161 protein-coding genes and 1 riboswitch are annotated in these 178,307 nt (G+C 38.8%); of the genes, 149 read left to right on the top strand and 12 right to left on the bottom strand.

Annotated elements, in window-relative coordinates; all coding sequences use genetic code 11:
• Positions 1-346: 346 nt before the first annotated feature.
• The 3 genes from EO125_RS01255 (at position 347) to EO125_RS01265 (ending at position 2,684) form a co-directional block, all read left to right on the top strand.
• Positions 347-463, top strand: coding sequence for a tetracycline resistance determinant leader peptide (locus EO125_RS01255; RefSeq protein ID WP_001814923.1), 117 nt, complete (start codon positions 347-349; stop codon positions 461-463).
• 15 nt (positions 464-478) lie between these two features.
• Positions 479-2,398, top strand: a complete 1,920-nt coding sequence (tet(M), locus tag EO125_RS01260) for a tetracycline resistance ribosomal protection protein Tet(M) (RefSeq protein WP_127147298.1) — start codon at positions 479-481, stop codon at positions 2,396-2,398.
• A gap of 118 nt (positions 2,399-2,516) precedes the next feature.
• Positions 2,517-2,684, top strand: a complete 168-nt coding sequence (locus EO125_RS01265; RefSeq protein WP_000336323.1) for a cysteine-rich KTR domain-containing protein — start codon at positions 2,517-2,519, stop codon at positions 2,682-2,684.
• A gap of 59 nt (positions 2,685-2,743) precedes the next feature.
• Here the strand turns inward: EO125_RS01265 and EO125_RS01270 are convergent, their stop codons facing one another.
• The gene (locus EO125_RS01270) at positions 2,744-3,097 is read right to left on the bottom strand and encodes a helix-turn-helix transcriptional regulator (RefSeq protein ID WP_001227347.1); all 354 of its coding nucleotides are present in this window, start codon (positions 3,095-3,097) and stop codon (positions 2,744-2,746) included.
• 504 nt (positions 3,098-3,601) lie between these two features.
• Between EO125_RS01270 and EO125_RS01280 the strand changes: the two genes are divergently transcribed.
• The gene (locus tag EO125_RS01280; protein WP_000804885.1) at positions 3,602-4,024 is read left to right on the top strand and encodes a sigma-70 family RNA polymerase sigma factor; all 423 of its coding nucleotides are present in this window, start codon (positions 3,602-3,604) and stop codon (positions 4,022-4,024) included.
• Positions 4,021-4,251 carry a helix-turn-helix domain-containing protein gene (locus EO125_RS01285; RefSeq protein ID WP_000857133.1) on the top strand — a complete coding sequence of 77 codons (231 nt, stop codon included), beginning with the start codon at positions 4,021-4,023 and terminating at the stop codon, positions 4,249-4,251. Before EO125_RS01280 ends, EO125_RS01285 begins: the two co-directional genes overlap by 4 nt.
• Positions 4,252-4,476: 225 nt before the next feature.
• Here the strand turns inward: EO125_RS01285 and EO125_RS10015 are convergent, their stop codons facing one another.
• On the bottom strand, positions 4,477-4,728 hold the full coding sequence (locus EO125_RS10015) for a hypothetical protein (protein ID WP_001845478.1): 252 nt from the start codon (positions 4,726-4,728) through the stop codon (positions 4,477-4,479).
• Between EO125_RS10015 and EO125_RS01295 the strand changes: the two genes are divergently transcribed.
• Together EO125_RS01295 and EO125_RS01300 are read left to right on the top strand one after the other, a co-directional pair.
• Complete coding sequence (locus tag EO125_RS01295; RefSeq protein WP_000814511.1) at positions 4,712-4,915, top strand: excisionase; 204 nt, start codon at positions 4,712-4,714, stop codon at positions 4,913-4,915. The two genes, EO125_RS10015 and EO125_RS01295, sit on opposite strands and share 17 nt — an antisense overlap.
• 81 nt (positions 4,916-4,996) lie before the next feature.
• Positions 4,997-6,214 carry a tyrosine-type recombinase/integrase gene (locus EO125_RS01300; RefSeq protein WP_001291561.1) on the top strand — a complete coding sequence of 406 codons (1,218 nt, stop codon included), beginning with the start codon at positions 4,997-4,999 and terminating at the stop codon, positions 6,212-6,214.
• 241 nt (positions 6,215-6,455) lie between these two features.
• On the opposite strand, the gene EO125_RS01305 is transcribed toward EO125_RS01300, so the two are convergent.
• Positions 6,456-8,282, bottom strand: a complete 1,827-nt coding sequence (locus EO125_RS01305) for a phosphoethanolamine transferase (protein ID WP_127147299.1) — start codon at positions 8,280-8,282, stop codon at positions 6,456-6,458.
• Between the two features lie 176 nt (positions 8,283-8,458).
• Here EO125_RS01305 and EO125_RS01310 point away from each other — a divergent pair, with 176 nt between their 5' ends.
• From EO125_RS01310 to EO125_RS01645, 68 genes are all read left to right on the top strand, one after another.
• On the top strand, positions 8,459-9,190 hold the full coding sequence (locus tag EO125_RS01310) for a ScpA family protein (protein WP_127147300.1): 732 nt from the start codon (positions 8,459-8,461) through the stop codon (positions 9,188-9,190).
• On the top strand, positions 9,187-9,723 hold the full coding sequence (scpB, locus tag EO125_RS01315; RefSeq protein ID WP_127147301.1) for an SMC-Scp complex subunit ScpB: 537 nt from the start codon (positions 9,187-9,189) through the stop codon (positions 9,721-9,723). Before EO125_RS01310 ends, scpB begins: the two co-directional genes overlap by 4 nt.
• A 1-nt stretch (position 9,724) precedes the next feature.
• Positions 9,725-10,447, top strand: coding sequence for a pseudouridine synthase (locus EO125_RS01320; protein ID WP_127147302.1), 723 nt, complete (start codon positions 9,725-9,727; stop codon positions 10,445-10,447).
• Between the two features lie 8 nt (positions 10,448-10,455).
• Complete coding sequence (locus EO125_RS01325) at positions 10,456-11,700, top strand: NAD(P)/FAD-dependent oxidoreductase (RefSeq protein WP_127147303.1); 1,245 nt, start codon at positions 10,456-10,458, stop codon at positions 11,698-11,700.
• A 1-nt stretch (position 11,701) separates the two neighbouring features.
• The gene (gene cmk / locus EO125_RS01330) at positions 11,702-12,388 is read left to right on the top strand and encodes a (d)CMP kinase (RefSeq protein ID WP_127147304.1); all 687 of its coding nucleotides are present in this window, start codon (positions 11,702-11,704) and stop codon (positions 12,386-12,388) included.
• Positions 12,381-12,986 (top strand): 1-acyl-sn-glycerol-3-phosphate acyltransferase, encoded by a 606-nt coding sequence (locus tag EO125_RS01335; RefSeq protein ID WP_127147305.1) that lies wholly within the window; start codon positions 12,381-12,383, stop codon positions 12,984-12,986. Before cmk ends, EO125_RS01335 begins: the two co-directional genes overlap by 8 nt.
• Positions 12,987-12,995: 9 nt before the next feature.
• The gene (locus EO125_RS01340) at positions 12,996-14,903 is read left to right on the top strand and encodes a bifunctional 4-hydroxy-3-methylbut-2-enyl diphosphate reductase/30S ribosomal protein S1 (RefSeq protein ID WP_127147306.1); all 1,908 of its coding nucleotides are present in this window, start codon (positions 12,996-12,998) and stop codon (positions 14,901-14,903) included.
• Between the two features lie 137 nt (positions 14,904-15,040).
• Entirely contained in the window at positions 15,041-16,375 is a 1,335-nt protein-coding gene (gene der / locus EO125_RS01345) for a ribosome biogenesis GTPase Der (RefSeq protein WP_127147307.1), read from the top strand.
• A 5-nt stretch (positions 16,376-16,380) separates the two neighbouring features.
• Positions 16,381-16,971, top strand: a complete 591-nt coding sequence (gene plsY / locus EO125_RS01350; RefSeq protein ID WP_127147426.1) for a glycerol-3-phosphate 1-O-acyltransferase PlsY — start codon at positions 16,381-16,383, stop codon at positions 16,969-16,971.
• Between the two features lie 2 nt (positions 16,972-16,973).
• Positions 16,974-17,978 carry an NAD(P)H-dependent glycerol-3-phosphate dehydrogenase gene (locus tag EO125_RS01355; protein WP_127147308.1) on the top strand — a complete coding sequence of 335 codons (1,005 nt, stop codon included), beginning with the start codon at positions 16,974-16,976 and terminating at the stop codon, positions 17,976-17,978.
• A 58-nt stretch (positions 17,979-18,036) separates the two neighbouring features.
• Complete coding sequence (gene rsmD / locus EO125_RS01360) at positions 18,037-18,606, top strand: 16S rRNA (guanine(966)-N(2))-methyltransferase RsmD (RefSeq protein WP_255416561.1); 570 nt, start codon at positions 18,037-18,039, stop codon at positions 18,604-18,606.
• A gap of 15 nt (positions 18,607-18,621) precedes the next feature.
• Positions 18,622-19,113 carry a pantetheine-phosphate adenylyltransferase gene (coaD, locus tag EO125_RS01365; RefSeq protein WP_127147310.1) on the top strand — a complete coding sequence of 164 codons (492 nt, stop codon included), beginning with the start codon at positions 18,622-18,624 and terminating at the stop codon, positions 19,111-19,113.
• A 9-nt stretch (positions 19,114-19,122) separates the two neighbouring features.
• Positions 19,123-19,563: an ATPase gene (locus EO125_RS01370; protein WP_126938712.1), complete on the top strand. Its 441-nt coding sequence runs from the start codon at positions 19,123-19,125 to the stop codon at positions 19,561-19,563.
• Positions 19,564-19,809: 246 nt separating this feature from the next.
• Positions 19,810-20,256, top strand: a complete 447-nt coding sequence (locus EO125_RS01375) for a GNAT family N-acetyltransferase (RefSeq protein ID WP_127147311.1) — start codon at positions 19,810-19,812, stop codon at positions 20,254-20,256.
• Between the two features lie 249 nt (positions 20,257-20,505).
• A complete protein-coding gene (coaBC, locus tag EO125_RS01380; RefSeq protein ID WP_127147427.1) occupies positions 20,506-21,687 on the top strand; it encodes a bifunctional phosphopantothenoylcysteine decarboxylase/phosphopantothenate--cysteine ligase CoaBC in 1,182 nt (393 codons plus the stop codon).
• Between the two features lie 57 nt (positions 21,688-21,744).
• Positions 21,745-21,847: riboswitch (SAM riboswitch) on the top strand.
• 49 nt (positions 21,848-21,896) lie between these two features.
• A complete protein-coding gene (gene metK / locus EO125_RS01385; protein ID WP_127147312.1) occupies positions 21,897-23,087 on the top strand; it encodes a methionine adenosyltransferase in 1,191 nt (396 codons plus the stop codon).
• Positions 23,088-23,395: 308 nt separating this feature from the next.
• The gene (gene priA, locus EO125_RS01390) at positions 23,396-25,576 is read left to right on the top strand and encodes a primosomal protein N' (RefSeq protein ID WP_127147428.1); all 2,181 of its coding nucleotides are present in this window, start codon (positions 23,396-23,398) and stop codon (positions 25,574-25,576) included.
• A gap of 8 nt (positions 25,577-25,584) precedes the next feature.
• A complete protein-coding gene (gene def / locus EO125_RS01395) occupies positions 25,585-26,058 on the top strand; it encodes a peptide deformylase (protein ID WP_127147313.1) in 474 nt (157 codons plus the stop codon).
• 2 nt (positions 26,059-26,060) lie between these two features.
• Complete coding sequence (gene fmt, locus EO125_RS01400; RefSeq protein WP_127147314.1) at positions 26,061-27,038, top strand: methionyl-tRNA formyltransferase; 978 nt, start codon at positions 26,061-26,063, stop codon at positions 27,036-27,038.
• Complete coding sequence (locus EO125_RS01405) at positions 27,031-27,801, top strand: DUF116 domain-containing protein (protein ID WP_127147429.1); 771 nt, start codon at positions 27,031-27,033, stop codon at positions 27,799-27,801. Before fmt ends, EO125_RS01405 begins: the two co-directional genes overlap by 8 nt.
• Complete coding sequence (rsmB, locus tag EO125_RS01410; RefSeq protein WP_127147315.1) at positions 27,773-29,131, top strand: 16S rRNA (cytosine(967)-C(5))-methyltransferase RsmB; 1,359 nt, start codon at positions 27,773-27,775, stop codon at positions 29,129-29,131. Before EO125_RS01405 ends, rsmB begins: the two co-directional genes overlap by 29 nt.
• A complete protein-coding gene (gene rlmN, locus EO125_RS01415; protein WP_127147316.1) occupies positions 29,128-30,177 on the top strand; it encodes a 23S rRNA (adenine(2503)-C(2))-methyltransferase RlmN in 1,050 nt (349 codons plus the stop codon). The genes rsmB and rlmN overlap by 4 nt, the downstream gene beginning before the upstream one ends.
• A complete protein-coding gene (locus EO125_RS01420; protein WP_127147317.1) occupies positions 30,174-30,872 on the top strand; it encodes a Stp1/IreP family PP2C-type Ser/Thr phosphatase in 699 nt (232 codons plus the stop codon). Before rlmN ends, EO125_RS01420 begins: the two co-directional genes overlap by 4 nt.
• An 11-nt stretch (positions 30,873-30,883) precedes the next feature.
• A complete protein-coding gene (gene pknB / locus EO125_RS01425; RefSeq protein WP_127147318.1) occupies positions 30,884-32,785 on the top strand; it encodes a Stk1 family PASTA domain-containing Ser/Thr kinase in 1,902 nt (633 codons plus the stop codon).
• Between the two features lie 8 nt (positions 32,786-32,793).
• A complete protein-coding gene (rsgA, locus tag EO125_RS01430) occupies positions 32,794-33,654 on the top strand; it encodes a ribosome small subunit-dependent GTPase A (protein ID WP_127147319.1) in 861 nt (286 codons plus the stop codon).
• A 1-nt stretch (position 33,655) separates the two neighbouring features.
• Positions 33,656-34,303, top strand: coding sequence for a ribulose-phosphate 3-epimerase (gene rpe, locus EO125_RS01435; RefSeq protein WP_127147320.1), 648 nt, complete (start codon positions 33,656-33,658; stop codon positions 34,301-34,303).
• 4 nt (positions 34,304-34,307) lie between these two features.
• Positions 34,308-34,670, top strand: coding sequence for a holo-ACP synthase (gene acpS / locus EO125_RS01440; RefSeq protein WP_164726409.1), 363 nt, complete (start codon positions 34,308-34,310; stop codon positions 34,668-34,670).
• Positions 34,671-34,681: 11 nt separating this feature from the next.
• The gene (locus tag EO125_RS01445; RefSeq protein WP_127147322.1) at positions 34,682-36,274 is read left to right on the top strand and encodes an NAD(P)H-hydrate dehydratase; all 1,593 of its coding nucleotides are present in this window, start codon (positions 34,682-34,684) and stop codon (positions 36,272-36,274) included.
• Between the two features lie 39 nt (positions 36,275-36,313).
• Entirely contained in the window at positions 36,314-37,243 is a 930-nt protein-coding gene (locus EO125_RS01450) for a ComEC/Rec2 family competence protein (protein ID WP_127147323.1), read from the top strand.
• Between the two features lie 43 nt (positions 37,244-37,286).
• Entirely contained in the window at positions 37,287-37,835 is a 549-nt protein-coding gene (locus EO125_RS01455) for an NAD(P)H-dependent oxidoreductase (protein ID WP_127147324.1), read from the top strand.
• 90 nt (positions 37,836-37,925) lie between these two features.
• Positions 37,926-38,843 (top strand): NAD-dependent epimerase/dehydratase family protein, encoded by a 918-nt coding sequence (locus tag EO125_RS01460; RefSeq protein ID WP_127147325.1) that lies wholly within the window; start codon positions 37,926-37,928, stop codon positions 38,841-38,843.
• Between the two features lie 51 nt (positions 38,844-38,894).
• Positions 38,895-39,893, top strand: a complete 999-nt coding sequence (locus EO125_RS01465; RefSeq protein WP_127147326.1) for a nucleoid-associated protein — start codon at positions 38,895-38,897, stop codon at positions 39,891-39,893.
• Between the two features lie 8 nt (positions 39,894-39,901).
• Positions 39,902-40,390, top strand: coding sequence for a Cys-tRNA(Pro) deacylase (ybaK, locus tag EO125_RS01470; RefSeq protein ID WP_127147327.1), 489 nt, complete (start codon positions 39,902-39,904; stop codon positions 40,388-40,390).
• A 2-nt stretch (positions 40,391-40,392) separates the two neighbouring features.
• A complete protein-coding gene (locus tag EO125_RS01475) occupies positions 40,393-41,103 on the top strand; it encodes a viroplasmin family protein (RefSeq protein ID WP_127147328.1) in 711 nt (236 codons plus the stop codon).
• 98 nt (positions 41,104-41,201) lie between these two features.
• Positions 41,202-42,653 carry a glucose-6-phosphate isomerase gene (locus EO125_RS01480; RefSeq protein WP_127147329.1) on the top strand — a complete coding sequence of 484 codons (1,452 nt, stop codon included), beginning with the start codon at positions 41,202-41,204 and terminating at the stop codon, positions 42,651-42,653.
• Positions 42,654-42,664: 11 nt separating this feature from the next.
• On the top strand, positions 42,665-43,645 hold the full coding sequence (gene galE, locus EO125_RS01485; protein WP_127147330.1) for a UDP-glucose 4-epimerase GalE: 981 nt from the start codon (positions 42,665-42,667) through the stop codon (positions 43,643-43,645).
• 16 nt (positions 43,646-43,661) lie between these two features.
• Positions 43,662-44,405, top strand: a complete 744-nt coding sequence (locus EO125_RS01490; RefSeq protein WP_127147331.1) for a hypothetical protein — start codon at positions 43,662-43,664, stop codon at positions 44,403-44,405.
• Between the two features lie 59 nt (positions 44,406-44,464).
• Positions 44,465-45,691, top strand: coding sequence for a type II secretion system protein GspD (locus tag EO125_RS01495; RefSeq protein ID WP_127147332.1), 1,227 nt, complete (start codon positions 44,465-44,467; stop codon positions 45,689-45,691).
• Between the two features lie 130 nt (positions 45,692-45,821).
• On the top strand, positions 45,822-53,003 hold the full coding sequence (locus tag EO125_RS01500) for a filamentous hemagglutinin N-terminal domain-containing protein (protein ID WP_164726407.1): 7,182 nt from the start codon (positions 45,822-45,824) through the stop codon (positions 53,001-53,003).
• Positions 53,000-53,377: a hypothetical protein gene (locus EO125_RS01505; protein WP_127147334.1), complete on the top strand. Its 378-nt coding sequence runs from the start codon at positions 53,000-53,002 to the stop codon at positions 53,375-53,377. The genes EO125_RS01500 and EO125_RS01505 overlap by 4 nt, the downstream gene beginning before the upstream one ends.
• A gap of 650 nt (positions 53,378-54,027) precedes the next feature.
• Entirely contained in the window at positions 54,028-54,372 is a 345-nt protein-coding gene (locus EO125_RS01510; RefSeq protein ID WP_127147335.1) for a hypothetical protein, read from the top strand.
• 17 nt (positions 54,373-54,389) lie between these two features.
• Positions 54,390-56,048: a ShlB/FhaC/HecB family hemolysin secretion/activation protein gene (locus EO125_RS01515; protein WP_127147336.1), complete on the top strand. Its 1,659-nt coding sequence runs from the start codon at positions 54,390-54,392 to the stop codon at positions 56,046-56,048.
• Between the two features lie 96 nt (positions 56,049-56,144).
• Positions 56,145-57,380: a serine hydroxymethyltransferase gene (gene glyA / locus EO125_RS01520; protein WP_127147337.1), complete on the top strand. Its 1,236-nt coding sequence runs from the start codon at positions 56,145-56,147 to the stop codon at positions 57,378-57,380.
• Positions 57,381-57,403: 23 nt separating this feature from the next.
• A complete protein-coding gene (gene upp, locus EO125_RS01525) occupies positions 57,404-58,030 on the top strand; it encodes a uracil phosphoribosyltransferase (RefSeq protein ID WP_127147338.1) in 627 nt (208 codons plus the stop codon).
• A gap of 71 nt (positions 58,031-58,101) precedes the next feature.
• Positions 58,102-59,478: a DNA repair protein RadA gene (radA, locus tag EO125_RS01530; protein ID WP_127147339.1), complete on the top strand. Its 1,377-nt coding sequence runs from the start codon at positions 58,102-58,104 to the stop codon at positions 59,476-59,478.
• An 84-nt stretch (positions 59,479-59,562) separates the two neighbouring features.
• Positions 59,563-60,702, top strand: coding sequence for a PIN/TRAM domain-containing protein (locus EO125_RS01535; RefSeq protein ID WP_127147340.1), 1,140 nt, complete (start codon positions 59,563-59,565; stop codon positions 60,700-60,702).
• Positions 60,703-60,714: 12 nt separating this feature from the next.
• The gene (ispD, locus tag EO125_RS01540) at positions 60,715-61,881 is read left to right on the top strand and encodes a 2-C-methyl-D-erythritol 4-phosphate cytidylyltransferase (RefSeq protein ID WP_127147341.1); all 1,167 of its coding nucleotides are present in this window, start codon (positions 60,715-60,717) and stop codon (positions 61,879-61,881) included.
• Positions 61,882-61,884: 3 nt separating this feature from the next.
• Positions 61,885-63,324: a glutamate--tRNA ligase gene (gltX, locus tag EO125_RS01545; RefSeq protein ID WP_127147342.1), complete on the top strand. Its 1,440-nt coding sequence runs from the start codon at positions 61,885-61,887 to the stop codon at positions 63,322-63,324.
• Between the two features lie 24 nt (positions 63,325-63,348).
• Complete coding sequence (gene cysS, locus EO125_RS01550; RefSeq protein ID WP_127147343.1) at positions 63,349-64,797, top strand: cysteine--tRNA ligase; 1,449 nt, start codon at positions 63,349-63,351, stop codon at positions 64,795-64,797.
• Positions 64,787-65,245: a Mini-ribonuclease 3 gene (locus EO125_RS01555; protein ID WP_240630410.1), complete on the top strand. Its 459-nt coding sequence runs from the start codon at positions 64,787-64,789 to the stop codon at positions 65,243-65,245. The genes cysS and EO125_RS01555 overlap by 11 nt, the downstream gene beginning before the upstream one ends.
• A 544-nt stretch (positions 65,246-65,789) precedes the next feature.
• Positions 65,790-66,809 (top strand): lipopolysaccharide heptosyltransferase II, encoded by a 1,020-nt coding sequence (gene waaF / locus EO125_RS01560; RefSeq protein ID WP_127147344.1) that lies wholly within the window; start codon positions 65,790-65,792, stop codon positions 66,807-66,809.
• Complete coding sequence (locus tag EO125_RS01565) at positions 66,809-67,852, top strand: glycosyltransferase family 9 protein (protein WP_127147431.1); 1,044 nt, start codon at positions 66,809-66,811, stop codon at positions 67,850-67,852. Before waaF ends, EO125_RS01565 begins: the two co-directional genes overlap by 1 nt.
• A gap of 2 nt (positions 67,853-67,854) precedes the next feature.
• The gene (locus tag EO125_RS01570; RefSeq protein ID WP_127147345.1) at positions 67,855-68,766 is read left to right on the top strand and encodes a 3'-5' exonuclease; all 912 of its coding nucleotides are present in this window, start codon (positions 67,855-67,857) and stop codon (positions 68,764-68,766) included.
• A 32-nt stretch (positions 68,767-68,798) separates the two neighbouring features.
• Positions 68,799-70,184: an aminopeptidase gene (locus EO125_RS01575; protein WP_127147346.1), complete on the top strand. Its 1,386-nt coding sequence runs from the start codon at positions 68,799-68,801 to the stop codon at positions 70,182-70,184.
• Positions 70,185-70,188: 4 nt separating this feature from the next.
• Positions 70,189-70,563: a hypothetical protein gene (locus EO125_RS01580; RefSeq protein WP_127147347.1), complete on the top strand. Its 375-nt coding sequence runs from the start codon at positions 70,189-70,191 to the stop codon at positions 70,561-70,563.
• Between the two features lie 20 nt (positions 70,564-70,583).
• Positions 70,584-70,952, top strand: a complete 369-nt coding sequence (locus tag EO125_RS01585) for an arsenate reductase family protein (RefSeq protein ID WP_127147348.1) — start codon at positions 70,584-70,586, stop codon at positions 70,950-70,952.
• Positions 70,953-71,059: 107 nt separating this feature from the next.
• Entirely contained in the window at positions 71,060-71,518 is a 459-nt protein-coding gene (gene rimP / locus EO125_RS01590; protein WP_127147349.1) for a ribosome maturation factor RimP, read from the top strand.
• 12 nt (positions 71,519-71,530) lie between these two features.
• Complete coding sequence (gene nusA / locus EO125_RS01595) at positions 71,531-72,628, top strand: transcription termination factor NusA (protein WP_127147350.1); 1,098 nt, start codon at positions 71,531-71,533, stop codon at positions 72,626-72,628.
• A gap of 1 nt (position 72,629) precedes the next feature.
• Positions 72,630-72,896 (top strand): RNase P modulator RnpM, encoded by a 267-nt coding sequence (rnpM, locus tag EO125_RS01600; protein WP_038145077.1) that lies wholly within the window; start codon positions 72,630-72,632, stop codon positions 72,894-72,896.
• Positions 72,889-73,200: a ribosomal L7Ae/L30e/S12e/Gadd45 family protein gene (locus tag EO125_RS01605; RefSeq protein WP_127147351.1), complete on the top strand. Its 312-nt coding sequence runs from the start codon at positions 72,889-72,891 to the stop codon at positions 73,198-73,200. The genes rnpM and EO125_RS01605 overlap by 8 nt, the downstream gene beginning before the upstream one ends.
• A 13-nt stretch (positions 73,201-73,213) precedes the next feature.
• Complete coding sequence (gene infB, locus EO125_RS01610) at positions 73,214-75,847, top strand: translation initiation factor IF-2 (protein ID WP_127147352.1); 2,634 nt, start codon at positions 73,214-73,216, stop codon at positions 75,845-75,847.
• Positions 75,848-75,856: 9 nt separating this feature from the next.
• On the top strand, positions 75,857-76,219 hold the full coding sequence (gene rbfA, locus EO125_RS01615; RefSeq protein ID WP_127147353.1) for a 30S ribosome-binding factor RbfA: 363 nt from the start codon (positions 75,857-75,859) through the stop codon (positions 76,217-76,219).
• Positions 76,206-77,147: a bifunctional oligoribonuclease/PAP phosphatase NrnA gene (locus EO125_RS01620; protein WP_127147354.1), complete on the top strand. Its 942-nt coding sequence runs from the start codon at positions 76,206-76,208 to the stop codon at positions 77,145-77,147. The genes rbfA and EO125_RS01620 overlap by 14 nt, the downstream gene beginning before the upstream one ends.
• The gene (gene truB, locus EO125_RS01625; protein ID WP_127147355.1) at positions 77,147-78,046 is read left to right on the top strand and encodes a tRNA pseudouridine(55) synthase TruB; all 900 of its coding nucleotides are present in this window, start codon (positions 77,147-77,149) and stop codon (positions 78,044-78,046) included. The genes EO125_RS01620 and truB overlap by 1 nt, the downstream gene beginning before the upstream one ends.
• Positions 78,047-78,189: 143 nt before the next feature.
• The gene (locus EO125_RS01630) at positions 78,190-79,131 is read left to right on the top strand and encodes a bifunctional riboflavin kinase/FAD synthetase (protein WP_127147356.1); all 942 of its coding nucleotides are present in this window, start codon (positions 78,190-78,192) and stop codon (positions 79,129-79,131) included.
• An 11-nt stretch (positions 79,132-79,142) separates the two neighbouring features.
• Positions 79,143-79,910, top strand: a complete 768-nt coding sequence (locus EO125_RS01635; protein ID WP_127147357.1) for a shikimate kinase — start codon at positions 79,143-79,145, stop codon at positions 79,908-79,910.
• A complete protein-coding gene (locus EO125_RS01640; protein ID WP_127147358.1) occupies positions 79,907-82,054 on the top strand; it encodes an ATP-dependent RecD-like DNA helicase in 2,148 nt (715 codons plus the stop codon). Before EO125_RS01635 ends, EO125_RS01640 begins: the two co-directional genes overlap by 4 nt.
• Entirely contained in the window at positions 82,054-82,707 is a 654-nt protein-coding gene (locus tag EO125_RS01645; RefSeq protein WP_127147359.1) for a ComF family protein, read from the top strand. The genes EO125_RS01640 and EO125_RS01645 overlap by 1 nt, the downstream gene beginning before the upstream one ends.
• Before the next feature lie 3 nt (positions 82,708-82,710).
• Here the strand turns inward: EO125_RS01645 and EO125_RS01650 are convergent, their stop codons facing one another.
• Positions 82,711-83,313, bottom strand: coding sequence for an HD-GYP domain-containing protein (locus EO125_RS01650; protein ID WP_127147360.1), 603 nt, complete (start codon positions 83,311-83,313; stop codon positions 82,711-82,713).
• Between the two features lie 739 nt (positions 83,314-84,052).
• On the opposite strand from EO125_RS01650, the gene EO125_RS01655 reads away from it, so the two are divergent.
• The 5 genes from EO125_RS01655 (at position 84,053) to hpf (ending at position 88,082) form a co-directional block, all read left to right on the top strand.
• The gene (locus EO125_RS01655) at positions 84,053-84,868 is read left to right on the top strand and encodes a basic amino acid ABC transporter substrate-binding protein (protein ID WP_370447281.1); all 816 of its coding nucleotides are present in this window, start codon (positions 84,053-84,055) and stop codon (positions 84,866-84,868) included.
• A gap of 64 nt (positions 84,869-84,932) precedes the next feature.
• Positions 84,933-85,616 carry an amino acid ABC transporter permease gene (locus EO125_RS01660; RefSeq protein WP_009372151.1) on the top strand — a complete coding sequence of 228 codons (684 nt, stop codon included), beginning with the start codon at positions 84,933-84,935 and terminating at the stop codon, positions 85,614-85,616.
• Entirely contained in the window at positions 85,613-86,335 is a 723-nt protein-coding gene (locus EO125_RS01665; protein ID WP_127147362.1) for an amino acid ABC transporter ATP-binding protein, read from the top strand. The genes EO125_RS01660 and EO125_RS01665 overlap by 4 nt, the downstream gene beginning before the upstream one ends.
• Positions 86,336-87,041: 706 nt before the next feature.
• Positions 87,042-87,239, top strand: a complete 198-nt coding sequence (locus EO125_RS01670) for a cold shock domain-containing protein (RefSeq protein WP_009354004.1) — start codon at positions 87,042-87,044, stop codon at positions 87,237-87,239.
• A 309-nt stretch (positions 87,240-87,548) separates the two neighbouring features.
• The gene (gene hpf / locus EO125_RS01675) at positions 87,549-88,082 is read left to right on the top strand and encodes a ribosome hibernation-promoting factor, HPF/YfiA family (RefSeq protein ID WP_127147363.1); all 534 of its coding nucleotides are present in this window, start codon (positions 87,549-87,551) and stop codon (positions 88,080-88,082) included.
• A gap of 255 nt (positions 88,083-88,337) precedes the next feature.
• Here the strand turns inward: hpf and EO125_RS09790 are convergent, their stop codons facing one another.
• Positions 88,338-92,405 carry a phosphoribosylformylglycinamidine synthase gene (locus tag EO125_RS09790; RefSeq protein ID WP_164726408.1) on the bottom strand — a complete coding sequence of 1,356 codons (4,068 nt, stop codon included), beginning with the start codon at positions 92,403-92,405 and terminating at the stop codon, positions 88,338-88,340.
• 232 nt (positions 92,406-92,637) lie between these two features.
• On the opposite strand from EO125_RS09790, the gene EO125_RS01685 reads away from it, so the two are divergent.
• The 17 genes from EO125_RS01685 (at position 92,638) to EO125_RS01765 (ending at position 113,871) form a co-directional block, all read left to right on the top strand.
• Positions 92,638-94,197 carry an amidophosphoribosyltransferase gene (locus EO125_RS01685; protein WP_127147364.1) on the top strand — a complete coding sequence of 520 codons (1,560 nt, stop codon included), beginning with the start codon at positions 92,638-92,640 and terminating at the stop codon, positions 94,195-94,197.
• Positions 94,184-95,245, top strand: coding sequence for a phosphoribosylformylglycinamidine cyclo-ligase (purM, locus tag EO125_RS01690; RefSeq protein WP_127147365.1), 1,062 nt, complete (start codon positions 94,184-94,186; stop codon positions 95,243-95,245). The genes EO125_RS01685 and purM overlap by 14 nt, the downstream gene beginning before the upstream one ends.
• Positions 95,238-95,861 carry a phosphoribosylglycinamide formyltransferase gene (purN, locus tag EO125_RS01695; RefSeq protein ID WP_127147366.1) on the top strand — a complete coding sequence of 208 codons (624 nt, stop codon included), beginning with the start codon at positions 95,238-95,240 and terminating at the stop codon, positions 95,859-95,861. Before purM ends, purN begins: the two co-directional genes overlap by 8 nt.
• Positions 95,862-95,881: 20 nt before the next feature.
• On the top strand, positions 95,882-97,165 hold the full coding sequence (gene purD, locus EO125_RS01700; protein WP_127147367.1) for a phosphoribosylamine--glycine ligase: 1,284 nt from the start codon (positions 95,882-95,884) through the stop codon (positions 97,163-97,165).
• 84 nt (positions 97,166-97,249) lie between these two features.
• Positions 97,250-98,434, top strand: coding sequence for a Na+/H+ antiporter NhaA (nhaA, locus tag EO125_RS01705; protein WP_127147368.1), 1,185 nt, complete (start codon positions 97,250-97,252; stop codon positions 98,432-98,434).
• Positions 98,435-98,756: 322 nt separating this feature from the next.
• Positions 98,757-99,581 carry a peptidoglycan-binding protein gene (locus EO125_RS01710; protein WP_240630411.1) on the top strand — a complete coding sequence of 275 codons (825 nt, stop codon included), beginning with the start codon at positions 98,757-98,759 and terminating at the stop codon, positions 99,579-99,581.
• 203 nt (positions 99,582-99,784) lie between these two features.
• The gene (locus EO125_RS01715; protein ID WP_127147369.1) at positions 99,785-100,447 is read left to right on the top strand and encodes a TerC family protein; all 663 of its coding nucleotides are present in this window, start codon (positions 99,785-99,787) and stop codon (positions 100,445-100,447) included.
• 499 nt (positions 100,448-100,946) lie between these two features.
• On the top strand, positions 100,947-102,338 hold the full coding sequence (gene rlmD / locus EO125_RS01720) for a 23S rRNA (uracil(1939)-C(5))-methyltransferase RlmD (RefSeq protein WP_127147370.1): 1,392 nt from the start codon (positions 100,947-100,949) through the stop codon (positions 102,336-102,338).
• Between the two features lie 56 nt (positions 102,339-102,394).
• On the top strand, positions 102,395-104,665 hold the full coding sequence (locus EO125_RS01725) for a DEAD/DEAH box helicase family protein (protein ID WP_127147371.1): 2,271 nt from the start codon (positions 102,395-102,397) through the stop codon (positions 104,663-104,665).
• On the top strand, positions 104,665-105,198 hold the full coding sequence (locus tag EO125_RS01730) for a hypothetical protein (protein ID WP_127147372.1): 534 nt from the start codon (positions 104,665-104,667) through the stop codon (positions 105,196-105,198). The genes EO125_RS01725 and EO125_RS01730 overlap by 1 nt, the downstream gene beginning before the upstream one ends.
• A 234-nt stretch (positions 105,199-105,432) precedes the next feature.
• Positions 105,433-106,356, top strand: coding sequence for a hypothetical protein (locus EO125_RS01735; protein ID WP_127147373.1), 924 nt, complete (start codon positions 105,433-105,435; stop codon positions 106,354-106,356).
• Positions 106,349-108,322, top strand: coding sequence for a RecQ family ATP-dependent DNA helicase (locus tag EO125_RS01740; protein WP_127147374.1), 1,974 nt, complete (start codon positions 106,349-106,351; stop codon positions 108,320-108,322). Before EO125_RS01735 ends, EO125_RS01740 begins: the two co-directional genes overlap by 8 nt.
• 666 nt (positions 108,323-108,988) lie before the next feature.
• The gene (locus EO125_RS01745; RefSeq protein WP_164723928.1) at positions 108,989-110,581 is read left to right on the top strand and encodes an ABC transporter substrate-binding protein; all 1,593 of its coding nucleotides are present in this window, start codon (positions 108,989-108,991) and stop codon (positions 110,579-110,581) included.
• Between the two features lie 17 nt (positions 110,582-110,598).
• Positions 110,599-111,585: an ABC transporter permease gene (locus tag EO125_RS01750; RefSeq protein ID WP_127147375.1), complete on the top strand. Its 987-nt coding sequence runs from the start codon at positions 110,599-110,601 to the stop codon at positions 111,583-111,585.
• Positions 111,582-112,436, top strand: a complete 855-nt coding sequence (locus tag EO125_RS01755) for an ABC transporter permease (protein WP_127011108.1) — start codon at positions 111,582-111,584, stop codon at positions 112,434-112,436. The genes EO125_RS01750 and EO125_RS01755 overlap by 4 nt, the downstream gene beginning before the upstream one ends.
• A gap of 9 nt (positions 112,437-112,445) precedes the next feature.
• Positions 112,446-113,276, top strand: a complete 831-nt coding sequence (locus EO125_RS01760) for an ATP-binding cassette domain-containing protein (RefSeq protein WP_127147376.1) — start codon at positions 112,446-112,448, stop codon at positions 113,274-113,276.
• Positions 113,263-113,871, top strand: coding sequence for an ABC transporter ATP-binding protein (locus tag EO125_RS01765; protein WP_127147377.1), 609 nt, complete (start codon positions 113,263-113,265; stop codon positions 113,869-113,871). The genes EO125_RS01760 and EO125_RS01765 overlap by 14 nt, the downstream gene beginning before the upstream one ends.
• An 81-nt stretch (positions 113,872-113,952) precedes the next feature.
• Here the strand turns inward: EO125_RS01765 and EO125_RS01770 are convergent, their stop codons facing one another.
• A complete protein-coding gene (locus tag EO125_RS01770) occupies positions 113,953-115,281 on the bottom strand; it encodes a threonine/serine exporter ThrE family protein (RefSeq protein ID WP_127147378.1) in 1,329 nt (442 codons plus the stop codon).
• A gap of 1 nt (position 115,282) precedes the next feature.
• Positions 115,283-115,549, bottom strand: a complete 267-nt coding sequence (locus EO125_RS01775) for a DUF896 domain-containing protein (RefSeq protein ID WP_240630412.1) — start codon at positions 115,547-115,549, stop codon at positions 115,283-115,285.
• 153 nt (positions 115,550-115,702) lie between these two features.
• On the opposite strand from EO125_RS01775, the gene nth reads away from it, so the two are divergent.
• From nth to EO125_RS01875, 20 genes are all read left to right on the top strand, one after another.
• Positions 115,703-116,338 (top strand): endonuclease III, encoded by a 636-nt coding sequence (gene nth, locus EO125_RS01780; protein ID WP_126938757.1) that lies wholly within the window; start codon positions 115,703-115,705, stop codon positions 116,336-116,338.
• Between the two features lies 1 nt (position 116,339).
• The gene (locus EO125_RS01785; RefSeq protein ID WP_127147379.1) at positions 116,340-117,851 is read left to right on the top strand and encodes a hypothetical protein; all 1,512 of its coding nucleotides are present in this window, start codon (positions 116,340-116,342) and stop codon (positions 117,849-117,851) included.
• A gap of 2 nt (positions 117,852-117,853) precedes the next feature.
• On the top strand, positions 117,854-118,144 hold the full coding sequence (locus EO125_RS01790; protein WP_127147380.1) for a YdbC family protein: 291 nt from the start codon (positions 117,854-117,856) through the stop codon (positions 118,142-118,144).
• A gap of 86 nt (positions 118,145-118,230) precedes the next feature.
• Positions 118,231-118,428: a 50S ribosomal protein L31 gene (gene rpmE / locus EO125_RS01795; RefSeq protein WP_009354094.1), complete on the top strand. Its 198-nt coding sequence runs from the start codon at positions 118,231-118,233 to the stop codon at positions 118,426-118,428.
• Between the two features lie 72 nt (positions 118,429-118,500).
• Positions 118,501-119,391, top strand: a complete 891-nt coding sequence (locus EO125_RS01800; RefSeq protein ID WP_127147381.1) for a DUF1385 domain-containing protein — start codon at positions 118,501-118,503, stop codon at positions 119,389-119,391.
• A gap of 12 nt (positions 119,392-119,403) precedes the next feature.
• Positions 119,404-120,486 carry a peptide chain release factor 1 gene (gene prfA, locus EO125_RS01805; protein WP_127147382.1) on the top strand — a complete coding sequence of 361 codons (1,083 nt, stop codon included), beginning with the start codon at positions 119,404-119,406 and terminating at the stop codon, positions 120,484-120,486.
• Complete coding sequence (gene prmC / locus EO125_RS01810; protein WP_127147383.1) at positions 120,479-121,435, top strand: peptide chain release factor N(5)-glutamine methyltransferase; 957 nt, start codon at positions 120,479-120,481, stop codon at positions 121,433-121,435. The genes prfA and prmC overlap by 8 nt, the downstream gene beginning before the upstream one ends.
• A gap of 264 nt (positions 121,436-121,699) precedes the next feature.
• A complete protein-coding gene (locus EO125_RS01815) occupies positions 121,700-122,794 on the top strand; it encodes an L-threonylcarbamoyladenylate synthase (RefSeq protein WP_127147384.1) in 1,095 nt (364 codons plus the stop codon).
• A 165-nt stretch (positions 122,795-122,959) separates the two neighbouring features.
• Positions 122,960-123,403, top strand: coding sequence for a low molecular weight protein arginine phosphatase (locus EO125_RS01820; protein ID WP_127147385.1), 444 nt, complete (start codon positions 122,960-122,962; stop codon positions 123,401-123,403).
• 193 nt (positions 123,404-123,596) lie between these two features.
• Positions 123,597-124,034, top strand: coding sequence for a ribose 5-phosphate isomerase B (rpiB, locus tag EO125_RS01825; RefSeq protein WP_127147386.1), 438 nt, complete (start codon positions 123,597-123,599; stop codon positions 124,032-124,034).
• A gap of 243 nt (positions 124,035-124,277) precedes the next feature.
• Positions 124,278-125,822 (top strand): helix-turn-helix domain-containing protein, encoded by a 1,545-nt coding sequence (locus tag EO125_RS01830; RefSeq protein ID WP_127147387.1) that lies wholly within the window; start codon positions 124,278-124,280, stop codon positions 125,820-125,822.
• 348 nt (positions 125,823-126,170) lie between these two features.
• On the top strand, positions 126,171-127,100 hold the full coding sequence (locus EO125_RS01835; protein ID WP_127147388.1) for a hypothetical protein: 930 nt from the start codon (positions 126,171-126,173) through the stop codon (positions 127,098-127,100).
• Positions 127,101-127,305: 205 nt separating this feature from the next.
• Complete coding sequence (locus EO125_RS01840; RefSeq protein ID WP_127147389.1) at positions 127,306-127,860, top strand: hypothetical protein; 555 nt, start codon at positions 127,306-127,308, stop codon at positions 127,858-127,860.
• A gap of 123 nt (positions 127,861-127,983) precedes the next feature.
• Entirely contained in the window at positions 127,984-128,556 is a 573-nt protein-coding gene (locus EO125_RS01845; protein WP_127147390.1) for a hypothetical protein, read from the top strand.
• On the top strand, positions 128,557-129,660 hold the full coding sequence (locus tag EO125_RS01850) for a hypothetical protein (protein WP_127147391.1): 1,104 nt from the start codon (positions 128,557-128,559) through the stop codon (positions 129,658-129,660). It begins immediately after the preceding gene.
• A gap of 111 nt (positions 129,661-129,771) precedes the next feature.
• A complete protein-coding gene (gene surE / locus EO125_RS01855; RefSeq protein WP_127147392.1) occupies positions 129,772-130,533 on the top strand; it encodes a 5'/3'-nucleotidase SurE in 762 nt (253 codons plus the stop codon).
• Between the two features lie 265 nt (positions 130,534-130,798).
• Positions 130,799-131,362, top strand: a complete 564-nt coding sequence (locus EO125_RS01860) for a biotin transporter BioY (RefSeq protein ID WP_127147393.1) — start codon at positions 130,799-130,801, stop codon at positions 131,360-131,362.
• Positions 131,363-131,471: 109 nt separating this feature from the next.
• Positions 131,472-132,179, top strand: coding sequence for a dethiobiotin synthase (gene bioD / locus EO125_RS01865; RefSeq protein WP_240630413.1), 708 nt, complete (start codon positions 131,472-131,474; stop codon positions 132,177-132,179).
• A 195-nt stretch (positions 132,180-132,374) separates the two neighbouring features.
• Positions 132,375-133,742, top strand: coding sequence for an adenosylmethionine--8-amino-7-oxononanoate transaminase (gene bioA, locus EO125_RS01870; protein WP_127147394.1), 1,368 nt, complete (start codon positions 132,375-132,377; stop codon positions 133,740-133,742).
• 57 nt (positions 133,743-133,799) lie between these two features.
• Positions 133,800-134,615 (top strand): Rpn family recombination-promoting nuclease/putative transposase, encoded by an 816-nt coding sequence (locus tag EO125_RS01875; RefSeq protein WP_127147395.1) that lies wholly within the window; start codon positions 133,800-133,802, stop codon positions 134,613-134,615.
• A gap of 154 nt (positions 134,616-134,769) precedes the next feature.
• On the opposite strand, the gene EO125_RS01880 is transcribed toward EO125_RS01875, so the two are convergent.
• Entirely contained in the window at positions 134,770-136,497 is a 1,728-nt protein-coding gene (locus EO125_RS01880; protein WP_127147396.1) for an NFACT family protein, read from the bottom strand.
• A gap of 536 nt (positions 136,498-137,033) precedes the next feature.
• Here EO125_RS01880 and EO125_RS01885 point away from each other — a divergent pair.
• The 16 genes from EO125_RS01885 to EO125_RS01960 all read left to right on the top strand — a co-directional run bounded on the left by EO125_RS01885 (position 137,034) and on the right by EO125_RS01960 (position 148,725).
• Positions 137,034-137,915, top strand: a complete 882-nt coding sequence (locus tag EO125_RS01885) for a YicC/YloC family endoribonuclease (protein WP_127147397.1) — start codon at positions 137,034-137,036, stop codon at positions 137,913-137,915.
• Positions 137,916-137,939: 24 nt separating this feature from the next.
• Entirely contained in the window at positions 137,940-138,575 is a 636-nt protein-coding gene (gene gmk, locus EO125_RS01890; protein WP_127147398.1) for a guanylate kinase, read from the top strand.
• 53 nt (positions 138,576-138,628) lie between these two features.
• Entirely contained in the window at positions 138,629-138,841 is a 213-nt protein-coding gene (gene rpoZ / locus EO125_RS01895; RefSeq protein WP_127147399.1) for a DNA-directed RNA polymerase subunit omega, read from the top strand.
• A gap of 179 nt (positions 138,842-139,020) precedes the next feature.
• Positions 139,021-139,515, top strand: a complete 495-nt coding sequence (locus tag EO125_RS01900; RefSeq protein ID WP_062402554.1) for a YajQ family cyclic di-GMP-binding protein — start codon at positions 139,021-139,023, stop codon at positions 139,513-139,515.
• 54 nt (positions 139,516-139,569) lie between these two features.
• Positions 139,570-140,688 (top strand): cobalt-precorrin-5B (C(1))-methyltransferase CbiD, encoded by a 1,119-nt coding sequence (gene cbiD / locus EO125_RS01905; protein WP_127147400.1) that lies wholly within the window; start codon positions 139,570-139,572, stop codon positions 140,686-140,688.
• Positions 140,664-141,290 (top strand): precorrin-6y C5,15-methyltransferase (decarboxylating) subunit CbiE, encoded by a 627-nt coding sequence (cbiE, locus tag EO125_RS01910; RefSeq protein WP_127147401.1) that lies wholly within the window; start codon positions 140,664-140,666, stop codon positions 141,288-141,290. The genes cbiD and cbiE overlap by 25 nt, the downstream gene beginning before the upstream one ends.
• A complete protein-coding gene (cbiT, locus tag EO125_RS01915; RefSeq protein ID WP_127147402.1) occupies positions 141,287-141,868 on the top strand; it encodes a precorrin-6Y C5,15-methyltransferase (decarboxylating) subunit CbiT in 582 nt (193 codons plus the stop codon). The genes cbiE and cbiT overlap by 4 nt, the downstream gene beginning before the upstream one ends.
• 1 nt (position 141,869) lies before the next feature.
• Positions 141,870-142,628, top strand: coding sequence for a precorrin-4 C(11)-methyltransferase (gene cobM, locus EO125_RS01920; protein ID WP_127147403.1), 759 nt, complete (start codon positions 141,870-141,872; stop codon positions 142,626-142,628).
• Entirely contained in the window at positions 142,628-143,728 is a 1,101-nt protein-coding gene (locus EO125_RS01925; RefSeq protein ID WP_240630414.1) for a cobalt-precorrin 5A hydrolase, read from the top strand. Before cobM ends, EO125_RS01925 begins: the two co-directional genes overlap by 1 nt.
• Positions 143,725-144,414, top strand: a complete 690-nt coding sequence (gene cobJ, locus EO125_RS01930) for a precorrin-3B C(17)-methyltransferase (protein WP_240630417.1) — start codon at positions 143,725-143,727, stop codon at positions 144,412-144,414. The genes EO125_RS01925 and cobJ overlap by 4 nt, the downstream gene beginning before the upstream one ends.
• Entirely contained in the window at positions 144,411-145,187 is a 777-nt protein-coding gene (cobK, locus tag EO125_RS01935; RefSeq protein WP_127147405.1) for a precorrin-6A reductase, read from the top strand. Before cobJ ends, cobK begins: the two co-directional genes overlap by 4 nt.
• Positions 145,174-145,839, top strand: a complete 666-nt coding sequence (locus EO125_RS01940; RefSeq protein ID WP_127061037.1) for a precorrin-8X methylmutase — start codon at positions 145,174-145,176, stop codon at positions 145,837-145,839. The genes cobK and EO125_RS01940 overlap by 14 nt, the downstream gene beginning before the upstream one ends.
• A 35-nt stretch (positions 145,840-145,874) precedes the next feature.
• On the top strand, positions 145,875-146,837 hold the full coding sequence (locus tag EO125_RS01945) for a FecCD family ABC transporter permease (RefSeq protein ID WP_370447282.1): 963 nt from the start codon (positions 145,875-145,877) through the stop codon (positions 146,835-146,837).
• Positions 146,837-147,610 (top strand): ABC transporter ATP-binding protein, encoded by a 774-nt coding sequence (locus tag EO125_RS01950; RefSeq protein ID WP_127147407.1) that lies wholly within the window; start codon positions 146,837-146,839, stop codon positions 147,608-147,610. Before EO125_RS01945 ends, EO125_RS01950 begins: the two co-directional genes overlap by 1 nt.
• Positions 147,611-147,769: 159 nt before the next feature.
• Positions 147,770-147,985 (top strand): KilA-N domain-containing protein, encoded by a 216-nt coding sequence (locus EO125_RS01955; protein ID WP_127147408.1) that lies wholly within the window; start codon positions 147,770-147,772, stop codon positions 147,983-147,985.
• Between the two features lie 26 nt (positions 147,986-148,011).
• On the top strand, positions 148,012-148,725 hold the full coding sequence (locus EO125_RS01960; protein WP_127147409.1) for a DUF4241 domain-containing protein: 714 nt from the start codon (positions 148,012-148,014) through the stop codon (positions 148,723-148,725).
• A gap of 150 nt (positions 148,726-148,875) precedes the next feature.
• Here the strand turns inward: EO125_RS01960 and EO125_RS01965 are convergent, their stop codons facing one another.
• Together EO125_RS01965 and EO125_RS01970 are read right to left on the bottom strand one after the other, a co-directional pair.
• Positions 148,876-149,826, bottom strand: coding sequence for an ABC transporter substrate-binding protein (locus tag EO125_RS01965; protein WP_240630415.1), 951 nt, complete (start codon positions 149,824-149,826; stop codon positions 148,876-148,878).
• Between the two features lie 80 nt (positions 149,827-149,906).
• The gene (locus tag EO125_RS01970; protein WP_370447283.1) at positions 149,907-150,878 is read right to left on the bottom strand and encodes a sirohydrochlorin cobaltochelatase; all 972 of its coding nucleotides are present in this window, start codon (positions 150,876-150,878) and stop codon (positions 149,907-149,909) included.
• Between the two features lie 335 nt (positions 150,879-151,213).
• Here EO125_RS01970 and EO125_RS01975 point away from each other — a divergent pair, with 335 nt between their 5' ends.
• The 16 genes from EO125_RS01975 to EO125_RS02050 all read left to right on the top strand — a co-directional run bounded on the left by EO125_RS01975 (position 151,214) and on the right by EO125_RS02050 (position 176,035).
• Positions 151,214-153,526 (top strand): YadA-like family protein, encoded by a 2,313-nt coding sequence (locus tag EO125_RS01975; RefSeq protein ID WP_127147411.1) that lies wholly within the window; start codon positions 151,214-151,216, stop codon positions 153,524-153,526.
• 307 nt (positions 153,527-153,833) lie between these two features.
• A complete protein-coding gene (locus tag EO125_RS01980) occupies positions 153,834-158,960 on the top strand; it encodes a TonB-dependent receptor domain-containing protein (RefSeq protein WP_240630416.1) in 5,127 nt (1,708 codons plus the stop codon).
• A gap of 379 nt (positions 158,961-159,339) precedes the next feature.
• On the top strand, positions 159,340-164,529 hold the full coding sequence (locus EO125_RS01985; RefSeq protein ID WP_127147412.1) for a TonB-dependent siderophore receptor: 5,190 nt from the start codon (positions 159,340-159,342) through the stop codon (positions 164,527-164,529).
• Between the two features lie 395 nt (positions 164,530-164,924).
• The gene (locus EO125_RS01990; protein ID WP_127147413.1) at positions 164,925-166,133 is read left to right on the top strand and encodes an ATP-binding protein; all 1,209 of its coding nucleotides are present in this window, start codon (positions 164,925-164,927) and stop codon (positions 166,131-166,133) included.
• Positions 166,134-166,188: 55 nt separating this feature from the next.
• Positions 166,189-166,617, top strand: coding sequence for a YbaN family protein (locus EO125_RS01995; protein ID WP_127147414.1), 429 nt, complete (start codon positions 166,189-166,191; stop codon positions 166,615-166,617).
• A gap of 360 nt (positions 166,618-166,977) precedes the next feature.
• Complete coding sequence (gene aroD, locus EO125_RS02000) at positions 166,978-167,730, top strand: type I 3-dehydroquinate dehydratase (RefSeq protein ID WP_127147415.1); 753 nt, start codon at positions 166,978-166,980, stop codon at positions 167,728-167,730.
• Positions 167,731-167,848: 118 nt separating this feature from the next.
• Positions 167,849-168,268 (top strand): HutP family protein, encoded by a 420-nt coding sequence (locus EO125_RS02005; protein WP_127147416.1) that lies wholly within the window; start codon positions 167,849-167,851, stop codon positions 168,266-168,268.
• 81 nt (positions 168,269-168,349) lie between these two features.
• Positions 168,350-169,192: a 1,4-dihydroxy-2-naphthoyl-CoA synthase gene (gene menB / locus EO125_RS02010; RefSeq protein ID WP_126937465.1), complete on the top strand. Its 843-nt coding sequence runs from the start codon at positions 168,350-168,352 to the stop codon at positions 169,190-169,192.
• Positions 169,193-169,203: 11 nt separating this feature from the next.
• Positions 169,204-170,871 (top strand): o-succinylbenzoate--CoA ligase, encoded by a 1,668-nt coding sequence (gene menE, locus EO125_RS02015; RefSeq protein ID WP_127147417.1) that lies wholly within the window; start codon positions 169,204-169,206, stop codon positions 170,869-170,871.
• A 1-nt stretch (position 170,872) separates the two neighbouring features.
• Positions 170,873-171,298, top strand: coding sequence for a PaaI family thioesterase (locus EO125_RS02020; RefSeq protein ID WP_127147418.1), 426 nt, complete (start codon positions 170,873-170,875; stop codon positions 171,296-171,298).
• Positions 171,299-171,566: 268 nt separating this feature from the next.
• On the top strand, positions 171,567-172,397 hold the full coding sequence (gene trmD / locus EO125_RS02025; RefSeq protein ID WP_127147419.1) for a tRNA (guanosine(37)-N1)-methyltransferase TrmD: 831 nt from the start codon (positions 171,567-171,569) through the stop codon (positions 172,395-172,397).
• Positions 172,398-172,970: an RNA methyltransferase gene (locus tag EO125_RS02030; protein ID WP_127147420.1), complete on the top strand. Its 573-nt coding sequence runs from the start codon at positions 172,398-172,400 to the stop codon at positions 172,968-172,970.
• A gap of 9 nt (positions 172,971-172,979) precedes the next feature.
• Complete coding sequence (locus EO125_RS02035; protein WP_127147421.1) at positions 172,980-173,708, top strand: YebC/PmpR family DNA-binding transcriptional regulator; 729 nt, start codon at positions 172,980-172,982, stop codon at positions 173,706-173,708.
• 414 nt (positions 173,709-174,122) lie between these two features.
• Positions 174,123-175,019, top strand: a complete 897-nt coding sequence (locus tag EO125_RS02040; RefSeq protein WP_127147422.1) for a hypothetical protein — start codon at positions 174,123-174,125, stop codon at positions 175,017-175,019.
• Between the two features lie 146 nt (positions 175,020-175,165).
• Positions 175,166-175,516 (top strand): helix-turn-helix transcriptional regulator, encoded by a 351-nt coding sequence (locus tag EO125_RS02045; protein ID WP_127147423.1) that lies wholly within the window; start codon positions 175,166-175,168, stop codon positions 175,514-175,516.
• Positions 175,517-175,528: 12 nt separating this feature from the next.
• Positions 175,529-176,035: an ImmA/IrrE family metallo-endopeptidase gene (locus EO125_RS02050; RefSeq protein ID WP_127147424.1), complete on the top strand. Its 507-nt coding sequence runs from the start codon at positions 175,529-175,531 to the stop codon at positions 176,033-176,035.
• 385 nt (positions 176,036-176,420) lie between these two features.
• On the opposite strand, the gene EO125_RS02055 is transcribed toward EO125_RS02050, so the two are convergent.
• On the bottom strand, positions 176,421-177,494 hold the full coding sequence (locus EO125_RS02055) for a tyrosine-type recombinase/integrase (protein WP_127147425.1): 1,074 nt from the start codon (positions 177,492-177,494) through the stop codon (positions 176,421-176,423).
• A 210-nt stretch (positions 177,495-177,704) separates the two neighbouring features.
• Positions 177,705-178,307: UPF0236 family transposase-like protein (locus EO125_RS02060; RefSeq protein WP_206168342.1), on the bottom strand; the 603-nt coding region annotated here is incomplete at its 5' end.

Here is a 178,307-nt window from a genome sequence, read left to right on the forward strand (position 1 = left end):
ATTTACTGGTAGTGCATTTAATAAATTTGTGTTAGTATTAGTCATAAGAACTGAACCTTCTTTCTGTGATTTTTATTTGACACTTAAATCTTAAAGAAGTTCAGTTCTTTTTTCAATACTAACTAAACACGTTTACACAAAATATTTTACACTGTCAAAATTGGAGATTCCTTTACAAATATGCTCTTACGTGCTATAATTTAAGTATCTATTTAAAAGGAGTTAATAAATATGCGGCAAGGTATTCTTAAATAAACTGTCAATTTGATAGTGGGAACAAATAATTGGATGTCCTTTTTTAGGAGGGCTTAGTTTTTTGTACCCAGTTTAAGAATACCTTTATCATGTGATTCTAAAGTATCCGGAGAATATCTGTATGCTTTGTATGCCTATGGTTATGCATAAAAATCCCAGTGATAAGAGTATTTATCACTGGGATTTTTATGCCCTTTTGGGCTTTTGAATGGAGGAAAATCACATGAAAATTATTAATATTGGAGTTTTAGCTCATGTTGATGCGGGAAAAACTACCTTAACAGAAAGCTTATTATATAACAGTGGAGCGATTACAGAATTAGGAAGCGTGGACAAAGGTACAACGAGGACGGATAATACGCTTTTAGAACGTCAGAGAGGAATTACAATTCAGACAGGAATAACCTCTTTTCAGTGGGAAAATACGAAGGTGAACATCATAGACACGCCAGGACATATGGATTTCTTAGCAGAAGTATATCGTTCATTATCAGTTTTAGATGGGGCAATTCTACTGATTTCTGCAAAAGATGGCGTACAAGCACAAACTCGTATATTATTTCATGCACTTAGGAAAATGGGGATTCCCACAATCTTTTTTATCAATAAGATTGACCAAAATGGAATTGATTTATCAACGGTTTATCAGGATATTAAAGAGAAACTTTCTGCCGAAATTGTAATCAAACAGAAGGTAGAACTGTATCCTAATATGTGTGTGACGAACTTTACCGAATCTGAACAATGGGATACGGTAATAGAGGGAAACGATGACCTTTTAGAGAAATATATGTCCGGTAAATCATTAGAAGCATTGGAACTCGAACAAGAGGAAAGCATAAGATTTCAGAATTGTTCTCTGTTCCCTCTTTATCATGGAAGTGCAAAAAGTAATATAGGGATTGATAACCTTATAGAAGTTATTACTAATAAATTTTATTCATCAACACATCGAGGTCAGTCTGAACTTTGCGGAAAAGTTTTCAAAATTGAGTATTCGGAAAAAAGACAGCGTCTTGCATATATACGTCTTTATAGTGGCGTACTGCATTTGCGAGATTCGGTTAGAATATCGGAAAAGGAAAAAATAAAAATTACAGAAATGTATACTTCAATAAATGGTGAATTATGTAAAATCGATAAGGCTTATTCCGGGGAAATTGTTATTTTGCAGAATGAGTTTTTGAAGTTAAATAGTGTTCTTGGAGATACAAAACTATTGCCACAGAGAAAAAAGATTGAAAATCCGCACCCTCTACTACAAACAACTGTTGAACCGAGTAAACCTGAACAGAGAGAAATGTTGCTTGATGCCCTTTTGGAAATCTCCGACAGTGACCCGCTTCTGCGATATTATGTGGATTCTGCGACACATGAAATCATACTTTCTTTCTTAGGGAAAGTACAAATGGAAGTGACTTGTGCTCTGCTGCAAGAAAAGTATCATGTGGAGATAGAAATAAAAGAGCCTACAGTCATTTATATGGAAAGACCGTTAAAAAAAGCTGAGTATACCATTCACATCGAAGTTCCACCGAATCCTTTCTGGGCTTCCATTGGTCTATCTGTAGCACAGCTTCCATTAGGGAGCGGAGTACAGTATGAGAGCTCGGTTTCTCTTGGATACTTAAATCAATCGTTTCAAAATGCAGTTATGGAGGGGATACGCTATGGCTGTGAACAAGGATTGTATGGTTGGAATGTGACGGACTGTAAAATCTGTTTTAAGTATGGCTTATACTATAGCCCTGTTAGTACCCCAGCAGATTTTCGGATGCTTGCTCCTATTGTATTGGAACAAGTCTTAAAAAAAGCTGGAACAGAATTGTTAGAGCCATATCTTAGTTTTAAAATTTATGCGCCACAGGAATATCTTTTACGAGCATACAACGATGCTCCTAAATATTGTGCGAACATCGTAGACACTCAATTGAAAAATAATGAGGTCATTCTTAGTGGAGAAATCCCTGCTCGGTGTATTCAAGAATATCGTAGTGATTTAACTTTCTTTACAAATGGACGTAGTGTTTGTTTAACAGAGTTAAAAGGGTACCATGTTACTACCGGTGAACCTGTTTGCCAGCCCCGTCGTCCAAATAGTCGGATAGATAAAGTACGATATATGTTCAATAAAATAACTTAGTGTATTTTATGTTGTTATATAAATATGGTTTCTTGTTAAATAAGATGAAATATTTTTTAATAAAGATTTGAATTAAAGTGTAAAGGAGGAGATAGTTATTATAAACTACAAGTGGATATTGTGTCCTGTATGTGGAAATAAAACACGATTAAAGATAAGGGAAGATACTGAATTAAAAAAATTCCCCCTCTATTGTCCGAAATGCAGACAAGAAAATTTAATTGAAATAAAGCAGTTCAAAGTAACTGTGATTACAGAGCCAGACGCAAAGACGCAGAGCCGATAAAATGAGATTAATACAATCTCATTTTATCGGCTCTTTCCGTTATGTATGGATTCTTTTAATTAGTCTTCGATGTTTCTTGCTTCGTTGATACCGCTGGCTAAAGATTCCATTAAGGATAGTTCTTTGTCTGTAAAGCTATCCATGTATTTCTCTATCTGTAATCGTCGGGTGCTTTTTACCAAGTTATTAGCAGGTAAGAAAAATTCATCAACGGAAACATGAAGTAACGATACAAGGTCATAAAGAACTTGTATGCTGGGGTGTTGCCCTTTATTTTCAATATTAGTTAAGTACCGTGGGTCAATTTCAATCAATGCTCCCACTTGTTCACGAGTTAAACCTCGTTTCAATCGAGCTTCTTTAATGGCTAAACCAAAGGCTCTAAAATCATATTTATCTTCTTTTTTACGCATAGTAGACCACCTCTATACATTTTATTGTTCCTACTGAATTAAAAACAGGTATAGAAAAACGTGTTATATGGTTTATAGGTTTATATTTAATAAAAAGCACTACTAAACGCCAATAAAAAAAACCGTTATATGGTAGTGCTATTTACGCTGTTAAAATATTGTATATTACTTCCAAATGGCGGTTTGTTGGAGGTCAACGTCGCCATGAAGTACATCATATACAATAAATTTCCTTACATTGGGTTCTTGTCAAAAAAAGTCGTCTATCTGCAATAGATAAGTACGTCCACCAATGTGGTTTTATAAATCATATAGATAGAATAACAGAAGCATGTAAACAGAGAAATAAATCTGTTTATATGCTTTTTTGGCTATTCAGAACTTTTTTACAAAGTTTATTTATCAGTAATGCAACAAATCCCCCTTTCACATTGGGACTAAGAGTGAAAGGAGATAAACGAGCAAGGCTCACTTCCTTTCCTAGACAGAAAGGGGGTGAGAAACATGAAACCATCTTCTTTTCAGACCACAATAGAAAATCAGTTTGACTATATCTGTAAACGTGCTATGGAAGACGAGCGAAAGAATTATATGCTTTATCTTTCAAGGATTGCAAAGCGTGAGGTGTCCTTTTCGGATGTTGGCGATTATCTTGTTAGCCAGTTTGCGACAACAGATAACTATTCAACTGACTTTCAGATTTTTACACTCAATGGGTTATCAGTAGGCGTTGAAAATGATTTGTTGAGTGAAGCATTACGTGAGTTGCCAGACAAGAAACGTGAAATTCTACTGCTGTTTTACTTTATGGACATGAGCGATTCAGAAATTGCAGATCTGTTGAAATTGAACCGTTCTACTGTCTATCGGCATAGAACCAGTGGACTAGCCTTAATTAAAAAGTTTATGGAGGAATTTGAAGAATGAAAACACAATATCCTATGATTCCCTTTCCTCTCATTGTAAAGGCAACAGATGGCGATACCGAAGCGATTAACCAGATTCTACATCATTACAGAGGGTACATAACGAAGCGTTCCCTACGACTTATGAAAGATGAATATGGCAATCAAAGTATGGTCGTTGATGAAGTCTTACGTGGAAGAATGGAAACCAGACTGATTACAAAGATTTTGTCATTTGAAATTAAGTAATATCCTCTCTCCTTTCGTGGAAGCGTGCTAAACCATTCCACGCTTCCCGAACAGGGAGGTTTGTTATTCCACCAAAGCATATTGAGCTTTCAATGTGTTTTGATAGGCTAACGAGCCATTGTTCTTTGAAAACTGAATAAAAGTAATCGAATACGTTTCGATAAGAAAAGAGCCAACGGAACTAACCGCCATGACCTATCTTATAAAGATAGCGAGCGATTCATGTTAGTGATCCGAGAAGCAATCTTTAGCAGGATTGCCTGCAACGACATTCTTATCGTGATAATGATACTCCCATACAGTCAATAGTCCGAGCGTGATAAAACCGTCGCAGGCAATGAGTATGGCTACATGAGAACCATGCAGGGGTGGAACTCCCGTGAGCTTTGCTAAAGCTGTTCGATTGCTGGTAAAACAACTTTTATGAAATCCAAATAAGTGATTTGGAAAGGAGGATTTTATGAAGCAGACTGACATTCCTATTTGGGAACGTTATACCCTAACCATTGAAGAAGCGTCAAAATATTTTCGTATTGGCGAAAACAAGCTACGACGCTTGGCAGAGGAAAATAAAAATGCAAATTGGCTGATTATGAATGGCAATCGTATTCAGATTAAACGAAAACAATTTGAAAAAATTATAGATACATTGGACGCAATCTAGCGTCGCCAAAGGGTCTTGTATATGATAAAATAGTATTAAGTCGTATCAAGGCTCTTTCCATAAAGGAAAGGAGCAAATGCCATGTCAGAAAAAAGACGTGACAATAAAGGTCGAATCTTAAAGACTGGAGAGAGCCAACGAAAAGACGGAAGATACTTATACAAATATATAGATTCATTTGGAGAACCGCAATTTGTTTACTCGTGGAAACTTGTGGCTACAGACCGAGTACCAGCAGGAAAGCGTGATTGTATCTCACTTAGAGAGAAAATCGCAGAGTTACAGAAAGACATTCATGATGGTATTGATGTTGTAGGAAAGAAAATGACACTCTGCCAGCTTTACGCAAAACAGAACGCTCAAAGACCAAAGGTTAGAAAAAACACTGAAACTGGACGCAAATATCTTATGGATATTTTGAAGAAAGACAAGTTAGGTGTAAGAAGTATTGACAGTATTAAGCCATCAGACGCTAAAGAATGGGCTATTAGAATGAGTGAAAATGGTTATGCTTATCAAACCATCAATAACTACAAACGTTCTTTAAAGGCTTCATTCTATATTGCTATACAAGATGATTGTGTTCGGAAGAATCCATTTGACTTTCAACTGAAAGCAGTTCTTGATGATGATACTGTCCCTAAGACCGTACTAACAGAAGAACAGGAAGAAAAACTGTTAGCCTTTGCAAAAGCTGATAAAACCTACAGCAAAAATTATGATGAAATTCTGATACTCTTAAAAACAGGTCTTCGTATTTCAGAGTTTGGTGGTTTGACACTTCCAGATTTAGATTTTGAGAATCGTCTTGTCAATATAGACCATCAGCTATTGAGAGATACTGAAATTGGGTACTACATTGAAACACCAAAGACCAAAAGTGGCGAACGTCAAGTTCCTATGGTTGAAGAAGCCTATCAAGCATTTAAGCGAGTGTTAGCGAATCGAAAGAATGATAAGCGTGTTGAGATTGATGGATATAGTGATTTTCTCTTTCTTAATAGAAAGAACTATCCAAAAGTGGCAAGTGATTACAACGGCATGATGAAAGGTCTTGTTAAGAAATACAATAAGTATAACGAGGATAAATTGCCACACATCACTCCACATAGTTTGCGACATACATTCTGTACCAACTATGCAAATGCAGGAATGAATCCAAAGGCATTACAGTACATTATGGGACATGCTAATATAGCCATGACGCTGAACTATTACGCACATGCAACATTCGATTCTGCAATGGCAGAAATGAAACGCTTGAATAAAGAGAAGCAACAGGAGCGTCTTGTTGCTTAGTAGTACAAATGAATTTACTACTTATTTACCACTTCTGACAGCTAAGACATGAGGAAATATGCAAAGAAACGTGAAGTATCTTCCTACAGTAAAAATACTCGAAAGCACATAGAATAAGGCTTTACGAGCATTTAAGAAAATATAAAAAGATAATTAGAAATTTATACTTTGTTTAAATAAAAAATAGATATGAAACAGGCACCAACGCAATAGCTGGTGCCTGTTTTGTGCTTGTAGTAGTTTATTTCGCCTCAGGATCTAAGGACAACGGTTGTGTACCTAACATTGTAGTTAAGTTATTGACATTAAAGCGATAGGCTTTATTGGAGAAATCTCGTGTTACATCATAGTTACCAGATGGAGCATGTATGATGCCTACTAGCATATCATACAATAAGTCATTGGTGAAATATTGTTGTTCATGATTGCTTAGGGTAATTGCTGTTTCTGGATACGCATTACGATATGTAGGAGATAAGTACACCCACATTGGTATCCGTGTCATTCCAAAGTTGAAAATGTCTGGATTGTGAGATGTTTTAATATTTTCTCCGTGGTCAGAGAAATAGACCATGGCTTGTAAGTTTAAGTTATCCTTAGCATAGGTGTAAATTTCTTGTAACAGCCAATCAGTATATAGTTGGCTATTGGCATAGGCTTCAATTCCTTCAGGGTTTGGACCTTGTTTCCATTTGCTGAACTCGTGAGGATATCTATCGTTGTAGTAGATATGACTACCCATAATATGGATGACGATGAAATTATTTTGGTTCTTTGGTACGTCTTTTAAAAGTGGTAACAAAGCGCCATCATATTGATCAGAGAAGGCATAGGATTCATGAGCCCAACGGGGCGTATCACTTGCTTTTGCAATGAGAGAGATAGCTGTATCGTATTCACCATATACACCTTGGTTAGATAACCAAGAGGTGTGATATCCAGCTTTTTTTGCTACATCGATAATGGTTGTGGCATCAAAGAATGGTTTGTCGTCATATTGATTGCGCTCTGTTAAGGCTCTTTCCAAGGTTGGTACAGTCTGCACATAGGAAGAGTAAGCGTGTTTAAAGACATTGAAGTTTGGATTTTGATACAGGGAACCTTGCCATGGAGTATCATCGTAAGGGAAGTCAGGAGTATACATTTTCATGTAATCTCTAGAAGAAGATTCTCCAATGACTAAGATGACAGTACCTGGAGTTTTTTGCGCCGCTGTTTCGGTAGTGCTTAATTGTAAATTGTTAAATACACTAACATGCTTATCATTATAAGATTGCAACTCTTTCATATAGGCTCGAACTTCTAGCCAATTGCTGACGATATCTGTACGAGGGAAAAGGTAATATCCACCATACACGATGAGGGCGATGGATAGAATCCACTTTATATCATTTTGATACCGCTGAAAGAAAGAGGAATAGAACACAGTAGGCTCATCGTTCCTTTGAGTTTTCATATTGGCAAAGTATAAAATACCAAGTATGATAGCGATGCCAACAACAGCACCACCAATGCCACCTACGCCGATGATGTTTTTCACAAAGCCTAAGGCTTCTTCTGGGTTGGTTTGATACAATGCCATCATAGTGGCAGGAGTAATACAATGCCAAGTGGATAAATAGTAACCAATTTGACCTGCTGGAATCAGTAATAATAGAACATCTAGGATGCTGTATAGTGCCGACCAAATACGTTTTCCTTTACCCCATTGTAATAGCCAGTAATGGGTGACACTGAGACCACAGAATAAGACTAGACCAAATAAAAAATCGTTGGCAAATTCGTAGAAGTAAAATGGTTTTTCATAGGACCAATGGAATAAGAGGGGGAATGTTAATGCCCAACTGATACCCACTATGCTATGACCAATGAGATATCCTTTTGTAAAGGAGCTACGAATGATCGATTGTAAGATTGTTAGGCCTACAATGGTAGGAACGAATAAGGTCAATATATCTTCTATGTCAAACCCTAAAGTGATGGGTTCGTAGATATAAAATAGTGCCACTGCAATGATAGTGGACACGATGGTATACAGTCCCAACTGTTTCCATCTTTGACGATGCATAATGTCGCCTCTCTTTCTGGGTGTAGCAATTTTTGCCCATTTCCTTTATAATACTTATTAGATACATACGTTGGTATGTCTATGTATTATTCTAACTGTTTCTAATAGGAAATGCAATTTTTTCATACAAGGTGTGGTGAAAGCCATACCTTTATTTTTGGTAGAAAGGAGTTTTCATGAATACCTACGATTTTAAACTGGATATTTTTGAAGGCCCTTTGGATCTTTTGTTGCATTTGATTGAAAAGAATCAGATTGATATATACGATATTCCCATTGTGCATATCACCTCACAATATATGGATATACTCAAAACTTGGAATCAATTTGATATTGCCTATAGTAGTGAGTTTTTAGTGATGGCTGCTACTTTGTTGCAGATTAAGTCACGCCTTTTATTGCCTAAGATAAATCATAAGGATGAAAGTGATACGGAAGATCCACGAGACGAATTGGTGAATCGATTGGTGGAGTTCAAACGCATCAAAGAATTGACGGGTCTCTTGGAAGAACGTGTATCCGATGGTTCCTATGTATTTAATAGACCAGAAGAGCTTAGCCAAGTGGGATTAGATCTTGTTTGTACTGTGAAGTGGGATGCTCTTGTGGCGTGCTTTCAGAAGGTACAGGAACGATATGACCGACCTGAGGTAGAAGCTCCCAAAGTTATGATGGAACGTGAAGAATATACATTGGAACAAGGGATTGAAGATGTATTACTAGCGACGAGACATCAACAAGTGCCGTGTATACATTTATTTGCTCAGGCACAGACGAAGGAAGAAAGTGTGGTTACATTTTTAGCGTTATTAGAATTGATGAAACGTCAGCTATTGCGGATTATAGTGGGTAATCACGATATATATAGCGTGATTGTAGAAGGTATAGAAGAAGGAGATGCGCTGTGAGTAGTATTGAATTTCAGCAGTTAGAGGCTGTATTATTTGCAGCGGCTACCCCTTTAACGGTAGATACATTAGCGGATATTTTTGAGGTCTATGTGCCAGAAATAGAACAGGCTGTCAGTGCTTACGAAGAAACATTGGTTCAGGAACGACGAGGCATTCGCATTCGTAAAAGTGCATCGGGTATAGAATTAGTGAGTGCCCAAGAATGCAGTGAATTTGTTACGAAAATTCGCCATAGAGATGAAAAATTATCAGGAGCGGCTATGGAAACGTTGGCGGTAATTGCTTTCAAACAACCTATTACAAAAGGTGAGGTGGAAGAGTTTCGTGGTGTGAACTGTGAAAAAGTATTAAAACAATTATTGGTCCGTGACATGATTGTGGAGTTAGGGCGGAAAGAAACTATCGGACGTCCTGTGATTTATGGAACATCGGATAACTTTTTAAGGACTGTAGGTGCCAATTCTATTGAAGAGTTGCAACAGTCTATGCCTCTTTCAGAGGGGTTATCCATAGATATAAAAGGAGAATAATATGGAACTAGAACGTTTGCAAAAATATATTGCCCGTTGTGGTGTAGCATCACGACGAAAAGCAGAAGAATTGATTACCTCTGGCAAAGTACTTGTAAATGGTAAATATGTAAAAGAATTGGGTGCAAAGGTAAATCCTACACGTGACCGTGTTAAAGTGGACGGACAACTATTGGAGCCAGAGGCATTGGAATATTATATTTTTAACAAGCCAAAAGGGGTGATTACATCCATTACAGATCCTGAAGGACGCAAAACAGTTATGGATTATATTAACTCTGTAAAAGTTCGTATTTATCCTGTAGGTCGATTAGATTACCATACAGAAGGATTATTGCTATTGACGAATGATGGAACTATGGCGCAAAATTTAGCTCATCCATCAAAGGGTGTGACGAAAACCTACGAAGTAAAAGTAAAAGATCGTGTGCTTGATGAACATTTGGAACAGTTAGCGGTAGGGGTGAAATTAGAAGACGGAATGACTTCACCTTGCGAAATTACAGACTATGGATTTAATGGCAAAACAGGTCTTACAACGGTAGAGATTACCATCCATGAAGGACGAAATCGTCAAGTGCGCCGTATGTTTGAACACTTTGGGTACTCTATTCATAATTTGAAACGCATCAATTATGCGGGATTGAATTTGAAAGGGTTGAAGCGTGGAGCTTTCCGTAAATTAACCCGTGAAGAAGTGAAACAATTACAAGCGATAAAATAAGGATACATATGAAAAAAATTATTGTCATCGGTGGTGGTGCTGCAGGTCTTATGGCTGGCGTCCGAGCTGCACAATTAGGTGCCTCTGTGCGTATCATTGAAAAAATGAAGATGGTGGGCCTTAAAATGGGGATTACAGGAAAAGGGCGTTGTAATGTGACCAATGCAGCTCCTATAGAAGATTTTATTAAGCAAACCCCTGGAAATGGTAAATTTCTATATAGTGCCTACCAACAATGGACGAATGAAGATATGATTCATTTGCTCAATAGTTGGGGTGTCCCTACTAAGGTAGAACGAGGTGGCCGTGTGTTTCCAGAGTCTGATAAAGCAACGGATGTGCGCAATGCTTTTATAGACACGTATCGTAAATTAGGTGGACAACTTCACTTAGAAGAAACTGTTAAGGATTTGATTGTAAAAGACGGCGCTATTACAGGTGTGATTACAGATAAAGGAACCTATGAGTGCGATGCAGCTATCATCGCAACAGGTGGGATGTCCTATCCATTGACTGGATCCACTGGAGATGGCTATGAATTAGCCTCTTCTGTGGGACATTCTATCGTGGAATTGAGGCCATCTTTAATTCCTTTAGAAACCAAAGAACATTGGGTGAAAGACTTAATGGGACTGAGCCTTAAAAATGTAGAAGTCTCTATTATTGCGAAAAATAAAGTGCAAACGAAGCAGTTTGGAGAAATGCTATTTGCTCATTTTGGGGTCACAGGACCGATTATTTTATCGGCTTCTCATACAGCGACCAAATTATTGAAGAAAAAGGTAGATCCCATTACTATTGAAATTAATCTAAAACCAGCATTAACTAGAGAGGTTTTAGATAAGCGGGTACAACGTGATTTCAGTGAGTCTCAAAATAAGCAATTAGTGAACGTATTGAAAGGTTTATTGCCATCCAAGTTAATTCCAGTTATATGTCAATTAGCAGAATTAGAAGGAACCAAGGCGATTCACGATATTACGAAAGAGGAGCGCTTGCGACTGGTGGATACTATACAACATATGCGACTTACCGTACATAAACCTCGTCCTATAGCAGAGGCTATTGTCACAGCTGGTGGCATTTCTGTAAAAGAAGTAGACCCAAAAACGATGCAGTCTAAGCTGGTGAACGGTTTATATATGGCAGGAGAAGTCTTGGATGTGGATGCTTTCACAGGGGGCTATAATCTGCAAGTTGCGTTTTCTACAGCCTACGTAGCTGCTACTCATGCAGCAGAAGGAGGAGTCTAACATGAATCGACGAATTTCTGTAGCTATTGATGGTCCTGCTGGTGCAGGTAAAAGTAGTATTTCTAAAGTAGTAGCCAAGAAATTAGGATATTTATATATTGATACAGGAGCTATGTATCGTGGTATTACCTGGGCACTACTGAATGCGGGTATATCTATTGATGATGTAGATGCAGTAGAAGCTGCTTTGTCTAAGATTCAATTAGAACTACGTGTAGAAGAAACGGGTTTATCTGTATGGGTAAATGGAACAGATGTATCCCAAGATATCCGTACGCAATATGTGACAAGTCATGTATCTCAAGTGGCTGCACAAAAAGCGGTGCGCACTAAGTTGGTAGAAATGCAACGTCACATGGCATCAGCGGGCGGTGTGATTCTGGACGGTCGGGATATTGGTTCCGTTGTGTTACCTAATGCGGAATTAAAAATCTATTTAACAGCATCTGTGGAGACTCGTGGACATCGACGTTGGTTGGAGTTGAAAGATTCCGAGAATATCTCTTTGGAAGAAGTATGTCGTACTGTAGCAGAGCGAGATGCCATGGATATGAATCGAACAGAATCTCCTCTTGTATGTGTAGATGATGCAGTTGTTGTAGAAACGGATCATCTCAGTATAGAAGAAACGGTACAAACTCTTATCGACTTAATTCGCAAAGCAGAATTAGGAGGCTATCATGGATAAATTTTCTGAATGCTTATGGAGATCTGCGTTTACCATCGTTTATGGTTGGTGGTATAGAACAAAGGTATATGGAAAAGAAAATGTGCCTAAAGAAGGACCGGTTATCATTTCTCCCAATCATAAGAGCAATAATGATCCCCCTTTATGTGGATTTGCCTTGCCACGTCATGTGAACTTCATGGCGAAAGAGGAACTATTTAGAAATCCTATTTCTAAATTTGTGTGCACTTGGTTAGGAGCTTTTCCGGTACGCCGTGGTGGTGTGGATAAATTAGCTATCCGTCATGCTATGAATTTGCTAAAAGATAATTTAATGCTAGGTATTTTTCCGGAAGGTACACGACAAAAGGGTGACATCTTAGGTCGCTTTCACGATGGAGTAGCTTCGATGGCATTGCGCACAGGTGTACCAGTAGTACCGGTGGCCATTGTGGGCAGCGACAAAATGATTCGTGGAGAAGTGGCTGTTATTATTGGGAAACCGATTCCTGTCGCAAAAGCAAAAGCAACTGTAGAAGCTATTGCAAACGTGAATGATGTGGTAAAAACAGCTATTCAAACTATGATTGATGAATATAAAGCAGGTAAGTATAAATAGGGGAATGCTATGTTTACAATACGATTGGCAGAAAATTGTGGCTTTTGCTATGGCGTAAAGCGTGCTGTTACGATGGCAGAAAAAGCAGCAGACTCAAAAGATGTAAGTTATACATTGGGGCCTATTATTCATAACCCTCAAGTAGTAGGCCGACTAGAGGATAATGGTGTATATGCCATTAATGAATTGAATGATGTAGAAGAAGGTACTATTATCATTCGCTCCCATGGGGTTGGACCAGAAGTATATGAAGAGGCAGAAACACGTGGATTACCAGTGATTGATGCTACTTGTCCACATGTACAGAAGGCACAGCGAGATGCAAAGTCTGTAGTGGATGAAGGGTTAACTTTAGTCATTCTCGGGGAGAAGAAACATCCAGAGGTAAAGAGTATTAATCTGTGGGCAGGTAATAAAGGTATTATTGTAGAAACAGAAGAAGATGCCAAAAATATTCAATTCGTGGAAAAAATTGGGGTTGTAGTACAAACTACCTTTTCACAATTTAAGTTTCAAAGTATAATAAAAATATTAGAACAAAAATCTAATAATCAAAAGATCTTTAAGACAATTTGTCAGGCTACTGAGGAACGTCAAAATTCTGCTGTAGCTTTGGCGAAAGAAGTAGATCTTATGATCGTGGTAGGTGGGAAGAACTCTGGCAACACGACTAGATTAGCAGAAGTATGTCGTGATGTAGGGTGCACTACATACCACATAGAAACTTCTACTGAAATACAAATGACGTGGTTGAAGGACGTCACAACAGTAGGAGTCACGGCTGGTGCATCGACACCAGACTGGATAATTAAGGAGGTCATTCAGACGATGGAAAATTTTGCAGAATTATTTGCAGCATCAGAAGCGCAAGCAGAAGAATTTAAGAAAGGTAATGTGATTGAAGGGGAAGTTGTACAAATCGATGACGAACGTGCATACGTATCCTTTGGCTACAAAACAGAAGCACAGTTAGAAAGAAAAGAAATGGCATACCCTACACCAGCTTCTGCTAAAGATGTATTAAAGGAAGGCGATAAAATCAAAGCTGTTATCCTTAACCACATCAAAGAAGATAGCCCAATCTATCTTTCTATCACTCGTTTGGCTAAAGATGAAGATTGGCAATATGTTATTGAAGCACAAGAAAAAGATGAGCCAATCATCTGTAAAGGTGTGGATGCAATTCCTGCAGGTTTAGTCGTAACTGTTAAGTCTTTACGTGGTTTTATTCCACTTTCCCAAGGTGACATTCACTTCGTGAAATCCCTTGATAACTTAGTAGGTACAGAATTCGAAGCTAAAGTACTTGAAGTTGAAGAAAAGAAAAACCGTTTGGTTCTTTCCCGTCGTGAAGTACTTGAAGTGGAACGCCAAGCTAAATTAAAAGAAGCGTTAGCAAATGTAGAAGTTGGTGGTACTTACAAAGGTACTGTTCGCAAAATCATGCCTTATGGCGCATTCGTTGATATCGGAGGAATCGAAGGTTTACTTCATATTTCCGACATTTCTTGGCAAAAAATTAAACGCGTTGAAGACGTGTTGGCTGTAGGTCAAGAAATCGACGTTAAATTACAATCCTTTGATGAAGAAAACAGCAAAATCTCTTTATCTTTAAAAGCATTATCCAAAAGCCCATGGGACGTTGCAGAAGAAACTATCCATGTAGGCGATAAAGTAACTGGTAAGGTAGTTCGCACAGTTCAATACGGTGCATTCGTTGCTATCAACGATGACATCCAAGGTTTACTTCACATCTCTCAAGTGACTAAACAACGCAATGCAAAAGTAGAAGACTACTTGAGCCGCGGTCAAGAAGTAGAAGTAGAAGTAATTTCTTTCAACAAAGACGAAAAGAAATTAGGTTTAAAATTAACTGAGTTAATGGAACCAGTAGCAACTGAAGAAGAAGCTGAATAATTACTACATAATAGAAGAACAGTAGGTCCAATGGACTTACTGTTCTTTTTTTGCTTTCGTTTATGTGATACAATATAAGTTGATAAACTATGTGTTTTTACTCTTCCTGTGAGGAAGTTGAAATATGAGGTGAAAGTATGTCGAAACCATTAGTTGCGGTCGTAGGGAGACCAAATGTAGGGAAGTCTACATTATTTAATGCCATTGTGAATAAACGAATTTCTATTGTGGAAGATATTCCAGGTGTAACACGAGATAGAATTTATTTCGATGCAGAGTGGTTACAACGAGAATTTACTATGATCGATACTGGTGGAATTGAGTTCATCACTGCAGAAAGTCATGAAATTCCTAAAATGATGCGCTTTCAGGCGCAATTGGCTATTGAAGAAGCGGATGTTATCCTTTTTGTTGTAGATGGTAAGCAAGGTATTACCATTGCTGATGAAGAAGTGGCAAATCTATTGCGTGCTAGCGGTAAGCCTGTGATTCTTGTAGTTAATAAAATCGACAGTGTGAACCAAGAAGCAAATATTTATGAATTTTATAATTTAGGAATTGGTGATCCAATCGGTATTTCTGCGAAAAACTTGATGAACTTAGGTGATTTGCTAGATGATGTGGTGAAACATTTCCCTCCACAAAGTGCTAGCGAGGAAGATGAAGATACCATCCATGTAGCCTTGATTGGTCGTCCTAATGTGGGTAAATCTTCTCTTACAAATGCCTTATTAGGTCAAGATCGTGTTATCGTCAGTGATGTGGCAGGAACTACTCGTGATTCTATCGACACCCATTGGAGTCATGATGGTCAGGATTTTGTATTAATCGATACAGCGGGCATGCGTCGTAAATCTCGTATTGATGCACCTGTAGAGCGTTATAGTATTGTTCGTTCTCTTCGTGCTATTGATCGCTCTGATATTGTTGTTTTAGTATTAGATGCTACAGACGGGGTTACAGAACAGGATAAAAAAATTGTAGGTTACGCCCATGAATCTGGTAAAGGTTTAGTCATCGTTGTGAATAAATGGGATTTGATTGAAAAAGATGACAAGACCACTTTACGATTTACAGAAGACATTTATGATGAAATGGCTTTCTTGCGGTATGCACCAATCTTGTTTGCGTCGGCTTTAACAAAACAACGCGTTCATCGCTTAGCAGAATTAATTAAATATGTATCTGAGCAACAACATATGCGTATTTCTACAAGTGTATTAAACCAACTGTTATCGGATGCGCAAACAGTAAACCCAGTGCCGTCTCGTGGTGGACGGATTCCGAAAATTTACTATATGACACAGGCAAGTGTAAAACCTCCTACGTTTATTTTATTTGTGAATGAACCAGAATTAATTCACTTCTCCTATATGCGTTTCTTGGAGAACCGCCTTCGTGAATCATTTGGCTTTGAAGGAACTCCAATTCGATTAGTACTTCGTGGTAAGAAGGGAACTGATGAAGAATGATAACAATGGAAATAGCTGTATTGGTCGTAGTGGCTTATATCATAGGATCGATTCCAACGGGTCTTATTATTGGAAAACTTTTTTTCCATACTGATGTACGTCAATTTGGTAGTAAGAATATCGGCGCTACTAATACCTATCGAGTGTTAGGTATGAAAGCTGCCCTACCTGTCTTCTTAGGAGATGCAGGGAAAGGAGCTGTAGGTGTACTCTTGTTTTCGCCGAATCCAGAATGGATGATTATAGGTGGATTATGTGCAATGATTGGTCATAATTGGTCTATTTTCCTTGGGTTTTCCGGTGGCAGAGGAGTGGCTACAGGATTAGGCGTGCTCATTGCATTATCACCGATAGCGGCGTTCATTTGCTTTGCTGTATGGGCTATTATTGTTAAGTTTACTTCTTATGTATCCCTAGGATCCATTGTAGCGGCTACACTAGTGCCTATCGTGATGTACTGTTTATCTGAACCTTTACCATATATTATCTTTGGTGCTATAGCCGCATTATTTGTGGTATTCCGTCATAGAGAAAATATTATGCGTCTTTTACAAGGAAAAGAGTTAGCTGTGAAACGTATTACAAAGGATGAGTAAGTATGAAAATTGCAGTTATTGGGTCTGGCAGTTGGGGAACAGCATTAGCTCTGAAAGGAATAGAGGTAGGTCATCAAGTGACCATGTATTGCCGTACGGAAGAGAAAGCAAATTATTTACGTGAATATCGCATTAATCCTTATTTGCCAGAAGTTGTATTACCTAGTTCACTAGAGTTTCAACATTCTTATGAAGCTACCTTAGCAGATGCAGAGGTGGTGTTACTGGTAACGCCATCTAGTTATGTGCGAAGTACTCTACAGGAGTTGAAACAATATTTACAACTATCTATGATTATCGTAGGATGCTCTAAAGGGTTGGAAAAAGATAGCGAAAAACGATTGTCCTTGGTTATTGAAGAAGAAGTGCAAGGTTTAGTGAAAGCGACGGCTATTTTATCTGGACCCAATCATGCGGAAGAAGTAGGGCGTAATTTGCCAGCTGCTACGGTGGTAGCAAGCCAACATGAAGAGGCTATTTGCACACTACAAAAAGCCTTGGGTGGACCAACCTTTCGGGTCTATGGTAACACAGATGTAATTGGTGTTGAACTAGGGGGAGCTACAAAAAATATCATCGCTTTAGCAGCAGGTATTGCCCATGGTATGCATTTAGGAGATAATTTGTTGGCAGCCTTACTGACTCGTGGACTTCATGAAATGACGAAGTTTGGCGTTGCCATGGGAGCAAAAGCAGAAACCTATGCAGGACTTTCAGGAATGGGAGATCTAATTGCTACGTGCATGAGTCCTCATAGTCGAAACCGTCGAGCCGGGCAAAAATTAGCCGATGGAGAGACTATGGAAGATATCATCAACCATTCTCAGATGGTGGTGGAAGGCTTTTTTGCAGTTCGTATTATTTATGACTTAGCCAAAGCAAAGGGAATCGATATGCCTATCACCAATGCTCTGTATGAGGTGTTATATCATAAGGTTCCACCGGCAGAAGTGCTAATGCAGTTGATGATGCGTGATGTAAAACAAGAAGTTTGTAATGAGTCATAGACTATGAGGAAGATTTCATAAAAAATCTATTGTACCCCATAGTAAAATCATGTAGAATATACAAGTACAGGTAGTAAAATATATGAGAATTATTTCAGGGACAGCTAAAGGGCATACTATACAAGCTCCGAAAGGTATGGATACAAGACCTACACAAGATCGAGTGCGTGAGAGCATTTGTAATGTCATACAAAGTCGAAGAGGATTTTTTGAGGCGCAGGTGCTAGATTTATTTTCTGGAACAGGTGCGCTCGCCATCGAATCTTTGAGCCGCGGTGCTAGTCATGCTATTGCGGTAGATACGCGCACTGATACGTGCATTAGAAAGAATGCACAACATTGTAAGGTAGAAGACCGATTGGAAATTATGAAATGTACTATGGAATCGGCACTTTCACGGTTACAAGGAAAGCAGTTTCAGTTGATATTTTCTGATCCCCCTTATGAAAAAGGGTATGTCCAAAAAACATTGGACTTAGTGGAAGAGTTACAATTACTTACCGAAGATGGCTTTTTAATTTTAGAACGCCATAAGAATGAGACATTAGAATTATTGCCCAAGTGGATGCTTGTAAAAGCCCTATCCTTTGGGTACACTCGCGTTGACATTCTGTGTCGAGAACCGTAGAAAGGGGCTTAGATTGTGAGAATTGGAGTTTGTCCAGGTAGTTTTGATCCTGTTACAAATGGACATATAGATATATTTGAGCGCGCTAGTAAATTAGTGGATAAGCTAATCGTAGTGATTTTAGAGAATCCAAATAAAAAGTACTTGTTTACCTTGGATGAACGAGCAGAGTTAATTCGTCAATCTGTGTCACATATTCCTAATGTTGAAGTGGATTTTGGGGCTGGTTTGTTGAATGATTATGTAAAATCGAGAGATAGTCATATTATCATTCGTGGTCTCCGTGCGCTGAGCGACTTTGAATATGAATTTCAACGAGCTTTATTTTCAAAATATTTAGATGATGAGATTGAAACTGTTTTTATTATGACCAACAATAAATATGCTTTCGTAAGCTCTACGGGGATCCGAGAATTAGCTAAATTTGGTGGTAAATTAGAAGGTTTAGTACCGGATGTTGTGAAACAAGCATTAGAAGATAAATTTAATACAGTACAAGAAAAATAGGAGGACGCCATGAGAACAGAAAAATTATTAGAAGAATTGGAAAACTTGATTGTTACTAGTAACAATATGATTATGACAAATAAAAAGTTAATTGAAGAAGAAGAAATTATGCGCATAGTAGATGCCTTAACAGAATCTTTACCTCTTGAATTAGAAGAATCTCGTCGCATTGTGGCAGAACGTGATCGTATCGTAGCGGAAGGTCAAAAACAAGCCGACGCGTTGATTGAACAAGCGAAGGAATATATTCAAAAATTAACGGAAGAAAGTGAATTGGTCAAACAAGCACAAGAACATGCTAATCATATCATTGCAGAAGCTAATAAATCTTCTGAAGAACTTAAAAATAGCTCTATTCAATATGCTAGTGATGTGTTCAAATACGTAGAGTCTAATTTAGAACGTACGTTAGAGGCGTTGCAAGAAAATCGTCAGACATTATATAAATAATTCATTTGGGACTGTAGCAAGATATATTTTGTTGCAGTCTCTTTTATATGTAACAATGATGGTATGTTCTTATATGTTTCTATTGTTTGGAAATAATTCTATGGGTGTTCATTATTCTTGAACACTATGTGCTTATGTAAGTGACAAATACATCTTGTAATTTTTTGAAGAAATTAAAAGGAGTTTTTGTAATTTCGTCGAATACTAACAATATCAGTTTCATGTAATACTAAGAGGAGGTATACTATGAATTTTGAAATTCGTAATGGCCACGATTATATTGATGAAGTAAAAAATTTATTTGTAGAGTATGTACGATCCTTAGGTGTGTCCGCTAATTTAAGAGAGTTTCATGGACTAGAAGACAAATATAAAGGTGAAGGTGAAGCCTTGTATATTGCTTTCATTGATAACAAACCAGCGGGTTGTGTCGCATTACGCTATGTTGATAGTAAAACAGCAGCTATGAAACGGTTGTACGTTCGTCCTGCTTTTCGGCATAGCTCTTTAGGTACGAATATGGCTAAAATGGTAGTAGAAGATGCTCGTGAATTTGGGTATAAAACATTGCTCTTAGATAGTTTACCTAGCATGGAAAATGCAAAAGAGTTATATACTAATTTAGGGTTTAAAAAGTTGGACGGCACAAAGAAACCAGTGAAAACTGTCGTTCATTTATCATTGCCGTTATAAGAAAATAGATGTATACTCTATATGTAAGGACCTTCTACATATAGCAGAGTAAATAAGCTGTAACATGAGATAGGCGGATATATATCTCTGTTACGGCTTCTTTGTGTAATGTGTTTATAAGGCACTTCTTTCATCTATATGATACTAGAATAGTTTCTAGTGAGTAGGAGTAAAGGAAAGGTGAATCGTTTGGAAGATATGAATCTAATAGAGGAACCCTATCGCATGCTATGCAACCCTCCATATGATTTGAAGGGAAAACATATTGTAGTAGGAGTAACAGCAGGAATTGCAGCCTATAAAGCGGTGGATTTAGTAAGCCGTTTATATAAAGCAGGCGCGGAAGTAAAAGTGGTAATGACGAGAAATGCCACTAAATTTGTAAGCCCCCTTGTGTTTGGTGAAATTAGTAAACACAAAGTGGCTGTGGAAATGTTTGAAAATGTACAGGATTGGAATGTAGAGCATATTGCCTATGCAACATGGGCAGATGCCTATGTAGTGGCACCAGCTACCGCTAATATAATAGCCAAAATGGTCCACGGTATTGCAGATGATATGTTATCTACCCAATTATTGGCCACAACGGCCCCTGTATTTGTCTGTCCCGCTATGAATAGTAACATGTATGCCCATCCAACTGTGCAAGAAAATTTAACTATCTTGCGTGGTAGAGGCGTCCATGTGCTAGAGCCTGATAGTGGACTTTTGGCATGTGGGGTAGAAGGAAAAGGTCGTTTACCAGAACCGCAAAAAATTATGGACTGGGTGGACTTTCATTTAGGGAAAACAGAACTATTGGAAGGTAAAACTGTGATTGTCAGTGCTGGTGGTACGCAAGAAGCTATTGATCCGGTTCGGTACATTACGAATCGTTCCAGTGGAAAGATGGGATATGCAGTAGCTCTAAAAGCGGCACAAGCAGGGGCTAAGACAATCTTGGTATCAGCTCCTACAGATCTTGCGAAACCAATTGGTGTAGAACGGATTATGGTTCGTTCGGCTACAGAGATGAAAGAGGCTATAGATAGTCACTATGACTCTGCAGATGCTGTGATTATGGCCGCGGCTGTGGCGGACTATCGTGTAGCTGAAGTAGCGGACAATAAAATAAAAAAACAAGAAACTATGACATTAGAGTTGGTAAAAAATCCAGATATATTAGCAAGCTTAGGAGAATGTAAACAGCATCAAAAATTAATTGGTTTTGCGGCGGAAACGCAAGATGTCATTGTCTATGGAAAAGAAAAAGTGCGCAAAAAGAATTTGGATATGTTAGTAGCTAATGATGTAAGTAAATCAAATGCTGGATTTGATGTAGATACAAATGAAGTGACATTTATCTATCCTGGAGATCAAATTGTAAATTTACCCAATATGTCAAAACTTGATGTAGCAGAACGTATCATTCAAGCCTTGGCAGACCTATAAATCTATGCTATAATATTTGGTAGTGATTTTAAACTAAGTATTATATGTATGATACAAGTCTCATCAAGAGTAGTGGAGGGAAAGGCCCGGTGAAGCTACAGCAACCATTCCTTAGGGGAGAAGGTGCTAAATCCAACGATCTTTGATCGGAAGATGGGGATATGATTCCTCATCTTGGGATGAGGAATTTTTTTATTGGAGGTTTATTCATGGCAGAAAAACATGTATTTTTCACTTCTGAATCTGTAACAGAAGGTCATCCAGACAAAATTGCTGACCAAATTTCAGATGCTGTATTGGATGCTATTTTAGAAAAAGATCCAACAGCACACGTTGCCTGTGAAACATTAGTAACTACAGGCCAAGTTCATGTAGTAGGCGAAATTACTACAAAAACGTATGTAGACATTCCTCATATTGTTCGTGATACAATTCGTGAAATCGGATATACACGTGCAAAATTTGGCTTTGATGCAGATACTTGCGGTGTTAATGTAGCCATTGACGAACAATCTGCTGACATTGCAATGGGTGTCGATGAAGCATTAGAATCTCGTGAAGGCGGTAGTGATGCATTCGATAAAATCGGTGCTGGTGACCAAGGTATGATGTTTGGCTTCGCATCTAATGAAACGGAAGAATTAATGCCTATGCCTATTAGCTTGGCACATCGCTTATCTCGTCAATTGACAAAAGTTCGTAAAGATGGTATATTGCCTTACCTTCGTCCAGATGGTAAAACACAAGTAACTGTTGAATATGTTGATGGAAAACCTAAACGCATTGAAACAATCGTTATTTCTACACAACATGGTCCAGAAGTGACATTGGAACAAATCCAAGCAGATATTAAAAAATATGTAATCGATCCAGTTCTTCCAGAAGGATTTATTGATGAAAATACTAAATATTTCATCAACCCAACTGGTCGTTTCGTAATCGGTGGTCCACAAGGTGACGCTGGTTTGACTGGTCGTAAAATTATCGTAGATACCTATGGCGGTATGGCTCGTCATGGTGGTGGAGCTTTCTCCGGTAAAGATCCTACAAAAGTTGACCGTTCTGCAGCCTATGCAGCTCGTTATGTAGCTAAAAATATTGTGGCAGCTGGTCTTGCTGATAAATGTGAAGTACAAGTAGCATACGCAATTGGTGTAGCAAAACCTGTATCTATCATGGTGGAAACATTTGGTACTGCAAAAATCGAAGAAGAAAAAATCTCTGCATTAGTAAGCAAGCATTTTGATCTTCGTCCAGCAGGCATCATTGAAATGTTAGACTTGTTGAAACCACATTACAAAAAAACTGCTGCTTATGGTCATTTTGGTCGTACTGACGTAGACCTTCCATGGGAACGCACAGATAAAGCAGAAGCACTTCGTAAAGAAGCTGGCTTATAATAGGTGAAAGATTTGTCATTCGCTTTTGAGTGATACATATATAGAGGATAGAGACGCATGTCTTTGTCCTCTATTTTTGTTATCCCTGTTGTCATGTACATAAACGATAAGCGTTTAGATTGTCATGTGTGCATACTTGTTATAAGAGAATGGGATTAGCATACCAATTCATTTGCTACTATATCATCGTATTTATTTCTCTTAAAAGAAATGCCATGACGTGAAAATGTGCAGGACTAGGGTATGAAATAGTATGAATCATAGGTATAAACGTGGTATAATGGAGAGTGTTTAGTCAGGAGGTTATGATGCGTTCAGGTGAAATTATTATCAATCGTCCTGCGAAACAATTGAATAAACCTTTAACCTATGAAATACCTGACTCATTCGGGGACGTACCTATTGGAACTCGTGTGGCAGTTCCTTTAGGAGCTTCTAAAGAAGAGGGCATCCTTGTAGGTTATTGTGACATAGAAAATCCACCATTTGTGATTAAACCCATATTAGCAGTCTTAGATCCCATACCTTGGTTTTCATCGGAAATGTTAAGTACTGCTCGTAAGTTAAGCGAGTATTACTTGTGTACCTTTGCAGAGGCATTAAGTTTATTTACTGTCGATAAAAGTAAATTAAAATCTTATGACCGACCTAAAATTGAATGGCTTGTGCCTAAGGATTCCTTTCATGTAGAACTATTTGCGGTGAGGAAACAAAAGCAGCGCTTATTAGCAGAATACTTATTAGAGCATGGAGCAACTTCAGTGAGTACCTTGCGATTGGCAGGATTTAGTTTGCCTGTCATCAAGCAAGTAAAAGAATGTTCTGCTGTTGAAGTAGAATGGCGTTATGAAATGACGAAAACACGGTATGAAGAGGTTGTGGATAGTATAGACATTCCTTTGACAGAAGCTCAGCAGTCTGTATATGATCCTATTCAGGAGTGCATTGCTAAGCAGACGAGTAAAGCCTTTTTACTCCATGGTGTGACGGGTAGTGGAAAAACGCAGGTGTATCTAAAAGCTGCGCAAGAAACGATTCGTCAAGATAAGATTGCTATTATTTTAGTGCCAGAAATTGCTTTAACAACGCAAATTGTACGACGATTTGTAGAAAAGTTTGGCCAAGAAGTTGTGGTCTTCCACAGTCAATTAACTAAAGCAGAACGATACAATAACTGGGAACGATTGCGTAGAAAAGATAGTCATATTATTATAGGGGCTCGATCAGCTATCTTTGCACCTACGGAAGATATTGGCCTTATTGTAGTCGATGAGGAACATGACCCATCCTATAAACAACAAGATATGACTCGCTATGATGCGCGTATGGTGGCAAGATGGCGCAGTGAAAGCCATCAATGTCCGATCATTTTTGGGTCCGCCACACCATCTGTACAGGCTTATTATTTAGCGGAACAAGGCACTTATCAGCTACTGTCTTTGACTCATAGAATCTTTCATCAACCGATGCCTAAGGTAACGGTTGTGGATATGAAAGAAGAAATGTTCTATGGAAATTACTCTGTATTTTCTATGGCGTTAGATACTTTAATTCAAGAAACGTTACAAAAACGGGAGCAAATGATTCTCTTGCTGAATCGTAGAGGTCATAGTACATTTGTGATGTGTCGAGATTGTGGTAAACCTATCCAGTGTCCTCACTGTGATATATCGATGGTGTATCATCAAGCGGGACAGGACTTACGTTGCCATTACTGTGATCATCACGAAAAAGTACCTCAAATTTGTCCTCATTGTGGTAGCCGTAAGATTAAATTCTTTGGTACAGGTACACAAAAGGTAGAAGAAGAATTAGCAAAGCGATTTCCTCAAGCTAGAATTGCTCGTCTAGATCAAGATACGACATCTAAAAAAGGAGAATCACAGCGCATTTTGGAAGCCTTTAGTGCTGGTCAATATGATATTTTATTGGGCACGCAAATGGTGGCAAAAGGACATGATTTTTCAAATGTTACCGCAGTAGGAATTATTACGGCCGATTCTGTCTTGCATATTCCTGTGTATACGGCTTCTGAAAGAACGTTTAATTTGCTAACACAAGCGGCTGGTCGTGCTGGTCGTGGTGATAAAACTGGAACAGTAGTAGTACAAACCTATAGTCCTGAACATTATGCCATTCAGCACAGCACACACCATGATTATGTTAGTTTTTATGAGGAAGAAATAGAGGCTCGAAAAGCTTTGTTGTATCCGCCAATTGGTGAAATGATACAAATTACCTTATTAGATGAAAAGCTTTCAGTGGTACGAACAAGAGCGACAGAATTAGCAAACACTTTGCGTCAGGCTTGTGAAGGTCAGCGCATTGATATACTAGGGCCCTATGAAAATGGTGCCACAAAGATACGAGATATGTATCGACTTTGTATTATGATTCGTGGGATTGATTTATCAAAATTGAAATCATACATGTATCATTCAGATATATTTACATTGCCCCATATCTATATAGATGTGGATCCAGTATAGGAGGGAATATGGCAGTTTTAGAAGTCATGAAAACAGGTCATCCTGTGTTGAAACAAATAGCAGAACCAGTAGAGTTCGTAAATAAAAAGATTCGTCAATTATTAGATGATATGGCAGAAACGATGTATAAAACAGATGGTGTAGGTTTGGCGGCACCGCAAGTCAATGTATCCAAACGAATCATTGTACTAGATGATGGGAATGGCTTAATCGAAGTTATCAATCCAGAAATCGTGAAAAAAGAAGGCTCTCAAATAGGCTTAGAAGGCTGTTTAAGCGTACCAGAACTATTTGGTGATGTAGAGCGATATGACAAAATTGAAGTACATGGTATCAATCGAAATAATAAAAAGATAAAAATTAAAGCAGAAGGATTTTTAGCTCGTATTTTTCAACATGAAATCGACCATTTAAATGGAATTTTATTTGTGGAAAAGTTAGTGAACCCCAATGAGATTTTTATCCATAAAAAGGAACAATAATAATGAATCCATTACGTATAGTTTTTATGGGAACTCCCGATATAGCGGTTCCTACCTTACAGGCTTTAATTGACAGTTCCCACACTGTGGTAGGTGTATTTTGTCAACCAGATAAACCGAAAGGACGAGGCAATAAATTGCAAATGCCACCGACGAAGGAATTGGCGTTACAGTATGATATTCCTGTGTATCAACCGAAATCCTTGCGCAACGAAGAATCACAAGAATTGTTGCAAACTTTGGCTCCTGATATTGTGGTAGTCATTGCGTATGGCAAGATTTTACCTCCTTGGCTTATTCATCAGCCTCCTTTGGGGTGTATTAATCTACATGCCTCTTTATTACCGAAATTTAGGGGGGCAGCACCTATACAATATGCGATTCTTCATGAAGAATCAGAAACTGGCATGACGATTATGCATATGGATGAAGGTCTAGATACAGGTGATATCTTGCTAATGGAACGCATTCCTGTTACAGAAGAGGATACATCTGGTACTATTTTTACTGCTTTAGCACAATTAGGGGCACAAATGATTGTACCAACTGTAGATGCTTTACAAGCAGGTACATTAACAAGAGTCTCTCAAAATCATGAAGAAGCCATTGAAACAGGAAAAATTACGAAAGAAATGGGATATCTCAAATTTACAGAACCAGCACATACATTAGCTGCAAAAATAAGGGCTTTCAATCCAAGTCCTGGATGTTATACATTCTTAGAGGGTAAACGGATTAAGTTCTGGCATGCAAAAGTAGACCCTACCTCCAAGTATGCGCCTGAACGTTTACAAGGAGCTTGTGGCTATCCTAAAGAGGGAACAATAGTGCATGTAGATAAAGAGTCTTTCAGTATTTTCACTGGTCATGGCGTCTTGCGTGTTACTGAAGTGCAACCTGAAAATAAGAAGCGAATGAATGCAGGTGATTTTGCTCGTGGTCATCAGTTAGCAGAGGGAGCTTGCTTTGGTGATGAATAAATCCTATCGTCTATATTTAACAGTGACGGCTGTGGCGTTGCTACTGATTTCCGTGGTATGGAGTTGGGTGGTTTGGATGATGTATCCAAGTTTATCGCAATGGGGACCTGTTGCAGGACCTATCGGAGAGGGTGTGTTGCTAGTACCTATACTGATTGGGTGGACCATGTGGATATATATGGCATTAGTTACCATGTATCCTATACAACATCCGATTTTATTGCGATTATCTAATCGAGGTTTATATCTCTTATTTCCTTTGGTAACGGTCCTAGGTAAATGCTTTGGATATACCAAGGATGAAGTGAGTCAATCCTTAATTGCATTAATCAATCATCTTGTGAGCACCCAAGTATATCGCGTGGAACCCAAACGATTATTACTACTCACACCGCACTGCATACAATTATCTAGCTGTGTACATAAAGTGACTACAGATGTACATAATTGTAAGCACTGTGGGGGATGCCAAGTAGGAACTTTGCTAGATATTGCCGATACCTATGGATGCCACTTTGTGGTAGTGACAGGTGGTACATTAGCACGTTTAAAAATTAAGGAAATTCGTCCGCAAGCGATTGTGGCTATCGCCTGTGAAAGAGACCTAGTTAGTGGTATGGCAGATGTGTTTCCCATTCCCGTGATTGGTGTCTTAAATGAACGACCTTGTGGACCTTGTTGTAATACGCGAGTCAATACAGAAGACATCAGACTTGTCATAGAAAGGTTACTGTATGGAAACGAAACAAAAGAAAGAACATAAAAATATTAGACGCCTAGCTATGAAAGCCTTGGTAGATATACATCGAGATAAGAAATATGCCAATATTGTATTGCCTCAGTATATGATGCAAGAAAAACTAGAAGATTTAGATCGTAGATTCTTCACAGAATTAGTGTACGGTGTGGTACGACGTCAAAACTATTTAGATGCGGTTATCGTTCACTTTACGAAGAAACCAGTGAAAAAATTATCTCCTTTTGTACTAGAGATTCTTAGACTCGGAGTGTATCAATTACTCTATATGGATAAGGTGCCATCCAGTGCTGCGGTGAATGAAAGTGTAAAGCTTGCAAAAAAAGTGGCTCCTGGTACGGATCGTTTTGTCAATGCTGTACTTCGCAATGTAGATAGACAACGTGAAGATATCGGAGTCGATGCCTTAGCCACTTCGGAAGCGGAACGGATTTCCTATATTTATAATCAACCTTTGTGGTTAGTCTATTTGTGGATAGAGCAACGAGGTATAGAAGAAACGATAGATCTCTGTGAATGGTTCAATGAAACTCCATTATTGACAGCGCGAGTGAATACATTACGAATTAGCCGTCAAGATGTATTAGAAGAGCTTTCAGAGGCAAACTGGGTGGTAGAGCCTAGTCATATGATTCCAGATGCGATTATCATTAAATCTCACAAAGGACAATTGCAGGAAGCAAAATGGGTACAAGAGGGATTGATGACATTCATGGATGAAGCCTCTATGGCGGTAGCTTATGCAGTACAACCTCAACAACATATGCGGGTTTTAGATATCTGTGCAGCACCAGGTGGGAAAACATTACATATGGCAACCCTTATGGGCAATACAGGAACCATAGTAGCTACGGATATTCATGAACATAAGGTAGAACTGTTGCAGGCAAATGCAAAACGCATGGGTATGTCCAATGTACAGGCTCAACAAGGCGATGCTACAGTAAATGAAGAACAATGGAAAGATTCTTTTGATGCGGTACTAGTAGATGCACCATGTTCAGGACTAGGAATCTTACAGAAGAAATTAGATATGCGTTGGCGAAAAGAGGAATCTCAATTACAAGAATTGCCAAAATTGCAGCAACAAATATTGCAAAATGCTAGTTCCTATGTAAAAGTAGGGGGACATTTGGTATATTCTACGTGTACTATAAATACGTTGGAAAATGAAGGAGTTGTGGAAAGATTTCTACAAGAAAACCCTAATTTTGTCTTAGAAGATGTGACTCCTTTGTTACCATTTACAGCAGAAGGCCCTATGGTTACTTTATTACCGCACGTATATGATATGGATGGATTTTTTATAGCCCGTTTACGTAAGGAGAGAGCATGATAGAATTACTTGGCCTTTCATTGCCAGCATTAAGTAAAGTTGTGACAGATGGAGGTTTTCCAAAGTTTAGAGCGAAACAGATTATGGATTATATCTATCAACGTCACGTATTCTCTATGGAAGATATGTTACAGCTTCCACAGACAATGCGTGAATGGCTCGGCACACACTGTACGATTACATTGCCTACAGTGGTGCGAGAATCTACTAGTTCTGATGGTAATACAAAAAAATTATTGCTCAGATATTCTGATGGGCATCAAGTAGAAACGGTGCTGATGAAGCAGCACTATGGTAACTCTGTGTGTTTATCTTCCCAAGTGGGTTGTGCTATGGGATGCATTTTTTGTGCATCCACCACAGAAGGTTTATTCCGGAATCTAACGGTAGCTGAAATTGTAGGACAGCTATTACTGTTTGAAAGTATTATTAAAGAAGATGTGCACTCCATCGTTGTTATGGGATCTGGAGAGCCATTACAAAATTTTGACCATACGATGGAAGCATTGCAATTTATTCATGAAAAAGAAAGTTTTAATATAGGTTATCGTCGTATGACGGTATCTACTTGTGGATTAGTACCGAATATTTACCGCTTTGCAGAGTTGGAATTACCCATAACATTGGCATTATCGCTGCACGCTACTACAGATGAAAGTAGAAAGAAAATTATGCCCATAGGAGCTACCTATGCCTTACAGGATGTGCTAAATGCTGTGGCAGAATATTATCGACGGACGGAACGACGTGTAACCTTTGAATATATTTTAATTAAAGATGTGAATGCCTCTGATAAAGAAGCTCACGAACTAGGTAAGATTGCAAAACAATTTCCTCATTGTAATGTTAACTTAATTCCTGTGAATGGAAATGAACATATTAATTTATATAAACCGTCTATGAAAGCTATGCAAGAGTTTAAGTCTATTGTAGAATCCTACGGTGTATCTGTGACAATTCGTAAAGAAATGGGCGATGAAATTCAAGCAGCTTGTGGACAGTTGAAAATACAACATCAACAATCTTTGAAAGAAGGGATGTTATGATTAGTTTAGGAATCAGTAAAACTGGATTAGTTCGCCAACGTAATGAAGATTGTTTTTATGCCCAAGGGCCACTGCTAATAGTAGCAGATGGTATGGGTGGATACACCGGTGGAGAATATGCTAGTACCATGGTAGTTGATACCATTGTAGAAGTAGTTAATGAGGCTACTGAAATGTCTACAGAAGTATTAAAGAACGCCATTCTAAAAGCAAATCGCATTGTCTATGAAAAGAGCCAATCCTACAAGGAGCTGGAAGGTATGGGTACAACAGTGGTTGTAGCCTATGTACAAGAAGATACTCTGTATTGGGCTCATGTAGGTGATAGTCGTTTGTACAGGTATGGAGAAGATGGTTTGCACCGTATGACAAAAGATCATTCTATGGTACAGCAATTAGTAGAAGCAGGAACGATTACTGAAGAAGAAGTCATTCATCATCCGAAACGAAATATGTTGACTCGAGCCATCGGAGTGTATGAAACTGTAGAAGTAGATACAGGCGTAGTTGAAGTGCATCAGAATGACCGTATCCTATTATGTAGTGACGGTTTGTCTGGTTATATTGAAGAATCTAAGATTGAACAAGTGCTTTCAAAAGAAAACAATGAAAGTAGAGCTTTGGAAGATTTAGTGCACCTTGTGTATGATGCGGGAGCACGAGATAATGTAACAATCGTACTTGGACGTATATAAAGAGGTGACTTATGGATAGACATACATTAGTGGGATTGGTCTTTGACCATCGCTATGAGGTACAACAGAAGATAGGCGTTGGTGGTATGGCCGATGTATATCGTGGAAAAGATACACTATTGGGACGACCTGTGGCTATTAAAATTCTACATCAAAATTTTGGTGGTGATCAAGATTTTGTGGCCCGTTTTAAGCGGGAAGCACAAGCGGCAGGGAAACTAAATCATCCCAATGTAGTGAGCATGTACGATGTTGGATTTGATCAGGGCTTTCATTATATCATTATGGAATATGTGTCTGGATGTACGTTGAAAGAATATATTCAGCATCATGGCGCTCAGGTGACTGTGCAAGAAGCTGTAAAAATTACAGTAGCCATTGCAGAGGGACTTGAGCATGCTCACATGATGGGCATCGTCCACTGTGACGTAAAGCCACACAATATATTGATTACTGATTCTGGACGTGTGAAGGTAACAGATTTTGGTATTGCCAGAGCTATTAACTCAGCTACGACGATGATGTATACCAATTCTGTGATGGGGTCAGCCCACTATATTTCTCCAGAACAAGCTAGTGGTAAGAGCATCAATGTGAGTACCGATATTTATTCATTAGGTGTTGTTCTCTATGAATTACTAACAGGAGAAGTTCCATTTAGAGGGGAAACGCCTGTTAGTGTAGCTTTGCAACATGTGAAAGATCCTGTAGTAGCACCACGTATTAAGAATGCTATGATTCCACCGCAATTAGAGCAAGTGGTATTGATAGCTTTAGAAAAAGAGCCGGGCAAACGATTTGGATCTATTTCTGAAATGATTCAGGCATTACGTATGTCATTAGGCTATCGTGGTGGTACATCAGCACGACCAATGCAACATGACTTTGCCACACAAGTGCTGCCTCCATTGGAGACCGAGGTATTGGAAGAAGAGGAAGAACCACAAGAAGGCATATTGGCAAAATTAGGTAGCTTGCCACAAAAATATGTCATTGGTGGTGCCGTATTTGCGTTCTTACTTGCCTTTTTATGGGCCTTCTTGAGCTTTGGCAACTTCTGGAGTAATTCTACTGTAGACGTACCAAATGTGGTAGGTAAACAGTTAAGTGTAGCTACAAGATTGTTAGAGGAACGACATCTACGGGTATCTAGCTCAGAAGTAACAAATTCAGATGTGCCAGCAGGACAGGTCATTTCACAAAGCCCTGAAGCAGGGGAGTCTGTCAAAGAACAGCGAATGGTTCATCTTGTTGTCAGCAAAGGTGCGGGAGATATTACGATACCAGACTTGCAAGGTATGAGCTTTGACCAAGCTAGGGAGAAACTGAAAGCCTTAGGATTGTCAATTGGTAAGATTTCCTATACGAGTGATACTAGTAAAGATGATGGCGTGGTGATCAGCCAAGGCTTACAAGCTGGAGGTAAAGCTTCTAAAGGGGCTACTGTAGATATTACGATTAATCAGACTAAGTCAACTATGGTAGAGATTCCGAATGTAGTGGGTATGACCATTAAAGAAGCGAAAGAAGCCTTAGGAAATTTAGGCTTAAGTATTAGTAAAATTTCTGGTTCTAATGAAGACTCTGCTATTGTTACCGCTGTCAGCCCTGCTCCAGGGTCTTCGGTAAAACGAGATGAAAGTATTACATTGGTAGGCCAACCAAAAGATGGTAAAAAAGATGGCGCTAATGCGAAACAAGGTACTACGAAAGGCGTTGTGGATGTAACAGTGCCGAATGGACGTGCGTCGCAACATGTGAAATTAGTAGTCATTGATGATGACGGTGGACGTGTTGTTTATGATGGCACTAATGCACCAGGAGATCGCATTGTAAAAAGTGTGTCTGGATCCGGCAATGTACGAGTTCAGATTTACTTAAATAATGCATTAGTACAAGAGCAATCCTTATAGGAGAAACTATGAAACAAGGTGTTGTAATTAAGAATATGAATGGGTACTTTTATGTGCAAACACCAAGTGGTGAGGTGCATGAGTGTAAAGTGCGTGGGCGATTAAAAAAAGAACGATATTCTCTCTTAGTAGGAGATACGGTAACCATTACAGAAGATGGTTGGATTGATACCATTGAAGAGCGAAGAAACTCATTACGTAGACCAGCTATTGCCAATATTGACCAAGTCATTGTAGTAGTAGCTGCACGAGAGCCAGACATTCATCCTTTACTTTTGGATCGTTTATTAGTGATGATTCATCATAGTCATATTCCTCCAGTACTAGTGATTAATAAATATGATTTGCATACAGAAGATACGATGAAGCTGAAATCTATCTATGAAAATATCGGTTACACTGTACTCTGTACGTCCACGTATACTGGTGAAGGTATTGATGAGTTACGCCATGTATTACATGGTAACATCAGTGCCTTTGCCGGCCCTTCGGGGGTAGGTAAAAGTAGTTTACTCAATGCAGTGGATCCGAACTTTGCCTTTCAAACAGGAGCGGTTAGCGATAAGATAAAACGTGGACGTCATACGACGCGCCATGCCTCTTTATACAGCTTAGATGAAAGTTCCTTTATTATGGATACACCAGGTTTTTCAGCCTTAGAACATACGGGGATGACTGTAGAAGAGTTAGTGCATACATTCCCCGAGTTTGGTGACCATGATGAGGGATGCAAGTTTATTCCTTGTTCCCATAGTCATGAACCGATTTGTTCTGTGAAAGATGCCTTAGCTAATGGGCAGATTAGTGAGCAACGATACCAATCCTATTTGACCATAAAATCAGAACTTGAAGATCAAAGGAGACGATAAAATGATTCAAATTGCCCCATCTATGTTATCGGCAGATTTTTCTAATTTGCGAGAAGATATTCGTACCATCGAAGAAGGTGGTGCCGATCTATTACATATTGATGTGATGGATGGACATTTTGTGCCAAACCTAACATTTGGAGCTCCTGTGGTAAAAGCATTACGTCCACATACAAAATTACCTTTTGATGTGCATTTAATGGTAGAAAATCCAGGTGATTATGTAGAAGAGTATGCCAAGATAGGCGTGGAGTATTTCACTTTTCATTGGGAAGCTGTACCACATGCGCATCGTTTGATTCAAGCCATCAAAGCAACTGGTATGAAAGCAGGCATTTCTTTAAATCCATCTACACCAGTATCTTTACTGGAAGATATTGCAGAAGATTTAGATTTGATTCTAATTATGAGTGTAAATCCAGGATTTGGTGGCCAATCGTTTATTCATAATGCAGTAAAAAAAGTAAAGCAAGCTCGAGAACTATTGGACTCAGTAGGTAATACACAAGCTGTTGTAGAAGTAGATGGTGGTATTAACTTGGACACAGCTCCATTAGTTCGTGAAGCTGGGGCTACTCTATTAGTAGCTGGTTCTGCTGTATTCGGAGCGGAAGATAGAGCGATGATGATTGCCAAATTACGAGGCTAAGATGATTCGAGTAGGTACAGATATTATAGAAATTCATCGTATGGAACAAGCTATTGAAAGAGATACTTTTTTACAACGAGTATTTACAGAATACGAACGAAACTATGCGTGGGGACGTAATAAACAAGCAGCAGCATCCTTTGCGGGCATCTTTGCGGCTAAAGAAGCTTGTGTAAAAGCTTTAGGAACAGGATTTCGTCATGGCTCTTGGCAGAATATTGAAATTACTCACGATGCATGGGGGGCCCCTGTTCTTACTTGTACAGGCTATTTTGGACAACAAATGAAAGCCTTAGGCTATGATACCTTACAAGTTTCTATTAGCCATTGTCGTGAGTATGCTACGAGTACTGTCATTGTATATTAGAGGATAGACCTATGCGACTATTAACACCAAAGCAAGTTAACATAGTAGATCAATATATTGAAAGTTTAGGACTTCCAGTATCGCATTTGATGGAACAAGCAGGACGATCTGTGTTTGAAGTACTGCACAACCATATACAAGAAATAGATGGTCCTAAGGGAGTTCTCTTTCTCTGTGGTATTGGCAATAATGGTGGTGATGCCCTAGTGGTAGCTCGCTTGCTAACAGAAGTGCCTGAGGTGACTCCCTATGTTGTAGTATGTGGGAATCCAGAAGAAGGTTCTCCCTTGTTTCAACAACAATGGAAGGTGGTCCACACCTTAGAAGATTCTATTGTGATTGTGACTGATGAGATGATGCAGTCTAATGGAAATTTAATACCTTCCCATATATTACGGGATGTAAGCCTTGTGGTCGATGGTGTGTTTGGTACAGGTTTCCATGGTGAACTACCAAGACAGATAGGAGCTATGTTTGAGCAATGTAAAGAATGGCGTTCTCATAGTGATACTAGAAAGTGTATTGCCATCGATATTCCTAGTGGTGTGAACGGCTTAACAGGAAATGCCGACGTCTCCTCATTCAGAGCAGATGAAACGATTACATTGTTAGCTCCTAAAGTGGGAATGCTTATGTATCCAGGGCGGCAATATGTAGGGAAAATGACCGTAGGCAGTATTGGATATCCTTTTCCCCATCATGCCTTGTGGGACTCGGGGCATAATTGGCCAGAAAGCTATTGGAACAATGCAGATTCCTTGTATGTAGAGGCTCGCTCTCCTATTGCCCATAAAGGGACAAATGGACACGTCTATATTGTGGGTGGTTCTCCTGGAATTTATGGGGCCCCCATATTAAGTGCTGAAGGAGCTTTACGTAGTGGAGCTGGAAAAGTTACCATTGTATCTGGTGCGAATAACCTAGATGCATTGCGATCTTTGAGTCGCCCGGAAATGATGATTCGTGATTGTAATACTGTAGAGCAACTAGATGGGAATAGTACAGTAGTCATTGGACCCGGTGGTGGTCGAAGTAGTACAGATAGGAAATATTTGCTTCAATGGATGGAATCTGTTATAGATAGCCACATGGTAATTGATGCAGACGGACTCATGGCGATTGCTAGTGATGTATCATTGTTAAAACAGTGCTCGTATACATTAGGTAAAAAAGGGTATGCCGTTGTAGTAACACCGCATTTAGGTGAATTTTCTGCTCTTACAGGAATACATATAAGAGAACTATACAATGACCCTATTGGATATGCTAATGCATTTGCAGAAGAGTGCAATGTATATGTAGTGCTTAAAGGACAGCCAACGATTCTAGCTAACCCAGCTGGTAGAGTATATTTAACAACGACAGGTAATCCTTATATGGGAACTGGGGGCATGGGTGATGTATTGGCTGGTGTGATTGGTTCTATATTAAATCAAGAACAGGATCCTACAAATGCAATTAATGTTGCTATATATGCTCATAGTCGAGCTGGAGATATAGCCCTAGAGGAACTTGGTCCTGGGTTTACACCTACAGAGGTGGCACAGCGAATTGGATGTGTATTACCAACGATAGATGGTTATATGCGAATGATACCTCTGTGATCATCGTGATAATACGTAGAAATTAGAAAGTGCTTCAAAATGAAAAAAACAATATATAAATATCTACTCTTGTTAGGTGTGTTGGTGGTATCATTACTCAGTCTATTGGGCTGTGGAAAAGAACTTTCACAGGTGAATGCAAATGTTGCAAAGACAGAAGTCAGTCAATCTACGCAAGCACCAACTGGTACTATGAAAGTTCATGTACTAGATATCGGACAAGGAGATGCAATTTTAATCCAAATTGGGGATAGATTTTCCATGATTGATACAGGCGATATTGAACATAGACCACAGGTGGTAGCCTTATTAAAAAAATATGGCGTGAAAGAATTAGACAATGTGATACTGACACATCCTCATGCGGACCATATTGGCGGTTTCTATGCTATTGCCAAAGCAATCCCAATTAAACATGTCTATGATAATGGGATTGACATTGATAGTGGTACCTATAGAACCTATTTGAAGACAATAGACACAAAACAGATTCACCATGAAACTCTTCATAAAGGAGATCGCTTAAATCTAGGAAGTGGCGCTTATTTTGAGGTTTATGCTCCTTGGAAAGGTGAAGTCTTGGGAGATAAGAAAGGTCAAGTCCATCAAAATAATAACTCTATTGTAGGCAAGTTGACATTTGGTAAATTTTCTATGCTCATGACTGGTGATGCGGAAAAAGAAGAAGAAGCGCGTCTCATTAAAGAGCAAAATACAAAAATGTCTAGTAAAGTCTTAAAAGTGGGACACCATGGTAGTAATGGTTCCAGTCAAAAAGATTTTATTCGTTCTGTCCGACCAGAAGCTGCTGTTATTTCTGCAGGTTTACATAATTCTTATGGACACCCAGGGCAAAAAGCGATGGAACGCCTATTACAGGAAAAAGTAGAAATTTATCGTACAGATACGATGGGAACTATTACGATCCGTACAGATGGTACGAACTACGATATCCAACGAGAACGATAATGGAGTGTACTATATAAGTATCTAAATTAGGGGAGATATAGAAATGAAAAACATTTTAATTGTAACAGGTCATACCCACGAAGAAAATTCTGTGGCAAACAAAGAGATTCTCGCATTGCTTAACGAAAAATATCCTAAGGCTGAGTTTGATCGTTTGGAAGTGCTTTACGGAGATTATAAGATCAATGTAGAAGCAGAACGTGAGAAGTTGTTATGGGCGGATACAATCGTGATTCAGTCTCCTCTATTTTGGTACTCTTTAACATCTCTGATTATGAGATGGTTTGAAGAAGTGTTTGCTTATGGTTGGGCCTATGGAGCAGATACTTATGCAGTAGCTGGCAAGGATATGGTCGTTGGTCTTACCGCTGCTTGTGGTAATGATGAATATGCGGTGCATGGTGATAAAGGCATTACCATTGATGAAATTTTTAAAACCTGTGAAGCTACTTGTAAGTTCTGTAAAATGAATTTTAAAGGCGGTATCTTCACTGGCAATATGCTGTATACAGGTGAAGATGCACAGCTACAAGTGATTCATAGACAAGCAAAAGAACACTGTGAGCAATTAGTTCAGTATATAGAGGCGTAAGTGCGCCATAGGATACATACTATTGTGCTATACTAGATAGGGTGTATAATTTATATTGCTAAGATAGTCATTGATACAGGAATGAGGAACATGAATATAATTGTAACAGGCGGTGCCGGTTTCATTGGATCACATCTAGTAGACAGATTGATTCGAGAGGGACATCGTGTACTTGTCATTGACAATTTAAGCAGTGGATTGCGGACATTTGTGAATGAACAAGCTGAATTTTTAGAATTGGATATACGAGATGAAAGAATATATGACGTGTTTGAAGACTTTCAACCGGATTATGTATTTCATGAGGCAGCGCAAACAGTAGTAGCAGAATCCATGGTACATCCAACAGAAGATTGTGATATCAATCTAATGGGACTATTGAATTTATTACAAGCCTCAGTTAAAGTGGGTGTAAAAAAATTCCTTATGCCATCCTCTGCTGCGGTATATGGTGATTTAGAGGTATTACCTTTGACAGAAGACTTGGCAGGAGTGCCTCGTTCTTGTTATGGATTGACAAAATTAACTACGGAAGGTTATTTGCGTATTTACCAAGAATCCTTTGGATTACCCTATATTTGCTATCGCTATTCTAATGTGTATGGACCACGTCAAGGCAATGGTGGTGAAGGTGGCGTTATTAGTATTTTCTGCGAACATGTGGCGAATGGTGAATCCATCAAAATTTTTGGCGATGGTGAACAAACACGTGACTTTGTCTATGTGGATGACGTAGTGGAAGCTAATATATTAGGGTTAGATAATGATGTAACAGGGGTTATCAATGTGAGTACAGAAACTGGAATTTCTGTGAATGAATTAATCGACACATTAGAGCACATTGCTGGTACTACTGTAACACGTCATTATGAAGAACCACGCATTGGTGATATTAAACATTCTTTATTGAGCACTACCAAAGCTAAACAATGTTTAGGGTATTCGCCTAAATGGACATTGCAAAAAGGATTGGAAAATACATATCACTATGTGAAAGATAATAGATAATAGCATAAGAGCTTTGTCGAAGGCAAAGCTCTTTGTTATTGAGGAGGAACTATGCAAATTAATGCAGCTGTACTAGAAGTGTTTGACTTTACGTCTTCTATGTCTGCCTATTCAGACCATCCTATGGATATTACTGAACCAGAGATACAGAGTTATATAGAAATGCATGTGATGAAAGCATTACAAGATCCTGGAGCCAGAACTGGTTATATCTCGGACCAAACCCCATGGGGACGAAAGATTAAACAATTGGAGAATCAAGAGGTAAGCCTCGTAGAGTTTGGTAAAGAACTAGGTGAGACTTTATTTACCTATATGGCACAAGCAATGGATCCTTGTGTACTAGATATGATTGTCTGTGAAGCCCAAGGAGAGCAAGCTTACCTTTGTGTTCTTCTTTGTAAAGCCCATGATGGATATACTCATCAATTATATTCAGAAGAGGATGGTTCATTAGCCACAAAATTGGTAGAACATCGTGTGGTCTTACCAACAGTGACACAAAAACTATATGCCTTTGCAAGTATAAAACTTTCAGATTTATCCATTCGCCTTTTTGAGCCGAAAGGAGAATATGATGGAGAAAAAATGCATTTCTTGGAAGAACGAATCTTTCAGGTTACCACGAATCCATCTTCGAAAGATACAGTGAAAAAAGTACGCACTGTGGTAGATCGAATTTCTAAAGCTCATGAGCAAGATGGTGTGGCAGCTATGGCTAAAACAAAAGAATTACTAGCTAAAAATGCAGAAGTGTCTGATACATTAGAAGCACGACATATTATTGAACAAGTGTTTAGTACCAATCCAATTCAGCGAGAAGCAGCTATGAAAGAGCTAGCAGAGGAAGATTTACTTGAACCATTGCCAGTGAGTCGGACCTATGCGACTAAAGTAGGTAAGCAACATAAAATTAAAACCGATACGGGGATTGAACTTTCATTTCCAGTAGAATACATGAATGATCGAGAGTTTATAGAAATTTCAACGAATGAAAATGGTACCTTGCGCATTGAATTAAAAAATATTTCAAAGATTACCAACAAATAGGGGGTCTTATGAGTAAAAAAGGACATAAAAAAACAAATGCATTACGCATACTAGATACTCACCATATTGACTATGAAGTGTTCACCTACGAATGGTCAGAAGAACGAGGTGCCGGTATACACGTAGCAGAGTCGTTGCATATTCCGCCAGAACAAGTGTTTAAAACATTGGTGGGGAAAGGCAATGTAACAGGTCATGTAGTATTCTGCATTCCTGTAGAAGGAGAATTAGATATGAAACAAGCCGCACGAGTGAGTGGAAATAAATCGGTAGAACTGATTGCGGTAAAAAATTTATTACCATTAACCGGATACTTACGTGGTGGTTGCTCTCCATTGGGCATGAAAAAGGCATTTCCTACCTATTTTGATGATAGCATTTCATCCATTCCTTTGGTCTATGTCAGTGCAGGTCTTAGAGGGATGCAAGTCAAAGTGAATCCACAAGCATTAGTAGATGTAGTAGGCGGCACGATAGCGCCATTGACAATGGGGTAACTATGGCAAAGAAATATTATGCTGTTCGAGTAGGGCACAATCCAGGAATCTATGTGACTTGGTCTGACTGTGAAGTGCAAGTAAAAGGATTTCCTGGTGCGCAGTATAAGTCATTCCCTACAGAAGCAGAAGCAAAAGCCTATATGGGATCCATAGATACACCTAAGAGCGGAAGGATTAAACCGACTAGAACCGGTACAAAGAAAACATCTGCTAGTACGTCTAAACGTATGAGCGTAGGTGAATACCTTAAGACACAGACTGATGACATAAGCCAACTAATAGAGTCAGATCTTTGTGAAATTCGCGCCTTTATCGATGGTAGTTTTGATAAGCGAAAAGGTGTAGTTGGATCTGGAGGGGTTATGCTTATTGGTACGGAAGAAGTAGAGTTTTCTCTTTCTAGTACAGACCCTAATCATGTTGCCTATTGGAATGTATCTGGGGAATTATTAGCAGCACTTCATGTAGTAGACTATGCACTAAACCATGGATATACCTCATGCTCTCTCTATTATGATTATATGGGCATTGAAATGTGGGCTACAGGTAGATGGAACACAAATAATCCATTAACAACTAACTATGCGAAACGAATGAAAGAAGCTAGCAAACAACTTCGTATCGATTTTCATAAGGTAAAAGCTCACTCTGGTATCGCCTATAACGACCGTGCAGATGCATTAGCAAAGAAAGGAACGCTACTAAAATAACACTGGTAGGAAATTTCTCATAAAATTCCTTTAATCTCTCCATGATTTGATGTACAATAAAAGTACAATTACAATCATACTGTACATAGGAGGAAACTATGAAACGGATTCAATTAGACTCTGGTTTTGTTTATGATTATACAAATATGATGTTACCTGGTGGGGTGACGGAAGCAGATGTAACAAACTTAGGCACTGCGATTTCTGATGCCTTAGCAGCAGCGGAAGAAACTCGTCATCATGGTGTTGTAAAAGGCCATCTATCCAAAGATGGAGAGCCTGAATTAGTACTTTTTCCACAATTGCCGTATGTGGTAAAAGGTCATATTAATAGTCCTACAGTGATGGCTAGATTAGAGTCTTTAAGAAATAAGAAAGTAAGTACTGTAGTAAGCTTTGGTATTGGTGGTTCTTTTCTAGGTGGAAAAGTATTATTTGATGTACATTGTGGGGAGTTTTGGAACTCCATGAGTGATGAAGAGCGTAATTACCGCCCACGTATGTATTTCAGTGGTAATAATGTTGACCCTGTACGTACCCAAGAATTAATTAAGCAATTACAACGGGAATGGAAAGAGCAACAATTTTTAGAAGACCATGCGCATGTGCCGAATGAGTATAAAGTACTATTAGTACTGATCTCCAAATCTGGATCTACTATTGAACCAATGACAAATTTCATGATTGTGAAAGAAGCTCTAGAAGTAGCTATGATTGATTATGAAGTGCTAGTCGTGACAGATCCTAGAGATGATGAAAAAGAAACATTATTGCATAAATTAGCCGTTGCAGAAGGTTGGGGAGACTCCATCTTCGCTGTACCAGATGGCATTGGTGGTCGTTTCTCTGTATTCTCAGAAGTGGGGTTAGTAATCGGTGCCTTATTAGGCTTTGACATTTATGCCTATTTAGAGGGCGCTAAAGCAGCAGATATAGCAGCCCAAGAGCAAGATGTCTGGAAAAACCCAGCCTTGTTAAGTGCTGTGTTAAAATATATTGGCTCTGAACAATATGGTCGTCATATTGAAGTATTTATGCCTTATGCAGATCGTCTGAAATCCTTATCTGAATGGTATGTACAGTTATTAGCGGAATCCTTAGGTAAAGAGAAAGATGATACATCTGGACATTATGGTCGTACTCCAATTGTGGCAGTAGGTACTACAGACATGCATGCACAAACACAGGAACATCAAGAAGGTCGCTATGATAAAGTTGTATCTTTTGTAGATGTAGAAAATTGGCGTGTGAATCTAACAGTGCCACATATGTATGATCAATACAGTAAACTAGAAGCTTTAGCCGGTCTTGACTTAGGATTTATCAATCGTGCTGCCTTGGCATCTAATGCAGAGTCCTTAGCCAGTGATGGACGATTTAATGGGACCTACCAAGTTCCAACCATGAATGCCTTCCACCTAGGAGAATTAATGTTTACTATGTGCTGGGCCATCTACTTTGAAGGACAATTGGCAGGTGTGGATGCTTTCAATCAACCAGGCGTGGAAGTGTATAAAAAATTGTTAGGACCTAAACTTTCAAAAGCATAGGAGAAGTAAGAATGAATATTTTAGTGACAGGTGGCGCAGGCTATATCGGTAGTCATACAGTACGTGCCTTATTAGGAGCAGGTCATCAAGTGGTGATTGTAGATAATTTATCTCGAGGTCATAAGGAATCGATCCCTGTAGGAGTACCATTCTATGAAATGGATATTACAGACCCTGCATTAGGTGAGGTTCTGGATACGCATAAAATTGATGGTATCATGCACTTTGCAGCTCATTCCCAAGTTGGGGAATCTATGGTAAATCCATCCATCTATTATGAAAATAATGTAGTAGGTTCTTACCGGTTAGTAGAAACAGCTCGTAAACATGGCGTGAATCGATTAGTATTTTCCTCTACGGCAGCTGTCTATGGTGAACCAGAAGTAGTACCTATTACGGAAGATGCGAAATGGAATCCTACCAATGTGTATGGTCGTACAAAATTGATGATTGAAGATATGTTGCGTGATTATAGCAAAATTTATGGATTTAAATTTGTAGCACTACGTTACTTTAATGCAGCTGGTGCAGCCCCATCTGGTGAAATTGGTGAAGATCATACACCTGAAACACACCTAATTCCACTTATTATTGATGCAGCCTTAGGTAAGCGTGAATCCATCACTGTATTTGGTACAGATTATGATACTGCGGATGGTACATGCGTACGTGACTATGTACATGTAAATGATTTAGCGTCAGCTCATATTCTAGCGATGGAATATCTTTATAATGGTGGTGAATCCGATGTATTTAACCTAGGTTCAGGCAATGGTTTCAGTGTAAATGAAATCGTAGCGGCTACCAAAGAAGTAACAGGCGTAGATTTCCGCGTTGATTACGGGGAACGTCGTGCTGGCGATCCAGGCACATTGATTGCATCTTCTGAAAAGATTCATGCTAAACTTGGCTGGAAACCTGTACATAGTACAGTACAAGAAGTGATTCGTGATGCTTGGAATTGGCATCAACTACATCCTAAAGGTTATTAATCGTATATAGGAGGGCATGATGAGAATATCATCTGTGAAAGACCTCTACAACCAAATAGAAAGATATATACGTACACACGGTCGTCTCGTTTTCGGGGCGACCGTTTTATTGTGCCTCATTTGCTATCTAGGTTGGAGAGAGTCCGCATGGTCAGAAGTAGAACATTTAGAAAGCCCCATTCAATCTCGGCGTGAAAGTGATGCATTAGGACAGAATACGCATGTAAAGTCTAAAGATGAGGCAGTAAATACTAATGATAAATCAATTAGAGGTGATAAGAAACATAGGGGACAGCAGAAAGAAAAACAGACTACTCCTGCAGAAGAAGATATCGGTAAGGGTAAACTTGTTTTTTCTATACGGAATGTAGTGCGACCTTATCCTTTAGTAGATACGTTTACAAAGGAATTAACAGGTACTAGTCCAAAAGCTGTAGTTGGTGCAGATGCGAATAGTATGGGCAACATGAAAAAGAAAGACAAGCGTCAAATAACTGTTGTAGAAGGGTCCGCGATAAATTCTTTGCGTGATAATATTGGGAGGAGTGCCCATAATAGACATGCACCAAAACATGCAAAGGAAATAAAAGTACAGCTATTGGGGATTATACAAGGAGAGGTACCTGTAGCTGTGTTAGATATTAATGGAAACACTCATACTGTGTATGAAGGAGATATCGTTGATGGGGTACAGGTATATACGATTCATGATACAAAGGTGCAAGTTCGAGTGAATGGAACTGCAAGATGGATAGAATAAAAGCGGTGCAGAAATATTAGGTGGAGTACGAGGTAGAGATATGAAGGAAGGAGATACATATGTGGATTAGAATAGTAAATTATCTAAAAAGGAACGTAGCAATCCATATCCATCAACCTATTTATCGCTGGGGAATAGTCTATGCGGTGATAATGATACTGTTAGGGGTTATTCCAGCAGAGGCAGTACATATTATGGCTAAAGATATGCCCTTACGGACATTGGTGCAAACCATAGCTAGGACGGAGAAACTTTCAGTGGTAGGATTAGATACATTAGAGGGGAAGGTTACTTTAGAGGTACAAGAAAACTCTGGGAGAGAGGCTATTAACAAATTGGGCTCACAGTTAGGCTTTTTAGTATATGAAGAAGGCGGCACCTTCATCGTAGAAGGTCGCCATGAAGAAAAAGAGCATCGACATGTGCGGCGAATCGTAGCAGATACATCAACTCCTGAAGAATTAAGTAATCTAATTCAGACTGTAGTATCTAAAGAGCATATACAAGTGATACCAAGCACGAATGAAGTGATTTATTACGGGACGGTTCATGAAATTTTAGAAGTGGAAAAATTACTTCGATCTTGGCATACCACACCGAAGCAGGTTCAGTTAGATGTGGCAGTATTGGCTATGGAAAAAGGCTATGCTAAGGAACTAGGAGTGCAGTGGTCATTTCCTGGGCTACAAAGTTCAGGGAGTTCCATGCATGGAAAACCTGAGTCAGGCATGGAAGGAAATGTTCATATTGGTCATATGGCTAAAGGAACATCGTACTCTTTTTTAGCACATCCTGAGGTATCTGCTAAAGAAGGAAGTAGCCGTATGGCACTAATAGCACGACCTAGTATTGTAGCTGTTAATGGGGAGGAAGCAACCATTCTCATTGGTGAACGCGTGCCGGTCACAGTAGAGTCCATTCAAAATGGTGTCACAAGAACCAGTATTCGCTATGAAGAGGCAGGTATACGATTACGATGCAAACCCTATGTATTACAGGGAAATCATATCGATACTGTTGTAGAAGCGGAAGTGAGTAACCCTACATTAGTCCCTGAAATGAAAGCCTACCGAATTACCACACGGCAAGCAAAAACAAGAGTGCGTATACCCGATGGAGAAACATTGGTCATTGGTGGATTGATGGATCGACGTACCATGCGACAATGGCAAAAAGTGCCTATCTTGGGTGATATTCCTTTGATTGGTAAACTATTTCAACATAGCCGAAAAACAAAAGATGAAGTAGAGCTATACATTTTAGTGACTGCTAAGGTTATTCAGTAAATAAGAGAGAAAAATACTATATATGCTCATTCACTATTTCAATATTCTTTATCAATATGATATAATAAATATATATTTAAAGTTGGGTATATATTTACATATCGCAAAAAAAGAGAATAGGGGTATTGATATGAAAAAACAAAGAAAAGAACTCTTAACGGTATGGATTACATTGTCTTTGCAATTAGGAACCCATGCGGCACAGGGTATTGTCAGTCATGAGGTCATGGTGGACAATAGTCAATCTGTCCCAGTTATACAGATTGCCAATCCCATCCATGGTGTATCCCATAATCGGTATGAGTCCTTTTCTACAGATACGGGGGCTGTCTTTAACAACGCTACTACACCTACAGTTAGTACTCAGATTGGTCCTGTAAATGCAAACCCGAACTTACGAGAGTCTGCGAGCCTTATTGTCAATGAAGTAGTAGGGACGTCTTCCTCACAACTAGCAGGCGCTTTTGAAGTAGCAGGGAATCCGGCAGATGTTGTCATTGCCAATCCCAACGGGATTTCTATCAAAGGCGCTCATTTTATTAACACCCCAAAAGCTACATTTACTACAGGTGTCCCACACATGGTAGATGGTCAGTTAGAAAACTTTGTTATTGAGAAAGGAAACATTGAAGTAACAGGGGCCATCAATGTATCTACGGAGCAAAGTGACTCTAATGTATATACCCCTATTTCAAAGGTAGACTTGTTAGCAAAGACGATACGTATTAATGCAGATGTGGTGGCACAAGATGCGATTCGTGCTGTCACAGGGCGTAATACAGTGAACTATGCAGATGGAACTGTAACAGCTAGGGAACTGGGTGAAAGTACCCCCACAGGGGTTGCTTTAGATGTAGGGGCTCTAGGTGGTATGTATGGAAATACCATTTCTTTAATCGGTACAGAATCTGGAGTAGGTGTTAATATCAGTGGCTCTATCGATGCTATAGCGGGGAACCTACATATTGATACAGCGGGAAATCTTACCATCGAACAAGGTGGTTCACAGCAAGAGCCTACAAGTATTCACAGTGCCAAAGAAGTAGTGATTCGTAGCCAAGACTTTCATAATCGTGGCACCCTAGTGGGTGATGAAACAGTGACAATACAAAGCGGTACACTTACCAACGAGGGGAATCTACAAGGAAAACAGATTGAGACGAATGTGACCAATCTTCGTGGACAGGGAGTGATTTCCAGTGCGGAGAATATAAGGATCCAGGGTACAGACTCTATTGTGTATGAAGGAGGTATACGATCTCAGTCAGGGGATATCACTGTACGTGGGAAACGGGTAGACGTAGACCCAAATCATATACAAGTAATATCAAAAGATAAACTGCATATAGAATCGCAAACACCTATCCCTGAAACACCTGTAGATATTCCAAAACCAACTTTAGAGAACCCTTTACATACACCGACTATACAACCTATTCCCCACATACCTAGCAAGGTTGTAGTAGAGGACACACAAGAAGAATTACCTATTATTGTAGATACGAATAGCCCCAAGAATCGTCAACCCATTTTAGATACTACGAGGAATAGCATAGATATCCTACACATTGCCGGTGTTGATGGAAACGGTGTTTCTCACAATGCATATACACAGTTTCATGTGAAAGAGCGAGGTCTTATTCTCAATAATGCTACGAAATATACAAAAACTCAGTTAGCTGGTTACATAGATAAAAATATGTTCTTAGCTGGGAATGGTGCTAAGACAATCATCAATGAGGTCACTTCTACGAACCCATCTACGTTGAAGGGATATATAGAAGTGGGAGGGAATCCAGCAGATGTGGTCATCGTAAACCCCAATGGTATGACCGTCAACGGATTCGGAGTAATCAATGGTACTCACATGACTTTGCAAGGGAAAGATTATATAGACATCGTAGGCAAAGGCTATGGGGGACAACAGGTAGATAGTACTTTCATCAGCGACCATCTACGTAACCGTCGCAGTGAACTATGGGGTCGTCATCTTCGTATTGACACTGATACCTTAGAGAATACAGGGAATATAGCAGCAGAGACTATGCATATATCTGCCAAAACTATGCACAATGTAGGGTTTGTAGAAAGTAAAGACACGCTCCAATTTGCTGGAAACGAGCTTGCACAAGATAAGGGCATTATGAAGGCAAGTCAGACTGTCCACGTCTCAGCGCATCATATCCGAAATAGCAATTCATCTGTGTTAGAAGCTGGTGGCAGTTTACATATCACGGGAGATGCGCTACAAAATAATGCATCTCATGTAGTTAGTCATGGTACGATACGCTTAGGTGTGAACGCCTTAGAAAATACAAATACAGGTGCAATCATTGCAGAGGATACCCTGCAGATACAAGGGGATACTTTTGCCAATACGAAAGGCATTCTCTTTGCAAAAAATGATGCAGATATAGATATGAAAGAGGATGTGACGAACACCAGTGGATTGTGGCATGTGCTAGGTAATTTACGTGTCCGAGGTCGCCACATTCGGAATATCAACAGCAAAGGTTCTTACTTTGGCTCAGATATGTATGTAAAAGGCAATGCCTATGTACTGGGAAAAGAGAGCTTTGAAAATAGGTCCTCAGACATCATTGTCAAAGGTGATCTTACTATATCAGCCCCTACGATACAAAACCATAAGGATGTGTTTAAGACAGGGTGGACTATTTCAGAAGAAGATAAGTATGAGGGCATACCGCATCTAGACCAGCCAAACTATTATGAGGCAGATAGAAAATACCATAGAACGATTCATACAGGCACCATAGAAGAGGAAACGGCTACATCTAGAATACTGAGCGATGCTACTATTCATATTACGGGGCAAGATGTTCAAAATACATACAGCCAGATTATGGCTAAGGATGGCTTACAGATTACGGCAGATTCTGTTACTAACACAGGATATCAAGGGACAGTTCACTATGATGATATAGGCCGAGATAGACATTACTGGAAGTATAAACAGAAAAAACGTTGGTGGAAGCGTAAAAGGTGGGTCTATGGGCATACGGATATTCCCTATGAACATCACGACATCTTTGATGCTGAAAGTAGTCCATCCAGTGAACGTATTGCTGTATTAGGCAGTCACGGAACTACGAGCATCCAGTCTAATGAATTTACCAATACAACACTTGAGGCAGATGGAACAGCTTATGCAGTGCGAGATAAAAAAGTTGAAACTGCAGTGGCACCTACAGATGTTTCTAAGTTAGTAACCCCTGTGTTGGAACCATCAAAACAACTCTACATGACGACGGATCCCCTTGCCGTAGCTAAGGTAGAAGATAACCCTTTATATACAGATAAAAAGCAATTTTTGTCTAGTGACTATATGGTCGCTAGATTACAAGCAGACCCAGAACGAGTGTACAATCGATTACGCAATGGATATACAGATCAAGAAATAGCGAAAGAAGAACTCCGTCAAAGTGGTCATACCCTTACGAAATATACAGGTCATGACCAGTCTTTACTTTCAGGGATACCTAACAGCATGTTACAAATAGGAGATTTGCGCAAAGATGGTAGTATCGTCTTAGGCAAAGAGATCTATGTAACAAGCCAAAAAGTAGATAACACGGGTAGCATACAAGCAGAGGGCTCTCTGTCCATTACAGGTAATTATGTTCATAACCTCAGTGGGTCTATGAATGGTAATCTAGTTTCTATACGCACAGATATGTTAGAAAATACTTCGGGTCGTATACATGGTAAAGAAGGTGTTCATATAGAAGGAAAGGACATCCGTAACGAAACACAAGTAACAACTAACCGTTTATTTGGACAGCAACAAGATACAGCGCATGGAAATGCTAGTATCACTAGTGATGGCGGTATCCATATCCAAGGGGATACCATACGCTCTGTAGGTGCTACTATACAGGGCGGTAGTACGGTAAGTTTAGCAGGGAAAGATATACAACTCTCTGCTCGTGCCTTACAAAATCGCTATATAGGTAGCGGAGTGACCTTAGACTCTACTAAGTACTTAGGCAATACCGTACAAGGACATACGGTACAAGTCCAAGGGGGAGAAATCACGTTACAAGGCTCTCGTATGATGGGACATACAGTGGACCTTACAGGGAACTCTCTAACCCTTACGAATGTAACGAATAAAACTTTGTCAGATGTAGCAGTGGGTGCTAGAGGTAGTGACTATTTCAATCGTAAGATGACCATAGAAGAGCAGAATCTAGGAGCTACCATTGAAGGAGAGACCGGTGTAAAGGTGCGTATGGATAACAATGTATCCATGAAAGCAAGCACTATACATAGTAAAACAGGTCTTGTAGATGTACAAGCAGGTCGAGTATCCATTGCACATGGTACGGAGCGCCATGAAACACTATCTGAAATCCATCAAAAAGATAGAGGGTTCTTGTCGTCTACTACAAGGGATGTCTACGACCATAGACGAACAGATACGGTAGTAGGTTCTACGATTTCCAGTGGTACTGTTAAGGTAGATGGTAAGCAAGACGTATTAGTTAAAGCCAGCCATATAGTGGGGGATGCAGATGTTACAGTTACGAGTGCAGGCAACTTGACTATTACATCAGCACAGGAAGAATCTGGTGCTACCCATCGTGAGGAAGTACGAAAATCTGGCATCTTTGGTAATGGCGGTCTTAGTTTTACCATTGGTACACAAAAACAAACAGATATTTACGATTCTAAGAGCAGTGTAGCCAAAGGTAGCGTGATTGGAAGTCGCTTTGGTTCTGTCAACTTAGAGGCTACAGGATCTACACAAATAGAAGCTAGTGATGTAGCATCTAAAGGGGATATTCAGGTTCAAGGGTCTGGTGTGACAATTCGTAATGGGTATACTATATCCCATACAGGAGAAACACATAGATTTTCTAAAACGGGGCTTACGCTCTCTTTGTCGAATCGCTTAGTAGATACCACCACCAATGCAGTGGGTACACTGACACGAGCACGCACGGTGAAAGACGAGCGATTGCAAGCTCTATTAGCCTACAAAACCTATGACGATGCTAAGACATCCTTTGACAAGTCTAAATTAAAAGATCAAGCTAAGAGTTTACACCTCAATCTATCCTTAGGGACAGAAAGAAGCGAAGCTTCTACAAACGTAGATAGTAAGATAGCAAAAGCATCGACCGTTGTATCCGATGGACATATTCGTGTTACCACTAAGAAGGATGATATCCGCATAGAAGGAAGCGATGTACAAGGCAAGGACATTACCTTAGATTCTGCGAACAGTATCTATGTGAAAGGCAAAGAAACAACTTCTGAGATGACACAGAGTATGAAACAGAAACAAGGATCTCTTGGTATTTCCTATGATCTCTTACAACATCGATTCTCAGATATATCTGTCAATGCCAGTGGTAGTAAAGGCAGTATAGCAGGCACAGACATAGTTCATGATCCTACAAAGATAATAGCAACGAACACCCTTGGAGTGAGTACAAAACGGGATGTACACATCAAGGACGGTGTTCTTAAAGGAGAGTCTATTCAGGCAAATGTGGGTAGAAATCTAGAGATTCACTCTGTACAAGACACACATGATTATACAGACCATACTACATCTGGTGGCATGGGACTTAGCCTATCTAAAAAGGGTGCATTCAAATCGTTACAAAGCTCCTTGCAACGGACAGATATAGATAGCAAATACACCTCTGTGATTCACCAGTCTGGACTCTATGCAGGAAGTACAGGATTCAACATATCCGTAGGCAATACGACCACATTAGAAGGAGCCTTATTAGCTAGTAAAACAGATACGAATACATTAAAAACAAGATATCTAGTCATGAAGGATATGGAGAATAGGGCGAAGTATACCTATGGGTCTAAGGGGGTGTCGTATCTATCTGACGTACAATACAGGAAGTCTTTGGAGCACATGAGAGATAGAAAGAATACTATAGTCACAGATAAAAATCTTAGCATTCCAGCTAAGATACAACACTTACAACAGTTGAATCAAGATAAGGACTATACAAGCCACCTCAAGTATGTTAATAGCTTGCATAATCAAGTAGGCCTATTACCAAATATGATGCCTGGTGAAAGAAAAGAAGCTTACAGTGTGACAAAATCTGCTATTGCACCTGGAACGATTGATGTAGAGAACTCTAAGATGGATGTGAGTCAAATTAATAGAGATATTAATCACAGCCTTCAAGCATTGGATACTATTTTCAACAAACAAGACATACAAGAACGACAAGAACTAACTAAATTATTTAACAAATATGCCAATGAAGCGATTCATCATATCTCTGATATGGCAGGTTGGAAGGAAGGTTCATCAGAAAAAGTGGCATTACATGCCATAGTAGGCAATATAAGTGCTAATATGGTGAATGGAAATACAAATGTAGGTACTGTAGCAGGTGGACTATCTGAACTCCTAGCACCAGCTATATTAGAAGCATCTAATGGCGATCCAGCAAAAGCACAATGGCTAGCATATGCCTTGGGATATGCAACAGATAAGCTTGCTGGAGAAACTGGAGAGCTAGGTGGAAGCATCAGTCACTATGGGGTTAAGTGGAATGGATTGTCAAATTATCAACAAAGTTATTATGAAGATGCAATTTATAGGTATCTTGTAGATAATAATAGAAGATACCATAAAGATGGTATTATCAAAGTGCTTGAATCTGCTATTATTATTAGTAATAACAATAAATACTTATCTGATGCAGCTGAATGGCAAATGATCTACGAATTGGAGAAATCGGCACGTATTCTAGGTTTAAATTATAGTTATGATTATGAGAACGGTTTGACAGGAGAGATGATTCGAATTTTAGAAAAATATGCAGATAAGTTACCTAAAAGAGATATTATTTCGGTAAATGGTGGCATAGGAGTTGGTCTAGGAATAAGTGGAAAGATAGGACCTGTGAGAGGGGGTATAGGCGCTTCATCCCATCTTGATTATGATACAAGTCGCAAAGGGTTGGCAATTATTTCTAAAATAGGGGCTAGTGCAGAAGCAACTGAAAATTTTTCTTTAGGAGCAAATGTTATTAATGTGGCAAATGCGAGTAACATTAGAGATAATGAAACGACATTCAATATTAATCTATCAAGATCATTTAATAAAGTAAGCGGGGCTTCATTATATACTGGGCTTGATGATACGATATTTGATATAGGTGGAAGTACATATGTAGGAGCTGGAGGCGAAGGGTCTTTAAATCTTAACTTTACAGCAATGAAAGATAAATTTTATGGCGAAAAAAAGGGGAAAGAGTTATTAGAAGATGAAGTAAGCGAATTAAAGGAGGAATATAATAGATGATCATGCAGAGAATAAAAGATAATTTTAATCCATATAAACCACTTTCGACAAAAGGTTATAATAAAAGTTTAGGTTGGATAATATTATGGTCATGGTCACTAGGGATTCCTGCACTTATTTTAGAGAAAAATGGAGCAGAGGTTGATATTCTTGCTTTAATAGTAGCTATCATCATAGGTGGTTCTCAGTACATGTTGTTTATATTTACTATAAAACGGTTCAGATCAATGAATATTCCAACCATTTGGGCTACAGCTATGTTTATTTTACCTCTTCATATGGTATGCTTTATAGTGGCAGAGGCAAATGATGATTTTATCGTTAAGATGAGAAAAAAGTTAGGTCATTTAGTGAAAGAGGATACCAATGCATGAAATTATTAAAACTACACTTCGTACGCTAGAAAGCTATGGAGCTGATGTGGAGGATATGTTATTTTTGTTTTATAATTGCATTGGATTGATTCCATTATGCATATATTGGTTTAAATACAATAACAAAAGATATACTGTTTTTACCAATATAGGGATTCATATTTTACGAGTATTAATATTCTCTGCATCTTTTGGTGTATTAATTCGATTTGGATTTACAGAGAAGTGGATTAAATGGAACTCCCTATTAATAATAACTTACACCATTATAGGTTACTACTATTGGGTACATGAGGAATTGTTATCATCCCTCACTAATAGAATGCGTCATATTTTGAAATATATCTTTTATACTTCTATTTCTATTCAAAGCATATATATCCTGTGCAAGTTGTTGGAAATTTAAACTTTCAAAAGTATAGATGAAATCAATATTTGTTCTAATGAATTGGCATGGAAGTTGATATTATAAGATGTAATATGAGTGCTATAGATATGATTGGATATATTAAGAAATATGGTGTAGAGATTATTTTAATACTTGCATATATAGGAATTATGTCATTAGTGGCTCAGATAATGTATACACCATATAACCCTCCATCCTTGAATATTAAAAAAATATGATAACTGGAAAATATGTAGCTGTCATGCAATCTGGAAACTATTCGAGAGTGATAGAACCTTATGTGAAAGCACAGTATTTTACTAGAAATTTTCAATATACGTACGGATTAATTGGATTTATGAGTGAATTCGTCTTTAATGGCGATACTACTGTGGTATTAAATAAAAATATGACAGATGAGGAAAAAGAAAAGCTAATCCAATTCCTAAATGATATAAGCATGGATAAAAAATTAAGCTATCCTAGAATTTCTATTATTGAAGAAAAAGATTTAGATGAACGTAAGCGTGAAATTATGAAAAAACTAGAAATTCAGGCACGAGAGAAATCATTAGAAAATCGTTCCGAGAGATATAATAGTTTGTGATGTAAAGGAGTCTAGGATTGACAAATCATAAAATAGTTACAGGCCTTGCTTGTTTGTGTATAGGGGCATGTTCTTATAATATTCATGCCAATACTATAGACGAGCAAGGTAAACTGCTAGACCAGATGGAGCGTTCTATATCTCATGTAGAGCAAAAGGAAACACCCGCGTTCACAGTTCTTACAGAGGGAATAGTACCTCAAAAGATAGATCAACTATCGAATGATGAACCAGAATTTTTAATTCATCATATTGAATTTTCACAGGTTCCACCAGAGTTTAGTTTTCTGCAAGCGATGGTGGCTAAGAAAGAACATCAATCGTATGGGATAGAAACAATTAATGCCTTGTTGCAGGAACTTAATACCGCCTTACTAGATAGAGGGTATGTCACCTCTAAGGTCTATATGGAACCTCAAAATATAGGGAGTGGTACACTTCGATTATCCTTGTTGATAGGAACTGTGGAAGAAATACAATTTAAGGGTGTGGTAGGTAATTATACAAACGCATTAGCCTTTCATAAGGGGCATATCTTAAATATACGAAAGATAGAACAAACTGTAGATAATTTAAATACTGTACCCCATCAGAAGGCTAAGGTGCAGTTACAACCGGGAAGTCGGTTAGGCACCTCTATCGTAGTATTTCAGATAGAAAATAAGTCTAAAGTAGAGGTCTCCACAGGATTTGATAATTTCGGTAATGAAGGAACGGGTCGATTCCAAGGTAATGTGTCTATTACAGTAGGCAGACCATTAGATCGTAGTGACACCTTGTACTATAGTTTAACGAAATCTAGACACTCAGATAGTATCAATGTAAGTAAATCGAGTTATGTATCATACCAAATACCTATTGGACATGATAGCATTACCCTTAGCCATTCTAATTCAGATTATCAACAACGGGTTGGCTATGCCATGAAACCATTTATTTCTAGCGGTAACTTTACTAGCGATGAGATAAGGTGGAAGCATGTATTACATAGGAATAGCCAACAGATTACAGAATTAGTGCAAGGTCTTACGCATAAGACAAGGCATTCTTTTATTAATGGGAGTGAAATTGATGTGCAACGGAGAAATACTACGTCTTGGTCCATAGGAATACATCAAAAACGATATGGCAAGAATGGGAGTTTAGATTGGTTTGTGCAATATGAAAGAGGTGTTCCTTGGTGGGCTAGTCCTGGACCTACCGATTATTTAGGAGAAGCTACCACACAGTATCATATATATACGGGGAAAGTGAACTATCAGCGTACAACGACCCTTTGGAATCGGAAAGCAACCTATACAATGGAAGCAAAAGGACAGTATACGAATAGTAAGCTCTACAGTAGTGAGTTCTTTACCATTGGTGGGTGGTATACGGTGCGTGGTTTTACCGGTGATAGAAATTTAGCCGCAGAACAAGGGTTTTATGTACGAAATACCTTAGATATATCACTGAATCAGAATCATACACTGTATGTAGGTTTAGATTATGGCAAAGTTTACGGCAAATCTACAGAAGATATATTGGGTACAGAGCTATGGGGCGGAGCCATTGGCATGAAAGGACACTATGGAAGCGCTAACTATAATATATTCTTGTCCACACCATTACAAGTACCAAACGGTTTTACGGTACCACATCGAGTCCTGGGAATACAGATGAGTGCTGCCTTCTAAGTACGGTTAGGTGATTCCCTAATTTTCCTTGCAAAAGGCTGTGATTATTACTATAATAAAGGATAGATTGAAATGTTTCTTTCACAGGAGGTTACCATGAGCTATGTAAAACAGCAAGACCCTAAAGTTCAAGAAATGATTGAATTAGAGTTGGGTCGTCAACGCAACAAATTAGAAATGATTGCATCGGAAAACTTTGTGTCTCAAGCTGTGATGGAAGCACAAGGTAGCGTATTGACAAATAAATACGCAGAAGGATATCCACATAAACGTTATTACGGTGGATGTGAATATGTCGACATGGTAGAAGAGTTGGCTATTGAAAGAGCGAAACAACTATTCGGCGCAGAACATGTGAATGTACAACCTCATTCTGGTTCTCAAGCAAACTTTGGCGTGTACTTTGCCTTATTAGAGCCAGGCGACACGATTATGGGAATGAATTTATCCCATGGTGGACATTTAACACATGGATCTCCAGTGAATGTTTCTGGTAAGTATTTTAATATTATTCCTTATGGTGTAGATGCAGAAACAGGCCGTATTGATTATGATGAAATGCGTAAAATTGCTCAAGAGCATAAACCTAAAATGATTATCGGTGGTGGCAGTGCATACTCCCGCCAAATTGATTTCAAAACCATGGCAGATATTGCTCATGAAGTAGGCGCTATTTTCATGGTAGATATGGCACATTTTGCAGGTTTAGTAGCTGCGGGATTGCATCCAAACCCAGTGGAATATGCTGATATTGTAACGACAACAACACATAAAACATTGCGCGGACCACGTGGTGGCATGATTATGTGTAAAGAAGAATATGCGAAAGCGATTGATAAATCTATTTTCCCTGGTATTCAAGGTGGTCCATTGATGCATGTCATCGCTGCTAAAGCAGTAGCCTTTGGGGAAGCGTTACAACCAGAATTTAAAGAATATGCAAAACAAGTGATTGTGAATGCCCAAACATTGGCAGAAACTTTACAACAAGAAGGTTTTACCATCGTATCTGGTGGTACTGATACGCATGTATTATTAGTAGACCTACGTACTGTTGGCTTAACTGGTAAAGTAGCAGAACATGTACTAGATGAAGTAGGAATTACATGTAATAAAAATACAATTCCTTTCGATCCTGAAAGCCCATTTGTCACATCTGGTATTCGTTTAGGTACACCAGCATTAACAACTAGAGGTTTACATGCAGAAGATATGAAAGAAATTGCAAGCATCATTTCTTTAGTATTAAAACAGCCAGAAGATACTGCTGTATTAGCAGCGGCTAAACAACGTGTAGCAGCACTTTGTGAAAAATATCCAATGTATGCGTAATTAATAAAAAGGAAGTAAGTAAGATGAACGTAAATGTAATGACACATCCTTTGATTCAACATAAAGTAACGTTGATTCGCTCCATAGATACTGGCACAAAAGATTTTCGTCAATTATTAGAAGAAATTGCTTTGTTAATGGGCTATGAAATCACACGTGATTTACCATTAGAAGATGTAGAAGTACAAACTCCACTGGTAAAAGCGATTGGTAAACAAATTGCAGGTAAAAAATTGGGTATTGTGCCAATCCTTCGTGCAGGTTTAGGTATGGTGAATGGTTTATTAGAATTAATGCCAATGGCAAAAGTAGGTCATGTAGGTATGTATCGTGACCCAGAAACATTACAACCAGTAGAGTATTATTGCAAATTGCCATCTGACTTGGCTGATCGTCGCATTATCGTGACAGACCCAATGTTGGCGACAGGTGGTAGTGCAGCAGCAGCGATTTCTTTATTAAAAGAAAAAGGTGCTAAAGACATTCAATTAATGTGTTTAGTGGCAGCCCCAGAAGGTGTAGAAGTTGTGAATAAAGCGCATCCTGACGTACGCATCTATGTAGCTGCATTAGATGAAAAATTAAACGACCATGGATATATTTTACCTGGTCTTGGTGATGCGGGAGATCGTATTTTCGGTACGAAATAAACGGTGTTGCCCGAAGAGTAGTGCGCGTTTCTTTTCAGTGACGCGCATTATTTTTATAAGAAAGGGTATATATGGCTAAAAAGAAAACAGTTTTTTTCTGCTCTGAATGTGGAAATGAATCATCAAAATGGTTTGGTCGTTGTACTGCTTGTGGTGCTTGGAATACAGCAGTGGAAGAAGAACTGCAACCGGAAGTTAAAACAAAACATGTAGCGTCTTATCGACCTGTTCAAGATGAAGACAATAAGCCCAAGGCTTTGACAGAGATTGAGGTAGGCGCCATTGCTCGAATTACTTCTGGATATGGAGAAATTGACCGTGTCCTTGGCGGGGGTATCGTACCTGGTGCGTTGATTTTGCTAGGTGGGGACCCAGGTATTGGTAAGTCCACCCTATTGTTACAAGTGTCTGGGCGTATTGCAGAAGAGTCAGGTAAAGTCCTATATGCATCTGGAGAAGAATCGGATATGCAGTTGAAGCTTAGAGCTCATCGACTAGGTATTAACTCTTCTAACCTATTGGTACAAGCGGAAACTAATTTAGATACTATATTGAATGAGGCAAAACAAAGTCAACCTATGCTACTTGTCATAGATTCTATCCAAACTATGTATGTAGGTTCTGTAGAGTCTGCGCCTGGTAGCGTTAGTCAAGTTCGTGAATGTACAGCTAGATTGTTACGCTTTGCAAAAGATCAAGATATCCCTGTGATCATTATTGGTCATGTAACAAAAGATGGTACTATTGCAGGTCCTCGTATGCTAGAGCATATGGTGGACGTAGTATTGTATTTTGAAGGGGAACGGTCCTATCAATTTCGTATTTTACGAGGCATTAAAAACCGCTTCGGATCCACTTCGGAATCAGGGTTATTTACCATGGAAGAAGAAGGCTTAGGTGAACTCCTCAATCCATCAGCTACTCTATTAGCAGAGCGGTCAGAAGAAGAAACAGGATCTGCCATCATGGCATACCTAGAAGGAGTACGTCCTATCTTGGTAGAAGTACAGAGTTTAGTGGTATCCACTGCCTTTGGTATGCCACGAAGAACCGCTATAGGGTATGATTTAAATAAGCTGATTTTACTCCTAGCTGTATTAGAAAAACGCTGTGGCTTTACCTTAGGTAACAAAGATGTATATGTCACTATTATTGGGGGATTAAAAGTTAACGAACCAGCTTGTGACTTAGCCATGGCAGTAGCTATCATTTCTAACTTAAAGAATAAACCAGTACCCCCAGATATGGTCATTCTCGGAGAAGTTGGATTAACAGGGAATATTCGTAGTATTCCACGCATAGAACAACGAATTGCAGAAGCTAAGAAATTAGGGTTTAAACAATTTGTGATTCCCGCCGGGAATGTAAAACAATTAAAAGGAATACAAGAAGGAATCTCCATACAAGGGGTGACTAGTATTCAAGAAGTGATGAAAAGTATTTTCTAGCCCTATGTGTAGAGTCTTTACGATGAAGTATTCATTAGAATCACACGTAGGGATAGTATACTATATAAAAAAGGAGGTGACCTTATGATCTATAATTTATTACGCTATGCTATCGCTATCCTGTTTGGTAGTATGGGCTATATTGGTGCAGATGCATTATCAACTCTTATGCTCTCTCTGTGGGATGAAAAGATGCTGCAAATGGGGGTATTTGGTATCTCTGTGGTGATGATATTGTACTATACCCTAAGTATCTTATTAGCCGCTTTTATCGGTTATTTAGTGTCCCAGTATATTTTACGCTTAGGTTTAAGCGTAGCAAAACAAATTGAACGTATTTTAAGTCGAGTTCCTAGTCAACAACTAGTAGCTGGCACGATAGGATTATTATTTGGACTCATTATTGCTAATTTAATTGGTATGGCTTTTGAGCGTGTTCCAATTATTGGCTCATATTTACCTATTGCGCTCAGTGCTGTATTGGGATATATTGGGATTCGTTTGGGAATGGATAAAGGGCCAGACTTATATAAAGCCATGGTATCGTATACGTTTAGAGGGCTACGCAGTAAAGGTAGAACGATGAAAGAATCAAAAGATAAAAAATCCTCACCTCAAACTTGTTCTGCTAAGGTCTTAGATACATCGGTGGTCATTGATGGTCGAATTTTAGATATTGTAAATACAGGGTTTTTAGAAGGTCCTTTCATAGTGCCAGTATTTGTACTAGAAGAATTACAAAAATTGTCTGATTCTGCGGACACTTTAAAACGAAATCGAGGTAGACGGGGCTTAGACTTATTACAGACAATGCGTGAAAAATTAACAGATTCTATGGAAATCATAGATGTCGATTATGATGATTTGCAAGAAGTAGATTTGAAATTGATTCGCCTTAGTATGGATAAACATTGGAAACTTATAACGAATGATTTTAACCTGAATAAGGTAGCTACATTACAAGGCGTTGGGGTGTTGAACCTGAATGATCTGGCAAATGCTATTAAGCCAAAAATGATGAGTGGTGAAACCTTACTAGTACGTATTATGAAAGCTGGTAAAGAACCACATCAAGGAGTTGCCTATTTAGATGATGGCACTATGATTGTTGTGGAAAATGGTGTAGACTATGTGGATCAAACAGTAAATGTTGTAGTTACCTCTGTATTACAAACTAGTGCGGGACGAATGATTTTTGCTCGTGTAGAGGAATCAAATTCCTAGAAAGGGAGTACCATGATTAGTTGTATCTTATTAGCGGCAGGTGCAGGACGCCGAATGGGCTATACAGAGAATAAAGTGTGTATGCCGTTGGGACAGTATACAGTGTTACAATGGAATTTATATCACATGAAACAATGGGAAGGCTTAAAAGAAGTCATTGTGGTTGTATCGGAACAAGATCAATTCTCTATTCAAGAACAAGTGGAAGCTATGCAGGTACCCTGGATGGTGCAATATGTGATTGGCGGAGCAGAACGACAAGACTCAGTAGCCGCTGGACTTTCACAGGTAGCGAATGAAGCAGAAATTATACTTGTTCATGACGGAGCAAGACCGTTGGCAAAGAAAGAGTTAGCTCATCGAGTAGTTGAGGGAGCTAAAGCATATGGAGCTGCGGTGCCAGCCATCCCCGTAGTAGATACGATAAAACGAGTAAATACAAAAGGATATGTAGAAGAAACGTTACTACGTTCTGAATTATATGGAATGCAAACACCGCAAGGATTTCAAACAGCGGTTTTATTAGATGCCTATGTATATGCGGAAGAACACAGATATAAAGGAACCGATGATGTATCTTTAGTAGAGTTTCAAGGAAAGCCAGTGCACATTGTGGAAGGGGATAGAAAAAATATTAAATTAACAGTCCCTGAAGATGTGGCGATTGCTAAGAAGTATTTAGGAGTAGAATCTATGATGCGAATTGGTTATGGTTATGATATCCACCGGTTCCAAGAGGGACGACCTTGCATATTAGGTGGTGTATCTATCGACAGCCCTATTGGTCCTGATGGGCATTCTGACGCGGATGTGTTGATTCATGCCCTTATGGATGCTATGCTAGGTGCTGCAGGTATGCGAGACATTGGGTATTATTTTCCCCCAGAAGATGATGCTTTCAAAGGGATTTCCAGTAGGCTATTATTAGAAAAAGTGGTACAATTATTAAAGGACTCAAATTTTGGAATCTACAATGCAGATATCATGGTCATTGCAGAAGCTCCTAAATTGAAGCCTCATATTGAACAAATGAAAAAAAATCTAAGTGCGGATTTAGGTATCCCGCTTAGTAGAATTAGTATTAAAGCAACGACAAATGAAGGGTTAGGTGCCTTGGGAAGAACAGAAGGTATAGCCGCACAAGCTGTTGTTTCAATGTATGAAAGAGAGGAGTTATAACTCATGAAAGTTCGTTTTGCACCGAGTCCAACCGGTCCATTTCATATTGGTGGAGCTCGCTCCGCATTATTTAACTATTTATTAGCTCGCAAGGAGCAAGGTACATTCTTATTGCGCGTGGAAGATACTGATCAAGCACGTTCCACTCGTGAAAGTGAAGAAAATATTAAGGCAGCTCTAAAATGGCTTGGTATGGATTGGGATGAAGGTGTTGACGTAGGTGGCGAAGCAGGTCCATACCGTCAAACAGAACGTTTAGATATTTACGACCAAGTGACGAAACAATTATTAGAATCTGGGCATGCTTACGAATGCTATTGTTCCCAAGAAGAATTAGATTCTGTTCGTGAGGAACAATTAGGTCGTGGAGAAACACCTAAATACAACGGACATTGTCATCATTTAACGGAAGAACAAAAGGCTGCTTACAAGGCAGAAGGTCGCAAACCAACCATCCGTTTGCGTGTTCCATTGCATGAAACTGTAGCTTTTGACGATATGGTTCGTGGACATGTATCCTTTGAATCTAATGGCATTGGCGATTTTGTTATTGTAAAATCTGATGGAATTCCTGTGTATAACTATGCCGTTGTGGTAGACGATCACACAATGGGTATTTCTCATGTTATCCGTGCGGAGGAACATTTATCGAATACACCGCGTCAAATCGTGATCTATAAAGCCTTAGGTTGGGATGTGCCAACATTTGGTCATATTTCCTTGATTATGGGCAAAGATGGAAAAAAAATGAGTAAACGACATGGTGCTACCTCTGTTGAACAATACCGTGAGTTGGGATACTTGCCAGAAGCGATTGTGAACTTCTTAGCCTTACTTGGATGGGCTCCTGAAGGTGAGGAAGAACTATTCACTAAGGAAGAGTTGTGTCAAAAATTCTCAATGGACCGAGTGGCAAAAAATCCAGCTGTCTTTGATATTGATAAATTGAATTATATTAATTTCAATTATATGAAACAATTAACACCAGAGGCGTTGTATGAATTATGCTTGCCTCATTTGGTGAAAGCTGGCTACGCTAGTGAAAGTCCATCTGCAGAGGAACAAGCATGGCTCACTATGCTGTGTACTTGCGTGAAAGATCATATTAGTTATGGTGCTCAAATCGTAGATGAAGTAGGTATGTTCTTCCAAGATGATATCCTAGAAGATGCAGAACATGCAGAAGAGATTGCAGCTGTGAAAGCTGAAGAATCGTATCCAACAGTAATTGGGGCTTTCAAAGAAAAAATTGAAGCTATGGAGGAGATTACCCCAGATGCTGTAAAAGCAGCCATCAAAGCGATTATGAAAGAAACAGGATTAAAAGGCAAATTTGTATTCATGCCAATTCGTATCGCTACCACAGGTCAAATGCATGGTCCTGATTTGAATTACATTATTACCTTATTTGGGAAAGAAAAAGTGCTTCGCCGCTTAGGCTAAGTGCATACAAGGAGGCTATTTCTAATGAGAGAACTGACAGTTTTCAACACGATGACTCGTGAAAAATCAGTGTTTCAACCTGTGAAAGAAGGGGAAGTTAGCATCTATGTATGCGGAGTAACACCATATAATCATCCTCATATTGGTAATGCACGCCCTTTCGTGACTTGGGACACCATCCGTCGTTATTTGAGCCATGTGGGCTATAAAGTAACATATATCCAAAACTTTACAGATGTAGATGATAAAATCATTAATACGTCTAATGGTGAAGGGGTAGCATGGAATGTAATCTCTGATCGCTATATTGATGCCTACTATGATGTAATGGATGCATTACATGTGCGTCGTGCCGATGTATATCCTCGCGTGTCTACGCATATGGAAGAAATTATTTCCATGATCACTACATTAATTGACAATGGCTATGCCTATGCAGTAGATGGTGATGTGTACTATCGTGTAGAGAAATTTGAGCATTATGGTAAACTATCTGGTCGTACTTTAGACGATATGGAAGCTGGTGCTCGTGTAGATGTAGATGACCGCAAGGAAAATCCTATGGACTTTGCTTTGTGGAAAGCGGTGAAACCAGGCGAACCATTCTGGGAAAGCCCATGGGGACAAGGTCGTCCAGGCTGGCACATTGAATGTTCTGCCATGAGTCAAAAGTACTTGGGTGAAGAATTTGACTTCCACGGTGGTGGATCTGACTTAATCTTCCCGCACCATGAAAATGAAATTGCTCAATCCGAAGGTTGTTCCGAACATCATCCAGCAGTGCGTTATTGGGTGCATAATGGTTTCATTACGATTAATCAAGAAAAAATGAGTAAATCCTTGAACAATTTCTTCTTGGTGAAAGATATTTTAGAACAATATAGTGCAGATGCACTACGTTTCTTCTTATTGAGTACACATTATCGTAGCCCATTGGACTTCAGTGATGAACGTTTAGATGAAGCAACTAAGGCTATTGAACGATTCCAAACCGTGATTGACAACTTACTGTATTTAGAAAGCCGTCCAGAAGGATTGTGTGAACTGGAAGCAGCAGAATTGTTGAAAAATGCTCGTAACTATAAAGAAGAGTTCGAGGCAGCTATGAGTGATGATTTCAATACAGCGCTAGCAACAGCACCAATCTATGGTTTGGCAAAGGAAATTAACATTTATTACCAATCTGTTCAAAGCTGTGATGGCACTGTATGCCATAGTACTATTGGTGAAGTTAAAGAGATCTTTAAACTAATGTTAGATATTCTAGGTTTATTAGAAGAGGGCTGGAAAGGTCAAGAAACTAGTAACGAAGAATATAATCAATTAATGGAAGTCATCTTGAATATTCGTCAATGTGCACGTGATCAAAAACAATGGGGCATTGCAGACTCCATTCGTGATGAATTGGCAAATATTGGCATCGTTATCGAAGATTCCCCACAAGGGGCACGGTGGAAAAAACGTGAACTTTAATCGATATAAACAACTACGATCGATGACAATTGATAAACTAAAATCTGCTGTAAAAGTAGCAAGCACTGGAGAGGGTCCTTTAGAGGACTCTCTTATGCTTGCATATATTGGAGATGGTGTATACACATTGTTTATCAGAAATCGTGTAGTAGAAACTGGAATTACAAAAACGCAAATATTGCATGATGTGGTGACGTCATTTATTAATGCTAAAGCACAAGCGAAAGTATTACAGGCTTTAGAACCAACTCTAACAGAGGAAGAGTTGTTAGTGGCAAAACGGGCTCGCAATAGTAATGTACATGTGCCGAAAAGTGCTAGTGTACAAGAATACCGTATGAGTACAGCCTTTGAGGCGTTGTTGGGGTATACCTATCGCAAGGGGGATCAAGAGAGGCTTCAAACTCTCATGGAATTCGCTTTTGCTGAAACGTTGTCACATATGTAGAGTTTGTCACGTTCATAATCGGAATTTAGAATAAGGGAAGAGCACGGTATACCCCCTCTCAAACGGCATTTCATAATGTTTGTTCGGGGGCACACCGTGCTCTTCTTGTGTTTTCTTATTTAACGACAGATGAACGTGACATGGTATAGAATATGTTTTTCGTTGTGCTACTGGGAGTGACAACGTTTCAGCGGGGGGTGCTCAGGCAGGGGGGAAGAGCACGGCATATTCCTTCAGAAACGGTATTTCATAATGTTTGTTCGGAGGCACACCGTGCTCTTCTTGTGCTTTCTAGATTAGAGAAACTTGAACGTGACATGGCTTAGAATATGATGTTTTTTGCTATGCTAGTGGGAGTGACAACGTTTCAGCGGGTGGTGCTCAGGCAGGGGGGAAGAGCACGACAAACGCCTATTTGATAAGTTTAAATCAGTGACTCTTGAAAAATTAAAGAAAAATACAAAATAGTGTAGCATCTTTATCTATATAGTATGGTATACTAAGAAGGATAGATATTGGTATAGGTAAATGAAAGGGATGGAGTATGAAAGAAGATGTACGAATTTTAATTATTAAAATGAGTTCTCTAGGCGATATTATTCATGCCTTACCAACGCTCTATGCGTTGCGCCAACAATATCCGAAGGCGCATATCGCATGGGCCGTCCATGAACAGTTTAAGGATGTTGTCCCTCCTAAGCCTTGGGTGGATGAAACCATTATCATAGATAAGAAACGATTAAAACGTCTTTCCTATTGGAAGGAATTATGGAAACTATTGCATGAAAAACACTTTGATATTTCCTTAGATTTGCAATCCATTGCGAAAAGTGCCATTGTAGCGGCTCTAAGTGGAGCAAAAAAGCGTTATGCTTACTGGGAACTTCGTGAGGGTAGTTGGCTGGTGAACACAGCGCTAGTAGGTGACCATAAAATGGATCATGTTATCGAGCGCTATTTAGATACGGCTCGTGCCTTGGGCTGTGATGTAGATGACATCGTGTTTCCACTGCCGACTTTCACAGAGGCGGAGACTACGGTGACACAGAAGTTAAATGCTAGAGGAGCTTTCATTGAAAATCCTTATATTGTCATGGCTCCAGGGGCACGTTGGACAGTGAAGGAATGGCCTATTTCTCATTTTGTGGACCTTGGCAAGCGATTGGTGGCAGCAGGTGAGACGGTGGTTCTCATTGGTGCCAAAGAGGATACAGATAAAGGCCGTGCTATTGTGGACGGCGTCGGCAGTGATAATGTGGTGAATCTCATTGGTGACACGAATTTGAAAGAACTCATTGAGGTCATTCGTCACAGTGCTTTGTATATCAGTGCCGATACGGGCCCTTTACATATTGCGAACGCTTTAAAAGTGCCATTGATTGCTTTGTTTGGGACTACTTGCCCAGAACGGACAGGTCCATATGGTGGTGATCATATTCATATACTAGTGTCACCTACATCACGGGCGACCATAAATCGACCATTGGTGGAAGATGCGGAATGTATGGCACAGATTACGGTGGACACTGTATTTGATACAGTGAAAGAAATGAGGAATTTATGATAGAGTTAGATGGAAAGCGGATTGTGGTAACCTTCTTGATGCATTTAGGCGATGTGGTGCTCACCACACCGTTTATCCATGCTCTTAGAAAGTTGGCGCCTCACAGCCATATTACCTATGTGATTGATAAAAAGTTGTCAGATGTCTATCGCTATAATCCTTACATTGATGAGTTAGTGGAAGTGGATAAAAAAGGCATTCATAATAGTATTGGCGGTCTCAATCAAATTGCCAAAAAGATTCGCCAACGTGGTGATGTGGATGTAGTCATCAACTTGCATCCTAATGAAAGGACGTCCTATTTAGCTTGGAAATTGAAAGCTAAGGTAACTACAGGGATGAGTCATTTTCTGTTCCGCCCGTTCATGACGAAGGTAACATGGTTGAACCGCAAAACGGTGCATGCTGCGCAGATGTATATGAATGTATTAGAACAGTTAGGATATACGGTAGAACATGACGGGTTAGAAATTTTTACTAGTCCTGAGTGGGATGAAAAGGTACGTGCCTTTTATGCCGCTCAAGGAGTGACGGAAACAGATCGCCTCATCGGATTTAATATTGGCAGTGCAGTGCCGGAAAAACGCTGGCCCAAAGAACGATTTGCTCATATGGCAGATACCTTAGCAAAAGAAGGATATAAAATAGTATTCTTCGGTGGACCCATGGATGAAGATATGGTACAGGACGTGCTAGATACGATGACGGAGCCTGCCATTAAGGGAACGGGACAATTCAGTATTGGAGAACTGGCTTCAGCCATAAAACGATGTGATTGCTTAGTGACCAATGACTCTGGTCCTATGCATGTAGGGGTGAGTCAAGGGGTGCCGATTGTAGCTCTCTATGGACCATCAAATCCAGCTTTGTATGGACCTTTCACAGAGAAGGCTGTAGTTTTAGAATCCATGGAACAGTATGACGTTAACAAAAATATGAAACAGGTTTTGAAAGAGGGCAAGTACAAAGGATTATCTGTTATTTCGGAGGATTCTGTATTAGCAGGCATACGGACGATGTTAGATAGAAAGGGTATGAACTAAGGATGCACTATATTGTATTTGACTTGGAATGGAACCAGCCCTATACGCTAGAACCTAATATGATACGGCGCTCAGGATTTCCATTCATTGGCGAAATTATACAAATAGGTGCTGTAAAACTAGATGAAAGTTTGCAAATTGTAGACCAATTTGAAGTGTTTATTACGCCTAAATTTCTACCTGTTATGCATCATTCGGTAGAGAAGTTGACCCATATTACTATGGATAAATTGCGTAAGGAAGGGGTATCTTTCCGCCGTGGGTGCGAAAAGTTTTTACGTTTTATTGGGACCGATGGCAGTTTGCTATCTTGGGGACCTGATGATATTGAAATGCTTCTAGATAATGCCCTATGTCATAATGTACATGTACATCGGGAGATTCCTTGGTTTGATGCGCAATCTATATATGCTAATACGATGCATAATAGTAGCCAGCAATATGCATTGCAGAAAGCCATGGAAGAGATGCAAGTGAAGGCGCCAAACTTACAAGCTCACAATGGCTTGCATGATGCCATCTGTACGGCTATGGTATGTCAGCGTTTTCCATTTTTAGAAGCGTTAAAAAAGAAGCGAGACAAACAAGGGAAACAACGGTGCTTTTATGGGCTTTCACGGCATGAGCATAAAATATTTGAGTCCATTGTGACCATGCCACGTATATTTCGGCAAAGTAATCGGGCGAAAACTACATGCCCTGTTTGTAAGAAACCATTACATTTAGACCCTATCGTAGGGGTGGTAAAACATCGCTTTTTGTCGATAGGAGCTTGTAAAGAACATGGTATATTTGGTGTTCATTGGTATGTAGGGAAATCTATTAGCAAGCATTTAGGAAAACGCTATTATGTTTCCAAAATGGTCACCAATGCACCTAAAGGGTTGCGTGAATTGTATGCGCGTAAAAAATAAATCTCATGAATTAGAAGAGAAAGGAGTTAAGTATGGAACGTAGAAATGCTTGGCATGAATATACAGAAGAACAATTACAAGAGATTGATACTTTAGCAACGAAGTATCGCCATTTTCTAGATTATGGTAAAACAGAGCGTGAATGTGTGGACCAAATTGTGAAGGCTACAGAAGTAGCTGGATACCGTAATATGGACAGTGTTATTAAAGAAGGTACAACCCTGAAAGCAGGCGATAAGGTCTATTATGTGCACATGAAAAAAGCGGTAGCCATGGTGAATATCGGTACAGAACCGATTGAACAGGGGATGAATATCCTAGGGGCTCATATTGATTCTCCACGGTTAGATGTGAAGCAAAATCCATTCTATGTGGATAGCGATTTAGCATTATTAGATACACATTATTATGGGGGTATTAAAAAATACCAATGGGTAACTATGCCTTTGGCAATCCATGGCGTTGTAGTGAAACGTGATGGAACTGTCATTAATCTTGCTATTGGTGAAAGTCCAACAGATCCAGTATTTTGCGTAACTGATTTGTTGCCACATTTAGGACAAGAACAAATGGAGAAAAACGCTGCCAAAGTGGTAGAAGGGGAACAACTAGATCTTCTTATTGGCAGTCGCCCTGTGAAAGGGGAATTAAAAGATGGTGTGAAAGCCTATGTATTGCAAGTGCTACAAGAGCAATATGGTTTTGAAGAAGAAGACTTTTTGTCTGCAGAGCTTGAAATTGTACCAGCTGGTGCTGCTAGAGAATTAGGCTTTGATCGCTCTATGATTATCGGCTATGGTCAAGATGACCGTGTATGTGCTTACACATCCTTAGTGGCGATGTTAGAAACAGAGAATGTGAGTCGCACTACATGTACTTTATTGGTAGACAAAGAAGAAATCGGTTCTGTTGGTGCTACAGGGATGCAATCTCGTTTCTTTGAGAACTTTATGGCAGAATTATTGGAAGCTATGGGGCATACGTCTCCATTAGCAGTACGCCGTACTTTATCCAATAGTCATATGTTGTCTTCTGATGTGAGTGCTGGTTTTGATCCACTTTATGCGAGTGCTTTTGAAAAGAAAAATGCTGCCTTCTTAGGTCGTGGTGTAGTATTTAACAAATTTACTGGTTCTCGTGGTAAAAGTGGATCCAATGATGCTAATGCTGAATATATGGCGCGCATTCGCCAGTTAATGGATCAAGATAATATTTCTTACCAAACGGCTGAATTAGGTCGAGTAGATCTTGGTGGTGGCGGTACCATTGCGTATATCATGGCTCTTTATGGCATGAATGTGATTGATTGTGGCGTAGCTGTGCTTAGCATGCACTCCCCTTGGGAAGTGACGAGCAAAGCCGATATTTACGAGGCAAAACGTTGTTACTTAGCGTTCTTAGCGGCAAAAGGAGAATAATCCTATGACAACACAGGGTGAAATGGAACAGGTAAAAGTAGATATTTTTAGTATGACTAAAGATGAAGCAACTCAATTTGTGAAAGATAAAGCTTACTTTATGATGGTCCTTCGCAAATTGATGTATGAATATTGTCCTATTGTAAAAGTAGAACGGTTTGAACCTACAGAAGGGGAAAGTATTTCCGCATATTTGACGGAGGAAATGGAACAAGACCAAACGCCAGTTTTATCTGTAGTACTAGATCCCTTTGAAGTAGCTGCTATGAAAGTGGCAGAAGAACGAGGTAAGTTGAAAGAATATGTCTTCGCAGCTAGTGAAATGACAGAAGTTTTATTGAGAATATTAAAAGAAAAAATTTCTAATGGTGAAATATAATAATAGAAAGGACAGAGAATATGCTATATATTGAATATCCGAAATGTACAACTTGTAAACGAGCAAAAAAATATTTAGATGATCATGGTATTAACTACACTCATCGTGATATTAAAGAAGAAAATCCAACGGTGGAAGAATTAGGTGTATGGTATCCCAAAAGCAAGAAAGCAGATATTAAAGCCTTCTTTAATACATCTGGTCAAATCTATCGTGGAGAAGGTATCAAAGACAAATTGCCAACGATGACAGAAGATGAAAAATTAGCCTTATTGGCAACGAATGGTATGTTGGTGAAACGTCCTATTTTGGTCTTAGAGGATACAGTACTGGTAGGATTCAAAGAACAAGAATGGGAAGATGCTTTAAAACGTAATGGTTTACTGTAGCTATTTTTGGTGAGTTGTGGTATACTAGAGATAACTTTTATAGAATCTATTAAAAGAGTGAGCTGTGGCTCACTCTTTCTCTTATACTGTGGTAAGGAGGGGATAAGATGAAACGTGACGCCGTAGAGGAATTTGTGTCCGCTGTAGTAGAAACGATAATAGAGTCTACGGAGTTAGAGCTTGTGGATGTGGAATACGTACATGAGCGGGAATGGTACTTGCGCGTATTTTTAGACAAAGAGGGAGGCATCGATTTAGATGACTGCCAAATGGTGAGTGAAAAGCTGAGCGAAGTATTGGATGCAAAAGACCCAATTAAAGAGAATTACTTGCTAGAAGTATCTTCTCCAGGATTGGATCGAGTGTTGAAAAAAGAAAAAGATTTCATTCGTTATCATGGTCGTGATGTAGATATTCAATTGTTTAAACCCATAGATGGTAAAAAACAATACACAGGATCCTTACAAGGCTATTCTGATGAAGCTATCACCATTCAGGTGCAAGAAGAACGTATTGACCTAGAACGTGCAGCTATTGCACAAATTCGTTTGCATTTAGATTTTTAAGGGAGGAAACCAGTGAGTCAAGAATTAGTACAAGCGGTACTAGCAGTTACTAAACAAAAAGGGGTGGCACCAGAGATTATTTTTGATTCTCTTGAAGTGGCATTATTACAAGCCTATCGCAAAGAGGTAGGAGCAAATCAAGAGGCATATATTTATTTTAATCGTGAAACAGGGGATTACAAAGTGTTGGCTAAGAAAACTGTAGTGGACACACCTGAAAACGAAGAAGTAGAAATTGCCTTAGTAGATGCGCGTCAATTAGACAAACGTATGGAAATCGGCGATATTATCGAAGTGGATGTAACGCCAAAAAACTTCGGTCGTAGTGCAGCCCATACGGCAAAACAATTGTTGATTCAACGTTTGAAAGAAGCAGAACGCAATATTGTCTATGATGAATATTCCAGCCGTGAAGGCGATATTTTGACTGGTTTGGTGGAACGTATTGAAGGTCGAAATGTATTTATTAATCTAGGAAAAACTGAGGCGATTTTACCAGTATCTGAGCAAATTCCTAGTGAAAGCTATGCTGTGGGAGACCGCATTAAATGCTACATTGTGGAAGTGAAAAAGACCACAAAAGGTCCTCAAATTATGATTTCTCGTACACATCCTGGTCTATTAAAACGCTTGTTTGAATTAGAAGTACCAGAAATTGCAGAAGGTACAGTGGAATTGAAATCGGTAGCTCGTGAACCAGGTATGCGTTCTAAAATCGCTGTAGTATCTCGCGAGGAAGAAGTGGATGCAGTAGGTGCTTGTGTAGGTCCTAAAGGACAACGTGTACAAAATATCGTGGATGAGCTAAATGGCGAAAAAATAGATATTGTGAAATGGGATGAAGATCCAGCGGTATACATTGCCAATGCGTTAAGTCCAGCGAAAGTGGTAAGCGTAGTAGCTCGTGATGAAGAGAAAACATCTTCTGTGGTGGTGCCAGATTACCAACTTTCACTGGCTATTGGCAAAGCTGGTCAAAATGCTCGTTTAGCAGCGAAATTAACAAATTGGAAAATCGATATTAAAAGTGAAACACAAGCCGCTGAAGCCGGTGAATATGTGGAATCTGAGGATATGATTTCCTTGGATGCTTTTGGAGATGAAGACTAATATGAAACAGAAGTCTCAGCCTATGCGAGTATGTGTGGGATGTGGAGAACTTCTTCCCAAGAAAGAGTTAACACGTGTTGTGTTGAGTCCAACGGGAGAGATTTCTATTGACCCTACAGGTAAAGCCCCTGGACGGGGAGCCTATATGGAAATGAAAGTAGAATGCCTAGACATGGCGTATAAAGCCAAACGATTAGAGCGTTCGTTAAAACATAAAGTTTCACAAGAAATTTATGAATCTTTAAAGGAACAAATATCCCATGAATAAAGAAAAAGTGTTGAATATATTAGGATTAGCACAGCGAGCAGGTCGCTTATTATCCGGCGATTTTGTAGTGGAACGGTCCATGAAGCGACAAGCCTATCCATTGTTGATTATGGCGGAAGATTGTGCGCAGAATAATGCTAAAAAATATATGCACTTAGCCGAATCTCATCAGGTGCCCCTTCGTTTAGTAGGGACCAAAGAGGAACTAGGCAAAGCATTGGGAAAAGAAATGCGAGCAGTTATATTAGTAAATGATGCTGGATTTGCTAAATCCTTGCTAGCTGAAATAGATAAGAATCAGTAGAGGGGGAATGTAGATGTCCAAAAAAAGAGTATATGAAGTAGCAAAAGACCTAGGTGTAGAAAATAAAGTAGTGATTGATGCTTTAAAAAAGCACAATGTAGAAGTGAAAAGCCATATGAGTACAGTGGAGGATTCACAAGTATCTATGATTAAACAATCCTTAGCAAGTGGCGGCATACAAAGACAAAGTGAAACGCCAAAAGCAACTCAACAAGCACCGCAAAAGAAAGTACATGAATACCGTCGAAATGAAGATGGTGAAAGACGTGGACCTAAACAAGATAGAAATCATCGCAATGATCGTGGAGACCGTAATAACCGTGGTGAAAAGCGTGACCGCCCATTCAATCGTGATGATAAAAACAATGGTCAACGAGAACATCGTAATGACAGAAACGATCGTGGAGATAATCGTTCTAATCAACGGAATGGTCAAAACCGTGATGGTCGTCGTCCAGAAGGTCGTAATGATCAACGCCAAGATAACCGCAATGGCGGTAATCGCTCTAACAATGGTGGCAGATTTGATCGGAATAATGACCGCAATAATGACCGTAGCAACAACCGTAACAATGATCGTCGAAATGATGGACAACGTCGTGAACGTCGCCTAGAGATTCCACAAGTGGATCCAGCAATGACAACGAAACCAGAAGGTCGTGATCGTCAGGCGAGCCGTGAAGCAGATCGTCAAAAAGAAAATCGCCGTTTTGAATCTGAACATCGTAATGAAAATCGGAATGAGCGTCGCAATAAAAAAGATAAAAAAGGTAAAAAAGGTGAACGTACACAATCCTTAGTGTCTTCTGCATTGCAAAAAAATAAAAATAAAGTTAAACAACGTAATGAGCAACATATCAAACAAAAAGAGGAAGAACGTCGTAAAGCGGAGGCAGCCATTGCTACGTCCATCGAACTGTCTGGCTCGTTGACCGTTAAAGAATTGGCAGAAAAAATGGGTCGTGAAGTGGCTGAAATTATCAAAAAATTGATGATGCTTGGCGTCATGGCAACAATCAACCAAGAAATCGATGTGGAAACGGCTATGGTATTGGCAGAAGACTTCGGTGTAGAAGTGGTAGAAGTTGAGCCTGAACAAGATCCTACAGAAATCATCGAAATTGAAGATAGCCCAGAAAGCTTACAGCCTCGACCACCAGTTGTTACCATTATGGGTCACGTTGACCATGGTAAAACATCCTTATTGGACGTGATTCGCTCTACGAATGTAACAGCTTCTGAAGCAGGCGGTATTACGCAACATATCGGTGCGTACCAAGTACGCTATGAAGGTAATAAAATCACATTCCTAGATACGCCTGGACATGAAGCTTTCACAGCCATGCGTTTACGTGGTGCTCAATCTACAGATATTGCTGTCCTTGTCGTAGCTGCCGATGACGGTGTTATGCCACAAACTATTGAGGCAATCAACCATGCGAAATCCGCAGAAGTGCCAATTATCGTAGCCATCAATAAAATGGATAAACCAGGTGCTAACCCTGACCATGTAAAACAACAATTATCCGAACATGGTTTGTTGCCAGAAGAGTGGGGCGGTGATACTATCATGGTTCCTGTATCTGCGAAACAACGTCAAGGTATTGAAGACCTATTGGAAACGATCTTGTTGGTAGCAGAAGTACAAGAATTGAAAGCGAACCCTAACCGTAAGGCACAAGGTATCGTTATCGAAGCCCAATTGGATAAAGGTCGTGGTCCTGTATGTACAGTATTGGTACAAAAAGGTTCCTTACGTGTAGGGGAAACAATCCTTGCTGGTGTGGCATACGGTAAAGTACGTGCTATGACCAATGAACGTGGGGAAAAAGTGAAAGTAGCTCGTCCATCTATGCCTGTGGAAATCTTAGGTCTATCCGATGTGCCGCAAGCTGGTGAAGTGATATTCGCTGTTGACGACAACGAAGCGCGTTCCATTGCGGAAAAACGTATTGAAAAACAACGCATTACAGAAATGAATGCGAAAACAAAAGTCACTCTTGATGATTTGTTCAACCAAATGCAACAAGGGGAATTAAAAGACTTAAATATTATTATCAAAGGTGACGTACAAGGCTCTGTAGAAGCATTGCGTCAATCCTTAGAGGGTATTAAAAACCCAGAAGTACGCATCAATATTATCCACAGTGCAGTAGGTGCCATCAATGAATCTGACGTGATGTTAGCCTCTGCATCGGGTGCGATTATTATCGGCTTTAACGTGCGTCCAGATGCGAATGTACGTAAAGAAGCCGAAAAAGAAAGTGTTGACCTTCGTACATACCGTGTTATTTACGATGCCATCAATGAAATCGAAGCCGCTATGCGTGGTATGTTAACTCCTGAATTTAAAGAAGTTATCTTAGGCCGTGCAGAAGTTCGCCAAGTGATTTCTACTCCGAAAGCTATCGTAGCTGGTTCCTATGTAACGGAAGGTAAAATCACAAATAACTCTGAAATTCGCTTAATCCGTGATGGTATTGTTATCCATGAAGGTCATATTGATTCCTTGCGCCGTTTCAAAGATGAAGTGAAAGAAGTAGCGACAAGCTTTGAATGTGGTATTTCTTTGGAACGTTACCGCGATGTGAAAGAAGGCGACGTGATCGAAGCGTACAAAATGGAAGAAATTGCCCCAGAATTATAGGAGGTATCCATGAGCGAAGTTCGTGTACGAAAATTACAAGAGTTTATTAAACAAGAAGCAAGTCAAATCTTATTGCGTGGGTTGAAAGACCCTCGCATCGGATTTGTCACTGTAACCGATGTGCGTGTCACAGGTGATTTGCGAGAAGCTACAATCTATGTGAGCTTATTCGGCAGTGAAGTGGAGAAAAAACAGTCCTTAGACACTTTACGCAGAAGTGCTGGTTATTTCCGCTCTGAATTAGGAAAGGTGCTTCAATTGCGCCACATTCCTAGCATTGCCTTTGATGCAGATACATCCTTAGATTACAGCATGCACATTGAAGGCTTATTAAATTCTATTAAACAAGAGGAAAATAATGGCGAAAATTAGTATTGATCAACTGAAAGCATCGATTGATACAGCCCATTCCATTCTTCTTACTGTTCATGTTAGTCCCGACGGAGATGCTATAGGCTCTATGCTTGCTATGTATGAAGCCTTAGTAGCCCAAGGGAAAGTAGTTCGCATGGTAGTGGATGATGTAATTCCTGAAAAGTTTTCTTTTCTTCCTCTATGCTCCAAGATTGAGCCTATTGAAAGTTTAGAAACTGGTTATACATCGGATATGCTACTCATTTTGGACGCTAGCACATTTGAACGAATTGGAGAAGTAGGTGTACGAATGAGTGCACCTACTTTTAATATAGACCACCATATTTCTAATACAGAATTTGCAGACGGTTTATATTTGCGATCCGATTTTTCTTCTACGGGAGAAACGGTGGCGTACCTATGTAAGATGTGGAATTGGGAGATTACCCAATCGATGGGACAAGCTTTGTACATGGCGATGGCTACAGATACAGGGTTCTTTAAATTCTCTAATACAACAGCACATACGATGGAAATGGCAGGTCTATGTTTACAAGCAGGTGCACAGCCACATGTCATTTCTGAGGCGATAGAAATAGTGGAACCAGCTCGCATCGAAGTGATGAAACAGGTCTTAGATAATGTGTCCTTTCACCATGAAGGGCAAGTGGTATCCATGTGCTTGACATTACCGCTGATGGAACGCATTGGGGATGATACTGATGGATTTGTGGACATGATTCGAAACATCAAAGGTGTAGATGTAGCTATCGTTTTAAAAGCGAAAACAGAGACGGTAACTCGTGTTAGCATTCGCTCCAAAGTGCGAGATGCAAACCAAATTGCTAGTCACTTTGGCGGTGGTGGGCATATTCGAGCAGCTGGTTGCTCTATCGAAAGTCCTATCCACGAAGCATTGGAACAAATCTTAGCGGTGATTGATTAATGGATGGAGTTATTTCTTTAATCAAGCCACCAGGCATTACGAGTCATGATGCCATCGGTATTTGTCGACGCATTTTAAAAGAACGCCGTATTGGTCATAGTGGGACCTTGGATCCATTGGCGTACGGCGTGTTGCCTATCTTTGTAGGAAAAGCAACACGTACCATCGAATATACAGAATCTATCGGTAAGACTTATGTGGCAGAATGTAAATTTGGCATTGAAACAGATACAGAAGATAGCACAGGGAATATACTGCGTACTATGGATATGATTGAGGCTCCTAGTTGGGACGAACTAGAACAAGCAGTGCAGTCCTTTCAAGGTTCGATTGAACAACGACCGTCAAAGTATTCTGCTATCAAAATCAATGGGCAACGCGCTTATGATTTAGCCCGTGCAGGGGTGGAATTTGAATTACCAGCTCGTTTGATTCAGATTTACGACATTGAGTTACTCGCCTATGCATTTCCATTCTTTACCATTCGTGCACGATGTTCTGCGGGCACTTATGTGCGTGCTTTGTTGCGAGATATATGCCAGCAACTTGGGCTGTGTGGTATGATGACACAGCTATGCCGTACCGCAGTAGGACAATGCAACATTGAACAGTCTGTGACCATTGAAGAACTAGAAACGCTGTTGGAACAAGCTGTACAGCCCGTAGATACTTTGCTAACGCACTTGCCAGCGGTGTATATTAACGATATTAATCGCACACGCTTGGTACAAGGGAAACAAGTTCCAATCCATACAGTTAAACCGAATGGAACTTTCTGTGTGTCCCCAGAGGAAATCCCAGTCGATACATTAGTGAGAGCTTATGATGCAAATGGGTTTATGAGTATCTTGCGACGGTTGGATAGCACTTTGAAAGTAGAGAAAAATATATACATATAACATAGGTATAAGAAATGGTCAGGAACCTTATGAAATCCTGACCATTTTCTTATGTATACACTTTTTATAGTCTTCGGTTGTGTTATAATAAAGAGTAAACGTAATAAAAGTTCTATTTCATATTTCAAAAGATAAGGATTAGTATGAATATTTTATATACCATATCAGAGTTAGATACGATACAGGAACCCATTGTATATGGGATGGGAACCTTTGATGGACTGCACTTAGGTCATCAATCGATTATTAAGGAGGTCTGTGACAGCGCAAAAGCTTGTCATGGAGTTTCTGTCATAGTTACCTTCGATGCGCATCCATTTACTATATTACAACCGAAACAAATTCCACCTCGGTTGTTACAGCGAGAAGAACGGTATGCTATGTTACAGAATATGGGTGTTGATTATGTGTTGGAACTTCCCATGACTCAAGAATTAGTTGCTCAGTCAGGGGAAGATTTTATTCATGGTTTATGTGCTCATCGTGATGTACAGAAAATAGTAGTCGGTGCAAATTTTAATTTTGGATATAAGGGCTTGGGAAATTCAAAGATGATTCGAGAATTATATCCATCTATTGAAGTCCATGATCAAGAATTGGTACGCTATGATTGGATTGATGCGCCTATATCTAGTACTGCTATACGTAGTAGTATTTTACGTGGTGATATTGAATTGGCAAATCAAATGCTAGGTCGCCCGTATCGTTTTACAGGTACTGTAGTGAAAGGAGATCAACGAGGTCGTACTTTGGGATTTCCTACGTTAAACTTTCATTTTCCAGATACTATGGCAACGCCAGCGGATGGTGTGTATGTAAACCAAGTATACATCGGAGGCAAATGGTACGGAGCAGTGGGGAATATGGGGGATAATCCAACCTTTACCAATCAATATCATCGTTTTGAAACCCATTTATTTGATTTCTCTGATGATGTATACGGAGAAGTGGCTACGGTAGAATTTCTTGCTTTCATCCGTGGAGAAGTTAAGTTTGATTCCCTGCAAGCCCTTATCGATCAAATGGAAGATGATAAGGCTTTTGCATTAGACCATTTACATAGTACGATTTATAGAAAATTCTAAGGAGTATGTCCATGAAATTACAAGAAAGTCGCAAAAAAATTGATGCTATTAATAAAGAGTTAATTCGTTTATTTGAAGAACGTTTGAGCATCGTTGTAGATATTGCCAAATATAAAGAAGAGCATCAGATGAAAATTCATGATGTACAGAGAGAACAAGAAATTCTTGATTCCGCTGTGAAAGCCTTGAATAATCCCGAATTAGCTGATTATGCAAAAGAATTTATGAATGAGGTAATTCGTATTTCTAAAGATTATGAAAAGAATCATATTCATCAACATATTTTCTTAATTGGTATGCCTGGGGCGGGTAAAACAACCATAGGTAAAGCCTTAGCACAAGCATTAGGATTAGAGTTCTTTGATGTGGATACAGAAATCCAAGAGCGCACAGGAAAATCTATTCAAAATATTATTATTCATGATGGAGAAGATGAATTCCATCAATTGGAACTCAATGTAATTCAAGACTTAGTAAGCAAGCAGAATGCCAGTGTCATTGCTACAGGCGGTGGTACGGTATTGTGTGATGCCACGGCTGAACTGATGCGTGAATCTGGTTATGTGGTATTGATTCAACGTGATGTAAAACAAATTCTTGATGATTTAGATATGGAAATTCGTCCATTATTGAAAGAAAGTATTGAATATATTTTCCGCTTATATGAAGAACGTCAACCAATTTACGAACGTGTGAGTCACATCAAAATTGAAAATATTAGTAATGTAGCAGATGTGGTGCAAGCTGTCATTTCTGCTTTACCTAATGCATCCCTATGATTACACTATTAGGAACGGTTTACCGTGTCATCTATAAGTCTCCTCAAGAGAATTATTGTGTATTCATCCTGCGGGATTACCAAGAAGATACCCATACCTGTACCGGTAATATTACTCCTCCAAAGGTGGGAGAAGAAGTGGAAATAAAAGGTACCCATATTATCCATAAAAAATATGGCAAACAGATTTCCGTTCAAAGCATACAACGTGTGATGCCAGATACCTTAGCGGGAGCCAGACGATATTTAGAAAGCCTTGGAGTGAAAGGCTTAGGGCCTAAATCATTAGAAAAACTGTTGGATTATTTTGGAATTTCGATTCTAGAGATTCTAAAAAAAGAGAATCCTATGGAGTTATTAGAAGTTCCTAATGTAGCGCTTAAAACAAAGCAAGAATTGTATAAAGTATTGCTTGGGGAAGGGGTTCTCCAGGAAATTAATGACTTTTTTGCTAAGTACAATATGAGTAATCGTTGGAGTCGCCAACTCTATGAAATTTACGGTGCAAAAACGATTGAAATGTTGCAAGATAATCCGTACTATTTGTTGACTGTAGATACCAATTTACCATTTCATGTAGTGGACCATTTTGCAGAGGAGCTAGGATTTCCCTTTGATAATCCAAAGCGCATCGATGCAGGTATCCGATTTACAATGGAGCAGATAGGATCTTCTGGACATTCTTGCATGCCTATAGAGGAATTGATGGTGCAGTTGTCGAATCTATTAGGTGATGATTATATTGATGCGACCGTGGACCGATTGGAAACGCTAATCGAAACAAAACGGTATATGCAGGTGGAACATGATGATGTACTGTACATCTACCACCCTACGGTCTATCGCGCAGAAGTAGAGAGTGTGGAATTTACGGACGCCTTTTTAGATGAAGATGTGCTACCTTTATTGGACGGTGACGATTTCTGTAACAGTTATGAAATTAAGCATTCCATGGAGTTAGGGGTGGAGCAAAAGCAAGCTATTCATATGGCGCTCAGTCATCGATTCTCTATTATTACTGGTGGTCCAGGTACAGGAAAGACTACTATTATCAAAGCCCTAGTAGAAGGATTCCAGCAAGGAAATTTAAAACGTATTGTCCTCTGTGCACCTACGGGACGTGCTACGAAACGATTGTCGGAAGCGACTGGCATGGAGGCTTTCACTATTCATCGTTTGTTAGAACCAGAGTTAGAAAATAATGCGTATATCTTTGCTCGTAACCAGGATGAACCATTAGAAGTAGATGTAGTTATCGTAGATGAATCATCTATGCTTAATTTGGAGCTTTACTATGCGCTGATACAGGCGATTCCGCCTAATGCTTATGTGGTGCTTGTGGGGGATGTGGACCAATTACCACCTATTGGTGCAGGTTTTATTCTGCGAGATATGTTGAGTAGTTCTGTAATACCTTATCAAGGGTTAACGCAGATTTATCGTCAGCAAGAGGGGAATCGAATCATCGATAATGCGTACGCCATCAATCATGGGGACATGCCTAACCTATCCAGTTGTGATGAATTTCAATTTGAAAGTGCTCATGATGTGGAAAGTGTCCTATTAGCGGTTACTAAGCATTATCGAGAGGAATTACAATACGTAGAGTCTGACCTAGATATTCAAATCGTTTGTCCTATGCGTAAAGGCCCTATAGGAAGCGCAGCGATTTCTAAGTATTTGCAAGAGGAGTTGAATCCAAAACGAAGTGGTCAAGAAGAGCTAAAAGTAGATGGAAGAGTGTATCGCGTCGGTGATAAAATTATTCAAATGGAGAATAACTACGACCAAGATGTATATAATGGAGAAATTGGCGTTATCACGGATATACTTGGGAAACAAGTACATGTGAAGTTTCCAGATAAATCGATGACTCTTGACGAAGAAGATATGATGACGATGGCACTTGCTTATGCCATTACGGTTCATAAAGCACAGGGAAGTGAATATGAACGGATTATTTTACCATTTATTTCTGCCTATAACGTGATGTTACAGCGAAATTTACTTTACACAGCGATTACTCGTGCAAAGGATAAAGTGCTAATTATCGGTAGTGAAACAGCGATAGAAACGGCTGTAAATCGAGTAGATACAAACTATCGTTATACATTATTTAAGGAACGCTTAGAGGGGGCGATCTGATGAGATTATGGGATTTATTGTGTCCACCTACATGCATTCATTGTGGTAAAGATGTATATTCACAAGGTGAGTGGTGCGATACATGTTTGCAAGCAGTTATGCATGAACGGTGTATAACAGGACCAAAATACTCAGCCTTAGAATGTATATATATTCTAGCAGATTATGTAGGTGGCATTAAAACCATGTTACACGATATAAAATTTAATGGAAAAAAGGAGCGAGCTCGAGGAGTCGCTCCTTTTTTACAACATTTTACAGTTACTTGTTTGGATATGAATTATGTACCAACCATTGTTGTACCGATTCCTATTAGTGAAAGTAAACAGTTGCAACGAGGATATAATCAAGTAGATATGCTATTTAAAGATTGGGTTATGGAACAGGGGTGGCATTGGGTAGATCTATTAGTGAAACTAGATGGCTCCAAACCGATGTGGACATTGACAAAAGAAGAGCGACGCAAGAATATGAAAGGTCATTTCTTAGTTCGATCTACCATGGTAGAAGTATATAATAATAGAGAACTTAATGTATTACTAGTAGATGATATCTATACAACAGGGGCCACCTTATTAGAAGCAGCAGAGACAATCCATGATGTCTTACCGAGGGCAAACATAAAGGCTCTCACTTTAGCAAGTGGAGCCTAATGATTATCCTAGTATTTCTATGAATGCTTTTACCACATCTGGATCAAATTGTGTGCCAGAGTGTCTAAATAACTCTTGTTTAATTTCGCTACGAGGTTGTAAACTTGTATCAGAAGCTGGGTCGATGGCTGTTACGTAGTAATCAGCAATACCAATAATGCGAGCGCCTAATGGAATATTGGCACCTCGCAAGTGTTTCGGAAAGCCTGTGCCATCCCAACGCTCATGATGGTATTTAATGTAAGGAATGATAGGTTGACAGCATGGATAGTTTTCAATCATGCTAGCCCCAAATACAGGATGTTGTTTGTATTTGGCCAATTCCTGACGGTTAAAGTAGGGAAATTTCATCAAGGTAGTGATGGGTAAGCAAATTAAGCCTAAATCGTGTAAACACGCTGCGTGACGAATCAATTCGATTTCGCCTTTTGGCAACCCCATTTTAGCAGCAATAGCTACAGCGTAATTGGCAACCTGCACTGAATGCACATATAAAGTTTGACTTTTCATTTGAATCATCTGTAAGAGTTGTAAGGTAACTAGCTCTAGGGTACTTTGATCTTGTTCGTAAGCGCCTGATTCCTGAATTAATGATAACATAAACATGTGCAAACCCTTCCTAACAAATAGAAACGGTGTACTCTCTTTTGGAAAATCACCGTTTTTATATTCTTCGTTTACTTAAGTACACACATTATACAATAAATTTGTATCCTTGAATATACCCTACAGAGTGGACAAAAATGTACTGGAAAGTTCTCATCATTGTCGCAATAAGTGAGAATGTGATAAACATGGGATGTAGTAAAGTTGATGTATATTTGGTAAAAAAAAGCAAGTCTTTTTTCTGAAAGGACTATATAAAAATGATATAAGTGGAGTGAAAAAAATCATGATGGTTTCTAAGTGACAAAAGTAAAAAATATGGATATAATAAAAGTACATAACGGGTCTGTGGTTGAAAGTCGAGGCCAGTCGCAGGCGAAACGATCCACATAAGCAATGAGAAATTGTGAGCATGGTGCGGCTTAGATGTAAGACCTGCCGACAGTAGATGTCGAGAGGAGTAGTAGTGGGGAGCACAGCTTAAGAGCGAACCTTCCAGCAGGCGAGTGTGGGGGCAAAGACCAGGTCAGCCGTATGAAACACAGCAGAAATTGTTCTGCTGTGTATTTTTTATGCTTTTTTTGCATGACAGTCTTTTAATATTAGAAATACAATGTAGTGCATATATTAATTGTTAATAAAAATACATAAAATTTGCAAAAATATGTTGACTAAATATTCGCATAGATGTATAATCAGTGCATAAGGTACAACATGAGTGATTTAGTAAAGGAGAAATATCATGAAAACAAATGTAAAAAAACTAATATGTACTGGTTTATTAGCCTTAGGTGTAGTAGCACTACTAGGGGGATGCGGTTCTCAAGGAGGAGAGCAAGCACAAAAAGGAAGTGTCTTAAAGATAGGCACCAATGCAACCTTTGTGCCATTCGAGTTTAAGCAAGAAGGTTCCGAAGAATTGCAAGGCTTTGACATCGATGTAGCTAAAGAAATTGCGAAACGGACTGGGAAAACCATTGAATTTAAAAATGTTCCTTTTGATGCATTAGTGCCAGCTTTAGATAATGGCGAGATTGATTTGGCAGCATCGGGGATGACTATCACAAAAGCACGGATGGAAAAAGTTGGTTTCAGTATGCCTTATTATGAATCAGGTATGGCTGTGGTTGTCAAAGAAACTAGTCCTATTAAAGGCTTAGATGATTTGACAGGTAAAACAATTGCTGTACAAATGGGTACTACAGGGGCAGACTTAGCGAGCAAAATCAATGGGGCTATAGTAAAAAACTTTGACCATACCAGCGATGCCTTATTAGAATTACAAAATGGTGGAGTGGAAGGAGCCTTGATCGACTTACCTGTGGCACAGTACTATGTGGCTAAACATGGCGATCAACATTTGACGGTCATTCCGTACCCTAATACAAAAGAGTATTTTGGGTTGGCTATGAATAAAAAGAATAAAGAACTTCAAGATAGTGTAAATAAAGCATTGACAGAGATGAAACAAGATGGTACTTTAAATAAAATTTACCAAACATGGTTTAAAACTGATATGCCAACAGATATTCCCGTGACATACGAAGGAAAATAATGTACTATATAAGGAGGCTTTGTGCCTCCTTATCTGTGTTGAATGAAAGGATGGATAGGTAACGATGGATTTTAATTGGCAGTTAATTGTCGACTCTTTACCCCTGTTAATTGGAGGGGCTGGAATTACGATTCAAATTACCCTCATGAGTGTGGGCTTTGGTTTCTTTATTGGACTGGTAGTGGCGTTGATGAATTTATCACGATTTAAAGTGATTCGTCTCATCGCAAAATGTTATGTAGAATTATTCCGTGGTACACCACTATTAGTACAAATCTTCATGATTTACTTCGGTGGCCCTAAATTGTTGGGCGCTATTGTCAATGCCAATGGTGCGCCAGAACCAATTGGACCGTATTTAGCTGCTGTCTTAGCATGCTCTATAAACTCTGGTGCCTACGTATCTGAAATTTTCCGTGCCGGCATCCAATCCATTAATAAAGGTCAAATGGAAGCAGGTCGCTCCTTAGGATTAACTTGGTTCCAAACGATGCGCTATGTGATTATGCCACAAGCTTTCAAAGCCATCATTCCACCATTAGGCAATGAATTTATAGCTATGTTGAAAGATACTTCCTTAGTGGCAGTTATCGGTTTTGAAGAATTGACACGTCGAGGACAATTAATTATCGCTCGTACCTATGGGTCCTTTGAAATCTGGACAGCCGTAGCGGTGATTTACTTGATTATGACATTAACCATTTCCCGACTCGTAGCGTACTTAGAAAGGAAATATAATATCAAATGATTCAATTACAGAATGTACATAAATACTTTGGACAATTACATGTCTTAAAAGGCGTTTCCACAGAAATCGATGCTGGTGAAGTAGTGGTCATTATTGGACCATCTGGTTCTGGTAAAAGTACTGTATTACGCTGTATGAACTATTTAGAAGAACCAACACATGGTGACGTGATTGTAGATGGTATGAATCTTAATGTGAAAGAAAATATCAACAATGTACGTGCCGAAGTGGGCATGGTATTCCAACGATTTAATCTATTCCCTCATATGACCGTGCTAGATAATATTACATTAGCACCGCAAAAAATTAGAGGACTTTCAAAATCTGAAGCAGAAACCATTGCTCGTGATTTATTGGGAAAAGTAGGTTTATCTGATAAAGCAGAGGCGTACCCAGAGCAATTATCTGGGGGGCAACAACAGCGTGTAGCCATTGCTCGTGCATTAGCGATGAAACCGAAAGTGATGCTCTTTGACGAACCTACCTCTGCTCTAGATCCAGAAATGGTTAGCGAAGTATTAGACGTTATGAAAGACCTTGCTAAAGAAGGTATGACAATGGTCATCGTTACTCATGAAATGAGCTTTGCCAAAGAAGTAGCCACTCGTGTACTGTTTGTAGATGGCGGTGAAATTTTAGAAGAAGGCACACCAACGGAAGTGTTTGACACACCAAAACATGAACGGACAAAATCATTCTTATCAAAGGTCATTCGATAAGGATAAAATTGTTGTCAGTTTTTTTGGGCAATAAATTTAGTTTGTCTCTTATAAGAGATGTTATTTCAAATATGCAAAAACAACTACCCTATATACGGAGTTTCCTATGTGGGGTAGTTTTTTTGTTTTACTGCTGTCTATCTATGTGAATGAGTTCCAAGGCATTGCTATATATGGTTAAACAGGTATGAGCTTATCATCTAATATCATTGAGGTCGATATATAGGCTCATACGATTAGAGGTGTCATGGTTAGTAGCTTTGAGTGCTATTCTATGTGCATTTGTATAATGTGTGTTGAATAAATTATGCAAAAAGAATAAATATTATTATATTTCATAGTTGATAGTATGTAAAAATAATTATTAAAATGATATACATATAGAGTAAATGAAACGATTTGAATAAAATTATTGAGTATAATCTTGATAACTGACAAATTGCATAAATTTATAAAAATAAAACATAATGTGAATATAAATTGAATTAGATAATAAATATATAAAATGTAGGATATATCCAAAATATCTATAGTATAGGTATACAATGCAGTAATTGATTAATGATTTCGTTGAATTATATCAATATAGCATATACTTGAAAATAAAATAATATTTTGATTGACATCATACATATATAGTGATAACATGAAAGCAAGATTTAGATACTCTAAATCGCTTGCAGTATTAAAGGTAGGAGGAATTATCATGCTTGGGAAAGTAAAATGGTTCAGCGCAGAAAAAGGTTATGGATTTATTGAAAGAGAAGATGGCAGCGATGTATTTGTTCATTTTTCTGCAATCCAAGAAGATGGCTTTAAGTCTTTATCGGAAGGACAACAAGTAGAATTTGAAATCGTAGATGGCAACCGCGGTCTTCAAGCGGCTAACGTATATAAAGCTTAATTCTGAACAGAAAGGCTTAGGATATTCCGAGTAGGAGATCCTAAGTCTTTTTTATTGGCGTTTGTAATAGTAAAGTGCTACGAGGTTTACTGTCATTTCAGACAAAAACCTCACAAAGGCGGTCATAGTGCTAGTAATAGTAAAGTGGTAGGATGGGCATTGTTTATAGGCATGGTGACAAAGGAAAAGCAGAACAAAAAAAGAGATTACAGTAAGAAAAACTTTGAAAAATAAAAAGGGTTTTAAGAATTTTTGTAGAATTATATAAATATGTACTTGTTTATAGGTAATACAGAAAGGATGAGCACTATGAAATTAACAGTACGAGGCAAAAATCTTGAAGTGACAGCAGCGTTACGTGAATATATTGAAAAACGGGTAGAAAAGTTATCTCGTTATTTTGAAACTCCAGTGACAGTGCAAGTTGTATTATCCGTGGAAAAAGAAGAACGTAAAGTAGAAGTGACATGCTTTGTAGAAAGTGTAGTATTGCGTGGTGTAGAAAACCATTTAGATATGTATGCCGCTATTGATTTAGTAGTGGATAAAATTGTTCGTCAAATCCATAAACATAAAACACGGTTAGCAAAACGATTCCGTAAAGAAACGGGATTCCATGTAGATGTAACACCAGTGGAAGCAATTCCAGAAGAAAAAGAATTAGAAGTAGTACGTCGCAAAAACTTTATCGTACGACCTATGAGCGTAGAGGAAGCAATTTTACAAATGAATCTATTGGAACATGACTTCTTTATGTTCTTCAATGAAGATACTGAAATCATGAACGTTGTATATCGTCGACATGATGGTAAATATGGTTTGTTAGAACCAGAAGTGGGTTAATCATAATTCATACAGTATATATAAAGGGCTATGATAGGTGTGTTACATGTTGTCATAGCCTTTTTTTCGGTAAGTAATATAACAATAGAGGAAGATGGATGCCTTTGATCCATCTTCCTCTATTTGTGTTTTTCAGGCTCTTTGTCAAATGTGAGGGTGTTTATATAAAAGGCTCTCAGCAGTAGCTATTTAAATATTCAGTCCTTTTTATAGTTTAAGATTTAGCTTATTAAGTGAGAGAACTCTATGAGTGTACTAGCCTGTAAAGTAGTGTACGCCTGATGCAAAGATGGGCATTACAAGTTGCCCTTCTATGTTTTTATGGACCCCGTACCCGATGCGCTCTACGTGTGCCATTTTTCCAAATACACGACCATCAGGACTGAGCAAGCCTTCTACAGCACCCATGGATTGATTAGGATTCCATCGCGGATCATGGGTAGTATTACCCACTAGGTCTACATATTGTGTAGCAACTTGCTTCCGAGCATAGAGTTCTTCTACTTGTTCTGTTGTAGCAAGGAAACGACCTTCTCCATGAGAAATAGGGACTGTGTAGATGGCGCCTATTTCGCAGGCACTTAGCCATGGTGAAGCGGTAGATACAACTTTAGTATGAACCATGCTAGATATATGGCGACTAATGGCGTTGTACGTCAAGGTGGGACTACTTTCAGTCAATGTTTGTATATGTCCAGTGGGTAAAAGACCTAATTTAATGAGCGCTTGAAATCCATTGCATATACCAAGGACTAGTCCGTCTCGATGGTACAACAAATTTTCGAGGGACTCTTGTAAGTAGGGATTGTGAAACAGGGTGGCTATAAATTTGCCAGATCCTGCTGGTTCGTCACCGCTACTAAAACCACCAGGGAAACATACAATTTGAGCACTGTCTATACTGCGTTGTAAGGCTTGTATAGATTCTTGCAATTCTTGACTGCTTCGATTGCGAATGATAAGCGTGTCTACCTTGGCACCGTGCTCTGTGAAAGCCCGTGCAGATTCATATTCACAATTGGTGCCAGGGAATACAGGAATCAGCACTTTAGGATGAGATAGAGAGGTATACTTACTACATGGTTTGCTCTGTGTAGTGTGTAATAAATTGTTGTCAGCAGAGGAAAGGCACATTCTACTGGTATCGCCGAATATATTTGATACATCAAGTTGTTTACACAAGTTACTAGATTCTGTACTCTGTAGTTCATTTGTTGTATGAGGTTCTATGAAATTTGTTTTCCTCTTTTGAGTTGATAGCTTTCCTGTGGGTAAGATTTTTTCTTCAGCGTAAATAGGAAAGATAGATGCTAAGGTGCTTTCATAGGAATTGGTTAAGTCATCTAATGAGATTGTCGTATCCCCCATCACAATAGAAGGGGCTTCTTGTGTAGTACCAATATGGTATATGTGAGGTAAGGCCTTTAATGCCTGAGCTGTCACAGTATCCACCTCTAGGAGGAAGGAACTACGGAAGGGGTAGAACAACATATCTTCAGGAGTTAGAGCGGTATGGGGGCGATAATTCTTTGATGCATTGGAACTATGATTCTCTGATGGATTGGCACAGATCTGAGTTATGTCTGTTCCTTCTGTTTCTCGTTTTTTATGTGTAGAAGATACACTCATAAGTAGTCTTTGTAATTCTTCTTTGTGGTAGACACAGCCAATGGCATTGCCTAGACAGGCTTTCACCGTGGCGGGGCCGATGCCATCCTGTTCTACGACATACGCACTATATGCTTGTTGCGTGATATTGTAGGAACGCAAGGCTTTACAGTGAGCTTTAAAGGTTGCCCAATCGGGTGTTCCATCACTGTGCTCCGGTACATGTAAAAAAATGATATGATGGTGTGCCTCATGAAAGTGAGGAGAGAGTATGCGATGGATATCCTCGGTGGTGACAGCAAAAGAAATGAGAGTAGGTGGCACATGGAGTTCTTGGAATGTACCGCTCATAGAATCTTTGCCACCAATAGCGGCCACACCTAATTGGCGTTGCACCTCGTAGGCCCCCAATAGAGCAGATACCACTTTGCCCCAGGAAATAGGACTGTTGAGCTTTTCAAAATATTCTTGAAAACTTAGATAGGCTTTAGAGATATCTCCTCCTAAAGCGGCTAATTTGGCTAAGCTAAGGAGTACCGCATATTGAGCGCCATGGTAGGGACTCCATTCTGATAGATAGGGATCAAAACCATGAGTCATGATGCTTGTAGTCGTAGTAGTTCCCTGTAACACAGGAAGTTTTGCCACCATCCCTTGGACGGGAGTTTTCAGATAGGTTCCACTGAAAGGAAAGAGGACAGTATTTCCACCTACGGTAGAGTCAAACATAGCTCGTAATCCCTCTTGCGAGGTACTATTCAAATCTTGCAAGCCTTGATGAAAGCGTGTTTCTATGGAAGCTTTGGTTGTTGCAGGGCGGGAAGATAGATTCGTAACAAACGAAGGATAGTGGTTTGCTCTTGGAGATACAATATGAGCATTAGCACGTTGTGTAGCTCCATTTGTAGCTAAGAATGAGCGATGTAGGTTAACAACACTCTTCCCTTGCAACTCCATGGTTAGACGGCCTGTAGTAGTAACCTTACCTACAACAGTGGCCTCTATATTTTCTTTGTTACAATAGGATTGAAATTGATACCAATGGGATGGGGAAACAACGCAAGCCATGCGCTCTTGGGATTCTGAGATAGCTAGCTCTGTTCCAGTGAGCCCAGTATATTTGGTAGGTATCGCATCTAGATATATGTGAACACTATCTGCGAGTTCTCCAATAGCAACGGCTACACCACCTGCTCCAAAGTCGTTGCATCGCTTGATGCATCGTGTGACCTCTGGGATACGGAATAGGCGTTGTAACTTTCGTTCTGTCACAGGATTTCCTTTTTGTACTTCTGCACCACATGTGTAAAGGGAGTCTTTCGTATGTGTTTTAGAAGATCCCGTAGCACCGCCACAGCCATCACGGCCAGTTTTACCACCTAGCAATATAATGAGATCACCTGGGACAGGGTTTTCACGATGTACATGAGATCGTGGCACAGCACCGATGACGGCACCTACCTCTAATCGTTTAGCACGGTAGGAGTCGTGGTAATACTCACGTACTTCACCAGTGGGAATGCCGATTTGGTTGCCGTAGGAAGAAAAACCTTTGGCAGCTGTGGTTGTGATGTAGGATTGTGGTAATTTACCAGGCAAGGTATGCTCTTTTGAGATTAAAGGGTTGCCAGAGCCAGTGATACGCATGGCTTGGTATACATAGGCACGACCACTGAGTGGATCACGAATACAGCCACCTAAACAAGTGGCAGCACCACCGAAAGGTTCTATTTCAGTAGGATGATTATGGGTTTCGTTTTTGAACAATAACAGCCATTCTTCTTCTTTGCCATCCACCTGCACCGGAACAACGATAGAGCACGCATTGATTTCGTCCGACACATCTAATTGATTTAGTTTGCCTTGATGACGGAGTTCTTGCATAGCCATTGTGGCAATGTCCATTAATGTGGGTGCTACATCAGCTGATGGATTCAGTTGTTGTTTTGTTTCAAGATAGGTTTGATATGTTTTTTTAATCGGCTTGGTAAGGGCAGACTCATCAAAGGTAATCTCTGTTAGTTCAGTGTTGAACGTAGTGTGACGACAATGGTCTGACCAATAGGTATCCAATACACGAATTTCAGTGATGGTTGGATTTCGATGTTCCTGTTGGAAATATGTTTGGATACAAAATAAGTCTTCTATGGTCATGGCTAATTGCATGGATTGAAGGAGCTCTTCTAATTTTGTTTTCGATAGAGTGATAAACTCCTCTATGTATGAAGTTTCTGGAACAACAGGTGTTTCTAAGTCCAGCGTTGTAGGTAACTCCATGGAACTTTCACAAGTATCGATAGATTGTAAAAGGTATTGCCGAGCTGTATCTAGATGCACTTTGGAGAGCGGACCAGTTAATACATACACTCGTGCAGTACGTACAGTATTATGATCATGACCAGTGAGGATGGAGAGACATTGCTCTGCAGCATCAGCACGCTGGTCATATTGGCTTAGCATAGGTGCAATAGCAATGGGATGGTCTAGGGCGGACAGGTTTAATGTAGTACAGGTCGTCTCTAAGGGAGGTTCGGAAAAGATAAGAGTTTTGGCACGATTAAACTCTGATTCTGTAATTCCTGAGATGTCGTATCGTTCGTAGATTCTGAGGTCGGTGAGAGGAATTTGTAAGTCTTGTTGAAATGTTACAAGTAGTTGCTGTGACTCTTGTGATATGGTAGTGCGTGGAGTGACAAATAGACGGAATATGTGCATACATAGCCTCCTTTAGGTTACTAGGACGGTGGTGGGATTCTCATTACATCCTATAGTATGTTTGTTAGCGTTCCATATATGACTTCTTATATCTCAAGTATACCACGTTTTTTGTTGATTCCCTGAGTTTGTATTGAAGATAGCTGTGTAGCAAGTTATAATAGAGATAGTTTGACATTTGATAATCTGTCCGTGTGCACGATATGAGCAGGGTATGACTCTAGGGGGCATAATGAAATATGATGGTGTGTTAGATACATGGCATGAAGAATGCGGAGTCTTTGGGCTCTATGATTCTTCTTTGCCGGCAGAGACAACTATATATGAAGGGCTTGTGGCATTACAGCACCGAGGACAAGAGGGGGCTGGTATCGCTGTTGTTCATGAATCACAGATAGATGTGGTGAAAGGACCAGGGCTTGTGAAAGAGGCTTTACAGGATGTTTCTTTCTTAGAAGGCAATATAGGAATTGGACATGTACGGTATTCTACAACGGGTATAGAGAATCCTTGTGATGTGCAACCTCTTGTAGGAACATCACCGTGGGGGACATTCGCAGTGGCCCATAATGGAAATTTGACGAATGCTTTAGTGTTACGTCGTGAACTGGAATCGCAAGGGGCTATATTTACGATGACTATGGATTCAGAAGTAATCGTCCATTTGATCCAACGATCCAATGAATCGACGCTCCTAAGTGCTATTCAGCAAACTTGTAGAAGATTAGAAGGGGCTTTTTCCTTAACGATTGCTACGAATACTATGCTAATCGGTGTACGAGATCCTCATGGGTACCGGCCTCTTTGTGTAGGACGTACGGCGCATGGGTATGTACTTGCCTCTGAAAGTTGTGCTATAGATGCTATAGAGGGGACTTTTATTCGTGATGTAAGACCTGGGGAAATAATTCTTGTTGATGGAATAGATTTCCGCAGTGTACCCTATCACTCCAGTATAAGATATGAAGTTTCGGACTACCGAAATACTGAGGGTGGTATACAGAGTAGAAGTATTTCTCGAGATGGGGCTGAGGGATTAGAAAATAAAGAAAAAACAAAACAAGTACATGTAGGAAGTATAGGCGTAGAACAACAGGCGGTAGTAGAACAACATACTTGCGTGTTTGAATATATTTATTTCGCAGATCCTACCAGCGTTATCGATGGGCAAAGTGTATCAGAGGCAAGGGTAGCTATGGGGCGTCAGTTGGCAAAAGAAACACAATATGAAGCGGATGTTGTTATGCCCATACCTAATTCAGGGACCTTGTCTGCTCAGGGATATGCAGAGGAATCTGGTATTTTCTATAGGGAAGGATTAGTGAGGAATCCGAAGACATTACGGACTTTCATAGAACCGAACCAAATTAGTCGAGAAGAAGCGGTGCGTAACAAGTTTAGTATTGTTCCTGAGGTGGTACAAGGAAAGCGTATTGTTCTCATTGATGATTCAATTGTACGAGGCACCACAAGTCGATATATCGTTTCCATGTTACGACAAGGGGGAGCGAAAGAAATCTATTTGTGTTTAACGTCTGAACCTGTCCGATATCCTTGCTATTTTGGAATCGATACATCCGATGCAGAAGAGTTGCTAGCGCATCGATATTCCATAGAAGAAATCCGTCAATACATTGGCGTTGATCGTTTATATTATTTGTCTCATGAAGGATTGGTGCAGTCTATGAAACAATTAGAAGCGCCACATTTTTGTGTGGCTTGTTTTACGGGAGAGTATCCAAGTCCTGTAGGGGATGAATATATCAAGGGAGGTACTTATGTCTGTCGATAATACACCTGTTACCTATTTAGATGCTGGCGTGGATGTGGAAGCGGGCAACCAGCTCATTCAAAAGATTAAACACCGTGTGGAACGCACCTATACACCGGGTGTACTAGGATCTTTAGGCGGTTTTAGTGGACTCTATTCTTTGGCACAGTACACCATGAAAGAACCCATTCTTGTATCGAGTACAGATGGAGTGGGCACTAAAATTCGCTTTGCGGTACTTATGAATGAGCATCGCCAGATTGGTCAAGATTGTGTGGCTATGAGTGTGAATGATGTGGTAGCACAGGGGGCGACTCCTTTATTTTTCCTAGACTACATTGCTGTCGGTAAATTGGAACATGACCATATTGAAAGTATCATCGATGGCATTGGTGAGGCTTGTGAAGACTGTGGATGTGCCTTAATCGGTGGAGAAACATCGGAAATGTCTAGTTTCTATGGCGATGGCAATTATGATTTAGCTGGCTTTGCAGTGGGGATTGTAGATAAGGACCGATGCATTACGGGAGCCTCTATCGAGGCAGGAGATATGGTACTAGGTTTACCTTCCTCAGGTTTACACTCCAATGGATTTTCCTTAGTGCGCCATATCATATTAGACAAACAACAAATGCCATTGGATACCTATGTAGACGAGTTAGGTCGCACCATTGGAGAAGAAGTATTAACACCAACGAAACTGTATGTAAAACCTATTCTACCGCTACTGAAAGAACAGTTAGTGAAAGGGATGGCTCATATAACAGGAGGATCTTTCTACGACAATATTCCTCGCATATTACCAAAAGGGTTGTCTGTTACGATTCATAGTGATGCTTGGCCAGTACCACCTATTTTTAAGTTATTACAAGAATGGGGCCATGTGGAAACGAGAGAAATGTACCATACTTTCAATATGGGTATAGGCATGGTGCTAGTAGTGAAGCCAGAGTTAGTAGAACGGGTCGTAGAAGTGTTACAAGAACAGGGAGAAGTAGTGTACTCCATTGGACTTGTTACAGAAGGGCAAGGAGACGTGACGATTCTTGGTGAGGCATTCCATGCGTAAACGATTGGCTTTATTTGGCAGTGGCAGAGGATCTAATGGAGAAGCCATCTATAAGGCCATAAAAGGGGGGCATATAGAGGGTGAAATCGTTCTTATCATGAGTGATAGACCCAATGTGGACATTGTGGATAAGGGACGTGCGTGGCAGATTCCCGTTTATGTAATAGAACCAACTATGTATGCTCAAAAAGAAGATTGGTCACAAGCTATGCTCGATGTACTAGTGACATATACCGTTGATGGCGTGTTGCTAGCAGGGTATATGCGTATATTACCACCTACATTTGTGCAAGCGTATAGAGAAAACATCTTGAACATTCATCCCTCCTTATTACCAGCTTTTACAGGCTTAGAGGCACAGAAACAAGCCTTAGTAAAAGGAGTAAAATATACAGGATGTACCATTCATTTTGTAGACGAAGGCATGGATACGGGTCCGATTATTGCGCAGGCGGTGGTACCAGTTTATGAAGATGACACGGTGGATACTTTATCAACACGAATCTTGCATGAAGAGCATCGCATCTACCCAGAGGCGGTGCGCTTATTTTGCAAGGATGCCTTGGAAATCGTGGAATCTCGTGTTGTCATTAAGAAAGAAGCTACTATAAGATAGTTTAATATTGCGAGGTATCTATGAAAGTATGTATTATTGGCAATGGTGGACGTGAACACGCATTAGCTTGGAAGTTACATCATAGCCCATCTGTAACAGATGTCTATGTAGTGCCAGGTAATGCGGGAATGACTTCCATAGCCACTGTAGTCAACTTAGATTGGAAGAACCGAGATACCTTACTAGCTTGGTTATTAGAATATAAGATTGAATTGGTTGTTATAGGACCTGAATTGCCACTTGTGGAGGGACTTAGTGATGCCATCCGAGCCATGGGGATTCCAGTATTTGGACCATCCCAGCAGGCGTCTCGATTAGAAGGGTCTAAGTCGTTTGCAAAAGATGTAATGCTTCGATATGGGATTCCTACGGCAAAGTATGAGGTTTGCCAGGATGTAGAAACAGGAAAAGGTATCATTCATCAGTGGGGCGTACCGATTGTATTAAAGAGGGATGGTCTATGCGGTGGTAAAGGTGTCACCATTTGTGAGACTTTCACAGATGCAGAACAAGTATTGCAAGAGATGCTGAGTAATTCCGATGAATGCGTTGTAATTGAGGAATATATGCAAGGACAGGAGCTATCCTTATTATCTTTTGTGGATGGCAAGCATGTATTACCTATGATAGGGGCAAGAGATCATAAACGATTGTTAGACCATGACAAAGGTCCTAATACGGGTGGTATGGGAGCCTATGCACCGGTGCCAGAACTGGATGACGCGTTAGAACAAATCATAGTAGACACCATAATAAATCCCATCGTGAAAGCCATGGCAGAAGAAGGGTATCCTTATGTAGGGTGTTTGTACACAGGTCTTATGCTTACCGAGGGAGGACCGAAAGTAGTAGAGTTCAATGCCCGCTTTGGAGATCCAGAAACACAAGTAATATTGCCATTATTACAGAGTGATTTAGGAGATATTATGTATGCTACGGCTACGGGTCGATTAGAGGGGATGACCTTGGAGTGGTCCAAAGAATATGCGTCATGTGTTATCTTAGCATCTGAAGGATATCCGCATCATCCATTGATAGGTCGAACCATCACTGGCGATATACACAGTATGGATACTAGGTCGAGAGTATTTCACTCTGGTACAGCATATGAAACAGATCACTATGTAACACAAGGCGGTCGTGTGTTGAGCGTTGTAGGCTTGGGAGATACGTTGGAAGAATCCTTGGAACATGCTTATGAACGTGTGGGTATGATTGACTTTGAGGGACAACAATACCGTAAGGACATCGGGGAATCGAGTTTGGATTTTGTATACATGCATAATATAGAAAATTTTCGATAGATAAAGAACGTAAAAAATGATATAATAACAAGGATATATTTTACTTATTCAATGATATATATTACATAGTAGAGGGGTAATTGTATGAATCGAATCGTATCTTTTTTTACATCACCATCAGCAGGGGGTATACTACTCTTCGTAGCTGCGGTGGTAGGGGTGCTATTGGCAAACTCTCCAGTAGAAAGTTTGTATCACTCTTTACTTCATGCTAAATTGGGACCATTGTCCATTGAATTATGGATTAATGATGTGGCCATGGCGGTCTTCTTTTTATTTGTAGGCCTTGAAGTAAAACGAGAAATGATTGCAGGAGAATTGAATACCAATGCAAAACGATTTTTGCCTGGTATTGCTGCATTCTTTGGTCTTTTAATGCCAGCCTTAATTTATTATTTCATCGTTGGTTACCATCCAGAATACATTCATGGTTGGGGGATTCCAACGGCTACAGATATCGCCTTTGCCATCGGTATTGTTTCACTTCTAGGCGATCGAGTTCCCATTGCGATGAAAGTATTTTTAACTACATTGGCTGTTATGGATGACTTGATGGCTATCGTCATCATTGCTTTCTTCTATACAGCGGAGTTAAACTTCTTTTACTTATTTGTAGCCGCAATCATCGTCTTCATGTTACAATACGTAAATCGTATGAACTATACGAGACCAATTCCGTATTTAGCGTTAGGATTTGGCCTTTGGTTCTGTGTGTTTAAGTCTGGATTGCATGCTACCTTAGCAGGTGTTATTCTAGCTGCTTTCATTCCATACCATGGTATACGTGATGGACGTCATGTATCTCCTTTGTCAGAATGGGAACACACCTTGAGTAACTGGGTGACCTACTTAATCATTCCCATCTTCGGTTTTGCCAATGCAGGCGTATCCTTCCATGGATTTACTTTAGATAGTTTCGTTCATCCAGTAGTTTTAGGGGTAGCAGTAGGTTTGGTATTGGGTAAACAAGTAGGAGTTTTCGGCACACTCTTTCTGCTAGTTAAATCTAAATTAGTAGAAATGCCAGCTCAAACAAATTGGCTCCATGTATATGGTATCGCCTTATGTTGCGGTATTGGATTTACCATGAGCTTGTTTGTATCCTTGTTAGCATTTCCACCAGGACATGCACAAGAAATGGCAAAAGTGGGTATCTTCGTAGGCTCTATCGTATCTGGTATCTTAGGATATATAGTATTGCGTATTGCTGGTCGAAAACATCAAGTCCTTGTTTCTGAATACGATATGATTAAAGGACAACATATTTAATTGCATACTTCATAGAGAGTAGAGGCTCTATCTAAGCTGTAGTGAAAGGAAACTTTCATTACAGCTTTTTAATTATGCCAATTTAGTATAACAAACCTATTTTTATGCATATTTACTATAGAAATTGAGGAATATTAACATTTTTTAGTGTACATATGTAGTAGGTGGTGTTTCCTATGGGAAGTAATTTATACCATATGTGGGAAAAATACGATAAAAATGGGTACTAAGTGGTGTTAAAGTGTTAAAAAAGCCCTGTTTTTTTGACGTATCTCCCAAAAAATGGTAAAATGTATAAGCATTTAGATATGAGGTGAACATCGTGAAAAAAATAACTCTCATAGCGATTCTACTTTTGGTATGTACCATGGCGACAGCCTTGGCAACATCTGGACGAGGTGATCGCGGTAAAGAGGTGGAAGAGTTACAAGCGTTGTTAGTAGCCCAAGGCTATTTGCTTGATACAGCAGATGGAGTGTTTGGGAATAATACAGAATACGCAGTGCTCGTCTTTCAGAAAGAACACGGGTTAACTCCAGACGGTAGAGTAGGCAAAGAAACAATGCGTGCTTTATTAGAGAATCAAAAACAATTCGAGGGGCAACAAACATCTCGAAATACCCGTACTGTCGAGGTATCACGATTTGGTGATCGGGGTCGACAAATAGAAGAATTACAAAGTAAATTAGAGGATAGTGGATTTTCTCCAGGTTCCATTGATGGCGTATTTGGTAGTGGCACAAAAGAAGCCTTACTTCGCTTTCAACGGCATCATGGATTAATTGAAACCGGGATCTTAGACGCTACTACATGGTCTAAGTTATCTAGCACAAAACATGGTACTTTCAAAAAAAGTCGTAAGCCATCATCGTATAAAAAAACGATAGATATGGAAGCCACTGCCTATACAAGCCAAGAGTCAGGTTCTTATACAGCACGAGGACATGCATTACGCCGAGGATATGTATCGGTAGATCCGAATGTGATTCCATTGGGCACAGAGGTGTATGTAGAAGGGTATGGCTATGCTGTGGCAGATGATACTGGTGGCGATATTGTAGGTCACCGCATCGATGTGGCTATGGATAGTTATGATGAGGCCATACAATTTGGTCGTCGTACGGTGAAAGTATATATTTTAAATTAGAGGAAGTATTGATTTGTTGTAAAACAGAAAGAACATCTAATTGCAAAGTGTAGTTACACAAAATAAAAGATAGGAAACTACGGTGATGTAGTTTCTAAGATACTAGAAGGATAGTCGGTTCAGTTGAATCGGCTATCCTTTGTTTTATAGGTTCTCTATGATATAATTGAATGTATTCTAAGTAGTATATATAGGAGGAAATGGTGGATATTATATCAACACAAGGGTTATTAGCAATTCTACAAATTATTATTATTGATATATTATTAGCAGGGGACAATGCCATTGTCATCGGCATGGCTGCGAAAAATTTGCCGGAAACGTTGCGCAAGCGTGCTATTTTCTGGGGAACAGCAGGTGCAATTATGTTACGTCTTGTAATGGCCATTTTGTTCATTGAAGCCTTAGATAACATTCCAGCATTACGCATTGTTGGTGGGATTATGTTACTTTGGATTGGGTATTCATTATTGAAAGATGGGGATAATGAACACAACATTGAAGCAAAAGATAATATCTGGGGTGCTATTGCCACTATCATTATTGCCGATGGTGTCATGGGTATTGATAATGTGCTGGGCGTTGTGGCAGCAGCAGAAGGCCATTTTGGTCTCGTTGTAGCAGGTATGCTAGTGACAGTGCCAATCATTGTTTGGGGGAGTACTATCTTTGTAAAACTGATTGATAAGTTTCCGGTTATCCTATACGCAGGTGGCGGTATCTTAGGTTGGGTGTCTGCTAGTATGATCCAACATGATCCAATGGCAGCACCGCACATTGAACCATATAGCTGGCCATTCCACATCGGTTGTGTCGTATTGGTGCTGGGCGCAGCGCTCATTCGCAATCGGTTGGTGAAAGGATAACTACAGACCTTATTAGGTGTAGTGAGAGTATCTGATATAAAGGATATGCAGATAGTGCTTTCCTTAAAAATTGTATAGTAAATAGGCATATAGTTTCCATAGTACGTATGTACAAATTGTGAAGCTATATGCTTTTGTTTTTTTAGACAAGCTAGAGTTGTAAGATGATAAAATTGGGGTTATAGGACAAAATGAGGGGTATAGGACAAAATGAGTTGGCTGTAATATTGATGAGCTTAGATACATACTTGGTTATTTGAATTTTAAAGTGGTCTAAAGAATTTTTAGGTAAAAAAGGTAGTAGTCATACTTTCAGTAAATGGCATGAAAGATGGTTCTATGACCGTAGACTAAGGTACATACTTTAATGATATAAATGGTGTGCATGTGTGGGAATTATACTAGGTAGTATGAGATATATAGACGTGTTAGGAACAGATAAAAAATGATATAATAACATAATGATAGAAACAAATTACTTGGATTAAAGGATATATAGATGAGTGAGAAGAAGAAACAACAGACAGTACCGGTGTGCGTTGGACATACATATACCATAGAGATTCACGGCACCGGCAGTAGTGGCGAAGGGGTAGGCAGATACGAAGGGTTTACAGTATTTGTACCCTATGCATTGCCGAATGAAACGGTACAAGTGAAGATTACCGTAGTCAAAAAAAATTATGCCGTAGGGGACATTGTAGAGGTGCTCACACCGTCAGCAGAGCGAGTGGCCCCAGAATGTAAGGTATATGGTAATTGTGGGGGCTGCCAATTACAACATGCGTCTTATACAGAGCAATTGCGACTAAAGACGGAATCTGTAAAAGCTGTCATAGAACGAATTGCTAAATGTGACCCTAATTTGGTCTTACCTTGCATAGGCCCAGAGCAGCCTTGGAGATATCGTAATAAAATGCAAATGCCAGTAGGAGGTACCGTAGACAAAATTCATATGGGATTTTATCAAAAGGGATCCCATAGCATCATCAATCACGAGCATTGTCCGATCCAAGATGCGGGGAATGATGAGATTCGCAATGTTTGCTATGAGGCTATGAATGAATTAGGTATCGAACCTTATGATGAGTATACGGAAAGAGGTGTTCTTCGTCATGTCGTTGGTCGTATTGGGAAAGATGAATGGATGGTTATCCTCGTAAGTCGTACAGCGAATATTCCTCATGAATCTGAATTGGTAGATCGTATCGTAACAGCGTTGCCACAGGTAAGCTCTATCGTAGTGAATCACAATCCAAAACAAACGAATGTAATCTTAGGGCCTACGAATCGTACGATCTATGGAAAAGACCAAATTACAGATTATATTAAAGATTTATCCTTTCAGTTGTCACCCCATTCTTTCTTTCAAGTAAATCCGCAACAAACCACCGTATTGTACGACACAGCCTTGGAATTTGCAGCATTGAAAGGACATGAGACGGTGATCGATGCCTATTGTGGAACGGGAACAATCTCTTTGTTTTTGGCGCACAAAGCAAAGCATGTCATCGGCATTGAAATCGTGGCACCTGCCATCGAAGATGCGAAGAAAAATGCACTCCGCAATGGATACAACAATACAGAATTTATCGTAGGCGACGCAGCCGTTGAAATGCCTAGGTTGTATAAACAAGGTATCAATCCAGACGTCATCGTATTTGACCCTATCCGCGCAGGCTGCAAAGAAGATGTGCTACACGCAGCCATCGGCATGGGACCACAACGCATCATTTATGTGTCGTGCAACCCATCCTCCATGGCACGAGACATAGAAATATTGACGAAACAGGGCTACCAATTGGTGAAAGTCCAGCCAGTAGATATGTTCCCGCAGACGTATCATACAGAAGCTGTGGCGTTGCTTACAAGGAGCGAAGCGACGCAGTAAGCATTAGATTGGCTCATACAAGGGTGGACAAAGAATCATAAAGTGAGGTAAAGGAAATGAAACATCTTTCTGATTGTATAGAAGTTAAGTCCTACGGTGAGGTGTTTCCCAAAAAGGGGACAAATGCAAGAACGCCATACGAGCACCAAAAAGAGGCTATGCGGTGTCTCGACAAAATCAATCAAGAGCCGGCCTACAGTACATTGGTAGTACTGCCTACTGGCGGTGGGAAAACCTATACAGCGTCCATGTGGCTTTTGAAGAACGCCATTGACAAGAAAAAGAAGATACTTTGGATTGGACACCGTCAAATGTTGCTGGATCAGGCAGCGGAATCATTTCAAAAGTTTGCTTATACAGAAGTGATACCTCATATTTCATCCTTTTGTTTCCGCATTATTTCTGGTGCTTCTAGTCATGATCGTACTAGCGATATTCGTCCCGATGACAATCTTTTGATTGTCAGCAAAGACAGTATTGGAAGAAATATTGAACGTTTAGACATATGGCTGAAAGATGAAAACGAGTTGTATCTTGTCATAGATGAAGCTCATCATTCAACGGCTAAAACGTATCGAAAAATCATTGAGTATGTAAAAGGGAAAGTGCCTAATTTGAAGCTCATTGGGCTGACTGCAACACCATTTCGGACAGCAGAAAATGAACAGGGGTTGTTAGCCCGTATATACGGAGATGGTGTTATAAATGGACAAGCTGCACATGACGATGTGGGTATTACATATCAAATCGGCCTAAAGGAATTGATTAACCGACAGATACTTGCAAAGCCAATTTTTGAAAGCTTTTATACCGATGAAGAGTACGGCGAGCTCCTTGGCGTGGATGCGTGGGAAAGTATCCAACATTTAGATATTTTACCGGATGAAATTGCACAGCAGATGGCAGACAGTGCGGTCCGAAATAAGCTGATTGTAGAGACGTATACAGCAAAGCAATCTGAATATGGGCAAACCATCCTTTTTGCGGTCAATGTAGTCCATGCCATTCAGTTGACTGCCTTGTTCAAGAAAGCAGGCGTTTCAGCTGACTTTATCGTTTCTTCTGTGAAAGATGCTATTACTGGCGTAACAATCAGTCGTGAAGATAACGAGAGAAAGCTAAATGAATATCGAGATGGAAAGCTACAAGTTTTAATCAATGTGAACATACTTACAGAAGGTGTTGATTTACCACAAACAAAGACAGTTTTCCTTGCTAGACCTACGGTGTCATCTATCTTGATGACCCAAATGGTTGGCCGCGCATTGCGGGGAACAGCAGCAGGCGGCACATCTACTGCCTATATTGTTTCTTTCATTGACCATTGGAATGAAAATATCGCTTGGGTAAATCCTGAAAGCCTCTTTGAAGGAAGTAACGATTTCCGCGATACTAAAGCTGAACGGACAAAGCATGATCTTCGCATGATTGCTATTTCCAAAATAGAAGAATTTGCTTCCATATTAGATGATTCAGTAGATACTTCGGCATTAGAAAAAGTACCTTTTGAACAGCGGATTCCGATTGGAATGTATGCGTTTTCTTATCTGGAGGAAAACGGTATGGATCACGCCTATCAGGTCATGGTATACAATAGCACACAAGCGGCATACAAGCAGCTTATGGATTCCCTTCCATCCCTGTTCGCCAGCTTTGAGGCAACGGAAGAATATCTGTGTGACGAAAAGCTTGAGGGAATGGAACGTCAGTGCAGAGACTCCTTCTTCTGCGGAGAGCTTGTACCACCTTATGAGCCAAGGGATGTATTAAATATTCTGAAATACTATGCACAGTATGAAACAATCCCTCAGTTTTATACCTTTGCCGAGGTAGACAGGAGCAAGCTGAATGTGACCGCTATCGCACAACACATCTGGGATGAAGATATGGGACAGCGCAAGAAGTCTGAATATATTGATTCTATCTGGGACTCCGGTGATGATACTATGCTGAAACTTTTCTTTGGAAGGAAACTATATTTTCTCCGTCAACTTGATATTGAGCTGATGAAACTATCCCATTCTTCTGATCTGTATGAAGACAGTGAAAGTAATGTGAAATACGGCACACGAGCATTGGAGAACCTGCCGCTCCATGAGATAGGGAAGATTGACCCTATGCTGGAAAAACAACTAAGAGATCAGACCTTTGAAAAGTCAAGGAATAAGCGAGGACTTTATGAGTGCGCTTGCTGTGGCAAAACGGATCAATCTCGGATTTACTTTCAGGTAGATCACATCGTTCCAATGAACAGTGGTGGCAAAAGCGTTGCGGAAAATCTTCAAATCCTGTGCCGCCAGTGCAACGGCATGAAGGGTGACAACTAGTGAGGGCGCTTTTATATTCAGCCCTTGACCTTGCTGCCATCATAAGTAGTATGGAGCTTACCTGTAGAGAGGAAAGTCATATCATTGACTTGATATGGGAAGGTGAGAAGACCTTTTTTGCTGACAAGTATCGCAGCAACAAACGACAGTTCATTTTGGATATTCGTTATTGGATGCATTATTTTCATGAAAAAACCATCCTTGACCAGGAATTTCCCGCTATACAAAAGGACCTTGCATACGGCAAGCACACTGTAAATACGGAAGAGTATATAAGCGACTATTCTGATTTGGATTTGTTCTTTAAAAGTGTGCGTATCCGTATCCTCTATGGCAAGGGCAATGGGTATGTGAGAATCAAACTACGATCCTTGCTTACGCAATATGGCTATCAGCGGCGTTCTCCATTTCTTCTTCAACATATCAACCGGTGCAGGCTGTTTTATCATTTGGAAGCAACACTGCGTGGTGGTGCCCCTTGCGACATTGAAACATGTGGACTGGATAAGATGTTGACATTTCGAGTTGTGTGAAAAGTTGAGCGGGGCAAATAAAAAGTAATTGAAATTTGATACATAAAACATAAGTGTAGATTACCTATACCTTTGATTGTGATAGCATAGGTAGTCTTGCTTATGTTTTCTTTTTTATAGGGCACAGTTCTTCTTCTACTTTATGACAAAATTTAAAAATTAGTATATACTAAGGATAAATCTAAGATAAGAGTTCCTAGATTGTTTGTTAGTATAGTGCGTCAAGGAGGGTTTATGTATTTAAAGCGTGAACAATATGGCGAGGATCTTTGCTATGAATGGGAGCATGTAGAAAAAGTATGTTATGAGGAAAAGCATATACAAGCTGTTGTAAAAGAAATTAATGAGAATTTTAAAACATACTTTGAAAAGTTTTTAAACCAGAACCCTAGTTTGAAAGAAACGGTGAAGATTGCTATTGATGAATTTGAATGTGATAGAGATGATTATGTAAATATTTTTAATCTTGAATTGCTAAAAGAGTATGAAGATGATTTAGAGACATTTAAACTAAAAGTGCTTAAAAATGAATGTCCAATTATACGTAAAACCCTAAATAGTCGGAAATCAAAGGCTCTAGATAAATATAGAGGTGATTTTTCTAAAGCTGATGCAAAATATCTTAATGATATAGTCTATAATCTATGCCTGTTTGGGGAAACATATGCCGAACAATATGATCCAAATACATATGATAGTATTATGGACTATAAGGAGTTAGGTATGGAAGACTTGGATACAGGTGAGTATACAGCGTATAAAGTCATCGGTGGTGGTATTAAAACGCATATGCTATTTAAGGTGCATCCAGGGTTATTTTCTAACAAAAGTAGATCAGCTGTATGGGCGTTATGGTACTTAAGTGGTAAAAAAACATTTGGTTGTCTTACGGATTCTGAATTTTTAATGATACATATAGATAAAGAGAAAGTAATTACGCAACAAAATTACTATTATCCATATAGACTCTTTCACTATTATGCATTTGAAATTTATAAATTGTTAAAAGAAAAAGCAGAAAGTTTAGACGCTTATATTGACCCAAACTACAGGTATGTACTTGTAGATGCGTTCTTACAGTTTATAGCAGACACTCATAAAAATGAGATAGCAGTCTTAGAAGGTGCAAGCGATCGTGAGGTATACTACTATGTATAATGTAGAGCAAGACTTTCAAAAACGTTTTCCTAACATGCAATTTCAGTTGAAGGACTTTCAAAAGAAGGTTATTTCTAATGTTGTAGAAAAAGGAAGTGTCCTATGTATTATGCCAACTGGAGGTGGGAAGTCTATTATCTACTGGATGGCGGGCCTTGCTTGTGGAGGAACAACGATTGTTGTATCACCTTTGATTGCATTAATGGAAGAACAATCACAAAAAATAATGGAACATGGGTACAAGGTGTTGGTATTGCATGGAGGGGTACAGTCGACTCAACAAGTACAATTGTTAACGGACTATGCCAATGGTCAATTCACACCGGATTTTATCTTTGTAAGTCCAGAAAAGATTGGCACGGATGGATACTTTGAATATTGCTTGCGAAAGAGACGTGATTCTATTACATTAATGGTAGTTGATGAGGTTCACTGCGTTAGTCAATGGGGATTAAGTTTTAGACCTTTCTATCAACGGATTCCTGAGTTTATGAATGAATTGTTTGGATCTGATTCGTGGTGTAAAGTATTGGCTCTGACAGCAACGATTAATCCTAAGGAATTACAAGATATATGTGAAAGTTTCAAAATTAATCCGGAACATATCTTAAGAGATGACATCTTGATGCGAACCGAAGTGCAACTACATGTGAAGAAGTTCAGTGATGAAAATCAAAAGGAAGAAGCATTTTGGGAATTACTGGAGCGTCATAAATTTGAGAAAGTGTTAGTGTATTTATATCGCAAAGGAAATACTAGAGGCGTAATGGATTTAGCTCAAAAAGCGGAAAATCGGGGATATCGGGCAGGTTCTTTTCATGGTGATATGAATGCAAAAGAACGTATGGAGATCATTGAAAAGTTTAAGTCCAATGAAATTAATATTGTGATAGCTACGAATGCATTTGGCATGGGTATTGATATTCCAGATATACGGATAGTCATTCACTTTATGATTCCAGAATCGGTGGAACAGTATTACCAAGAAATAGGTAGAGCAGCTCGCGATGGAGAGGGAGCTCATGCCTACCTACTGTATTCAGATAAAAATGTTTCTTTCAAAAAAAGCTTTTTCATTGATGGTTCATTTCCTCGGGAAGAACAGCTTAGAGAAGTATATCAAAAGATAGTGGGTAATCAAAAGACAGGATATAAGACATTTGATTATTTTGCAGATGAAGAAAAACAACTTTGCTTGCCTTATTATCTACGGGCTGGATTGATTGAAATTGTGGCAAAAGGATTTTCAGGCTTAAAAGAAATGTATGATATTAACTGTGATACATTACAACAGGTATACGATAACAGTAATACGAAAGGATTTATTAATACTTGCAAGAATAATAATATGCATCCTAGGGAACTATCAGATATGGTATATGATGGATTACTAGCTGGTAAGTTTCGGTTAAAAAAAGCTTTAGAACGATGGATTATTCTAAAAGTGAATGAGGTAGATATTTCTGAAGAAACAATGACAGAGATTCTTAAAGATATTGAACGCAAAAAACAATATAAAGAGGATATGCTAGATTATTTTGTAAATATGATTGAGGATACACAAGACTCGAGATATTTACATCAGGAGATTGCTAAGTATCTTGGGCTGGATACATTTCAGTTAGGTCGAATTTATACCACTGCAGATGGTAATCGTGTACGTAGTAAATCAGAAGTGATTATTTGTAATCTATTGGCATCAAATGGTATTACTTATAAGTATGAAGAACCTTTGTTATATGGAGACGGTGAACGGATAAGTCCTGACTTTACCATATACTTGCCAGATGGAACCATCAGATATTGGGAACATCTTGGTATGCTTGGTAATGAAGAATATGATGCGAGATGGGCAGATAAATTACAGATTTACGAACGATACTTTCCAGGGCAGCTGATAAAAACTTATGAAAGTGGCACACTTTCAAAAGATGTAGAAAAACTTATTGAAAAGCTACAGTCATAAGACCATAACCAACTTCATTTCTCCCTCATGCTCTATCTTGCTGTTTTTATACTATCATTTGCTGTATAATAAGTAAGGTTATAGGACAAAATGAGTTGCTTTTAATAGCGATGGGGCTGTAACAAAATGTACTTTTCTACATTTTTGTTACAGCCCCTTTATTATCTCGTCAGATATCACGAGAGGTTTAATACGTTAGTATCTTCATTTTTAGACTTGTTCATGTTAGGGGCAGGGTACCTTCTTAAGATGTAAAAAGGCATATGATTCGACTGCTATCAAAATTTGAAATTCAAGTCATGAAAGATAGTTATAATACTATGTTAATTGTTTATATATAACCAAAAGTCATTTGACGAATGACGATCGTGTATTGTAAGATTAAAGATAATTACATATAGGTGAAAGAACTGATAAGATATTAGAAAGTTTTAATTCATAAAGTCTTTTAGAATATATCTAAAGTTGTTTTATGATGTTTGTAATCAATAGTGGTTACCTAATTTATATAAGAAGAGGGTATCTTTTTTATACGATAGGTGCACTATGGATTTTTTATAAAGATGATTAATTATATATCCGTTTAATCATTATGTTTTATTCGAAAGGAGGATATAGGTTTTAAGTTTAGGGTATAAATATTTTATTTTTGAAAGGGCGTACGTTATGTTAAAAAGATTATTTATGCTTGTAACCACGATTATGGCATTTTTAATGATTGCTGGTTGCGGTGGCAATACAGATCAGGCGAGAGCTGATCGTGCAGCCAAGGGAGAAATTGTTATTTCCATGGGGAAATATATGATTAATGGTGGTTATGACCCTACTAGTGGATGGGGTATGTGGGCTGCGGATCCATTCCACTCTGCGTTATATACAAGAAATGATAAAAAAGAACTGGAAATGGATTTAGCGAAAGATGTAACCATATCTCCAGATGGCTTGCATTATACATTTAAAATTCGTGATGATGTTAAGTTCTCTGATGGTCAACCACTAACAGCTAAAGATATTGTATTTACTTATGAAACAGCACAAAAGGCAGGTGGCTATGTAGATCTTACTTTCATGGAATCAGTCGTGGCAAAAGATGACTATACGGTAGAATTTACATTGAAAAAACCTTGGTCTCTATTTCTTGAAATAACTTCTACATTGGGGATTGTACCAGCCCATGCGTATAATAAAGAAACTTACGGTTCACAACCAATTGGTTCTGGTCCATGGAAAGTAGTGGCATTCCAAAAAGAGCAACAGTTAATTATGGAACCGAATGAATATTATTATGGTGAAAAACCAAAATTAAAAAAAGTGACAGTTTTAAATATTGCTGAAGATGCTGCAGTAGCAGCGGCTAAATCTGGTCAAGTGGATGTGTTATTCTTGAACTCTGACTATGCGAATGCAAAAGTAGATAATATGAAAGTATTTACGATGCAAACTATAGCTTCTTTTACATTGAATCTTCCAACACAACCAGAACGTGAAGAAAATGGTATGAAAGTAGGTAATAATATTACGTCTGACCCAGCCATTCGTAAAGCTTTAAATATTGGTATTAATCGTGCAGAAATTATCAAAAATGCATTGAATGGATTTGGTGAACCAACATACATGTATTCCAAAGAGCTAGCATGGGTTAATCCAGAATTAAATATCACAGATAATCGTGTAGAAGAAGCGAAAAAAATTCTTGAAGATGCTGGATGGAAAGACACAGATGGTGATGGAATTCGTGAAAAAAATGGCGTAAAAGCTGAATTTAAAATTTCCGGTCGTTCCAACGATTTACAACGTTATAATACAGCAGTAGCGCTAGCAGCGGATGCAAAAAAATTGGGCATCAATATGATTGCGGAATCTATGGCATGGTCTGATGCTCGTAAAATTGCTCGTAATGTACCTACAATTTGGGCTTCTAGTGACTTTAATCCATTGTCTCTTTACATGTATTTCCATAGTTCCCAAATTGGTAAAAACGTAATTAATAACCCAGCTATGTATAGCAATCCAACAGTAGATGCTCATATTGATGCGGCATTGGCAGCTAACAGCTGGGATGAAGCGATTAAAGAATTTAAGTTGGCTCAATGGGATGGAAAAACAGGTATAAAAGAAGATGTACCATATTTATGGATTGCCAATGTATCCGTTCCATATTTAGTTCGTGATGGTCTAGACCTAGGTAATGTAGGCGTTAATCAACGTGGACAAGGCATGGGTATTATAGCAAATCTTTCTCAATGGCAATGGAAATAGTATAGTAAGGATCACATATGAATCAGCAAATTTGGTCTTTTATTAGACAACAACTTATTCGTGTGGTACTTTTGATATTTGCTGTCAGCGTAGTTAGCTTTTTGCTCTTAGTTATTTCTCCGATTGATCCAATTGATGCGTACTTTTCGGGATTATCTGTGACGGAGGAGCAAAAAGCGGCTATGGCTGCTTTCTGGCAATTTGATAAGCCACCAGTAGAACGATACTGTATTTGGGCAGCAGACTTGTTACAAGGTAATTGGGGAGTTTCCTTCCTTTACAATGAACCTGTTATTAATGTCATTGCTGAGAAGTTCCAAGAAACTCTTTTGTTAATGATGCTTTCATGGGTACTAGCTGGATTGGTAGGGTTTTTCTTTGGTATCGTCAGTGGCGTATACGAGGGAACATGGATTGATAAAATCATCAATGGGTTTTCCTTGTTGTGCGTATCTATACCAACCTTTTGGTTAGGCATTGTGGTGCTATTTATTTTTGCAGTGGAATTACAATGGTTTCCCTTTGCCTTATCCACTCCAATCGGTAAAATCGGGGCAGATGTCACATGGGCAGAGCGATTACACCATGTGGTTTTACCAGCATTCACTTTAGCGGTTACCGGTGTATCTGCTATCACTTTACATACGAGGCAGAAGATGATCGATTGCTTAGGTAGTAATTATATGTTATTTGCAGAAGCTAGAGGGGAAAGGCTGTGGAAACGTGTGTTACGACATGGGTTGAGGAATGTGATGATTCCAGCGATTACATTACATTTTGCATCCTTTGCTGAACTATTCGGAGGTGCCATTTTAACAGAAGTCGTATTCTCCTATCCTGGCTTAGGTAGTGCGGTGACATTGGCAGGTCTGCGAGGCGATGTTCCATTATTATTAGGTATTTCATTTTTTAGTGCCATCTTTGTATTTGTTGGCAATTTAATTGCTAATATATTGTATGCAGTGGTGAATCCAGAAATTAGGGAAGGGGGACATGAGATATGAATGACGATGTAATAGAAGTATCGACTGTTCATTCTTGGACAAGACGTAAAAAAATGTTACTGTTAGCATCTTTTGTATCTGTTGTCCTTGTATTAATTACCATTGCAGGGGCACTTATGCCAGAAGAAAGTTATGCAATCAATTATGGCAATAAATATGCAGAGCCTTCCTTGCAATATATATTTGGTACTGACCATATGGGAAGAGATATGCTATATCGTTGTATCAAAGGTCTATCCATTAGTATTCAAGTAGGCTTATTGGCTGCTTTTGTCAGTTCTTGTATAGCATTGGTGTTAGGAACTTTATCTGCTACCTTTGGGGGAAAAGTAGATGCTTTTATCTTGTGGCTCGTTGATTTATGTATGGGGGTGCCTCATATTTTGCTAATCCTCATGATTTCTGTGTCCTTAGGGGGCGGAATGAAAGGTGTTGTCATCGGCGTGGTGGCCACACACTGGACTCGATTAACACGATTGATACGGGCAGAGGTCATGCAACTTCGTAAAGAACCATATGTGTTGGCAGCGCGTAATTATGGTCATTCCTATTTCCGTATTGCCAAAGAGCATTTTGTGCCGCATATTTTACCACAATATATCATTGGTCTTGTGCTATTATTTCCTCATGCTATCTTGCATGAAGCGGGCATTACCTTTTTAGGCTATGGGTTACCATTAGACTTACCAGCTATTGGTATCATATTGTCTGAATCGATTCGTCATATCTCTTTAGGATTATGGTGGTTGGCCTTTTTCCCTGGTATGACATTAATGGTTGTGGTATTTTTCTTTGATCGATTGGGAGAAGCTTTAAAAGAGTTATTCGACCCTGCACATTCACAGCGATAGGAGGTTCTCATGAAAGAAGAATTATTGCGGGTAGAGAACCTTGCAGTCACTTTTGAAATGTACCAAGGGAAACTTTCAAAACACCATGTACAGGGGATTAAGGATATTTCATTGAGCGTCTGCACAGGAGAAATATTAGCCGTAGTCGGTGCCAGCGGGTCAGGAAAAACCTTATTAGCACACGCTATTATGGGATTATTGCCTTATAACTCTATTGTGGAGGGGAAGATTTTTTATAAAGGAGAACCTTTAACTCCGAAACAGCAAGAACTCTATCGTGGTTCAGAGTTGGCTCTAGTACCACAGTCGATCACCTACTTGGATCCAACCATGAAAGTGGGAAAACAAGTTATTGGACTGACAGGAACTATGGAGGAACAAGAAGCCGTATTTGCTAAATTAGCATTGCATGAAGGTGTGAGTCGTATGTATCCATTTGAACTATCTGGCGGTATGGCACGGCGCGTGCTAGTATCGACAGCATTGATTAGTCATGCTCAGTTTATTGTAGCGGACGAACCAACTCCAGGTATGGAAATGAAAGATGCTGTGCAAGCCTTACAGATGTTCCGTGATATGGCGAATGAAGGAAAAAGCTGCATGCTCATCACCCATGACTTAGATTTGGCCATTCATGTGGCAGATCGCGTAGCTGTATTTTATGATGGCCGATTAATTGATGTGACGGAGGCAAGAAACTTTCAAAGTCCAGAGCTGTTAACACATCCGTATACACGGGCTTTATTTAATGCATTACCACAGAATGAGTTTAGGGACTATTCTAAAGCAGAAGTTGAACAATTTTTGATGACAAAGGAGGGATATGATGTTAGACATTAAAAATCTCACCTTTGGGTATCATGAGGGTGAACTCGTACTGAATGATGTGTCTTTACAAATTGAACAAGGTAAGCGTATTGCATTACTGGGGCCTAGTGGATATGGTAAAAGTACATTAGCTAAAATTCTAGCTGGGTATATGCTACAACGAAGTGGTAGTGTCACCTTAAATGGGCAAGATATTCGGGAGATACAAGGATACAATCCGATTCAATTGATTTATCAACATCCTGAAAAAGCTTTAAACCCTAGATGGAAACTCAAAAAGACTTTAGATGAAGCTTGGCATATTCCAGAGTCCTTGTTGGATAGGATGGGCATTGAAAGGGAGTGGTTGTCTCGTTGGCCCAATGAATTATCTGGTGGTCAATTACAACGGATCTCTATTTTGCGAGCTCTTTCACCACAGACGAAAATATTGATAGCAGACGAGATTACTGCTAGTTTAGATGCGATTACACAAGCGCAATTATGGTCTGTTATCTTAGAAGAAGTAGAGAAGCATAATATAACATTGGTGCTGATTACCCATAATCGTCATTTAGCAAATCGAGTTTGTGAAGAATTAGTGGAAATGAATGTAATTAATAAGTAATTTGTAAAATATATTATAAAACCTATATCATAGAAAAAGCATGTATCTCAATGACAATGCGTCAAAAGATACATGCTTTTCTTATGTATACCGTTTATCTAATAAACTTTCTAGTTTTTTCTCTTTTCTAGCATCTAATATCTTACCAGCTAGAATAGAAGGAATAGCAACGCCTACACCGATGGATATGATGATAAGGATAGCCGTAACACCACTTTGAATGGCTTCTACGAGTGTAGTAGAAGTCAGTGAGTTAATGTGTAACATGGCGTATAAAAATCGATAAATAAATACGCCAGGTACAAGAGGAATCGCTGATGGAATCGCTAGTACCTTGGAAGATGTTTTACCATGACGGGCAGCTTTCAACGAGAATAAACTCACCATAGCGGCAGCGATGAAAGTAGCGCCAAATACTGAAAATCCTAAATGAAGTATTAATGTATTTTTCACTAAAATAGCAATGAGACCACCAATACCTATGAGAGGGAGTAGACGCTTTGGAGTATAAAACATAACAGCATAGCCTGCAGCACCCACAACTGCAGCACCTAATAAAACAATGGAAATGCTGTCTGGAACAATACTTAAATGGGTGAAATCATAGGAATGATTGAAGTATTGAGCCATGCTAATCCCTACAGTCATACTGCCCACAATGAGTAACGTATGTACAGCTCGAGATATTCCTGCCAAAATGTAGTTGTTTAGTAAATCATCGACGGTATTAATGAGAGGTATGCCGGGAACCATGAACAATGTACAAGCAATCATAGCATAGATTACATCTCCAGAGTCGAAGATGCATCCGGATAGAAATGCTAACCCAGAGGATACCGCAGCAGCAGAGGCGATACTGATATATCCATTAATTTGGAAACGTTTCAAAATTAATAGAACAATAAAGCCAAGGAGAGCACAAAATGTTGTAATCCAAGCAGAGATGATGGTGCCACCAAATAAGATAGGAAAAGCACCACAGGCAAATCCTGCAAACACCGCAGAAGTTGCATTGGAATAGGGAGGATCTTTTTTGGCAATTTCTTCGAGTTTTTGGGAAAATTCATCAAGAGTATACTCATTACGCAATGCAGTCCAAGTTAAGACACTAATGGCGGAAATAATATCCATATTAGCTCCTAAATATTGGACATTTCTAAAGGATGTAAAGCAATCTTCTGGACTATGAATATTAATTAAAATATTAGAGTAGGCAATATGGATATGAAGATCATCTGCTGGAATTCCCATAAATGCGGCCGCGCGACGCATATCTCGAACAATTTGGTTCGCATTGGCTCCATTTTCAGATAATAAACAGCCCATACGAAGTAGAATTTTTACCTTTTTTCTGATTTCCACAAAAGGTTCTTCTAAAATATGTAAATCTTGCTCTGTATACTGGGCCATATTAATGTTTCTTCCGTAAATATTGCGTGTTTAATTCTACATCGACTTCTACCGTATCTGTGTCTGGCTCGGCATCTACAAACTCGATGGAATCTAGATGTTGCACCACTTGGGCGCGGATAAATCCTAAATAGACTTCATATAAATCTTTCTTTTCCGCCAGTTCTTCTTCTGTTAAAATTTGACCAGATTTCTTTTTGGCAGCCAATGCATTAATGCGAGTTAAGGCTTGTTCCATAGTCATATCTTTTTTTTCTTGTTCTGTCATGGATAATCTCCTTATTTGTTAACGCACACCCTTTGTGGTATGATACACTATATATTAGTGTTAGATGAAAGTATCTAACCTATAGTATTGATTAGTAGATTTATATTATAACACGTTTTACATAGTTTTTTCATCTTAAAGGAGAAGGCTCCGATGCGAATTACAAAAGCTATTAAGGCAGAGCAAATACGAATATTGGGAGAAGTCTACCATGATGCAAAACCGGCACTAGAATTTACTACGCCTTTTGAATTACTAGTAGCAGTTGCATTATCTGCACAATGTACTGACGAGCGAGTCAACATTGTAACAAAACGACTCTTTCCGAAATATAGCGATCCTAAAGACATGTATGAATTAGGTATACCTGGATTAGAGGCGCTCATTAAAGATTGCGGGTTATATCGTTCCAAAGCTAAACATATTCATGAAACATGCAAAATTTTAGTGGAACAATACAATAGTGAAGTGCCCCGAGATTTTGATACCTTAGTCACATTGCCAGGGGTTGGTCGTAAAACAGCCAATGTATTAGTATCCATACTATTTGATACGCCAGCCATTGCGGTAGATACTCATGTGTTCCGAGTGTCCAATCGGTTAGGTATTGCCAAGGGTAAAACACCAGACGAAGTAGAAAAGAAACTGAAAAAAGCAATTCCTATGGAACACTGGAGTGCCGCACATCATTGGATGATCTGGCATGGTCGAAAAATTTGCAAAGCACGAAAACCATTATGTGACGAATGTCCTTTATATGATGTATGCCAATCGGCAGGGAAGGTATAGTATGACAGAACAAATGAGACGTCTCATTGAGACTTTTACAAAGGTGGGTGTAACAGGCCCAGATATCGTACAGGAAATAGCAAGATTCCGTGTATTAGATCAAATCATCACTCAAAGCGGCGAAGTCCGTGAGTGGGGTATTACGCCGAAAGAATTATTTGAGCTTGCTCAAACATCCACAGTAGATATGTTTGGACCTTTACCATATGATGAAGCAGGGTTTAAGGAAATTTACGGTATTTCCTTTAGCGTAGAATTAATGGATTTCATCAGTGCTACTGGCTATTATGAAGGTGTGTCCGCAGGTCGTCAATGGGCTGTACCGATGCAAGAAGTGATTGACTTTCATAAGAATACAGAAGGTATTATCCTCTTTGCCTATTTCGAGGAATATGCAGCCATTGCAGAAGAGATTATGCAAACCCTTCCCACAGATCGCTTACTATTTTATACGCCATCTGAAAGTTGCTATGACCTATTCCGTAGTCTATATCCATTAGCACCAGTGATCAACGAATGGCCAGAAGATGTCATCTTTGACCACATTGTAGCAGCTACATCTGGTATGTTCACAGCACCAGTAACGACGATGGAAGAAATGGCGGCTCGTGTGAACAATGTGAGCGAGAAAGGTACTGTACGTTACTTCATTCCAGTGTCTGCTGTACAAGATCAATTGAATATGAATCGAGTAGCCTTACAGTTCATGATTCTTCAAAATCATTTAGAATCAGTTCGAGAATGGGCTCCTTTACAAAGCTATGAGTTCCGTTATGGATTAGGACCTGTGAAAAAAGTAGACTTGTCCATTTGTGAAATTGTTGGAGATGGATATAAGCAAACCAACTTCATTCCATTGCCTCACGAAATTTTAGCATCCATGGAAACATTTAGTTTGGCTCATTATGGACTTTCATTATATGGTGTACAAGTAAGTATGAATCCAAAACATCCAACTATGGGTGAAGATGGATATATGCATGGAGATTATCGCATTCCAACCTATATGCAACGCATGTTTGAAGCCTTAGAAGGATATTATTTACAAGTATCTATGAAAGGTATTGATGTATCTGTTACATTGGAACACAAACAGGGTATCCCATTAGGTGCTTCCCCAGAAGATGAAACCGTACAAAATGCGATGGAACAATCTGTTTTACAAGATGATACAATAGCATATCGTTGGTATTTTAACCATCCAAGTGCACCATTCTTGTGGTATACCTATTTCAACAGCGAAGAAGGAAAACAGGTAGTACGTACCTTAGCCTCTATGGTAACTACTACACCAGCCTTATTACAATTGATGGGTAGTTGCCGTCGTCAAGTGGTGAAAGAAGAGGTGTTGGCTGCATTTACTGCGAGCTTTACCACTTCATTAGAACAATATGAAACAGAAAAAGCGCAAGCTGAAACAAATTGGGCTAATGCTTTGGCAAGGTTGGCTAACGATATTGTGCCGGAACCAACTGTCTTATCAGATGAAACAAAAGAAGAAGTGGAGGGCTAATCATGGCTGTGGTTAATTATTCAATTTATAAAGTACTAGGTACACTTTCAGAAAATAAAGATGGCATGAAAAAACAATTAACATGCACAAGCTGGGGACGTTACAACCCTAAATTCGATATCCGCGCTTGGGATGAAGATTACTCACAAATGACAAAAGGTGTCACCTTAACGTTAGAAGAAATTTTAGAATTAAAAGAAATCCTAAACTCTGTAGATTTAGAAGAAGCTTTAGAAGAAGCAAAACAAGAGCGAGCAGAGGCTAAAAAATTAGAAACAGAAACATCTGAATAAGTCATAGTCCCTAGTATTGCATAGAGTATAGCATTCGTGATATAATCTATAGGAAAAGTTTAGACGTTGAAAAGAGGTGTATATACATGAAAGAAGGAATTCATCCTAATTATGCGGAAGCAACTGTAACTTGCGGTTGTGGAAACACATTCAAAACTGGTTCTGTTAAAGGTGATCTTCGCGTGGACGTTTGCTCCAACTGCCATCCATTCTTCACAGGCCAACAACGTGCGGCTAAAGCTCGCGGTCGTATCGAACAATTTAACAAACGTTACGGCAAATAATTACGTAAATAACCTATACAAATTAATTGGCAGAGCTAAGGCTCTGCCTATATTTGTTTTACAGGAGACCCTATGACTCAACAACGAGTAAAAAAATATGTAGGTGGACAAGCCGTCATTGAAGGGGTTATGATGCGTGGTCCTAAGATTATGGCCACAGCTTGTCGAAAACCAGATGGAACCATCACGGTTAAAGAAGAACCTACGAAATCTATCCAAGACAAGTATCCCGTATTAAAGTTTCCATTTCTGCGTGGAGTAGTAGCTTTGTTTGAATCCTTAGTGATTGGTATGAAAGCCTTATCTTTTTCGGCACAGGCCTCTGGAGAAGAAGAGGAAGAGGTATCCAACAAAGAAATTGCCATCACTATGGCTGTATCTGTGCTGATCGCAGCGGCATTATTTATTGCGTTACCGACATGGTTAGCAAAATTTATGCCAGGTGCAGGCACAGATCATATGATATTGAATCTATATGAAGGAACTATTCGTTTGATCCTTTTTTTATTATATATTTTTGCTATTGGACTCACTCCTGATATTAAGCGTGTCTTTCAGTATCATGGGGCAGAGCATAAAACGATACACACCTATGAAAATGATATGGAATTAACCGTGGAAAATGTGCGAAATCATTCTAGATTACATGCACGGTGCGGTACTAATTTCTTATTATTCGTCATGGTAGTGAGTATTATTGTATTCGCATTTCTAGGTTGGCCTAATTTAGTGGAACGTATAGTATCTAGATTAGCCTTGATGCCAGTGGTGGCTGGAATTTCCTATGAATTGATTCGTCTAGCTGGACGGACACAGCATCCACTCATGAAAGCCATCATTGCGCCTGGTTTAGCCCTACAATATATGACTACGAGAGAGCCAGAGGATGACCAAATTGAGGTGGCTATTCGTGCCTTACAATCTGTGCGACCTAGTGAAGAAGATGCTTACGAAGAAGATTAGAAAGGAGTCACCGTGTTAGTAGATAAACTGCAAGTGATTGAAGATAAATTTTTAGACTTGGAACAGCGCATTTCTGACCCAGATGTGATTGCTCGCCAAGAAGAATGGCGTAAACTGACTCGCCAACATGCGTCATTAACGGATACAGTGAACACATTCCGTCAATATAAACAAGTCCTAGCTGGCATTGAAGAAGCCTTAGAAGTATTAGGTGATAAAAGCCTAGATGAAGACTTCCGTGCTATGGCACAAGAAGAATTGAATGAACTCAAGGTTCGCCGAGATGAATTAGAGGAAGAATTACATATTTTGCTATTACCAAAAGATCCAAATGATGATAAAAATATTATCGTTGAAATTCGTGGCGGTGCCGGTGGTGATGAAGCAGCTTTGTTCGCAGGAGATTTATTCCGCATGTTTACAAAGTACGCAGAAACACAAGGCTGGAGATGTACTATCATCGATGCGAACGAACCTGAATTAGGGGGATTCAAAGAGGTAGTATTCTCCATCGAAGGCGATAGTGTATATTCTAAGTTAAAATTTGAAAGTGGCGTACACCGTGTGCAACGTGTGCCAGATACAGAATCTTCTGGACGTATTCACACGTCTACGGTCACTGTGGCGGTACTACCGGAAGCAGAAGACATCGATATCGAAATCAATGAAAAAGATTTAGAAATCGATACATACCGTGCCTCTGGTGCAGGTGGACAACACATTAATAAAACGGAGTCAGCCGTTCGTATTACACACAAACCATCTGGTATTGTGGTAGCTTGTCAGGATGAGCGTTCTCAGCTCAAAAACCGTGAAAAAGCCATGCGCGTATTGCGTGCTAAATTACAAGATAAAGCAGAGCAAGAAGCGACGTCTGCTATGGCAGCAGACCGTAAAAGCCAAGTGGGTACAGGGGATCGCTCCGAGCGTATTCGTACGTACAACTATCCACAAGGTCGTGTGACAGACCATCGCATTAACTTAACTTTATACAAATTAAATGCTGTATTAAATGGGGATATGGATGAATTAATCCAAGCTTTAATCACAGCAGAACAAGCCGCTAAAATGCAAGAGGCAAATCAACATGGATAATGAGTTATGGACAATTAGTCGCATGCTCCAATGGACAGAGCAGTATTTTCGCTCCAAAGGCATAGAATCAAGCCGCTTGGATGGGGAAGTACTGCTTTCTCATAGTTTGGGCTGTGACCGCATGTATTTATATGTCAACTTTGACCGACCTTTGGACAAAGCTGAATTAGATGCTTATCGACCTCTGGTGGTACAACGGGCGAAGGGATATAGCGTAGCCGCTATTACAGGGCATAAAGAATTTATGGGGTTAGACTTTCATGTGAACGAACATGTGTTAATTCCCCGTCCTGATACGGAAACATTAATTGAGGATATACTAGATCTTTATGATGTGGATGCATCGCCACGCATTTTAGACTTATGTACAGGACCTGGTACCATTTTGTTAAGTCTATTACATTACTTGCCCAATGCCACAGGTGTAGGTGTAGATATTTCCAACAAAGCATTAGCAGTGGCTGAGGAGAATCGCATATCTTTAGAATTAGCCGATATTTCAAGATTCTGTGAAAGTGATATTAAACAATTATTAGAACAGGTAAAAGTAGGCAAAGGTACTGAATATAGTGCGGTATTGGATGCTTGTATATCTCTATTTGGTGAGCAACAAACATCCTTAGAAGGTATATTTGATGTGCTTGTGTCAAACCCACCGTATATTACCACCGCAGAGATGAACACATTATCTCAAGAAGTATTACATGAACCTCATATTGCCCTTCATGGAGGAACTACAGGATTAGAGTTTTATATTCCTATCATACGGGGAGGTTGGCGTCTTGTAAAAGACGGTGGTTACCTTGCCATCGAAATTGGACAAGGACAAGGAGAGGCGGTAGCAAAGCTAGCCGCAGAAACAGGATGCTATGGAGAACCAGTGTATCAACACGATATAGCTGGTATTATTCGTGAAGTGCGTTGGGAAGTACGACGCTCTTCTATATAAAATTTTGTCCGATACATGTGATAGCGTCGATAGAGCTCCATATACTTCTCCACAAATTTACGTTCCACTGAGATTTGCTCCGTAGTATATGGCACTCTATCTGTAGTAATCAACAATATCCTGTACAAATAAAAGTTTATATACAGCTCGCTTTGTGGAGGAAGGATGAGAATTGAAAATTACTGGCTCATATAGTTTAAAATAAGTTTGTTATAAGTGATATAATAGTAAATAGGAAACAGTACATAGGAAAGGAGGTATGATATGGAAGTAGTAGAACATATTGAAACACAGGTATTAACTGCAAATGATATTGAGTTAGCGGGTACTTTACTTCGTGTAGGCGATTTAGTGGCCATACCTACGGAGACGGTCTACGGCTTAGGAGCTAATGGACTGGCGGCAGATGCGATGGATCGCATTTATGCAGCCAAGGGGCGACCTTCTGATAATCCTTTAATTTTACATGTATGTGATCAGTCTATGGTACACCGTTTAGTGAAACATATCTCTCCTTTAGAACAAAGATTAATGGATACCTTTTGGCCAGGTCCATTGACGATTACCTTTGAAAAGTCTGCACTAGTGCCAGAGCGTGCGACTGGTGGACTTTCACGGGTGGCATTACGATGCCCAGACCATGAGGTGTGTCGTGAGATGATACGCATTGCAGGGGTTCCTATCGCAGCGCCTAGCGCCAATCTCTCAGGGCGACCAAGTCCGACCACCGCAGAAGCAGTTCTGTATGATATGAAAGGACGTATTCATGCCGTGGTGGATGCTGGGCCTTGTGAAATTGGAGTGGAATCTACCGTAGTACAAGTCGAAGATGATACTGTGATTATCCTGCGCCCCGGTGGTGTTACAAAAGAGATGTTGGAAATGGTGGCTGACCATGTGGTATATGACATGGCTCTGCACGACTCTACAGAGGCGCCGAAAGCGCCAGGAATGAAATATCGCCATTATGCCCCTGATATGCCTGTACAAGTACTAGTAGGACAGTCATTAACAGTAGTGGAACACATGAAAGACATCATAGATACGATAGTTCAGCAGGAACCTATTTTACAGGAAGATTGCACAAGAAAGCCGAGAGTTGGGTTATTACTTTCAGAGGAAACCTTGGAAAATTTAAATGCAGTACTTCCCAATTTTACACTTTCAGTAGATATCATTGTATATGGTGAACAAGCAGAGCCTATGGCATTGGCCAACCGTTTATATGATAGTTTATTACAGTTCAACGACATTGGTGTGGATACATTACTTGTGGAAGGCTGTGCACCAGTAGGACTTGGTGTAGCCGTTATGAATCGCTTAGAGAAGGCCAGTGGTGGTCATGTACTATTTGTCTAAGAACGTTTGAAACACCAAATAGGATGAGTGCATTAGTTGTAGAGATATGTTAGTATTAGTGTATTGATGTATAACAGATATGGTTTCTCTTAATTGATTTGTAAAAGTGTTGGATAGACTATATTGAATGGTGTAAAATAGCGTTAAAGTATAGTAGAGGTAATTATGAATTTATTATTTGTTTGCACAGGGAATACCTGTCGTAGTCCCATGGGAGAAGGAATTGCCCGTGCTGTAGGACGTGAACTTGGTATAGAGGTAGTGACTTTATCCACAGGATTATTTTGTGTTCCTGGAGCTAAGGTGAGCGACGAAGCTGTGGAGGCAGTTCGTGAATTAGTAGGCGAAGATATTAGCGAACACAGCTCTCGACCATTAAAAGTAGATTTTGTGAAAGCTGCAGATTATGTATTGGCCATGACAGAAGACCATAAAAAAATATTACTTCGCCAATTTCCTTTTGATAGCAAAAAAATTATGACCCTTGCTGAATTTGCTGGCGAAGTTGGGGATGTGGAAGACCCATTTGGACAATCTCAAGACATATATACTAAAACAGCGGAACAGATTGTACGGTATGTACAACAAGGGCTTGCATTACATAAATAAGAATGTTCCATTCGAGTCATCCAATAATTTGGATACGATAGAATAGAAGGAATACTATAATTGGTTGTACATATACATCAACAATACGGATATATATCTACAATACGGGTATGCATGAACAATATAGGTGTATGCAGATATATAGTGATAAGATACTATTTTATGAAGCTAGTATTAAATAAAGGAGGACGAAATGAAAGTAGCAGTTGGTTGTGATCATGGTGGATTTCATTTAAAAGAAGCGATTAAAGGCTTACTAGAGAAACAAGGCATTGAGTACAAAGATTTTGGTACCTACTCTACAGATTCCATGGATTATCCAGATGTGGCAAAACCATTGGCAGAAGCAGTAGCAGCTGGTGAATTTGAACGTGGAATTTTGACATGTGGTACAGGTATCGGTATAGGTATTGCAGCGAACAAGGTAAAAGGCATTCGTGCCGCATTATGTCATGATACGTTCTCTGCCCATGCTAGTCGCGAGCATAACAATGCTAATGTACTCACTATGGGGGAACGTGTTATCGGTCAAGGTTTGGCATTAGATATCGTTGACATTTGGTTGCACACTGAATTTGAAGGCGGTCGCCATGCAAAACGTGTGGATAAAATCTCCGCTATTGAAGAATAATAGAAAAGAATAACATCGAACAAAGAAACGGATAGTCCTAAAAATGGGCTGGCCGTTTTTATGTTCGATGTAATATTTATAGTAATTAATGTGGTAGCTAACACGGTAATTATTATTAATCGTCATATAGCGAAATACACTAAATGCTAGATTAATATCTTCTTTCCATTGGTTCAATAAAAGTAGATGTGGTATCATTAAAATAGGTATAATACATTGAAATATTTTTAAAAAGGAGGTATTATGCAGCTTTCAGATATAAAGAGAATGGCCCATAATATTCTTGAAAATCAAAGTATGGAAAACAGTTTTATCGAATATAAAAAGTCGGCAATATTTAAAGATAAAATTCTAAAAACTGCTTGTGCCTTTGCTAATAACTATATGAATAATGAGATAGGTTTGTTGTTTGTTGGAATAGAAGAAGTTGATAATAAAGAAACGGGAGAAAAAGCAATTCCGAAAAGACCGATTGAAGGTATAAAAGAATCTAAAATTGAAGGTATTGAAAATGAATTAAAATCGCTACTTTCCAATATTCACCCTAAAATACACTATCACATTATTACCGATAAAATTGATGATGAATATTATATTGTTGTTGCCATAGAAAGTTCTAGTAATGGACCGTTTCAAACGAGTGAAAGGGTGGAAAAGGATAAAGATATTAGGTTAAAGGCAGGAAGATATATTAGAGTTGGCAGAGATTCAAGACTTCCAAACCCAACTGAAGAGTTTGAACTTTTGAAGAAGTTTGCAAATTTTTCTTTTAGTTCAAATCTTAATGATACTGCTACTATAGATGATTTAAACTATGAATACATGAAGGAATATCTACTTTTGACAGGGGCAAAGAAAGATATTAGAGAAATGTCTAAGCTAGATATGGCAAAGAGTATGGGGCTTGTTAGTGAAAGTGAGTATGGTGGTTATAGAGCCAAGAATTTTGCTGTGTTGATGTTTGCGGAAACACCAAATAAATTTATTCCTAATGCCCATGTTGAAATCATAAGAGAAATTGACGGAACAGATAAAATGGAATCAAAAAGATTTGATGGTCCGGTTTGGATACAGGCAAAACAAGTCAGCAAGTATTTTGAAGATAATATTATGGCTTCTTATACCATAAGAGAAGCTGATAAAATTGAGCATAAGATTATCTATAACTATCCTCTTACGGCATTTGAGGAACTTGCTACTAACGCTATTTTGCATAAAGAATATGATACTCCTGAATATGTAGGAATCTATATTTACAAAGATAGAATTTCTTTTGTAAACCATAATAGACCACTTCCTCCGGTAACTATCGAAGCTCTTAACAAGGATAGAAGTTTTGATAGAAGGCAGTATCTTAATAAAGAACTTAAAGATATGTTCTTTTCTCTTAATCTAATAGAGTCTTACGGATCAGGAATAAGACGTGCAAAAGACGCACTATTAGAAAATGGTTCTCCTGAGCTTATGTTTTATCCGGACAATGAAACGGATAACTATACCAATGCAGTTATGGAAGTGAATGGGGAATTTTTGAAAGACTTTGATAGTAGTAATAATAAAAAAGCTACCACTAAAACTACCACTAAAACTACTACTAAAACTACCATGAAACAGGATTCAATTATTAAAATAATTGCTAAAAATCCTTGTATAAGTGCGAAAGAAATAGCAGAACAATTAAATCTTACCATTGACGGTGTACGGTATCATTTAACGAAAATGAAGAAGGCTGGACTTATTCGATATGAGGGTTCAGCAAAATTAGGTCAATGGATCATAGTGAAGTAGTACATTTGAATACACATGATTAAAAGGTGGTTAGAGTAAAATCTAACCACTTTTTTTATTTTAAAAAATTAATAATCTTGCCATATAATAGAGAATATTTTCTTCCTTCAAATCTATATATTGGTTTCTAATATAACAAATAATTAGTTATAAGACCAAAAGCATTATATTTTATCTAAAATCCTATTTACAATGACAAAATATGTCATTCTCCTTTTGTATAGTATACATATAGAAGTTGTTACACCCTATGATCTGGGAGAGTAAACTTTCACAGAAAAGAGGTTGGTAAACGATAGGATTAGGGTTCTGAGAAACCCAGTTATTTGTATAATGCAGGAGGCTAGTATGAGTCGTAATAATGAAAGTGTAGACATTTCAGCAATTTTGGATGCTATTAAAGAGGCAAAAAATTCTTTAGAGGATATTATCTATGATATTCAAGATTCTGATACGTTAGAAGAAACTGTAAATGATGAAGTGTACTATTCTGGGCTAGATGTACCTTATGATGTATTAGAGGAAGAGTTTCAAGAGAAGGAAGAGGCTAAGAAAGTAGCAGTTAAGGTGTTACAAGATTCTGTATTTGAACCGATGATGTCCGAATTGAAACAATCCATTATCAATTATGTGGATCATGCTGTATGGTATCATGAAGATCGATTAGGTGACTGGATGAACAAAGTTTCTAAATATAGTATCTTGCAAGGTGTTGTGAATCACTCAAAGTCGGAACGTTATGATTTAGTAAATCGATACGACCATTATGAAAGTTTCAATGAACGGGTAGAAGATGTGTTAAGTGAATTACGTAAAACGATTATGCTTGAATCGGATGGACGTATCGTATTGGATTCATCTTTCAAAAACTGTGATATTACAGTCCATGCGGAGGAAAGTTTAGAAGCTTTGGATGCATTATATAAGGGAGAAGGATGGATTCAAGAGTTCATGGATACCGTACGTAAAGAGAATGAGCTTTCAGATGCTGAAGTTGACAATATACTAGAATATGATACAGAATTTGATGATGACGATGAACAAATTCATATCTGGAAAATTTCAAAAACTCAGCTTGAATATGAATATGAAAGTTTACAACAGAACCTAGAGTTTACATCTATTATGGGATTTGACCCATTACAAGATATGGTGGATGAGTTAATTCGAGTACAACCTGCCAAGGAATATGAAGAGAAGTTAAATTCCTTATTAAAAGAAAAATTTGCACTGGTGAATGAAAAAATCCTAGAGTTGAGCATGGATGTGTCTTGGTAATGATGAGGGATAGGTATGTAGTACATAGGCTCTAGGCAAGTTCTATGAAGAGTATGGTCTATATATTTAGTAGAGCATGGTCTATATCTTTAATAGAGCATATGGAGATGACTACCTATGTAATATCTAGCAGAAATGATGGATGTCTTGCTCTTGATAACTATCCTGAGCAAGACTTTGTTAGTGGAATAGAAGGAGAAATAGTATGTGGGGAACATTAGAAACGATAGGATGCACAATGTTGCGAAGCTTTGGCGTGAAAGTGATTTCAGAACATGAACGATTAGAAGCGTATACAAAAGGAGAAGCTGAGGCAGAACGAATCTTTAAACCTATCTATGAACAAATCCTTAAGGCATGTGATAAAGAAGATTTCCAAATTGAATTGAACCGAAAAGCGTTTGAGCAAAAAGAATCTGTATTAAAAGATATTCATATGGACTTGGGCATGAGCTCAATCACATCAGTAGGTGCTTTGTCTAACTTTTGTAAAACACCGGAGTATATGAACGTTAAATTTATATCTAAAGAGGATGTAAAAGAGTACAAAGAGGCTAAAGAAGAAGGGTATCGTAATAAAATTGCAGAATATGAAACAAAGATACAAGAAGCTACCGATCGATTGACTGAGTTGATTACAAAAAAAGTGATAGAAAAATATGAACAAGATTGCAAGATTGAAGAATATAAAAAAGCTATACGAGACTATGTGAAAGACTTGGAAAGGCAGGCAGTGCAGGATGTGGTGAGGAAGTTGTAGTCGTTAAGTTAGACGATAGTTGATAAATAAGTATGGGTAAGTAGGGTTATAGTATGATACAATGAAAATGTCTTATAGACTATTAAGAGTATGGTTATCTCAAGGGAAAAGGAGAAAAATTAAATGCTTGAAATGTTAAAAACATTGGCATGTAAAGGCCTAAGACAACAGGGAATTCCAGTTATATCAAGTGAAGAGAGAAGTGAAGCTCAAAGAATAGGTGCAGATTATGCTAGAAAAATATATGAACCTATCTATTGTGAAATTGAAGATAGAACTAGTAAGCTAAAAGAAGAAGTTGAAAGAAATCGTAGTGTATTTCTAGATAAACAAGAAAAGCTTAATAATATTTATAAAGATGTATCGGAAAAAAATAAATACAGTTTAAATAAGATTGGATGGGACTCTTTCTCTTCAAATATTATCATGTCATCTTCTTTTTTTTCTGTTGATATAGAAGATGTAGATGAATATAAAGATGCTATAAGGTATGGATATGAAAAAATCGAAGCAATATACAAGAAGGATATTGCGGTATTACTGGCTGAATGGAAAGAATTAATGATAGAGAAAATAAATGTAAAACATACAAATCAAGAAACTATTAAAGAAGCAAAACAAGCTATCTTTCAAGCGGCTCAGAATCTTGAGTCTAATGCAATCTATGATGTTTTGAAACGATTGGGAGAAATTTAATTGAATCCATTAGATGAAATATTTAAAGAGGCTAACTTAAAGAATGATGCACTAGTCAAGCGTTCTAGAGCGTTACACACAAGCGCAAAGAATACACTTCATATAGTTCAAAATACAGATTCTATATTAAGAGATTTGGACAGAGCCTTTGAAGAAAAAACTTCTTTAAATGCTACAGATATGGCATTTTTGTTTATTGCTATAGGCTTACAGATTGCTCGACAGTATTTTATACCACAACTTACTAGCCCATCAGACCGACCTAGTGATAGAGAAGCAGCGAGAAATACATCAGGCCATGGTGAAGAACATTCTGATAGAGCACATTGGTATTATAACCCTAGTTTAGAGCAAATTATTTCTAATCCAGTTCCCTTTGATGCTACCTATGGTTCTAATGGCGCCTTAAAGGGGGGAGGAAAGTTTGGGCATAGAGGAAAGACATTAGGGCATGACCCAATTATAGGACTTGTAGTAGGAACCGCTAATATTGCTACCTCTACATTGACAACAACGGATTTACAGTCCTATCATATTAAAACAAAAGATAAAATTGACTTTTTTAAATGCAAAGCCGATACACTAAAAATCTTTGAAAAGTCTGCAGATAAATTACTATATCAAGGAATAGATGGTAAGCTGAAGATGGCAACATCGTTAGTAAAAGAGATTATTCACTTGAATAGTGATGTGAATTCTAAGAATAGTTTACCATTGCCGATGATTAGTATATTTGACCCTAAGTTAGCATCATTGTTAGCAGAATATGGACTTGATATGGCTAATTTAATGGGAATAACCAAGCATGCTATATATGCAAACTATATTAATATGATTATATCGATGGTACATGGTGCTTTTTATGATAGATCAATGGATGTAGATTTATATCAAGTTAAAACACGGAAAATTATTAATTACTCTAATGTAGTAGCTTCATCTAGCAACTTAATCTACACATTTGCTACTGAAGATTTAACTAAGCTTGATGTAGGTGGTCTATTAATCACTATCTTCACGTTAATTAAAAATGAAAAATTTATTCGTAAGGTAAAAGAAGAGTTTGTATTTGGAAGCTTTGAAAAAATGATTATGGATGCATAATATTTTCTAATCACTATAAGGGATATTGAAAGTAGATATTACTATATATGCTTTACATATATATGCTAAAATATATGTAAAGCATATATTTTTTGCTACAAAGGAGACACTATGCATATTTTATTAACAAATGACGACGGCTTATGGGCCCCGGGGATACAAGGATTAGCACAGGAATTAGCAAAGCATCATCGAGTAACAATGGTGGCACCTAAGGTGGAGCAAAGTGCTAAATCTAGTGCGTTAACGGTACAGGTACCGATTCGAGCAAAAGAGATGAGTGAAGAGGGAGAGAATCCTAGAATGCTCTTTGTAGAAGGCACACCAGTGGACTGTGTGAAATTCTCCTTGTCCTATTTATTGGAACAAGATCGTCCTGACTTAGTGGTATCTGGAATTAATCATGGATTTAACTTAGGATCTGATGCGGTGTATTCAGGGACTGTCGGTGCAGCATTAGAAGGTTTGATGTACGGCATTCCATCCTTGGCGCTATCTCTTGAAAAATATAGCGTTAAACGTATGGAAGAGATATTACCATTTATTACTGATTTTATTAAAGTTATGTACGAAGAGGGAAACTACCAAGGTCTATTGAATGTTAACTTTTTAAAAGAGGGTCCTGTGGGTTGGGAACAAGTGAAAGTATTCCATCAAGGTTTTCAAAAATATACGAATGTCATCGATGTTCGTAAGGATGCCAAAGGTAGAGAATATTATTGGATTGTAGGGGATCAAGGATTTCATAAAGAAGATAAACCTACCGATGTGGGACATATCAAAGAAGGATATATTTCGGTTGTTCCTTTGACATGGAAACAAGAAGATACAGGGCAAATTTCTGTGGTGGAACAGTTAATTGCAAATAAATAGCTTGCAGTCATTAAAGCTTTACAACCCCGTGGAGGCAGTATTAACTTTTGGATATATTTATTATCGTACAGTTATAAATCTTTGATGTATCTAATAATATTCAAACGATCTATCTATCATGATATATGATACGATAGGTCGGTTCTTTTTATTGTAAACTCCTATTAAACACGTTGGTGTTGACAATAAAAAGTAATAGTGTTTTAATACTACTTGAAAGACATTTTTTATCATCTTATGTTGTGGCTCAAGGGAGGATCGTATCATGAAAGAAGAAACAAATGTAACAGGAACGATGAGTGCAAGACAAATTACGATGACTGCATTATTTGTAGCATTGGTAGCGGTAGGGGCTTTCATTAAGATTCCTATCCCGAATTTGCCATTTACCTTGCAATTGCTCTTTACTACATTAGCTAGTCTCATCTTAGGAAGTCGTTTAGGTGGTATGAGCGTGGCGATGTACATCATTCTTGGTCTTGTAGGTGTGCCAGTGTTCACTGAAGGTGGCGGATTTATGTACATCTTCAAACCTACCTTTGGCTATCTAGTAGGCTTTGCTATTGGTGCTTTTGTGGCGGGTCGCATGGTGGAAAACGCAGGGATGGTTACTTTCAAAAAATTGTTAACTGCATCCTTTGTAAACTTGCTTATCGTGTATGCCCTAGGTATGGTTTACTTATATGAAATTATGGATTTATATCTAGCAAAACCAATTGGTCTAGAAACATTATTTATCTACTGTTTTGCATTACCAGTGATACCAGATATTTTCCTCTGTATATTGGCCGCAGTGATTGCAAAACGATTACTTCCGATTTTAAAATGATAGTATACATAACAGATGTGACATAAGGTGCATATACAGGTTGGTATGCACCTTGTGTTAATATTTGTGAAAGTCACCGCAGGTGATGAACAACGTAGGAAAGGACAAAATGATGACAACAACTCAAAGCCCAAAAGGTTTATATATATTAGGAACAGGAACAGACGTAGGTAAAACATATATCACTGCTTTATGGCTTAAAAAACTTCATGAAGCTGGCCATGATGTGGCATATTATAAAGCAGCGGTTAGCGGTGCTCCTAGCATTTCTGAAAGCGATGCGGGGTATGTAAAACAAGTGGCAGGACTTTCACAGGAGGATGAAACCTTACTATCCTATGTATTTGATGAAGCAGTATCACCTCACTTAGCGGCTCGTCATGAGGGAAAAGTTATCGATAGAACAGTAGTGAATCGTAATTTCTGTCATGTTGTACGAACACATACATACACAACAGTGGAAGGCAGTGGCGGAATCATTTGCCCATTACATGTGACAGATACAGAGTTGTACATGCTAGAAGATGTAGTAAAAGACTTGGGCCTGCCAACGATTGTGGTAGCCACAGCAGCATTAGGAACGATTAATAGCACAGTGCTGACAGTCCACTATTTGCAATCCAAAGGGATTCCAGTGAAAGGTATTATTGTGAACCAATATACAGGAAATCCTATGGAAGAAGATAACTGCGTGATGATGGAACGATTGACGGGTATTCCTGTGTTAGATCGAGTAGGACCTAGTGAAACATCATTGCATATGGATGTAGACACTATGTTACATTGCTACGAGGATATAGTGAATCTCCATGCATAATTAGGAAACTATGATTTGTTTTAAATACTATTGTACTATTAGGATGAATGCTTATATAGATATATAAAATTAGGGTGAAAACTGTTTATATTCCCATTAATTATTGACAGCACCATTCATTAGTATAGATATATTTTAATATAAGATATATATTAGATATGGAATAGTAAATGTACGAGAGGTATAGGTATACACATGAAAGATTGGGCAAAAAAGGATTTAGAATTAATTTGGCATCCATGTTCTCAAATGAAAGATTATGAAACATTGCCACCGATTGTGATCGACCATGCAAACGGTTGTTATTTATATGATGTAGATGGAAAAGAATATATAGATATCATTAGTTCTTGGTGGTGTAATTTACTAGGACATTGTCATCCAAAGGTCAACGAGGCGATTAAACACCAACTAGATACATTGGAACATGTTATCTTCGCTAACTTTAGCCATCGACCTGCTATCACATTGGCGGAACGATTGAAAGAAGTGGTGCCAGAAGGATTAACACGCTTTCATTTCAGTGATAATGGATCTGGTGCTGTAGAATGTGCTTTGAAAATGGCGTTCCAATACCACTATCAAACAGGCCACCCAGAGCGTCAGAAATTTTTATGCCTCAGTGAGAGCTATCATGGTGAAACCATTGGTGCTTTATCGGTAGGCAGTATGGACTTATTTGCTGAAATTTATAAGCCAATGTTGATGGATCAAACTGTTCACACTCAAGGACCAGACTGTTATCGTTGTGCTTATGGTAAAACTCGTGAAACTTGTTCATGTGAATGTTTTGAGCATATGGAAAAAGACTTTGCAGAACATGGATCTACCTTGGCAGCAGTAATTGTCGAACCATTGATTCAAGGGTGTGCAGGTATGAAAATGTATCCGCCAGAATACCTACGTAAACTACGTGAGCTGTGCGACCGTTATGGAGTGTTGCTGATTGCTGATGAAATTGCCACAGGATTTGGTCGTACAGGCAAGTTATTTGCCTTTGATCATGCAGGAGTATCCCCAGATATTATGACTGTCTCCAAAGCATTGACTGGTGGTTATATGCCGATGTCCATTACAGTAGTAGCTGAAAAAATTTACCAGGCGTTCTACGATGATTACCATACGATGAAAGCCTTCATGCATAGTCATACCTATAGTGGTAACCCATTAGGTTGTGCCGCTGCATTAGCAGTACTCGACACATTACGAGATGAGCATATTTTAGAAAAAGCAGAAGAGATGGGCAATTATTTACATGACGCCTTAGTGGAAGTCTTGGGGAATCACCCAAATGTAGGAGAAATCCGTCGTATGGGACTAATCAATGCCATCGAACTTGTTACCAATAAAGAAACAAAAGAAGGCTTTGATGGTTCCTTACGCATGGGCTATCAAATCTACAAAAAAGCATTGGATAGAGGTCTATTATTACGTCCATTAGGAAATGTTATCTATTTCAATCCACCTTTAACCATTGATAAAGAGACTATCGATATCGCTATCGAACGAACAGTACAAGCCATGGCAGATGTATTGAGTTTGTATTCAAAAATCAAAATATAACTCGTTAAACTAGTATCTTTGTGCTATAATTTAGATAGAAAAAGGAGTGTGAATCCTATGTCTATCAAACCTTATGAAGAACTTACGATACAAGATAATTTTATCTTTCAGAAAGTGATGCGTAATAAACGCATTTGCAAGCAAACGCTAGAAAGACTTTTAGATATTGATATTAAGGATATTGAATATCTAGAAGAAGAGAAGACTATTGATGTTCGCTTGGATAGCAAGAGTGTGCGACTAGATGTATTTGTCAATGATGATAAAGGAACTATCTTTAACATCGAAATGCAAACTAGCAAAGATATGAAGGAGCTTATTAAAAGAGCCAGATATTATCAAAGTGCAATAGATATTGATAGTTTAGAAAAGGGGCAACACTATTCAGAATTAAATGATGCATACGTTATTTTTATATGTACATTTGAGGTATATCCAGATAAGCTTCATAAGTATGACTTCAAAAATGTATGCTTGCAGAATACGGGTAGACACTTGAATGATGGGACTCAAAAGATTTTCTTGAGTACTAAGGGTGAATTGGATGATATATCTAAACCTTTAAAATATTTTTTAGATTATATAGATGGAAAAGATCCTGAAGATAGTCTGATGTGTGAGATTGATAGTGAAGTTCATACGATAAAACAATGTGATGAATGGAGGCGAGATTATATGACGTTAGCATTTGAAATGGAAAATAAACTAAAAGAAGGAATCGAAATAGGTAGAGAAGAAGGCAGAGAGGAAGGAAAAGTTGAAACGGTAATTGGCATGTTAAAGGAAAAGTTGTCCATAGAGATGATTGCTCGCATTACAAAATTAACAGTGGAACAAATTACTGAAATTGGTAAAATGAATGCATTGCTATAGTAGTTTTATAAGCAATGAATTAGAATGATAAAAAGGCTGTAAGCAAACGATACAAATGCTTACAGCCTTTTCTATATTCTGATTATGTTGTAAGGAATCAATAGTTCTAATAGATTACAAAGAGCCTTCTATCTTGCATGTAAGATATTCTAAACTAGTTGTTTTCTATATACCCCTCAGGTGATTTCGGTTCCACCACAATGTCGTTGTGGGTATTAAATATGACATATCCCAAAGGAAATCCAGGTGGCTTTTTAATGTGCTTCACTAAGGTGTAGTCCACGGTTACTTTCGATGTATCTTTTCCTTTGCTAAAGTAGGCGGCGATTTGCGCAGCGGCTTCAATCATTTTAATATCTGGCTCTACATCTGAACGTAAGATAACATGAGATCCTTGAGTATGCTGTGTATGTAACCATAGGTCATTAGGTTTAGCCCAACGGTTGGTGAGGTATTCGTTTTGTTGGTTATTTTGTCCCACATAGACATCGCCATTAGGAATGGTAAAGTGCAAGAAATTATCTTTTTTAATCTTGAAAGGAATCGGCTTTTTAGATTGACGCAATATGCCTGCACTTTCACACTCGCTGCGAATTTCTTGAACGGATTGCTTGGTCGTAGTCAAAGATAAACTGTATTGAATGGATTCCAAATACGAAAGGCGCATGGTGCTTTGTTCTAGTTGGTATTGACCATTTTTCGTGCGATTTTTCATCTTACGATATAGTTTATAATAAGCCTGCGCATTTTCCGTAATGGATAATGGGGGATCCAATGGGATAGTAATATCTTCAGCTGAGTCAGATAATACGTTTTGCACTGTTACCTCCGACTCATAGTGATGAGGTAAGTAGCTATAAATCATGAGCAAATCCCCATAGGATTTATACATATCAGCTTTGGATGTGTCATCTAGATCAGCCTTAATCTTTTCATGACGACCTTCTTCTTTTTTGATGGCAGCGGCGATAATTTTTTCTAGTTCTTTTCCTGCCGTATGAATGGCTCCTAACTTTGCCACATCTTGTGAAAGAGCCTCAGAAATTGTTGGATACTGGATAGTATCAACAATGGTGTAAGGAGAACTTTCACAGATAGAAATAGGCGTTAATAAGCGTTTACCTGTAGCCGTGGTGTATTGGAATAATCCTTGTGCCCTAAGAAGTTGGGATTGCAAATTAGTAAGTCCCTCGGTGATACTGCTAATAAGGCTCTCTGTCATCGGTGTCGTATGAGTTAGACCCATACGATAACATAGATCATCTAATAGGACCGGACCAAAGCCATTGAAGATATGACGAATGGTATTGCCCACTGTGTCTTGTGAAAAGGATTGTAGTAATTGTGTTATCTCTGGACCAGAAAACTGCATAAGATCCACACGAGAGGTGTTGGGTGGTAATTCATAAGCCAATTTAGGTGCCACAGAGCGCACACGGTTCATAAGTGGTGTCACATGAACAAGGGATTCCAAAATGGTGCCATCTTGAACAAAAATGCAGTTGGAATATTTGCCCATTAGTTCTACATAGATTTCATTTACAACGATGGAACCATCTAAGCCTAATTTATCGGCGGTGATGCGAATGATACGGTCCCCGTGTAGTTGCTCAATATTTGTGATACGAGCTCCTTCAATATGTTTCCGTAAATACATAATAAGAGATGTAGGCTCCTTTGGAGCATCTACAATCTTGTCTGTCACATAGATAGAGGGAGCACTGCCTACGGTAATCACTAAGTATGGACTTGTGGTAGGTGTATTAATTTTTAAAAGTATACTTGTTTTATCAATCTGCTGAATACGTTGAATCTGACCGTTTCCAACTTGCTCGTTCAGTTCTCGTATTAATACAGACAATGTTAAACCATCTAAATTCATGGGAATCCTTTCGTTATAGGTGTATTGTTATATCTAAAAGTGTAACATATCAGTAAAATCATACTTCGATACTATACAAAAGACATAGCTATTTATTTATAAGATTACAAAAATGATTGACATTACATGGTATCTTACTAAGGATACAATGCGTATGTACTATTTATTAATAAGGGGATAAATTTAAAAAACTATCCCTATACTAGTATACACTAATCTTTCAGAAGGAGATACCTTACACCCTCTATTCAATCATTATGCTTGTTATTGATGAGGATTTTAAGTGGTAACTTATTGGCATAATTTTTGTGGTAATTTTATAGTATATTAGTGGGGGAAATGTAGTCTATACATAATCGAAATATAAGACAGGTTTTTAGAGAAATAGATCTTGGTTTTCTATTATTCATATAAGGTATCATACTAGAAAATAATGTAGAAAGGTATATCGGATTCTATCATAAAAAATTTTATTTTTGTGCCGTACCGTGCTATACTGAAAGGTAAGAAATAGATCGGAAACGCGAGGTAAATCCATGAACAGTATGACAGGCTTTGGTCGCGGCATAGTGACTACAGAAACAGGAAGTTTCCAAGTAGAGATTAAAACGGTAAATACGCGCTATTGTGACATTATCATTAAAAGCCCTAAACAATTTAATATCTTTGAAGACAAAGTACGACGGTTAATCCAATCAGCCTTTCAACGTGGTAAGGTAGAGGTGTCTATCTTATACAAAGAGTCCGGCGAGCAAGAGAAAGAATTATCTATGAACCGTGCCTTATGTGGACAGATTAAACAATTTTTAGTAGAAGAAGGATTCTATGCTGATGTGAAAGAGGTCCCTTTGTCGGCGATTATGTCCATTTCTTCAGACTGGATCACTGTAGAAGAACCACCTACTGATGAAGAGGCGATGGGACGAGCTTTAGAAGAGGCAACAAAATTGGCCATTGACGGTGTTCTTGCGATGCGTGCCAAAGAAGGCGTTGCGATGAAAGAAGATATTACGAAACGTCTACAAGGGATTGAAACATTATTTGCTTACATGAAAAGTCGAAGAGATGTGGCCTTAGCACACCATGAAGAGCGATTATTGCAACGGATCCAAACTATGCTAGATAAAGTGGGCGTAGACTTTCAAGAAGAACGGTTTATGCAAGAAGTGGCTATACTTTCAGATAAAGTAGATATTTCGGAAGAGATTGCCCGATTTGCCTCACATGTGGTACAATTAAAAGAAATACTTGAGGAAGAAGGACCTATTGGACGTAAGTTAGATTTCTTGTTACAAGAAATGAACCGCGAGGTGAATACGATGGGATCCAAAGGGAATGAAATCACCATTGTAGACACCGTTGTACAATTGAAGGTAGAGTTAGAAAAAGTAAGAGAGCAAATTCAGAATATAGAATAATGTGTAAGTAGTACTGGAGTTATCATGTCTGATAAAGGAATATTAATCGTCATTTCAGGACCATCTGGGGCAGGAAAAGGCACGATTTGTGCAGAACTCCGCAAGCAAATGCCAAACTTGGTCTATTCTGTATCGATGACCACACGCCAACCGCGGGTGGGTGAAGAAGAGGGTATTAGCTATTTCTTCCGAGATGTAGATACATTTGAAAAATTAATCAAAGAAGATGCATTCTTAGAATATGCAAAAGTGTACGATAATTACTATGGTACACCGAAAGAGCACGTCATGAACTTATTAGAAGAAGGCAAGAGTGTGATTTTGGAGATTGATATTCAAGGTGCTATGAAGGTAAAAGAATCCTACAGCGATGCTGTCTTTATCTACGTTGTACCGCCATCCTTAGATGTGTTAACATCTCGTCTGCATGGTCGTGGTACGGATGATAAAGAAGTGATTCATAAACGTTTATCTTTAGCTTGTTCAGAATTAGCATTAGCACATCGTTATGATTACATAGTGGTGAATGATGATTTGGAAGATGCTATTGAACGAACAGCATCTATCTTGCGGGCTGAAACATGTAAGATTAGTCGAAATAAAGAAAAAATTCAATACATTTATAAACGATATAGCAATGAGCAACAAGAAAATCATTAAGTTGCTATTGGTATGTCAAAATACTAGTGTTTAATACAGAGGAGACTTTCATTATGATGGTAGAACCGCATTTAAAAGATTTGGAAAAACAAGTAGATAGCAAGTACACATTGGTAACATTGGCAGCGAAACGTGCTCGTGAATTAACTGATGGACAGCCATCCTTAGTAGGTGATGTAGGCACAGAAAATCCTGTATCCATCGCTTTATATGAAATTGCAGCGGAGCAAGTTGGCTTTGAACGCACAAAAGATGGCGTGAAATAATTTTATACGGAATGTATATGATGCCTAATGAATAGAGGAATCCAACTGTATTCATTAGGTATTTTTTTCAGGTATACTACATTCCTAAAAGCTATAACAAAAGATACTATAAAGGTAGAAAATATAAGGGAAGTAGGGTATAATTAAACTGTTCATGTAAATAATTATTGGAGGTTTATATGGCTAAAGATTGTTCATTTGACGTTGTATCCGAAGTGGATATGCAAGAAGTAGATAATGCAGTAAATCAAGCGAAGAAAGAAATTGGCACTCGCTACGATTTCCGTAATAGCAAAGCAGATATAGAACACGATGGTGATACTATAAAAATTCATTGTGATGATGAATATAAATTAGGGGCTATTATCGATGTGCTAAAAGGCAAAATGGTGAAACGTAATGTGGCCATTAAAAACTTGGAATATGGCAAAATTGAACCAGCATCTGGTGGTACAGTTCGCCAAGTTGTGACCATCAAAAATGGTATCTCTAAAGAGGTAGCTAAAGATGTGGTGAAACTCATCAAAAATATGAAATTAAAAGTGACGGCTCAAATTATGGAAGACCAAGTACGTGTAGCAGGAAAAGACAAAGATCAATTACAAGCAGTGATTACGATGCTTCGTGAACAAGATTTACCTGTAGAATTACAATTTGTGAATTTCCGTTCTTAATCAAATAGAGGAGCATCACCCAATGGATGCTCCTATTTTATCATGTGAGGGACTATGAACGTAGAAGATATGCGTGGTGGTTACACCACTGGTTCCTGTGCAACAGCAGGGGTAAAAGCAGGACTCTTAGCCCTAATCGAAGAAGAAATTGTTGACCAAGTTTCTATACGAAACCCGCAAGATGCTTTCATTCATGTGCCCATTGCCAAGGTAGAAGTAGTATCGCCAACGGAGGTAATGGTAACTGTTGTGAAAGATGGTGGCGATGACCCGGATGTCACACATGGTACTGATATTGTGACTACAGTGACATTAAATCAATCGGGAATCATTACCTATGAAGCTGGATTTGGAGTTGGTACAGTAACGAAACCAGGCTTGGCATTACCCGTAGGAGAACCAGCCATCAATCCAGGTCCTAGAACAATGATTTCCTATGTATTTGAAGAATTAGTACCGAAAGGTATGGGTATCCATGTGAAAGTCTCTGTCCCAGCTGGAGAAACCTTGGCTAGAAAAACCTTGAATGGCACCCTTGGTATTGAAGGTGGTATTTCTATCATTGGCACGACAGGTATTGTAAAGCCCATGAGTGAAGAAGGGTTTAAAAACTCTTTAGTACCCCAATTGCGTGTCATGAAAGAAGCTGGTTATACAACGGCCATACTTGTACCAGGGCGTATAGGTCAAGAAATTGCAAAAGAGCAGCTGGGTATTTCTATCAATCAAATGGCAGAAACAAGTAATTTTATCGGATTTATGCTAGAACAATGTGTCAAAATTGGATTTAAAAATATCCTTATCATTGGTCATATAGGTAAAATTATAAAACTGGCTAGCGGTAGCTTTCACACCCACAACCGCATGAGTGATGGTCGGATGGAAACCATTGTTGCCTATGCAGCCTTAGAAGGGGCATCTCGAGAAGTTTGTGAAGAGTTGATGGACTGTCGCACTACAGAAGCGGCTATGCCAATTATTGAACGGGAGCATCTAGAGGGTATTTATCAGCGCGTAGCGGATCGCGCATCCTTACGTTCTATGCGCTATATTGCGCAAGATGCAAACGTTGGTATTATCATATCTACCTTAGATGGCACTATATTGGCCGTCGATGAGGTAGCGAAACAAATAGGAGAAGAAGAATCATGGCACATACCTTGTATGTCGTAGGTATTGGCCCTGGGAATCCAGAGTATGTAGTACCTAGAGGATTACATCTTATCAAGCAGGCTAAGGTCTTGGTAGGAAGTGAGCGAGCATTAGAAGACTTTGCTCAGCCAGGTCAGTTGACCTTTCCTATTGCGAAACTAGCACCTATGGCAGAGTGGATGGGACAGCAACTACAATCCAACGATATTGTAGTCTTAGTTAGTGGTGATACGGGGTATTATTCCTTATTGCCATACTTAAAAACTAAATTCCCTAACAATCCAATCGATGTGACACCGGGCATAAGTTCTATGACATTTGCCTTTGCTAGACTTGGTGAAGTGTGGCACAATGCAGATTTAATGAGCTTTCACGGCCGTCGCCCAGAGGAAAAAGATTTGTATTATGCGGAAGGACGTAAATTAGGATTCTTAACAGATCCTGAACAGAATCCTGCCTATATTGCAAAATATTTAATCGAAGAACATGGTTGGCCCAAGGATACAAAAGCGGCTGCTTGTGAACGATTGAGTTATGAAGATGAGCGTATTGAACGCGGCACATTAGAAGAATTACAGACATTGGAGGGCTTTGGTCACTCCGTAATGGTGGTATTAGGATGAGACATTTTTTTGGAATTGAAGACGAGGAATTTATTCGTGGCGATGTGCCCATGACGAAAAAAGAAATTCGTATGGTTGTTATGAATGCAGCTCGTGTACAAGAAGATAGCATAGTTCTTGATGTGGGAGCTGGTACAGGGTCCATTTCGATTGAAGCTGCCTTAGCAGCTCCGAAAGGACATGTATATGCTATTGAGCGCTTTGAGAAAGCGACAGATTTAATTCGCCAAAATCAAGAAAAATTTGGCGTGAAAAACTTAACAATTATTGAGGCCAAAGCCCCAGAAGGTATGGAAGATTTACCAGAATTGGACGCTGTTATCATTGGTGGTAGCGCTGGTGGTATGGGTACCATTATGGACGAAGCAACTCGGTTGTTGAAAGTGGGTGGTCGTCTTGTGGTAACTGCTGTGACTATGGAAACAGGGTATACCATTTTGAAAGAGTTAAAAGGTAGACCATATACCTATGAAGGATTCCAAATGCAAGTGAGTCGTTTTAGAAAAGCCGGCCCGTACCATTTATTAAATCCATTGAGCCCTATTTTTATCGTAACTGCTGTGAAACAGGAGGCATAATATGGCACAAGTACATATCGTGGGCGCTGGCCCTGGCGATCCAGAATTAATTACCCGTAAGGGATATCGATTGGTACAAGAAGCAGATGTAGTAATCTACGCTGGTTCCTTGGTTAATCCAGAGATTTTAGAAGCTTGTAAAGAAGGCTGTGAAATACATAATTCTGCATCTATGAGCTTAGATGATGTATTAGCAGTGACAAAAGCTCGTGTGGCAGAAGGTAAAACAGTGGTGCGTTTACATACAGGTGACCCTGCTATCTACGGAGCCATTCAAGAACAAATGGATGCGTTAAAAGAAATGGGCATTACCTATGATGTAACACCTGGGGTAAGCTCTTTCTTGGCAACAGCAGCTGCATTACAACAAGAGTATACATTGCCAAATGTAACCCAAACTGTCATCATCACTCGCATGGAAGGCAGAACGCCTATGCCAGAAAAAGAAAAATTACCTATGTTGGCTAGCCATGGTGCGACAATGTGTATTTTCTTGTCTGTCCAAATGATTGATAAAGTGGCGGCAGAGTTAATTGAAGGTGGCTATGATAAAACAACACCTGTGGCTATCGTTGTGAAAGCATCTTGGCCAGACCAACGCATCATTCGTGGTACACTAGAAACCATTGCTGATGTGGTGGCAGAAGAAGGTGTTATCCGCCAAGCTATGATCGTAGTAAGCCGTGTATTAGATACAGATTATGAATTATCTAAACTCTATGACAAAGGCTTTGCTCATATGTATCGAGATGCGAAGTAATGAAGATTGCTATCGTATCTGTTACAAAACGAGGAGCTGCCTTAGGGCAATTAGTGCGTAGCGCTTATACACAAGAGCATGTGGTAGATTGCTATGAAAAGGAAGACCGTGAAAGTGGCGAAACAGCCATATCCTTTTCTTCTTTGAAACCACATATTGAAAACTTGTGGAAAGACTATGACCGTATCTTATTTATTATGGCTACAGGCATTGTAGTGCGTATGATTGCACCTTTCATCAAGCATAAATCGGAAGATCCAGCTATTTTAGTGATGGATGAAGGGGGTCACTTTGTGATTAGCCTATTATCTGGTCATTTAGGCGGCGCTAATGAATGGACTAGCGAGGTAGCAATGATTACGGGTGCAACTCCGGTGATTACGACAGCTACAGATGTAAATCAATTGCCCGCACCAGATGTATTGGCTCGCAAGATAGGCGCCAAGGTAGAAGACTTCTCCATGCTTATTAAGGTAAATGCGGCTATCGTCAATGGAGAAACTGTCAAATATTATTTAGATCGTACCTTGGCAGATGACTTTGAAAGGGCTGTACAAGCACATCAAGTGGACTATGTTCTCTTTCATCCGGAGGAACCATTCCCATGGGGCCTGGAGCCAAAGGTTGTGATTACAGATAGAACGATTGATTGTATAGGTGTCACACTGGTGTTACGGCCACCGACGATGACGGTGGGCATTGGATGCCGCCGTGATACACCGAAAGAATTGATACTTTCAGCCGTATCAGAATCATTGCAAAATGTAAAACGGTCCCCATTAAGTGTTAAGGGAGCCGCCTCAGTCATCGTGAAAGCGGATGAAGTAGGTTTATTGGAAGCCATGGAAGAGCTCAAATGGCCTATCCAATTTTATACACAAGAAGAAATGGCCCCTTGTATTGAAGAGGCACAAATTATTGAATCAAATTTTGTTAAACAAACCATAGGAGTAGGAAACGTATGCGAAACGACAGCACTATTACTAGCGCAGGGGCAGGAGCTACTGCAGCACAAAACCATATTTCCGAGAACAACCGTAGCCATTGCACGGGTACGTTACAAGTTATCGGAATCGGACCTGGTAACTCAGAATTTATGACACCAGAAGCACGGGAAGCGATTTTACAAGCAGACCGTGTGGTAGGTTACATTACGTATTTAGACTTGATTAAAGACCTTGTAGCAGACAAAGTCACTGTAGGTACAGGCATGATGCAAGAAGTAGATCGTTGCCAACAAGCAGTGGATTTAGCTGTAGAAGGTTATAAAGTGGTGGTGGTATCCAGTGGTGACCCTGGTGTATACGGTATGGCTGGCCTTGTCATCGAATTGGCTAACAAAGTGGCAGAGGAAAAACGTCCTCCTGTACATATCGTTCCAGGTTTAAGCGCTGTGAACATGGCAGCAGCTGTGTTGGGTGCTCCATTGATGCATGACTTTGCGGTTATTAGTTTGAGCGATTTGATGACACCATGGGACTTAATCAAAAAACGTGCAGCTCTATGTGCAGAAGGTGATATGGTTATCGCTTTATATAACCCACGCAGTAAAAAACGTATCACTCATTTAGATGAAGTACGTGAACTTGTATTACAACATCGCGATCCTAAAACACCTGTAGGTATTGTCCAAAAAGCAGGCCGTGCAGGTCAACATATCATCATTTCTGATTTAGAACATTTCCACAAAGAAGAAATTGATATGCAAACATTAGTTATCATTGGTAACAGCCAAACCTATGTGGAAAATGGTAAAATCATTACACCACGAGGATATAAACTGTGATCTGGGTCATAGCGGGTACGCTAGATGGCCGTAACTTAGCGGTAGCCGTGCAAGAGCATACAGGATTACCTGTATTGGTGTCTGTAGTGAGCCAATATGGGGCACAATTAGCATCTCACCCAGGTATTGAAGTCCATGAAGGCCGTTTGAATTTAAAGGAGATGAAAGCTCTCATTCAAAATAAAGGCATTACGATGCTTATTGATGCCAGCCATCCTTATGCGGCGATAGTAACAGCCACAGCTCGTGAGGCAGCAGCAGATATGGAGATTCCTTTCATTCGTTTTGAACGGAAAGAAGTACCATTGCCAGAATATGACAAACTTCATCATGTCAGCAATGAAGAAGAGGCGGCTACTTTAGCAGGCCAACTAGGTACGAAAGTGTATCTTACAACAGGTAGTAAGACTATGCATGTTTTTGCAAAATCTGATGCCTTACAAGATAAAGAAGTATGGACCCGTGTATTACCGACGGCGGAAGTACTACAGATGATGGAAGATTTAGGCGTATCTCCTAAATATACAATAGCTATGCAAGGACCATTTTCTTATGAAATGAATAAGGTGATGTTCCAAGATACAAAAGCAGAGGTAGTTGTGATGAAAAACTCTGGCCTTGTGGGAGGTTCAGATACAAAGCTACAAGCTGCTATCGATTTAAACGTACATGTTATTGTCATCGATCGCCCAACGCCGGCGAAAGGGGCAGTGACAATTTCAACAGTAGAAGAATTTAAAACTCTATGGGAGGATTACGATGGATTACATTAAAAACCCGAAAGCAATTGAAGATAAAAGTATGGAAATTATTTACCCATATGTGAAAGACATGGGATTTACTGACGATGAAATTCGTGTGGTATCTCGTACTATCCATGCGTCTGGTGACGTAGAATATGCGAAATTATTCCGTACTAGTGAAGGTGCTGTAGCAGCAGGTATTGCAGCTGTTAACAATGGCGCTCATGTTTATACTGATGTGGAAATGGTGCGTACAGGTATTTCTAAACCAGCATTGAAGCTTCACAACAGTGAAGCACATTGCTTAATTCGTGATGAAAAAGTAGCGGAAATGGCAAAAGAATTAGGCGTAACACGCTCTATTGCTGCGATGCGTACATTTGGTAAACAATTAGAAGGACAAATTGTGGCAATCGGTAATGCACCAACTGCTTTATATGAAGTATTGCGCCTTGCTTTAGAAGAAGGGATTCGTCCTGCTTTAATCATTGGTATTCCAGTAGGCTTCGTAGGTGCTGCAGAATCTAAAGATTATTTGGCAGAAGTATCTCCAGTTCCGTATATTACAATTCAAGGTAACAAAGGTGGTAGTTCCATTGCGGCATCCGTTGTTAACGCATTGTTCTACACAGATGTAAAACGTAACGACATGTTATTTGTAGAAGGAAAAGAAAAGAAATAATGAATAGAACGAGTCAAACACGCAATGCATGGCGTATGTTTCTCGTTCTAGTGTTTGGGGCAGCAGCGATTGCTGCCCTTATCTTGTCATTGGTATTTGGGTCCGCCCAGACTACATTGGCTCAAATTTGGCACACATTGTGGTCTCCCACTTTATCTGATACGAACTCACTAGTCATATGGAACATTCGCTTTCCGAGAAATATAGTAGCCGCCCTAGTAGGGTCCAATCTAGCGGTAGCAGGTGCTATTTTACAAGCAGTTATGAAAAATCCATTAGCAGATCCGCAAATCGTAGGTGTTTCCTCAGGTGCAGGATTAGCTGGTGTCATAGTATTGATTTTATTTCCTTACCTAGAATATGCAGTGCCATTCATCGCCTTTATTGGCGCTTTGACGGCAGCCATACTTGTGTATGCCTTAGCTTGGAAACAGGGCATACGACCAAGCCGTATTATCTTGGCAGGTGTGGCGGTAGCTGCATTTCTAGGGTCCATGATATCTGCCTTGCTTGTATTTTATGGGGATCGCGTACAAGGGGCATTATTATGGATGGTTGGCGGTCTTGCCGCTCGTAGTTGGCCACAAGTATATGTCTTAATTCCGTATACCATAGGGGGCTTAGTATTTGCCTTCTTAGGGGCAAAACGATTGACCATACTTAGCTTAGGCGATGAAACAGCTCGTAGTTTAGGCTTAGCTGTAGAGAAAACAAGGTTTATGATGACAGCCGTGGCAGCATTACTAGCAGCCAGTGCCGTGTCAGTAGCAGGATTGATTGGTTTCGTAGGGCTGATCATTCCTCACATTGCGCGCATGATGCTAGGCACAGATTATCGATTCCTGTTACCGGGATCTGCCTTTTTAGGAGCTTTTGTCCTTGTCATCAGCGACACAGTGGGACGTACATTATTTAGCCCTATTGAGATTCCAGTAGGCATCATTATGGCCTTCTTCGGAGCTCCATTCTTCTTATATTTATTGAGGAGGGATGACTAATGAAACCAGTAATTTCTGTGAAAGATTGTCGTGTCTCCTTTGGTGAAAAAAAAGTTTTAAAGGGTATCGATTGGACCGTCTATGAAGGTGAAATCGCTACCTTGATTGGACCTAACGGTTGTGGTAAAAGTACTTTATTACATGCCATTACTAGTGCTATTAAAAGCACTGGAACCATCAAAATTGCTGGGAAAGAAGCAGAGAAGTATTCGAATAAAGAATTAGCTAGATATATGGCATTCTTACCACAAGTACCATCTATCCCAAAAGATATGTTAGTAGAAGAACTCGTCAACTGTGGTCGATTCCCTTATCAATCTTGGTGGAAGCAACAAGGATCTCATGATAAAGAAGTGGTAGATGCTGCCTTAGAGGCAACACAAGTAAGTCATTTGCGGAATCAGCTAGTATCTTCCTTATCCGGTGGGGAACGGCAACGTGTATGGATTGCCATGGCATTAGCTCAAGAACCAAAAGTATTAATCTTGGATGAGCCAACTACATATTTAGACATTAATCATCAGTTGGAGATTATGGAGTTACTGCAGGGCTTAAATTGCCGTGATGGGTTAACAGTTGTCATGGTTCTTCATGAATTGAACCAAGCCGCACAATATTCCCATCGGGTCGGTGTACTCTATCAAGGACAGATCTTGGCCGATGGATCACCAAAAGATGTGATGACAGAAGAATTACTAGAAAAAGTATTTGCTGTTAGAACAGATGTAGAACAAGGGGAGTTCCCTTATATACGGATACAAGGACTGTTGTAGTACTTGAGCAAAACTTAACAAGGGAGCTATCATCTTGTGTATCGGCATAGTCATAACCATTGGCTATGCCGATTTTTTGTGATTTGGGAGATGTACTGATGGTGTTAGTATATAAATCAATAATTGTATGATACAATAACGGTATATTAATGAGTAAAATTGACGAATTCCCCACAGAAATGGGCAACGACTACAAATGCCAAAGGCTTATTTGTAAAAGTTGGTAGAGCTGGTGGTACGTTCGCACATAAAGATATTGCTTTTAAATTCACTTCTTGGATCTATTTTGAAGAAATAATTTTCAAAAGCAAGATGTTTGATATGGATGTGGATACTACTTTTAAAATACGTGGTGAAAGATTAGGAATAGGGTAGAACGATAAATTTTTAAAGGAGTATATATGAATACAACAAAAGAATGGATTGAAAAATATGAAACAGTAAAACATTTATTAGTTGCCCCTATGAACTATGCAGAAGTTTTTGAAAAAAATGAAATTCATGGAAAAAAATTATTTGTTTTAGAAATGGGAGAAATCATATTTCCTACGGGAGAGCTTTTGGTAAGAGATCCTTTGGTTTGGCTGAGTAGAGCAGAAAAACCTTACTTAACCAAAGTACCAAGAGGAAAGTATAGCATTGAAACTTTGGTAGCAGAAATCGAAGAAGAACACTATCGTTATATACTTACAAGAGTAAAATTTAATGAAAATAAGCCTGTGATTTATTACGAAGCTTTAAAAGGTGATGAAAACCTAGAAGGTGTAGATAATGAAAGTATTTTTGGATTTATGGTTGATGCAGGATTGGCAACTATAGTTGATGTAGAAACAAGAGATAAATATTGTGATTTTGTAGAGAAGTGGTATAAAGAAAATACTGAAAAAAATATTTATAATGATTTTTTTGCAAAGGAATTTAAAGAAAATGCCATGAAATATCCAAAATTTCAAAGAGAAGATGGAGATTGGATAAACTTTAAAATTCCTAATACAGATTTATCAATTCCTATGATTCAGTCTGGTTTTGGAGATGGACAGTATCCTGTATATTTTGGGTATGATGAAAAGGGAAATCTTTGTGATATTGTTTTAGAGTATATACCGATAAATTAATTTCAGTTTTACGAAAATATCGTACAACTAATATAGCTAATACTACCTCTCCAAACTTTTAAAGAACCAAAAAGATAATAAAATGACCACATCAGAGTAAACATACTCAGTGTGGTCATTTTATTACGTTAGAAAGGTTCCCTTAAAATATTATTTATCTAATTGTACTTTCACACCATAGATAATATTAACTAATTCAGCCATAGCTTCTGGTGTTTCTAGTCCAGGATTCAATAAGAACCATTGGGATGGTAAGAAGATGACTTTGTCATTTTTAACAGCTTGTAATTGATTCCAAGCTGGGTTGCTAGTCATTTCTTTGGCAAAGGTTGCATTGATTTCATCTTTTTTACCCATGGTAACGACAAGGATTATGTCCGGGTTATCTACTGTTAATGTTTCTAAGGAATAAGGCACTGTTTTAGAAGTCACATTATCTTTTAAATGTTGTTCTACTACATTGGTAATGCCTAATTCATGAACCATAGATGCCGTGATTGCTAGTGGAGTTTCTGCTGTGACAGATTTACCTGTAGCACGTAATACGGCAACTTTAACAGGTTTATCTTTTGGAATCGCTGCTTTAACGGTATCGATTTTTTTATTGTAATCTTCGATGACAGATTTGGCCTTATCTTCTGTATGGAAAATATTGCCCAATAATGTTAATAGCGGAATATTATCATTGATTCCATCGTAGTTAATCAAAATAGATGGAATGTTATTGCTATCTAATTGCCCTTTGAATTTTTCATGTTGGCTTGGCAAGCCTAATACTAAATCAGGATGTAGACCCACTAATTGTTCCATATTAGGATTGGCTGTATGGCCTACGCTTGGTAATGATTCAATTTCACTAGGTAATTTTTCGTTACTTTCAACACGAGCGATGGCTTTGCCACCTACAGCATAGATCATTTTGGAAATAGAATTAGATAGGGCTACTACCTTGGATGGGTTAGTTGGAATTGTGTAGGACTGATCTTGGTAGGATACAGTGCGAGTTGTTTCTGTTGAAGTAGTGGTTGTTTTGCCACAGCCTCCAAAAAGAAGGGCAGTGGATAGAAGGACAGCGCTACAAATTTTCATATATGTGTTCATGGTTTTTTCTTTCAAATAAGGGGATACGAATCGTATCCCCTATTGTTGTTAAATACTATAATATTGTAAACACAATGCGATTATTTTACTAATGCATCGTATGCTTCGGAAGCACGTTCAGCAAAGATATCACGGATTTTTTGGTTTTCACCAGCACCATGGATATAAGTGTCTACTGTGAATCCTTCTTTCATAAGAATGTTTTTATGTGAATCAGGTTCGTCACCAGCCATATCGTTGTTTGCATGGTCACCAGCAACCATCATTAATGGCATTAATGTTACGTGTTTGATTCCTTTTTCTTTCAATTGAGGGATCACTGTTTCAAGGTTTGGCCATCCTTCTACTGTGTAAAGGTATGTGTTTTGGAATCCCATGGAATCGATACGATCTTGGATAACTGCATAGTAAGCGTTGGATGGATCTGGAGTACCATGAGCCATGATCAATACAGCAGAATCTTTTGTTTGGATCATAGGGAATTGGGAAGAGTATGCTTTTAATGCTTGTTCAATATCATCGCGTTGTTCTTCTTGACCCATCCAGTACATTAAAGGTAAACCTAATGTCATTTTTTTGAAATCTTGTTTATGATGGTTGAATACAGCGCCAGCATAGTTATATTCCATACCTGGAATCATGTTCAATGTTGTCAATGCAACACGAGTATAACCTTCAGCTTTCAATTGATCTAATGCTTCTTCTGGAGTAGGGTATGTAATACCTTCATGAGCTTTAATACGATCAATGATGATATGAGATGTGAAAGCAGTCACAACTTTTACATTTGGATGTTGTGCTTTGATTTCATTGATTGTTGCATCAATTGTTTTAGCACGAGTATCTTTGAAAGTAGTACCAAAGGACATAACTACGATAGCATCTTTATTCATTGCGTCTTTCATCATTGGATTTTCGTATGTGCGAACACCAATGGAAGCTGCTTCTTGTAATGCTGGAGTTGCATCTTTTACTTCAGAATTTAACATGTACGCTGCATCAGCAGATTGAGATACGCCGAAAGCTGCAGTTACTGCTAATGCTGCAATCATAGCGCTTTTAGAAAAGAATTTCATAATAATTCTCCTTACCTAAAACTAGAATATACCCAAAAGCATGAATTTTTATTTCTCTATTCATACTTATCTATAATTATATGCTTAACTGTGACAAGTGTCAATGAATTTTAGATATGTAATGATGAAAGTTAGCTATAGTCTAATTTTAATACTACAGATGCCGTGTAGCACATAGTTGATACAATCTTGACAAAGTAAATTTAACTGTGATATTCTGAATTGCTTTTTAATTCAATCTAATTTTGTGGACATTTGAAATATTTTTTGAAGGATAGAATAATACAATAATAGAATCATAGGAGATAGAAATGAAGTATACACGAAGTAGAGTAGCAATCGCTGTAGTAGTATTATGCAGTGTTTCTAATATAGGGTGGGCAGATTCTGGCGTAGTAGTTAATGGTGGAGGTACCAGTGCTACTGGATATGCTGCTTTAGCAGTAGGGGCCAATGCTAATGCATCGGGTAATCAGGGCATTGCCATTGGTGCGAATACAGTGGCTAGTGGCGGTAATGCAACGGCTATTGGATTAAATACTAAAGCCACCGCTATTGATGCACTAGCTATTGGTACTGAGGCAGAAGCGAAGAATATCAATACCACTGTAGTAGGTACCCATGCCTTATCTAGTGGAGACTATGGTGTGGCAATTGGTTCAAACTCCTATGCCACAGGGGAGCGATCGATTTCTATTGGTGTAGCCATCAATGAACCGGCTACTAAACGATTTGGTGCTACTGGTGGTCGTTCCATCAGTATTGGTAATGAAACATTAGCTTCTGGTGGACATTCCACAGCCGTAGGGGACAGTGCGACAGCTACCAATAATCTGTCTGCGTCGTATGGGGCATTTGCCAATGCTACAGGTGTTCAATCCACTGCAGTAGGTCATGCATCGAATGCAACAGGTGATTATAGTGCCTCTTTTGGCGATGCCTCCAAAGCTAGTGGATACACATCTGTGGCAGTCGGATATGGAGCAAAGGCTCAAGATACAGAAACCATTGCTATCGGTAGTGGTGCAAGCACGAATGATACAGGATCTCAAGGGTCGATTGCTATTGGTCGAAACTCGACAGCTTCAGCAGGGCTTTCTGTTGCCATAGGGGCAGATGCTAAAAATGAAAGAAAGCATTCTACTGCAGATCATACTTATTATGGTGCCACTGCAGTAGGCACAGGGGCTATCACAGGCAGTGTTGGCTCTATTGCTATCGGTAATAATAGTGTGGCTAATACAGAGCTAGTAGATGGTGAGATTGGTGTATACTCTACCGCAGTGGGTACATCTAGCTCCTCACAAGGGATATACTCTACGGCGATGGGGGTATTTTCTCGGGCCTTAGGTCATTATTCTGTTGCTATGGGAATGCAGAAACATCAAGTGACCGGAGAAGAATTGGGTGCAAAAGGCTATGGATCCGCAGCCATTGGTTTATATTCACATGCAGTAGGGATTCAAGGGATTGCTCTAGGTCAAGAAAGTTTGGCCAATAATAACCGTAGTATAGCTATCGGTGCTAATACAAAAGCCAATGCCGTAGATACAGTGGTAGTGGGCACTCGTGCTACGGCCTCTGCAGCGAGTGGCATAGCACTAGGACAGGATACGAAGAGTACTATTGAGTATGGTGTTGCCTTAGGGGCTAGCTCTGCAACATCTGGGACTGCTTTTACAGTAGGATATAATCCAACAACTAAGACGACGATGGATATGAGTACCATAGTCTCCGATGTAACAGCCTACGAGGCACAAAAAGCGATTATTAAAAGCGCCGATGAAAGTATTGCAAAATCGAATGCCCAATTACGTATTTCAGAATATGATCGCATTTATGGTGATACACAAGAAAAACGTGATGCTGCTAATGCTACGACTGCCTTGCATCGAAATATAATTGCCAAAGAAATAGAAAAGAAAACAGAGGCAATTCAAAATATAAAAGATAACTTTTCTGGTGCTTCTACATGGGAAAGCTCATTAGGGGGTGTGTCCGTTGGTAATGCAGACTTAGGATTAACTCGGCAAATTAATAATGTGGCGGCCGGTACATTAGATACAGATGCTGTTAATGTGGCTCAATTAAAACGTGTACTTAATACAAGTATCAACAATACCATGGGTGATATGATGAACCAAACAAACACATTGGTGAATGGTGTTCGTCAAGATGTACAAGCACTTCGTAGTGAAAGTCGAGAAGGAGATGCTATGAATGCAGCCTTAGCAGCATTAAAACCGGTGGCCTATAAACCGACAGAGCCTACACAAATCATGGCGGGTGTGGGACACAACTCTGGTAAAACAGGATTTGCCCTAGGGGTAGCCCATTATACAGATGAAGGGACAATGTTTAATGCGGGTGTTGCCTTTGCGGGTACACAGCGATCCTATAATGCGGGGGCCACATTTAGAATTGGACATGGCAGTGACGATATACCACAGTACGCACCACCAGCAACAGTACAAGTACTTTCAGAAGAATTAGCATTAGAAAAATCTAGAAATGAAATACAAGAGCGCCGTATGCAAGAACAAGAGGCAAAACTCAATCGTTTATTAGAACAAAACGAACGATTACAACAAGAGGTAGCCACATTAAAGACCTTATTAAAGTAATGCAATAGAATACAAATGGTAGTCAACTACTACAAAGGCTATGGACCGATAGAATCGGCTATAGCCTTTTTTGTATTCTTCAAAATATGGTATGGGTCTTTGGAATCAATGAATGATACGAAAATGATGAATAGAAAGTGAAAAGTGACACAAATTATATATCTTATATGAGATATTGTTACAATTTGATATTCAAATGGAGCATTCTTTGCCTATTTAGAGTAGATGTAAATTATAATTAGCACTACAATATTAATGAGTAATATTATCAATGATATTTGTATATATAGGAAGATGGTGGACAACTATGCACAACTATAAACCATATCATAAGCGTCTGTTAAGTAGCGCTGTCATGAGCTGGATGGCTTGCTCATGCTATTTATTAGGGGGGGTAGCACCTGTACAGGCTGAGGGTGCTGTATATGTAACAGCTGATCGTGCCCAAGAAGAAGCAAAATACAACTCTCAACAAGTGCAAATCATTACTAAAAAAGATATTGAACAAAAGCAAGCTAAATCTGTGGAAGATATTGTTTTTACGCAAGCTGGTGTCAGTCGTACAGTAGATGGCATGGGTCGTGTCGGCGTATCTATCCGTGGAGCAGAACCACGACATACGTTGATTTTAGTGGATGGGCAACCTGTAATGGGTGAATTTGCTAAGTACCAAGGTCAAGGTGATGAATTACAACGGTTAGGTACGGAAAATGTGGAGCGCATTGAAATTATCCAAGGGGCAGCCAGTGCAAAATATGGTTCTGATGCGATTGGTGGTGTTATCAATGTCATCACGAATAAACCAAATAAAAAAGCAAATATCCGTATTAATGGTGAAAGCATTCGTTCTAAAGGGGATCAAGGACTCGTTCCATTTAGTAATTTCTTCATGCGTGCCGACTCAGGTCAGCATGGTAAATTGCGTGTCAACATCCACGGTAGTAAACGAGACATTGTGCCAGTGTATGCTGCAAGAGATAGAAAGGAAGTTCCTTTTGGTAATGCAGGTGTGAATGAACAATTTCCTAAAAATTCACTGCGCTACTATGGTGCAAACTCTAACCTTGGATTAGCCGCCATCTATGATGTGAATGATAACAATTCTTTTTCTTTTGCTATGGACCGATATAATGAAGATTTAGAACGGTATGTGAAACGAACCAACTCCGAAGATGAACCACAAGTACATTACAAACGAAATTTAGATCGGAATAAAACGAATCTTTCCTATTCAGGATCTGATGATGTGAGCAACTGGAAAGTAGAATTAAACTCAGCGCGCACAAAAGAAGATGATGTGACATTGACTAGTGAGTTTGGTCGCAGCAATTATGAAGGTAAAAATACATTGAATTATGTGGACAATGTGGACCACAAACAATGGAGTTTACACATCACTGGTGATGTACAGGCAAATGATAATCATCTTCTATCCTATGGTGTTGGGTATACTACTGAAAGCGGGGAAGGTAGCCGTCTTAAGAGCGCTCCTCATACGTGGGTGAGAAATATCGACCCATGGGACTACGATAAGAGTTTAGCTGTGAAGAAAGGGAAACCTGCTAGTACTATTTATCGTCATTCTTTTGATAAAAATAGTGATGGTTCTTTGCGGTGGAATAAAGAACATGAATGGTATGGCTATGACGGAACATCAAATACTAGCGTACCTGAATTTACCTATGAAGATTTTAAAAACTATCTAGATCCAGAGGCGGGACTGGATGAATCTGCTTTCATGGGCCTTGTGTATAACTCTGGCGGTAACTATACACCAAACAATCTGGAAAAAAGAAATCCAGAGGCATTTGAGCGCTTTAAAAAATTTAATGATAAATTATTTGACGATCCATATAATAAAGAATTAATTGCAAAGTATGGACCAGGTCATCAAGGGTCAACTACCATTGATGGGGTAAAACCGCCTATTATTAATAAGGCATATTTAGCCTTATTCTATTACATGGAAGAGCCATCCTTTAAAATCGTACGCCCTAGATTTAATGGTGGACATTTTAAAGATGAGTACAATAAACGGATTAACCAACAAACCGTAGGAAGTGCTCGGTTAAGGAAACAACATTTCTTCATTCAAGATACATGGCAAGTGAATAAAGACACGATTTTACAACCGATTGCTCGCTTAGACCATAGTGATTTATTCGGGTCTCACTTAACTTTCAATATGGGGGTTACTCATAATGTGGGGGGCAATGCACACCGTCGTTTGAAAGCCAATATTGGTACCAGTTACACAGAACCTGGCATGGGCGAATTGTATTATAATTGGGAAATGTATGGTCCAACTATAACGAATGTAGCACCTTTATCTGGTGGTCGTGCCCGACTTGGATGGTACTGGGTAGGTAATCCAGATTTAAAACCAGAAACATCGAAAAACATTGATATTTCCTTGGAAGGGGAAAATAAAAATACCTATGTAAAATTAACTGCATTCCGTAACCAAATCACAAATTATATGACCATTGCCAATACAGGACATTTAATGGACTTTGCCCCTTATCTTGATGAAAGCACCTATATGGGTGCCACTAAGTATGCACATGCACCAGATATGATTTATACTTTCAAAAACATTGGTAAAGCACGTATCAATGGTTTGGAACTAGAAGTCAAACAACGGTTGAATGATCATTTTAAATTTAAATTAGGCTATACCTATTTGAATGCGATCAATAAAACCAACCCAGATTTACCTCGTCGATTACTTGATAAACCGATGCATAAACTAGACTTAGGATTAGAATTTGAAGATAAGAAAAGTGGTTGGAGTGGTAATATTTGGACAGACTATTACTATAAAATGCTAGACAGTAATTCCGTATCTGGCGGTGGTAATTACATTACGTCTCAAGTGGACCCTAAAAATAATGATAAATCCATTATTACCTACGAGTTCAACACGAAAAAAACAGCAGATATGTACAAGCTAAAATCCTATGGCATTTGGAATATGATTGTACAAAAGAAAATTAATAAAAATTCCTTAGTGTATTTTGGTATTAATAATATCTTTGATCATCGAGATGATGATAGAGCCTTACAAGGTCGTCAATATCGGTTTGGCATGAATTTAAAATTTGGTGCTTCCAGTGACACAAAGGATAAGGTAGTGGAAGCATCTACGAAAGTCATTCATGATAAGAATGATGTAATAGTAATGACTCCATTGAATGCCATTGTTTTAGAGAAACCATTTGATGAAAGTAAAGAAAAAGGAATTACTTTCATAGGCGACTTGCGTATGGGTGGCGATAGTCATTTAGGTGGTAACCGACCAGCCAATCGGGTCACAGCTGTGAGCTCAATTAGCGATGGAGCATTGAAAAATCTACAAGATAAAAATGAACATGGGTTCCATACACGATTGCGAGTGGGTGCTGATGCACGAATTAATGACACTACGAATGTTAAATTGCTGATAACAGCACAGGGGCAACATGGGGTGGATACATCCCATGAAATGGTAGGTCCTAAAGGTATTCAACATAGTAGAGTAGAAGAATTGGATGTTACAAAACATCATGCCAAATGGGATTACTCTGTAGGTCGTATAAAAGAACGCATGGGTGCTACAGGGTACTGGTTTAATAAAGAGTTTGATGGTCTCCGTACCGTATGGACTAGTGATACCAATCAAGTTCGTATTGGCTTTGGTGATTTCTCTCATAGCACGGGCATCCAAGACTCTGCCTATACGCATGCGGTGTTCACTAAATTTAAACGACCACCTACAGTAGATGAGTTCGTAGGAACCACCTTCGATTATACAGAGCTTTCAGAAGAAGAGCGGAACCGTGTGGGTGGTGCAAAGGTTGAAAAAGTAGTGAAAGATGCACCGAATACCATTAACTATTACCAACAATTGAAAGCTTTATTAGGGGAGTACCCTACATTACTTGAAAAACAAACAGAGGTGACAGATGAGTTAAACATCTTAAAAGATGAATTAAATAATGAGTATATTGCTACTACTGAAGAAATAAAAGCTGAATATCGGAAAAATATTGAAGCTAAAACTAAAGAATTAGAAGAAATTACCTCTAAACTCGATGCTAATGTTGACGCTCAATATGATACGGTAGCACGTATGCAAGATACTATTATTAAAGCCTATGGCGGTGATAAAGCCTTTAAAACCTATGATGTACCTTCAGGGACTTGGAAAGAAGTTACGATTCCAATAAAAATGCCTGATATACCATATCGATTACAAGGTAAGTCAGTGTATCATGATGAAGATGATGATCAGGATTATGAAGATACTGTAGATAGTGATAACTTTCATACTAAACCAACAGCAAATCCTAGTGGTGCAAACCTTAATAATCCGTTGTTTAAGTTAAAATTAACTGATATTAAAGTACTAGGCAAAGATAAAAAAGAGTTCCTAAAAAACTGGTTTGATGCAAATAAAGAAGAAATCTTGAAGGCATATCGTGAAAGAGCCATGGAAATGGGGAAAACTGTAGTAGGTGAAAAAGGGACAATTACATCTATCACATTCAAAGATGAAGATTTAAAAAAAGTGGGAGACGATTTATATAGACTTAATTATTTAACTATTGGTAATCCGGGAGAATCTTCTATTGAAAAAACTTATAAATCTGGGCTTTACCCATACTTAATTGCTCAATATTTCAATAAATTAGTCAGTGTACTAGAAGCCACAGATGGGCATAGTCGTTTACCTCGAGAAGCTTTCATCCCTTACACAGGAGCTATCATTCCGGCAGAGGGTGTTGTGTTGCAGCGTGACGTAATCCCTCCAATTAAAAGAGCCGGATTCATTCAACTTCGTCACATGGTGGGCAAACAAATGGGTATTACAGCCTGGTATCTACGTTCTGTTGGTAAAGATGAATTTAGTATGTCCTATGCATCGGGATTAAGCACTTCCTCTAAAGTATTTAATGGGATGGCAAATGTCATAGGTATTGGTGCTAATTATCGTATGGGGCAAGCGACAATCTCCTTTGATTATGGTCAAAATAGAACAGACCTAGGACGATTCATGAATGGTCGCACTACATACGATTATGTGCCGGGTTCTATCAACTTTACTCCGACAGGTCGAACTAATGGTGGTAATCCAACATTCTGGGCTGTTCGATTCGATGTTGGACAATCGGATATGAGTCGCCCAGGTAGCTGGAATGGATTCATCGATTACAAATCCTTTGAACATGGATCCTTCTTCGGAGGCAATGGAACGGGTGCAGTACCAGATCGTTACCTAGATGGTATCCGTAGCTTTACCGTTGGTGGTGGATATGTACCATGGAAAGATGTATTACTAGAAGCATTCTATACCTTTGATGCGAAAGCAATCGGACAACGAGATACTTTATACGGTGCAGAAAACTTTAAATTAGGAAATTACACAAGAATCCAAGGAACCTATAAATTCTAGTTCTATGTAATTGAAAATAAGTTTCTATCCTGTATTGGATAATTGTATAGTTAGAAGAGATGCCTAATGACTGTTTAATCCACAGTTATTAGGCTTTTCTGATATGCAATAGTATCACAAGTAGGTGGATATTCATAAATGAAAATAAGAAAGAATTGCAAATAAGTAAACTAATTGGGCTATCTGGTTTCATTTTGGAGTAGAATTGAAATATCATTTACTATAGAATAATAGAAAATGATATTTTTTGTCATTTATAGTACATAATTTACATCTAGATTTACTAGAAATATAGGGCTAGATATAAATTATTAGTGTGAATATAAATGATTAAATCAATCAAATTGTACTTATATTTATAGGAAGATGGTGGACAACTATGCACAACTATAAACCATATCATAAGCGCCTATTAACTGGTGCTATCATGAGCTGGATGACTTGTTCATGCTATTTATTAGGGGGGGTAGCACCTGTACAAGCTGAGGGTGCTGTGTATGTAACAGCTGATAAAGCCCATGAAGAGGCTAAATACAACTCACAACAAGTGAGTATTATTACTAAAAAGGACATTGAGCAAAAACAAGCAAAGTCATTAGAAGATATCATCTTCACTGAAAGCGGTGTATCTCGTACTGTGGATTCCATGGGTCGTGTAGGTGTATCCATCCGTGGTGCTGAAGCTCGACATACGTTAATCTTAGTAGATGGCCAAGCCGTATTAGGCGACTTGGCTAAGTTCAGCGGTGCCGCTGACGAAGTGATGCGTTTGGGTACAGAAAATGTAGAACGTATCGAAATTGTACAAGGATCTGCCAGCGCTAAATATGGTTCTGATGCTATCGGTGGTGTTATCAATATTATCACGAAAAAAGCAGCGAAAAAGCCAACCATCCAAATCAATGGTGAAGGGTCTCGTGCAAAAGGTGGTGCCACAGGATATGGCAATTCCAATTTCTTTTTACGTGCCGATTCGGGTAGTCTAGGCAAACTACGGGTTGCTATATCTGGCAGTAAAAGAGATATTATGCCTGTTCTTGCTACAAGAGAACGGCGTGACACAGGAGATAAGCTAGAAGGAGATTTTAAACCGAATGCCCTTCGCTTTTATGGTGATACATCTGACATTGGATTGAATGCCACTTACGATATTAGTAAAAATCATAATATTCAATTGCGGTTGAATCGCTTCACAGAAGATTTAGTACGTGATATTAAAAACACTACATCTCCATTGGAGCCTCAACGCCATTTCAAACGAGATAGTAAACGTAATACATTGAACATGATTTGGAACGGTCGTAGCGGCGTCAGCGATTGGAAACTAGAGGTAAATCATTCTCGTATTAATGAAAATGATATTTCCCTCATTAACTATACGGGTCGTTCCGCCTATGAAGGTAAAAATGAATTGCGCTACATTGATGATGTAGACCATCGACAAACGGATATTAGATTCAATGCGAATACTGCTATTGGGGATAAGCACACATTAAGTTGGGGCCTTGCCAATACCTACGAAACAGGATCGGGTAGTCGATTAAAAAGTTCCCCTAACACAAGAACTCGCTACATTGATGCCTGGGATTATGATAAAAATTTACTCGTAGCAGGAGTAGACCGGTTAGAACGGAGACCTGGGGATAAAAGTTTACGTGTGTACTCTCATATTCATGATTATAAATTTAAACCAAGTAAGGAAGGTCTTCCAATTTGGGATAAAAATTATGAATACTATGGGTATTCTGATGAGAAAGATATTCCGCCTATTACATATGAGTATTTCCGAGAACATAATTTGGAAAAAGCGGGAGAACCAAGTGAAGTCTGGAATGACTTGGAAAAGGATTATGGAGTCACTGATGAAGACTGGAGAAAAATAGTCGAATTTAATAAAGCTTTAAAGAAAGAGAATAACCTTCAAGGTGCCTCCTCAGTATATGTTAAATACTTTACTCAAGGAGAGTCTGTAGACCCTGCAGAACGAGCAAAAGCGCCTAAATATAAAGGTGTTAAGTTCTTGGAAAAATACCGTGAACGAGATCAACGGATAACGGAAGGTGAAGGGGCGATTCGGAAACGCAATTTCTACTTAGCCGATGCATGGCAAGTGAATAAAGATTTACTAGTGCAACCAACAATTCGTTTGGATCAAAGTAGTTTATTTGGCAATCACTTTTCTTGGAATCTAGGGGCTACGTATAATGTGAACTCCAATGCTCACCGTCGCTTAAAAGCCAATATTGGTACAGGTTATTCTGAACCTGGTATGGGTGAACTATGGTATAATTGGCAAATGTTCGCATCTACACCAGTTGCTATAGGGGCAGCTAAAATGGGATGGTATTGGGCAGGTAATCCAAATCTAAAACCAGAAGTATCCAAAAATATTGACCTAAGCTTTGAAGGAGAAGGAAAAAATGACTATGCCAGAGTAGGTCTTTTCCACAATCGTATCCGCAATTATATGTCCGTATATTTTACAGGTAAATTACAAGATTGGGCTCCACAATTATCTAAAGAAGATAAATGGATGCAAGCACCAGATTTAATTTATAGTTTTAAAAATATTGGTAAAGCACAAATTACAGGTCTTCAATTGGAGTGGAAACATAAATTTGGTTCTAAATGGAGTACACGCTTTGGTTGGACACGATTACAAGCCTTAAATCAATCTGACCCAACAATGCCACATCATTTATTAGACCGCCCAACGAATAAGATTGATTTTGGTATTACCTTTGAAACGAAAAAATGGAATGCTCAAATCTGGGCAGACTATTATCATAAAATGTTAGATAGTAATACGCAAAAAAACAAGTCCAACTATTGGATTTCTGGACTTGATGAAGATAGTGCAGTTTTCAATGTATCCAATGAATATGAAGAAAAATCCTATGGCACTTGGAATGCTATGATTCAACGTAAATTCGATAAAGATTCACTCATCTATTTTGGTATTAATAATATCTTTAACCATCGTGATGATGATAGAGCTACTCAATCCAGAGTGTATCGTTTTGGTATGAACATCAAATTTGGATCCAGTGGAACGGATTCCAATGCAAATGGCGAAAAGAAACAAAGTATTGGTAAAATTGAAGTGAAAACTATTGTTACCGTCGTAGGTGATGATATGGGTCACATGCATCCATTCTTGGAACGCCCATTTGATAAAACTAAGAAACAAGGCGTTACAGTCATTGGTGATTATCGAACACGGTTGATGGCTCATGGTGGTTCTGAACGTCCGCAATCCTTATACACAAGCACATCCTATGTGGGTAATGCGGCCTACAACTTACAAGACAAGAAAGAACATGGCTTGGAACAACGTGTGCGTGTAGGGGTAGATGCTCGTATCAATGATAATACAAATGTAAAACTTATAGCCAGTGCAAGTGGTGCGAAAGGTGTAGATACGACAAGTACGACAGTTACATCCCAAGGATTTAATCACCAACGTATTGATCAATTAGACGTCACAAGAGGTGGGACTAAATGGGACTTCTCTATTGGTCGTCTTTCAGAATCCATAGGTACCACTGGATATTGGTTTAGTAAAACATTTGATGGACTTCGTGCGGTGTGGACAGATGATCGCAACCAATTCCGTGCTGGCATTGGATCCTTTAAAGGAAGTACTGGAGTTACAGACTCTGCCTATAACCACAGTACATATGCTACGTATTTCAGAGCACCTACATTAGATGAATTTATTGGTTTAAATACACAAATTTATAATACAACTAATGAAGGTATCTATGGTAATGAGTGGAAGAATCCTATAAAAGAAGTGGATGGCAAAAAAGTGGCTCAAGAAGGTTCATTTATGGACATCTATCGAAAAGAGTTTAAGGGTAAAAATGAAAACCTATTCTTTATGGAACAGTTAAGTGAAATTGAGCATACTATGGCAACGGCAACTGAAGAAGAAAAGATGATGAAAAAAGTAGAAATACTTCGTCGAATGGCTGAAATTGTTGGGCAAGCATATCCAGAATTAGTTAAAAATAACTATGTTGCATATAAAACAGAAAAGCCAAACACCACAGTTAACGTTTTATATGAAGTAGAGGATTCAAAAGGAAATAAAACATATATGGAAGCGGATATGTCTTTGTATTCTCCAGAACCTCAATATAGTCCATCCTTAATTAAGAAAAATGATCCTGAAAAAGAATTTAAAGAAGAAAGAAATCGTGTATTATCAGATATTAATCTTAAACAGTTGAAAGAGGTTAATTCAAAATTTGGTTTACCATTATCAGATGCGGCAGGTTTGTCTAAAGATTATATTGATGCAAATGCAGAACGACTAAAAGAAGGATATGCTGCTGCTGCTGAATGGGTGGCGAAAAGACATTGGAATGAAATTTATAAATATGATAGAGACCAAAAAGATATTCCAATAAAAGATGCGGGCGTATTTAGTTATAGTGAGGATGGACATTATAAAAGTATTAGTTCATCCTCACCAGAGGCAAAAAATTTAACTAGCCCAGTAAGTGATTTTAACTTTAAACGAGTAGTAAAAGTGTATACTAAAGGATCTTATGTTCCTAATAAAGGGAGTAAGATGGATGAAGTTGACATCATTAATACATTGAAAGCTGCTAGCTTTAATCCTATTGATAGTGATAAAGCAACTGGAAAACTTCCATATATTGCAGAAAAATATGTACGTGAATTAATCAGAGTTCTTCAAGGTTCCGAACAAGGTAACACCTTACCTCGTGAAGCCCTAGAAAAAGTAATTGGCAAACCAATTAAAATGACGGGTTTAAAACTTGAACGTGATGTGATTCCGGCTATTGATAAAGCCATCTTCGCACAATATAAAACGAAGGTAAACTCTCGATTGGGTATTCAAGCTTGGTTCTTACATTCCATCAAGGATAGAAATCTATCTTTACAAGCAGGTCACTTAAAAACTAAGATGGTAACTCACACAGGTATTACGGGATATGAAACAGATTGGGGTGGACTTCCTGATCCCGATAGTCCTATTTATGGAGATGTAACTACAGAAGTGCCAGATATGACAAATGATGTACATACTACTAATGGTATCGCCAATGTATTCGGCATCGGCTTCCAGTACCAATTAGGTAATACAGGGTTGTTATCCTTTGATTATGGTCAAAACCGAACTGACTTCGGTCGTTATATGAACGGTCATACCATCTTTGATCATGTGCCGAATACAGCAGACTTTACGGTAAAAGGTCATTCCATGGGTGGTACTCCACACTTCTGGACAGCACGTCTCGACATTGGACAATCTGATTACACGGTACCAGGCAGCTGGAACGCCTTCATCGATTACAAATATTTCCAACATGGTTCCTTCTTCGGTGGCAATGGTACAGGTGCTGTACCTGATCGTTATCTCGATGGTATCCGCAGCTTCACATTGGGTGGTGGATATGTTCCTCGCAAAGATTTCTTAATCGAAGCATTCTACACATTCGATGCCAAAGGTATTGGACAACGTGATACATTATACGGTGGAGAAAACTTTAAATTAGGTAACTACACTCGTATTCAAGGTACGTACAAGTTCTAGTACAATTTAACACAAAATCTTATATACTTTGACCTATGGTTATGTATGACTATACAGGAAGATAGACTGGCTTTCAGTATATAAAGATGTATGATAGAGGATAGTTAACGATACAAGTTAGCTATCCTCTATTACTATGTTATGTGTGTCAGTATGGGAATGTATATCTTAAGATTTATCCTACATTACATTGAGATGCAAAAATTGTCTATTAGAGTGTAAAAATTACATTGGAATGCAAAAAATAATTTATTTTAGACGAAGATTGCATTTGAATGCAATCTTAGGTAAAATTATAGTAAAGATTGCATCGTAATGTATTTTTGTAAGATACTGAGAAACTAAGTGATACTTTCATCGTATTGAAAGGTATCACAAATGATAGAGGAGTAGGCATGAAGCTAATTAATAGGGAAATGTATGTACAGTTTCTAAGAAATCATAGAGAAAAGCATGTTATAAAAATTGTGTCTGGTGTACGTAGATGTGGTAAATCAACTCTATTTTATCTCTTTCAACAAGAGTTACTACAAGAAGGGGTAAAGGAAAACCAAATCATTGCCATTAACTTTGAAGATTTGGAATACAGGGATTTAACGGATTATATACAGTTGTATGAATACATAAAGTCTAAGATAGTTCCTAATCAACAAATGTATATATTTTTGGATGAGGTCCAACATGTGCAAGGGTTCGAACGTGTAGTGGATAGTTTTTATATTAAAGATAATGTAGATATCTATATTACCGGACCTAATGCGTACTTTATGTCTTCAGAGATGGCTACCTTATTAGCGGGTCGGTATGTTCAGTTAGATATGTTACCTTTATCATTTAAAGAATTTTTTGAAGCATATAAAGATACAACCAATCTATCTTTGAATGGTTTGTATCGTCTATTTATAGAGCAAAGTGGTTTCCCAGGGACACTAGAATATGTTGGTCATGATGAAATGCTGCGTACCTATTTAGAAGGTATAGTCAATTCTGTAGTGTTGAAAGATGTTATGACCCGCTTAAAGGGAAGCGATATTTTAATATTAGAAAGTATTATTCGGTATATTGCTGCCAATGTGGGAAGTTTATTAACGCCTAAAAAAATAGCTGATTCTCTTACTAGTATGGGTAGAAAGGTAGATAGTCGTACTGTAGAAAGGTATATGGCAGCCCTGCGAGATGCATTATTAATTTATGAAGCTACTAGATTTGATGTGCGGGGGAAGGAATTGCTTAGATTATATTCTAAATTTTATTTAGTTGATCCTGGGTTGAGAACATTTTTCGTACCTAACACAGGACGAGATACAGGTCACATTCTTGAAAATGTGGTGTATTTAGAATTATTACGCCGAGGCTACACGGTTCATGTCGGTATCCTAAAAAATGGTGAAATAGATTTTGTAGCTCAGAAACATGGACTATTTGAGTATTATCAAGTGAGTCAAAGTGTGTTAGATCCTACTACGTTAGATAGAGAACTAGCTCCTTTATTTGAGGTGAAAGATTATCATCCGAAATTTTTGCTTACCTTGGATGAGATTAATAGCAATGCATCCTATGAGGGAATACAACAAAAAAATGTGCTAGAATGGCTGTTGGAATAGGTGTTTTTAAATATGGAGTAAACGTATTAAAATATATCTTATATAAGGGTGACAAGTGAAAGAAGAAATAACAAAAGAAGTTCAAGAATCAACAGGCGTGATTCGTTATGTTTGGATTCTATTAGGCGCTATTAGCTTTGGCTTAGGATCGTTGGGAATTGTATTACCTTTATTGCCGACGGTACCATTTTATTTATTTGCTGTATTTTGTTTTGCTAGAGGTTCTAAACGATTCCATGAAAAGTTTGTAAACTCTAAGCTCTATGCAAACTATGTAGAACCGTTTAAAAATAAAAGTGGCATGCCACTGCGCACTAAGATTAATATTTTAGTGTCTGTGTCTATTTTATTGGGCATTGGTGCTTATGGTATGCGCAATATGCCTGTAGCATTATACGTTATGGGCGCTGTATGGATAGGTCATGTCATTGCTCTTGCGTTTATTGTGAAAACGGCACCAGCAGAAGCTAAAGTAGAGCAATAGGTATTTTAGTAGTGCAAGTGTATCATGTTTATATAAAACTGAATATGGTGTACACATACGGATAGAATATTTGTATTAGCCAAATCATGAATGAATGCTCATCGTGATTTGGCTTTTATTGTATTGTGCTTATGTGGTATAGTAGTAGCAACCATAAACATGTCTAAAGATAACTTAGTCATGGGGGATTGGTAAATATTATTTTATAGATTCTATAGTTACCATACATAGTGAGTATTACGAGCTATTGGTTACGGGTGATTCGATATACTTGATGTCATATGCTTTTTTGTGAAAATAAATAATGGCAGTGATACATGGCTGTGTCTATGTATAGATTATAATTAGGAGCGGAAGACTATGAAATTAAAGCCACAAGGGCCTATACAAGGAGAACGATGTGCTATTTGTGTTCCTATTGTAGGACCGTCGATGGAAGATATACTTTCACAGGTGCAAGAGGCAGTGCAAGCAAAGGTAGACCTTATCGAATTGCGTCCAGATATGTGGATGAAAGATTCCCATATATCTGAGGAAGAGTACATACCAACAATAGTAAATTTAGTAGAAGAAGTGCATTCTAAATATGAAAAGATACCTGTGTTGTTTACATGGCGAACGATAGGTGAAGGTGGAGAAACGCCGTTATGTAGTGATAATTACATCAAATTATTACAAGCGATTGTGGATCAAGACTTGGTGCAAGCCATCGATGTAGAATTATTTGCCTACACAGAGGAAATTGGTAGTATCATGAAGGAAGCCCATCACCAAGGGATACAAACGGTGATGAGTTATCACAACTTTCATAGTACACCAGACATAGAAACATTACATGTCTACGCAGAACGCATGGTATCTGTGGATGCACAAGTGATTAAGTTTGCACTCATGCCAACCACAAATGATGATGTACTTTCAGTACTACAATTTACAAAAGAATTAACGGAACGGTATCCACAGTTGCCACGCATAACCATGTCTATGGGACAATTAGGGCAGATGACACGCACCTGTGGACATGTGTTTGGGAACTGTTTGACCTTTGGTACATTGGGACAAGCATCGGCACCTGGACAGGTAGAGGTGGCGGTTTTACAGCAATTGTTATGAGATTAACTATCGCTGAATAGTTTAGTATGCTTTATATTGTCTCTAAAAATTCTGTGGTAACCTGCTTTGAGATACGGTATACTTAAGATAATAGATAATTCATAATAGGAGACATAGTATGGAAACAACAAGTATTGGCGTAGGGCGTGCTGCATTACATATTGCCATTTCTGAAAGCCGAACAGAAGAGATGGCATTACGGAAAGACTTTGAAGTACAAGGCATTCATAGCTGTGCCGTCGATTTTGGAGGGGCTTTCACGGAGATTATTCCTAAAATCATTGAACGGGCTGTGGTTGCTGCGGAACGACAAGGTTTAATTGCTAGTGACCATGTGAGTAAGGGGGCTGTGGTTGGTGCTACGGCACAAGCTTTGGAGCAGTTGAAAAATAAATGTGTGGGGCTTAATGTGGGCGGTAAGGTTGGCATTGCCCGTAGTCAAGAACATTTAAGTGTAGCTATTTATTTGGGCGTAGGTGTATTGCATTTGGATGAGATTGCTGTGGCTATGGCACATCGAGCTGTCCCAAATCTGTAGAAGTGCTATAAATTTATTACCAGATTTGGTATAATATTTTTTAGAGTTTATAGACAATAGCTAATCATTTTGGAGGTAACTATGAGTCAATTCGATTGGAAAGTATTAGATCGTAATTACGAAGATGTCATTTATGAAACATATAATGGAATTGCTAAAATTACGATTAATCGTCCAGAAGTTCGTAATGCATTCCGTCCTAAAACAGTGATGGAGTTAATTGACGCTTTCACCATTGCTCGTGAAGATGCAGAAGTAGGCGTTATTATCTTGACTGGCGCTAATCATGGTCAAGGAGAAGATAAAGAAGCATTCTGCTCCGGTGGCGACCAACGTGTTCGTGGTGATGGCGGTTATGTAGGGGATGACAAAATTCCTCGTTTAAACGTGTTGGATTTGCAACATTTAATCCGCATCACTCCAAAACCTGTTATTGCTATGGTTAACGGTTTTGCTATTGGTGGTGGTCATGTATTACACATCGTGTGTGACCTTTCCATCGCCTCTGAAAATGCAAAATTTGGTCAAACAGGCCCTCGTGTAGGTTCCTTCGACGCTGGTTACGGTGCTGGTTACTTAGCTCGTTTAGTAGGCCATAAAAAAGCTCGTGAAATCTGGTTCTTATGCCGTCAATATTCTGCCAAAGAAGCATTAGACATGGGTCTTGTGAACACTGTGGTTCCATTTGATCAATTAGAAGCAGAAACAGTGAAATGGTGTGAAGAGATTCTTCAATTATCTCCAATGGCACTTCGTTTCTTGAAAGCCTCCTTCAATGCGGATACAGATGGTCTAGCTGGTTTACAACAATTTGCAGGGGATGCGACGTTATTGTTCTACACAACAGACGAAGGTAAAGAAGGTCGCGATGCATTTAAAGAAAAACGTAAACCTGATTTCAAACAATTCCCTAAATTCCCTTAATGGCTTAGGTTATGAAGTGGTTATATGAACGGGCACAGACACATAGAGATACGTACTTTTTAAACGAACTTACCTATGGAGATGTGTTGACTGTAACAATAGCTACAGCAAAACGACTCGCTCCTCATCTTCGAGGGGAGAGTCGTATTGCTTTATGGGCAGAAAACTCTGTATCCATGGCGATACATCTATTTGCGTTATCTACATTGGGCATCGAAACGGTTTTGCTGAATACGAACCTAACAGAACGAGAAGTAACGGAACAGATGGAAAGCACTGGAGTTCACACCTTGCTAATGTCGGAAAAAATGGCACAGGTCTTGCGAACGCAAAAGGGAATATGTGACATCTTAGAACTTGATAGATCGTTATCCATAGAAAGAAAGGGAGAACTTCAATATATTTGTTTTCCTTCATCACTGAATTACCCTTCTAATTCTGTGACTTCCACATTGTACGATAAGGATCATAGTAGAGAAACAGTCTACGGTTCAGACACTGTCATTGTTGATAATGGTGCCTTGGTTGCTGGAAATAAGTTGAAAATTACTGATGTAATACGAGAAGAGAATACAATACTTGTAAATGAATTGGATAAAGTCACTATTGGCACCAACTCATGGGGGAATAGACCTGATTGTGTTCATGATTTTGAAAGTACTATACATAGTCAAATAGAATGGAATCCATTCAATGACACAGTATTTTGCATTATCAACACGAGTGCTACAACGGGGAAATTCAAATCAGTACCTGTGCGATGGTCGCAGATTGAGGCTCATGTGAAAGCCTCTGCTAAAGTGCTAGGCGTGAAAGAAGATGACAATTGGCTTGTAGTATTGCCTATGTTCCATGTCAGCGGTTTATCTATTATTTTGCGTACTTTGTATAATGGTACGAGAGCGACGATTCGTGAAAAGTTCTCGGAACAAGTCGTACTAGAGGCATTAGAAACAGAAGATGTCACTATGGTGTCATTGGTGCCCACTGTCTTGCAACGCATAGTAGACCGCATAGAAGCACCAGCTTTACGGGCTATCTTATTAGGTGGCGAGTTTATTCCCATGCCACTGTTACAAGAGTGCGTTAAGCGAGAGTTGCCGGTGTATAAGACGTATGGCATGTCAGAAACTTTTGCACAAAGTACGACCTTCAGTATTCGAGATTATCCAAATAAATTAGCCTCTGTAGGATATCCTTTAGAAGGTGTTACTATTGACATTCGAAATCCCGATGAAGAAGGAGTAGGAGAAGTGTGGCTTTCATCTCCCATGTTGATGAAAGGTTACCTTAACAAAGAGCCGATTCACGGGGCTTTCAATACAGATGATATTGGTTACGTAGATGACGATGGATTTTTGTATCTTTTGAACCGCAGAAAAGACATCATCATTTCTGGGGGCGAGAATATTTATCCTAAGGAAATCGAGGATGTCCTATATGGAATGGATGGTATTCTGGAATGTGCCGTCATCCCCGTATCGGATTCTAAATGGGGACAAGTGCCTGTCTTGTGCGTGGTAACAAATTGTTCGGAAGATGAGATTAGAGAATATCTATTGAATCGCTTAGCAAAATACAAAATGCCGAAACGTATGATATATTTCGAGACCTTGCCGAAGAACAGTATGGGGAAAATTTTACGGCAAGAATTGATTAACAAAGTAGAAAGGGCATAGTATGAAGGAGACCTCTTTATTAGAACAATTACAGATAGAGACATTCCATTGCGCTGGACAAGCCTTTCAAAGTCGAATGAAGCTTTCAGCATTTCATGCACAGCCCTTTGGATTCGTCAACGGTGGCGTGTACCTTGCCTATGGAGAAGCATTGGCAGGTATGGCATCCAATGCGATATTGGCGCAAGAAATGACGGCGCCTAGTGAAAGTGGCACAGATTCAGAACCTATTAGACAAAAAGTAGCGGTAGGTCAATCGGTGACGGCTAATCATGTGAAATCGAAACGATGTGACGGCTTTGTAGTAGCGCGTGGCCAATTGTTACACCAAGGCGGACGTAATCATGTGTGGACTATTAATATCTTTGATGAAGAAGATCAATTGTTGTCTCATATGACGGTGACTAATAGTATCATTAATGTGTGAGAAATTATGTCTATTGGTGAGAATTTATGTATAACACGATGTTATCATACCATCCATGTTAATTATATTAGAGTATTCATATATAGATTGGTAGTACACCGTTAAATCCTCATATCTTTTATTGTCAGTGATTAGCTCAATAGTATCCATAGATAGATGGGTAGTAAACCGTTACACTTTATAAATAAGTAGCACATGGAAACATAAGTCTGAATAGAATTAATTTGTTATACATATTTGTATTGACTAGAAAGGAGGTGCGCCTCTTATGAAAATAGATATTATATCTTTGTTCCCAGTGTTTTTTGATGCCTTTTTCACACATTCCATCATCAAACGTGCCTTACAGGCGAATCGATTGGATATGAAAGTGACAAACCCAAGGGAGTTTTCTCATAGCAAGCATGGGCAAGTGGATGATACTCCTTATGGCGGTGGCGCTGGTATGCTTATGAAAGCACCTCCTCTCTTTGAAGCTGTGGAACATGTATTGCAGATGCCGATAGAAGAACATCGTAATACAAAGGCGAATCACAAACGCCATGTTGTGTTTATGGGACCTACGGGGACACCATTCACACAAGAAAAAGCACGAGAATTAGCCACCTATGAGCAACTTGTCATCGTCTGCGGTCATTACGAAGGGGTGGATTACAGAGTAGAAGAACACTTAGTGGATGAAACTATATCTATTGGAGATTATGTGTTAACGGGCGGTGAATTACCAGCCATGGTGGTAGCCGATGCAGTGGCTCGTATGATTCCTGGTGTGTTAGGAGCTACATCGGGAGCCATAGAAGACTCCTTTTATCATCCTGTACTTGAGTGCCCACAATATACGAAACCACAAGAATACAGAGGTATGACGGTGCCAGATATATTGTTGAGTGGTCATCATAAACATATTGAGCAATGGCGGCTAGAAGAATCGTTGAAACGGACTGCTTTACTACGAAATGATTTGCTCAAACGAGAATTAACCGTAGATGAAATTAAGGCACTGAAAAGAGTACTAGATAGAGTTGATTCTGTAGAGGAACAACAAATACTTTCAAAATTGGTAGAACAGCCTACTTTCACAAAGGAAAAGAGGAAATAAATGGCGAATTTATATATTGGACTCGTTCATTATCCCATTATGAATAAACATGGTGAAGTGATCACGACGGCCATCACGAACTACGATATCCACGATATTGCCAGAGCATCTACAACCTATGATGTGGAACGGTATTTTATCATTCACAATGTGCCGAGCCAACGTGAATTGGCAGAAACTGTAATGAGTCACTGGAAAACGGGATTTGGCAGTACTTACAATCCAGACCGTAAAGATGCTTTCAAACATGTGGAGCTAGTCAATTCCATTCGACAAGCCATCGACATGGTGACGGAATTAGAAGGACAGACGCCAATCGTGTGTACTACGGATGCACGGACCTATGATAATACCATTACCTATGCGTCGCTCCGTACATCACTTGAAAGTGAGAGCCGTCCTGTGGTAGTATTATTTGGAACGGGGTATGGTATGACGAAGGAAACAATGGAAGATTTCGATTATATCTTAGAACCCATCTATGGACATGGTGAGTACAATCACCTTTCAGTTCGTAGTGCCGTATCAATTATATTAGACCGCTTACGAGGCGAAGCGTGGTGGAATAAATAGGAGGACAGTATGTCAGGACATTCTAAATGGTCAAATATTAAACATAGAAAAGGTAAAAATGATGCGTTAAAAGCAAAAATTACCACAAAAATTAGCCGTGAAATCACAGTGGCTGTCAAAGCTGGTGGTACAGATCCAACCGGCAATATGCGTTTGAAATTGGCATTACAAAAAGCTCGTGAAAATAATATTCCGAAAGATAATATCCAACGTGCCATCGATAAAGGTGCTGGTGCTGGTGATGCGAACAACTACGAAGAAATTATCTATGAAGGATACGGCCCAGGTGGCGCTGCCATCCTTGTAGAAGTGATGACAGATAACCGCAACCGTGCCGCAGCAGACGTTCGTCACGCCTTCTCCAAACGTGGTGGCAACCTAGGTGAAAGTGGCTCCGTCAATTGGATGTTCAAACGCAAAGGTGTATTTGTCATTCCTCAAGAAGGCAATGATGAAGAAACATTGACTTTATTGGCTCTTGACGCTGGCGCAGAAGATATCAAAGTAGAAGACGATGTATTCGTTATCTATACATTACCAGATGATTACGATACGGTAGAAGCTGCCTTAGCAGAAGCGTCTATCGCTACAGATATGGCACAAATCACAATGGTTCCAGATACAAATATGGAATTAACAGGTGATGACGCAGTGAATATGCAACGAGTACTAGACATGTTGGAAGACTTGGATGATGTACAAGATGTGTATCATAATTCAATTCTCAATATTGAGTAGTTAGAGATGTGATAAAGTAGCACTCTACAAAGGTTTTTGAGAGTGCTACTTTTATCAATTATGCCTTAAAAATGGCAAAAAATAAAACGGTTGCACAACCGTTGCACAACCTTTTCATATGAAAGATATTACAGAGAGTAGAATAAATATAAAAAATGTCTAAATTTACATATCTAATTATTGGGGATTATTTTAACAATTCATGGTAATTAGATTATTTGTGATGTAAAGAATGTTTAGATGATTTTATTTCTGTCTGGATAAGCAAATTAAAAAATTTTAACTAAAGAGCATTAATGAAAGAGCACAGCTATAAAAAGCTGTGCTTTTTTATTTTATAGAACGATTTAAGGTTTTCTCTATACAAAATGACTAATGCGTACTACAATTACATTAAGAAAGGTGTTGGTAATTATGGATAGCCAATATAAGGATAATCAGTTTTGTATCACTGTAGAGTATGAAAAGTTGGAATCAAATCCAGAACAAATCTTTTTAGGGATAGCAAAACTAATAGAAGGGTTACAGTATACAGATAAACAACTAGTTGGGTGTATTGCGAAAGATATAGAGCCAGTTGTATTACTAGATAATATCGAACAAGGTTCTATTAAGATATTTTTGCGCTCCGTTATTGAGTCTTTACCTGATGAAGGACTAGAAAAATGTGATATTAAACGTATCATAGGAGCATTCTTGGTGAAAGCAAAGTATGCTATATTGAAGGCCACGAGTCAGAATGAACCAATACAAACTCATCAATTAGATCAATTAGAAAAAGAAATTGATGCATATGCGCAGGATACAGGTACAAGTACATTGGGATGCTATACTCAAGTAGATAGAGAAAGTATTATCACTAGTATGGCAAGGATTACGGACGCTGTTGATACAATGAGACCAAGTGATCGTGTTAAATTTGAAGCGGAAATAGGTGGTAGTGTACAAACTATCTCAATCCCCAAAGAGTTACAAGTGGATGATAGTGTAACTGATTCATTGGCTAAACATGAAGAAATTAACCAGGATACCTTTATTTTAAAAATACACAAGGTAGATTTTATGGGAAACTCTAAGTGGGAATTTAGGTTAGGAAAAAGTAAAATTTCTGCACATATAGAAGATGAAGAGTGGCTAAAGAGATATAAAACAGGAAAAGTTATACTAGTTCCTGGTGACTCACTAAAAGTATTAATGGAAGTAAAAATGCAGTATGGAAAAGGTTATGATTTAATTTGTACCTTATTTAAAATTATTAAAGTACTTGATGTCATACATACAGAAGAGCCAATAGAGGAAAACTTATTTTAAATGTAAAAAGCACAGCCTAAAAAGCTGTGCTATTTTTTTGTAGTATCACAAATATAAAAATTTGACAATTAACAACTAATGAATTATAATTAACAAGCGAGTTAAAAAAGGTTTGTAGGTATGTTTATTTGTAAGGAGTGTAAATTGTGGTTACGGAGTATGGAAAGCTATTAAGGAAAATAAGGATAGACCATGATGAGATATTGAAAGACATGGCTGGTAAGTTAGAAATTACATCAGCGTATTTATCATCAATTGAAAATGGTAAGCGTCCGATTCCTGTTAATATGACAAGAACAATTGTTGCTGAATATGACTTAGATGATTTAATGGAATGTAATTTATTCGCAGCAGAAGATAGCATTAAAAAAAATGTAGAAATTAATTTGAATACAGCAAATCAATCTCAGAAGACTGTAGTCTTATCTTTAGCAAGACAATTTGAACAGCTAACTGATGAGCAACTTGAGAAAATCCGCCAAATTTTAGAAGAGTAGGTGATGTAATATATGGCAGGCTTGTATGTAAAACCTCTAACATTAAATGATATTCGTAAAATATGTAGTAAGATAAGAAAACTATTAGGTATTCCAGTAGATGAGCCTATAGATATCGTAAGACTATTGGAACATAAGCTTCATTCATTAGGAATAGAGTTTGAAATTGTTCCTGAATCAGAATTAGGCATGAGACATGGAGAATCTATTTTAGGACAAAAGATAATACGAATACGAGAGGATGTGTACAATAGAGCCTGTGAAGGTCATGGTCGAGACAGACTTACAATAGCGCATGAGTTAGGGCACATAATATTACATCAAAAAGAAGATATAGTTCTTACAAGAAGCGAAGGTACGATTCCACCATATATGGATCCAGAATGGCAAGCGAATGCATTTGCAGGAGAATTACTAGCTCCATTCCAATATATAAAACATATGGACATACTTGATATATCAACACAGTATGGAGTTAGTATAGAGGCGGCTTCAGTTCAAAAGAATAGGAGGAAATAAATGATAAGAATAAAAAAACAGCCACCAAGTGGCTGATTACTTGGGGCTGTGCAGTGGAATCTATGTTGGATTCCAAAATCTGAACGTAAATGTGTCAGACTAAAATAAATATAAGCAATTTCATTTTAGCATTTACATAACGATTTTGCAACAGCCCAGAAAGGAGTATCCCATGTGGATTTGTTGCAAAAGCTATACAAATCGATGGGGCAAGCTTATGGTAGCCAGTGATTACGGCTATACATGCTGGCGTTTTTGGGTCCCATCCAAGAAAAAACGAGACTCTTAAGATAACTTAAGGCACATAGTGAGACAGTAAGCTATCAGCTGACAATAGCATACTACACGAAGAAAGCCACCGTATTATGCGGTGGCCTTTTTTTTGTTATTCAACCATACTCATCATTTCCTCAGTAAATGTTACAGGTAATGTATTGACGGCATCAAGGAATTGTTTTCTTGTCTTATGAGTATATACGTCACTAGTTACATCTCCAGTATGTGTATGACCTACAATTGATTTAAGAATATAAATATCCATATCTACATTGCGTGCCAGGGTGATGAATGTATGTCGTGTGTCATGTGGTTTATGCTTAGATAATCCTAAGGATTCACATAAGCGCTCTATAGGTCTTGATAGACGTGTAGGGATTAATTTAGGGGGAAGTAATGTGTCTGAACGTGAGAAATGTGCTTTGCTGTAAATCTCTTTTACAAAGGGCATAATACAATCAGCTAAAGGAATCATACGATCTTTACCAGCAGCTGTTTTTGAACCACCAATTACATATTGTTCCTTTAGATTTACATTCTCTAGTTTCACCTGGTATAGCTCAACAGGTCTCATTCCAGTATAGATATAAATTAATATGACACGTACAAGGATATCATCTGTATGTTGCCATAATATGGAAATCTCCTCTGGTGTAAATGGTTTATGTATGTTTGATTTAACGGCAGGAGGAAGTGTTATGTCCAGGGCATAGTTCTTTGTGATAATATCATTTTTAATAGCTTCTTTGAAAGCACCATTGATAGCTTTATAAATAGCATCATGGGAAGAACGTCCTAAATGTTTGTATTGATCGATAATGTTCTGTAAGTGAATTAATCGAATGTCTTTGATAGGCATGGACCATATACTGGAAAGTTTGGGTTTCACAGCTTCAAACTTTCCTTTTTTTATATCTACACCCTGTCGTTCTTTTTCTAATAACATCCAGTCCCAACATTGATAGAAAGGAACTGTATCACGATGCACTTTCATAGGGTCGTAGACATAATTAGCGATGGCATCGTAGGCTTCCTTTTGTGTAGCAAAAGTCCCTATCGTTTTGCGTATAGTTTTGCCATTGCTATCTTGTCCAAGAAATACCATAGCACGATAGGGCTTGCGTAATTTCTTGTGTTTCATCTTATAAACAGAACCAGTTCCGTTTGCGCGTTTCATTGCCATAATATGACTCCTATATACCTAAATAAAAAAGGGACTAAGTCATCCGCAGATAACCTAGTCCCCACAGTGTTCCCTCGGGTTCACTGTTTACTCGTTGTGAAGATAGTGTACTACGGATAGGGAAAAAAATCAATTATTTATAAGAATTTGACGGTGTCAAGTTTTTGTTGGAAAAATAATTACCTAGCTTTAAAAGAGGGTTCCTCGTCACTAAAGAATCCTGCGTCCACCATGTTTAATTGCTTGTAACCATCCATTGCTTTTCTTTTCTACACCTGGGATTCCAGTTCTAGGTGTGGGCGAATATGTAATATATGGATATGGCTTCCGCTGTTTCCTAGCAGCTACTTTTACAGAAGATAGAATCTTAGCCGTTTCTACACCATTGAAATAATTGAAGTTATCGCCTCTGTATGCTTTCATCACGAACTCTTGGATAGATTCATTGTTATCGGCTAGTACACGTAGCTTAGCGATCATTTGAGCCCCTTTTTCGCTCCAACCTAGTGGACGCGAGCTTAATCGTGCAGATAAAATATGACTCACATGTGCTTCTGTACTGCTACGAATCTCAGGTCTAAGCAGGCTAGCCCGTGCGTAATCCCATTGGTTCTCAATGTACGTAGCACCTTCTACAATCTGTTTCATACGATGTGGATAGGTTTCTTTCATTGTTTCTACATAGGATTCAAATCTTGCTTTATCATTAGTCTCTAAACTTGCAAACACCTCTTTCCGGCTTCGTTTTCCACATATCTTTGTCATATATTTAAATAGATGAAATCTATCTAAAATAAACTCACTATTTGGAAG

The sequence above is a fragment of the Veillonella sp. VA139 genome, assembly GCF_003992005.1.
In the GTDB taxonomy this organism is placed as follows: Bacteria; Bacillota; Negativicutes; order Veillonellales; family Veillonellaceae; genus F0422.

Excerpts from the sequence above, each read along its gene's own strand:
- EO125_RS01270 (WP_001227347.1), bottom strand. The coding sequence starts at position 3,097 with ATGCGTAAAAAAGAAGATAAATATGATTTTAGAGCCTTTGGTTTAGCC.
- EO125_RS01280 (WP_000804885.1), top strand. The coding sequence starts at position 3,602 with ATGAAACCATCTTCTTTTCAGACCACAATAGAAAATCAGTTTGACTAT.
- EO125_RS01285 (WP_000857133.1), top strand. The coding sequence starts at position 4,021 with ATGAAAACACAATATCCTATGATTCCCTTTCCTCTCATTGTAAAGGCA.
- EO125_RS01295 (WP_000814511.1), top strand. The coding sequence starts at position 4,712 with ATGAAGCAGACTGACATTCCTATTTGGGAACGTTATACCCTAACCATT.
- EO125_RS10015 (WP_001845478.1), bottom strand. The coding sequence starts at position 4,728 with ATGTCAGTCTGCTTCATAAAATCCTCCTTTCCAAATCACTTATTTGGA.
- EO125_RS01300 (WP_001291561.1), top strand. The coding sequence starts at position 4,997 with ATGTCAGAAAAAAGACGTGACAATAAAGGTCGAATCTTAAAGACTGGA.
- EO125_RS01305 (WP_127147299.1), bottom strand. The coding sequence starts at position 8,282 with ATGCATCGTCAAAGATGGAAACAGTTGGGACTGTATACCATCGTGTCC.
- EO125_RS01310 (WP_127147300.1), top strand. The coding sequence starts at position 8,459 with ATGAATACCTACGATTTTAAACTGGATATTTTTGAAGGCCCTTTGGAT.
- EO125_RS01320 (WP_127147302.1), top strand. The coding sequence starts at position 9,725 with ATGGAACTAGAACGTTTGCAAAAATATATTGCCCGTTGTGGTGTAGCA.
- EO125_RS01325 (WP_127147303.1), top strand. The coding sequence starts at position 10,456 with ATGAAAAAAATTATTGTCATCGGTGGTGGTGCTGCAGGTCTTATGGCT.
- cmk (WP_127147304.1), top strand. The coding sequence starts at position 11,702 with ATGAATCGACGAATTTCTGTAGCTATTGATGGTCCTGCTGGTGCAGGT.
- EO125_RS01335 (WP_127147305.1), top strand. The coding sequence starts at position 12,381 with ATGGATAAATTTTCTGAATGCTTATGGAGATCTGCGTTTACCATCGTT.
- EO125_RS01340 (WP_127147306.1), top strand. The coding sequence starts at position 12,996 with ATGTTTACAATACGATTGGCAGAAAATTGTGGCTTTTGCTATGGCGTA.
- der (WP_127147307.1), top strand. The coding sequence starts at position 15,041 with ATGTCGAAACCATTAGTTGCGGTCGTAGGGAGACCAAATGTAGGGAAG.
- plsY (WP_127147426.1), top strand. The coding sequence starts at position 16,381 with ATGGAAATAGCTGTATTGGTCGTAGTGGCTTATATCATAGGATCGATT.
- EO125_RS01355 (WP_127147308.1), top strand. The coding sequence starts at position 16,974 with ATGAAAATTGCAGTTATTGGGTCTGGCAGTTGGGGAACAGCATTAGCT.
- EO125_RS01370 (WP_126938712.1), top strand. The coding sequence starts at position 19,123 with ATGAGAACAGAAAAATTATTAGAAGAATTGGAAAACTTGATTGTTACT.
- EO125_RS01375 (WP_127147311.1), top strand. The coding sequence starts at position 19,810 with ATGAATTTTGAAATTCGTAATGGCCACGATTATATTGATGAAGTAAAA.
- metK (WP_127147312.1), top strand. The coding sequence starts at position 21,897 with ATGGCAGAAAAACATGTATTTTTCACTTCTGAATCTGTAACAGAAGGT.
- priA (WP_127147428.1), top strand. The coding sequence starts at position 23,396 with ATGCGTTCAGGTGAAATTATTATCAATCGTCCTGCGAAACAATTGAAT.
- def (WP_127147313.1), top strand. The coding sequence starts at position 25,585 with ATGGCAGTTTTAGAAGTCATGAAAACAGGTCATCCTGTGTTGAAACAA.
- fmt (WP_127147314.1), top strand. The coding sequence starts at position 26,061 with ATGAATCCATTACGTATAGTTTTTATGGGAACTCCCGATATAGCGGTT.
- EO125_RS01405 (WP_127147429.1), top strand. The coding sequence starts at position 27,031 with ATGAATAAATCCTATCGTCTATATTTAACAGTGACGGCTGTGGCGTTG.
- rsmB (WP_127147315.1), top strand. The coding sequence starts at position 27,773 with ATGGAAACGAAACAAAAGAAAGAACATAAAAATATTAGACGCCTAGCT.
- rlmN (WP_127147316.1), top strand. The coding sequence starts at position 29,128 with ATGATAGAATTACTTGGCCTTTCATTGCCAGCATTAAGTAAAGTTGTG.
- EO125_RS01420 (WP_127147317.1), top strand. The coding sequence starts at position 30,174 with ATGATTAGTTTAGGAATCAGTAAAACTGGATTAGTTCGCCAACGTAAT.
- pknB (WP_127147318.1), top strand. The coding sequence starts at position 30,884 with ATGGATAGACATACATTAGTGGGATTGGTCTTTGACCATCGCTATGAG.
- rsgA (WP_127147319.1), top strand. The coding sequence starts at position 32,794 with ATGAAACAAGGTGTTGTAATTAAGAATATGAATGGGTACTTTTATGTG.
- rpe (WP_127147320.1), top strand. The coding sequence starts at position 33,656 with ATGATTCAAATTGCCCCATCTATGTTATCGGCAGATTTTTCTAATTTG.
- EO125_RS01445 (WP_127147322.1), top strand. The coding sequence starts at position 34,682 with ATGCGACTATTAACACCAAAGCAAGTTAACATAGTAGATCAATATATT.
- EO125_RS01450 (WP_127147323.1), top strand. The coding sequence starts at position 36,314 with ATGAAAAAAACAATATATAAATATCTACTCTTGTTAGGTGTGTTGGTG.
- EO125_RS01455 (WP_127147324.1), top strand. The coding sequence starts at position 37,287 with ATGAAAAACATTTTAATTGTAACAGGTCATACCCACGAAGAAAATTCT.
- EO125_RS01460 (WP_127147325.1), top strand. The coding sequence starts at position 37,926 with ATGAATATAATTGTAACAGGCGGTGCCGGTTTCATTGGATCACATCTA.
- EO125_RS01465 (WP_127147326.1), top strand. The coding sequence starts at position 38,895 with ATGCAAATTAATGCAGCTGTACTAGAAGTGTTTGACTTTACGTCTTCT.
- ybaK (WP_127147327.1), top strand. The coding sequence starts at position 39,902 with ATGAGTAAAAAAGGACATAAAAAAACAAATGCATTACGCATACTAGAT.
- EO125_RS01475 (WP_127147328.1), top strand. The coding sequence starts at position 40,393 with ATGGCAAAGAAATATTATGCTGTTCGAGTAGGGCACAATCCAGGAATC.
- EO125_RS01480 (WP_127147329.1), top strand. The coding sequence starts at position 41,202 with ATGAAACGGATTCAATTAGACTCTGGTTTTGTTTATGATTATACAAAT.
- galE (WP_127147330.1), top strand. The coding sequence starts at position 42,665 with ATGAATATTTTAGTGACAGGTGGCGCAGGCTATATCGGTAGTCATACA.
- EO125_RS01490 (WP_127147331.1), top strand. The coding sequence starts at position 43,662 with ATGATGAGAATATCATCTGTGAAAGACCTCTACAACCAAATAGAAAGA.
- EO125_RS01495 (WP_127147332.1), top strand. The coding sequence starts at position 44,465 with ATGTGGATTAGAATAGTAAATTATCTAAAAAGGAACGTAGCAATCCAT.
- EO125_RS01500 (WP_164726407.1), top strand. The coding sequence starts at position 45,822 with ATGAAAAAACAAAGAAAAGAACTCTTAACGGTATGGATTACATTGTCT.
- EO125_RS01505 (WP_127147334.1), top strand. The coding sequence starts at position 53,000 with ATGATCATGCAGAGAATAAAAGATAATTTTAATCCATATAAACCACTT.
- EO125_RS01510 (WP_127147335.1), top strand. The coding sequence starts at position 54,028 with ATGCAATCTGGAAACTATTCGAGAGTGATAGAACCTTATGTGAAAGCA.
- glyA (WP_127147337.1), top strand. The coding sequence starts at position 56,145 with ATGAGCTATGTAAAACAGCAAGACCCTAAAGTTCAAGAAATGATTGAA.
- upp (WP_127147338.1), top strand. The coding sequence starts at position 57,404 with ATGAACGTAAATGTAATGACACATCCTTTGATTCAACATAAAGTAACG.
- radA (WP_127147339.1), top strand. The coding sequence starts at position 58,102 with ATGGCTAAAAAGAAAACAGTTTTTTTCTGCTCTGAATGTGGAAATGAA.
- EO125_RS01535 (WP_127147340.1), top strand. The coding sequence starts at position 59,563 with ATGATCTATAATTTATTACGCTATGCTATCGCTATCCTGTTTGGTAGT.
- ispD (WP_127147341.1), top strand. The coding sequence starts at position 60,715 with ATGATTAGTTGTATCTTATTAGCGGCAGGTGCAGGACGCCGAATGGGC.
- gltX (WP_127147342.1), top strand. The coding sequence starts at position 61,885 with ATGAAAGTTCGTTTTGCACCGAGTCCAACCGGTCCATTTCATATTGGT.
- cysS (WP_127147343.1), top strand. The coding sequence starts at position 63,349 with ATGAGAGAACTGACAGTTTTCAACACGATGACTCGTGAAAAATCAGTG.
- waaF (WP_127147344.1), top strand. The coding sequence starts at position 65,790 with ATGAAAGAAGATGTACGAATTTTAATTATTAAAATGAGTTCTCTAGGC.
- EO125_RS01570 (WP_127147345.1), top strand. The coding sequence starts at position 67,855 with ATGCACTATATTGTATTTGACTTGGAATGGAACCAGCCCTATACGCTA.
- EO125_RS01575 (WP_127147346.1), top strand. The coding sequence starts at position 68,799 with ATGGAACGTAGAAATGCTTGGCATGAATATACAGAAGAACAATTACAA.
- EO125_RS01580 (WP_127147347.1), top strand. The coding sequence starts at position 70,189 with ATGACAACACAGGGTGAAATGGAACAGGTAAAAGTAGATATTTTTAGT.
- EO125_RS01585 (WP_127147348.1), top strand. The coding sequence starts at position 70,584 with ATGCTATATATTGAATATCCGAAATGTACAACTTGTAAACGAGCAAAA.
- rimP (WP_127147349.1), top strand. The coding sequence starts at position 71,060 with ATGAAACGTGACGCCGTAGAGGAATTTGTGTCCGCTGTAGTAGAAACG.
- rnpM (WP_038145077.1), top strand. The coding sequence starts at position 72,630 with ATGAAACAGAAGTCTCAGCCTATGCGAGTATGTGTGGGATGTGGAGAA.
- EO125_RS01605 (WP_127147351.1), top strand. The coding sequence starts at position 72,889 with ATGAATAAAGAAAAAGTGTTGAATATATTAGGATTAGCACAGCGAGCA.
- infB (WP_127147352.1), top strand. The coding sequence starts at position 73,214 with ATGTCCAAAAAAAGAGTATATGAAGTAGCAAAAGACCTAGGTGTAGAA.
- rbfA (WP_127147353.1), top strand. The coding sequence starts at position 75,857 with ATGAGCGAAGTTCGTGTACGAAAATTACAAGAGTTTATTAAACAAGAA.
- EO125_RS01620 (WP_127147354.1), top strand. The coding sequence starts at position 76,206 with ATGGCGAAAATTAGTATTGATCAACTGAAAGCATCGATTGATACAGCC.
- truB (WP_127147355.1), top strand. The coding sequence starts at position 77,147 with ATGGATGGAGTTATTTCTTTAATCAAGCCACCAGGCATTACGAGTCAT.
- EO125_RS01630 (WP_127147356.1), top strand. The coding sequence starts at position 78,190 with ATGAATATTTTATATACCATATCAGAGTTAGATACGATACAGGAACCC.
- EO125_RS01635 (WP_127147357.1), top strand. The coding sequence starts at position 79,143 with ATGAAATTACAAGAAAGTCGCAAAAAAATTGATGCTATTAATAAAGAG.
- EO125_RS01640 (WP_127147358.1), top strand. The coding sequence starts at position 79,907 with ATGATTACACTATTAGGAACGGTTTACCGTGTCATCTATAAGTCTCCT.
- EO125_RS01645 (WP_127147359.1), top strand. The coding sequence starts at position 82,054 with ATGAGATTATGGGATTTATTGTGTCCACCTACATGCATTCATTGTGGT.
- EO125_RS01650 (WP_127147360.1), bottom strand. The coding sequence starts at position 83,313 with ATGTTTATGTTATCATTAATTCAGGAATCAGGCGCTTACGAACAAGAT.
- EO125_RS01660 (WP_009372151.1), top strand. The coding sequence starts at position 84,933 with ATGGATTTTAATTGGCAGTTAATTGTCGACTCTTTACCCCTGTTAATT.
- EO125_RS01665 (WP_127147362.1), top strand. The coding sequence starts at position 85,613 with ATGATTCAATTACAGAATGTACATAAATACTTTGGACAATTACATGTC.
- EO125_RS01670 (WP_009354004.1), top strand. The coding sequence starts at position 87,042 with ATGCTTGGGAAAGTAAAATGGTTCAGCGCAGAAAAAGGTTATGGATTT.
- hpf (WP_127147363.1), top strand. The coding sequence starts at position 87,549 with ATGAAATTAACAGTACGAGGCAAAAATCTTGAAGTGACAGCAGCGTTA.
- EO125_RS09790 (WP_164726408.1), bottom strand. The coding sequence starts at position 92,405 with ATGCACATATTCCGTCTATTTGTCACTCCACGCACTACCATATCACAA.
- EO125_RS01685 (WP_127147364.1), top strand. The coding sequence starts at position 92,638 with ATGAAATATGATGGTGTGTTAGATACATGGCATGAAGAATGCGGAGTC.
- purM (WP_127147365.1), top strand. The coding sequence starts at position 94,184 with ATGTCTGTCGATAATACACCTGTTACCTATTTAGATGCTGGCGTGGAT.
- purN (WP_127147366.1), top strand. The coding sequence starts at position 95,238 with ATGCGTAAACGATTGGCTTTATTTGGCAGTGGCAGAGGATCTAATGGA.
- purD (WP_127147367.1), top strand. The coding sequence starts at position 95,882 with ATGAAAGTATGTATTATTGGCAATGGTGGACGTGAACACGCATTAGCT.
- nhaA (WP_127147368.1), top strand. The coding sequence starts at position 97,250 with ATGAATCGAATCGTATCTTTTTTTACATCACCATCAGCAGGGGGTATA.
- rlmD (WP_127147370.1), top strand. The coding sequence starts at position 100,947 with ATGAGTGAGAAGAAGAAACAACAGACAGTACCGGTGTGCGTTGGACAT.
- EO125_RS01725 (WP_127147371.1), top strand. The coding sequence starts at position 102,395 with ATGAAACATCTTTCTGATTGTATAGAAGTTAAGTCCTACGGTGAGGTG.
- EO125_RS01735 (WP_127147373.1), top strand. The coding sequence starts at position 105,433 with ATGTATTTAAAGCGTGAACAATATGGCGAGGATCTTTGCTATGAATGG.
- EO125_RS01740 (WP_127147374.1), top strand. The coding sequence starts at position 106,349 with ATGTATAATGTAGAGCAAGACTTTCAAAAACGTTTTCCTAACATGCAA.
- EO125_RS01745 (WP_164723928.1), top strand. The coding sequence starts at position 108,989 with ATGTTAAAAAGATTATTTATGCTTGTAACCACGATTATGGCATTTTTA.
- EO125_RS01750 (WP_127147375.1), top strand. The coding sequence starts at position 110,599 with ATGAATCAGCAAATTTGGTCTTTTATTAGACAACAACTTATTCGTGTG.
- EO125_RS01755 (WP_127011108.1), top strand. The coding sequence starts at position 111,582 with ATGAATGACGATGTAATAGAAGTATCGACTGTTCATTCTTGGACAAGA.
- EO125_RS01760 (WP_127147376.1), top strand. The coding sequence starts at position 112,446 with ATGAAAGAAGAATTATTGCGGGTAGAGAACCTTGCAGTCACTTTTGAA.
- EO125_RS01765 (WP_127147377.1), top strand. The coding sequence starts at position 113,263 with ATGTTAGACATTAAAAATCTCACCTTTGGGTATCATGAGGGTGAACTC.
- EO125_RS01770 (WP_127147378.1), bottom strand. The coding sequence starts at position 115,281 with ATGGCCCAGTATACAGAGCAAGATTTACATATTTTAGAAGAACCTTTT.
- EO125_RS01775 (WP_240630412.1), bottom strand. The coding sequence starts at position 115,549 with ATGACAGAACAAGAAAAAAAAGATATGACTATGGAACAAGCCTTAACT.
- nth (WP_126938757.1), top strand. The coding sequence starts at position 115,703 with ATGCGAATTACAAAAGCTATTAAGGCAGAGCAAATACGAATATTGGGA.
- EO125_RS01785 (WP_127147379.1), top strand. The coding sequence starts at position 116,340 with ATGACAGAACAAATGAGACGTCTCATTGAGACTTTTACAAAGGTGGGT.
- EO125_RS01790 (WP_127147380.1), top strand. The coding sequence starts at position 117,854 with ATGGCTGTGGTTAATTATTCAATTTATAAAGTACTAGGTACACTTTCA.
- rpmE (WP_009354094.1), top strand. The coding sequence starts at position 118,231 with ATGAAAGAAGGAATTCATCCTAATTATGCGGAAGCAACTGTAACTTGC.
- EO125_RS01800 (WP_127147381.1), top strand. The coding sequence starts at position 118,501 with ATGACTCAACAACGAGTAAAAAAATATGTAGGTGGACAAGCCGTCATT.
- prmC (WP_127147383.1), top strand. The coding sequence starts at position 120,479 with ATGGATAATGAGTTATGGACAATTAGTCGCATGCTCCAATGGACAGAG.
- EO125_RS01815 (WP_127147384.1), top strand. The coding sequence starts at position 121,700 with ATGGAAGTAGTAGAACATATTGAAACACAGGTATTAACTGCAAATGAT.
- EO125_RS01820 (WP_127147385.1), top strand. The coding sequence starts at position 122,960 with ATGAATTTATTATTTGTTTGCACAGGGAATACCTGTCGTAGTCCCATG.
- rpiB (WP_127147386.1), top strand. The coding sequence starts at position 123,597 with ATGAAAGTAGCAGTTGGTTGTGATCATGGTGGATTTCATTTAAAAGAA.
- EO125_RS01830 (WP_127147387.1), top strand. The coding sequence starts at position 124,278 with ATGCAGCTTTCAGATATAAAGAGAATGGCCCATAATATTCTTGAAAAT.
- EO125_RS01835 (WP_127147388.1), top strand. The coding sequence starts at position 126,171 with ATGAGTCGTAATAATGAAAGTGTAGACATTTCAGCAATTTTGGATGCT.
- EO125_RS01840 (WP_127147389.1), top strand. The coding sequence starts at position 127,306 with ATGTGGGGAACATTAGAAACGATAGGATGCACAATGTTGCGAAGCTTT.
- EO125_RS01845 (WP_127147390.1), top strand. The coding sequence starts at position 127,984 with ATGCTTGAAATGTTAAAAACATTGGCATGTAAAGGCCTAAGACAACAG.
- surE (WP_127147392.1), top strand. The coding sequence starts at position 129,772 with ATGCATATTTTATTAACAAATGACGACGGCTTATGGGCCCCGGGGATA.
- EO125_RS01860 (WP_127147393.1), top strand. The coding sequence starts at position 130,799 with ATGAAAGAAGAAACAAATGTAACAGGAACGATGAGTGCAAGACAAATT.
- bioD (WP_240630413.1), top strand. The coding sequence starts at position 131,472 with ATGATGACAACAACTCAAAGCCCAAAAGGTTTATATATATTAGGAACA.
- bioA (WP_127147394.1), top strand. The coding sequence starts at position 132,375 with ATGAAAGATTGGGCAAAAAAGGATTTAGAATTAATTTGGCATCCATGT.
- EO125_RS01875 (WP_127147395.1), top strand. The coding sequence starts at position 133,800 with ATGTCTATCAAACCTTATGAAGAACTTACGATACAAGATAATTTTATC.
- EO125_RS01880 (WP_127147396.1), bottom strand. The coding sequence starts at position 136,497 with ATGAATTTAGATGGTTTAACATTGTCTGTATTAATACGAGAACTGAAC.
- EO125_RS01885 (WP_127147397.1), top strand. The coding sequence starts at position 137,034 with ATGAACAGTATGACAGGCTTTGGTCGCGGCATAGTGACTACAGAAACA.
- gmk (WP_127147398.1), top strand. The coding sequence starts at position 137,940 with ATGTCTGATAAAGGAATATTAATCGTCATTTCAGGACCATCTGGGGCA.
- rpoZ (WP_127147399.1), top strand. The coding sequence starts at position 138,629 with ATGATGGTAGAACCGCATTTAAAAGATTTGGAAAAACAAGTAGATAGC.
- EO125_RS01900 (WP_062402554.1), top strand. The coding sequence starts at position 139,021 with ATGGCTAAAGATTGTTCATTTGACGTTGTATCCGAAGTGGATATGCAA.
- cbiD (WP_127147400.1), top strand. The coding sequence starts at position 139,570 with ATGAACGTAGAAGATATGCGTGGTGGTTACACCACTGGTTCCTGTGCA.
- cbiE (WP_127147401.1), top strand. The coding sequence starts at position 140,664 with ATGGCACATACCTTGTATGTCGTAGGTATTGGCCCTGGGAATCCAGAG.
- cbiT (WP_127147402.1), top strand. The coding sequence starts at position 141,287 with ATGAGACATTTTTTTGGAATTGAAGACGAGGAATTTATTCGTGGCGAT.
- cobM (WP_127147403.1), top strand. The coding sequence starts at position 141,870 with ATGGCACAAGTACATATCGTGGGCGCTGGCCCTGGCGATCCAGAATTA.
- EO125_RS01925 (WP_240630414.1), top strand. The coding sequence starts at position 142,628 with ATGAAGATTGCTATCGTATCTGTTACAAAACGAGGAGCTGCCTTAGGG.
- cobJ (WP_240630417.1), top strand. The coding sequence starts at position 143,725 with ATGACACCAGAAGCACGGGAAGCGATTTTACAAGCAGACCGTGTGGTA.
- EO125_RS01940 (WP_127061037.1), top strand. The coding sequence starts at position 145,174 with ATGGATTACATTAAAAACCCGAAAGCAATTGAAGATAAAAGTATGGAA.
- EO125_RS01945 (WP_370447282.1), top strand. The coding sequence starts at position 145,875 with ATGTTTCTCGTTCTAGTGTTTGGGGCAGCAGCGATTGCTGCCCTTATC.
- EO125_RS01950 (WP_127147407.1), top strand. The coding sequence starts at position 146,837 with ATGAAACCAGTAATTTCTGTGAAAGATTGTCGTGTCTCCTTTGGTGAA.
- EO125_RS01960 (WP_127147409.1), top strand. The coding sequence starts at position 148,012 with ATGAATACAACAAAAGAATGGATTGAAAAATATGAAACAGTAAAACAT.
- EO125_RS01965 (WP_240630415.1), bottom strand. The coding sequence starts at position 149,826 with ATGAACACATATATGAAAATTTGTAGCGCTGTCCTTCTATCCACTGCC.
- EO125_RS01970 (WP_370447283.1), bottom strand. The coding sequence starts at position 150,878 with ATGATTGCAGCATTAGCAGTAACTGCAGCTTTCGGCGTATCTCAATCT.
- EO125_RS01975 (WP_127147411.1), top strand. The coding sequence starts at position 151,214 with ATGAAGTATACACGAAGTAGAGTAGCAATCGCTGTAGTAGTATTATGC.
- EO125_RS01980 (WP_240630416.1), top strand. The coding sequence starts at position 153,834 with ATGCACAACTATAAACCATATCATAAGCGTCTGTTAAGTAGCGCTGTC.
- EO125_RS01985 (WP_127147412.1), top strand. The coding sequence starts at position 159,340 with ATGCACAACTATAAACCATATCATAAGCGCCTATTAACTGGTGCTATC.
- EO125_RS01990 (WP_127147413.1), top strand. The coding sequence starts at position 164,925 with ATGAAGCTAATTAATAGGGAAATGTATGTACAGTTTCTAAGAAATCAT.
- aroD (WP_127147415.1), top strand. The coding sequence starts at position 166,978 with ATGAAATTAAAGCCACAAGGGCCTATACAAGGAGAACGATGTGCTATT.
- EO125_RS02005 (WP_127147416.1), top strand. The coding sequence starts at position 167,849 with ATGGAAACAACAAGTATTGGCGTAGGGCGTGCTGCATTACATATTGCC.
- menB (WP_126937465.1), top strand. The coding sequence starts at position 168,350 with ATGAGTCAATTCGATTGGAAAGTATTAGATCGTAATTACGAAGATGTC.
- menE (WP_127147417.1), top strand. The coding sequence starts at position 169,204 with ATGAAGTGGTTATATGAACGGGCACAGACACATAGAGATACGTACTTT.
- EO125_RS02020 (WP_127147418.1), top strand. The coding sequence starts at position 170,873 with ATGAAGGAGACCTCTTTATTAGAACAATTACAGATAGAGACATTCCAT.
- trmD (WP_127147419.1), top strand. The coding sequence starts at position 171,567 with ATGAAAATAGATATTATATCTTTGTTCCCAGTGTTTTTTGATGCCTTT.
- EO125_RS02030 (WP_127147420.1), top strand. The coding sequence starts at position 172,398 with ATGGCGAATTTATATATTGGACTCGTTCATTATCCCATTATGAATAAA.
- EO125_RS02035 (WP_127147421.1), top strand. The coding sequence starts at position 172,980 with ATGTCAGGACATTCTAAATGGTCAAATATTAAACATAGAAAAGGTAAA.
- EO125_RS02040 (WP_127147422.1), top strand. The coding sequence starts at position 174,123 with ATGGATAGCCAATATAAGGATAATCAGTTTTGTATCACTGTAGAGTAT.
- EO125_RS02050 (WP_127147424.1), top strand. The coding sequence starts at position 175,529 with ATGGCAGGCTTGTATGTAAAACCTCTAACATTAAATGATATTCGTAAA.
- EO125_RS02055 (WP_127147425.1), bottom strand. The coding sequence starts at position 177,494 with ATGGCAATGAAACGCGCAAACGGAACTGGTTCTGTTTATAAGATGAAA.